The sequence below is a fragment of the Streptomyces glaucosporus genome, from assembly GCF_039533345.1.
GTDB lineage: Bacteria > Actinomycetota > Actinomycetes > Streptomycetales > Streptomycetaceae > Streptomyces > Streptomyces glaucosporus.
In genome coordinates this window covers 1-227,161 of record NZ_BAAATJ010000002.1, presented here as the reverse complement: position 1 = coordinate 227,161, position 227,161 = coordinate 1, and the positions used below count along the sequence as shown (strand labels likewise).

General features: G+C 74.1%; 199 protein-coding genes, 3 tRNA genes, 2 pseudogenes and 1 riboswitch (1 of these 205 cut by a window edge). Of the genes and pseudogenes, 112 read left to right on the top strand and 92 right to left on the bottom strand.

The genetic code is table 11. The features are described from left to right. Both ABD358_RS03155 and ABD358_RS03150 read right to left on the bottom strand, forming a co-directional pair. Positions 1-380 carry the 5' portion of an SDR family oxidoreductase gene (locus ABD358_RS03155; RefSeq protein ID WP_344629247.1) on the bottom strand. The gene continues 379 nt to the left of window position 1, outside the view, so 380 of the gene's 759 nt are visible here — the first part of the coding sequence; the start codon lies at positions 378-380; its stop codon lies off the left edge, out of view. A gap of 227 nt (positions 381-607) precedes the next feature. Beyond that, positions 608-1,174 carry a DoxX family protein gene (locus tag ABD358_RS03150; RefSeq protein WP_344629246.1) on the bottom strand — a complete coding sequence of 189 codons (567 nt, stop codon included), beginning with the start codon at positions 1,172-1,174 and terminating at the stop codon, positions 608-610. A gap of 250 nt (positions 1,175-1,424) precedes the next feature. Between ABD358_RS03150 and ABD358_RS03145 the strand changes: the two genes are divergently transcribed. Further along, positions 1,425-4,619, top strand: a complete 3,195-nt coding sequence (locus tag ABD358_RS03145) for a sacsin N-terminal ATP-binding-like domain-containing protein (protein ID WP_344629245.1) — start codon at positions 1,425-1,427, stop codon at positions 4,617-4,619. A 25-nt stretch (positions 4,620-4,644) separates the two neighbouring features. Here ABD358_RS03145 and ABD358_RS03140 read toward each other — a convergent pair whose 3' ends face one another. The 4 genes from ABD358_RS03140 to ABD358_RS03125 form a co-directional block, all read right to left on the bottom strand. Continuing rightward, a complete protein-coding gene (locus tag ABD358_RS03140) occupies positions 4,645-5,208 on the bottom strand; it encodes an HXXEE domain-containing protein (protein WP_344629244.1) in 564 nt (187 codons plus the stop codon). A gap of 35 nt (positions 5,209-5,243) precedes the next feature. Continuing rightward, positions 5,244-5,603 (bottom strand): hypothetical protein, encoded by a 360-nt coding sequence (locus tag ABD358_RS03135; protein WP_344629243.1) that lies wholly within the window; start codon positions 5,601-5,603, stop codon positions 5,244-5,246. Between the two features lie 153 nt (positions 5,604-5,756). Next, positions 5,757-6,296, bottom strand: a complete 540-nt coding sequence (locus tag ABD358_RS03130) for an NUDIX domain-containing protein (RefSeq protein ID WP_344629242.1) — start codon at positions 6,294-6,296, stop codon at positions 5,757-5,759. A gap of 73 nt (positions 6,297-6,369) precedes the next feature. Then, positions 6,370-6,729 carry a hypothetical protein gene (locus ABD358_RS03125; RefSeq protein ID WP_344629241.1) on the bottom strand — a complete coding sequence of 120 codons (360 nt, stop codon included), beginning with the start codon at positions 6,727-6,729 and terminating at the stop codon, positions 6,370-6,372. Positions 6,730-6,893: 164 nt separating this feature from the next. Between ABD358_RS03125 and ABD358_RS03120 the strand changes: the two genes are divergently transcribed. Next, positions 6,894-7,295, top strand: coding sequence for an NUDIX hydrolase (locus tag ABD358_RS03120; RefSeq protein ID WP_344629240.1), 402 nt, complete (start codon positions 6,894-6,896; stop codon positions 7,293-7,295). Positions 7,296-7,662: 367 nt separating this feature from the next. Then, entirely contained in the window at positions 7,663-8,577 is a 915-nt protein-coding gene (locus tag ABD358_RS03115; RefSeq protein WP_344629239.1) for a MarR family transcriptional regulator, read from the top strand. 63 nt (positions 8,578-8,640) lie between these two features. Here the strand turns inward: ABD358_RS03115 and ABD358_RS03110 are convergent, their stop codons facing one another. The 3 genes from ABD358_RS03110 to ABD358_RS03100 form a co-directional block, all read right to left on the bottom strand. Then, entirely contained in the window at positions 8,641-9,381 is a 741-nt protein-coding gene (locus ABD358_RS03110; RefSeq protein ID WP_344629238.1) for a Type 1 glutamine amidotransferase-like domain-containing protein, read from the bottom strand. A 142-nt stretch (positions 9,382-9,523) separates the two neighbouring features. Continuing rightward, positions 9,524-10,876 (bottom strand): MFS transporter, encoded by a 1,353-nt coding sequence (locus ABD358_RS03105; protein ID WP_344629237.1) that lies wholly within the window; start codon positions 10,874-10,876, stop codon positions 9,524-9,526. After that, positions 10,873-11,526: an ArsR/SmtB family transcription factor gene (locus ABD358_RS03100; protein ID WP_344629236.1), complete on the bottom strand. Its 654-nt coding sequence runs from the start codon at positions 11,524-11,526 to the stop codon at positions 10,873-10,875. The genes ABD358_RS03105 and ABD358_RS03100 overlap by 4 nt, the downstream gene beginning before the upstream one ends. 182 nt (positions 11,527-11,708) lie before the next feature. Here ABD358_RS03100 and ABD358_RS03095 point away from each other — a divergent pair, with 182 nt between their 5' ends. Further along, positions 11,709-12,041, top strand: coding sequence for a hypothetical protein (locus tag ABD358_RS03095; RefSeq protein ID WP_344629235.1), 333 nt, complete (start codon positions 11,709-11,711; stop codon positions 12,039-12,041). Between the two features lie 366 nt (positions 12,042-12,407). Here ABD358_RS03095 and ABD358_RS03090 read toward each other — a convergent pair whose 3' ends face one another. Beyond that, the gene (locus ABD358_RS03090; RefSeq protein WP_344629234.1) at positions 12,408-12,734 is read right to left on the bottom strand and encodes a DUF2530 domain-containing protein; all 327 of its coding nucleotides are present in this window, start codon (positions 12,732-12,734) and stop codon (positions 12,408-12,410) included. A 235-nt stretch (positions 12,735-12,969) separates the two neighbouring features. Here ABD358_RS03090 and ABD358_RS03085 point away from each other — a divergent pair, with 235 nt between their 5' ends. Beyond that, positions 12,970-14,451, top strand: coding sequence for an NCS2 family permease (locus ABD358_RS03085; protein WP_344629233.1), 1,482 nt, complete (start codon positions 12,970-12,972; stop codon positions 14,449-14,451). A 31-nt stretch (positions 14,452-14,482) separates the two neighbouring features. Here the strand turns inward: ABD358_RS03085 and ABD358_RS03080 are convergent, their stop codons facing one another. Beyond that, positions 14,483-14,680 carry a ribbon-helix-helix protein, CopG family gene (locus ABD358_RS03080; RefSeq protein WP_344629232.1) on the bottom strand — a complete coding sequence of 66 codons (198 nt, stop codon included), beginning with the start codon at positions 14,678-14,680 and terminating at the stop codon, positions 14,483-14,485. Between the two features lie 136 nt (positions 14,681-14,816). On the opposite strand from ABD358_RS03080, the gene ABD358_RS03075 reads away from it, so the two are divergent. The 3 genes from ABD358_RS03075 to thpR are packed head-to-tail and all read left to right on the top strand — an operon-like array spanning position 14,817 to position 17,350. After that, a complete protein-coding gene (locus ABD358_RS03075) occupies positions 14,817-15,254 on the top strand; it encodes a MarR family winged helix-turn-helix transcriptional regulator (protein ID WP_344629231.1) in 438 nt (145 codons plus the stop codon). 33 nt (positions 15,255-15,287) lie between these two features. After that, a complete protein-coding gene (locus ABD358_RS03070; protein WP_344629230.1) occupies positions 15,288-16,784 on the top strand; it encodes an MFS transporter in 1,497 nt (498 codons plus the stop codon). After that, a complete protein-coding gene (gene thpR / locus ABD358_RS03065) occupies positions 16,781-17,350 on the top strand; it encodes an RNA 2',3'-cyclic phosphodiesterase (RefSeq protein WP_344629229.1) in 570 nt (189 codons plus the stop codon). The genes ABD358_RS03070 and thpR overlap by 4 nt, the downstream gene beginning before the upstream one ends. A gap of 222 nt (positions 17,351-17,572) precedes the next feature. Here thpR and ABD358_RS03060 read toward each other — a convergent pair whose 3' ends face one another. Beyond that, a complete protein-coding gene (locus ABD358_RS03060) occupies positions 17,573-18,568 on the bottom strand; it encodes an aldo/keto reductase (RefSeq protein ID WP_344629443.1) in 996 nt (331 codons plus the stop codon). A 99-nt stretch (positions 18,569-18,667) separates the two neighbouring features. After that, on the bottom strand, positions 18,668-19,369 hold the full coding sequence (locus ABD358_RS03055) for a GDSL-type esterase/lipase family protein (protein WP_344629228.1): 702 nt from the start codon (positions 19,367-19,369) through the stop codon (positions 18,668-18,670). Between the two features lie 227 nt (positions 19,370-19,596). Here ABD358_RS03055 and ABD358_RS03050 point away from each other — a divergent pair, with 227 nt between their 5' ends. The 3 genes from ABD358_RS03050 to ABD358_RS03040 all read left to right on the top strand — a co-directional run bounded on the left by ABD358_RS03050 (position 19,597) and on the right by ABD358_RS03040 (position 23,329). Continuing rightward, a complete protein-coding gene (locus ABD358_RS03050) occupies positions 19,597-20,835 on the top strand; it encodes a serine hydrolase domain-containing protein (RefSeq protein ID WP_344629227.1) in 1,239 nt (412 codons plus the stop codon). A 170-nt stretch (positions 20,836-21,005) separates the two neighbouring features. Continuing rightward, the gene (locus ABD358_RS03045; RefSeq protein WP_344629226.1) at positions 21,006-22,262 is read left to right on the top strand and encodes a serine hydrolase domain-containing protein; all 1,257 of its coding nucleotides are present in this window, start codon (positions 21,006-21,008) and stop codon (positions 22,260-22,262) included. Positions 22,263-22,306: 44 nt separating this feature from the next. Continuing rightward, the gene (locus ABD358_RS03040; protein WP_344629225.1) at positions 22,307-23,329 is read left to right on the top strand and encodes a WD40 repeat domain-containing protein; all 1,023 of its coding nucleotides are present in this window, start codon (positions 22,307-22,309) and stop codon (positions 23,327-23,329) included. Between the two features lie 19 nt (positions 23,330-23,348). Here ABD358_RS03040 and ABD358_RS03035 read toward each other — a convergent pair whose 3' ends face one another. Beyond that, positions 23,349-24,128 carry a TetR/AcrR family transcriptional regulator gene (locus tag ABD358_RS03035; RefSeq protein ID WP_344629224.1) on the bottom strand — a complete coding sequence of 260 codons (780 nt, stop codon included), beginning with the start codon at positions 24,126-24,128 and terminating at the stop codon, positions 23,349-23,351. An 86-nt stretch (positions 24,129-24,214) separates the two neighbouring features. Between ABD358_RS03035 and ABD358_RS03030 the strand changes: the two genes are divergently transcribed. Both ABD358_RS03030 and ABD358_RS03025 read left to right on the top strand, forming a co-directional pair. After that, positions 24,215-25,237, top strand: coding sequence for an ATP-binding cassette domain-containing protein (locus tag ABD358_RS03030; protein ID WP_344629223.1), 1,023 nt, complete (start codon positions 24,215-24,217; stop codon positions 25,235-25,237). Beyond that, on the top strand, positions 25,234-26,097 hold the full coding sequence (locus ABD358_RS03025) for an ABC transporter permease (protein ID WP_344629222.1): 864 nt from the start codon (positions 25,234-25,236) through the stop codon (positions 26,095-26,097). The genes ABD358_RS03030 and ABD358_RS03025 overlap by 4 nt, the downstream gene beginning before the upstream one ends. A 96-nt stretch (positions 26,098-26,193) precedes the next feature. Here ABD358_RS03025 and serC read toward each other — a convergent pair whose 3' ends face one another. After that, the gene (serC, locus tag ABD358_RS03020; RefSeq protein ID WP_344629221.1) at positions 26,194-27,312 is read right to left on the bottom strand and encodes a phosphoserine transaminase; all 1,119 of its coding nucleotides are present in this window, start codon (positions 27,310-27,312) and stop codon (positions 26,194-26,196) included. Positions 27,313-27,589: 277 nt separating this feature from the next. On the opposite strand from serC, the gene ABD358_RS03015 reads away from it, so the two are divergent. The 6 genes from ABD358_RS03015 (at position 27,590) to ABD358_RS02990 (ending at position 35,059) form a co-directional block, all read left to right on the top strand. Then, a complete protein-coding gene (locus ABD358_RS03015; protein WP_344629442.1) occupies positions 27,590-30,352 on the top strand; it encodes an FAD-binding and (Fe-S)-binding domain-containing protein in 2,763 nt (920 codons plus the stop codon). 174 nt (positions 30,353-30,526) lie between these two features. Beyond that, a complete protein-coding gene (locus ABD358_RS03010; RefSeq protein ID WP_344629220.1) occupies positions 30,527-30,934 on the top strand; it encodes a YciI family protein in 408 nt (135 codons plus the stop codon). Positions 30,935-30,941: 7 nt separating this feature from the next. After that, entirely contained in the window at positions 30,942-32,120 is a 1,179-nt protein-coding gene (locus tag ABD358_RS03005; RefSeq protein ID WP_344629219.1) for an RNA polymerase sigma factor, read from the top strand. A 280-nt stretch (positions 32,121-32,400) separates the two neighbouring features. Continuing rightward, the gene (locus tag ABD358_RS03000; protein ID WP_344629218.1) at positions 32,401-33,975 is read left to right on the top strand and encodes a CocE/NonD family hydrolase; all 1,575 of its coding nucleotides are present in this window, start codon (positions 32,401-32,403) and stop codon (positions 33,973-33,975) included. Between the two features lie 146 nt (positions 33,976-34,121). Then, complete coding sequence (locus tag ABD358_RS02995; RefSeq protein WP_344629217.1) at positions 34,122-34,700, top strand: TetR/AcrR family transcriptional regulator; 579 nt, start codon at positions 34,122-34,124, stop codon at positions 34,698-34,700. Between the two features lie 2 nt (positions 34,701-34,702). After that, a complete protein-coding gene (locus ABD358_RS02990) occupies positions 34,703-35,059 on the top strand; it encodes a hypothetical protein (RefSeq protein ID WP_344629216.1) in 357 nt (118 codons plus the stop codon). 93 nt (positions 35,060-35,152) lie between these two features. On the opposite strand, the gene ABD358_RS02985 is transcribed toward ABD358_RS02990, so the two are convergent. Then, a complete protein-coding gene (locus ABD358_RS02985; RefSeq protein WP_344629215.1) occupies positions 35,153-36,253 on the bottom strand; it encodes a citrate synthase 2 in 1,101 nt (366 codons plus the stop codon). 428 nt (positions 36,254-36,681) lie between these two features. On the opposite strand from ABD358_RS02985, the gene pdxH reads away from it, so the two are divergent. Together pdxH and ABD358_RS02975 are read left to right on the top strand one after the other, a co-directional pair. After that, positions 36,682-37,305: a pyridoxamine 5'-phosphate oxidase gene (gene pdxH, locus ABD358_RS02980; protein ID WP_344629441.1), complete on the top strand. Its 624-nt coding sequence runs from the start codon at positions 36,682-36,684 to the stop codon at positions 37,303-37,305. 389 nt (positions 37,306-37,694) lie between these two features. Further along, positions 37,695-39,092, top strand: a complete 1,398-nt coding sequence (locus tag ABD358_RS02975) for a PAS domain-containing protein (protein WP_344629214.1) — start codon at positions 37,695-37,697, stop codon at positions 39,090-39,092. 78 nt (positions 39,093-39,170) lie between these two features. Here ABD358_RS02975 and ABD358_RS02970 read toward each other — a convergent pair whose 3' ends face one another. Next, positions 39,171-39,923 carry an SIS domain-containing protein gene (locus ABD358_RS02970; RefSeq protein WP_344629213.1) on the bottom strand — a complete coding sequence of 251 codons (753 nt, stop codon included), beginning with the start codon at positions 39,921-39,923 and terminating at the stop codon, positions 39,171-39,173. Between the two features lie 211 nt (positions 39,924-40,134). Between ABD358_RS02970 and ABD358_RS02965 the strand changes: the two genes are divergently transcribed. After that, entirely contained in the window at positions 40,135-40,830 is a 696-nt protein-coding gene (locus tag ABD358_RS02965) for an iron-dependent transcriptional repressor DtxR (RefSeq protein WP_344629212.1), read from the top strand. Positions 40,831-41,343: 513 nt separating this feature from the next. Then, complete coding sequence (locus ABD358_RS02960) at positions 41,344-42,213, top strand: alpha/beta fold hydrolase (RefSeq protein ID WP_344629211.1); 870 nt, start codon at positions 41,344-41,346, stop codon at positions 42,211-42,213. Positions 42,214-42,295: 82 nt separating this feature from the next. Here the strand turns inward: ABD358_RS02960 and ABD358_RS02955 are convergent, their stop codons facing one another. Then, on the bottom strand, positions 42,296-42,988 hold the full coding sequence (locus ABD358_RS02955) for a bifunctional DNA primase/polymerase (protein ID WP_344629210.1): 693 nt from the start codon (positions 42,986-42,988) through the stop codon (positions 42,296-42,298). A gap of 330 nt (positions 42,989-43,318) precedes the next feature. Here ABD358_RS02955 and ABD358_RS02950 point away from each other — a divergent pair, with 330 nt between their 5' ends. Continuing rightward, on the top strand, positions 43,319-44,713 hold the full coding sequence (locus ABD358_RS02950; protein WP_344629209.1) for an NsdA family TPR-like regulatory protein: 1,395 nt from the start codon (positions 43,319-43,321) through the stop codon (positions 44,711-44,713). 136 nt (positions 44,714-44,849) lie between these two features. Continuing rightward, positions 44,850-46,238: a hypothetical protein gene (locus ABD358_RS02945; protein ID WP_344629208.1), complete on the top strand. Its 1,389-nt coding sequence runs from the start codon at positions 44,850-44,852 to the stop codon at positions 46,236-46,238. 49 nt (positions 46,239-46,287) lie between these two features. On the opposite strand, the gene ABD358_RS02940 is transcribed toward ABD358_RS02945, so the two are convergent. Further along, a complete protein-coding gene (locus tag ABD358_RS02940; RefSeq protein WP_344629207.1) occupies positions 46,288-47,601 on the bottom strand; it encodes an ABC transporter substrate-binding protein in 1,314 nt (437 codons plus the stop codon). Between the two features lie 172 nt (positions 47,602-47,773). Here ABD358_RS02940 and ABD358_RS02935 point away from each other — a divergent pair, with 172 nt between their 5' ends. Together ABD358_RS02935 and purU are read left to right on the top strand one after the other, a co-directional pair. Beyond that, entirely contained in the window at positions 47,774-48,220 is a 447-nt protein-coding gene (locus tag ABD358_RS02935) for an SCO4402 family protein (protein ID WP_425576238.1), read from the top strand. Between the two features lie 45 nt (positions 48,221-48,265). Then, on the top strand, positions 48,266-49,168 hold the full coding sequence (purU, locus tag ABD358_RS02930) for a formyltetrahydrofolate deformylase (protein ID WP_344629205.1): 903 nt from the start codon (positions 48,266-48,268) through the stop codon (positions 49,166-49,168). Positions 49,169-49,311: 143 nt separating this feature from the next. Here purU and ABD358_RS02925 read toward each other — a convergent pair whose 3' ends face one another. Both ABD358_RS02925 and ABD358_RS02920 read right to left on the bottom strand, forming a co-directional pair. Continuing rightward, a complete protein-coding gene (locus tag ABD358_RS02925) occupies positions 49,312-50,406 on the bottom strand; it encodes a zf-HC2 domain-containing protein (protein ID WP_344629204.1) in 1,095 nt (364 codons plus the stop codon). Positions 50,407-50,474: 68 nt separating this feature from the next. Further along, positions 50,475-51,101, bottom strand: a complete 627-nt coding sequence (locus ABD358_RS02920; RefSeq protein ID WP_344629203.1) for a sigma-70 family RNA polymerase sigma factor — start codon at positions 51,099-51,101, stop codon at positions 50,475-50,477. Positions 51,102-51,432: 331 nt separating this feature from the next. On the opposite strand from ABD358_RS02920, the gene ABD358_RS02915 reads away from it, so the two are divergent. After that, on the top strand, positions 51,433-51,807 hold the full coding sequence (locus ABD358_RS02915; RefSeq protein WP_344629202.1) for an STAS domain-containing protein: 375 nt from the start codon (positions 51,433-51,435) through the stop codon (positions 51,805-51,807). Positions 51,808-51,828: 21 nt separating this feature from the next. On the opposite strand, the gene ABD358_RS02910 is transcribed toward ABD358_RS02915, so the two are convergent. Then, positions 51,829-52,353 (bottom strand): hypothetical protein, encoded by a 525-nt coding sequence (locus ABD358_RS02910; RefSeq protein ID WP_344629201.1) that lies wholly within the window; start codon positions 52,351-52,353, stop codon positions 51,829-51,831. A gap of 241 nt (positions 52,354-52,594) precedes the next feature. Here ABD358_RS02910 and ABD358_RS02905 point away from each other — a divergent pair, with 241 nt between their 5' ends. Continuing rightward, a complete protein-coding gene (locus tag ABD358_RS02905; protein ID WP_344629200.1) occupies positions 52,595-53,116 on the top strand; it encodes an ATP-binding protein in 522 nt (173 codons plus the stop codon). Positions 53,117-53,123: 7 nt separating this feature from the next. Here ABD358_RS02905 and ABD358_RS02900 read toward each other — a convergent pair whose 3' ends face one another. Then, positions 53,124-54,179 (bottom strand): GlxA family transcriptional regulator, encoded by a 1,056-nt coding sequence (locus ABD358_RS02900; RefSeq protein ID WP_344629199.1) that lies wholly within the window; start codon positions 54,177-54,179, stop codon positions 53,124-53,126. Between the two features lie 83 nt (positions 54,180-54,262). Here ABD358_RS02900 and ABD358_RS02895 point away from each other — a divergent pair, with 83 nt between their 5' ends. Continuing rightward, positions 54,263-55,570 carry an MFS transporter gene (locus ABD358_RS02895; RefSeq protein ID WP_344629440.1) on the top strand — a complete coding sequence of 436 codons (1,308 nt, stop codon included), beginning with the start codon at positions 54,263-54,265 and terminating at the stop codon, positions 55,568-55,570. A gap of 50 nt (positions 55,571-55,620) precedes the next feature. Here the strand turns inward: ABD358_RS02895 and ABD358_RS02890 are convergent, their stop codons facing one another. Next, positions 55,621-56,763, bottom strand: a complete 1,143-nt coding sequence (locus ABD358_RS02890; RefSeq protein WP_344629198.1) for a flavin-containing monooxygenase — start codon at positions 56,761-56,763, stop codon at positions 55,621-55,623. 428 nt (positions 56,764-57,191) lie between these two features. On the opposite strand from ABD358_RS02890, the gene ABD358_RS02885 reads away from it, so the two are divergent. Beyond that, positions 57,192-58,394, top strand: a complete 1,203-nt coding sequence (locus ABD358_RS02885; protein ID WP_344629197.1) for a S8 family peptidase — start codon at positions 57,192-57,194, stop codon at positions 58,392-58,394. Positions 58,395-58,633: 239 nt separating this feature from the next. Here ABD358_RS02885 and ABD358_RS02880 read toward each other — a convergent pair whose 3' ends face one another. Then, positions 58,634-59,281 carry a TetR family transcriptional regulator gene (locus ABD358_RS02880; RefSeq protein ID WP_344629196.1) on the bottom strand — a complete coding sequence of 216 codons (648 nt, stop codon included), beginning with the start codon at positions 59,279-59,281 and terminating at the stop codon, positions 58,634-58,636. Positions 59,282-59,412: 131 nt separating this feature from the next. Between ABD358_RS02880 and ABD358_RS02875 the strand changes: the two genes are divergently transcribed. The 4 genes from ABD358_RS02875 to ABD358_RS02860 all read left to right on the top strand — a co-directional run bounded on the left by ABD358_RS02875 (position 59,413) and on the right by ABD358_RS02860 (position 64,394). Then, complete coding sequence (locus ABD358_RS02875; protein ID WP_344629195.1) at positions 59,413-60,447, top strand: VOC family protein; 1,035 nt, start codon at positions 59,413-59,415, stop codon at positions 60,445-60,447. A gap of 191 nt (positions 60,448-60,638) precedes the next feature. After that, complete coding sequence (afsK, locus tag ABD358_RS02870) at positions 60,639-63,083, top strand: protein serine/threonine kinase AfsK (RefSeq protein WP_344629194.1); 2,445 nt, start codon at positions 60,639-60,641, stop codon at positions 63,081-63,083. 154 nt (positions 63,084-63,237) lie between these two features. Next, complete coding sequence (locus ABD358_RS02865; RefSeq protein WP_344629193.1) at positions 63,238-63,741, top strand: hypothetical protein; 504 nt, start codon at positions 63,238-63,240, stop codon at positions 63,739-63,741. A gap of 155 nt (positions 63,742-63,896) precedes the next feature. Then, positions 63,897-64,394: a hypothetical protein gene (locus ABD358_RS02860; RefSeq protein WP_344629192.1), complete on the top strand. Its 498-nt coding sequence runs from the start codon at positions 63,897-63,899 to the stop codon at positions 64,392-64,394. 104 nt (positions 64,395-64,498) lie between these two features. On the opposite strand, the gene ABD358_RS02855 is transcribed toward ABD358_RS02860, so the two are convergent. The 5 genes from ABD358_RS02855 to ABD358_RS02835 form a co-directional block, all read right to left on the bottom strand. Continuing rightward, the gene (locus ABD358_RS02855; protein ID WP_344629191.1) at positions 64,499-64,630 is read right to left on the bottom strand and encodes a hypothetical protein; all 132 of its coding nucleotides are present in this window, start codon (positions 64,628-64,630) and stop codon (positions 64,499-64,501) included. 195 nt (positions 64,631-64,825) lie between these two features. Then, entirely contained in the window at positions 64,826-64,975 is a 150-nt protein-coding gene (locus tag ABD358_RS02850; protein ID WP_344629190.1) for a hypothetical protein, read from the bottom strand. Between the two features lie 226 nt (positions 64,976-65,201). Continuing rightward, positions 65,202-68,150, bottom strand: coding sequence for an SARP-family global regulator AfsR (afsR, locus tag ABD358_RS02845; protein WP_344629189.1), 2,949 nt, complete (start codon positions 68,148-68,150; stop codon positions 65,202-65,204). 346 nt (positions 68,151-68,496) lie between these two features. Then, on the bottom strand, positions 68,497-68,970 hold the full coding sequence (locus ABD358_RS02840; protein WP_344629188.1) for a hypothetical protein: 474 nt from the start codon (positions 68,968-68,970) through the stop codon (positions 68,497-68,499). Between the two features lie 228 nt (positions 68,971-69,198). Further along, positions 69,199-69,642: a hypothetical protein gene (locus tag ABD358_RS02835; protein ID WP_344629187.1), complete on the bottom strand. Its 444-nt coding sequence runs from the start codon at positions 69,640-69,642 to the stop codon at positions 69,199-69,201. A 211-nt stretch (positions 69,643-69,853) separates the two neighbouring features. Here ABD358_RS02835 and ABD358_RS02830 point away from each other — a divergent pair, with 211 nt between their 5' ends. Together ABD358_RS02830 and ABD358_RS02825 are read left to right on the top strand one after the other, a co-directional pair. After that, complete coding sequence (locus ABD358_RS02830) at positions 69,854-72,466, top strand: bifunctional FO biosynthesis protein CofGH (protein WP_344629186.1); 2,613 nt, start codon at positions 69,854-69,856, stop codon at positions 72,464-72,466. 177 nt (positions 72,467-72,643) lie between these two features. Beyond that, a complete protein-coding gene (locus ABD358_RS02825) occupies positions 72,644-73,768 on the top strand; it encodes an ADP-ribosylglycohydrolase family protein (protein ID WP_344629185.1) in 1,125 nt (374 codons plus the stop codon). Between the two features lie 183 nt (positions 73,769-73,951). Here ABD358_RS02825 and ABD358_RS02820 read toward each other — a convergent pair whose 3' ends face one another. The 3 genes from ABD358_RS02820 to ABD358_RS02810 all read right to left on the bottom strand — a co-directional run bounded on the left by ABD358_RS02820 (position 73,952) and on the right by ABD358_RS02810 (position 76,299). Beyond that, entirely contained in the window at positions 73,952-74,161 is a 210-nt protein-coding gene (locus tag ABD358_RS02820; RefSeq protein ID WP_344629184.1) for a DUF397 domain-containing protein, read from the bottom strand. Positions 74,162-74,469: 308 nt separating this feature from the next. Further along, positions 74,470-75,330 (bottom strand): helix-turn-helix domain-containing protein, encoded by an 861-nt coding sequence (locus ABD358_RS02815; protein WP_344629183.1) that lies wholly within the window; start codon positions 75,328-75,330, stop codon positions 74,470-74,472. A gap of 216 nt (positions 75,331-75,546) precedes the next feature. Continuing rightward, on the bottom strand, positions 75,547-76,299 hold the full coding sequence (locus tag ABD358_RS02810; protein WP_344629182.1) for a GOLPH3/VPS74 family protein: 753 nt from the start codon (positions 76,297-76,299) through the stop codon (positions 75,547-75,549). A gap of 189 nt (positions 76,300-76,488) precedes the next feature. Here ABD358_RS02810 and ABD358_RS02805 point away from each other — a divergent pair, with 189 nt between their 5' ends. Continuing rightward, positions 76,489-79,020, top strand: a complete 2,532-nt coding sequence (locus tag ABD358_RS02805) for a serine hydrolase (protein WP_344629181.1) — start codon at positions 76,489-76,491, stop codon at positions 79,018-79,020. Positions 79,021-79,134: 114 nt separating this feature from the next. Continuing rightward, complete coding sequence (locus ABD358_RS02800; protein ID WP_344629180.1) at positions 79,135-80,094, top strand: YihY/virulence factor BrkB family protein; 960 nt, start codon at positions 79,135-79,137, stop codon at positions 80,092-80,094. Positions 80,095-80,140: 46 nt separating this feature from the next. Here ABD358_RS02800 and ABD358_RS02795 read toward each other — a convergent pair whose 3' ends face one another. Then, a complete protein-coding gene (locus tag ABD358_RS02795) occupies positions 80,141-80,425 on the bottom strand; it encodes a DUF3618 domain-containing protein (protein WP_344629179.1) in 285 nt (94 codons plus the stop codon). Then, the gene (locus ABD358_RS02790; protein ID WP_344629178.1) at positions 80,422-80,844 is read right to left on the bottom strand and encodes a phage holin family protein; all 423 of its coding nucleotides are present in this window, start codon (positions 80,842-80,844) and stop codon (positions 80,422-80,424) included. The genes ABD358_RS02795 and ABD358_RS02790 overlap by 4 nt, the downstream gene beginning before the upstream one ends. A gap of 300 nt (positions 80,845-81,144) precedes the next feature. Between ABD358_RS02790 and ABD358_RS02785 the strand changes: the two genes are divergently transcribed. Next, positions 81,145-82,551, top strand: a complete 1,407-nt coding sequence (locus tag ABD358_RS02785; RefSeq protein WP_344629177.1) for an FAD-dependent oxidoreductase — start codon at positions 81,145-81,147, stop codon at positions 82,549-82,551. A 74-nt stretch (positions 82,552-82,625) separates the two neighbouring features. Here ABD358_RS02785 and ABD358_RS02780 read toward each other — a convergent pair whose 3' ends face one another. After that, on the bottom strand, positions 82,626-83,018 hold the full coding sequence (locus tag ABD358_RS02780) for a VOC family protein (protein WP_344629176.1): 393 nt from the start codon (positions 83,016-83,018) through the stop codon (positions 82,626-82,628). A 208-nt stretch (positions 83,019-83,226) separates the two neighbouring features. On the opposite strand from ABD358_RS02780, the gene ABD358_RS02775 reads away from it, so the two are divergent. Further along, on the top strand, positions 83,227-83,865 hold the full coding sequence (locus ABD358_RS02775; protein WP_344629175.1) for an HAD family hydrolase: 639 nt from the start codon (positions 83,227-83,229) through the stop codon (positions 83,863-83,865). A gap of 33 nt (positions 83,866-83,898) precedes the next feature. Here ABD358_RS02775 and ABD358_RS02770 read toward each other — a convergent pair. From ABD358_RS02770 to ABD358_RS02760, 3 genes and pseudogenes are all read right to left on the bottom strand, one after another. Further along, positions 83,899-84,366: pseudogene (locus tag ABD358_RS02770) on the bottom strand (DUF6083 domain-containing protein); the annotation flags it as partial. Positions 84,367-84,992: 626 nt separating this feature from the next. Next, positions 84,993-85,427, bottom strand: coding sequence for a subtilase-type protease inhibitor (locus tag ABD358_RS02765; protein WP_344629174.1), 435 nt, complete (start codon positions 85,425-85,427; stop codon positions 84,993-84,995). Between the two features lie 350 nt (positions 85,428-85,777). Continuing rightward, positions 85,778-86,167: a hypothetical protein gene (locus ABD358_RS02760; protein ID WP_344629173.1), complete on the bottom strand. Its 390-nt coding sequence runs from the start codon at positions 86,165-86,167 to the stop codon at positions 85,778-85,780. A 118-nt stretch (positions 86,168-86,285) separates the two neighbouring features. Between ABD358_RS02760 and ABD358_RS02755 the strand changes: the two genes are divergently transcribed. Further along, complete coding sequence (locus tag ABD358_RS02755) at positions 86,286-87,218, top strand: quinone oxidoreductase family protein (protein WP_344629172.1); 933 nt, start codon at positions 86,286-86,288, stop codon at positions 87,216-87,218. A gap of 150 nt (positions 87,219-87,368) precedes the next feature. Here the strand turns inward: ABD358_RS02755 and ABD358_RS02750 are convergent, their stop codons facing one another. Then, positions 87,369-88,202, bottom strand: a complete 834-nt coding sequence (locus ABD358_RS02750) for an SDR family oxidoreductase (RefSeq protein ID WP_344629439.1) — start codon at positions 88,200-88,202, stop codon at positions 87,369-87,371. Positions 88,203-88,419: 217 nt separating this feature from the next. On the opposite strand from ABD358_RS02750, the gene ABD358_RS02745 reads away from it, so the two are divergent. Next, positions 88,420-90,072, top strand: a complete 1,653-nt coding sequence (locus ABD358_RS02745) for a serine/threonine-protein kinase (RefSeq protein ID WP_344629171.1) — start codon at positions 88,420-88,422, stop codon at positions 90,070-90,072. A 556-nt stretch (positions 90,073-90,628) separates the two neighbouring features. Here the strand turns inward: ABD358_RS02745 and ABD358_RS02740 are convergent. From ABD358_RS02740 to ABD358_RS02730, 3 genes are all read right to left on the bottom strand, one after another. Next, the gene (locus ABD358_RS02740; RefSeq protein ID WP_344629170.1) at positions 90,629-90,811 is read right to left on the bottom strand and encodes a hypothetical protein; all 183 of its coding nucleotides are present in this window, start codon (positions 90,809-90,811) and stop codon (positions 90,629-90,631) included. 582 nt (positions 90,812-91,393) lie between these two features. Then, on the bottom strand, positions 91,394-91,651 hold the full coding sequence (locus tag ABD358_RS02735; RefSeq protein WP_344629169.1) for a hypothetical protein: 258 nt from the start codon (positions 91,649-91,651) through the stop codon (positions 91,394-91,396). A gap of 23 nt (positions 91,652-91,674) precedes the next feature. Then, complete coding sequence (locus ABD358_RS02730) at positions 91,675-92,727, bottom strand: DUF1152 domain-containing protein (RefSeq protein WP_425576237.1); 1,053 nt, start codon at positions 92,725-92,727, stop codon at positions 91,675-91,677. Positions 92,728-92,863: 136 nt separating this feature from the next. Between ABD358_RS02730 and ABD358_RS02725 the strand changes: the two genes are divergently transcribed. From ABD358_RS02725 to ABD358_RS02715, 3 genes and pseudogenes are all read left to right on the top strand, one after another. After that, positions 92,864-93,604, top strand: coding sequence for a GntR family transcriptional regulator (locus ABD358_RS02725; protein ID WP_344629438.1), 741 nt, complete (start codon positions 92,864-92,866; stop codon positions 93,602-93,604). Positions 93,605-93,941: 337 nt separating this feature from the next. Then, positions 93,942-94,325, top strand: coding sequence for an ATP-binding protein (locus ABD358_RS02720; protein WP_344629167.1), 384 nt, complete (start codon positions 93,942-93,944; stop codon positions 94,323-94,325). Between the two features lie 67 nt (positions 94,326-94,392). Next, positions 94,393-94,782 (top strand): annotated as a pseudogene (locus ABD358_RS02715) (tyrosine-type recombinase/integrase); the annotation flags it as partial. A gap of 51 nt (positions 94,783-94,833) precedes the next feature. On the opposite strand, the gene ABD358_RS02710 reads toward ABD358_RS02715, so the two are convergent. Together ABD358_RS02710 and ABD358_RS02705 are read right to left on the bottom strand one after the other, a co-directional pair. Then, positions 94,834-94,906, bottom strand: a tRNA-Arg gene (locus ABD358_RS02710). A 66-nt stretch (positions 94,907-94,972) separates the two neighbouring features. After that, the gene (locus ABD358_RS02705; protein WP_344629166.1) at positions 94,973-96,787 is read right to left on the bottom strand and encodes a glycoside hydrolase family 3 protein; all 1,815 of its coding nucleotides are present in this window, start codon (positions 96,785-96,787) and stop codon (positions 94,973-94,975) included. A gap of 718 nt (positions 96,788-97,505) precedes the next feature. On the opposite strand from ABD358_RS02705, the gene ABD358_RS02700 reads away from it, so the two are divergent. After that, complete coding sequence (locus tag ABD358_RS02700; RefSeq protein ID WP_344629165.1) at positions 97,506-98,522, top strand: sigma-70 family RNA polymerase sigma factor; 1,017 nt, start codon at positions 97,506-97,508, stop codon at positions 98,520-98,522. Between the two features lie 224 nt (positions 98,523-98,746). Here the strand turns inward: ABD358_RS02700 and ABD358_RS02695 are convergent, their stop codons facing one another. Further along, the gene (locus ABD358_RS02695) at positions 98,747-99,781 is read right to left on the bottom strand and encodes a P1 family peptidase (protein WP_425576227.1); all 1,035 of its coding nucleotides are present in this window, start codon (positions 99,779-99,781) and stop codon (positions 98,747-98,749) included. Between the two features lie 50 nt (positions 99,782-99,831). Here ABD358_RS02695 and ABD358_RS02690 point away from each other — a divergent pair, with 50 nt between their 5' ends. After that, on the top strand, positions 99,832-100,020 hold the full coding sequence (locus ABD358_RS02690; RefSeq protein ID WP_344629163.1) for a hypothetical protein: 189 nt from the start codon (positions 99,832-99,834) through the stop codon (positions 100,018-100,020). Between the two features lie 100 nt (positions 100,021-100,120). Here the strand turns inward: ABD358_RS02690 and mscL are convergent, their stop codons facing one another. From mscL to ABD358_RS02660, 6 genes are all read right to left on the bottom strand, one after another. After that, complete coding sequence (mscL, locus tag ABD358_RS02685; RefSeq protein ID WP_344629162.1) at positions 100,121-100,678, bottom strand: large conductance mechanosensitive channel protein MscL; 558 nt, start codon at positions 100,676-100,678, stop codon at positions 100,121-100,123. Positions 100,679-100,846: 168 nt separating this feature from the next. Then, positions 100,847-101,338, bottom strand: a complete 492-nt coding sequence (locus ABD358_RS02680; RefSeq protein WP_344629161.1) for an RcpC/CpaB family pilus assembly protein — start codon at positions 101,336-101,338, stop codon at positions 100,847-100,849. Positions 101,339-101,731: 393 nt separating this feature from the next. Next, entirely contained in the window at positions 101,732-102,592 is an 861-nt protein-coding gene (locus ABD358_RS02675; protein WP_344629160.1) for an S-methyl-5'-thioadenosine phosphorylase, read from the bottom strand. A 94-nt stretch (positions 102,593-102,686) separates the two neighbouring features. Further along, a complete protein-coding gene (locus ABD358_RS02670; protein ID WP_344629159.1) occupies positions 102,687-102,971 on the bottom strand; it encodes an FmdB family zinc ribbon protein in 285 nt (94 codons plus the stop codon). A 66-nt stretch (positions 102,972-103,037) separates the two neighbouring features. Then, positions 103,038-104,381 carry an MFS transporter gene (locus ABD358_RS02665; RefSeq protein WP_344629158.1) on the bottom strand — a complete coding sequence of 448 codons (1,344 nt, stop codon included), beginning with the start codon at positions 104,379-104,381 and terminating at the stop codon, positions 103,038-103,040. A 321-nt stretch (positions 104,382-104,702) separates the two neighbouring features. Then, positions 104,703-106,187: a potassium/proton antiporter gene (locus tag ABD358_RS02660; protein ID WP_344629157.1), complete on the bottom strand. Its 1,485-nt coding sequence runs from the start codon at positions 106,185-106,187 to the stop codon at positions 104,703-104,705. Between the two features lie 219 nt (positions 106,188-106,406). Between ABD358_RS02660 and ABD358_RS02655 the strand changes: the two genes are divergently transcribed. Continuing rightward, positions 106,407-109,205: a penicillin acylase family protein gene (locus tag ABD358_RS02655; RefSeq protein ID WP_344629156.1), complete on the top strand. Its 2,799-nt coding sequence runs from the start codon at positions 106,407-106,409 to the stop codon at positions 109,203-109,205. On the opposite strand, the gene ABD358_RS02650 is transcribed toward ABD358_RS02655, so the two are convergent. Next, positions 109,195-109,815, bottom strand: a complete 621-nt coding sequence (locus tag ABD358_RS02650) for a 5-formyltetrahydrofolate cyclo-ligase (RefSeq protein WP_344629155.1) — start codon at positions 109,813-109,815, stop codon at positions 109,195-109,197. The genes ABD358_RS02655 and ABD358_RS02650 overlap by 11 nt on opposite strands. A gap of 198 nt (positions 109,816-110,013) precedes the next feature. Here ABD358_RS02650 and galU point away from each other — a divergent pair, with 198 nt between their 5' ends. From galU to ABD358_RS02615, 7 genes are all read left to right on the top strand, one after another. Then, on the top strand, positions 110,014-110,916 hold the full coding sequence (gene galU, locus ABD358_RS02645; protein ID WP_344629154.1) for a UTP--glucose-1-phosphate uridylyltransferase GalU: 903 nt from the start codon (positions 110,014-110,016) through the stop codon (positions 110,914-110,916). Between the two features lie 4 nt (positions 110,917-110,920). Beyond that, a complete protein-coding gene (locus ABD358_RS02640) occupies positions 110,921-112,336 on the top strand; it encodes a molybdopterin molybdotransferase MoeA (RefSeq protein ID WP_344629153.1) in 1,416 nt (471 codons plus the stop codon). A gap of 54 nt (positions 112,337-112,390) precedes the next feature. Next, entirely contained in the window at positions 112,391-112,900 is a 510-nt protein-coding gene (gene moaC, locus ABD358_RS02635; protein ID WP_344629152.1) for a cyclic pyranopterin monophosphate synthase MoaC, read from the top strand. Next, positions 112,897-113,481, top strand: coding sequence for a MogA/MoaB family molybdenum cofactor biosynthesis protein (locus ABD358_RS02630; RefSeq protein ID WP_344629151.1), 585 nt, complete (start codon positions 112,897-112,899; stop codon positions 113,479-113,481). Before moaC ends, ABD358_RS02630 begins: the two co-directional genes overlap by 4 nt. Continuing rightward, positions 113,478-114,104 (top strand): GNAT family N-acetyltransferase, encoded by a 627-nt coding sequence (locus ABD358_RS02625; RefSeq protein WP_344629437.1) that lies wholly within the window; start codon positions 113,478-113,480, stop codon positions 114,102-114,104. Before ABD358_RS02630 ends, ABD358_RS02625 begins: the two co-directional genes overlap by 4 nt. Before the next feature lie 172 nt (positions 114,105-114,276). Further along, on the top strand, positions 114,277-115,377 hold the full coding sequence (gene sepX / locus ABD358_RS02620; RefSeq protein ID WP_344629150.1) for a divisome protein SepX/GlpR: 1,101 nt from the start codon (positions 114,277-114,279) through the stop codon (positions 115,375-115,377). A 92-nt stretch (positions 115,378-115,469) separates the two neighbouring features. Continuing rightward, positions 115,470-115,543 (top strand) — tRNA-Ala (locus tag ABD358_RS02615). A 114-nt stretch (positions 115,544-115,657) separates the two neighbouring features. Here the strand turns inward: ABD358_RS02615 and ABD358_RS02610 are convergent. Further along, positions 115,658-116,422 carry an SAM-dependent methyltransferase gene (locus ABD358_RS02610; protein ID WP_344629149.1) on the bottom strand — a complete coding sequence of 255 codons (765 nt, stop codon included), beginning with the start codon at positions 116,420-116,422 and terminating at the stop codon, positions 115,658-115,660. Positions 116,423-116,492: 70 nt separating this feature from the next. Beyond that, positions 116,493-117,434 (bottom strand): arylamine N-acetyltransferase family protein, encoded by a 942-nt coding sequence (locus tag ABD358_RS02605; RefSeq protein WP_344629148.1) that lies wholly within the window; start codon positions 117,432-117,434, stop codon positions 116,493-116,495. Between the two features lie 232 nt (positions 117,435-117,666). On the opposite strand from ABD358_RS02605, the gene ABD358_RS02600 reads away from it, so the two are divergent. Further along, positions 117,667-118,398 carry a DUF4097 family beta strand repeat-containing protein gene (locus tag ABD358_RS02600; RefSeq protein WP_344629147.1) on the top strand — a complete coding sequence of 244 codons (732 nt, stop codon included), beginning with the start codon at positions 117,667-117,669 and terminating at the stop codon, positions 118,396-118,398. A gap of 36 nt (positions 118,399-118,434) precedes the next feature. Here the strand turns inward: ABD358_RS02600 and ABD358_RS02595 are convergent, their stop codons facing one another. Then, positions 118,435-118,914, bottom strand: a complete 480-nt coding sequence (locus ABD358_RS02595; RefSeq protein ID WP_344629146.1) for a GNAT family N-acetyltransferase — start codon at positions 118,912-118,914, stop codon at positions 118,435-118,437. Positions 118,915-118,936: 22 nt separating this feature from the next. On the opposite strand from ABD358_RS02595, the gene ABD358_RS02590 reads away from it, so the two are divergent. Then, positions 118,937-119,734: an exodeoxyribonuclease III gene (locus tag ABD358_RS02590; protein ID WP_344629145.1), complete on the top strand. Its 798-nt coding sequence runs from the start codon at positions 118,937-118,939 to the stop codon at positions 119,732-119,734. Here the strand turns inward: ABD358_RS02590 and ABD358_RS02585 are convergent. Together ABD358_RS02585 and ABD358_RS02580 are read right to left on the bottom strand one after the other, a co-directional pair. Beyond that, positions 119,722-120,975 (bottom strand): FUSC family protein, encoded by a 1,254-nt coding sequence (locus ABD358_RS02585; protein ID WP_344629144.1) that lies wholly within the window; start codon positions 120,973-120,975, stop codon positions 119,722-119,724. The genes ABD358_RS02590 and ABD358_RS02585 overlap by 13 nt on opposite strands. 100 nt (positions 120,976-121,075) lie before the next feature. Beyond that, positions 121,076-122,020, bottom strand: a complete 945-nt coding sequence (locus tag ABD358_RS02580; RefSeq protein WP_425576226.1) for a MerR family transcriptional regulator — start codon at positions 122,018-122,020, stop codon at positions 121,076-121,078. Positions 122,021-122,195: 175 nt separating this feature from the next. On the opposite strand from ABD358_RS02580, the gene ABD358_RS02575 reads away from it, so the two are divergent. Genes ABD358_RS02575 through ABD358_RS02565 form a run of 3 tightly spaced genes read left to right on the top strand, consistent with a single transcriptional unit; the run spans position 122,196 to position 125,562 of the window. Then, on the top strand, positions 122,196-123,725 hold the full coding sequence (locus ABD358_RS02575) for a flavin-containing monooxygenase (RefSeq protein ID WP_344629143.1): 1,530 nt from the start codon (positions 122,196-122,198) through the stop codon (positions 123,723-123,725). Beyond that, the gene (locus tag ABD358_RS02570) at positions 123,722-124,678 is read left to right on the top strand and encodes an alpha/beta fold hydrolase (protein WP_344629142.1); all 957 of its coding nucleotides are present in this window, start codon (positions 123,722-123,724) and stop codon (positions 124,676-124,678) included. The genes ABD358_RS02575 and ABD358_RS02570 overlap by 4 nt, the downstream gene beginning before the upstream one ends. Next, complete coding sequence (locus ABD358_RS02565; protein ID WP_344629141.1) at positions 124,675-125,562, top strand: SDR family oxidoreductase; 888 nt, start codon at positions 124,675-124,677, stop codon at positions 125,560-125,562. The genes ABD358_RS02570 and ABD358_RS02565 overlap by 4 nt, the downstream gene beginning before the upstream one ends. 76 nt (positions 125,563-125,638) lie before the next feature. Here ABD358_RS02565 and ABD358_RS02560 read toward each other — a convergent pair whose 3' ends face one another. Then, positions 125,639-126,628 (bottom strand): AraC-like ligand-binding domain-containing protein, encoded by a 990-nt coding sequence (locus ABD358_RS02560; RefSeq protein ID WP_344629140.1) that lies wholly within the window; start codon positions 126,626-126,628, stop codon positions 125,639-125,641. Between the two features lie 184 nt (positions 126,629-126,812). On the opposite strand from ABD358_RS02560, the gene ABD358_RS02555 reads away from it, so the two are divergent. Further along, positions 126,813-127,193 carry a hypothetical protein gene (locus ABD358_RS02555; protein WP_344629139.1) on the top strand — a complete coding sequence of 127 codons (381 nt, stop codon included), beginning with the start codon at positions 126,813-126,815 and terminating at the stop codon, positions 127,191-127,193. A 78-nt stretch (positions 127,194-127,271) separates the two neighbouring features. Here ABD358_RS02555 and ABD358_RS02550 read toward each other — a convergent pair whose 3' ends face one another. The 3 genes from ABD358_RS02550 to ABD358_RS02540 form a co-directional block, all read right to left on the bottom strand. Next, a complete protein-coding gene (locus ABD358_RS02550; protein WP_344629138.1) occupies positions 127,272-127,463 on the bottom strand; it encodes a hypothetical protein in 192 nt (63 codons plus the stop codon). Between the two features lie 107 nt (positions 127,464-127,570). Continuing rightward, entirely contained in the window at positions 127,571-131,029 is a 3,459-nt protein-coding gene (locus tag ABD358_RS02545; RefSeq protein WP_425576225.1) for a S41 family peptidase, read from the bottom strand. Between the two features lie 266 nt (positions 131,030-131,295). Next, positions 131,296-131,709: an SsgA family sporulation/cell division regulator gene (locus ABD358_RS02540; protein WP_344629136.1), complete on the bottom strand. Its 414-nt coding sequence runs from the start codon at positions 131,707-131,709 to the stop codon at positions 131,296-131,298. 536 nt (positions 131,710-132,245) lie between these two features. Here ABD358_RS02540 and ABD358_RS02535 point away from each other — a divergent pair. Continuing rightward, a complete protein-coding gene (locus ABD358_RS02535; protein ID WP_344629135.1) occupies positions 132,246-133,424 on the top strand; it encodes a serine hydrolase domain-containing protein in 1,179 nt (392 codons plus the stop codon). Between the two features lie 337 nt (positions 133,425-133,761). After that, the gene (locus ABD358_RS02530; protein ID WP_344629134.1) at positions 133,762-134,292 is read left to right on the top strand and encodes a nucleoside/nucleotide kinase family protein; all 531 of its coding nucleotides are present in this window, start codon (positions 133,762-133,764) and stop codon (positions 134,290-134,292) included. Between the two features lie 7 nt (positions 134,293-134,299). On the opposite strand, the gene ABD358_RS02525 is transcribed toward ABD358_RS02530, so the two are convergent. From ABD358_RS02525 to rsmI, 7 genes are all read right to left on the bottom strand, one after another. After that, positions 134,300-135,694: an acyltransferase family protein gene (locus ABD358_RS02525; RefSeq protein ID WP_344629133.1), complete on the bottom strand. Its 1,395-nt coding sequence runs from the start codon at positions 135,692-135,694 to the stop codon at positions 134,300-134,302. A gap of 105 nt (positions 135,695-135,799) precedes the next feature. Continuing rightward, positions 135,800-136,798 carry a 4-(cytidine 5'-diphospho)-2-C-methyl-D-erythritol kinase gene (locus tag ABD358_RS02520; RefSeq protein WP_344629132.1) on the bottom strand — a complete coding sequence of 333 codons (999 nt, stop codon included), beginning with the start codon at positions 136,796-136,798 and terminating at the stop codon, positions 135,800-135,802. Beyond that, positions 136,795-137,685, bottom strand: coding sequence for a 16S rRNA (adenine(1518)-N(6)/adenine(1519)-N(6))-dimethyltransferase RsmA (gene rsmA, locus ABD358_RS02515; protein WP_344629131.1), 891 nt, complete (start codon positions 137,683-137,685; stop codon positions 136,795-136,797). The genes ABD358_RS02520 and rsmA overlap by 4 nt, the downstream gene beginning before the upstream one ends. Beyond that, positions 137,682-139,361, bottom strand: coding sequence for a resuscitation-promoting factor (locus tag ABD358_RS02510; RefSeq protein WP_425576224.1), 1,680 nt, complete (start codon positions 139,359-139,361; stop codon positions 137,682-137,684). Before ABD358_RS02510 ends, rsmA begins: the two co-directional genes overlap by 4 nt. A 143-nt stretch (positions 139,362-139,504) precedes the next feature. Then, positions 139,505-140,347, bottom strand: coding sequence for a TatD family hydrolase (locus tag ABD358_RS02505; protein ID WP_344629130.1), 843 nt, complete (start codon positions 140,345-140,347; stop codon positions 139,505-139,507). Between the two features lie 38 nt (positions 140,348-140,385). Then, positions 140,386-140,679, bottom strand: coding sequence for a hypothetical protein (locus ABD358_RS02500; RefSeq protein WP_344629129.1), 294 nt, complete (start codon positions 140,677-140,679; stop codon positions 140,386-140,388). Positions 140,680-140,788: 109 nt separating this feature from the next. Then, complete coding sequence (gene rsmI / locus ABD358_RS02495; RefSeq protein WP_344629128.1) at positions 140,789-141,640, bottom strand: 16S rRNA (cytidine(1402)-2'-O)-methyltransferase; 852 nt, start codon at positions 141,638-141,640, stop codon at positions 140,789-140,791. A gap of 106 nt (positions 141,641-141,746) precedes the next feature. On the opposite strand from rsmI, the gene ABD358_RS02490 reads away from it, so the two are divergent. After that, complete coding sequence (locus tag ABD358_RS02490) at positions 141,747-143,513, top strand: dolichyl-phosphate-mannose--protein mannosyltransferase (protein WP_344629127.1); 1,767 nt, start codon at positions 141,747-141,749, stop codon at positions 143,511-143,513. Between the two features lie 126 nt (positions 143,514-143,639). Here ABD358_RS02490 and ABD358_RS02485 read toward each other — a convergent pair whose 3' ends face one another. Further along, positions 143,640-143,942, bottom strand: coding sequence for a hypothetical protein (locus ABD358_RS02485; RefSeq protein WP_344629126.1), 303 nt, complete (start codon positions 143,940-143,942; stop codon positions 143,640-143,642). A 374-nt stretch (positions 143,943-144,316) separates the two neighbouring features. Next, entirely contained in the window at positions 144,317-144,580 is a 264-nt protein-coding gene (locus ABD358_RS02480) for a hypothetical protein (RefSeq protein ID WP_344629125.1), read from the bottom strand. Between the two features lie 543 nt (positions 144,581-145,123). Between ABD358_RS02480 and ABD358_RS02475 the strand changes: the two genes are divergently transcribed. The 6 genes from ABD358_RS02475 (at position 145,124) to ABD358_RS02450 (ending at position 154,599) form a co-directional block, all read left to right on the top strand. Then, complete coding sequence (locus ABD358_RS02475) at positions 145,124-146,773, top strand: penicillin-binding transpeptidase domain-containing protein (RefSeq protein WP_344629124.1); 1,650 nt, start codon at positions 145,124-145,126, stop codon at positions 146,771-146,773. A 299-nt stretch (positions 146,774-147,072) separates the two neighbouring features. Beyond that, positions 147,073-147,717 (top strand): hypothetical protein, encoded by a 645-nt coding sequence (locus tag ABD358_RS02470; RefSeq protein ID WP_344629123.1) that lies wholly within the window; start codon positions 147,073-147,075, stop codon positions 147,715-147,717. 124 nt (positions 147,718-147,841) lie between these two features. Beyond that, entirely contained in the window at positions 147,842-149,668 is a 1,827-nt protein-coding gene (locus ABD358_RS02465) for an ABC-F family ATP-binding cassette domain-containing protein (RefSeq protein ID WP_344629122.1), read from the top strand. A 308-nt stretch (positions 149,669-149,976) separates the two neighbouring features. After that, entirely contained in the window at positions 149,977-151,863 is a 1,887-nt protein-coding gene (locus ABD358_RS02460) for an outer membrane protein assembly factor BamB family protein (protein WP_344629121.1), read from the top strand. Between the two features lie 254 nt (positions 151,864-152,117). Further along, entirely contained in the window at positions 152,118-153,692 is a 1,575-nt protein-coding gene (locus ABD358_RS02455) for an outer membrane protein assembly factor BamB family protein (protein ID WP_344629120.1), read from the top strand. Positions 153,693-153,891: 199 nt separating this feature from the next. Continuing rightward, positions 153,892-154,599, top strand: coding sequence for a response regulator transcription factor (locus tag ABD358_RS02450; RefSeq protein WP_344629119.1), 708 nt, complete (start codon positions 153,892-153,894; stop codon positions 154,597-154,599). 44 nt (positions 154,600-154,643) lie between these two features. On the opposite strand, the gene ABD358_RS02445 is transcribed toward ABD358_RS02450, so the two are convergent. Together ABD358_RS02445 and ABD358_RS02440 are read right to left on the bottom strand one after the other, a co-directional pair. Then, complete coding sequence (locus ABD358_RS02445; RefSeq protein WP_344629434.1) at positions 154,644-154,997, bottom strand: hypothetical protein; 354 nt, start codon at positions 154,995-154,997, stop codon at positions 154,644-154,646. A 50-nt stretch (positions 154,998-155,047) separates the two neighbouring features. Then, the gene (locus ABD358_RS02440; RefSeq protein ID WP_344629118.1) at positions 155,048-156,718 is read right to left on the bottom strand and encodes a sodium:solute symporter family protein; all 1,671 of its coding nucleotides are present in this window, start codon (positions 156,716-156,718) and stop codon (positions 155,048-155,050) included. A gap of 122 nt (positions 156,719-156,840) precedes the next feature. On the opposite strand from ABD358_RS02440, the gene galT reads away from it, so the two are divergent. From galT to ABD358_RS02420, 4 genes are all read left to right on the top strand, one after another. Continuing rightward, positions 156,841-157,956 carry a galactose-1-phosphate uridylyltransferase gene (galT, locus tag ABD358_RS02435; RefSeq protein WP_344629117.1) on the top strand — a complete coding sequence of 372 codons (1,116 nt, stop codon included), beginning with the start codon at positions 156,841-156,843 and terminating at the stop codon, positions 157,954-157,956. Continuing rightward, a complete protein-coding gene (gene galE, locus ABD358_RS02430) occupies positions 157,953-158,993 on the top strand; it encodes a UDP-glucose 4-epimerase GalE (protein ID WP_344629116.1) in 1,041 nt (346 codons plus the stop codon). Before galT ends, galE begins: the two co-directional genes overlap by 4 nt. Next, positions 158,990-160,192 (top strand): galactokinase, encoded by a 1,203-nt coding sequence (galK, locus tag ABD358_RS02425; RefSeq protein ID WP_344629115.1) that lies wholly within the window; start codon positions 158,990-158,992, stop codon positions 160,190-160,192. Before galE ends, galK begins: the two co-directional genes overlap by 4 nt. A 344-nt stretch (positions 160,193-160,536) precedes the next feature. After that, positions 160,537-161,283: a response regulator transcription factor gene (locus ABD358_RS02420; protein WP_344629114.1), complete on the top strand. Its 747-nt coding sequence runs from the start codon at positions 160,537-160,539 to the stop codon at positions 161,281-161,283. A gap of 68 nt (positions 161,284-161,351) precedes the next feature. Here the strand turns inward: ABD358_RS02420 and ABD358_RS02415 are convergent, their stop codons facing one another. Beyond that, positions 161,352-161,858 (bottom strand): MarR family winged helix-turn-helix transcriptional regulator, encoded by a 507-nt coding sequence (locus ABD358_RS02415; protein WP_344629113.1) that lies wholly within the window; start codon positions 161,856-161,858, stop codon positions 161,352-161,354. A gap of 73 nt (positions 161,859-161,931) precedes the next feature. Here ABD358_RS02415 and ABD358_RS02410 point away from each other — a divergent pair, with 73 nt between their 5' ends. After that, on the top strand, positions 161,932-162,783 hold the full coding sequence (locus tag ABD358_RS02410) for a methyltransferase domain-containing protein (RefSeq protein ID WP_344629112.1): 852 nt from the start codon (positions 161,932-161,934) through the stop codon (positions 162,781-162,783). Between the two features lie 67 nt (positions 162,784-162,850). Here the strand turns inward: ABD358_RS02410 and ABD358_RS02405 are convergent, their stop codons facing one another. Together ABD358_RS02405 and ABD358_RS02400 are read right to left on the bottom strand one after the other, a co-directional pair. Further along, a complete protein-coding gene (locus ABD358_RS02405; RefSeq protein ID WP_344629111.1) occupies positions 162,851-163,519 on the bottom strand; it encodes a TetR family transcriptional regulator in 669 nt (222 codons plus the stop codon). A 7-nt stretch (positions 163,520-163,526) separates the two neighbouring features. Next, positions 163,527-164,531, bottom strand: coding sequence for an acyl-CoA desaturase (locus ABD358_RS02400; RefSeq protein WP_344629110.1), 1,005 nt, complete (start codon positions 164,529-164,531; stop codon positions 163,527-163,529). 355 nt (positions 164,532-164,886) lie between these two features. Between ABD358_RS02400 and ppc the strand changes: the two genes are divergently transcribed. Next, complete coding sequence (gene ppc / locus ABD358_RS02395; protein WP_344629433.1) at positions 164,887-167,574, top strand: phosphoenolpyruvate carboxylase; 2,688 nt, start codon at positions 164,887-164,889, stop codon at positions 167,572-167,574. Positions 167,575-167,671: 97 nt separating this feature from the next. Here the strand turns inward: ppc and ABD358_RS02390 are convergent, their stop codons facing one another. From ABD358_RS02390 to ABD358_RS02350, 9 genes are all read right to left on the bottom strand, one after another. Then, on the bottom strand, positions 167,672-168,415 hold the full coding sequence (locus ABD358_RS02390; RefSeq protein ID WP_344629109.1) for an LPXTG cell wall anchor domain-containing protein: 744 nt from the start codon (positions 168,413-168,415) through the stop codon (positions 167,672-167,674). Positions 168,416-168,610: 195 nt separating this feature from the next. Continuing rightward, entirely contained in the window at positions 168,611-169,156 is a 546-nt protein-coding gene (locus ABD358_RS02385; protein ID WP_344629108.1) for a hypothetical protein, read from the bottom strand. Positions 169,157-169,307: 151 nt separating this feature from the next. Beyond that, a complete protein-coding gene (gene pth, locus ABD358_RS02380) occupies positions 169,308-169,898 on the bottom strand; it encodes an aminoacyl-tRNA hydrolase (RefSeq protein ID WP_344629107.1) in 591 nt (196 codons plus the stop codon). A gap of 142 nt (positions 169,899-170,040) precedes the next feature. Then, positions 170,041-170,643 (bottom strand): 50S ribosomal protein L25/general stress protein Ctc, encoded by a 603-nt coding sequence (locus ABD358_RS02375; RefSeq protein WP_344629106.1) that lies wholly within the window; start codon positions 170,641-170,643, stop codon positions 170,041-170,043. A gap of 222 nt (positions 170,644-170,865) precedes the next feature. Then, on the bottom strand, positions 170,866-171,843 hold the full coding sequence (locus ABD358_RS02370) for a ribose-phosphate diphosphokinase (RefSeq protein WP_344629105.1): 978 nt from the start codon (positions 171,841-171,843) through the stop codon (positions 170,866-170,868). Between the two features lie 92 nt (positions 171,844-171,935). Beyond that, positions 171,936-173,402: a bifunctional UDP-N-acetylglucosamine diphosphorylase/glucosamine-1-phosphate N-acetyltransferase GlmU gene (glmU, locus tag ABD358_RS02365; RefSeq protein WP_344629104.1), complete on the bottom strand. Its 1,467-nt coding sequence runs from the start codon at positions 173,400-173,402 to the stop codon at positions 171,936-171,938. 184 nt (positions 173,403-173,586) lie between these two features. Then, entirely contained in the window at positions 173,587-174,564 is a 978-nt protein-coding gene (locus tag ABD358_RS02360) for a coiled-coil domain-containing protein (RefSeq protein WP_344629103.1), read from the bottom strand. Positions 174,565-174,974: 410 nt separating this feature from the next. Beyond that, positions 174,975-177,539, bottom strand: a complete 2,565-nt coding sequence (locus ABD358_RS02355; protein ID WP_344629102.1) for an SUKH-4 family immunity protein — start codon at positions 177,537-177,539, stop codon at positions 174,975-174,977. A 6-nt stretch (positions 177,540-177,545) separates the two neighbouring features. After that, complete coding sequence (locus ABD358_RS02350; protein ID WP_344629101.1) at positions 177,546-178,550, bottom strand: SMI1/KNR4 family protein; 1,005 nt, start codon at positions 178,548-178,550, stop codon at positions 177,546-177,548. A 212-nt stretch (positions 178,551-178,762) separates the two neighbouring features. Here ABD358_RS02350 and ABD358_RS02345 point away from each other — a divergent pair, with 212 nt between their 5' ends. Then, positions 178,763-179,284 (top strand): YwqJ-related putative deaminase, encoded by a 522-nt coding sequence (locus tag ABD358_RS02345; RefSeq protein WP_344629100.1) that lies wholly within the window; start codon positions 178,763-178,765, stop codon positions 179,282-179,284. Further along, positions 179,281-179,790, top strand: a complete 510-nt coding sequence (locus ABD358_RS02340) for an SUKH-3 domain-containing protein (RefSeq protein ID WP_344629099.1) — start codon at positions 179,281-179,283, stop codon at positions 179,788-179,790. The genes ABD358_RS02345 and ABD358_RS02340 overlap by 4 nt, the downstream gene beginning before the upstream one ends. Positions 179,791-179,850: 60 nt before the next feature. On the opposite strand, the gene ABD358_RS02335 is transcribed toward ABD358_RS02340, so the two are convergent. Further along, a complete protein-coding gene (locus tag ABD358_RS02335) occupies positions 179,851-181,254 on the bottom strand; it encodes a sensor histidine kinase (RefSeq protein WP_344629098.1) in 1,404 nt (467 codons plus the stop codon). 155 nt (positions 181,255-181,409) lie between these two features. On the opposite strand from ABD358_RS02335, the gene ABD358_RS02330 reads away from it, so the two are divergent. The 6 genes from ABD358_RS02330 (at position 181,410) to ABD358_RS02305 (ending at position 190,805) form a co-directional block, all read left to right on the top strand. Further along, positions 181,410-182,111 carry a hypothetical protein gene (locus ABD358_RS02330; protein WP_344629097.1) on the top strand — a complete coding sequence of 234 codons (702 nt, stop codon included), beginning with the start codon at positions 181,410-181,412 and terminating at the stop codon, positions 182,109-182,111. Positions 182,112-182,118: 7 nt separating this feature from the next. Next, a tRNA-Gln gene (locus ABD358_RS02325) sits at positions 182,119-182,190 on the top strand. A 395-nt stretch (positions 182,191-182,585) separates the two neighbouring features. Then, positions 182,586-183,374, top strand: coding sequence for an ABC transporter ATP-binding protein (locus ABD358_RS02320; protein WP_344629096.1), 789 nt, complete (start codon positions 182,586-182,588; stop codon positions 183,372-183,374). Beyond that, positions 183,371-185,947 carry an ABC transporter permease gene (locus tag ABD358_RS02315; protein ID WP_344629095.1) on the top strand — a complete coding sequence of 859 codons (2,577 nt, stop codon included), beginning with the start codon at positions 183,371-183,373 and terminating at the stop codon, positions 185,945-185,947. Before ABD358_RS02320 ends, ABD358_RS02315 begins: the two co-directional genes overlap by 4 nt. A 226-nt stretch (positions 185,948-186,173) precedes the next feature. After that, positions 186,174-189,716, top strand: a complete 3,543-nt coding sequence (mfd, locus tag ABD358_RS02310; RefSeq protein WP_344629094.1) for a transcription-repair coupling factor — start codon at positions 186,174-186,176, stop codon at positions 189,714-189,716. Positions 189,717-189,821: 105 nt separating this feature from the next. Further along, the gene (locus ABD358_RS02305; protein WP_344629093.1) at positions 189,822-190,805 is read left to right on the top strand and encodes an aldo/keto reductase; all 984 of its coding nucleotides are present in this window, start codon (positions 189,822-189,824) and stop codon (positions 190,803-190,805) included. Positions 190,806-190,929: 124 nt separating this feature from the next. Here the strand turns inward: ABD358_RS02305 and ABD358_RS02300 are convergent, their stop codons facing one another. Next, a complete protein-coding gene (locus ABD358_RS02300; protein ID WP_344629092.1) occupies positions 190,930-191,541 on the bottom strand; it encodes a DUF4352 domain-containing protein in 612 nt (203 codons plus the stop codon). Positions 191,542-191,749: 208 nt separating this feature from the next. Between ABD358_RS02300 and ABD358_RS02295 the strand changes: the two genes are divergently transcribed. From ABD358_RS02295 to ABD358_RS02275, 5 genes are all read left to right on the top strand, one after another. Further along, complete coding sequence (locus ABD358_RS02295) at positions 191,750-193,576, top strand: N-6 DNA methylase (RefSeq protein WP_344629091.1); 1,827 nt, start codon at positions 191,750-191,752, stop codon at positions 193,574-193,576. A 138-nt stretch (positions 193,577-193,714) separates the two neighbouring features. Then, positions 193,715-194,374: a hypothetical protein gene (locus ABD358_RS02290; RefSeq protein WP_344629090.1), complete on the top strand. Its 660-nt coding sequence runs from the start codon at positions 193,715-193,717 to the stop codon at positions 194,372-194,374. Continuing rightward, positions 194,371-195,714 (top strand): serine/threonine-protein kinase, encoded by a 1,344-nt coding sequence (locus tag ABD358_RS02285; RefSeq protein ID WP_344629089.1) that lies wholly within the window; start codon positions 194,371-194,373, stop codon positions 195,712-195,714. Before ABD358_RS02290 ends, ABD358_RS02285 begins: the two co-directional genes overlap by 4 nt. Before the next feature lie 181 nt (positions 195,715-195,895). Then, the gene (locus ABD358_RS02280; RefSeq protein WP_344629088.1) at positions 195,896-196,879 is read left to right on the top strand and encodes a glycosyltransferase family 2 protein; all 984 of its coding nucleotides are present in this window, start codon (positions 195,896-195,898) and stop codon (positions 196,877-196,879) included. A 1-nt stretch (position 196,880) separates the two neighbouring features. Then, a complete protein-coding gene (locus tag ABD358_RS02275) occupies positions 196,881-198,320 on the top strand; it encodes a polysialyltransferase family glycosyltransferase (protein WP_344629087.1) in 1,440 nt (479 codons plus the stop codon). 107 nt (positions 198,321-198,427) lie between these two features. Here the strand turns inward: ABD358_RS02275 and ABD358_RS02270 are convergent, their stop codons facing one another. Then, on the bottom strand, positions 198,428-199,615 hold the full coding sequence (locus ABD358_RS02270; RefSeq protein WP_344629086.1) for an acyltransferase: 1,188 nt from the start codon (positions 199,613-199,615) through the stop codon (positions 198,428-198,430). Positions 199,616-199,929: 314 nt separating this feature from the next. Here ABD358_RS02270 and ABD358_RS02265 point away from each other — a divergent pair, with 314 nt between their 5' ends. From ABD358_RS02265 to ABD358_RS02255, 3 genes are all read left to right on the top strand, one after another. Then, positions 199,930-200,580, top strand: a complete 651-nt coding sequence (locus ABD358_RS02265) for a SurA N-terminal domain-containing protein (RefSeq protein ID WP_344629085.1) — start codon at positions 199,930-199,932, stop codon at positions 200,578-200,580. Between the two features lie 127 nt (positions 200,581-200,707). After that, positions 200,708-201,706, top strand: a complete 999-nt coding sequence (locus tag ABD358_RS02260) for a nucleoside triphosphate pyrophosphohydrolase (RefSeq protein ID WP_344629084.1) — start codon at positions 200,708-200,710, stop codon at positions 201,704-201,706. A 102-nt stretch (positions 201,707-201,808) separates the two neighbouring features. After that, positions 201,809-202,177: a DUF6479 family protein gene (locus ABD358_RS02255; RefSeq protein ID WP_344629083.1), complete on the top strand. Its 369-nt coding sequence runs from the start codon at positions 201,809-201,811 to the stop codon at positions 202,175-202,177. A 255-nt stretch (positions 202,178-202,432) separates the two neighbouring features. Here the strand turns inward: ABD358_RS02255 and ABD358_RS02250 are convergent, their stop codons facing one another. After that, a complete protein-coding gene (locus ABD358_RS02250) occupies positions 202,433-203,368 on the bottom strand; it encodes a LysR family transcriptional regulator (protein WP_344629082.1) in 936 nt (311 codons plus the stop codon). A 325-nt stretch (positions 203,369-203,693) separates the two neighbouring features. Here ABD358_RS02250 and ABD358_RS28375 point away from each other — a divergent pair, with 325 nt between their 5' ends. From ABD358_RS28375 to ABD358_RS02225, 6 genes are all read left to right on the top strand, one after another. Continuing rightward, the gene (locus tag ABD358_RS28375; RefSeq protein WP_425576236.1) at positions 203,694-203,774 is read left to right on the top strand and encodes a putative leader peptide; all 81 of its coding nucleotides are present in this window, start codon (positions 203,694-203,696) and stop codon (positions 203,772-203,774) included. Positions 203,775-204,103: 329 nt separating this feature from the next. After that, positions 204,104-205,219: a dimethylsulfone monooxygenase SfnG gene (gene sfnG / locus ABD358_RS02245; RefSeq protein WP_344629432.1), complete on the top strand. Its 1,116-nt coding sequence runs from the start codon at positions 204,104-204,106 to the stop codon at positions 205,217-205,219. A gap of 110 nt (positions 205,220-205,329) precedes the next feature. Continuing rightward, positions 205,330-206,547, top strand: a complete 1,218-nt coding sequence (locus ABD358_RS02240) for an acyl-CoA dehydrogenase family protein (protein WP_344629081.1) — start codon at positions 205,330-205,332, stop codon at positions 206,545-206,547. A gap of 89 nt (positions 206,548-206,636) precedes the next feature. Further along, positions 206,637-207,191, top strand: a complete 555-nt coding sequence (gene ssuE, locus ABD358_RS02235) for an NADPH-dependent FMN reductase (protein ID WP_344629080.1) — start codon at positions 206,637-206,639, stop codon at positions 207,189-207,191. Then, complete coding sequence (locus tag ABD358_RS02230; RefSeq protein ID WP_344629079.1) at positions 207,188-208,375, top strand: SfnB family sulfur acquisition oxidoreductase; 1,188 nt, start codon at positions 207,188-207,190, stop codon at positions 208,373-208,375. The genes ssuE and ABD358_RS02230 overlap by 4 nt, the downstream gene beginning before the upstream one ends. Before the next feature lie 100 nt (positions 208,376-208,475). Further along, positions 208,476-209,633, top strand: coding sequence for an LLM class flavin-dependent oxidoreductase (locus ABD358_RS02225; RefSeq protein WP_344629078.1), 1,158 nt, complete (start codon positions 208,476-208,478; stop codon positions 209,631-209,633). Between the two features lie 33 nt (positions 209,634-209,666). Here ABD358_RS02225 and ABD358_RS02220 read toward each other — a convergent pair whose 3' ends face one another. Further along, the gene (locus tag ABD358_RS02220; RefSeq protein WP_344629077.1) at positions 209,667-210,083 is read right to left on the bottom strand and encodes a DUF4190 domain-containing protein; all 417 of its coding nucleotides are present in this window, start codon (positions 210,081-210,083) and stop codon (positions 209,667-209,669) included. A 136-nt stretch (positions 210,084-210,219) separates the two neighbouring features. Beyond that, the gene (locus tag ABD358_RS02215; RefSeq protein ID WP_425576235.1) at positions 210,220-210,804 is read right to left on the bottom strand and encodes a VanZ family protein; all 585 of its coding nucleotides are present in this window, start codon (positions 210,802-210,804) and stop codon (positions 210,220-210,222) included. A gap of 226 nt (positions 210,805-211,030) precedes the next feature. Between ABD358_RS02215 and ABD358_RS02210 the strand changes: the two genes are divergently transcribed. Genes ABD358_RS02210 through ABD358_RS02195 form a run of 4 tightly spaced genes read left to right on the top strand, consistent with a single transcriptional unit; the run spans position 211,031 to position 215,365 of the window. Continuing rightward, positions 211,031-211,234, top strand: a complete 204-nt coding sequence (locus ABD358_RS02210; protein WP_344629075.1) for a hypothetical protein — start codon at positions 211,031-211,033, stop codon at positions 211,232-211,234. Further along, positions 211,231-212,019 (top strand): RNA polymerase sigma factor, encoded by a 789-nt coding sequence (locus ABD358_RS02205; protein WP_344629074.1) that lies wholly within the window; start codon positions 211,231-211,233, stop codon positions 212,017-212,019. Before ABD358_RS02210 ends, ABD358_RS02205 begins: the two co-directional genes overlap by 4 nt. Continuing rightward, positions 212,016-213,866 carry a M48 family metalloprotease gene (locus tag ABD358_RS02200; protein WP_344629073.1) on the top strand — a complete coding sequence of 617 codons (1,851 nt, stop codon included), beginning with the start codon at positions 212,016-212,018 and terminating at the stop codon, positions 213,864-213,866. The genes ABD358_RS02205 and ABD358_RS02200 overlap by 4 nt, the downstream gene beginning before the upstream one ends. Before the next feature lie 35 nt (positions 213,867-213,901). Further along, positions 213,902-215,365, top strand: coding sequence for an MFS transporter (locus tag ABD358_RS02195; RefSeq protein WP_344629072.1), 1,464 nt, complete (start codon positions 213,902-213,904; stop codon positions 215,363-215,365). A 28-nt stretch (positions 215,366-215,393) separates the two neighbouring features. Here ABD358_RS02195 and ABD358_RS02190 read toward each other — a convergent pair whose 3' ends face one another. Then, positions 215,394-215,849, bottom strand: coding sequence for a DUF4190 domain-containing protein (locus tag ABD358_RS02190; RefSeq protein WP_344629071.1), 456 nt, complete (start codon positions 215,847-215,849; stop codon positions 215,394-215,396). Positions 215,850-216,019: 170 nt separating this feature from the next. Between ABD358_RS02190 and ABD358_RS02185 the strand changes: the two genes are divergently transcribed. The 9 genes from ABD358_RS02185 (at position 216,020) to ABD358_RS02145 (ending at position 227,057) form a co-directional block, all read left to right on the top strand. Beyond that, positions 216,020-217,270, top strand: a complete 1,251-nt coding sequence (locus ABD358_RS02185) for a cytochrome P450 family protein (protein WP_344629431.1) — start codon at positions 216,020-216,022, stop codon at positions 217,268-217,270. A 131-nt stretch (positions 217,271-217,401) separates the two neighbouring features. Beyond that, the gene (locus ABD358_RS02180) at positions 217,402-218,418 is read left to right on the top strand and encodes a transglycosylase family protein (RefSeq protein ID WP_344629070.1); all 1,017 of its coding nucleotides are present in this window, start codon (positions 217,402-217,404) and stop codon (positions 218,416-218,418) included. Between the two features lie 231 nt (positions 218,419-218,649). Then, a riboswitch (cyclic di-AMP (ydaO/yuaA leader) is annotated at positions 218,650-218,820 on the top strand. Between the two features lie 3 nt (positions 218,821-218,823). Next, positions 218,824-219,564: a transglycosylase family protein gene (locus tag ABD358_RS02175; protein WP_344629069.1), complete on the top strand. Its 741-nt coding sequence runs from the start codon at positions 218,824-218,826 to the stop codon at positions 219,562-219,564. Positions 219,565-219,817: 253 nt separating this feature from the next. Further along, on the top strand, positions 219,818-221,107 hold the full coding sequence (gene eno / locus ABD358_RS02170; RefSeq protein ID WP_344629068.1) for a phosphopyruvate hydratase: 1,290 nt from the start codon (positions 219,818-219,820) through the stop codon (positions 221,105-221,107). A gap of 147 nt (positions 221,108-221,254) precedes the next feature. Further along, complete coding sequence (locus ABD358_RS02165; protein WP_344629067.1) at positions 221,255-221,770, top strand: FtsB family cell division protein; 516 nt, start codon at positions 221,255-221,257, stop codon at positions 221,768-221,770. 59 nt (positions 221,771-221,829) lie between these two features. Continuing rightward, positions 221,830-222,375, top strand: coding sequence for a DUF501 domain-containing protein (locus tag ABD358_RS02160; RefSeq protein WP_344629066.1), 546 nt, complete (start codon positions 221,830-221,832; stop codon positions 222,373-222,375). Further along, positions 222,372-223,331 carry a Ppx/GppA phosphatase family protein gene (locus tag ABD358_RS02155; RefSeq protein WP_344629065.1) on the top strand — a complete coding sequence of 320 codons (960 nt, stop codon included), beginning with the start codon at positions 222,372-222,374 and terminating at the stop codon, positions 223,329-223,331. The genes ABD358_RS02160 and ABD358_RS02155 overlap by 4 nt, the downstream gene beginning before the upstream one ends. A 795-nt stretch (positions 223,332-224,126) precedes the next feature. Then, positions 224,127-225,509, top strand: a complete 1,383-nt coding sequence (locus tag ABD358_RS02150; RefSeq protein WP_344629064.1) for an NAD(P)/FAD-dependent oxidoreductase — start codon at positions 224,127-224,129, stop codon at positions 225,507-225,509. A 267-nt stretch (positions 225,510-225,776) separates the two neighbouring features. Further along, positions 225,777-227,057, top strand: coding sequence for a class I SAM-dependent methyltransferase (locus ABD358_RS02145; RefSeq protein ID WP_344629063.1), 1,281 nt, complete (start codon positions 225,777-225,779; stop codon positions 227,055-227,057). Positions 227,058-227,161 lie beyond the last annotated feature (104 nt).

Sequence of the window (227,161 nt, the reverse complement as noted above, 5' to 3'; positions counted from 1 at the left end):
GTGAAGGTGCCGCGGACGTTGGTGCGGTGCAGCGCGTCCAGGGCGTCCAGGTCCAGGTCGGCGACCGGGGACAGGTACATCCGGCCGGCCGCGTGGACGACGGCGTCGATGCCGCCGAAGGCCTCCTCGGCCGCGTCGAACAGGGTGGCGACGGCGCTCTCGTCGGCGACGTCGGCCCGGACGGCGATCGCCCGGCCGCCCGCCTCGGCGGCCTCGGCGACGGCGGCCTCGGCCTCGCTGGTGCGGCCCGCGTAGTTCACCACGACGGACCAGCCGTCGGCGGCCAGCCGGCGCACGGACTCGCGGCCGATGCCGCGGGAGCCGCCGGTGACGATCGCGGTGCGGGGCGCCTCGGCGGTGGAACGGGGAGCGGTGGTCATGGGGGGCTTCCTTCCGGTGCGGGTTCCGGCGCGGCTTCCGGGACCGGACGGCGGGCCGCAGGCCCCTCCTCCCCCGTGCTGCCGTCCGCGTCCGGTCCGCTGCCACGGATCCGCCTACCCGGGGGACGGCCCTTCCCGGCCGCTCCCCGGCCCGGTTCGGCCGCGGGGGTGACGCGGAGGAGGGAGGGGAGCCCGCGGGGCCCGTCCCCGCTCCCGGGCCCGCGCGGTCATTCCCGCACCGGCGGCGCCGGGCGCTCCTCCCCGCCGGGCCGGGAGGAGTCCCCTCCCCGCCGCACCGGCACGAGGGCGCGGCGCGCCCGGGGACCGTCCGTCACCCCTGCCGCCCACAGCGCGATCCCGATGAAGAGGACCTGTTCCGGAACCCTGAACCACAGGGGCGTGGCCGGCTCCCCGTTGAAGGGCACGTCGGCGACCGCGGCGTACACGTTGGCCGGGAACATCAGGACGAAGAGGACGGCGAGCCCGGCTCCGGCCGCGGGGCGGGTCGCGCCGACGACGAGTCCCAGCGCGCCGAGGAGCTCCAGCACACCCGTCAGGTAGACCGCCAGGCGGGGGAACGGCACGAACGGCGGCACCATCGCCACCAGGTCGGTGTGGCTGGGCATCACCGTGACGCCGTCGGGGACGAAGTGCGCGGTGCCGGTGGCCACGAGCATGAACGCCAGGCCGTGTGCCGCGCTGTCCCGCCAGGTGGCGAACCGGCGGACGCCGAGCGCACCCAGCAGGCGGAAGCCCAGCCAGGGTCCCAGCAGGAGCATGAGGGTTCCCAGCATGTCCGTTCTGCCTTTCCGGTCGGGGCCGGCCGGTGCCGGCGGGTGGGCGGGTAGGACGGGGGCGGCCGGTGGTTCCGGAAGGACGGGCCGGCGTCGCGGGCCCCGCACGTGAAGACGGGAAGAACCGGGAAACCGTTGCGCCCGCCGGTCCCACAGTGCGGCCCGGCGCGCGCCCGGAGCACCGGACGCAGTACCGTCGCCGCATAGAGGGAAGACGGGCTCATCCTGCGGTGCGGAGGAGACGAACGACGTGAGCGGCACGGTGCTGGTGCAGGGCGCGGACGACGGAGCGGACCCCTTCGACACCGCACGGTTGCGCCGTGGCGTACTCGACGCCTGGGCGGCCTCCGCCGCCCGCTTCCGTGAGGACGCCAACGCCGAGGAGGACCTCGTCCTCGGCGGCTACCGCGACCGGCTGGTGGTCGAGCTGGCCCAGAACGCCGCCGACGCCGCCGCCCGCGCCGGGGTGCCCGGCAGGCTGCGGCTGACGCTGCGCGACGGGACGCTCGTCGCCGCCAACACCGGTGCGCCCCTGGACGCGGCCGGGGTGGAGTCCCTGTCCACCCTGCGCGCCTCCGCCAAGCGCGACGAGACCGATGGAGCCGACGGGACCGGCGGAGCCGACGGGACCGACGGGGCCGACGGGGGGCCCGGCCGGTTCGCCGGACGGCCCGTGGGCCGCTTCGGCGTCGGGTTCGCCGCCGTCCTGGCCGTCAGCGACGAGCCCGCGATCGTCAGCCGCGCCGGAGGCGTCCGCTGGTCCCTGGCCGAGGCCCGCCGGATGGCCGACGGGGCCGCCGCCGGCAACCCCGGCCTCGCCGACGAGCTGCGCCGCCGCGAGGGCCACGTGCCGCTGCTGCGGCTGCCGCTGCCCGCGCAGGGCGCCGCGCCGCAGGGCTACGACACCGCCGTCGTGCTGCCGCTGCGCGACGCGGGCGCCCAGGACCTGGCCGTCCGGCTGATCACCGCGATCGACGACGCCCTGCTGCTGACCCTCCCCGGCCTGGCCGAGGTCGTGATCGAGACCGACGGCGGCGTGCGGACCCTCACCCGCCGCCAGGACGGCGCCTGCGTCGTCATCGAGGACAGCGGAGCCGAGGGCGCCGCGACCCGCTGGCGCGTGGCCTCCGACGCCGGACGGATCGACGCGGCGCTGCTCGCCGACCGGCCGGTCGAGGAGCGGGCGCGCCCGTTCTGGTCCGTCACCTGGGCCGTCCCCGTCGACGACAGCGGCGCGCCCGTGCGCGCCCGCACCGCCCCCGTCGTCCACGCCCCCACGCCCACCGACGAGCCGCAGGGCCTGCCCGCGCTGCTGATCGCGTCCTTCCCGCTGGAGCCGTCCCGCCGCCACATCGCGCCCGGCCCGCTGACGGACTTCCTGCTGGAGCGCGCCGCCGACACCTACACGGCGCTGCTGCGCGACTGGGAACCGGTCACCACCGGCACCCTCGACCTGGTGCCGGGCCCGCTGGGCAGGGCCGAACTCGACGGCGAGCTGCGCCGCCTGGTGCTGGAGCGGCTGCCGCGCGTGGCGTTCCTGGCCGGCGCCGCCGCGGACGAGAACGGCGAGCCCTACGCGCTGCGCCCCGCCGACGCGGAGATCGCCGAGGGCGCCGGGGCCGGTACCGTCGCGGTGCTGGCCGAGCTGTTCCACACCCTGCTGCCCGCGGGGCTGGAGCGCCGCACCGAACTGCGCACCCTGGACGTCCCGCGCGTGCCGCTGGGCGAGCTGATCGACCGGCTCGCCGGTGTCGAGCGGGACCCGGACTGGTGGTGGCGGCTGTACGACTCCCTCGCCGGCGTCGACCCCGACCGGCTCTCCGGCCTGCCCGTCCCGCTCGCCGACGGGCGCACCGCCATCGGCCCGCGCCAGGTGCTGCTGCCGCTGCCGGACACGGCCGGCGCCGAGTCCCTGACCCGCCTGGGCCTGAAGGTCGCCCACCCCGACGCCGCCCACCCGCTGCTGGAGAAGCTGGGCGCGACCCCGGCCACGCCCCGCGCGGTGCTCACCACCCCGCAGGTGCGGGCGGCGGTCGCCGCGTCGCTGGACGCCGACGAGGCCTGGTACGACGACGAGGAGGGCGGCCCCCTCGACGCCGAGGAACTGGCCGAGACCGTCCTCTCCCTCGTCCGCGACGCCCGGCTCGCGCCCGGCGACGAGCCCTGGCTGGGCGCGCTCGCCCTCCCCGACGAGGACGGCGAACTCGCCCCCGCGGCCGAACTGGTCTTCCCCGGCAGCGACTTCGCCCGCGTCGTCCGTGAGGGCGAACTGCCCGCCTGCGACGCGGAGCTGGCCGGGAAGTGGGGCGAGGAGACGCTCGCCGCGGTCGGGGTGCTGGCCGGCTTCACCCTGGTCCGCGCCACCGACGTCGTCCTCGACCCGGACGAACTGGAGCCCCGCGACACCGACTTCCCCGAGCCCGACGACGCGGGCCTGCTGGACGCGGTGGACGTGTGGTGCGAGGACGTCCTCGACGGCCTCCCGGAGACCCCGATTCCCCCCGTCGCCTCCGAACTCCTGGCCGTCCGCGACCTGGACCTCGTCGACGACGACCACTGGCCCGAGGCCCTGCGGATGCTCTCCGAGCCCCCGCTGCGCGACGCCCTCACCACCCCGGTGCGGGTGCTGCTGCCGGACGGCTCGGTGGAGTCCGTCCGCCCCTACACCGCCTGGTGGCTGCGCGGCCACCCCGTGCTGGACGGCCGCCGCCCCGCCGGGCTGCGCGCCGCGAACGGCGACCCGCTGCTGGCGGGCCTGTACGAGGAGGCGTCCGCCACCACGGCCGACCTGGACGACCAGGTCCTGCGCGCCCTCGGCATCCGCACCTCCGCCGCCGCGCTCCTGGACGAGCCGGGCGGCGCCTCCGAACTCCTGGGCCGCCTCGCCGACCCCGGGCGGCCCGTCGGCGCCGCCCAGCTCCACGGCCTCTACACCCTGCTGGCGGAGCTGGACCCGGACGAGGTCACACTGCCCGACGAGCTGAGGGCCTTGGTGGACGGCGAGGTCCGGGTCGTGGACGCCGCCGACGCGCTGGTCGCGGACGCCCCCGACCTGCTGCCCCTGGCCGCGGGCCGGCCCCTGCTGCCGGTGCGGCCGGCGCTCGCCGCCGGGCTGGCCGCCGTCCTCGACGTCCGCCGCCTGAGCGAGGCCCTGCCCGCACCGGCGCCGGAGGGCGGCGAGGTCCACGAGGTGCCCGAGGCCGTCCGCGTCCTGCTGCCCGGCGCACCGGCGACGTACGTCGAGCACGAGGAGCTGATCGTCGACGGGGTGGAGCTGGACTGGCGGCTCACCCCCGGCGGCACCCTCCACGCCGCCACCGTCGAGGGCCTGGCGGCGGGCCTGGCCTGGGCGGCGGGCCTGTGGCCGCGCCGCTTCGAGGCGGCGGCCCTGCTGGAGGACCCCTCGCGGGTGGAGGAACTGGCCCGGGACCGCTGGTTCGACTGACGGCCCGGGCGGGCCGGGGCGGTGGTCAGCGCCGTCCCGGCCGCCGTCCCGCCGACCGGCCCGTCAGCCGCCGCGCCACCGCGTGCGCCCCGGCCACGGAGGCCCCGGCCAGCGCCAGGCCCAGCACGGACTCGCGGACACGCGCGGGCCGCTCCGGGAGGGACCGCCGCAGCCGGGCACGGGCCCAGAGCGTGAAGGGGACCACCACCAGCGCCGAGGTCACCGAACCCGGCGTGTACCCGCGCACGGCCGCGGCCTGCCCCAGGTGCACCAGCCCGTGCAGCCCGAACCCGTCGAGGGCGGCCCGGTAGAAGGCCGAGCGTCCGCCGGTGCGGTACCCGTCGGCCGAGGCGGCGGCCACCAGCACGGCCATCCCGGCGACGGCCAGGGCGAACTCCCGCTCGTCGACGGACTCCAGCGTCCGCCACACCCCGTCCGGCAGCTGCGGGAAGCGCTCCTTCAGCTCCGGCAGCCGGGCCCGGATCCAGCGCGGACCCGTGGCCACCTCCTCCGCGTCGTGCACCGCCCAGGCGGCCAGCAGTCCCAGCGTCACCCCGGCGCCCACGCGCCCCGTCGCGTCTCCGTTCACGAGGGCCACTGTGCCACCCGCCTCCGGACGGGGCGTCAGGGCTCCCGGGGCGCGTTCTCGATCCGGTACTGCTCGGCCAGCTCCCCGAACCGCTCCGGGTCCCGGCTCTCCTCCCACGTCACCGTCCGCTCCCCGCCCGCGAGTTCGCGCACCCGCCCGGCCACCTCGGCGGCACGCCCGCCGGAGGTGACGCAGACGCCGAGGACGAGGACGGTGGCGCCGTCGTCCGGCCCCTCCGCGTCGTCCAGGGTGAAGCCCCACGGCACCTCGCACGGTCCCGCGTGGTGCTCGTCCGGGCACAGCAGCCGCGCGATCGGCTCCTGGAGCGCGAGGGCCTCCTCGACGGTCGCGCACCCGCGGACCCGGACCTCGAACACGCGCGGCTCTCCCGGCATACGGCCTCTCCCTCGGCGCCCTCGGCACCCTCGGCACCCTCGGCATGGAACGGAAACGACCCCGACGCTATGCGCCCCCGCGGCTCGCCGCACCGCCTTTTCGCGTGCGGCGGCGGGCGGCGGCGGACGCCGTCCGGGCCGGGGCCGCCGCGGTCAGGCGGGCCCGGGGACGATCGGCTCGCCGACCAGGACGCCCGCGCGTCCGGTGCGGCGGGCCTCGCCGAGCGCGGCCAGCCGCCGGTAGCCCTCGGGGGACATCAGCCGCTCCCAGGTGGGCCAGTCCTCCACGGCCCAGCGGTCGTGCTCGTTCGGGTCGAGCCGGATGGACGCGAGCTGCTCGTCGTCCAGGGTGCCGCCGTCGAAGCAGAACCCGACCTTGGCCAGCGGCGCCCCGTCCCGGTCGTCGCGGATGTAGTGGACCAGCAGCAGCGGGTGCGGCCCCTCCACGCGCAGCCCGGTCTCCTCGTACGTCTCCCGCACGGCCGTCTGGTGCGGGTCCTCGCCCGTGTCCAGGTTGCCGCCGGGGATCTGCCACGGCCGGCTCCGGTAGACCGAGCGCATCTGGAGGGGACGCCCGCGCACGTCGGTGAAGTACAGGCAGGCGTAGACGGTGGCCTTGGGCAGGGTGGCCAGGTAGTCCGCCTGAGACATCGGGAACGGCAGGCCGGCGGGCTCGTCACTCGTAGCGGTCATGGCTCAGTCCTATCCCGTCGTGTGCGCGGACGTCTCCGGTTTCGCCCGGCGGGGCCGGTTCGGGTGATCACCGTCAGCCGCCGCAGCCGCACCCGCCGCAGCCGCCGCCGTCGTCTCCGCCGGCCGCGGCGCCGCAGCCGCTCGACGCCTTCTTCCCGGTCCGTCCGCCGTACGTGTCCCCGGCCCACCAGCCGTTCCCGCTCCCCGCCGGGGTGTCCCCCGCGGCGGAGTCCTCCGCCGGGGGCTTCCCCTCCTCGATCTCGGGAGCGACGGCTCCGCCGACCAGGAAGAGGACCAGGCCCGCGAACGCGCCCGCCCAGCCGAACAGGGCCGGAGCCTCGGTGAAGACGGCCCAGCCGATGGAGCCGAGAGCGGCTCCGAACCCCCCGATGACCAGCGAACCGGCCACGATGTCCCTCGCGTCCCCCCGCATGGGCCCAGTGTGGAGCCGGGAACAGCGGGGCGAAAGGGCCGCGAACGCGGAGAACCGGCCATATTCAAGGGGTTGTCGGGATGCCGGGCGGAAGGCCCGATTCCCTCCGGGTGCGCTTCCGGGGTGCGGTTCGCTCCGGGGCGCGGGGCGTGAGGAGGAGCGCGGTGGCGCAGGGGAGACCGGGGATCGCGGTGGCGGTCGTCGCCCGCGGGGGCAGGGTGCTGATGGTGCGGCGGCGGGTGGCCGAGGGCGGGCTGTCGTGGCAGTTCCCCGCCGGGGAGATCGAGCCGGGGGAGACGGCCGGGGACGCCGCCGTACGGGAGGCGGCCGAGGAGACGGGCCTGGTGGTGCGGGCGGTCGCGCCGCTGGGGGAGCGCACGCACCCGGTGACGCGGCGGGCCATGGCGTACTGGGCGTGCGAGGCGCTGTCCGGGACGGCGGAGGTGCGGGACGCCGAGGAACTGGCCGACCTGGCGTGGTGCACGTACGCCGGGGTGGAGGAGCGGGTCCCGCATGGGCTGTACGAGCCGGTGCGGCGGTACCTGGCCGGGATCCTGACCCCCTGACGCGCCCCTGAAGCGCCTCTGACGCCCGCCGTGTCCGGGAGTGGGGGACGCCCGGCGGCGGGGTGCGGCCGGGTCTCGGGTTCCGGGACGCGGGATCCGAGCGCTTCCTCCAAGGAAAGGGTGGGTCGTCAGACCCACCCGCCCTCCCTCCGGCACATGGGCGCGTGAACGGGAGCCGTGAACTGGAGTGTTGACGTCCGGTGACCGGTTGGCCACGCAGCGGCACGGCGGTGTAGCGTGCGCCGTGAAAGCGGCGACCCCCGACAGGTGCTGGAACACCTCCGGGGGTCTGACCATCGAGATCGAGAAAGGCGATCCCATGGCTGGCAGCCACTGTAGCTTTTCCCTGCCCCCCGACGCGCACCCCATGGCCGCTCCCGGCTACGGGAAGCGGAACGCCCCCGGCCGACGCCCGCCCCGCAAGGGCGACTTCGCGGACCTCACGCCGCGGGCGGCGGCCATCGCCGCGTACCTCGACCGGCTGCCCGAGGGCGCCGACATCTCGATCAAGACACTGGCCGGCCGCCTGCCGTACGGGCAGCAGGCCGTCGGGACGGCGCTGCGGCAGATGTCGGAGGCCGGATACCTGCGGCGGCTGCGGGAGCGCTCACCCGGGGGCGGCCAGTGGGTGACGCGCACCTACTTCTCCCGCGTCCCGCGCTCCGACACCTGGTGGGCCGGGTTCCTCAAGGACGACGGGGCGTCCGCTCCCGAGGAGTCCGCCTCCGAAGAACCCGCCTCCGAAGAACCCGTCCCCGGGGCGTCAGCGCCCGAGGTGTCCGCTCCTCCCCGGGAGCCGGGCCGGGCCGGGGAGCCCGGCGAGGGGCCGCGGGCGTCGCGGGCGTACGGGACGCTGGCGCGGCTGGGCGAGGCCGAGCCGCGCATGGGCCTGTCGGCCGCCGACTGCGAGGCGCTGGCGCCGCTGGTGGAGGCGTGGTTCGCCCGTGGAGCGGGGGAGCGCCAGGTGGTGGAGGCGCTCACGGCCGGACTGCCGGGCGAGGGCGTCCACTCGCCCCGGGCCGTGGCGGCCTGGCGGCTGGAGCACAAGATCCCGCCGCCGCTGCCCGTGCGGCAGCGCACCCTGCGGCTGGTCGAGTGCACGGTGTGCGGCGCGCCGGGACGCCCGGAGGCCCTGCCCGGCGGACTCTGCCGGGAGTGCCGGGGCGCGGGCCGGACAGGGCCGGGCCGGGCAGGCCGTGCACAGGCTGTGGACGTCCGCCGCAAGGCCGCGGCCGTCCGCGCGGCGATGACGTCCGGACGGCCGCGCGCGGCGGCGCGGTGACGAGGTGACGGTGAGCGGCGCGTCACCTCGGCGGGGCCGTCCCCGCCGCGTCGCGGGCGGGCGTCACAGCGTGAACTCCTCGCCGGCGCGGTAGGACCGCACCACCGCTTCCCCGGGCCCGTGCCCCGTACGCACCAGATGCGCGCGCCCCGCGCCGGAGACCCGGGCGCGCCCCCCGTCCACGGTCAGCAGGGTGTCCTCGTCGAGCGCCACGCCCTGCCGGGAACCGCCCCGCGCCACCACCTCCACCAGCCGGGAGAGCGTCCCCCGCTGCGCGGCGCGCACCTCGACGGCGCCCGGCAGGAGACCGAGCCCCGGGCGGACGTCCAGCTCCTCGGGCCCCCCGGAGGCGTCCGCCGGGCAGACCGGCAGCCCGCCGGAGAGCCGGCCGCCGACCACCGCGTGCTCGGCGGCGATCACGGCCCCCGCCGAGAAACCCGCGTACGGCAGGCCCCGCATGACCCGCAGGGTCAGGGCGTCGAGGCAGTGGGCCAGGGCGTCGTGCCAGACGGGGGCGGGGCCGTCGCAGACCAGCAGCGCGTCCGCGCCGTCCAGCGAGGCCGGATCGAAACCGCCGTCCCGGGGCACCGGGACGGGCACCGGCGTGCAGGAGGGGACGACGGCGCGCAGGACGTCCGCGACCCCGGCGAAGGCGCCGCCGCTCCCCGGAGCCTCCGTCCCGCCCTCCCCGCCGAGCACCAGGCAGGCGACGGTGGGGGCGGTTCCGGCCTCGGAGAGGAACGGCCCGTAGACGTCGGCCGCGGCCTTCCCGTCCCGGCCGCCGCCGATCAGATGCGTGCTCATGGCGTTCGTGCTCCTCCGAGGTCCGCGCGGTGCGGCTCGGACGGTAACAACGCGTCAGGCCGGCAGGCGAAGGGTTTTACGGCCGGTGCGCGGCGGCCTCCTCGCCGCACGCCGTCCGCGGCGGGAAGGGACCGCCGACCCCTCATGCCCGGTCGGCCTGTGCGGGGGACGCCGCGGTGTGCGGCCGGGACGCCGCCGCGGCCGGGGACGCCTCCCCGCGGCGGGCCCACAGGAGGGCCCCCGCCAGCAGCACGGCGCTCCCCAGCAGCCAGGGCCGCGGGCCCGGCGGCAGGGCGCCGGCGAGCAGGCCGGTGAGCGCCCCCGCCAGTTGCAGGGCCAGGGACTGGACGGACAGCGCGGTGGCGCGTCCCGAAGCGGCCACCCGGCGGTGCAGGAGCTCGTTCTCGTTCGGTCCCGCCGCCCCCAGCCCCAGGTAGACCAGGGCGTAGCCGCCGACCGCGAGGACCACGGAGACCGCACCCGCGGACGCCGCCGTGACGCCCAGCAGGAGCAGACCGGCCGCGCCGGCGCCCAGCCCCGCCGCGACCGCGCGCTCGCCGCCGCCCGCGAGCCGGGCGGCGAGCGGCGCGAGACGGCTGCCGGCGGCCGAGCAGACGAAGCCGGCGCAGGCGACCGCCGCGAAGAGCACCGCACCCGACTCCGGTGCGCCCGTGAGGGCCGCGGCCCGGCCCGGTGTGAGCAGTTCCAGCACGGCCAGGGCGCCGCCGGCGGCCCCCGCGCCCAGGAGCACGCGGCGGACCAGCGCGTCGCGTCCGCCCAGCCGCAGTCCGTCCGCGACGGTGGCCGGGACGCCCCGGAACACGCCGCGCACGCCGGCGGACGGCCGGGGCGGCTCGCGCAGGGCGGTCAGGACGTACAGCACGAAGGCGGCCTCGACCGCCGCGCCCAGCAGCAGCGGGACGGAGAGGGGCGGGACGAGCCCGCCGGTCGCCTCCCGCAGCCGGGCTCCGAGGTCGGTGCCGAGCCCGAGGAGCCAGGGGAGGGCGCCCCCGAGCAGGGTCCCGGCCGCGAGCGCGGCGGACGTCGCGGCGGAGCCGCGGGCCAGCCCGGTGCGCAGTTCGGCGCCGGGACCGGAGTGCGCCTGGACGGTGTCGACGTACCAGGCCTCGGCGGGCCCGCTGGACAGGGCGCGGCCCGCGCCCAGCAGGGCCATGCCGAGGGTGAGGGCCCAGGCGGTGGAGCCCAGGGCCTGGAGGACCAGGGCGGCCAGGTTCAGCACCCCGGCGGCGGCCAGGACGGGGCGGCGCCCGAGGACGTCGGACAGCCCCCCGGTGGGCAGCTCCAGGGCCGCGGCGGTGAGGGAGTGCGCGGCGAAGAACCCCGCGATGGCGGTCATGGCCATGCCGCGCTCGGTGAACAGCAGGATCGCGGGAGCCATGGCCAGGCCGGCCGGCAGCCAGAAGAGGACGCAGACGGTGACGTAGCGGCGGCCCGCGGTGCGGGGGTCCGTGCGGGGGTCCGGCGCTTCGGTCACGACGGGGCCCCCTCCGGCGCACCGGGGGCGGAAGCGTCCGGTCCCGCGTCCGGTCCCGCACCGGGGGCGCCCGGCGCGAGGGGGAGCGCGGCGGTGAGGAGCACGACCCGTGCGGCGCGCGGGTCCTCGGCGTCGCGGTCGGCCAGCTCCGCCAGCTTCCGGTCGAGCGTCTCCCGCAGCTCGGCCAGCGACTCCGGGGTCAGGCGGGGCATCCGGTCGTCGATCCCGGACGGCTCCACCCACTCCCGCCCCAGCCGTCCGGCGGCGAGGTCCGCCTCGTGCCGGGCGAGGGACGCCTCCAGGTGCTCGATCTGGCGCCTGCGCGCGGAGCCGACGAAGGCGCGTCCGCCGGGAGTGGCCTCCATCGCCCGGTTGTCCCAGGACGTCACCGAGTGCGCCGCCCGCCAGCGGCGCTCCCGCCCGTCCCGGTGCTCGGCCTCGGCGACGAACGCGTACTTCGCCAGGACCCGCAGGTGGTAGCTGGTGGAGGCGGACGACTCCCCGGTCCGGGCCGCGAGTTCGCTCGCGGTGGCCGGACCGTCCTGCCGCAGCAGGCCGAGCAGCCGGATCCGCAGGGGGTGGGTGAGGGCCTTCAGGGCTTCTGCGTCCCGGGCGGGGTCGAGTACGCGCCGGTGTTCTTCGCTGGCCATGACGGGAGCGTAGGGACGCCCCCACCTTTCCAAAAGACTTTTTGGAAAATTTCTTTTGGAAAGGTAGGGGTGCCGTCCGCGCGGGCCCGCGCGCCACCGCCCGCGCACCGGTCCGGGATCCCTTGCTCAGAAGACGCTCAACTCGGTGGATCACACCCGTCGCCGGGGCGGACGATGCACTCATGTTCGGCAGTGGAAAGCGTGAGACGGCGGTTGTGGTCGTACGGGACTCCGAGGAGGTCGTCGAGGCCCTGAGGGAAGCCCTGGAGACGGCCCCGGAGGAGGAGCGGGCCGGCCTGGAGCGGGCCGTGGCGGTCGCCACCGCGGCTGCCGAGGGCCTGGTGGCGGACGAGGCGCGGGCGCGGGCGGAGTGGACGCGCCGGAGGCTGGAGGCGGTCGGCTTCTCCGGGCCGCTGGACTCGGTCCGGGCCGTCAAGGCCCTGCGCGAGGCCGAGCCGTCCCTGAGCCTGCGGACGGCGGTGGAGCTGACCAGGGAGGCGGCCCGCCGGGACTGACGCCGCGCCCCCGGCGCGCGGCCCCCGGCAGGTCGAGACGTACGGCCGGCGCGGGCGACCGCGGGGGAGGCTCCGGAGAACCCGCGCGAAGCGCTGGAGCTCTGCTTCGAGGACGCTCCCGCACCCGGGGTCACCGATGTGATCACCGCCTCCGTCGGGGTGCGGCGCGCCGGGGCCGGCGCAGTGGCGGCGGGCCGGCGGGTGGACGGTGAAGGGGCCGCCGCCGCGACGGCGCCGGAGGGGATCGTGTAACGCATCACACGCCGCACGGAGTGCGGGCGGACACGGCGCGAGGCGCGTGTTCCGCTTCGCGGACGGGTTCTTCCCGGGGGAGCTCCGGGAACCCCGAAGGGTTCTCCTCCCCGGCTAGGGGCGGGCCGCGCCGTCCGGGCCCGTGGTGTCCGTGGTGTCCGCGCCGCCGGGACCGCCGGCGCCCCGCTCCTCCTTCGCGCGGCGGATGGCCGCCTCGCGGCGGCGGACGATCCAGATGCCGAGCAGGCCCAGGACGCCGCCCGCCAGGCAGGTCCACAGCCACCAGGTGCGGTCGCGGTCGGCGAACCAGCCGTAGAAGGGGAGCTGGACCAGGAAGAGCACGAACCAGATGACCGTGCCGCCGACGATCGTGGCGACGACGTTGCCCTCCAGGGGCTCGGGAGCCTTCCGCTCGCCGCTCGTCCACCTGCTCAGGTCCATCGCCCGGCCCTCTCCGTCCGCTCTCACCCCGTCGCCCGTCGTCCCGTGGCGCTCGCTCCACAGCGTAACGAGGGGGGATGTGTGGGGAGGGTCACGGCATGACCGCGGAATGTCCGCCCGCGGGGTTGGCCTTTCCCGCCATGGTGCGTTCATACTGAAAGCATCCTGGTATGGCTGGTTCTTCTTGTATGAACCTCCATACCGTGTCCCCGAGCCGCTCCATCGAAGGTCACGCATGTCCGCTTCGGTCACCGACACCACGGCCACGCCCGACTCCCCCGACAAGGGCACCGGAACACCGCCGCCCACAAGCGGCGTCGACCGGTTCTTCAAGCTCTCCGAGCGGGGTTCCACGGTGGGCCGCGAACTCCGCGGCGGACTGGCCACCTTCTTCGCGATGGCCTACATCGTCGTGCTGAACCCGATCATCCTCGGCGCGGGCCAGGACAAGTTCGGTCATCAGCTCGACAACGCCCAGCTCGTCACCGCCACCGCGCTGATGGCCGGCCTGACCACCCTCCTGATGGGCGTCATCGGCAACGTTCCCATCGCCCTGGCCGCGGGCCTGGGCATCAACGCCGTGGTCTCCCTCCAGCTCGCGCCCCAGATGAGCTGGCCCGACGCCATGGGCATGGTGGTCCTGGCGGGCTTCGTGCTGATGCTCCTGGTCGCCTCGGGGCTGCGCGAGCGCGTCATGGACGCCATACCCAACGGGCTGCGGCAGGCCATCGCGATCGGCATCGGCCTGTTCATCACCCTCATCGGCCTGGTGGACTCCGGGTTCGTCACCCGCAACCCCGACGCCGCGCACACCACCGTCCCGCTCGGCCTCGGGCAGGGCGGCCAGCTCACGGGCTGGCCGGTGCTGGTCTTCGTCCTCGGCCTGGCGCTGACGTTCGTCCTGGTCACGCGGGGGGTCAAGGGCGCGATCCTCATCAGCATCGTCGCGATGACCGTCGTGGCCGTCGTGATCAACGCCGTCGCCGAGATCCCCGACGCGGCATGGGGCCTGGCCGTGCCCAACGTGCCCGAGAAGATCGTCAGCACCCCCGACTTCTCCCTGCTGGGCCAGGTCAGCCTCTTCGGCGGCTTCGAGGAGGTCGGCCTGCTGACCGGCTGCCTGTTCGTCTTCACCGTGCTGCTGTCCGGCTTCTTCGACGCCATGGGCACGATCATCGGCGTCGGCCAGGAGGCGAAGCTGACCGACGAGCGGGGCCGGATGCCCCGCATGGGCCGCATCCTGATGGTGGACGGCCTGGCCGTCTCGGGCGGCGGCTTCGGCTCCTGCTCGGCCAACACCTGCTTCGTGGAGTCCACCGCCGGCGTCGGCGAGGGCGCCCGTACGGGCCTGGCCAACGTCGTGACCGGCGCGCTGTTCCTGCTGACCCTGGTCTTCACCCCGCTGGCCACCGTGGTGCCGTCCCACGCGGCGACCCCCGCGCTGGTCGTCGTGGGCTTCATGATCATGGCGTCGAACGTGCGGCAGATCGACTGGAACGACCACACCATCGCGGTGCCGGCGTTCCTGACCCTGATCTCGATGCCCTTCACCTACAGCATCACCAACGGCATCGGCATCGGCGTGCTGTCCTACATCCTGCTGCGCGCCGCCACCGGGCGGTTCCGCGGGATCCCGTGGCTGCTGAACGTCGTCGGGGTCTGCTTCCTGGTGTACTTCCTGCTCGACCCGATCGAGCAGGCGCTGGGCATCGGGTGAGCCCGGCGGGCGGCTCCGTCCGGCCGGCAGGTCAGGCGGAGCCGCCCGCGTAGAAGCGCTCGGTCTCGTTCACGGACGAGGTGAAGCGCTCGTCGAAATCGACACGGATGAGCGTCCGGACCACGTAGTCCTGGACGCTCATTCCGCGTTTGGCGGCATGGCGGGACAGCCTGTCGAGCAGTGCGGCGTCCAACCGTAGGCTGAGCACTTTCGAATCAGTCGGTTCCATGGGGACACGGTCACGGGGAAGGAGGTACGGCGTGTCGGTTTTCCGTACGGACTCACCCGTACGGGTGATGAAGGACACCTCCGTACAGCCCCTCCGTACCTATCCTTAGATAAAGTAATGAGTTAGGCTAATAAACATGCCGGATCTGTCCCGGGACGAGGACGCCGCAGCCGTGAACGCCCTCCGCTCCGCCACGATGCGCCTCGCACGACGCATCAAGCACCAGCGCGTCGACGAGTCGCTGAGCCCGACCGAGATGTCGGTCCTCGGCACTCTCGCCCGCTGCGGCTCGGCGACACCGGGCGAGCTGGCGCGCAAGGAGCACGTGCAGCCGCCGTCGATGACGCGCATCGTGGCGATGCTGGAGGCCAAGGGCCTGGTCCGGCTGGAGCCGCACCCGGGTGACCGCCGCCAGAAGGTGGTGACCCAGACAGAACTGGCCGAGGAGGTCCTCGAGGCGAGCCGCCGCAAGCGGAACGCCTGGCTCGCGGACCTCGCCGGCCGGCTGGACGAGGACGAGTGGGCGCGGCTGCGCGCCGCGGCACCCGTCCTGGAGAAGCTCGCGCAACTGTAAGAAGGAGTCGCATCGCAAGGAGGCGAAAGCGTTTTGAGTTCGGGACCCGGAGCACACTCCGCACCCGCACCTGACGAGAACACGAACCACACCGGCACCACCGCCGGAGCCGCCGGACCCAAACCCTCGACGTTCAGCTCGCTGCGCATCCGCAACTACCGGCTGTTCGCGATGGGCCAGCTCGTCTCCAACACCGGTACCTGGATGCAGCGCATCGCCCAGGACTGGCTGGTGCTCAGCCTCACCGGGTCGGCGACGGCCGTCGGCATCACCACCGCGCTGCAGTTTCTCCCGATGCTGCTCTTCGGCCTGTACGGCGGCGTCATCGCCGACCGCTACCCGAAGCGCAGGCTGCTGCTGTTCACCCAGGCGGCGATGGGCCTCACCGGCCTCGCGCTCGCCGCGCTGACCCTCAGCGGCAACGTCCGGGTCTGGCACGTCTACGCGCTCGCCTTCGTCCTGGGACTGGCGACCGTCGTGGACAACCCCGCCCGGCAGAGCTTCGTCTCCGAGATGGTCGGCCCGCGCCAGCTCGCCAACGCGGTCTCGCTCAACAGCGCCAACTTCCAGTCCGCCCGCCTGATCGGCCCGGCCGTCGCCGGTGTGCTGATCACGGCCGTGGGCAGCGGCTGGGCGTTCCTCCTCAACGGCCTGTCCTTCATCGCGCCGCTCACCAGCCTGCTGATGATGCGCCCCGCCGAGCTGCACGGCGTCGAGACCGCACCGCGCGCCAAGGGCCAGCTCAGGGAAGGGCTGCGCTACGTCAGGAGCCGGCCGGACCTGATCTGGCCGATCACGCTCGTCGGCTTCGTCGGCACCTTCGCCTACAACTTCCCGATCTGGCTCACCGCCTTCACCGACGAGGTCTTCGACGAGGGCGCGGGCACCTACGGCCTGCTCAACACGCTCATGGCCATCGGCTCGGTGACCGGCGCGCTGCTCGCCGCCCGGCGCGGCACCAGCCGGATGCGGGTCATGGTCGGCGCCGCGCTGCTGTTCAGCGTGCTGGAGATGGCGGCGGCCCTCTCCCCGTCCTTCTGGCTGTTCGCCGCCCTGATGGTGCCCATCGGCGTCATCGCGCTGACCTTCAACGTGACGGCCAACTCCACCGTCCAGCTCGCCTCCGACCCGGCGATGCGCGGCCGGGTGATGAGCCTGTACATGATGGTGTTCATGGGCGGCACCCCGATCGGCGGTCCGCTGATGGGCTGGATCACCGACGCCTACGGCGCCCGGACCGGCTTCCTGGCGGGCGGCCTGATCTCCGCCGTGGCCGCCGTCGCGACCGGCCTGGTGCTGGCCCGGGTCAGCGGCCTGCGGCTGAGGATCGACCTCCGCCGCGGACGCCGCGCCGTGGCGTTCGTCCCGGTGCCGGGCGGGAAAGGGCGGGAGAGCATAGCGGGCGCCGGGAGGACCCCGGCCGCCTCGCAGCCCACCGCCCCGGCCGCCGTCCCGGCGGCGGCCCCGCCCGCCTCCCCGTCCCCCGCCCGCGGCGAGGACAGGGACCACCGCAGGGAAGTACTCGCATGAGACTGTTCACGGCCGTCCTGCCGCCTCCCGCCGCCCTGGCCGAGCTGGAGGCGGCGGTGGACCGGCTGAGGGGCCTGCCCGACGCCGACCGGCTGCGCTGGACCGGGACCGGGGGCCGGCACCTCACCCTCGCCTTCCTGGGCGAGGTGGACGAGGCGCTCCTGCCCGGACTGGGCGAACGGCTGGCGCGCGCCGCCCACCGCCACCCCGCCTTCGGCCTCCGGCTGGCCGGAGGCGGGCGTTTCGGCGACCGGGTCCTGTGGATCGGCGTCGAGGGCGACCGGACGACCCTGCGCCGGCTGGCGGACTCCGTCACCGCGGCGGTCCGCCGCGCCGGGGTCCCCACCGAGGACCGCCCCTACAAGCCGCACCTGACCCTCGCCCGCGCCGCCCGCACGGCCCACCGCGTGGACCTGCGCCCCTACGCCGCGGCCCTGGAGGGCTTCTCCGGCACCGACTGGCGGGTGGACGAGGTGGCCCTCGTCCACAGCCGGCTGCCCTCCTCCGGGGCGCCCGGCGAGCAGCCCCGGTACGAGACGCTGGAGGCCTGGCCGCTGGGCGGCTGAGCGGGCGGGCTACCGTTGGGGCGTGGATCCGAAGACCCGTACCCGCATCGTGAGCGGCGCGCTGGTGCTGATGCTCGCCGTGGTGGTCCTGGCCGCCGTCCTCGGCTGACGGCCGGCGCGGGCCCCCGGTGAGGGCGCCCGCGCCGGCCGTCAGCCGCGTCCCCGTGCCGGCCGGCGGCCGGACGGACCCGCCGGCCCGTCCGGCTCACCGGGCGGACGGGCTCACCAGGCGAACGCCTCCGGGGACGGACCCGGACCGGGGAAGATCTCCTCCAGCGACGCCAGCAGCTCCCCGCTCAGCTCCAGCTCCACCGCGCGCAGCGCGGACGAGAGCTGCTCCAGCGTGCGCGGACCGGTGATCGGGCCCGTCACGCCCGGCCGGGTGAGCAGCCAGGCCAGGGCCACCTCGCCCGGCTCCAGACCGTGCTTGTCCAGCAGGTCCTCGTACGCCTGGATCTGGTCGCGGACCTTGGTGTTCGACAGGGCGTCGGCCGAGCGGCCCGACGCCGTGCGCGCCCCGCCGCCCTCCCGCTCCTTGCGGATCGCGCCGCCCAGCAGACCGCCGTGCAGCGGCGACCACGGGATGACGCCCAGGCCGTAGCCCTGCGCGGCCGGGATGACCTCCATCTCCGCGCGCCGCTCGACCAGGTTGTACAGGCACTGCTCGCTGACCAGCCCCAGGCTGTCGCGGCGGGCGGCGGCCTCGTTGGCCTGGGCGATGTGCCAGCCGGCGAAGTTCGACGACCCGGCGTAGAGGATCTTGCCCTGCTGGACGAGGACGTCGATGGCCTGCCAGATCTCCTCCCACGGGGTGTTCCGGTCCACGTGGTGGAACTGGTACAGGTCGATGTGGTCCGTCTGGAGCCGCTTCAGGCTGGCGTCGACGGCCCGGCGGATGTTCACCGCCGACAGCTTGTCGTGGTTGGGCCAGACGTCGCCGTCCGGGCCCATGTTGCCGTACACCTTGGTGGCCAGCACCACCTTGTCCCGCCGGCCGCCGCCCTTGGCGAACCAGGTGCCGATGATCTCCTCGGTGCGGCCCTTGTTCTCGCCCCAGCCGTAGACGTTGGCGGTGTCGAAGAAGTTGACGCCCGCGTCGAGTGCGGCGTCCATGATGGCGTGGCTGTCGGCCTCGTCGGTCTGGGGGCCGAAGTTCATCGTGCCGAGAACCAGACGGCTGACCTTGAGACCCGTGCGTCCGAGCTGCGTGTACTTCATGGACACCTAGCCAACGTGTTGGAGCGGGCTCAAGGCAAGAGTGACTCGCGCCGGTCCGGAACCCGGGAGTCCGCAGGTGCGCGGCCGCAGCCCGGACCGTCACACTCCGGAACCGGGCGCGTACGGCCCGCCGATCCCCCACGCCTGGTGCATCGCGTCCGCGAAGGCCGCGGCGATGCGGTGCTCGCCGGAGGCGGTGGGGTGGGTGCCGTCGTAGGTGTCGCGGTCCAGGTCCCAGTCGTGCGGCGGCGAGGCCAGCAGCAGCGGCGAGGCGGGCGTGGACAGTTCGGCCACGGCCTTGGCCAGCAGCTCGTTGAAGCGCTCGCACTCGGCGGCGAAGAAGGCGTCGTGCCGGGCCCGGACGTTGGGTATCACCGGCAGGACCACCGCCCGGACGTGCGGGTCGGCGGAGCGGGCCTCGGCGAAGAAGCGGCGGACGTTGGCCGCCGTGGCGTCCGAGGCGGTGTAGAAGCCGAGGTCGATCAGGCCGAGGAAGACCAGCAGGGTGTCGGCGCGGTGCTCCCGCACCGCGCCGGCTATCAGGGGCGCCATGTGGAGCCAGCCCTCGCCCCAGCCCGCGAGGTGGCGGCGGGCGGACGCCGGGAAGGCGGGGTCGGCGTAGTCGTGGGCGACGGGCGCGCCGGCCGCCTTGTCGTACAGCGCGTCGCGCGGGCCGACGATCTCGTAGGCCTCGCCCAGAAGCCCGCACGTCCGCTCCAGGTGACGCCACATGCGGTGGCGCCAGGTGTGCTCACCGGCACCGCCGATGGTCATGGAGTCGCCGACGAAGAGGAAACGCATCCGTTCATCCTCCCGGACGGCCGCCCTGACCTGCGACGTGACGCCCGTCACCCGGCAGGCCCCGGCGCATGGCCGGAATCGTTCGCTCCAGAGGGGAGTGGATCAACCGTTCGACGTTCCCGGGCGGTCCCCGGGAACGCGGACCACCCGCGCGGCGGGCAGGAGCGCACGGACGAACCGCCGACATCGAGAGGGGCACACTCATGAGCCGGAGAAGACTTCGCGGCATGGCCGTCGGGATGACGATCGGCGCCGTGGTGCTGGCGACCGCGCCCGCCGCCGTCGCCGCGCCCGAGGCCGACCGGCGGCACGACCGCCACCACGCCCGCACCCAGCAGGCCATGGACGCCTTCCTGGAAGCCGGCGTCCCGGGGACGCTGGCGCAGGTGCGGGACCGCCGCGGCACCTGGACCGGTTCGTCCGGGGTGGCCGACGTGGAGACCGAGCGGCCCCGGCTGCGGCCGGACCGGTTCCGGATCGGCAGCATCACCAAGACGTTCGTCGCCACCGTGCTGCTGCAGCTGCAGGAGGAGAGGCGGCTGGATCTGGACGATCCGGTGGAGCGGTGGCTGCCGGGAGTGGTGCGGGGCAACGGGCACGACGGGCGGAAGGTCACCGTCCGGCAGCTCCTCAACCACACCAGCGGCATCTACAACGTCACTTCCGATCGCGGTTTCCAGGAGAAGGTCTTCGAATCGGGCTTCTTCGAGCACCGCTACGACACCTTCACGCCGGAGGAACTGGTCGGCATCGCCATGGAGCACGAGCCCGTCTTCGCGCCGGGCACCGACTGGAGCTACTCCAACACCAACTACGTCCTGGCGGGCATGGTGATCGAGGCGGCCACCGGGAACTCCTACGCCGAGGAGGTCGAGCGGCGCGTCGTCCGGCCGCTGGGGCTGCGCGCCACGGAGCTGCCCGGCACCCGTGCGACGATGCCGCGCCCGCACGGCCGGGGCTACGGCGTGCTGGTCGAGAACGAGGAGGTGACGCTGGTCGACGTGACCGACGTCAACCCCTCCTGGGCCTGGGCGGCGGGCGAGATGATCTCCACCGTGGACGACCTCAACCGCTTCCTGCGGGCGCTGCTGGACGGCCGGCTGCTCTCCGGAAAGAGCATGGCCGAGCTGCTCGACACCGTCCCCACCGACGAGGCGGGCACCGCCCGGTACGGCCTCGGCGTCCTCAACCTCGACCTGTCGTGCGGGGTGGGGGTGTGGGGCCACGACGGGTCCGTCCACGGCTCGCTCTCCTACGTCTTCTCCACCCGGGACGGCGACCGCACGATGGCGTTCAACACCAACGCCACCTGGGGTCCCCTCGTCAGCGTCCTGGAGGCGGAGTTCTGCGGCACGGCCCCCGGGGAGGGCGGCGACTCCCGGATCTCCGAGACGTCCGAGGAGTCCGGGCTGCCGGAGGAGTCCGAGATGCCGCGGCGGACCCGCCTGGTGCCGAACGCCCACTGACGCCGTCACCGGCGGACGTGTGACGGTGTCCCGCCGCGCTCCGGGCGGGAACCCCGGGGCGCGGCGGGATGGCCGGAACCCGCCCAACCGGCGCGGGCGCTGTCAACGGCGCGCGGGCCTTTCCGGTCCCAGCAGGCGACGAGCGACGCCGACGACGGAGGGACACACTCATGAGCCGGAGAAGACCGCACGGGCTGCGCGCCGCCGCCGGAGCCGCGGTGGCCACGGCCCTGACGCTGACGGCGGTGGCCGCCGCCCCGGCCGCGACCGCCGCCGACCGGCCGGACCGGGGCGGGCACCACACCCGTACCCAGCAGGCCCTGGACGCCGTCGTGGCCGCGGGCGCGCCCGGGGCGCTGGCGCAGGTGCGGGACCGCCGCGGCACCTGGACCGGTTCGTCCGGGGTGGCCGACGTGGAGACCGAGCGGCCCCGGCTGCGGCCGGACCGGTTCCGGATCGGCAGCATCACCAAGACGTTCGTCGCCACCGTGCTGCTGCAGCTGCAGGAGGAGAGGCGGCTGGATCTGGACGATCCGGTGGAGCGGTGGCTGCCGGGAGTGGTGCGGGGCAACGGGCACGACGGGCGGAAGGTCACCGTCCGGCAGCTCCTCAACCACACCAGCGGCATCTACGACGTCACTTCCGATCGCGGTTTCCAGGAGAAGGTCTTCGAATCGGGCTTCTTCGAGCACCGCTACGACACCTGGACCCCCGAACAGCTCGTCGCCATCGCCATGGAGCACGAGCCCTCCTTCGCGCCGGGCACCGACTGGAGCTACTCCAACACCAACTACGTCCTGGCGGGCATGGTGATCGAGGCGGCCACCGGGAACTCCTACGCCGAGGAGGTCGAGCGGCGCGTCGTCCGGCCGCTGGGGCTGCGCGCCACGGAGCTGCCCGGCACCCGCGTGACGATGCCGCGCCCGCACGGCCGGGCCTACGAACGGCTCGGAACCGGCGAGGAGGCGCAACTGGTCGACGTGACCGAGATCAACCCGTCGGTCGCCTGGGCGGCGGGCGAGATGGTCTCCACCGTGGACGACCTCAACCGCTTCCTGCGGGCGCTGCTGGACGGCCGGCTGCTCTCCGGAAAGAGCATGAGGGAGATGCTCACCACCGTCCCCACCGGGGAGGGCGACCGGTACGGGCTGGGCATCCGGACCCGGGACCTGTCGTGCGGGGTGGAGGTGTGGGGCCACAGCGGCGGCATCCACGGCTCGGTCTCCTACGTCTTCTCCACCCGGGACGGCTCGCGCACCATGGCGTACAACGTCAACACCTCGGCGTCGGCCGACTCCGTGCTGGAGGCGGGGTTCTGCGGGCAGGAGCCCGCCGCGTCCCCGGGGGCGGGGGAGGCCGGGCAGTCCGGGGGGAGTTCACCGGACCGCGGACGGGCCGCTGGTGACCGCGTGACAGGCCGCCGGTGACCGCCATCCGCCGGGGCGCCCCGGCGGATGGCAGTCTTGGGGCCATGCGGAGGCTGGTGTGCGCCCTGGGCGCGGCGACGGTGATCGTGTGGGGAACGGCCGGAGCGGCGTCGGCGGCGGATCCCGCCGACGGCTTCACCATCCGGGACGAGCGGATCACCGAGTCCAGCGGCCTGGCCGCCAGCCGAGCCCACCCGGGCGTGTACTGGACGCACAACGACAGCGACGACGGGCCGTACGTCTACGCGGTGGACGGCCGCACCGGCGAGACGGTCGCCACGATCACCCTGACCGGCATCGCCCCGCGCGACGTCGAGGCCGTCTCCGTCGGCCCGGACGGCACCGTCCACGTCGGCGACATCGGCGACAACTTCGGCGGGCGGTGGCCCGAGGTGTGGATCTACCGCTTCGCCGAGCCGGAGAAACTGGCCGACCAGGCGGTGGAGGTCACCCGGCACACCGTGCGCTACGCCGACGGCCCGCGCGACGCCGAGTCCCTGGCGGTCCACCCGGTCACCGGGCGGGTGTACATCGTCAGCAAGCACCAGGACGGCGGCGCGCTGTACGCCGGGCCCGAGAAGCTCTCGGCGTCCGGCGTCAACACCTTCACCCGCGTCGCCGGCATCGGCCTGTGGGCGACCGACGCCGCCTTCTCCCCGGACGGCACCCGGCTGGCGGTGCGCGGCTACTTCGGCGGGACCATGTACGCCTGGGAGGACGGGAAGCCGCGCGAGCTGGGACGGCTGACCGTGCCGGTGCAGGGCCAGGGCGAGTCGCTGGCCTTCACCCCGGACGGCCGCACCCTGCTGTACGGCACGGAGGGCGGGCGCAGCGACGTCCAGCCGATGGAGCTGACCGGCGACCAGCTCCCGGAGAGCGCGCGGCGGGAGGAGGCGCCGGACCGGGCCCGGGACGGGAAGGGGGACCGGGCGGACGGCGGGGAGGCGGCCGGCGACCGGGCGGACGGCGGGGAGGGGCTGGGGAGCGGGCCCGTGCTCGCCGTGGCCCTCGCCTCGGCCGCCGTCCTCTTCCTCGCCCTGCGCCGGGCGGTCCGGCGCGGGAACTGAGCCGGCGGGGCGGACGCGCTCAGGCGTCCTTCGCGCCGCCGCCGGACCGCCCGGCGTCCCGGGCGGCGAGGAACGCCTCCAGGCCGTCGAGCAGCCGTTCCAGCCCGAACTCGAAGAGTTTCCCGCCGGGGACGGCGAAGGCGTCCTCGGCGAGGGCGGCGACGTGCGGGTACGCGCCGCTGAGCATCGCCTTCTCCAGCATGGGCCCGTGCGCCGTCCAGAACTCCTCGTCGCTGATGCCGGTCTGCCGGGCGGCCTGGGCGGCGTTGACGTGGGTCCGGGCGCAGCCGGCCACGTAGCCGTCGACGGCGGTGACGAACCCCATCCGCTCGTGGTCGGTGATGTCCAGGTCCGCCAGCCCGGAGAGGGCGTAGTCGAGGCCGGCCACGGCGGCGGGGCCGAGCACGGGCCGGGCGAGGTTCACCTGGAGCAGCCAGGGGTGGGCCAGGTACATCCGCCAGGTGCCGAGGGCGACGGTCCGCAGGACGGTGCGCCAGTCGGCGTCCCGGGGCGCGTCGGAGCCGTCCGTCATGCCGTAGGCGCGGTCGATCATCAGCTCCAGCAGCTCGGCCTTGCCGGGCACGTAGCGGTAGAGCGACATCGCGCCGACGCCCAGCTCGGCGGCGACGCGGCGCATGGACAGCCCGTCGATTCCCTCGGCGTCGGCGATCCGGATTCCCGCGGCGACGATGCGGTCCAGGGTCAGGCCCGGCTTGGGCCCGCGGGTGGGGCGTTCGCGCCGGCCCCACAGGAGTTCGAGGCTGCGCCGCAGGTAGTCGCCGCTTTTTTCGGTCGTCATCGGGGCTCATCCTACGTCCGTCCGAAAAAACCGGGTACAGCGTACGCGTAATCGGGTACGGTGTACCCAGTTCGGAGGGAGGCACCATGACGACACCCCACGGCGCCGGACGCGCCGAGTACGCGGTGCTGGCGGAGGGGCTGGTGAAGCGGTACGGCGACAAACGCGCCCTGGACGGCTTCGACCTCGCCGTCCGGCGCGGCACCGTGCACGGCCTGCTCGGCCCCAACGGCGCGGGCAAGACCACCGCCGTGCGCATCCTGGCCACGCTCGTCCGCCTCGACGGCGGGCGCGCCACCGTGGCCGGCCACGACGTGGCCCGCGAACCCGTCCGGGTGCGCCGCAGGATCGGCCTGGTCGGCCAGTACGCGGCGGTCGACGAGATCCTCACCGGCCGGCAGAACCTGGAGATGTTCGGCCGCCTGTTCCACCTCGGCGCCCGCCGCGCCCGGCAGCGCGCCGGGGAGCTGCTGGAGCGCTTCGGCCTCACGGACGCCGCCGACAAGCAGCTCAAGGCGTACAGCGGAGGCATGCGGCGGCGGCTCGACCTGGCCGCCGGGATGATCCTCGCGCCCGACGTGCTCTTCCTCGACGAGCCCACCACCGGGCTGGACCCGCGCAGCCGCAACGAGGTGTGGGAGGCGGTGCGCTCCCTGGTCGCGGCCGGCACCACGGTGCTGCTCACCACGCAGTACCTGGACGAGGCCGACAGGCTCGCCGACCGCATCACCGTCCTCGACCGGGGCGTGCGCGTCGCCGACGACACCCCGGCCGGACTGAAGAACTCCATCGGCGGCGACCGCGTCGAGGTCGTCCTCCGCGACGCGGCCGACCTCCCCGCCGCCGTCCGCGTCCTCGCCCGCGTCGCCGACGGGGCCGAGCCGCACACCGATCCCGAGGAGCGCCGGGTGCACGCGCCGGTCGCCGACCGGGTGGCCGCGCTCACCGAGGTGGCCCGGACCCTCCGGGACGAGGGCGTGGAGATGGAGGACATCGGCCTGCGCCGCCCCACCCTGGACGAGGTCTTCCTCCGACTGACCGGCCACCGCGCGGACGCGGAGCCGGAGGCGGGTCAGCCGGAGAAGGAGAAGGAGGAGGCCACCGCATGAGCACCGCACCGAACCCCGCCCCGAACCCCGCCTCGGACCTCCCGCCCGCCCCCGTTCTCACCGGCGGACCCGAGCGGCGCCTGTACTGGGCGGTCGCGGACTGCTGGACGATCGTCCGGCGCGACCTCCTCCACCTCGCCAAGCAGCCGTCCATCGTCGCCTGGCAGCTCGGCTTCCCGATCGTCTCGGTGCTGCTGTTCGTCTACGTCTTCGGCAGCGCCATGGACGTGGGGGCGGCGGACTACAAGACGTACGCGCTGCCCGGCATGTTCACCATGACGATGGCCTTCGGCTTCATGAACACCGCGATGGCCGTCGTCGTCGACAAGGACCGCGGGGTCACCGACCGGTTCCGGTCCATGCCGATGTCCCCCTCCGCGGTGGTCACCGGCCGGGGCGTGTCCGACGTGCTGCACGCCGCGCTGGACCTGCTGGTCCTGGTCCTGATCGCCCTGGCCGTCGGCTGGCGCTCGGACGGCGGGGTGCTCGCGACCCTCTGCGCCTTCGCGCTGCTGCTCCTGCTGCGCTTCGCGCTGATCTGGGTCGGGGTGTTCCTCGGACTGCTCGTCCCCAACCAGGAGGCGGCGGGGAATCTGTTCGCCGTGGCCTTCCCCTTCGGGATGATCTCCAGCGTCTTCACGCCGCCCTCGATGATGCCGGACTGGCTGGGCGCCATCGCGATGTGGAACCCGGTCTCCTCCACCGCCAACGCCGTCCGGGACCTCTTCGGGAACCCGGCGGCGACCGGCGGGAGCTGGATCGAGGAGAACGCGGCGCTGATGGCGGTGGTCTGGCCGCTGGCCATCACGGCCGTCTTCCTGCCCCTGGCGGTGCGGCGCTTCCAGCGGCTGTCGCGCTGAGCCGGCGCGGGCCGGGGAAGGGCCGTGGGCCCGGCCGTCTAGGGACGGCCGGGCCCACGGCGTTCACGCGGGTGCGGGCGGGGCGCTCAGAGCCGCTCAGAGCCGCTCGACGACGTAGTCGACGCAGGCGGTCAGCGCCTCCACGTCCGCCGGCTCGACGGCCGGGAACATCGCGACGCGGAGCTGGTTGCGGCCCAGCTTGCGGTACGGCTCGGTGTCCACGATGCCGTTGGCGCGCAGCGCCTTGGCGATCGCCGAGGCGTCCACGCCCTCGGCGAAGTCGATCGTGCCGACGACCTGCGAGCGCTTGGCCGGGTCGGTCACGAAGGGGGTGGCGAACGAGGACTTCTCCGCCCAGCCGTACAGCCGCGAGGAGGAGTCGGCGGTGCGGTTCACGGCCCACTCCAGGCCGCCCTGGCCGTTGATCCACTCCAGCTGGTCGGCCAGCAGGAACAGGGTGGCGAGGGCCGGGGTGTTGTACGTCTGGTTCTTGCGGGAGTTGTCGATCGCGGTCGGCAGGTCGAAGAACGCCGGGATGTGCCGGCCGCTCGCGGCGATCCGCTCGGCCCGCTCCAGCGCGGCCGGGGAGAACACGCCGATCCACAGGCCGCCGTCCGCGGCGAACGACTTCTGCGGGGCGAAGTAGTAGACGTCCGTCTCGGCGATGTCCACCGGCAGGCCGCCCGCGCCCGAGGTGGCGTCCACCAGGACCAGGGACCCCTCGTCGGCGCCCGCGACCCGCGCGAGCGGCATGGCGACACCGGTGGAGGTCTCGTTGTGGGTGAAGGCGTAGACGTCCACGCCGGCCTCGGCGCGCGGCTCCGGGTGCGTGCCGGGCTCGGAGGAGATCACGGACGGCTCGTCCAGCCACGGCGCGAGCTTGGCGGCCTTGGCGAACTTCGAGGAGAACTCGCCGAAGGACAGGTGCTGGGACCTGGACTCGATCAGGCCGTGGGTGGCGATGTCCCAGAAGGCGGTGGAGCCGCCGTTGCCCAGGATCACCTCGTAGCCCTCCGGGAGCCCGAACAGCTCCTTCACGCCCTCGCGCACCCGGCCGACCAGGTTCTTCACCGGAGCCTGGCGGTGTGAGGTGCCCATCAGGGACGTGCCGGTGGCGGCCAGGGCGCTCAGCGCCTCGGGGCGCACCTTGGACGGGCCCGAACCGAATCGTCCGTCGGCGGGCTTGATGTCTGCGGGAATCTGGAGATCGGCCACGTGTCGAAGCGTAGTCCTTCGCCACCGTCCGTTCCGGGCGGCGTCCACCCCGCGAGACACGCCGGTGAAGCGGGCAGGCTGGTGCCATGGGCGGTGACACGGCGGATGACACGGCGGAGGAGACGGAGGAGCAGTGGAGAAGGCGGTGAGGAGGACGGTGGGGGAGACGGCCGGGCCGGCGACCGGGAGCGCGGAGGCGCGGGAGGTGGCGCGCGCGCTGCGGGCCGCCGTCCGGGGCGAGGTCGCCGACGACCCCGCGAGCCGCGCGCTGGTGACGATGGACGCCTCCAACTACCGGAGGGTGCCGCTGGCCGTCGTCGCGCCCCGCGACGCCGACGACGTGGCGGCGGCGCTGGCGGTGTGCCGGGAGCTGGGGGTGCCGGTGGTGCCGCGCGGCGGGGGCACCTCGATCGCCGGGCAGGCGACGGGCACGGGAGTGGTGCTGGACCTCACCCGGCACATGACCGCGGTCGAGGCGGTCGACGCGGACGCCCGCACGGCCGTCGTCCAGCCGGGAGTGGTCCTGGACGACCTGTGCCGGGCGGCCGGAGCCCACGGCCTGACGTTCGGCCCCGACCCCTCCACCCACAGCCGCTGCACGCTCGGCGGGATGATCGGCAACAACTCCTGCGGCTCCCACTCGGTGGCCTGGGGCACCACCGCCGACAACGTCCTCGCCCTGGACGTGCTGACCTACGGCGGCGAACGCGCCCGGCTCGCACCCGGCGGGGACGGCGTGCCGGAGCGGCTGCGCGCCGGGGCGCGGGCGCTGGTGGGCGGCGAGCTGGCCCGGCTGCGCACCGGCTTCCCGGACCTGCCGCGCCGTATCTCCGGCTATGCCCTGGACGCGCTGCTGCCCGAGCGCGGGGAGGACTGGGCGCGGGCCTTCACCGGCAGCGAGGGCACCCTCGGGGTGGTCACGTCCGCCACGGTGAGGCTGGTCGAGCGGCCCGGCGCACGGGTGCTGGCGGTGCTCGGCCACGCGGACGAGAGCGCCGCCGCCGAAGCCGCCGTCACCCTGCTGCCCCACCGCCCGCTGACCGTGGAGGGCATGGCCGCCGACCTCGTCCCCGGGGCCGAGCGGACGCTGCTGCCCCGGGGCGGGGCGTGGCTGTTCGTCGAGGTGGGCGGCGCGGACGAGGCCGACGCGCGCGCCCGCGCCGAGCGGCTGTGCCGGGCCGCGGCGGGCGACGCCACCGGCCACGCCCTGATCACCGACCCCGCCGGGCAGCGCGCCCTGTGGCGGATCCGCGAGGACGCCGCCGGCACCGCCACCCGCATGCCCGACGGCAGCGAGGCGTGGCCGGGCTGGGAGGACTGCGCGGTGCCGCCCGCCAGCCTCGGCGCGTACCTGCGCGACTTCCGCGCCCTGCTGGCCGACCACGGACTGCGCGGGCTGCCCTACGGCCACTTCGGCGACGGCTGCGTCCACGCGCGGATCGACTTCGACCTGGTCCACGACGAGGGCGTCGCCCGCTTCCGCCGCTTCTCCGCCGACCTGGCCGACCTGGTGGTGGCGCACGGCGGGTCGCTGTCGGGCGAGCACGGCGACGGGCAGGCGCGCGCCGAACTGCTGCCGAGGATGTACGGGCCCGGGACGGTGGAGCTGTTCGCCCGCTTCAAGGACCTGTGGGACCCCGACGGCGGCCTCAACCCCGGCATGGTCGTCCGCCCCCACCGCCTCGACGAGAACCTGCGCTTCGCGCCGCTGCCCCGCGGGCCCGTCGACGTCGTCTTCGGCTACCCGGAGGACGGCGGGGACTTCCGGGCCGCGGTGCGGCGGTGCGTGGGCGTCGCCAAGTGCCGCAACCCCGCCGGGAGCCCGGGGGTGATGTGCCCCTCGTACCGGGCGACGGGGGAGGAGGCGCACTCCACCCGGGGCCGGGCGCGGCTGCTCCACGAGATGCTGGCGGGCGAGGTCGTCACCGGCGGCTGGCGCTCCGAGGAGGTCCTGGGGGCACTGGACCTGTGCCTGTCCTGCAAGGGCTGCCGCCGGGACTGCCCGGTGGGGGTGGACATGGCCACCTACAAGGCCGAGTTCCTCCACCACCACTACGCGGGCCGCCGCAGGCCGATGGCCCACTACTCGCTGGGCGGGCTGCCGGTGTGGCTGCGCGCGGTGGCCGCCACCCGCACCGCCCCGCTGGTCAACGCCCTGGCCCGCACCCCGCTCGCGGCCCTGGGCAAGCGGCTGGGCGGCATCGCGCCGGAGCGGGACGTCCCGCCGCTGCCGCGCACCCCGTTCCTCCGCTGGTGGCGCCGGCACCGGCGGGGACGGTCGGGCGGGGGCCGGCGCGTGGTGCTGTGGCCGGACACCTTCACCAACCACCTCTCGCCCGAGGCGGGCGCCGCCGCCGTCCGCGTCCTGGAGGCCGCCGGGCTGGAGGTCGTCCTCCCGCCGGGCGCGGGCCGGGTCTGCTGCGGCCTGACCTGGGTCTCCACGGGACGGCTCGACCGCGCCCGCACCGTGCTGCGCCGCACCCTGGACCGGCTGGAGCCGGTGCTGGACGCGGGCCTGCCGGTGGTGGTCCTGGAGCCGCCGTGCGCGGCGGCGCTGCGCACCGACGCGGTCGCCCTGCTGCCGGACGACCCCCGCGCCGGGCGGCTCGCGGCGTCCGTCCGCACCTTCGCGCAGGCGCTGGAGGAGTGCGCCCCCGACTGGGCCCCGCCGCGCCTCGACCGCCCGGTGGCCGGCCAGACCCACTGCCACCAGCACGCCGTCCTGGGCGACGCGGCGGAACGGCGGCTGCGGGAGAAGGCCGGGCTGACGGGCGGGCTGAGCGACGGATGCTGCGGCCTGGCGGGCAACTTCGGCTTCGAGAAGGGCCACTTCGAGGTCTCCGTGGCCTGCGCCGAGGAGAAGCTGCTGCCCTCGGTCCGCGCCGCCGCCCCCGGCACGGTGCTGCTGGCCGACGGCTACTCCTGCCGCACCCAGCTCGCCCAGCTCGGCGGCCACCGGGCCCGCCATCTGGCGGAGGTCCTGGCGGAGGCGCTGGAGCGGGGGACGGAGGAGGGAACGGGAGGCGGCACCCCCGGATGAGGGGACGGCCGCCCCGGGAACGGAACGCGCCGGAGCACCGCGCCCGGCCGCGCATCCGGGGAGCCGGAAAAAATCCGGACGGCGGTGTCGAGAAGGTGTCGAGAATCCGCGACCGGCTCCGTCCCCGGGGTGAGAGCGGCCACAATGGGCCGCACAGCACCCAGGAGAGACACGATGGCCAAGTACCTGCTGCTCAAGCACTACCGCGGTGCCCCGGCCCCGGTCAACGACGTGCCCATGGACCAGTGGACGCCGGAGGAGATCTCGGCCCACGTGCAGTACATGCGCGACTTCGCGGCCCGGCTGGAGGAGACCGGCGAGTTCGTCGACGGTCAGGCGCTCGCCCCCGAGGGGATGTTCGTCCGGTACGACGGCGAGGGCCGCCCGCCGGTCACCGACGGCCCGTTCGCCGAGACCAAGGACCTCATCGCCGGCTGGATGGTGATCGACGTCGACAGCCAGGAGCGCGCCGTCGAGCTGGCGGGGGAGCTGTCGGCCGCCCCCGGGGCGGGCGGGAAGCCGATCCACGAGTGGCTGGAGGTGCGCCCGTTCCTGGCCGCGCCGCCCACCGTAACGGAGTGATCCCGGGATGGACGAGGCCCTGCTGAGGAGCCTCACACCGAGCGTGCTCGCGATCCTCGTCCGCCGCGGAGCCGACTTCGCGGCGGCCGAGGACGCCGTGCAGGAGGCGCTGGTCGAGGCGGTCCGCGCCTGGCCGGCCGGCGCCTCCGCGGGCTCTCCGGGCGGGGGACGCCCCGTGCGGGACCCCAAGGGCTGGCTGGTCACCGTGGCCTGGCGCAAGTTCCTCGACGCGGCCCGGGCGGACGCCGCCCGCCGCCGGCGTGAGGACCTCGCCGACCGGGAGCCGCCGCCCGGGCCCGCGCCCGCGGTGGACGACACGCTCTGGCTCTACTTCCTGTGCGCCCACCCGTCGCTGACGCCGTCGTCCGCGGTCGCGCTCACGCTGCGCGCCGTCGGCGGGCTGACCACCCGCCAGATCGCCCGGGCCTACCTGGTGCCCGAGGCGACCATGGCGCAGCGCATCAGCCGGGCCAAGCGCACCGTCTCCGGCGTGCGGTTCGACCGGCCCGGCGACGTCGCCACCGTGCTGCGCGTCCTCTACCTGGTCTTCAACGAGGGCTACTCCGGCGACGTCGACCTCGCCGCCGAGGCCATCCGGCTCACCCGGCAGCTCGCGGCCGCGATCGACCACCCCGAGGTGGCGGGGCTGCTCGCCCTCATGCTGCTCCACCACGCCCGGCGCGCCGCCCGGACCGCGCCCGACGGCAGCCTGGTGCCGCTGGCCGAGCAGGACCGCGGCCGGTGGGACACCGGGATGATCGCCGAGGGGATCGGGATACTGCAGGCGGCCCTCGCCCGCGACCGGCTGGGCGAGTTCCAGGCCCAGGCCGCCGTCGCGGCGCTCCACGCCGACGCGCCCACCGCCGAGGAGACCGACTGGGTGCAGATCGTCGAGTGGTACGACGAACTCGTGCGCCTGACCGGCAGCCCGGTCGCCCGGCTCAACCGCGCGGTGGCCGTCGGCGAGGCCGACGGGCCGCGCGCCGGCCTGGCGGCCCTCGCGGAACTGGACGACTCCCTGCCCCGTCACACCGCGGCGGCGGCCTACCTCCACGAGCGCGACGGCGACCTGGCGACGGCGGCGCGGCTGTACGCCGAGGCGGCGCGGAAGGCGCCCAACCTCGCCGAGCGCGACCACCTGACGCGCCGGGCCGCCCGGCTCAACGCCCGCCGCCGCACGGGGTAGCCCCGCCCGGAGGACCCGGAGGACCCGGAGGACCCGGAGGACCCGGAGCCCGTGCCCCGACCCGCCCGCGGCGCCGGGCGGGCCGGGGCACGGTGCGCGGCCGGGGGCGCGACCGGCCCGGACGGGCGCGCGGTGGAGACGGGTGGCGGATGAAACAAGAGTTACCGATGCGTAACCCACCGGAGGGTTACCGCTGGTAATCCCCGGGCCTACTCTCAGGTGGTTCTCCCCGCACACGCGCCGGTTCCCCCGGGCCGGCGCCCCACAGAGGAGAGGGCCCATGGGACACCCTCACAGGCACCTGCGCACGTCAGCCGCCTTCGCCGCCTCGGCCGCGCTGCTGGCCGGGGCGGTCGTCGGCCCGGCCTCCACCGCCCGCGCCGCGTCCGGGCCGCCGACCGTCCGGTTCGTCGACATCCCCGGCGACGGGGGCACGAAGCTCGCCGCCAACGTCGTCGTCCCCGGCGACGCCGCGGCGGGCGCCGGGCGCCGCTACCCGCTCGTCGTGCTCCCCACCAGTTGGTCCATGCCGCAGGTCGAGTACCTCGCCCAGGCGAAGAGGCTCGCCGCGTCCGGCTACGTCGTGCTCAGCTACAACTCGCGCGGCTTCCTGCAGTCCGGCGGCACCATCGAGGTCGCCGGCCCGCCCGACGTCGCCGACGCCTCGAAGGTCATCGACTGGGCGCTGGCCAACACCCCCGCCGATCCCGAGCGCATCGGCATGGCGGGCATCTCCTACGGCGCCGGCATCAGCCTGCTGGCCTCCGCGTCCGACGACCGGATCAAGGCCGTGGTCGCGATGAGCGGCTGGGCGGACCTGGTCGGCTCCATCTACAGCGGCCGCACCCAGCACACCCAGGCGGCGGCGTTCCTCACCGGCACCGGTTACCTCACCGGCCGCCCCGGCGAGGAGTTCCAGGAGATCATCAAGGGCTTCCTCGGCTCCGACCTGGAGAAGGAGGCCGACATGATCGCCTGGGGGAAGAAGCGCTCCGCGGCCACCCACATCGACCGGATCAACGCGAACGGCGCCGCGATCATGCTGGGCAACGCCTGGGGCGACTCGATCTTCCCGCCCAACCAGTACGCGGACTTCTACGAGAAGCTGACCGGCCCCAAGCGCCTGGAGTTCCGGCCCGGCGACCACGCCACCCCCGAGATGACCGGCCTGCTGGGGCTGCCCAACGACGTGTGGAACAACGCCGAGCGCTGGCTCGACCACCACCTCAAGGGCGAGGACAACGGCATCGACCGGGAGAAGCCCGTCCGGATCGGCGTCCGCGGCGGCGGCCAGGAGAGCCACGCGAGCTGGAAGGCCCTCTCCACCGCCAGGACACGGATCGCCCTGGACGACACCGAGAGGATCCTGGCGAACGGCGACTCCGGGGCCAACGGCGGGACCGTCATGCTCACGGGCATCCTCGACCAGCTCGTGAGCGTCGCGCCGACGGTGTCCGTCCCGCTGCTGCCCGACTGGCGCGCCGCCGTCTGGACGTCGCAGCGGCACGCCGCCGAGCAGCGGATCCGCGGCACCGTGAAACTGCGCACCACGGTGACGAGCAACGAGTCCAGCGGCACCTTCGTCGCCCACCTGTACGACGTGAACGCGCTGGGCGTGGGCAAGCTCGTCACCCACGCCCCGTTCACCTTCCACGGCAAGGAGCCGGGCAAGGCGTTCGGCGTGGACCTGGAACTGTTCTCCACGGCCTACGACGTCCCCGCCGGGCACCGGCTCGCCCTGGTGATCGACACCGTCGACCCGCTCTACGCCGAGCACAACCCGGCCGGGGCGAAGCTCGCCTTCTCCTCGCCGGAGAAGAGGCCCTCGTACGTCGAAATCCCCGTCCGCGACTGACGCGCCCCGCCGTCCGGCCCCGCCCCGCCCCGTCCGGCCCCGCTCCGGCGGAGCGGGGCCGGACGTGTTCCGGGAGCCCGTGCCGCCGGCAGTTCGAGAACAATCGTTCTTGACCGATCGTTCTCAAATCGCGTACCGTCGTCCGCATGGGGAGACCACGCACCTTCGACGAGGAGCGGGCCGTCGAGTCGGCGGCCGAGCTGTTCGCCCGGCACGGCTACGAGGGGACCTCCGTCGACGACCTGGTCACCGCGATCGGCGTCCACCGGGGCAGCCTCTACAAGGTGTTCGGCAGCAAGCGCGGCCTCTACCTCACCGCGCTCCGCCGCCACCTGGACCGGCACGTCCTGCCGCTCGCCGGGCGGGTGGCCGCCGCGCCGGACCCGGTCCGGGCGCTCACCGCCGCCGCGGACGCCTACGACAGCGGGCCGGCCGCCGGACTGCTGCTGCTGGCCCAGGCGGAGACGGCGCACCGCGACCCCGAGGTCGCCGCGCTGACGGCGGAGGGGTTCGGCGCGCTGGAGGAGGCGATCGCCGCCGTCCTGGCCGCGTCGGACGGACCGGCCGCCGAGGCGGGTCCGGACCTCGCCCGCGCCCTGACCGCGGCCGTGCTCGGCCTGCGGCTGCGCTCCCGCACCGCCGATGCCGCCGCCGGCCCCGGAGCGGCGCGCGCGCTGGCCGCGTGCCTCGCGCCCCCGCCCGCCGACCGACCGACAGGAGAATGACCATGGCCCGCGTCACCGTCGCCGACGACACCCTCACCGTCGAGGTGGAGGGGCTCGACAAGCTCTGGGCGCTCAAGAGCCGCCTGGAGATACCCCTCGCCAACGTCCGGGGAGCCACCCGCGACCCCGGCATCGTCCAGGAGCCCAAGGGCATCCGCGCGCCCGGCACCCACATCCCGGGCGTCATCGTCGCCGGCACCTACCACCGCGACGGCGAACGCGTCTTCTGGGACGTGAAGGACCCCGGCAAGGCCGTCGTCATCGAACTCGCCGACGAGCGGTACGCCCGCCTCGTGGTGGAGGTCGACGACCCCCGCGCCACCGTCGACCTCGTCGAACGCGCCAGACGGGCCAGGTGACGAGCCGGGTGACGGGCCGGACGGCCGGACGGCGGAAGACCGCGGCCCCGGTGCGGAGCACCGCGCCGGGGCCGGGAGGGCCGGACGAAGGGGTCAGCGGGCGATCCGGTCGTAGCCCTCGATCTCGCGCGGGCTGCGCGGCCCGGGACCGACGTAGCGCGCGGAGGGCCGCACCAGACGGCCGGTGCGCTTCTGCTCCAGGATGTGCGCCGACCAGCCCGCGGTGCGGGCGCAGGTGAACATCGAGGTGAACATGTGCGCCGGAACCTCGGCGAAGTCCAGCACGATCGCCGCCCAGAACTCCACGTTCGTGGCCAGCACCCGGTCCGGGCGCCGGTTGTGGAGCTCCTCCAGCGCCGCCTTCTCCAGCGCCTCGGCCACCTCGTAGCGCGGCGCGCCCAGCTCCTTGGCGGTGCGGCGCAGCACGCGGGCCCGCGGGTCCTCGGCGCGGTAGACGCGGTGGCCGAAGCCCATCAGGCGCTCGCCCCTGTCCAGGGCCTGCTTGACGTACCCCTCGGCGTCCCCGGTCCGCTCGATCTCCTCGATCATGCCCAGCACGCGGGAGGGCGCGCCGCCGTGCAGCGGGCCGGACATCGCGCCGACCGCGCCCGACAGCGCCGCCGCCACGTCGGCGCCGGTGGAGGCGATGACGCGGGCGGTGAAGGTGGAGGCGTTCATGCCGTGCTCGGCGGCCGACGTCCAGTAGGCGTCCACGGCCGCGACGTGCCGGGGGTCGGGCTCGCCCCGCCAGCGGCGCATGAAGCGCTCCACGACGGTCTCCGCCTTGTCGATCTCCTTCTGCGGGACCATCGGCAGGCCCTGCCCGCGCGCCGACTGGGCCACGTAGGACAGCGCCATCACCGCGGCCCGCGCCAGGTCCTCGCGGGCCTGCTCCTCGTCGATGTCGAGCAGCGGTTTCAGGCCCCACACGGGCGCGAGCATCGCCAGCGCGGACTGCACGTCCACCCGGATGTCGCCGGAGTGCACCGGGATGGGGAAGGGCTCGGCCGGCGGCAGACCGGGGTCGAAGCTGCCGTCCACCAGCAGACCCCACACGTTCCCGAAGGAGACGTGGCCCACCAGGTCCTCGATGTCCACGCCTCGGTAGCGGAGGGCGCCGCCCTCCTTGTCGGGCTCGGCGATCTCCGTCTCGAACGCGACGACTCCTTCGAGCCCGGGTACGAAGTCGGACATCAGGCGGCTCCTCGTGTCTGGTTCGGCGGGAGGGCGACAACGGGGTGACCCGAGGGGGCCGGTCGGCTCCCGCGGGTCCACCGGTGCGGTTCCGCCGCCGTGAGGAGCCGGCGGTCCGGGCCGGTGCCCGGTCATGCCCGCGCTGCCGGTGGTCACCGGCGGCGACTGGTCGGACGCCGTAGCCCGCTATGCGCGAAGGCCACAGCGGTCCGGCCTGCGATTCTTTCCGGTCCGGCGAGTGCGGGGGAAGAGTGAGATGCGGCACATTCCGCGATCCCCCCGCGCCAGGTGTACGCGCGGCGGGGAACGGGCAGACTCGTCGGCCGCGAGCCGCCGCCGCGGACGTGTTGCAAGATGAACGGGTGCCCCAAGCCGACGACGCAGCCCGTGAGACCCTCGCCCGCCGCCCCCACCTGGACCCCGCCTCGATGCGGATCCACTACCGCGCCGAGGGCCTCGGCGAGGAGGACCTCGCCGCCGACCCCCACGAGCAGTTCCTGCGCTGGTTCGAGGACGCGGTGGCCGCCGGGCTGCACGAACCGAACGCGATGGTCGTGTCCACGGCGGACGAACGCGGACGGCCCAGTTCCCGCACCGTCCTGCTGAAGCAGTTCGACGCACGCGGATTCGTCTTCTACACCAACTACGGCTCCCGCAAGGGCCGCGAGATCGAGGCGAACCCGTACGTCTCGCTGCTCTTCCCCTGGCACGCCGTCGCCCGCCAGGTGATCGTCTCGGGCACGGCGGAGCGGACCGGCCGGGACGAGACGGCCGCCTACTTCCGCACCCGCCCGCACGGTTCGCAGCTCGGCGCGTGGGCCAGCGAGCAGTCCTCTAAGGCGGCCTCCAGGGAGGAGCTGGACCGCGTCTACGCCGAGCTGGCGGCCCGCTACCCGGAGACGGAGAAGGTTCCCGTCCCCCCGCACTGGGGCGGCTACCGCGTCAGGGCGGAGACGGTGGAGTTCTGGCAGGGCCGCGAGAACCGCCTCCACGACCGGCTGCGCTACGTCAGGACGGACGAGGGCTGGACGGTCGAGCGCCTCTGCCCCTGAGGGACGCCTGCCGGCCGCACGGGCCGTCCGCGGCGCGCGGGAACGCAGACGACCCGTGGGCCTGGCCCCAATCGCGCGAGGCGCGACGGGGGTCGGTCGGACGTACCGACAGCCCACGGGTCGGGTGACTGCTTGGGATTGGCCGGCGGTGCCGGCGTCACGTGTGACGTACGGCGCCTAGGCCGCAGCCACCTCACGCGTCCGGTAACAACTCATCTGCCGAACCACCTCCCTTCTCGTGTACCTCGCACGTTATGCCCGGGTACCGGGTAACGGCAAGTGAATTTCGGGGGCGCAACGATTTCCCCGAACCCGGTGTGGGGTGCGTCACGTTCGAGTTGAATGATCGGGAGTGCAGTTGCGCGCAGCGTGCCAGCCGGGGGTGCCAGGTGACCGCTCAGTCCGAGACCCACTACGAACACGGCGCCGGTGACGGGAGCGACGTCCGCGGCGGCCCCTCCGGGGCGCCCGGGGGAGAGCGGCTGCTGGCGGCCCTCCTGGACGGCATGGACGCGGCCCTGTGCGCCTTCGACGCCGACGGCGTCGTGACCCACTGGAACCGCGAGGCCGAGCGCATCCTGGGCTGGACCAGGGAGGAGGCCGTCGGCCGCCGGGGGCTGGCGGGCTGGGCGGTCCGCACGGCCGACGCCGAGGACGTCCAGGCGCGGCTGTTCGGCGCGATGACCGCGCCCGGCCGCCAGGTCCACGAGTTCGCCCTGCTCCGCAAGGACGGCGGGCGGGTGCTGGTGCGCACCCAGTCCTCCGGGGTGCGCGGCGCGGACGGCAGGCCCGTCGGCGTGTACTGCGCGTTCGGCGAGGTGCGCACGCAGATCGACCTGGAGCGGTCCGTCGCCCTCGGCGAGGCGCTCTTCGACGACGCCCCGTGGGGAGTGGTCCTCGTCGACGCCGACCTGCGCCCGGCCGTCGCCAACCGCCACGCCGTCCGCGCGCTGCGCGCCGGACGCTCGTCGATACTCGGACGGCCGCTGGGCGAGCTGGTGGGGGAGGGCGTGGAGGAGCTGGAGAGCGCGCTCCAGCACGTGCTGGCGGAGGGCCCGCCGCAGAGACCGGCGGAGCTGTGGGTGACGCTCCGCGCGGAGCCCGGCCGGGCGGACCGGCCGGCCCGGAGCGGCGAGGCGGGCGGCGGGGACGAGCGCCGCTGCTGGCGCAGCGGCTTCCTGCGGCTGGTCTCCCCGATGGCGGAGGAGACCCCGGTGCCGCTGGGCGTGGCGTGGTTCTTCCTGGACGTCACCGAGGCCAGGCGGACCGAGCAGGAGGCGGCGCGGTTCCGGTTCCGCGGCAACCAGCTCCACCGGGCGGCCCGGGCCGCGGCCGAGTACGAGGACCCGATGGAGGCGGCGGTGGTCCACCTGGACTTCGCCCTGGCGGGCTTCGCCGACCACGCGCTGCTGGACCTGGCGGCGGGGGACGCGCCGGTGCGCCTGATCCGCACGGCCGAGGCCCCGGCGCCGGGCACGGCGGCGACGGGCGTCCCGGTGTGCTACCCGGACGACCACCCGGCCCTCCAGGCGTACGAGCGGTGCGGCCCGGTCCGCACGAGCGTGGGCGGCGCGGCGGTGCCGGGGTGGGCCCGGGACCGCAAGTGGCCGGAGGGCACGGTGCACGGGCTGTCCGTGGTCCTGCGCAGCCGGGGGCGGTCCCTGGGCGTGCTCACGTTCCTGCGCGGTCGGAGCCGCCGCGCGTTCGACCGCTCGGACGTGGCCTACGCGGAGGCCGTCGCGGACCGCGTCGCCGCCGCGGTCGACCTCGCCCGAGCCCTGGCCTGAGGTCCGGCCCCGGCGCCTCCGCCGCCGAGGTCCGGCCGGGACGCCGCGGCCGGACCTCGGCGGCGGAGGAACCGGGCCTCAGCGGTAGAGGATGCGGTCGGCGTACTCCTCCATCACGCGGGCGTTCCACTCGTGCCCGCCGTCCACGTTCCCCGAGCGCAGCAGGGGCGGGGTGAGGCCGCGGGCGGCCAGCTCGCCGGCCGCCGTGGCGACGATCGACTGCATGATCGCGCTCGTCACGACCGTCGAGGCGGGGGCGAAGGGCGCGTCGATCCCGTCCGCGGTGAGCTCCGCGTCGCCCACCGCGATCTTGCTGTCGACGACGACGTCGCAGTGGTCCCTCAGGAACGTGCCCGACGCGTTGCGCGGCGCGGTGCCCTCCGCGTAGGCGACCGAGGTGACGCCGACCACCTTCAGCCCCAGGTCCCGGGCGCGGGAGGCCATCTCCACGGGCAGCGCGTTGCGGCCGGACAGGGAGATCACCACCAGGACGTCGCCCGCCCGCGCCGGTCCGGTGTCCAGCACGGCCGAGGCCAGGCCCGCCACCCGCTCCAGCGCGCTGCCCAGGGGCGCGGGCCGGACGTCGACGCCGGTGGTGCCGGGGACGGTCAGCAGGTTCATCACGGCGAGGCCGCCCGCCCGGTAGACCACGTCCTGGGCGGGCAGCGAGGAGTGCCCCGCGCCGAAGGCGAAGACGCGGCCGCCGGCGGTGAAGGCGTCGGCGATCAGCTTCCCGGCCGCGGCGATGCTCTCGGACTCCTCCTCCCGCACCCGTGCCAGCAGACCGATGGCCGCGTCGATGAACCGCTCCGCCAGCCCGTTTCCGCCCATGTCCCCGCGGCCTCCCGTCGTCGTGACGCGTCGTGGCGCACGTCCCGGAGCGCCCGGGCGTGCGTGTGGCACCGCGATCACGGTGAGGTCTGGACCACTTCCCTGTCAACGGTGCGCGGCCGCCCGGGGCCCCGGCGGGCCGGCACGGTTGTCCGCCCCATGCGTCAGAATTGGATGCCAGGGCCACCGCACGAGCTGACGAGGGGCACGCATGTCCGGACTCATCGACACCACGGAGATGTATCTCCGCACGATCCTGGAGCTGGAGGAGGAGGGCGTGGTCCCCATGCGTGCCCGGATCGCCGAGCGGCTCGACCAGAGCGGCCCGACGGTGAGCCAGACGGTCGCCCGCATGGAGCGCGACGGTCTGCTGACCGTGGCCGGCGACCGGCACCTGGAGCTCACCGAGGAGGGCCGGCGGCTGGCGACGCGCGTGATGCGCAAGCACCGGCTGGCCGAGTGCCTGCTCGTCGACGTGATCGGCCTGGAGTGGGAGCAGGTGCACGCGGAGGCGTGCCGCTGGGAGCACGTGATGAGCGAGGCGGTCGAGCGCCGTGTGCTCGAACTGCTGCGGCACCCCACGGAGTCCCCGTACGGCAACCCGATCCCGGGCCTGGAGGAGCTGGGCGAGCCGGCGGAGGCCGGCCCGTTCCTGAGCGACGACATGGTGAGCCTGTCCGAGCTGGACGCGGGCCAGGACGGCAAGACGGTCGTGGTGCGCCGCATCGGCGAGCCGATCCAGACGGACGCCCAGCTCATGTACACGCTGCGGCGGGCCGGGGTGCAGCCGGGCGCGGTGGTCAGCGTGACGGCGGGCGTGGGCGGGGCCGTGCAGGTGGGCAGCGGCGGCGAGGCCGCGGAGCTGACCCGCGCCGTCGCCGCGCACGTGTTCGTCGCCAAGCGCTGAGTCCGGCGGCCGGGCGGGTCGGTGTCCCGGCCCCTGCCCAGGGGGGCTCGTTTCCCGGGGGCCCGTTTCCCGGGAGGGCTCGCCCGGCACGCGGGCGGTCCCGGGGGCCGCAGCGCCACCGGAATGCCGGAGTCGCCGGAACGGGAGCGGCCGGGGCCGTGCCGTGGCACCCTTTCGGATACGTGGACGAGGGGGGAGGGCCATGGGTCCGCAGGAACACCGGGATCCCGGCGCCGTGCGGCGCCGGGATCCCGCCTCCCCGCGTCCCCTCCCCGTCGCCCCCCTTGCGCGACCCCGGGCCCCGAACTCCCGGGGTCGCCCCCCGCGGACCCCTGTCCCCGAGCGGTCCGCCTCCTGGTAGCTGTCTCCCCTCGGCACACGCGGCGGACACTCGCCGCGTGTCACTCGAACGAGGGGTATTGCACGTCAGAAGAGCTTGTTCGAATAGAAGTTCGATAACGTAAGGGCCGGCAAGGGGACGAGCGGACAGAGGGAATGGGGGTGCCGGGACGCATGGTTCGACGCATCAGCGTCAGAGGAGCGGGTGGTCTGCGACTCGCGGCCTGGGAGTTCGCCGATCCGCCCAAGGGCGCGTGGGCCGGGGGCGACCGGCGCCCGCCGGGCGTGCTGCTGCTGCACGGCCTGATGGGCCGCGCCTCGCACTGGGCGGCCACCGCCCGCTGGCTCTCCGGGCGCTACCGCGCCGTCGGCCTCGACCAGCGCGGCCACGGCCGCAGCGACAAACCCACCGACGGGCCGTTCGACCGCGAGACGTACGTGGCGGACGCCGAGGCCGTGATCGAGCAGCTCGGCCTGGCCCCCGTGGCGCTCGTCGGCCACGCGATGGGCGCGCTCACCGCCTGGCAGCTCGCCGCCAGGCGCCCCGACCTGGTCCGTGCCGTGGTGATCTGCGACATGCGGGCCTCGGCGCTGGGCAAGCGCTCCCAGCGCGAGTGGGAGCAGTGGTTCGCGACCTGGCCGGTCCCCTTCGCCACCCTCGCCGACGTCCGCCGGTGGTTCGGCGAGGAGGACCCCCTCCTGGAGCGGCCCCGTCCCTCGCGCGGCGATTTCTTCGCCGAGGTGATGGCCGAGCGGATGGACGGCTGGCGGCCGGTGTTCTCCCGGCGCCAGATGCTGATGATCCGTGAGAGCTGGGTCCACGAGGCACACTGGGAGGAGCTGGCCCTGGTGCGCTGTCCGGCCCTGGTGGTCCGCGGCCTCGACGGCGAACTGGGCCGGGCCGAGGCGCAGGAGATGGTCCGCGTCCTCCCCCAGGGGGTCTACGCGGAGGTGGACGGCGCCGGGCACCTCGTCCACCACGACCAGCCGGAGCGGTGGCGGCAGGTCGTCGAGCCCTTCCTCCAGGAGGCGCTTCCCGCCTGACGGGCCGTCACGCGGACCGGGTAGGAAGCGCCTCCGGCGGACGGTGGCGGCCGGCCCCGCAGGACCGGCCGCCACGGGAGGCTCAGGCGCCGCGGGCCGCGGCGGCGTCACGGCCGCAGGCGTACGCCAGGGGCGGGATGATCTCCTCGACGTCGGGCAGCCAGCGGTTGGCGTCCGTCGGCCGCCTCGCCCACAGCACCGGGCCGCGCGTGCCCAGCCGGCTCGGCGGCGCGGCCACCCAGTCCCCCTCGCCCAGCGCGGTCAGCCCGAGTCCGCTCGGGGACCACCCCAGCTTCCGCACCAGATCGGGGATCTTGACGGCGCCGCCCGGCAGGACGAAGAAGAGCATCCGCCCGTCCGGCGTCCCGATGACCGGGCCGAGCCGCACTCCCAGGCGCTCCATCCGCGCCAGCGCCAGGCAGCCGGTGCTCTCCGGCACCTCGACGACATCGAAGGTTCGCCCGGTCGGCAGCAGCACCGACGCGTCCGGCCGGTCGGCCCACAGGCGGCGCACCACCGTCACGCTGCCCGTCGCCTGTGCCGCCCAGTCCTCCTGCACGGGATGCGCGCCGGGCGCCTCGCAGTCGGCCGCCCCGCAGGAGCAGTGCGGCACGCCCCCGGAGATCTCCAGCCACGCGCCGGGGAACACGTCCCAGTGCCGGTCCTCCGCGTACCGTGCCGCATGCTCGACCATCGGGCCGGCCAGGGGCTCGGCGCGCTGCTCGGGAAGCTGCGGATCTGCCGGGGCGGACATTGTCGCTGTTGTGATGTTCATGGCCTCCTCCACGACCATCACAACTTTACCGGTGACCAAGGGTTACGGCTTGGTCATCGATTCATGGGAAGCACCGGTCCGGCACGTGGGGCGCACAGGTGCACGAGCGGGGGCGCGCGCATGAACGGGCGGCTGCGGATGGGTAGTTCCCTGTGCGGCGCGGTGCCGGAAATCTTGGCATATGCGCTCGGCGGGGAAGCGCGACGCGAGGGGAGCGTCCGCGCCGTCCCGGCCGTCCCGATCGTCCCGGCCGGAGCCCCGGCCGGCCACCCGGACCGCCCCGGGCGCCGCGAGCGCCCCGGGCACGGCCACCAGCAGGAGGGGGACCGCATGGCCGCCAGGCCGTTGGTCGCACGGCAGCCGAACGAACGGCTGCAGGCGCTCATCCAGGAGGCGGGCTGTTCCAACGCCGGACTGGCCCGCCGCGTCAACATGTGCGGCGCCGAGCACGGACTGGACCTGCGCTACGACAAGACGTCCGTCGCCCGCTGGCTGCGCGGCCAGCAGCCGCGCGGCCGGGCGCCCGCCATCATCGCCGAGGCGCTGGGCCGCAAGCTCGGCCGGACCGTCACGGTCGAGGAGATCGGCATGGGAGGCGGCGGGAGCATGGCCGCCGGCGTCGGCCTGCGCTTCGCGTCCACCGTCTCCGGAGCCGTCGAGCAGGCGAGCGAGCTGTGGCGCAGCGACGTGGGCAGCCGCGATCTCCTCACCGCCCAGCCGGCGACCTTCTCCGCCCTGGTGGAACCCAGCCGCGACTGGCTCATCACGCCCCCGGACCCCCAGGTGGCGCGGACCTCCGGGCCGCGGGTGGGGGCCTCGGACGTCGCGGCGGTGCGGGAGACCACCGCGGCCCTGTCGGACCTGGACCACCGCTTCGGCAGCGGCCATGTGCGGCCGGTCGTCGTCCACTACCTCAACAGCGTGGTCTCGGGGCTGCTGGCGGGCTCCTACCGGGAGTCGGTGGGGCGGGAGCTGTTCGGCGCGGCCGCCCGGCTCACCGAACTGGCCGGCTACATGGCCGTGGACACCGGGCAGCCCGGCCTGGCGCAGCGGTACTACATCCAGGCGCTGCGCCTGGCCCAGGCAGCGGACGACCGGGCGTACGGCGGTTACGTACTGGCCGCCGGCATGAGCCACCTGGCCGCCGCGCTCGGCACCCCGCGGGAGATAGCCCAGCTCGCCCGGGCCGCGCAGGAGGGCGCGCGAGGACGGGTGACCCCGCGGGCGCAGGCGATGTTCCACGCGGCGGAGGCCCGCGGCCACGCGCTGATGGGCGACGCCCGCGCCTGCCAGCTCGCCGCCGGGCGGGCCCTGGCCGCGTTCGACCGGGCCGGGCCGGCCACGGACGCGGGCGACGACCCGGAGTGGATAGCCCACTTCGACGCCGCTTACCTGGCCGACGAACTCGCCCACTGCCACCGGGACCTGAACCAGCCCGTCCCCGCCCAGCGCCGTGCCGAGGAGGCCCTGACGGACCTTCCGGAGCGGCGGACGCGGCGGCGGGCGATCGACCTGCTGCTGCTCGCCACGGCGCGGGTGCAGCAGCGTGAGCTGGAGCACGCCTGCGAGGCGGGCGCGCGGGCGGCCGAGCTCCTGGGCGGACTCCGCTCCCGGCGGGGCGCGGAGTACCTGGAGGACTTCAGGGGACGCCTGGAGCCGTACCGGGAGGAGCAGGTGGTCAGGGAGTTCACGGAGCGGCTGGAGACGGAGCTCGTCCCGGGCTGAGCGAACGGCGGTGCGGGGCTCCGCGTTCCGGCCGGGACGGAACGCGGAGCCGTCACTTCCGGGGGCGTGGTAGGGCGCGCGAGCGACCCGGTAGCGTGAGCCGACGATCTGACAGTCAGGCGAACGAGGAGTCCCGGTGACGACGCACAGCCGACAGGGCGACGAGGCGCGTGAGGGTGTTGTCCTGCCGTCGAACGGTGAGCCGCGGATTCCCGGGCAGGCCGGCCCCCAGGCCGGCCCGCCGGCGGGGCAGCCCTGGGGGCAGCCGTGGGGGCCTCCGCCCGGGCAGCAGGCGGCTCCGGCGGCGCCCGGGCAGCAGTACGGGCAGGTGCCGCCGCAGCCCCCCCAGGCCCCCGCCCCGCCGCAGGCGCCTCCGCAGGCACCCCCGCAGACGCCTCCGCAGACGCCTCCGCAGCCTCCGGCGGCGGGCGCCGTGCCCGGTGCGGCCGACGAGACCCAGGTGCTGCCGCCGGTGGCCGCCGCGGCCCCGGCGGACGGCGCCGAGGACGACGCCACCCGGGTCATACGGGCCGTCCCCCGCACCCCGGAACGGGACGCCGAGAGCACGACGGTGCTCCGCAGGATCCCGTCCGCGGAGGGCGCGCCCGCCGCCCCCCGGCGGGCGGCTCCCCGGCCTCCCGCCGGCGCCCCGTACGGGGGACGGCCCGGCGCTCCCGGCGTCCCCGGCGGCCGGCCCGGGGCCGCGGACTTCGACGGCCTGTTCCGCTCCTCCGGTCCCCGGCCGGCCGGGCCCGCCGACGCCACCCAGCAGCTGCCGCCCATCGACCCGGACGCCCCGTACCCGCCGCGGCCGTCGCACGGCGGCGGACACGGAAGCGGACACGGCGGCGGGGACGGGCACCGGGGCCGGTCCGGCCCGGGCGGGCGGCGCGGCCTGCCGCGCATCGCGGTGGCCGGGATCGTCGTCGTGGGCTGCGCCGCGGCCGGGCTGGCCGCCGGCGCGGCACTGAGCAGCGACGGCGGGTCCGGGGAGCAGCCGCAGGCGGTGGCGTCGCCCTCCGCGCAGGCGGAGCAGTCCCCGTCGCCGTCCCCCAGCCCCACCACCGACCCCGCCGAGGCCCAGGCGAAGGAGCTGGACAAGCTGCTCGCCGACAGCAACGACAGCCGCAACGCGGTCATCCGGTCCGTCGAGAACATCAAGCGGTGCAAGAACCTCGCGCAGGCCGCCACCGACCTGCGCGACGCGGCCCGGCAGCGCAACGACCTGGTGACCAGGCTGGGCGAGATCCGGATCGACCGGCTGCCCGACCACCAGGCGCTGGCCGACTCCCTGACCAGGGCGTGGAAGGCGTCGGCGTCGGCGGACAACCACTACGCGGCGTGGGCCGACCAGGTCGCGGGGAAGAAGGGCTGCCACAAGGGACGGGCGCGCAGCACCGACCGGACCGCCCGGGGCAACAGCGCCAGCGCCGAGGCCACCGAGGCGAAGAAGAAGGCGGCCGGACTGTGGAATCCGACCGCCCGCGAGTACGGCCTGCCCGAGCGGCAGTTCGGCGACCTGTAGAGCACCGGCCCGTCCCGGCGGGCCGGCCGGAACCGGGCAGGGGCCGCGCTCAGCCGTTCCGGGGCGCGGCCTCCAGCGTCTCCCGCACGTCGACGAAGTCCTTCCGCACCTGGGTCAGCGTGCCGTCCTGGACCCGCTGGAAGGTCACCATCGAGTTGACCAGCCGCGGGTGGTCGCGGACGGCCAGCATGTCGTCGTAACCCCAGCTCAGCTCGGGCGTGAGCCCGCCGGTGTCCACCGGCGGCATGGTCTCCATGGCGCGCTGCACGGACCCGGCGGTGACCGGTCCGTCCACGTGCTCCAGCGCGGCGCGCAGCACGGTGTAGGCGATCCACGTCGTCTGGACGCCCGGGTCGGCCGGGTCGATGCGGTTGTCGCCGAAGGCGTGCTCGCGGATGACCTCCTTCATCCGCGCCCAGCGCGGGTCGGAGGAGACCGGGTACCAGCCGGTGGCGTACGCGCCCTCCCACTGGCTGTCCGGCCCGCCGGTGCGGTCCACCAGGGACTGCTGCACGCTGCCCAGCACCGAGGCGATCCGCACCTGCGGTCCCTCCGCGCCCACCCTCCGGAAGGAGTCGAAGAAGGTGCCGGTGCGCCCGCCGAGCACGGCCGTGACGCAGGCCTCGGCGGGGTCCCCGCCGGAGACCGCGCCGGCCCCGTCCCCGTCGGCGTCCAGGCCCACGCCCTCCAGCGCGCGCCTGACGTACTGGGTGTAGTCGGAGGCGTCCTCCGGCGCGAGGATGTCCGCGGCCTCGCCGCGCCCTCCCGAGGCGAGGCCGGCGTTCAGCAGCTCGGGGAGCTGGTCGCCGGCGACGGTGTCGGGACGGACCAGGGAGACCCGCTCGCACCGGGAGGCGAGCTGCCGGCCGCTCCCGGCTATCAGGGCGGCCTGGCCGCCGTTGACGGGGTACGACAGCGGACTGGTGAACTCCTCGTCCGTGATGCCGTACCCGCCGATGTAGGGGATCCCGGCCGTCTCCAGGGCGGCCATGAACGTGCGGCCGTGCTGGCTGTAGGAGCCGACGACCGCGACCGCCCCCTCGGCGCGGGCCCGGTTGGCGCACCGGGCGGCGCTCACCGAGTCGTTGTGGTCGTTGCAGGTGAGAACGCGGAGTCTGCGCCCTTCGATGCCCCCGGTCGCGTTCACCCACCGTGCGTACGCCTCCGCCATGCCGGGCATGCCCGGCATGTTGGTGGCCTTGGTGTCCTGCGGTGCCCATGTCATCACGGTCACAGTGCCGTCGTCGGCTCTGGCGTCCCCGGGCAGCATGCCGCAGCCGGTGAGGAGCGAGGCGCAGGCCCCCATGGTGGCGGCGAGGGCGGCCGTGGTCCTGGCGGAACGTTTGCGACGCCATGCGGTCATGGACCATCACGATTCCGCTCCGGCTGTAACGGACGAGTGATGAAGACCGAACCGGCAGTGACGGAGGGGTGAACAGAGGGGGGCGGAGCGAGCGCGTTTCGGGCGGAAAGTACGATCGACGACCGTGCACGCACAGGAGAGGCCTTCACGCCGCGGCGGTCGTTACAGCACCATGGACGGCATGCCGTGCAAAGACATGCCGTGGTGGCGCTGGCGGACCAACGTGCGCTCAGCGCTGCACATGCTCTCCGACCCCGTGTTCCAGCAGGAGTGCTGGCTGACGGGCCGTCCGGGGTACGGCGACGTCACGGACGCCGTCTACCGCCTGGTCGAGGACACCTGGCTGGACAACTGGTCCGCGGAGAAGTACATAGGCACGATCTTCCGCGACGCCCAGGAGGCGGCCCTCGTCGACGTGGCGGTGCTGCGCGTCCTGCGGATCATGCACCAGGTCGGCGCGGACGCCCCGGTGGCGGTGTACATGGAGCACCAGGCCTGGCCGGAGGCCGTCCGCGCGGCCCGCGACGCCCACGTCCTGATGGCGGCGAACGACGGCGACGATCCGGACGAACCGCCCCACTCCCTCGACGTGCTGGCGGCGATGCTGCGGGCGGCCTGACCACTCCCCGCCGGGCGCCCCTCCGGGTGTGCCACGCTTGTGCACATGAGCCAGCCGCAGTCCACCCCGCTTCCCGAGCGGTCCGAGCAGTCCGAGGATCGCGAGCAGTACGTCCTGACCCTCTCGTGCCCGGACAAACAGGGCATCGTGCACGCAGTCTCCAGCTACCTCTTCATGACCGGCTGCAACATCGAGGACAGCCGGCAGTTCGGGGACCGCGACACCGGGCTGTTCTTCATGCGGGTGCACTTCAGCGCCGGGGCGCCGGTGACCCTGGAGAAGCTGAGGGCCAGCTTCGCGGCGGTGGGCGACTCCTTCCGGATGGACTGGCAGATCCACCGCGCGGGCGACAGGATGCGCGTGGTCCTCATGGTCAGCAAGTTCGGCCACTGCCTGAACGACCTGCTGTTCCGCACGCGGATCGGCGCGCTGCCGGTGGAGATCGTGGCCGTGGTCTCCAACCACACGGACTTCGAGGAGCTGGTCTCCTCCTACAACATCCCCTTCCACCACATCCCCGTCACGAAGGACACCAAGCCCGAGGCGGAGGCGCGGCTCCTGGACCTCGTCCGGGAGGAGAAGGTGGAGCTGGTGGTGCTGGCCCGCTACATGCAGGTCCTCTCGGACGACCTGTGCAAGGAGCTGTCGGGCCGGATCATCAACATCCACCACTCGTTCCTGCCGAGCTTCAAGGGCGCCCGGCCGTACCACCAGGCCCACGCGCGCGGTGTGAAGCTGATCGGCGCCACGGCCCACTACGTCACCGCCGAGCTGGACGAGGGGCCGATCATCGAGCAGGAGGTGGAGCGGGTGGGCCACGAGGTCACGCCCGAGCAGCTCGTGGCGATCGGCCGCGACGTGGAGTGCCAGGCGCTGGCCCGCGCGGTGAAGTGGCACTGCGAGCACCGCGTCCTGCTCAACGGCCGGCGCACGGTGGTCTTCGCCTGAGTCCCTGACCGGGCCCCCGGACACTCCCCGCCGTCCCCGGGCCCCCGGAGCCCGGGGACGGCGGAGGGAGCCCCGGAGAGGCCCGGGGACGGAGAGCGCACGGACGGCGGGCGCATGGACGGGGAGCTCGCGGACGGGAGCCCTCACATGCGGGAGAGGGAGGCCACGGCCCACAGGGCGTCCCGGATCGCCTCCCGGTCGCCCTCCTGGCCCGCGGCCGCCTCCTGCGGCGGCACGTGCCCCGCCGCCAGCAGGCAGAACTCCGTCCCCTCCATCACCAGGCGGGCGACCGTCTGCTCCGGCGTGGCCAGGGCGGCCGGGGAGTCCAGGGGGACGTACCACTCGCCGCCGCCGGGACCCTCGACCTCCAGACGGAGGGTGCGGCCCGGCGCGCCCGCGGCCGTCAGGCGCCGGGGCGGGGCGGCCAGCCCGGCGCGGCGTCGGTCCGCGAGGGCCGTGGGCAGGCGCCCTGCGACGAAGTCCACCATCGGGCCCAGGTGCTCGGGCGCGGGCGGCCCGTAGGGGTAGTCGATCGCCGCCGCGATGTCCCCCGCGTGGATCCAGCACGCGAACGCCCGGCCGATCAGCGCCTCGCACACCGGCCGCCGGACGTCGGTGAAGTCCACCGTGAGCCCGGCCGCCTCCCCGGCCCGGAGGGCCGCCGTGCGCACGATGTTCCTGGTCTGGGTGCGCCACTTGTTCCGGACGAACGGCGGACCGTGCTGCCGGCAGCGCTCGATCGCGGCCTCCGTGCGGGCGGCCACGGTGCGCGGGGCGCCGGGGCCGAGCGGGTCGGGAAGGCCGAGCGTGGTGGCCACCAGGCCGTCCACCGAGCCGAGGTGGGCCAGTACCCCGCACAGCGTGAGGGTGCGCTCGCCCTCCGCCCAGCGCAGCCGCACCGGGGTGTCCCACTCCCCGTCGCCCATGTCGCGCAGCAGCGCGTCCAGCCGCGCGGTCTCCGCGTCGTACGGCGCCGCCCACCGGGGCAGGGGGAACTCGGCCGGGCGGCGGCGCAGGCACTCCTCCAGCACCTTCGAGCGCAGCCGGGGGTCCAGGTCCAGGGTCTCCTCGCGGTGCATCAGGCCCACGGTCTCACGCAGCAGCAGCGCCTCGTCGGCGCAGGAGGCGCAGCCGGCCAGGTGCGCCTCGACGGCGGCGGTCTCCTCGGGGGAGCAGACGGACAGCGCCCAGACGCCGAGCAGGGACTTCAGGGCGAAGTGGTCGTACCCGGGTGGCACGCCCTCCCCGGAGGGCGGTGCGCCGCCCCCGCCCGCGGGTCCGCCGGACGGACCGCCGTCCGGACGGTTCACGAGGCTCTCCCGGTGCCGGGTCCCGGGACCGCGCGCGTCATGGCCGTGGACAGCAGTTGCAGGCCCAGGCGCAGCCGCCGCCGCGCCTCGTCCTCGCTCACGCCCAGTTCGGCGGCGGCCGCGCGGTAGTCCCGGCGCCGGACGTACGCCAGTTCCAGCGCGTCCCGCAGCGGGACGGGCATGGCGGTGGCCATGAGGTCGGCGCGGGCGGCCGCCGACGCGTTGCGGACCCGTTCCCCGAGGTCCTCGCACGACTCCCCGCAGGGCATGCGTTCGCACAGGGCGCGCACGGAATGCCGGTGGGTGAGCTCGGAGAGCCAGGAGCGGAGCGAGCCGCGCTTCGGCTCGTACGCCAGGGGGTGCTCCCACACCTCGGCGAAGACCTCGCCCACGATCCGGTCCGCGGCCTCCTCGTCGCCCAGGAAGCGGAGGGCGAGCCCGTGCACCGTCGAGGCGTACGTGTCGTACAGCTCGCGCAGCGCGGACTCCTCGCCCCGGGCGAGCCGCAGCCGTGTCTCGTGGTCCCCGTGGGGCTGTGTTCCGGCCGCTGTTCCGGCCGCTGTGCCGGCGGGCGTCCCGACCGCCGTCTCGCCCGGCGTCCCGTTCGGTGTCTCGTTCGGCATTCCCACCCCCAGCCCTCCTGTCCATCCCGAATGTAGTGGCAGCGGCCGACAGGACGCCCCTCTTTACGGCAACGTCCGCCGGGGGCCGCCGCTCGCGGCGGCGGGCCTGTCGCTTTGTGTTCCTTGCCATGGATCGGACGGGTTCGTTCGTGTCCGGATCCGGTGCTGCGTTATGCGGGTGTGACCGGAAGTGGGGGGAGGGCGAGACCTGATTCGGCATAGGGTCGAGGTCTGCACCAGTTCGGGCAGGGGCCGGTGAGGACGGCCGTCACGGAGAGGACGGGAAGAGACTGTTCCGGTCGGTGTCGGCGGACGAAGGGACTACGGACACGTGTCGTTGAAGGTGATCGAGGAGGAGCGGGGGGAGTGGGCCGTTCTGCGGGTGTCGGGCGAGCTGGATCTCGTCACCTCCCCGGCGGTCCGCCAGCGAGTGCACGACGCCGTGGCCGACGGCCGCCGGAGCCTCGTGCTCGACCTGTCGCAGGTGCTGTTCTGCGACTCCAGCGGCGTCGGCGTCCTCATAGCCTCGCGCCGCCTGATGCGCTCGTGCGCGGGACGCCTGCGGCTGATCCTCCCTGCCCAGGGCGCGGTGGAGGGCTCCCACGTCAACCGCGTCCTCGCGGCGCTCGGCGTCCGGAGGCTCTTCGACTGCTATCCGGACCTCGACGCCGCGACGGACGACGCCGCGAGCCCCCTCAGCGCCTGACGGATCCTCCGCCGGCCCGCCTCAGGCGGCCGTCCGCCGCCCGAGCGCCCGGGGCCGGCCGGTGCCCGGTCCCGGCGGCTCGCCCACGTGGTGGGCCGCCGCCGCGACGAAGGCCTCGATGGCCCGCTTCGAGGTGATCCGGCGGGCGTCCAGCTCCTCCCGGCTCAGTCCGGTGCCGTGCAGCTCGGTCACCGCGTCCAGGGCGGTCCGGGCCTCGTCCTCCAGCCCGGGGTCGCGGGTGAGGAGCTGCACGCGGAACAGCGACTCGTGCGCCTCCGAGCGCAGCCGGTAGATCTCCCGGAGCAGGGACGGCATGTCCTCCTCGCCGGGCCGCTCGTGCACCGCGAACCACCGGTACACCAGCATCCGCCGGTAGTTGTGGAGAGCTCCCGCGTACAGGCAGTACGCGTCGATCCGCTCCTGCCGCAGTCTCTCCCGGCGCGCCAGCTCCTCGCCGTAGGCGGTGGTCCTCCGCTGGAAGACATAGGTGATGCCCGACCCCAGCAGGGTGCCGAGGACGGCGATGACCGCTGCTATCGCTTCCATGGGAGGCAGTCGATCACGAAAAGGCTCCGAAGGGACGGGAGTTGACGCATTCGGGCCGGGCGTTCGACTCCCCCTCCGGAGCGTCGCACAGTATGCGGTATCGCTACTCCTTTGCGCCGGAATATGCCCGAAGCGCTTGTTGCCGTGACCGCGGGTCCATCAGGCTGTCCTCCACCGGGGGAGCGGACGGTGGCCTCGCGTCGGCGCGGGTCGTGTGCTCCCGGGCAGGGTGGTGTGAAGGGTGCAGATGCTTCAGGCGCAGTTGGAGGTCGGAACCGATCCCAGGGAGGTGGGGAAGGCCCGTGCGTGGACCCGCTCCTGCCTCGCCGGCTTCGGGGTGGGAGCGGACGAGTCCCTGACGGAGACCCTGGTGCTGCTGGTCTCGGAACTGGTCACCAACGCCGTCGTCCACACCGGACGTCCCGCCCTGCTGCGCATACTCCTCTCCGGCCGCGCCGCGGGCGGCGGAACGGTGCGGATCGAGGTCGCCGACTCCAGCAGCAGACCCCCGAGACGGAGACAGGCCGAGGAGGAGGAGACCCACGGCCGCGGCCTGGAACTGGTCTGCGGCCTCGCCGACCGCTGGGGCTGGCGCCAGGAGGACGCGGGCAAGCGCATCTGGTGCGAACTGGACCGCGAGCACGTCGCGGGAACGGCGGACGCGGCCCCCGCCGGCACCGGGAACGCCGGACGTCCCGCATCCGCCGAAACGCTTCTGGACGGTGTCCACGGCCAGCCGCGCACCTGGACGGTCCCCACCTGACGGGCGGTCACGTCCGTCTCGCTCCGGGAGCGTCGGACCCGCGGAAGGTGCGGCGGTACGCGCTGGGGGAGACCCCGAGCGCCTCCTGGAAGTGCCGGCGCAGCGAGGCCGCGGTGCCGAAGCCCGCCTGCTCCGCCACCCGGTCCACCGGCAGATCGCTGCTCTCCAGCAGGTGCCGGGCGCGTTCGATCCGCTGCCGGGTGAGCCACTGCAGCGGGCTCGTGCCGACCTCGTCGCGGAACCGCCGGGTGAAGGTCCGCACGCTCATCGCCTCCCGCTCCGCCAACTCGCGCAGGGTGACGGGCCGGTGGAGGCGCCGCAGCGCCCACTCCCGGGCGGCCCCGGTGGTGTGGACCCGCGGCTCCGGCACGGGCCGCCGGACGAACTGCGCCTGGCCGCCGTCGCGGTGGGGCGGTACGACGGTGCGGCGGGCCACGTCGCCGGCCACCGCCGCGCCGTGGTCCCCGCGCACCATGTGGAGGCACAGGTCGATGCCGGAGGCCACTCCGGCCGAGGTCAGGACGTCGCCCTCGTCCACGTAGAGCACGTCCGGGTCCACCTCGACCGCCGGGTGCAGCCGCCGGAGCCGCTCGCACTCCTTCCAGTGCGTGGTGGCGCGCCGCCCGTCGAGCAGCCCGGCCGCCGCCAGGACGAAGACGCCGGTGCAGATGGACGCGATGCGCGTGCCGGGCCGGATGCGGGCGAACGCGGCCTCCAGCGCGGGCGTCAGACGTCCCTCGGTGTAAGGGGCGTCCCGCTCGTGGGAGGCCGGGACGATCACGGTGTCGGCCTCGGCCAGCGCCTCGGGGCCGTGCTCGACGGTGACGGCGAAGTCGGCGTCGGTGCGCACCGGGCCGGGTTCGAGGGCACAGGTGACGACCTCGTACAGCGGGTCGCCTCCGGCGGAGCGCGCCCCGCCCATGATCCGGTGGGGGATGCCGAGCTCGATCGGCAGCAGGCCGTGGCGGACGAGGACGGCGACCCGGTGGCGGCCGGGGTGCCGGAAGACGGCGGAGCGGGAGGCGGCGGAGGGGCCGGAACCGGCGGACTGGGCTGATCCCATGGCCCGATCCTTGCACACAGTGGCCTTCGGGCCACTCGTTTCCGGCCGTCCCGGCGGCCAGGGTGGAACGCGTGACCCAGACCCTGCCTCCCGGGGGCGCGGAGGACGTCCGGTCCGCGCCCTCCGCCCGTCGCGTCCCGCGCGTCCACCCCGCCTGGTACGCCGCCGCCGTCGCCTTCCTGACGATCGTCGGCGCGGCGGCCTTCGCCTCCCTGCCCGGTCTGCTGATCGACCCGCTGCGCGAGGACTTCGGCTGGTCGCGCGGCACGATCGGCTTCGGCATCTCCGTCAACCTCATGCTCTACGGGCTGACCGCGCCCTTCGCCGCGGCCCTGATGGACCGCTTCGGCATCCGCCGCGTGGTGGCCTGCGCGCTCACCCTCATCGCCGCCGGGGCGGGCTCGGCGGTGTTCATGACCGCCGCCTGGCAGTTCGTGCTCTGCTGGGGCGTGATCGTCGGCCTGGGCAGCGGCTCGATGGCCCTGGCGTTCTCCGCGACCGTCGCGAACCGCTGGTTCGCCGCCCGGCGCGGCCTGGTCACCGGCCTCCTCACCGCGGCGGGCGCATCCGGGCAGCTCGTCTTCCTGCCGCTGCTGTCGTGGATCGTCGCCCAGCACGGCTGGCGGCCCGCCGCCGTGACCGTCGCGCTGGCGGCGCTGGCGGTGGTGCCGCTGGTATGGCTGCTGCTGCGCGACCACCCGGCCGACGTCGGCCTCCCGCCGTACGGCGCCACGGAGTTCGTACCCCGGCCGGCGCCCGTGCCGGGCGCCGCCGCACGCGCCGTGCGCGTCCTGCTGGACGCCGCCAGGACGGGCCCCTTCTGGCTGCTCGCGGGTACCTTCGCCATCTGCGGCGCCTCCACCAACGGCCTGATCAAGACCCATTTCGTGCCCGCCGCCCACGACCACGGCATGCCCGTCACGACCGCCGCCTCGCTGCTGGCCGTCATCGGCGTCTTCGACATCCTGGGCACGGTGTTCTCCGGCTGGCTCACCGACCGCTTCGACTCCCGCCGGCTGCTCGCCGTCTACTACGCGCTGCGCGGCGTCTCGCTGCTGTTCCTGCCGCTGCTGCTGGCCCCGGACGTCCGCCCGCCGATGATCTTCTTCATCGTCTTCTACGGCCTGGACTGGGTGGCCACCGTCCCGCCCACCATCGCCCTGTGCCGCGAGCACTACGGCGCGGACGGCGCGATCGTCTTCGGCTGGGTGCTCGCCTCCCACCAGGTGGGCGCCGGGATCGTCGCCTTCGCCGGGGGCGTGGCCCGCGACCTCCTCGGCTCCTACACCCCGGTGTGGGTGGCCTCGGGCGCCCTGTGCGCGGTGGCCGCCCTGATGGCGCTGGTGATCCGCGCGCGTCCGGCCCCGGCGGCGGTCGCCTCCGGTGCGTGACGGGCGCCGCACCGGGTCCCCGCCGGCTGCCCGGACCGGCGTCCGGCCGCTCAGCCGGCCGTCGTGCGGGCGACGACCCGGGCGATCCGCCGGGCGTCGATGGCCAGTTCGCGGAGCATGCCGCTGATCGGGTTGGTGTAGCCGGTGAAGTACAGCCCCGCGGCGGTGCGCAGCTCGCGGGGGCCGCGGACGAGGGGCAGCCCGCGGTCGTCCAGCACGCCGAGGTGGCCGACCAGGTCCTCCAGCCCGCGCCGGTAGCCGGTGGCCGCTATGACGGTGTCGGGGGTGATCGCGGTGCCGTCGGCGAGGCGCACCTCGGGCCCGTCGAAGGACTCCACGGCCGCGACCGGCTCTATCCGGCCCTTGCGCACCGCCTTGACGAAGCCCGTGTCCAGGACGGGGACCGAGCCCTGCCGCACGCGCGTGTACAGCCCGGCCTCCGGCCGCGGCAGCCCGTGCGCCGACAGGTCGGGGAGCGTCGCCCTCGCCAGCACCCGGGCCATGCCGTCCACCAGGGGCACCGGCAGCCGCCGCACCGCGACGGCGTTGGCCTGGGCGGACCGGCCCAGGGTGGAGCGGCGGAGGATGTGGGGCGGGGTGCGGACCGCGAGCCGCACCCGGGCCGCGCCGCCCTCGGCGAGGTCCAGGGCGATCTCCGTGCCCGTGTTGCCGGTGCCCACCACCAGCACGTCCCTGCCCGCGTACGGCTCGGCGTTGCGGTAGCCGCGGGCGTGCAGCAGTTCGCCGGCGAAGGAGTCGCGGCCCGGCCAGTCGGGCACGCGCGGGGTGTGGTTGTACCCGGTGGCCACCACGACCACCGGGGCGGGGAGTTCGCGGCCGCCGTTGGCCCGCAGCAGCCAGCTCCCGTCGTCGGCCCGGTCGATCCGGTCGACCTCCACGCCCGTGGCCACCTCCAGCCGGTGGTGGCGCGCGTACTCCTCCAGGTAGCGGACCAGGTCGTCGCGGCGCACCCAGCGCCCGTACGAGCGGGGGATCCTCATCCCCGGGAGCGAGGAGCGGCGGCGCGTGGTGTGCAGCCGCAGCCGGTCGTAGTGGCCGCGCCAGGAGGCGCCGACGGCGTCCGACTTCTCCAGCACGAGCGAGCGTATGCCGTGCTTCCGCAGCGCCGCGGCGGTGGCCAGTCCCCCGGGGCCCGCTCCGATGATGTGTACGGGTCTGCTCTTGTCGGACATGGGCATGACGATAGAGCCTAGCCCCGCCCCACCTCCGGCCCCATGCCGCCCCGGGACGGCGGCGGCGGGGGCGGCGGTGCGCCTCCCGGTCCGCCGTGGGACGCCCGGGGCCGGTGACACCCGTGGGACGGCGGCACTAAGGTGCCGCGACATGAGGCGCGACGGAGGCGGACAGTCCGCGGGCGCGGACGCGCCCCCGGCGCCCGCCGTCCCGCCGGAGCCGTTCGCCCGCCGGGGGACACTCCGGCCGGAGGCGGCGTGCCCGGCGGCCGGGCCCACCCGCGAACGGAGCCGCTGACGGCGCTTCCGGCCCGCGCGGCGGCACACGGACGCCGCGCGGCGCGGATCGCGACCGCGACCGTTTTCCAGCCCAACCACCCATCGGAGAGAGACCCACGGTGAAGAGACCGAGAAGATCCCGCATATCCATGGGCGCCGCCGTCGCGGCGCTCGTCCTCACCGGCACCACGGTCGCGACGGCGGGAGCCGCCACTCCCGACCCGGACGCCGCCCCCCTGGGCGTCGTCCGGGGCGCCGAGGCGCCGAACGCCCTGGACGGCCAGTACATCGTGGTGCTGAAGGACACCGGCGCCGCCGCCCGCGAACTCAAGGCCCCCGGGGACGTGAAGGAGAAGGCGGAGGAGCTGACCGACGCCTTCGGCGGCGAGGCCGACCGCACCTACGCCTCGGCCCTCAAGGGCTTCTCGCTGAAGGCCACCGAGAAGCAGGCGCGGCGTCTGGCGGCCCACCCGGCGGTCGCGTACGTCGAGGCCAACCGCGTCGAGCGCGGCGACGACACCCAGGCCGCCCCGGGCTGGGGCCTGGACCGCATCGACCAGCGCGACCTGCCGCTGGACGCCGGCTACACCTACGACACCACGGCCCCGAACGTCACCGCGTACATCGTCGACTCCGGCATCAACATCGCCCACCAGGACTTCGAGGGACGCGCCTCGTACGGCTGGAACTTCGTCGACGGCACCCGGACGGCCTCCGACTGCCACGGGCACGGCACGCACGTGGCGGGCATCGTGGGCGGCGAGACCCACGGCGTCGCCAAGGACGTGAAGCTGGTCGCGGTGAAGGTGCTCAACTGCCAGAACTCGGGCACCACCGAGGGCGTCCTGGCCGGCTACGACTGGGTCGTGAAGAACGCCGTCAAGCCCGCCGTGGCCAACGTCAGCATCGGCGGCGCCGCGAGCGACGCCAAGGACGCGGCGGTGCGGAAGATGGTCCAGGCGGGCATCACCGTCTCCGTCTCGGCCGGCAACAAGGGCGTCGACGCCTGCACGCAGTCGCCGGCCCGCGAGCCGTCCGTGATCACGGTGGCCGCGACGGCCCGGGACGACTCCAGGCCGAGCTGGTCCAACTACGGCACCTGCGTGGACCTGTTCGCGCCGGGCGCGTCCGTCCCGTCGGCCGGCATCGACTCGGCGACGGCGACGAAGACGATGAGCGGCACGTCGATGTCGGCGCCGCACGTGACGGGCGCCGCGGCGCTCTACGTCTCCGGGAACCCGGCCGCCACCCCCGCGCAGGTGGCCCGGGCGCTGCTGGACACGGCGGGCGCCGACCGCGTGACGGGGCCGGGGACGGGGTCGCCGAACAGACTCCTCCACAGCCGTTTCTGAGCACGGCGGAATCGTCCGGGGCGTCCCGGCCGGCCGGTGACAGGAGCCGGCCGGCCGGGCGCCGGACGGGACGGGGACGGACGGGACGGCGACGGCGGAGAGTGGCCGGCGACGGGGGGCGGCGGTCGGCCGGGCCGGGGCGGGACAGGGGCGGAACAGGGATGACAGGACGGGAACGGCGACGGCCGGATGACGCGGGGTGACAGGAACGCGGCTCCGGAGCGGGACGGGCGGGCGTCCTACCGGGTGGGCCTGCGGCCGGTGACGCCGAGGTAGAGCAGGTAGGCGAGGTTGGGCTTCAGATCGGCCCGCTTGGCGCCCCAGCTCTGGACGGCCTTCTGCTGGCCCGCCACCGAGGCGAGCATCGACACCAGGGAGCCGGCGACGGCGGCCGGACTGACGCCCTGGTCCGCCCGGCTCCTGGACTGGAGCTTCTCGATGGACTCGGCCAGGGGCGCGATGACGCCGTTCAGGACCCTCGCGCGGATCTTGGAGAACCGCTTGTCCCCCTCCGCCGCCCCCAGGTCGACCACGCGCAGGATCGCGTCGTTCCGCTGCCAGAAGGAGAGGAAGCCGTCCACCAGCTCCTCCGCCGTCTGCCAGCCGGCCTTGCCGCTCCAGGACCGGCCGGCGGCCAGGTCGGCGAGGGACGCGCCCTCCTGCGCCATCCCCTCGGCCAGCTCCAGAACGGCGCCCTCCACATCGGGAAAGTACTGGTAGAAGGTGGCGGGGGAGGTCCCCGCGCGCCGTGCGACGTCGATGACCCTGACATCGCGGTACGGCGACGAGCTGAGCATCTCGTCGAGGCAGTCGAGCAATTTCTGCCGCGTCGCCTGGCCGCGTCGCCCGGCCACCCGACCGTCAACAGTTCGTACTTGTCCTGTCATGTCGTCAGCTTACCGAGGGATGATCGGCACGCGATTCGACAGAACCCAAATGGGGTGTGGCCCTGCACAAAGGGTGATACACGGATAGCGTTCGTGTATCGGGACAGGACAGTACGGAAGGGAATCGGACGATGGCCGACCCCGGAGCCGCGTTCGCGGAGGGCACGCCCTGCTGGACCGATGCGATGCTCCCCGACCTGGAGGCGGGCAAGCGTTTCTACGGTGAGCTCTTCGGCTGGACCTACGGTGATCCCGCACCGCCCGCACGGGGGTCCTACACCGTGGCCCGCCTCGACGGCGGCCGGGCCGCCGGACTGTCGCACAAACCGGACGGCAGGCTCCCCACGGCGTGGACGGTCTACTTCGCCGCCTCCGACGCCTGGGCGGCCGCCGAGCGCGTCCGCGCGGCGGGCGGACAGCTCGTCACGGAGCCCGCGCCGGTGGGCACGGCCGGGACGGTGGCGACGGCCGTCGATCCGGGCGGCGCGGCCTTCGGCCTGTGGCAGCGGGGCACGCTGGCGGGCTTCGAGGTGACGCGCAGGCCCGGCTCGTACGTGTGGACGGAGGTCTGCACCCGGGAGAAGGCGGCCGTGGACGCCTTCTACGCGGAGGTCTTCGGCTTCGGCATGTACCCGGCCGGCCGGGGAGCGGGGGAGGCCGCGGAAGCCCCGGAGCGGGAGCGGACGGCCCCGGAGGACGCCGCCGCGGCGACGGCGGGGACGGCGGGGACGGCGGAGACCGTGGCGGCCGTGGAGGTCGCGGAGGCCGAGATCCCCGGGGAGCCGGAGGACGCCGTGCTCCGGGAGGCCGGGGAGGGGGCGGGCGCCCCGGACACCCCCTCGGACGCCTCCCCGGAGACCGCCCCGGACGTCTCCCCGGACGCCGCCTCGGACGTGATGGTCTGGGTCCCCGCCGGGGCGCCGGCCGACGACGCGTACGCCGTCGGCAGCCGTACCATGATCGACGACACGTACCCGGTGGAGATGCCGGCCCACTTCCTCGTCTACTTCGCGGTCGCCGACTGCGACGCCGCGGTCCGGACGACGGTGCGCCTGGGGGGCCGGACGGTCGAGGGTCCCCGGGACACGCCTTTCGGACGGTACGCCGTCCTCATGGACAACCAGGGCGCGCGCTTCGGAGTCCTCGACACCTCCACGGCCTCCTGAACGGTCTCCCGGAAGGCGGCGAGGGGCGCGGCGACGGCCTCCGCCGGACCCGGATCGGGCGACTCACCGCCCCCCGGTTCGCAACCGGGGGCTCCGCCAGGAAGAATCGCAGTCGGACCGCGGGGACCGGTACGGCGGTGAGAAGCTGCAAGGGGCGGCGTTCGCCGCCCCTACGGGGAGGTGGCAGGCAAGTGGTGGAGCAGCTGACGCAGCACGATCCGCGGCGGATCGGCCCGTTCGAGGTGCTCGGCCGGCTCGGCGCCGGGGGGATGGGGCTGGTCTACCTGGCCCGCTCGGCCTCCGGGCGGCGCGTGGCGATCAAGACGGTGCGCTCCGAACTCGCCGAGGACCAGCTCTTCCGCGTCCGCTTCACCCGCGAGGTGGAGGCGGCCCGCGCGGTCAGCGGCTTCTACACGGCCGCCGTCGTGGACGCCGACCCGCGTGCCGCGGTGCCGTGGCTGGCGACCGCGTACGTGCCCGCGCCGTCCCTGGAGGAGATAGTCAACGAGTGCGGGCCGCTCCCGGCGCAGGCCGTCCGCTGGCTGGCCGCCGGGGTCGCCGAGGCGCTCCAGTCCATCCACGGGGCGGGCCTGGTCCACCGGGACCTGAAGCCGTCCAACGTGCTGGTGGTGGAGGACGGCCCGCGGGTGATCGACTTCGGTATCGCCTCCGGGGTGTCCAACACCCGGCTGACGATGACCAACGTCGCCGTCGGCACCCCCTCCTACATGTCGCCCGAGCAGGCGCGGGACTCGCGCAGCGTGACGGGCGCCAGCGACGTCTTCTCCCTGGGCTCGACCCTGGTGTTCGCGGCCACCGGGCACCCTCCCTACCACGGCGCCAACCCGGTCGAGACCGTCTTCATGCTGCTGCGCGAGAGCCCGGACCTGGAGGGGCTGCCCGACGAGCTGAGGCCGCTCATCGAGTCCTGCATGCGGATGGAGCCCGAGCAGCGGCCCACCCCGGCGGACCTCCAGGCCCAGCTCGCCCCGCACCTGTTCTCCTCGGGCAGCGACGACAGCGGTACGGCGTCGGCGTGGCTGCCGGCCGGCGCGGTCGAGCTGATCGAGCGGCACCGGGGCGGGCGGGCACGGCCCGTGCGTCCGCCCGCGCGGAGTCCGGAGCCCGCGCCCGCTCCGGCCCCGGCTCCCGCTCCGGCCCCGGCGAATGCCGGGCCCACCCCCGACTGGCGCTCCCCGGCGGTCGACCCGCGCGGCGGAGGAGCGGCCGTGGCCGCCCCGCCCCGCACCGTGCCCCCGCCGCCTCCGCACGCCCCCGCGCCTCCGCCGGTCCCCGCGCACGCCCCCCAGGACGGTCCCGTGCGGCTGCCGGGCACCCAGGTGCCGATCGGCCCCGGACCGAGACGGGCGCTGAGCCGGCGGACCGAGGTCGGCGGCGCCACGTCGTGGGTGCTGCGCGCGCCCGGCGGCGCCCCCGCGACGGGCGGCGCGGGCAGCGCCGGCGCGACCGTGGCCCACACCCCGTCCCCGGACGAGACCTCCGCGCCGCCGCGCTGGCGGCCGTGGCGCTTCCGGATGTCCAACGACGTGTGGGGCACGCCGGTCGTCGCGGACGGCCTGCTGTACGTCACCTCCTTCGAGGTCCACGCCCTGGACGTGGCGACCGGGCGCCGGCAGTTCAAGACCCGCGAGGTGGCGTGGTCGATGGCCGTCAGCAACGGCCGGGTGCACGCCTCAGACGGCCCCAGCCTGTACGCGCTGAGCGCCAGGGACGGCTCCGAGCACTGGCGGCTGTCGACGGACGGCTGGGTGTACGCGCTGCGGGCCGACCGCGGCACGGTCGTCACCGCCACCCGGGGCGGCGGCGTCCAGGCGTGGGAGGCCGCGACCGGCGAGCGCCTGTGGGAGCTGTCGGGCGCGCAGACGGACTTCGAGACCCCCGAGGCGGGCCCGGTGCTCCGGGCGGGCACGGCCTATGTGTGGGGCGACGGGCGGCTGTACGCGCTGGACGCGCGCACGGGCGCCGAGCGGTGGTCGTACCCGGTCGGGGACACCTCGGTCACCGGCGGCGTCGCGGTGCGGGTGCTGCCCGCCGACGACGGGGTCGTGTACGTGAGCGCGGGGTCGCGGGTCTTCGCGCTGGACGCGGCGAGCGGCACGGAGCGGTGGCGCTTCGACGCGCCCGCCGCGTTCCTGTGCCCGCCCGCGTTCGCGCCGGGCGCGGCCATCGCGGGCGGCGGCGTCTACCTGGCGGACTACCTGGGCACGGTGTACGCGCTGGACGCGGTCAACGGCCACGACCGCTGGCGGATCGCCACCGAGGCCCGCCAGTCCACCGAGCCGGTGGTGGTGGCCGACGGGCTGGTCCACCTCGGCAGCGGCAGCGCGCTCTACACGCTGGACGCGGTCAGCGGCACCCCGCGCTGGCGCTTCGCGACGGGCGGTGAGATCACCGGGGCCCCGGTGGTGGCGGACGGCCGGGTCCACTTCGGCTCGGCGGACCACTGCCTGTACACGCTGGACGCGGTCGGGGGCCGGCTCCGCTGGAAGCTCGCCACGGACGGCGAGATCACCGGGTCGCCGGTGGTGGCGGGCGGTGTGGTGTACGCGTGCAGCCGGGACCGCTGCGTCTACGCCCTGGACGCCGCCAAGGGAACGGGGCAGCCGCGTTCCTGACATCCGGCACGTCCCGCCGCCGGTGTTCCGCCGGGTGGAACACCGGCGGATGGAACCCCGGTGGGGGGATGCCGCGTGAACCCTGGTAGAACTGCCAGGAGTTCACGCCGGGTGCGTGAGCGCGCACCGTACGTACCTCGGGGGAGATCCGGACATGCACAGTCGTGTGAGGCGTCATCTGAAGCTGGTGGCGGTCGTGACCGCCGTGATGCTGGCCCTGTCGGGATTCAGCCTGGCCCGCAGCGGCGGAGGCAAGGGCGGCGGCAGCAGGAGCGGCGGCAGCGGTGGCGGCGGCTGCGGCAAGGACAGCTCCAGCAGCAGCTCCGGCTACCGGTACAACGGGACGAGCGGCGGCAGCAGTTCCTCCGGTTCGTCCGGTTCGTCCGGCTCCGGTTCCTCGCGCGACCGCGAGCCGGACGCCGAGATCGTCAGCTGCATCGCCGAGAGCGGGAAGACCGTGGTCAAGCTGACCTCCCGGGGCGAGACCGACAGCTACCTGGTCTCCGTCGACTTCCTCGACTCGGCCGGGGACGTCGTCGACACCGGTCTGGAGTACGTGCGGCTGAAGGCCGGCGAGACCAAGCGCGTCGAGGTGAAGCCGGAAGAACCGGCCCTGGCGTCCCGGGTGAGGGACTGCCGCCTCGGCGACGTGTACTGATCCGTTCCCGGCGGGCGGAACCGCCGGGCCCGTTTCCGCGTGGTTCCGGAATGCGGAGCGCCCCCCGGGGGCGCTCCGCGCCATCGAATGGCATGCACGCGACACTCGTATGCTCGTGCGCTCCACAGCACTTTCTTCTCACAGGGGGATGAAGCGTGAAGCTTCGCCATGTTCGAGTGGTCGCCGTCACCGCCGTCGTGCTGGTGGCCCTGACGGGGGCACGCAAGTCGGGCGGAGGCGGCTGCTCCGGAGACGGCCACGACAGCTCGTCGACGTCCACGTCCGGGGGGATCACCAGCGGAGGGTCCACCACCGGCGGAGGGTCCTCCGGCAGCGGCAGCAGCGGCGGCAGCAGCACCAGGAACAGCGCCGAGAACGACATCACCATCGAGGACTGCCAGGTGAGCGCTGCCGACCGGAAGGTGACCGCCCGGCTGCGGGTCGACAACTCCACCGGACTCTCCGACGCGATGTACAACATCACCGTCGAGTTCGAGGACGCCCGGGACCAGGACTGGGGCACCGCCTTCGTCACCGGCTTCCAGGTGCCGGCCGGGGGGACCGCCACCGCCGAGGCCACCGGGATCTACACCGGCACCGGGGACGGCTCCGAGGTCACCGAGTGCGAGGTCAGCAGGGCCTCCAAGTACTGACGCCGCCACGGGCCGGCCGTGCGGCCCCACAGCGAACCGGGGCGGAACCGTGTCGACGGTTCCGCCCCGGCCGGTACGCGGACGGCCCTGGCGAGGGAGCTTCCTCAGCCTCCGAGGGGCTGGGAGGGGGAAGGGCTGGAGATGTGGTTGTCGGCCAGCGCCGGCCCCGTGCCGACGCCGACCACGGCCACCGCCGCCAGGGCCAGAGTGGTCAGGACCTTCTTCGCGTAGTTCATGCCAACTCCTAGTCGTGAGCCGGGGGCAGGGATTCTCGGCCGCAGGGTGAAGGTAGCCGCTGCGCGCTCGTGTGTCTCCACACCTGTGCTCAAGTGTCGGGTAATCGTTCCGCCACACATGGCAGGGACCGGCCACGACGGCTCCCCCCTGTGCCGTCGGGACCGGTCCCGCGTACCCCCGTGATGTGTGGTCTGTTACGCGTTGCTCTCGGCCGCCTGGGTCTCCGGGGCGGTGGTCCCGCCCTCCGCAGGAGCCGGAGTCGCCGTAGCACCGCTGCCGGGAGCCGAGGCGTGGTTGTCGCGCTGCGGACCGTCGGTGACGGGCTTCTTGGTGGTCTCGCTCATTCGGCCAACTCCTTGGTGTGGTGGCGAGGGCGACTCTGCCCGAGCACGCCCGGCGGCTCCCCCGAGGGCCGCCGGACGTGCTCCTCCGGGCCGCTCAGACCCGTTGTGCAGGGCCGTGGGCCCGCCGACCCGCCTGCCCCCCGACGCGGCGGATCGACATGAACAAGCATGTCGGACGGCGATAAACGATCGATGAACGCCGAAGAGGCGGATGAGAGCGGCCCGTTTACGCGGCGACGGCCGGCGACAGGAGCTTCCGCACCTCGGCCGCCTCGGGGGACTTCAGGGACTCGAAGATGTCCAGGGCGTCCTGCCAGCAGGCACGGGCCCGGTCCGTCTGGCCCAGCGCGTCCAGCGCGCGCCCCAGGACCGTCAGCACGGTCCCGCGCCGCCACTCCCCGCCGATGCCGCGCAGCGCGAGGGCCTGCTCGGCGTGGGTGGCGGCCTGCGCGGGGCGACGGGCCGAGAGGTGGGCCTCGGCCATCCGCAGATGGGTCACGCCCTCCCACAGCGGTTGGCGGCTGCTGTGGAAGAGCGCGAGGGCCTGGTTGAGCTGGTCGAGTGCCTCGGCGGGGCGCCCGGCGCTGGTCAGGGCGAGTCCCAGCGCGTAACGGCCGTTGGCCAGACGCAGGTTGAGTCCCATGTCGGCGTAGATGGCCACACCCTGTTCGGCGAGCCGGATCGCACTGTCGGTCCGTCCCAGCGCCAGGTGGATGCGGGAGAGGTTGCACAGCGCGCTGGCCTCGCCGGTGCGGTTGCCGTCCGCGCGGAAGGCGTCGATGGCCTGGTTCAGGCAGACCTCGCCGTTCTCGTAGTTCCCCTGGTAGATGGCGGCGATACCGCGGTCGTTGGGCGCGTAGCAGCCGGCGACCGGATCGCCGGTGGCCCGGGCCAGCTCCATGGCGTGCCGCGCGTTGTCGTCGGCCTGGCCGAAACGGCCCGCCACCGTGTACGCGTGGGTGAGCATGATCCGGGCGCGGCCTTCGGCCCAGGCGTCCCCGGCGGCTCGCGCGGCCCTGCAGACGACGGTGGCGGACCGCTCGTAGCGCAGCGAGTGGATACCGGAGTCGGCCAGGTCCTTGGAGGCGATCAGCAGGTCCGCCGCACGGCGCAGCGTGGCACCGTGCGCCGCCTGCTCCACGCACGCCAGGAGGCAGTCGGCCTCGGAGAACAGCCAGTCCAGTGCGGTGGCACGGTCGTCGAAGACCAGGCCGGGGTGCTCGGTGGCCGCGAGGTGCTCGGCCGTGCGGTCGCCGGGGCGTTCCAGGGCGAACACCCCGGCCGCCGTGGCCAGGTAGAAGTCCAGCAGCCGGGACTGCGCCGCGGACCGGTCCGAGGACGGGTCCTCGTCCCGTTCGGCGCAGGCACGCGCGTAGAGCCGCACCAGGTCGTGGAAGCGGTAGCGTCCGGGGGCGGCCGACTCCAGCAGGGAGATGTCGACCAGGGACTCCAGCAGGTCCTCGGTCTCCCCCGGGGAGCGGTCCAGCAGGGCGGCGGCTGCGTGGACGGAGATGTCCGGGCCGTCGGCCAGCCCGAGCAGGCGGAAGGCGCGGGCCTGCTCGGGCTCCAGCTGGCTGTAGCCCAGTTCGAAGGTGGCCTTGACCGCCTGGTCCCCGGCCTGGAGCTCGTCCAGCCGGCGGCGTTCGTCGGCGAGCTTGCTCGCCAGCACCGACACCGTCCAGGTGCGGCGGGCGGCCAGCCGGGAGGCGGCGATGCGGATGGCCAGCGGCAGGAACCCGCAGGCCGCGACCACGTCCATGGCGGCCTCGCGCTCGGCCCGCACCCGCTCCTCGCCGACGATCCTGGTGAACAGCGTCATGGCCTCCTCGGGGCTCATGACGTCCAGGTCCACCAGGTGCGCTCCGGCCAGGTCCACCATCCGCACCCGGCTGGTGATCAGTGCCGCGCAGCCCTCGGTGCCCGGCAGCAGGGGGCGGATCTGGGCGGCGTCGCGGGCGTTGTCCAGCAGGGTCAGGATGCGGCGTCCGGCCAGCAGCGAGCGGTAGAGCGCGGCCCGTTCCTCCACGCCCTCGGGGATCGTGGAGTCCGGGGCGCCCAGGGCCCGCAGGAAGGAGCCGAGGACGGTCTCGGGTTCGGCCGGGGACGGCCCGGCGCCCTGGAGGTCGACGTAGAGCTGCCCGTCGGGGAACCGGTCGCGGGCGGCGTGGGCGACGTGGATGGCCAGGGTGGTCTTGCCCACCCCGCCGATGCCCGCCACCGCCGAGACCGCCATGATCCGGGTCTCCGCGGTGGCCAGCTGGTCGGCCAGCTCCGTCACGAAGGCGGTCCGGCCGGTGAAGTCCGGGACGGTGGCCGGGAGCTGGGCGGGACGTACGAAGGTGGCCCGGTCCTGGGACGCGGAGTCCCCGGTGGGACGGGCGAGCTCCTCGTCGGCCTGGAGGATGCGGCGCTGGAGCTCCGCCAGCTCCGGCCGGGGGTCCACTCCCAGCTCCTCGGCGAGCAGCCGCCGGGTGTCGGCGTAGACGGCGAGCGCCTCGGCCTGCCGTCCGCTGCGGTACAGCGCCAGCATCAGCAGCTCCCGCAGCCGCTCGCGCAGCGGGTGCTCGGCGGTCAGGGCGGTCAGCTCGCTGACCGCCTCGGCGTGGAAGCCCAGCAGCAGGTCGAGGTCGAGGCGGTGCTCCAGCAGGGACAGCCGCCACTCCTCCAGCCGGGTCCGCTGGTTCTCGGCGTACGGGCCGGGGACGGAGGCGAGCGTCTCGCCGTTCCAGCAGGCCAGCGCCTCGCCGTACAGCTCCCGCGCCCGGAGGGCGTCCCCGCCGGAGGCGGCCTTCTCCGCCTCGGAGGCCCGGGCGGTCGCGGTGTCCACGTCCAGTTCGGTGTCCGGCCCCAGCCGGATCGCATAGCCGCCGGACTCGCTGATCAGGGCTTCGGCCCCCAGCGCCTTGCGCAGCCGGGAGGCGTAGGTGCGCAGCGCGGCCAGGGCCCGCTGCGGCGGTTCCTCGCCCCACAGCGCGTCCACCAGCTCCTGCGCGGTCGCCGTCTGCCCGCCGCGCAGCAGCAGCGCGGCCAGCAGGGCGCGCTGCTGCGGGGAGCCGACGTTCACGGCCTTGCCGTCACGCCAGGCGCGTACGGGCCCCAGTACGGCGAATCGCAGCCGGTGGTGGCGGTTGTCCGGCTGCTGTCGCTCGCGTCCCGTGTGCCCCTCGCCGTCCATGGTGCCCCCTGCGAAGTGTGTCGACCCGCAGCGGTCAGTGTGCCTTGCCGAGGGTCGGTACGTCAGCCATGCCCTGGGCTCTCCCCACAGTCATTGCAAACCCGCGACAGAACCGATAGCCAACTGCCTCGACAGATGCCTTCATATCTGACGGATCGCCATATTGCTTCAATGGTAAGGAGATCGGCGTTCGCGGGTGCGCCGGACGGCGTGCGGCGCCGGCGGACGCCGGTCCCGTCCCGCCGTGCCGGACGCGGTCCCGTCACCGTCCCACACCGACGTGACGGGCGGGGAAAGGGCCGCGGACGATTCCGGTCCGCGCCGGCCGGATCCGCATGACGCCGGATCAGTCGCGGTCACCCTTCCGCTTCCTCAGCAGGAGGAACACCACGAGGGCGGCGAACAGCAGGACGGACCCGCCGATCACCACCGCGGCGATCCAGTTGCCGCCCTTCTTTTTCTTCTTCTTGGACTTCGCGACCTCCTTCGGCGGATAGGGGGAACCGGACGTTCCGGAGGTGTCCGTCGTCCCGGAGGTGCCGGTCGTCCCCGACGTGCTCGACCCGCCGGAAGTCCCCGACGCCCCCGACCCCCCCGAGGTCCTCTTCGCGCCGGAGGTCCCCGAGGTGCCGGACTTCATCGACCCGCCGCCGCCCCGGCCGCCTCCGCTCGAACCACCGGACCGCGCGGGAGCCACCGCGCGCACCTCGGCGTCCCCGGTGGCCGCGGTGGTCGTGGCGGGAGCGGCGGCCGCGGCATGGGCGGCGGGCGCGCCCACCAGCAGGGCGCCGAGCAGGGCGAGGACGGTGGCGGTGCGCATGTGTTCCCCCGGTGGACTGAGCGGTTGCGGGCGGCAGGACGGAAGAGCCCGGCCTACGGGGCCGGGAGCGGAAGTCCGGAAGCATAGACGAGGCCGGGGCCCCCGCGGATGCACCGGGCTGCCGTTGTCCTCGTCACCGTCCCGGCCGGTCACCGCACCGGGGCCGTCCGCGGAGGCGTCGGGAGCCCGGGACCGGGCGCCGTCTCCCGGCGCGTCCCGCGGTCCCGCTCACCACTGGTGGAACAGCTTGGAGACGAGCGCGCAGACGATCAGCAGTGCGACGACGATCACCAGGGCGTACGCGGCCGTCGCGCCGCCGGGCCACCGCACGCCGCCAGTACCGCCCGTGGAACTCGTGCCGCTCGTGGAACTCGTGCCGATGGTGGAGGTCGTGCCGGCGGTGCCGCCCATGCTGCTCATGCCGCTTGAGACGCCCATGCCGCCCATGCTGCTCATACCGCTCGAGACGCCGATGCCGCCGACGCTGCTGGCGGAGGTCGTGCCGCCCGAGGTCCGGGCGGGAACCATGGCACGCGTCCCGGAATCCCCTGCGGCCGCGGTGGTGCGGGCCGGCTCCGCGGCGTGCGCGCCGGCCGGGGACGCGGCGTGGGCGAGGGCGAGAGCGCCCGTCAGCAGGGCGGCGAACAGGGTGAGGACGGCGATGACGCGCACGGTTCCCTCCGGGGACGGCACGGGCAGAGGACGGCGAGCAGCGACCCCGGACCGCCGGCACCGCACGGGACACCCGGGAACGCCGGACACCGCTGCCGTCCTCCTGCCCGCTCCGCCCGGGCCGGTACACCCGGCCGCGGAGGGCGCGTGGCGCGAGAACGCCCGCACGGCCGCTCCGGAGCGCACCGGGGGGCGCTCGTATGCTCGGGACATGACTTCGAGCAGCACACCGTCGGCCCCCACCGCCAACGCCATGCGCCGCGCGCTCAGACGGGCCCGCGACGGTGTGGCGCTCGACACCGCCGAGGCCGCCGTACTGCTCCAGGCGCGCGGCGACGACCTCGCCGACCTGATGGCCTCCGCCGCCCGGGTGCGGGACGCCGGACTGGAGGCGGCGGGACGCCCGGGGGTGATCACCTACTCGCGCAAGGTCTTCATCCCGCTCACCCGCCTGTGCCGCGACCGCTGCCACTACTGCACGTTCGTCACCGTGCCGGGAAAGCTGCGCCGCGAGGGGCGGGACATGTACCTCTCCCCGGACGAGGTGCTCGACATCGCCCGCCGGGGCGCGGCGATGGGCTGCAAGGAGGCGCTGTTCACCCTCGGCGACCGGCCCGAGGAGCGCTGGCCCGAGGCCCGCGAGTGGCTGGACGCCCACGGCTACGACGACACCCTCGCCTACGTCCGCGCCATGGCGATCCGGGTGCTGGAGGAGACCGGCCTGCTCCCGCACCTCAACCCCGGTGTGCTGTCGTGGACGGACCTCCAGCGCCTGAAGCCGGTCGCGCCGTCGATGGGCATGATGCTGGAGACCACCGCCACCCGGCTGTGGTCCGAGCCGGGCGGCCCGCACCACGGCTCGCCCGACAAGGAGCCGGCGGTGCGGCTGCGGGTGCTGGAGGACGCGGGGCGCTCCTCCGTCCCGTTCACCACCGGCATCCTCATCGGCATCGGGGAGACGTACACCGAGCGCGCGGAGTCGCTGTTCGCGATCCGCCGCGTCCAGCGGGCGTACCGCGGCATCCAGGAAGTCATCGTGCAGAACTTCCGCGCCAAGCCCGGCACGGCCATGCGCGGCATGCCCGACGCCGAACTGGAGGAACTGGCCGCCGCCGTCGCCGTCGCCCGGCACGTCCTCGGTCCCGCCGCCCGCATCCAGGCCCCGCCGAACCTGGTGGACTCCGAGTACGCGCTGATGATCGGCGCGGGGATCGACGACTGGGGCGGGGTCTCCCCGCTCACCCCCGACCACGTCAACCCCGAGCGGCCCTGGCCGCAGATCGACGACCTCGCCGAGCGCACCCGCGCCGCCGGCTTCGAGCTCCGCGAACGCCTCACCGTCTACCCGGAGTTCGTCCGGCGCGGCGAGCCCTGGCTCGACCCCCGGCTGCTGCCGCACGTGACGGCCCTGGCCGATCCGGCCACCGGCCTGGCCCGCGAGGACGCCGTCGTCACCGGACGCCCCTGGCAGGAGCCCGAGGAGGTCTTCACCGCCGCCGGCCGCACCGACCTGCACCGCGCCGTCGACACCGAGGGCCGCACCGGCGACCGCCGCGGGGACTTCGACGAGGTGTACGGCGACTGGGAGGCGCTGCGCGAGAGCGCCGCCTCCGAAGCCTCTGCGTCCGGCCCGTCCGGCGGCGGGCCGGGAGGGAGCATCGAGGCCGACGTGCGCGCCGCGCTCGCCACCGCCGCCGACGACCCCACCCGCCTCACCGACGACCAGGCCCTGGCCCTGCTGCACGCCGACGGCCCGGCCCTGGACGCGCTGTGCCGGATCGCGGACGACGTGCGGCGCGACACCGTCGGCGACGACGTGACGTACATCGTCACCCGCAACATCAACTTCACCAACGTCTGCTACACCGGCTGCCGCTTCTGCGCCTTCGCGCAGCGCCGCACCGACGCCGACGCCTACACCCTCTCCCTGGAGCAGGTCGCCGACCGCGCGCAGCAGGCGTGGGACGTCGGCGCGGTCGAGGTGTGCATGCAGGGCGGCATCCATCCGGACCTGCCCGGCACCGCCTACTTCGACATCGCCAGGGCGGTGAAGGACCGCGTGCCGGGCATGCACGTCCACGCCTTCTCCCCGATGGAGGTCGTCAACGGCGCGACCCGCACCGGCATGTCGATCCGCGACTGGCTGACGGCCGCCCGGGAGGCCGGACTCGACACCATCCCGGGGACGGCCGCGGAGATCCTGGACGACGAGGTGCGCTGGGTCCTCACCAAGGGGAAGCTGCCCACCGCCACCTGGGTCGAGGTGGTCACCACCGCGCACGAACTGGGCATCCGCTCCTCCTCCACGATGATGTACGGGCACGTGGACCAGCCGCGGCACTGGCTCGGCCACCTGCGGCTGCTGGCCCGCATCCAGCAGGAGACGGGCGGGTTCACGGAGTTCGTCACGCTGCCGTTCGTCCACACCAACGCCCCGGTCTACCTCGCGGGCATCGCCCGTCCGGGGCCCACGATGCGCGACAACCGCGCGGTGACCGCGATGGCCCGCCTCCTGCTGCACCCGCACATCCCCAACATCCAGACGAGCTGGGTGAAGCTGGGCACCGAGGGCGCCGCCGAGATGCTCCGCTCCGGAGCCAACGACCTGGGCGGCACGCTGATGGAGGAGACCATCTCCCGCATGGCGGGCTCCTCCTACGGCTCCTACCGCTCGGTGCGGGACCTCGTGGCCATCGCCGAGGCCGCCGGCCGTCCGGCCCGCCCCCGCACCACCACCTACGGGGAGGTGCCCGAGGAGCGGGTGCGGGCCGCCCTGGCCTCCGACGGCCACCTCCCCGAGCTGCTGCCGGTGCTCGACGACTGAGAGCGGCCGGGGTGCGGCCGGTCCTCCGCCCGCACCCCGGCCTCCGGGTGACGGCCCGGTGTCCTGGCGGTGTCCGTCCGGCACCCGGCCGGTTTCCGCCCGTCGCCGGCCGGCGACGGTCCACTACAGTGCGGACCGAGGCGGGAAGAGCACCGGACGGACGGAGGGGACGGCACGGTGACCGCGACATCGGGCGCCGGCATATGGGGCCGCGCCGAACAGCAGGACTTCCGCAGCCGCGTGCGAGGCTGCCTGCTCGGCGGCGCCATCGGCGACGCGCTCGGCGCGGGCATCGAGTTCGACTCCCTCGAAACCATCCGCGCCGCCCACGGCCCCCAGGGCGTGACCGACTACGTGCCGGCCTACGGGCGGCGCGGAGCCGTCACCGACGACACCCAGATGACCCTGTTCACCGTCGACGGGCTCATCCGCGCCCACGTGCGGCGCGACACCGGAGCCTGGCACCCGCCGACCGACGTGCACGCCGCCTACCGCCGCTGGGCCGCCACCCAGCGGGACTGGGGCCCGGACGAGCGCAGGAAGGAGGACGGCTGGCTGGCCCGCCAGGAGTGGCTGTACTCGCGGCGCGCCCCCGGCCGTGCCTGCCTGACCGGACTCGCCGACGACCGGATGGGCACCCTGGAGGCGCCGAAGAACCCCGACTCCAAGGGCTGCGGCACCGTCATGCGCTCCGCCCCCTTCGGGCTGCTCGTCGGCTGGGAGCCGCAGCTCGTCTTCCAGCTCGCCGTCGAGTGCGCCGTCCAGACCCACGGCCACCCCACCGGCTACCTGGCGGCCGGCGCCTTCGCCCTCATCGTCCACGCCGTCACCCGCGGCGAGAGCCTGGACGCCGCCGTACGGCGCTCCTTGGAGCACCTGGCGGCCCATCCCGGGCACGAGGAGACCACCGAGGCCCTCGAACAGGCCCTGGCCGCCGTACGCCAGGGGCTGCCGACCGCGGAGCGCGTGCAGTCGCTGGGGGAGGGCTGGACGGCCGAGGAGGCCCTGGCCATCGGGGTGTACTGCGCGCTGGTCGCCGAGGACGTGCGGCACGGCCTGCTGCTCGCCGTGAACCACGGCGGCGACTCCGACTCCACCGGTTCGGTCTGCGGCAACCTCCTGGGAGTCCTCCACGGGGAGACGGCCCTGCCGGCCGACTGGGTCGCCGAACTGGAGGGCCGCGCCACGATCCTGGAGCTGGCCGACGACTTCGCCATGGAGATGACCCAGGGGCCCGCCCTCCACACCCCGGCCACCCCGAGCGGCTCGCCGGGCTGGCTGACCCGCTACCCGCGGGCCTGAGCGGCCGGGCCCGGCCGCCCCGGAAGCGGGACGGCGCGGGCCCGGAACGTGCCGAGCCCCCTCGGCCGGGACGGCGGACCAGACGAGAGGGCTTCGGTCGGCGGTGTGCCGTGACGCGGGGCGGTGCGGCGCCGTACGGGTCGGAGCGCCCGTGCGCCACCGTGCCGCGTCGGCGCGGTCGCCTCAGCCGCGGATGAGGGCGTCCCGGCCGACGGCGTCCACGAAAGCGGTCCACGAGCGCGGGACGAAGGCCAGCGACGGCCCCTGCGGGACCTTGGAGTCGCGTACGGCGACCGCCTGCGGCTCCGGGGACTTCACCTCCACGCACGCGCCGTTGCCGGTGGAGTAGCTGGACTTGGTCCAGTCGTCGGTCATGCCCTGTCGGATGGCCATGTCTGCTCCGGTTCCTTCCAGAGGGTGGACAGTGCGAAAAGCGCCGGGCCGACCCGGCACGCGGCCGACGGTACCCCCCGGCTCGGCCCTCCAAAGCCACTGTTCACCCGACCGAATGGCATATTCCGGAACACCCTTCACACCGGCCCGACCAGGGTGTAGCTTGCTGCGTCGTCCCCCGGCACGAGGCGCGCGTCCGGCCCTTCGCGCGGCGCCCGCACCGCACGACCGGACGGGACGACAGGGCCAGGCGACCGCACCGCACGACCGGACCAGGCGGCCGGCCGGGACGCCGCCTGCGCGCGCCGTCAGCCCTGGGTGTACTCCTTGGCGATCCGCTCGACGAACTCCCGCGTCTGCTCGGGGTTGAGGGCCTGCGCCCGCAGGTGCTCGTACATCACGCTGTACTTCTGCACGTCGCCGGCCTTCTCCAGGTAGAGGTCGCTGGTAACGCCCTCCAGGTAGACCACCGTCGAGTCCGTGGCGTCCGGGAACTCCAGGATCGCGTACTGGCCGTTGACGCCCGGGTGCGCTCCCATCGAGAAGGGCAGCACCTGCACCGTCACGTGGGGGAGCCGGGAGAACTCGATGAGCTGCTCCAGCTGTTCCCGCATGATCTGCTTCCCGCCGATCAGCCTGCGGAGCGCCGCCTCGTCGATCACCGCCCACAGCCGCAGCGGGTTCTTCGTGTCACGGATGCGCTCCTGCCTGCGCATCCGCACCTTCACGCGCTTCTCGATGTCCGCCGCGGACGCCTCGGGCAGCGCGCCCGTGACGACGGCCTCCGCGTACGCCTGGGTCTGCAGCAGGCCGGGCAGGACCTGCGGCTCGTACACGCGCAGGGACGCCGCGTCCGTCTCCAGGCCGATGTACACGCTGTACGGGATGTCGCCGAACGCGTGCCACCAGCCCTGCTGTCTCGACTCCTTGGCCATCTGCATCAGGGAGTCGACTATGCGCTGGTCCTCGACCTCGTACACCCTGCACAGGTCGCGGACGTCACGCTGGCTGATGCTGCGACGGCCGTTCTCCAGCCTGCTGATCTTGGACTGGGACACCAGCAGACGCTCGGCGACCTCTTCGGCCGTCATGCCCCTCTGCTCGCGGAGCCGGCGCAGCTCCTGCCCCAGCCGACGCCTTCTGACGGTGGGATTGACGTTGGACGCCACGGCGCGCACACCTCCGCTTACGGCCGATTGCCACTCTTCACCAAGCAGGTTGCCACCAACAGCGGTCCCTCCGCTGGGAAACGGGCACAGAGGGTGCGCATGCGCACGCGCGGGGTGGCGAAACCGTTCTCCTTCCGGGGAACGGACGCCACCCCGCGCTTCGCGGCTCCCGGACCGGGTCCGGCCGGACCGTGAAACCCGTGCGGTGCGCGGACGTCAGCGGGCGCCCGCGCGGGCCATGCCGCTCCTCCGCGCCTGCCCGGGCAGCGGCTGCGGCGCGGACGACCGCGCCGCCGGCCGGGCGACCGCGCCGCCCCGGGCCGGGGCGGCGCGCCGCGGCTGGGCCGCCACGCCGTTCTGCACGTCCATCACGGCGTGCGCGACGAGACCGCCCATCGGGTCGTGCCTGATCAGGTCCCGCAGCCTGGAGCGGGAGGACCGCCCCTCGTTGCCGGGATAGAGGTGCTTGCCGAGGCCGATCGCGTGGGCCAGGGCGGCGAGCGCGGCGGTCCGCGGGTCCGGGGGAACACCGGTGCGGATCGCGTTGTCCAGCCGGGCCCTGATCTCCCGGCTGACCGCCGTGTCCGTCGCCTGGTAGCGAGTCGTCGGCAACACCCCGCACATCTGGCCCGATACGGCATGCACCATGCCGCAGCGCTCCAGGTGTGTGAGATAGGTTTGGCGGAGACCCAGCCTGGGCCCGCCGATCCAGTGGACCGCGCGCACGGGGCTGCCGCGCCTGCGCAGCAACTCCAGTGCGGAGTCCAGTGTCGGATCTCCGGTCGGCCGTGGCAGTACCACGGCTATGCGATCCCCGTCAGGGGCTATCCGTCCTGCGAGAGCCAGCTCCACGAGCTGGGCCCCGGCCAGGCCGAGGTCAAGCGACTGCGGCTGCGCCGTGGTACCCGTGGCCGGGTCCAGGGCCAGCAGCAGAAGCTCCTCCGGAAGTGTTCTGCGGCTCCTGCCCATCCATGCCTCCCCGCGTGGATGCATGACAGGGTGACCCCTCTCACAGAGGTCTGTCGAGAGTGCCTGAGGGCTTTGTCATGGAACCGGTAGGTATGTCGTTACCGTCTGGCAATTTAGCGGGCCCTCAGAGCCCTGAAACAGGGCCGGAGTACCGGGCCCGGACAGGCGTTCAGGACACTGTTTACTGATATGACGAGTGGCGGACACAAGCGGGAGGTATCGGTGGCGGGCAAGTCCCCCGACAGGTCGGAACAGCAGATGTCGTCGGGGGAGACGACGGGGAAGGCGGAAACGGTTCCCGAGCGGGCCCGCGACCCCCGTGTGGCGTTGCAGGAGCCGCCCCGGGACGCGGAGGCGGCCGGCGGGAGCGGAAAGCCGTCCCCCGACGGGGGCGCTCCGGAGGAGGCCGCCGAGGAGGCTTCCGGAGAGCCGGAGAAGGCGGACGGGAGAGCCGGCGCCGAGGCCGGGGACGGGAGCCGCGCGGACGAGGCCCCCGGGGAGCAGGACGCGGACGAGACGGCCGGTGCGGACGACTCGGATGACTCGGACGAGGTGGAGGAGGGCGCCGGCGGTGCTTCCGGGACGGAGGCGCCCGCGGACGACGTGACCGAGGCCGGGAAGCCGGACGCCGGGAAGCCGGGGACCGGGGACGAGCAGGAGAAGGCCGAGCCCGGGCCGGAGCGTCCGGTCGACCGGACGACGGCGTTCCTCCGGGTGCCCGAGGGCGAGGCCGAGCGGGCCGCGAAGGCCCCGGAGGACGGGGAAGGCCCGGAGGGCCCGGAGGACACGGAGCCCGCCGAGGACGCCCGGGACACCGAGGACGCCCGGGACGGGGGCGGCAAGGACGAGAAGCCCGAGCCCGCCACCGAGCCGGAGCCCGAAGCCGAGTCCAAGTCCGAAGCCGAGTCCGGGCCGCAGCGTCCGGTCGATCAGACGACGGCGATCTTCCGCGTGCCCAGAAGCAGGAAGGAAGACGCCGAGTCCGGCGATGCCGGGAAGGCCGGGAAGGACAAGCCCGGGGCCGGGGAGGCGGAGGACGGCGAACCGGTCGACCAGCCCACCGCGATGTTCCGGGCCGTCCGTCCCGCGCCCGCCGCCGAACCCTCCGACGAGGCCGCGGGGACCGGCGAGGCGGAGGCCGACAGGACCGGCGAGACGAAGACCGGCGGGGTGAAGGCCGACAGGACCGCCGAAGCCGACGAGGACGCCAAGAGCGGCGGGACCGCCAAGGCCGCCGCAGCCGGCGCGTCCGCCGTGTCGTCCGAGGAGGACGCGGCCGGCAAGGAGGACGGGGCCGGGAAGCCCGGGGAGGCCGCCGCGGAGCGGACCAGCCGCTTCGTGCCGCTGAGGTCCCCCGACGCTCCCGGCGCCCCCGGCGCGTCCGAGCGGCAGCCGGTGTCCGACCTGCCGGAGACCGAGCGGACGAAGCAGCAGCCGCTGCCGCCGCACATGCCGCTGGAGCTGCTGGCGGAGCTGACGAACAAGCCCGCTCCGCCGCCCACCCCGCTGCGCGTCGCCCTGCGGCGGATCAAGATCTGGTCGCCGCTCGTCGTGCTGCTGGCGATCATCCTCTCCATCGTCCAGCTCGTGCGTCCGCTGCCCGAGCCGGAGCTGGTGCTCACCGTCCCGGCCACGCACTCCTTCGAGGGGGACAAGCCCTCCCTGGCCTGGCCGCCGGAGGGGCAGGCCGTCGTGGAGGTCGAGGGGCTGGGTTCCCTCGGCTCCTACGGGGAGCAGAAGCCGGTGCCGATAGCGAGCGTGGCGAAGACGATGACCGCCTACATCGTCCTGCGCGACCACCCGCTGAAGAAGGGCGAGGAGGGCCCCCGGATACCCGTCGACCGGCAGGCCGAGGAGGACGCGGGCCTCAGCTCCGAGGGCGAGTCGACCGTGGAGGTGAAGGAGGGCGAGAAGATCACCCTCCGCGAGGCGCTCAACGCCCTGATGATCGCGTCCGCGAACAACGTGGCGCGACTGCTCGCCCGCTGGGACGCGGGTTCCGAGAAGGCGTTCGTGAAGAAGATGAACGACACCGCCAAGGAACTCGGGATGACCGACACCACCTACACCGACGCCAGCGGGCTGCGGGAGGACACCGTCAGCACGGCCGCCGACCAGGTGAAGCTGGGCAAGAAGGTGATGGACTTCGAGGTGTTCCGGGAGGTCGTCAAGCTGCCCAAGTACATCGACCGCAACGGCACCGAGCACCGCAACTGGAACGGTCTCGTCCCGTTCAACGGCGCCGTCGGCATCAAGACCGGCACCACCACCGCCGCCGGAGGCAACCTCCTCTTCGCGGCCGAGAAGGAGATCGGCGGCACCACGCAGCTGATCGTCGGTGCCGTCTTCGGGCAGCACAAGCCGTCGATCATCGACACGGTCATCGCCGAGACCCGGGAGCTGATGATCTCCGCCCAGGAGGTCCTGGAGTCGGAGAAGATCATCAAGAAGGGCGACGTGGTGGGCTACGTGGACGACGGCCTCGGCGGCCGGACCCCTCTGGTCGCCACCGAGGACGTCACGGCGATCGGCTGGCCCGGCGTGGAGACCGAGCTGGCCCTGACCGACGGCGGCAAGGGCGTCCCGCACGAGGCCGCGGCCGGCGAGACCGTGGGCACGCTGACCGTGGGCAGCGGTCCGGGCCAGGTGAAGGTGCCGGTGGCGGTCCAGGAGGAGCTGACCGAGCCGGGCGTGGGGGCGAAGCTCACCCGCGTCCTGTGATCACCCGGTACGGCGGCCGGCGCTCTCCCGCGCCGGCCGCCGTACCGTTCCCGGGCCCCGCCGCCGTCCCCGCGGCCCGCACATGACCGCGTCCGCACCGGCAATCCGTAGGGCATGACGAAGACGTGGTGGGGACTGCTGCGCGGCACGGGCAAGGAGTTCCTGGACGACGAGATCCCCGACCGGGCGGCGACCCTCACCTACTACAGCGTGCTGTCGGTCTTCCCGGCCCTGCTGCTGCTCGTCTCGCTGCTCGGCGTCGTCGGGAGGAGGGCGACCGAGTACATCCTCGACAACCTCGAACGGCTGGCCCCCGGCCCGGCCCAGGAGATCCTCCGCGACGCCGTGGACGAACTCCAGCGCGGCAGCGGCGGCGGGGTCCTGGCCGTCGTCAGCCTGCTGGGCGCGGTGTGGGCCGCGTCCGGCTACGTGGCGGCGTTCATCCGCACCGCCAACCACGTCTTCGACATCCCCGAGGGGCGCCCGGTGTGGAAGCTGACCCCGCTGCGGATCGGCGTCACGCTGGTGCTGATGGTGCTGCTCGCGCTGAGCGCGGTGATCGTGGTGTTCACCGGCGGTGTGGCCGAGCAGGTCGGGGCGGCCATCGGCCTGGGGGAGCAGGCGCTGCTGGTGTGGTCGGTCGCCAAGTGGCCGGTGCTGGTGCTCCTGGTGGCGGCGATGATCAGCATCCTGTACTGGGCGGCGCCCAACGCCCGGCTCAGGGGGCTGCGCATGGCGCCCGGGAGCGTGCTGGCCGTGCTGCTGTGGATGGTGGCCTCGGCGGGCTTCGCCCTCTACACGGCGAACTTCGGCTCGTACAACAAGACCTACGGCACGCTCGCCGGGGTGGTCGTCTTCCTGGTCTGGCTGTGGCTGTCGAACCTGGCCATCCTCTTCGGACTGGAACTGGACGCCGAGATGGCCCGCAGAAGGGCGTACGACAACGGCCTCCCACCGGGGGAGGAGCCGTACGTGGAGCCGCGCGACACCACCAAGTGGCCGCGCTCGCTCCGCCGGGAGACCAGGCGCCGCAGGGAGAGGCGGCGGAACCGGAAGGACTCCGCCGCCCGGTGAGGCGTCCCCGTGACGCGCCGGCCGGCGCGGTCCGGAAACCGCCCGGTCAGCGGCGCCTCCGCCGGCGGTGCCGGCGCTCCCGGCGGCGGTACAGCAGCCCGGCGGCCAGGGCGAGGACGAGGGCGGCGCCGCCCCCGGAGGCGGCCTTCCTCGCGCGCCCCGTCCGCACCGCGCGCCCGGCCTTCCGCCGGGCGCGGGCCTTGACGTCGGTTCTGGACGCCAGCTCCTCCAGGGTGTCGCCGAGTTCCCGGCGTGTGAGGTCGATCCGTGCGCGGAGCTCCGCCGGGGTATCGGGATCGACGGGGATGCCCGGAATGTGCGGAACGCTCATCGGCGCACCCTCGCCCTGATCTCGTCCAGGTCGTCGTGCACGCCGCGGATCGCCCGCTCCGGCTTCGCCGGGCCCGCCCTGCGGACCTCCTCCCGGCCCAGGTAGGCCATCAGCCCGGCGACGGCGAACAGCACCGCCATGACCACCAGGGCGGACAGCCACACCGGCCACACCACGGACAGGCCGGCGATCGCGGCCGTCACACCGGACGCCACCGCGAAGAGGGAGACCATCGCGGCACCGCCCAGCAGGCCGCCGCCCAGCCCGGCCCGCTTGCCCTTCTCGGCCATCTCCATCTTGGCGAGCTGCAGCTCCTCCCGTACGAGCTGCGACATCTGCGCGGTGGCCAGCGCCACCAGCTCGCCGATGGAACGCTCGCTCCCGGGCTTGTGTCCGTCCGTCCGATGCATCGTGCTCATCGCCGTCGCGCTCCCCTCATGGGCCGGTGCTCCGAGTACCTCCGGCCGCCGCCCGGCTAACCACGGCTCACCCGTTCGCCGCAGCGGAGGCGGAAACGGGCGGGACGCGCGGTGGGGGATCGGCCGGGACACGGTCCGGACGGACGGGCGCCGGCGCCGCCGGACCGGCGCGGGGACCGGACCGGGGGGCGGCCGACCGCCCCCCGGGGGCGGGTACGGCCACTCGCCAACCCGGCGGGGGAGGTGGCACGCTCATGGGAGGGACCGCCGAAGTCGCCCTACAGCAAAGGGAGTTCGCCCATGGCATCGACCGCCCGGCCCGGACCGGCGAGGGAACGGACCCATGCCGTGGTGATCGGCGCCGGGGTCGCGGGGCTGGCGGTGGCCCGGGTGCTCACCGACGCCTGCGAGCGCGTGACCGTGATCGACCGGGACACGCTCCCCACCGCCCCGGCCCCCCGCCGGGGCGTACCGCAGGGCCGCCAGCTCCACACGCTGCTCGCCCGCGGCGCACTCGCCCTCGACGAGCTGTTCCCCGGGTTCACGGACGAGCTGGTCGCGGCCGGGGCCTCCCGCGCGGACACCCAGGGCGACGCCCACTGGTACCTCGACGGCCACCGCGCGTACCGGGCGCCCTCCGGACTGATCTCGTACGGCGCGAGCCGCCCCCTGGTCGAGCAGCTGCTGCGCGCACGGGTCGCCGCGCTCGCGGGCGTCGGGATCAGGGACTCGACCGAGGTGCTCGGGCTGGCCGCCGCGCCGGACCGCACCCGGATCACGGGCGTCAGGGTGCGTCCGAGATCCGGGGGCGCGTCCGGGGACGCCGGGGAGGAGACGCTCGGCGCGGACCTGGTCGTCGATGCCTCGGGCCGGGGCTCACGGGCCCTGACCTGGCTGGAGGAACTGGGCCACCCCCTGCCGGCGAGGACGCGGGTGCGCGCCGACGTCGTCTACGTCACCCGCCGATTCCGGCGCGAACCCCACCACCTCGGCGGCCTGATGGGCGTCGCGGTCGTGGGCTTCCCCGGAATGCCGCGCGGAGGGGCCCTCCTGGCGGAGGAGGACGGCAGGTTCGCGGTCGTCCTCGTCGGCCAGTTCGGGGAGGAACCCCCGACCGACGACGAGGGCATGCTGGCCTACGCCGAGAGCCTGCCCGGACCCGACATAGCCGAACTGCTGCGCACGGCCGAACCGCTGGACCGGCCCGTGAAGATGCGCTACCCGGCCAGCGTCCGCCACCACTACGAGAAGCTCGGCCGGCACCTCGGCGGCTTCCTCGTCGCAGGCGACGCCCTGTGCAGCTTCAATCCCGCCTACGGCCAGGGCATGACGGCGGCGGCCCAGCAGGCGATCCTCCTGAGGAAGCTCCTCGCCGAGGGGACGGACGACCTTCCCCGGCGCTTCTTCCGAGCCGCCGCCAGGGCGGTCGACACCCCGTGGCTGCTCGCCGCCGGAGGCGACCTCCGCTTCCCCGAGGTGGAGGGGAGGCGCGGCCCGGCAGACGGCCTGCTCGACCGGTACCTCACCCGCTACCGCGCGGCGGCGTCCGCCGATCCCGTACTGGCCAGGACGTTCCTGGCGGTGGCCCACATGATGGAGCCGCCCGCCCGGCTGATGTCACCCGGCCACGTGCTCCGCGTGCTCCGCGCGGCGCGGAAGGCCGGCGGGCCCGGCACGGGCCGCCCCCGCACCCCGGCCGCCTCCTGACCGCCGGGGCGGCGGCACTTCCCCGGCCGGGGCACTCCGCCCCGGCCGCCTCCTGACCGGCCGGGTGCCGCCGGTCACGCGTCCTGCGGGTACCAGCGCAGCTCCACGGTGTTGCCGTCGGGGTCGCGGATGTAGACGGACTGCGCGGTTCCGCGGGCGCCGAACCGCGGACCGGGGCCGTCCAGCACCTCCAGCTCGCCCGACTCGATCACCTCCTGCCAGTCGAGGGGCTCCACGACCAGGCAGATGTGGTCGACGTTGGACCCCGGCGCCGGCTCCCCGTCCTTCCGCCGCACCAGATCGATGATCGTGGACGGGGACACGCGCACCGAGGGGAAGGGTGCCTTCCCCTCGCGCCACTCGTCGACACGCACCGGCTCCAGGCCGAACGTGCCGCAGTAGAAGTCGAGGGATCGCTCGACATCGGCGACGTTGAGGACGAGGTGGTCGAAGCCGATCACACGCATGGTTCCTCCGCGGGACGGTGAAAAGGGGCGGCTGACGCCCTGTCACGAGGTGGAACCGCCGGAGCGCGCACCGTATTTCCCGCCGTTCCCGCCGTTCCCGCCGTTCCCGCCGTTCCCGCCGTTCCCGCCGTTCCCGCCGTTCCCGCCGTTCCCCGCCACGGCGTGCCGCCGCGCGCCGGACCGGAGCGCACGGCCCTACGCTGGCCCGGTGATCCGAACCGTCGCCCTCGACATCGGCGAGACCCTGGTCCGCGACGACCGCTACTGGGGAGGCTGGGCCGACTGGCTCGGCGTGCCGAGGCACACCCTCGCGGCCCTGGTCGGCGCCGTCGTCGGGCAGGGCAGGGACAGCGACGACGCCCTCCGCCTGCTGCGTCCCGGCATCGACGTCGCCGCCGAGTACGCCGCGCGGGAGGCGGCCGGACGCGGCGAGCACCTGGACGACACCGACCTCTACCCCGACGTCCGCCCGGCCCTGACCGCCCTGCGACGGGCCGGTCTCCGCGTCGTCGTGGCCGGGAACCAGACCGTCCGCGCCGGGCAGCTCCTACGCGCGCTCGGCATCCCGGCGGACGCCGTCGCCACCTCGGGCGAATGGGGCGTGGCCAAGCCCTCGCCCGGGTTCTTCGCCCGGGTCGCCGACCTCGCGCAGGCCGCCCCGCACGAGACCGTCTACGTCGGGGACCACCCCGTCAACGACGTGGCGCCGGCCAAGGCGTACGGCATGCGCGTCGCCCACCTGCGGCGCGGCCCCTGGGGGCACCTGTGGGCCGGCACCCCCGAGGCCGCCCCCGCCGACTGGCACATCGACTCGCTGCACGACCTGCTCGCCATCGCCGCGGCCTGACCCGTCCCCGGCCTCGCGCACGGCGTCCGGCCCCGGGCAGACCGCCCGGTGCGCCGGACGCACGGGCTCGTCGGGCAGCGGCCGGACGCCGCGGAGCCGCACGGCCACGACGTCCACCGCGGTGGCGGAGTGCCGCGCCCGTACGGTCTCCAGCCGCCACCGGTGACGGGGCGGCACGTCCCCGGCGGGGAGGTCCCGGGTGGCCAGGTGGACCCAGCGGTCGTAGTCGGTGGGGTAGTGGGCGACCGGGGCTCCGCAGTCGGGGCAGAGCGGCGGTTCGTGACGGGAGACGTCGTCCGGCCCCGGTTCGGGCCGGGGCGGCGCGGTGGCCCCCTCCTCGGCGGCGAGGGCGTTGGCGCAGACGTTCCAGCAGCGGTCGCACAGCACGGCCCTGGGACGGACGCGCCCCCGCTCCCGCACGGTGGGGCCGCTCTCACGGCAGTTCCGGCAGACGTCTCGGCTCTGGCAGGTGTTCCGGCCTATGTCCTCGAATGCCCCCATGTGTCGCAGAGTGGGCGCCGGCGCCGGGCTGCGGCAGGGCGCGGCCGGGGCGCGTGGGGGCGGAACACGGGCGCGGACGCCGGGTCGCGAGCGCCCGCCGTACGGTCCCGGCACGGTCTCGCCCCACGAGGTGCCCCGTGGCCGACGGCGACCTCTTCGCGTACGTGGGTCCGGATTCGGCTCCGCGAAGCCGCCGCCCGACGGGCACGTGCCCTCCGTGCGGGGGAGCCGCGGGCCCGGCGGCGGCCCCGGCGAACTCCGCCCGCACCGACCGCGTCCACGCCTTCCGCGGCCACGTCTTCCGCGCTCGCGTCTTCCTCGGTCACGGGACCTCGGCCCCCCGGGGGCGTCGCCGCGCCGGGGACCGGGGAGGTCCCGGCCCGCACCCACGGAGCGGCCCGAGGACCCGGGCCGCTCCGGGAGCCGCCCGCGAGCCCGTGCGTGCGGCGTTCGCCCGGCTCCTCCCCGAAGCCCTCGGGCGCGGATCCCGGCCCGCCAGGCCGCGTTCGGCCGCCCGGCGCCCGAACGCCCCGCGCCCGGAGCGTTACCGCTCCGGGCGCGGACCGGGGGAGGCGGTGGCGGTGGGCTCCCCCGGGCGGGCGCCGGAAAGGGCGGAAGGAGAAGGGTCAGAAGGAGAAGACCGCGCCCGCGCGGTCCGCCATGACACAGGCGTTCGGGAAGGTGTGCGCGTAGGAGACCCGGCGGCCGTCCCAGGTCCCGTCCGCGGTGACCGTGACCGGCTCCCAGACCATCGGGCAGACCCGGTCGCTCTCGGCCTCCACCAGCGAGGCGAAGTCGCCGCCGGCGGAGCGGAGCTCCGCGCAGGCCCGCTCGGGGGCCGGGTGGTCGCCGCCGGGAGCCGGCGAGCAGCGGAGGACGACGGCCCGCTCGACGGTGGCCGTCGCCGGATCGTCTCCCTTGCCGACGGTGAGCACCAGCGCCGAAGGTGCGTACAGCCCCTCGGGGTGCGCGGGCGCGGCGGTCGCGGTGCCGGCCGCTCCCGCCAGACAGGCGGCGGCCAGCGCGGCGCTGAGCCCCAAACCCTTGATGGCATACCGCATTTCGAACACTCCTTGGCTCGGTGTGGCAAATACCGGACGGGAGTCTTGCGAAGGTGACCGCAGGAAGCACATCCGAGCGATCATTTTCGGTCACCCTATGCCACCACCCGGTGGCTCACCGTGCCACTCGGGCGGTTCGGGAGTCCGTCACCTGCTTCGCGGAAGCGTGTCCGGCATGTGGACGGAAGGGTGAGGGAAGATGACCGGCCCGCCCCCGGCCCGCGACTCCGCTCCCCGGCGTACGCACCCGGCCACCCCAGGTCGGCCGGAAAGCGTCAGCGGGCCCCGCCGTGGGCTCGCTCCCACCGTCCGGCCGCCGCCCGCGCGCGACACGTCCGGCCGCCGCGCGCTCACGGGGAGGAGACGGCCAGGGCATGCCCCCCGAGCAGCACCGCCACGACCAGGGACACGACAGCGGCGCCGGCGGCCGCGTACCGCACCGCGGAGAGCGCGCGCGGCATGGCGAGCGACACGGCGGCACCGAACCACGCGGCGAGCACCAGCCGGGGCAGCCACGCCTCCGCCCGGTCGTTCACGCGGTGGCAGTGTTCGGCACGGGGTCCCGTCTCGCCGAAATGGAAGAGGCAGTCACTCCCGAAGTTCTCGGTGGCCAGCCCGGCGAACCCCCACCACATGGTGGCGAGGACGGCGGCGGCCAGCGCGGCGCTGCGGGCCGGGTACCCCCGCGAGCCGCCCGGCGAGCGCTCGCCGGGACCTCGCTCCGTACCGGACGTGCTCACTTCCCGGCCTCCCTTCGTGCGACCGACGCCCGCCAGGATGCCGTACCCGCCCTCCGTCGTCGGCGGAACGGCCAAGTCCCGAATGTCCCGAATGACGAGAACCGAATAGCCTGGCGCCATGAGAGCCATCGGAGTCATGGAGTTCGGCGGACCCGAGAAGCTCCAGGTCGTCGACATCCCCGAACCCCACCCCGGCCCCGGCGAGGTGCGCATCCGGGTCCACGCGGCGGCGGTGAACCCCACCGACACCGTGCTGCGGGCCGGACTGCGCAAACCCTCCGAGTTCCGTCCGCCCTACGTACCGGGCATGGACGCGGCCGGGGAGATCAGCGAGGTCGGCGAGGGAGTCCCCTGGAAGACCGGCGACAGGGTGATGGCCGTCGTGGTGCCGTCGGGGTCCCACGGCGCCTACGCGGACCAGATCGTGGTGCCGGCCGAGTCGGTGGCCCGGATCCCCGAGGGCGCCGACTTCGCCGCCGCCTCCACCCTCCCGATGAACGGACTCACCGCGAGACTGGCCCTCGACCGGCTCGCCCTCTCACCGGGACAGACGATCGCGGTGACCGGAGCGGCCGGCGCCTTCGGCGGCTACGTCGTCCAGCTCGCGAAGGCCGAGGGGCTGCGGGTGATCGCCGACGCCTCCGCCGCCGACGAGCAACTGGTCCGCGACCTGGGCGCGGACGTGGTCGTGCGCCGCGGCGACGACGTCGCCGACCGCATCCGCGAGGTGCGGCCGGAGGGCGTCGACGGCGTCGCGGACGGAGCCGTCCTCGACGAGCGCATCGCCCCCGCCGTCCGCGACGGCGGAGGGCTGGCCGTGGTCCGGGGCTGGAACGGCGACCCCGGACGCGGCATCACGGTGCACAGAGTGCTGGTGGCCACGGCGGCCGAGGACGCCGCCGCCCTGGACCGGCTGCGGCGGCAGGCCGAGGAGGGAACCGTCACACTGCGGGTGGCGCGCGTACTGCCGGCCGACCGGGCCGCCGAGGCGCACCGCCTGCTGGAGGCCGGCGGCGTCCGCGGACGCCTGGTCCTCGACTTCTCCTCCTGACGCCCTGCGAGGCAGGCGGCGCCGGGATGAGCCGGGACCTCCCGGAGCGCGCCCCGGGCGGGACCGTGCCCCCGGACGACCGCCGCGGTCGCCACGCGTACCCCGTGCCCCGGGCGGGGAGGCACCGGCCCGTACACCGGCCCGTACGTCTCAGCGGAAGGCCGCGGCGTTCTCCACGGCCCACTGCCGGAACGTCCTCGCCGGGGAGCCGGTGACCTGCCGCACCGTGTCGCGGACCTTCAGCGGCTCGTCGTTGACGTCCCCGCCCAGCAGGTCGAGCAGCGCGTCCGCGAGCCGGTCGCCCATGAGGGGCGCCAGCCGCCGGCGGGCCTCCTCGCGCCCGATCCCGACGACGGCCACCTCCCGTCCCAGAGCCGCCGAGACGGCCTCGACCTGCTGCCGCGCCGTGACCGGTTCCGGGCCGGTCAGCGCGTACGTCCTTCCCCGGTGCCCCGGATCGGTCAGCGCCACCCGGGCCACCGCCGCGATGTCGGCGGGGTGGACGGTCGGGAGCCCGACGTCCTCGTACGGCAGGTGGACCGTCCCGTGCTCGCGGATCGAATCCGCCCACCACAGGGCGTTCGAGGCGAACTGCGTCGGGCGCAGGATCGTCCAGGACATGCCGCTCTCCCGGAGCAGCCGTTCGACGGCGAGGTTCTCGCGGGCCGCGGGCAGGTGCGGGTGCGTCTGGACGGTGATGGACGACACGAGCACCACGTGCTCCACACCCGCCTGCCGGGCGGCGGCCAGGACCTCGGCGTCCGGTCCCATGCCCGGCACCAGGAACAGCGAGCGCACCCCTTCCAGGGCCGGCTTCAGCGAGGCCGGCCGGGAGAGGTCGCCCTCGACGGCCTCCACCCCCACGGGGAACGAGGCCCGCGCGGCGTCACGGGTCAGCCCCCGCAAAGGCGCGATGCCCCGCGCGTGCAGTTGCTCCAGAAGGGCGCTTCCGATGTTTCCGGTCGCTCCGGTCACGAGGATCATCGTGGTCTTCTCCCGCCGTCGTCCGGTGAGCACGTCCACGGCACGCTAGAACCTCAACCGAACTTCAGGTCAAGGCGTGAGAGGGAGTCCCGCGCGGTCCCGCGGGGCTCCGCCGGGCTCCGGGCCCCTCACCTGACCAGGGGTCACGGCGGAACGTCTAGGCTGCTGCCGATCAGCTCATCGGGCGAGGGGATCAGGGGAACGGGGGGCGGGACGGATGAACCACACGACCGAGGCGTTCCAGCCGCTGCAGGCGGACGATCCGCCCATGGTGGCCGGCTACCGCCTCGCCGCCCGGCTCGGCGCGGGCGGCATGGGCCGGGTCTACCTGTCGCACACGCAGGGCGGCCGGCCGGTGGCGATCAAGGTGGTGCGCGCGGAGCTGGCCGACGACCCGGCCTTCCGGCAGCGGTTCCGCCGGGAGATAAAGGCGGCCCGGCGGGTCCGGGGCGCGTACACCGCCGAGCTGATCGACGCCGACGCGGACGGCGCACCGCCCTGGCTGGCCACGCTGTACGTGCCCGGACCCTCCCTGGCCGAGGCCGTCGCCCGGCGCGGACCGCTGCCGGTGCCGGCGGTGCTGTGGCTGATGGCGGGGGTGGCCGAGGCGCTGCAGGCCATCCACGGCGCGGGCATCGTCCACCGGGACCTGAAGCCGTCGAACGTCCTGCTGGCCGCCGACGGGCCGCGTGTGATCGACTTCGGCATCTCGCTGGCCTCCGACGTCACCTCGCACACGGCCACGGGCGCCACCGTCGGCACACCCCAGTTCATGGCTCCCGAACAGGCCACCGCGGGCGAGGTCACCGCGGCGACCGACGTCTTCGCGCTCGGCCAGACGGCGGCGTTCGCGGCACTGGGCGAGCCGCTGTACGGGAACGGCCCCTCGGTCAGCGTGCTGTACCGGATCGTCCACTCGAAACCCGACCTGTCCCCGCTGCCCGAGCAGCTCCGTCCGCTGATCGCCCGGTGCCTCGCCGCCGACCCGGAGGAACGGGCCACCCCGGCGGAGGTCATCGAGTGGTGCCGGCAGCGTCTGGGGCGGGACGCCGAGGCGGGCGCGGGGCCGGCGGTCTGGCGGGAGATCGCGGGACCGGAAGTGACGGTTCCGCCCCCGGTGCCCGACCCCACCCCGGTGCACACGCTGCCGCTGCTCGCACGGCCGCAGCAGGCGGACCCGGACGAGCGGCGGTCCCGTAGGCGGCGCACCGCGCTGATCACGGCCGCCGCCGTGGCAGCGGGCGCACTGCTGCTGACCGGCCTGGGATGGACTGTCGTGAACATGGTGGACCAGCTCCGCCGCCTGGACATCTCCGGGCCCTCGACGCCCGGCCCGGACGCGTCCGCACGGCCGTCGGAGTCCTCGGACGCGTCCGCGCCGGACGCGCGGGACTCGCGGGGCTCAGGGGACTCAGGCGGTGACGACGGCCGGGCACCGGACGCGTCGGGCCCTCCCTCGACCGCGCCCTCGGCCGCGTCCGGCCAGCCGCAAGCCGTCCCCTACGCCCTGCAGCGGCTGAACGAGAAGAACTCGCTGGACATCAAGGAGCCGGGCGGCCAGCGCAAGGACCGCAAGGGAGACATCCGTTTCGTCTGCGGGGACACCAGCTGCTCACTGGAGAGCGACACCAGCGTGATCGGCGTGTCCTACGGCAAGCCGGGAGCCTCCCTCGAAACGTGCCGCAGCGTCCTCGACGGCGCCGAGAGCCACAGCCTCCCCCTGGCCGTCGTGGCGACCGGCAGCGAGATCTGCGTCAAGCATCCCTCCGGGGACATCGCGCTGCTCGTGGTCCAGGTGAAGTCGACCGCTCTGCCGGACAGCGGAGTCAGCTTCCTGATGGCGGACATGACGGTCTGGCGAGCGGACTGACCCACCCCCGACCGGGGCCGCCGTCGGAGCTGAGGGAAGCCGAGGGGGCCTGCGGACCACTCCGCAGGTCCCCGCCCCCACCGTGCCCCGGCAGGGCGGCGCCGACGTCATACTGCGCCGCGTCGCCCGTGGCCGGCCCGCGGTCCGGGCAGCACGTCGGCCACCACGCCGCCTCGACTGAGGCGACCTCAAACACGCCCTGACCGATTCGACCAGCCCCTCCGGCATGGTGATGGTGATCTTCCGGGTTGCCGTACTCCGCGCACGCCGGGTTCTGCGTGGAGCAGCCCGGCCTGCTCGGAGGACCTGGGCCTGCGGGCCGCCGCTGTCCGCCGACATCACCATCGAACACGGACGCCAAAGGCCACCCAGGAACGTCCCTGGGTGGCCTCTACGCCGGTGCCCCCGGCAGGATTCGAACCTGCGACACCCGCTTTAGGGGTTCGGCTCCGCCCCGCTCGTAACAGCCGAAACGTGCCCCCGCGCTCGCTGCCGAGGCCATCGTCGTCCCTGCTCGTCCGTTGGCGTCCGGCCGTGTTGATGTCAGCCGGTGATGTCAGTCGGGCGGGCGCTCGCCTTCGCGGTACAGGGGGTGGTAGGTGAATTGATCAGTATCTGGCAGCGGCTTCCGGCCCATGTGGATGTAGACGGGACCGTAGGAGGTCTTCGTCCGTATGAGCGCCCACTGGTCCAACTCGTGGCGCAGAACCGGTGCAACAGTCCGCGGAACTGATCCCACTCGTCATCCGGCAGGGGGCCTGTGCTGCCTGTGCCACTCATGGCGGCAGCCTAGAAGCTGTCTTGATGTTGGACGCAGTGTCACATAAGGTTCCGCAGCCGGTCTTCTGCTTCCTGCTCGAACTGATGACTTAGGGCCCACACTCTGCCAGAGCGTCGGGCCCTCAGTGCGTTCACAGGCGATTTTGGTAGCCAGCGCACCAGAAAGTCGATTATCAGCCAGTGGCTGAAGCATGTCGGTGGATGTGAGGTCGGCGGAGCGGCTTTGGGCGGGAGCTGCCTTGGGGCGAGAGATCGGAGCCCGTACGCTGGCCCCGCGAATCGGGCTGGCTCCTGGCCTGCCCGCAAGTGCCCGATGTGGGCCCCGATCGTCGAGGCTCGCCCCAAGGTGGCTGCGTAAAGCCGCGGAGCCGACCGCCCCAGCCACCGACCAGCCCTGACAGCAACCCGGGTGCTTGCTGCTTTCGCGCGGCCGGCGGACGCCGGGGCGGAGCGGGGCGGAGACAGGAGCGCAGGCCCGGCGGGGAGCCGGGCCGCGCGCGGCGAGCGGCAGCGAGCCGCCTTGAACCCGTAGAGAAAGTTGTTACTCAGACTGTGGTTGGTGCTCGGTCCCTTTCGGGGGTCGGCCTGTCTTGAGCTGGAGCTGGCGGCTGTGTGCTGCTGCTCGTTGGAGGGCTTGAGCTACCTGCTCCGCACCGTCGGGGGATAGAAGGATTTCCTGTGTCCAGAGGATCGACAGCCGGACCGTGCCTGTCAGCAGGTTGGTGGCAACATCGACTTCTGTGCCGGTACCTGTCGCGTCCTGGACGTTCAGGTCTGGATCGCTGCTGAAGGCGCTCATGGGTCGAGTGTGTTCCGTCGGGCCTACGTGCTGGGGGAAGTGCTGGTGGTGATGCGCCAGAGCGGGGCTTCGTACTGCTCGGGGTGGCTGGTGAGCAGGAGGTCTCTGAGGTCCTGGCGCTGGGCGCCGTTGAAGCCGAGGGCTTCGGTGATGCGACGGAACGTCGTGTGGGTGATGCCGCGGGTGCGGGCGTCGGCCTCGAACTGGTCGAGCCGGCTCAGGGCGGCCTCGGGGTCGAGCTGGGCCGGTGTGTGGTCGCTGAGCCAGGCGGCCTTGTTGCGCTCGTAGTCGATCTCCGAGAAGCCGCAGATGTCGCGGCTGTGCTGCTCGGCCTCGTCGAGGGTGGTCGTGGTGGCGATGGCGCGGGCTAGCTCGTTGCGGCTCAGGGCCTCGTCGAGGTCGGCTTCGTAGACGCTGGGGCCCTCGTCGGTGAGGGGGACGGGGAGTCCGGCGTCTCGTACCTCGCACAGTCCGCGGACGCCGCGGGCGGTGGCGGCGAGCATCGCGGTCGCCTCGGAGGGGTGCCAGTCCAAGGCGGTGCCCAGTGCTGCGGTGTGCTCGGCGGTGAGGGTGCACACCAGGGCGCCGAGTCGGTCGCGGAGGTCGCCGGCGGGGATCTCGCCGTCGAGTCCGGGGCCTGCGATCAGCAGGCGGACGGGTGCGTCGACCTGACAGCAGGCGGCCAGGGTGAGGGCGTCGCCGAGCGGGCTTTTCAAGGTGGGCTCGTCGCCCTGGGCGAGGATGTCGCCTCCTACGTCAAGGAGGTCGATTGAGTTCGGCTTGAGGTGGGTCAGGAGTTCTTCGAGCTGGTGGGCGATGCCCGTGGCGCCGTGGCGTGGGTCGATCAGGGCGAAGGTGTTCGGCAGTTCGGCGGCCAGGCGGGGGAGCGTCGAGCCCGCCGGGGCGATCGGCTGCGCGTCGCCGGGGACGGCGAAGACGTTCGGGGTGAGGTGCCGGAGGTCGGTGAAGTCGGCCGGCCCGCGCGGGCCCGGTACGGGGTCGATCAGCAGGCGGTCCCAGGCGTACGTCAGGATCACTGACGGATCGTCCGACCCGTACAGGGCGGCGTCGAGCATGGCGGCGGCGACGGCGTCGCCCCCTCCTCCGGCTGCCACGATGACCCTCGTCACGCCGCTCAGCGTACGGGCTTCGGGGTTGGCTGCTCACCCTATAGTGGCCAGAGGCCATAGCCACTTGGACGAGGGAGAGCCCGTGCCGCAGATCGAGGAGGCTCAGCCCAAGTACCTGCAGATTGCGCACTACATCCGCGATCAGATCCTGCGGGGCGACTTGCGGCCGGGTGATGAAGTCCCGTCGGAACGGCAGCTCGCGGCCGACTGGAACGTCTCGCGGCCCACCGCGGCTCGCTCGCTGCAGGCGCTGGCTCACCAGGGCCTGGTCGAGAAGCGGCAGGGCTCGGGCACGTACGTGCGGAACCTGGAGGTCAACCGGCGGGCCCGTGAGTTGTACGGCCGAGCTCGGCAGACGGGGAAGATCTACACGCCCGGTGAGTACGCGGTGATCACCTCGGCCGGCTGGCTGGACGCGCCGGACCACGTGGCCGAAGCGCTCAACCTGGCCAAAGGTGGCCAGGCCGTACACCGCCGCAGGGTGACCAACAACGAGAACGGCCCGATCACGCTCTCCACTTCGTGGTTCCCTCCGGATGTGGGGCAGCGGGCGCCGAGGCTCCTGGACCCGGAGCGCATCCGCGAAGGCACCCTGATGTACGTCGAGAAGGCGACGGGGCGCCAGGGGAGTTACGCCGAGGATCGCATGTGTGCCCGGCTGGTGACCGAGGAGGAAGCGACGGACCTGGAGCTGGAGTCGGGATCGGCGGTCCTGATCGTGCACCACGTGGTCTATGACCTGCAGGACCGGCCGCTGGAGTTCGCCGAGGCGACCTACCCGCCCGGCCGCTGGATCTTCGAGAAGGGCTACCCGATCACCTGACGGTGAGCACTTTCGGTGACGTTCTGCTTGCGCCCTCCAAGTGGCTAATGCCACTATCCAGAAGTGGCCAAGGCCACTTGGGTGAAGGGGGAGCGCTGTGAGCGGTGCGCGGCCGGACAGAGCAGCACGTCCGACCTGCCGAGGGTGTCGCGGACGAGGATGGAAGCGGGTCGGCTCCCGTACGGCTCTGGCGCTCTCCGTCACCAACGACCGCACCCGCACCGCACCTAAGCGGCGCTGCCCGGACTGTGACGGCACAGGCAAGGAGTGGATGCGGATGGGCGCCCTCGCCGACGGACGCGAAGAGACCGGCGCAGGAAGTCAGCCACTGGGGGCCATGACCCTGTACCCGGTGCCCGAGTCGGTGCCGCGGGCACGCCGATGGTTCGGGAAGCTCGTCGCTCGGCACAACCTGGCCTGCTCGCTGGACGACTGCCAGGTGATGATCTCGGAGCTGGTCAGCAACGCCGTCCTCTATGGGCAGGCTGAGGAGGAGTGGCGGGTACGGGTCGAATGGTGGCGCATGGGCGACTCGCTGCGGGTCGACGTCCACAACCCCGGTCGGCCAACCAACGTCCGCATGCGGGAGGCCGCGGCTGACGACGAGCACGGCCGGGGGCTGCGCCTCGTCCATGCGCTCGCCGACTCCTGGAGCGCGGGGCCGAGCCCGTATGGCGGCACCGTGGTCTCGTTCACCATGCGCAAGGCATGGCCGCCCTGAGGTCGTTGAGGGGGGATCGCCGCGGCCGAGCGGCGCTGGAGCGGGACGAGGCCGGGACGCCGGGGCGGCTCTGGGAGTGCGCCGTGGGGAAAACGTCGGTCTGCGCTGGGTGGACGTCGACCTGGACAAGCGGGTTCTATACGTGCGGCAGCAGACGCAGCGGCGGCGAGGGCGGCTGTACGACGACGATCCCAAGGGGTGCCGTCGCCGAGCGGAGTCGCTGCTTGCGATGTGCATCGCTCCGCTGCGCTGGCACCGGATGCGGCAGGCGGCCCTGCGGGAGCGGATGGGAGATAAATGGGAGACGAGCGGCCACGTCTTCACCACCCGGACCGGCCGCCCGGTCGAGCCGCGCAACGTCTACCGCTCCTTCAGTCGCGTCGCCAGGAAGGCCGGCCTGCGGGTGATCCGGCTGCATGACGCCCGGCACGGCTGCGCGGCACTGCCGATCGCTGCCGTTGATGCCAAAGGGGACCCACTCACCGTGAGTGGGTCCCCTTTGCGCCGGTGCCCCCGGCAGGATTCGAACCTGCGACACCCGCTTTAGGAGAGCGGTGCTCTATCCCCTGAGCTACGAAGGCGTGACTCAGGACAGGTTAGCGGATGAGGGCCGGGCGTGCCGAACCTGTTCGGGTGCGGTGGGCGAGTCAGTGGCTCAGGCCGTGGCCGAAGGGGTAGAGGGTGCCGGGCGAGTCCAGGGCCGGGATGGCGACGGGGAGCCTGCCGGAGGGGGAGAGGTCGCCGTAGAGGACGCGGACGGCGGCCCGGAGGGAGGGCGCGCCGTAGGAGTAGGTGGCCAGGTAGGCGGGGACGTCCGGGAAGCGGCGGATGTCGTACGGGTTGCGGACGGCGATCGCGACGACCGGTTTGCCCGTGTCCGTCAGGGCGTGCACCAGGCGGGCCTGGGCGGCGCCCTGGTCGCCGCCCGAGGCGGCCGCGTTCACCGCGACGACGATCAGGTCGTGGCCGGCCGCGGCGTTCGCCGCCTCGGTGACGCGGGCGGCGGAGGGGACAGCGCCGGTCTCCAGGACGGTGGCCGCTTGGCCGTCCCGGGCGGCGACGGCGTCTGCCAGGGCCCGCGTCGTGCCGACGCCCCAGCCGGTGACCAGGACCGATCGGGCGGCGGGGGAGAGGGGCAGGAGGGCGCCCTCGTTCCTGACCAGGGTGACGGTGCGGTCGGTGATGGCCTGGGCGGCGGCGGTGTGGCGCTCGTCGCCGACGATCCGCTCGGCGCGGTCCTCGTCCACGTACGGGTTCCGGAGCAGGCCGCGGCGGATCTTGTGCTCCAGGACGCGGACGACGGAGGCGTCCAGGCGCTCCTGGGAGATCTCGCCGCCGCGGACGGCCTCCAGGACGGCGTTGTAGGCGGTGTCCATCTTCGGGGCCAGGACGAGCTGGTCGCAGCCGGCCTTGAGGGCCCGGACCGGGGCGACGTCCGGCGGGAACTGGCCGGAGGCGCCCTGCATGTCCAGGGCGTCGGTGACGATCAGGCCGTCGAAGCCCAGCTTCTCGCGGAGCAGTCCGGTGACGATCGGGTGCGACATGGTGGCCGGGACGCCCGACGGGTCCAGGGCGGGGACCACGATGTGGGCGGTCATGATCGTGTCCACCCCGCGTGCGATGGCGGCCCGGAAGGGCGGCAGGTCGACGCGGCTCAGCTCCTCGCGGGTGTGGTTGATCTGCGGGAGGCCGGTGTGGCTGTCGGTGTCCGTGTCGCCGTGGCCGGGGAAGTGCTTGGCGGCGGAGGCGACCCCGCCGCGGTGGTAGCCCCGTACGGCGGCGCCGACGAGGGCGGCGCACAGGGCCGGGTCGGAGCCGAAGGAGCGGACGCCGATGACCGGGTTGGCGGGGTTGACGTTGACGTCGGCGACGGGGGCGTAGTTCTGGGTGATGCCCAGCGCCGCCAGCTCCCGGCCGATGATCTCGGCCGAGCGCCGGGTGTCGTCCTCGGACCGGCCCGCCGCCAGCGCCATGTTCCCGGGGAGGAGGGTGGCGGGCTCGGTGAGCCGGTAGACGACGCTGCCTCCCTCCTGGTCGACGGAGATCAGCAGCGGCACACCGGCCCCGGTGGAGCACGCGGTTCTCTGCAGGCCGTTGGAGAGGCGGGCGGTCTGGCGGGGGTCGTGGACGTTGTCGGGTCCGCGACGGGCGTCGAAGTAGATGACGCCGCCCGCGTGGTACTTGGCGACGACCTCGGCGGGGGTGTCCACGCCGTACAGGGTGCGGTTGCCCGCGGCGGCCTGGTCGGCGGACCGGCCGTGGACCTCGACGACGAAGAGCTGTCCGACCTTCTCCTCCAGCGTCATGCGGCGGGCGATGGCCCGGGCTCTGGCGCGTGCGCTCCGGATGCCGGCGGCGTCCGCGGGGGAGGCGAGGGCGGTGGACGCGGTCAGCGCCGCGGTCACACCGAACAGGCCGGTGGCGAGGGCTTGTCTGCGGGAGGGGGACGCGGGCTGCTGCATCGGGGCTCTCCTCACATGAACGGACGGGACGGACGGCGCGGGCTGGGCGGATGGGGCGGGGGACGGCGGGGGAAGCCGGAGCCGCGGCGGGCACATCGTTCCAGCGCGCCGGGTTCGCTGCCAGGGGCGTGCGCGACTGTCAGTGGTCGGGCCATTGGCGACGGTGACGGTACGGGGGCGTGGATGGAGGTGAGGGGATGGTGATGAGATGGAGTATTCGGGACAAACGGAAGATATGCATGTTTCCGGATCTCTGCCCAGAGCCGTGACCAGCCATGCGCCGCGCGTCAGGGCTCCGGCGGTTCCCCGCGCCGGGCGACGTCCCGGCGGCGGCCCGGGCCCTGCCCCGTGGGCAACCGGGAGAAGGCGCGGGCCGTCTTCGGGGTGGGAAGGCGGTCGGAGGCACCCGTCCTCCGGCTTGAGGGATTCGGCATCGGAGGTGATGGGAATCTCACGGACCTGGTGATCGCGAATGTCCATCGGTGCCGGAAGGCCGCCCTCTTTTCCGCTCCGACCAGGGCTTCTCCGTATTGCGCCCGAAAGGCCCCCGGTGTGCGGCGGCGCAGAATACCGCATGATCGGGAAAACGATGCGCAGCTTGGGAATTCTGTCCCGATTGAAGTCGTTGTTTCCTTCGGAGCGGGCACCCGAGTGAGGAGACGCCGGGTGGCCGGACCGCCACCGACCAGTTGTAGACCACACTCGTAAGGGAGTACGCATGGCAACCCGTGCCGTCGCCCGTCGTCAGGCCACTACCAAGGGCGCTGACGAGGCACGCACTGTACGTACCTCGTCATCCGGGGATGTCGCGGACCGGGACCTGGTCGGCATGTACCTCGACGAGATCGCCCGCACTCCGCTGCTGGACGCGGCGAAGGAGGTCGAGCTCTCACTCGCCATAGAGGCGGGCGTCTATGCCCAGCAGATCCTCGACGGCGAGGTCGAACCCGTCTCCGAGGACTCGCCGAGCGCGGCCGCGAGCCGTGAGGAGCTCGAGGCGATAGTCGCCGAGGGCGAGCGTGCCAAGGACGTCTTCATCCGTTCCAATCTCCGCCTGGTCGTCGCGGTCGCGCGGCGCTACCCCCGCAGCGGGCTGCCGCTGCTGGACCTGATCCAGGAGGGGAACGCGGGCCTGGTGCGCGCCGTCGAGAAGTTCGACTACCGCAAGGGCTTCAAGTTCTCCACATACGCGACGTGGTGGATCCGGCAGGCCATCACGCGGTCGATCGCGGACCAGTCGCGCACGATCCGGCTCCCCGTCCACCTGGTGGAGGAGCTGGGCCGCATCCGCCGTGTCCAGCGCGAGTTCAACCGCGAGCACGGGCGCGAGCCGGAGCCCGCCGAGATCGCCAAGGAGCTGGGGTCGAGCGCCGAGCGCGTCATCGACGTGCTGGACTGGGCACGCGACCCGGTCAGCCTCAACATGTCCGTGGACGACGAGGGCGAGACGCAGTTCGGCGATCTGCTGGAGGACACCTCCGCGACCTCGCCGGAGGACTCCGTGCTCGTGATGCTGCGGCGCGAGGAGCTGGAGGACATGATCGGGCGGCTCGACGACCGCACCGCCTCCATCATCCGGGCGCGCTACGGCATCGAGGACGGCCGGGAGCGCACGCTGACCGAGGTCGGGAAGCAGCACGGCCTGACGCGGGAACGCATCCGCCAGATCGAGAAGCACGCCCTGCTGGAACTGAAGAAGATGGCTCGTGACACGGGATTCGACGCGGCGGCGTGAGCCGGCGCGGCACGGTGAGGGGACCGTGCCGAGACCTGCCACCGCCATATCACCACCTTTCGGAAACCTCTGGAACCAGGGCCCCGGCGCACTCCCTTGAGCGCCGGGGCCCTGTCGTGTCCGGGGCCCTGTCGCGTCCTGGGGCCGTGACCTTGGGTTCTGGGGCCGTGTCCGTGACCGTGCTCGGGCTGCGCACGGAGTTGCTCCGGGCCGTGCCCGCGAGGTCAGGGGCCGCCGTAGAGATCGCGGTACGACGGGAAGACGCCGCCCGGCCCGTCCACGCCTTCCGCGGCCAGCACGGCCTTCACCACCGCTCGCGCCAGGGTGTCGGCGCCGGCGGCCAGCACGTCGTTGATCCCCTCCGGTTCCGGTGGACGCGCGCCGGTGGCCAGGGCGAAGACGGTGTCGCCGTCGTTGAGGAGGTGAACCGGGCGGACGGCGCGGGCCAGCCCGTCGTGGGAGGTGCCCGCCAGCTTCTGTGCCTGCGCCGGGGAGAGGTCGGCGTCGGTGGCCACCACCGCCAGTGTGGTGTTGAGCGGCGGACGCACGGCGGCGGCCGACCGGCGCTCCGATTCCCTCCGCGCGGCGGCCAGCCGCCGCTGCGCCTCGGCGTGCCGCGCCTCGGAGGGCGGGAGCGGACGCCCGCCGTACAGGTCGCCGTAGAGCGCGCCCGTCGCCGGATCGAACACCGAGCCCACCGCGTTGACCACGGCCAGCGCGGCCACGGTCGTTCCCGACGGCAGGACCGTGCTCGCGGTCCCCACCCCGCCCTTGACGCCGCCCGCCACGGCACCCGTCCCGGCGCCGACACTGCCCTGGGGGACCGGGGCCCCGGCGTCTGTACGCGCCGCGGCCTCGGCCGCCTCCCGGCCGAACGCGGCGTCCGGCCGCGCCCGCCAGGAGCCCCCGCGACCGAGGTCGAAGAGGCAGGCGGCCGGGACCACGGGCACCACCTGCTCCGGTTCGGGCCCCACGGGGAAGCCGCGGCCCCGCTCCTCCAGCCAGTCCACCACCCCGCAGGCCGCGTCCAGCCCGAAGGCGCTGCCCCCGGTCAGCACCACGGCGTCGACGCGCTGCACCAGATTGCGGGGATCCAGCGCGTCGGTCTCCCGGGTGCCGGGGCCCCCGCCCCGCACGTCCACGCCGGCCGTCGCCCCGCCCTCCGGGGCGAGCACCACGGTGGTGCCCGTCAGCCAGCCGTCCCCGATGCGCTGGGAGTGGCCGACCCGCAGGCCCCGTACGTCCGTCAGTCCGTCCATGACGGCCATGATCCCGCGGGGGCGGGCCGGGGCCGCCGTACGCTGGGGGCATGGACACCCCCGCCACCCCCGGAAACCCCGGGCACCGCGATCCGGCTCCCACGCTGGACTTCACCGATCCGCTGAGCCTGCCGCCGGCCGACGAGACCGACCACGGCTGGGGCGAGGGAACGGGAAGCGGCGGCGGCGCGGCGGACCTGGCCCGCTTCCTGGACGAGAAGCCCCCGCACCACTTCTGAGACCCGCACCACTTCTGAGACCCGCACCACCTCTGAGACCCGGGCCGCCCCCGGGACGCACCGCCTCCGGCGTGCCGCCGCGACGGCACGCCGGGCGGCGTCACCGCTTCCCGGACGTCCCCGACGGCCCCTCCGGCCCGGCCTGCGCGCCGCCGCCGGGGACCTTCCGCTGTGCCGCCAGGACGGCGGCGCTCAGGGGGCCGTCGCCGTCGTGCCGGGCGGCGAGCAGTGCGTCGCGGATCTCCGTGAGCAGCTCCAGCTCGGTCTTCTGGGGCGGGGACGCGGCCTCCTCCGCCTCCTTGGCGTCCAGTCGCTCCTTGAGCTTGTTCATCGGCACGATCATGAGGAAGTACACGACCGCCGCGGTGATCAGGAAGGTCAGCGAGGCGCTCAGCACCGAGCCCCACTTGATCGTGATGCCGGCGACGGCCTCGCCCGTCTTGTCGTCGATCTCGCACGGACTCTGGAGGCAGAACTGGTAGTGCTCCAGGTCCTTGGGGCCGATGGAGCCGACCACCGGGTTGATGACGCCTTCCACCACCGTGTTCACGATCTTGGTGAAAGCGGCCCCGACGACGACGGCGACGGCCAGCTCGACCACATTGCCCCGCATCAGGAAGGTCTTGAACCCGGCCAGGACACCCTGCTTCTCGCTCAACGGACCGCCTCTCTGCCCACCACGCACACCGGCCACCGCCGGAAGAACGCAGCACACGCTGCACGAACACCGTGCGAGCTGTCCAGTCCGGGCGGCCCGCGCGGGGCGGAGAGGACGGGTGCGGCAGGCAGCGGGGCCGGTGCGGGCGCCGGTTCGCGGGGCCGGCGGTCAGCACAGCGTCACCGTCAGCCGGGAGTGCGCCGCCGCGGCGGCGAGTCGGGCCGCCGTCGCACGGGGCACCGAGAGGACCACCAGCGCCCCGGCCTCCTCGTCGTGCGCACCGCCGGGCGGATCCGCGCCCGGGCCGGGCACGGCGGCCACCCGTACGCTCCGGGCGACGGTCCGCGCGGGACCGGCCGGGGTGTCCGCGGAGTGCTCGTCGGCGGGGGGCGTCGCCAGGACGTCGACCCGGTCCCCGGGCCGCAGCAGCCGAACCACCGCCGCGTCCGGAATCCGCACCGGGGCCTCGACGGTCGCGGCGCCGGCGCCCTCGGGCGAGGGCCGGATCGGCGGGGACGGCGAAGCGGGCGGGGACGCCGGTGCGGGTGCCCGTCCGGACGCGGACCGGGCCGCGGGGGACGTGCGACTCCCGTCCGGCTCCCCGGGCGGCCCCCAGGCCATGGCCGCCACGGCGGCGACGGCCAGGGAGACGGCCGCCATCCGCGGACCCGCGCCCCGGACGGAGCCGGCGAGACCGCGCCTGGCGCGCACCGGGTCGAACTCCGGGACGGACCAGGAGGGCGGGGGACAGGACGCCGGAGGGGCCGGGGGAGAAGGTGCGGGGGGAGGTGCGGGGGACGGGGAGGAAGAGGGAGTACTGGACAACGCGATCACCGCCTCGTGGTGGAAACCCCTCCACGATGTCCGGTGCGGCGGAAGTCCGCCGGGGCCTGTGGACCACCCGCCGGTTGTGGAAAACCCGCTCACCCACACGAGCCCGCACGAGCCCCGTCCGTCCCACCCGTCCCGCGAGGCGCTCACCGCCCGGCGAGCAGCCCGGAGACGGCAGCCCGGAAGCCGGAACCCCGGGAGAAGACAGCCCGGAGACGGCGGTCAGGGAAGCTCGATCCCCGGTTCCATCCCGTCCAGCGCCGACGCGCACGCGCAGTCCCGCTCCACCGGCAGCGCCGCCACCGCGTCGAAGAGGACCTCCCGCAGCCGCCCGACGTTCTGGGCGAAGACCCGCAGGACCTCCTCGTGGGAGACCCCCTCGCCCGCCTCCGCGCCGGCGTCCAGGTCGGTGACCAGGTTGACCGAGGTGTAGCAGAGGGCGAGCTCCCGGGCGAGGACCGCCTCCGGGTGCCCGGTCATCCCGACCACCGACCAGCCCTGGGCCGCGTGCCAGCGGGACTCCGCACGGGTCGAGAAGCGCGGCCCCTCGATCACCACCAGCGTGCCGCCGTCCACCGGCTCCCAGCCGCGCCCGCGCGCCGCGGCGATCGCGGCCTTCCGCCCCGCCGCGCAGTAGGGGTCGGCGAAGGACAGGTGGACGACGTTCGGGACCGAGCCGTCGGCCAGGGGCTCGCCGTCGTAGTACGTCTGGACGCGCGACTTGGTGCGGTCCACGAGCTGGTCCGGCACCACCAGCGTGCCCGGCCCGTACTCGGGGCGCAGGCCGCCCACCGCGCACGGCCCCAGCACCTGGCGCACGCCGACGGAGCGCAGGGCCCACAGGTTGGCGCGGTAGTTGATCCTGTGCGGGGGCAGGTGGTGCTTGCGTCCGTGCCGCGGCAGGAAGGCCACGCGCCGCCCGGCGACCTCGCCGATGAAGAGGGAGTCGCTCGGCGCGCCGTACGGCGTGTCGACCACGACCTCCGTCACGTCGTCCAGGAACGAGTAGAACCCGGACCCGCCGATGACGCCTATCTCCGCCTGAGGGGCTGCCTGCCGGTGGTTTCCCGCCTGTGCGCTCATGGCCGCCACCCTAGCCCCGATCCCGCGGACCCCGCCGGGCATACGCCTCGACGGGGTTCCGGGAGCGTGCCGGGCCGGGCCCGGGCGGCGGGGATCAGGCGGCCGAGGAACCGGCCTTGGACGAGTCGCCGGACGAACCCGAGCTCTCGCTCTTCGAGGACGAAGAGGAGGACGACGAGGACGACGGGCTGCCCGAGGTGGAGCCGCGGCTGTCGTTGCGGTAGAAGCCGGAGCCCTTGAAGACGATGCCGACCGCCGAGAACACCTTCTTCAGGCGTCCCTTGCAGCTCGGGCACTCGGTGAGCGCGTCGTCGGTGAACTTCTGAACCGCTTCCAGGCCCTCGCCGCACTCGGTGCACTGGTACTGATAGGTCGGCACTTGCTCCTCCTGGCACTCTGACTCGTGGAGTGCTAACGACGCACCATGGTGCAGTATTCCGGCGGCTTAGTCCACCGGAGCCGGTGGACGGTGACCCTCACCACGTGCCGCCACCCGGCCGCCGTCCCCCGTCCGGGGGGTGTCGGACGGCGGGTCCAGCCGGCCGCGCAGCGCCGCCACGGTCACCAGGGCCAGGACCGTCGCGGCCAGCGGCACCGCGAAACCGGCGCTCGCCCCGAAGCCGTCCGCCAGCCGCCCGGCCACCGTCGCGGCCCCGGCCTGCCCCAGCGCCACCGCGCCGGTCAGCCAGGTGAACGCCTCGGTGCGCAGGGTGGGCGGAGTCAGCCGCTCCACCAGCGTGAAACCGGTGATCAGGCTCGGGCCGATGCCCGCGCCGGCCAGCAGGCCGAGGACGGCCAGCAGCGGCACCGAGTCCACCGCCCACAGCGGGGCGGTGGTCAGCGCCAGCAGCGCGTACGCCACCAGCAGCCGCCGGCGCGGGGAGGACCGCCAGGAGAGGGCCCCGTAGACCAGGCCGGCGAGCATGTTGCCCGCGGCGAAGATCCCGTACAGCACGCCGTTGATGCCCGGCTGCCCGATGCCCTCGGTGAAGGCGGCCAGCGACACCTGCATCCCGCCGAAGACCGCGCCGATGCCCAGGAAGGCGACGACCAGCACCCGCACGCCCGGCACCGACAGCGCCGACGCGTGCCGCTCGCCCTTCGCCCGGGGCCGGCGGTGCGCCGGGGGCTCGGTGCGGCGCTGCACCGCGAAGAGCAGGCCGCCGACCGCGGTCAGGGCGCCCTCCGCGACCAGCCCGGCGGCCGGGTGCACGGTGGTGCACAGCGCGGTGGCCAGGACCGGGCCGATGACGAAGGTCAGCTCGTCGGTGACCGACTCCAGCGCCGCCGCCGTCGGCAGCAGCCGCGTGCCGTCCGTGCCGTCCGCCCGGGGGCGGCCGAGCAGGTGCGCCCAGCGGGCCCGCACCATCGGGCCGATCTGCGGCACCGAGGCGCCGGCCGGCACGGCCGCGAGCAGCAGCGCCCACAGCGGCGCGCGCGACAGGGCGAGCGCGACCAGCAGACCGACGAAGGCGGCGTGCAGCACGACGCCGGGCAGCAGGACGGCGCGCTGGCCGAAGCGGTCGGCGAGTCTGCCGCTGCGCGGCGCGAACAGGGCCATCGCCACACCGGTCGTGGCGGACACCGCGCCCGCGGTGCCGAACGAGCCGGTGGTGTGCTCGACCAGCAGCACGATGCCGAGCGTCAGCATCGCGAAGGGCTGGCGGGCCAGGAAGCCGGGCAGCAGGAACGTCCACGCGCCGGGGGTGCGCAGCAGCTGCCGGTAGCCGGGCTTCCGGCCGGAGCCGTCGGGGGAGGGGGAGACCGAGGAAGTGACCGTGGTGGTCACGACCGGACCTTTCTGCCGCCTGGTAGCGCGCCGCGGGCACCGCACGACGGGTGCGGCGGGGCGTGCCGAGGGCCGTCCTCATCGCGCGCAGCCGTGGCGTGTGGTCAGCCGTGCGGTCGCGCCGGCCCTGCATCAGGCGGAGTCGAAACACCGAAAGTCGGACAAACGTACGACGTTAGGTTAACGGATGGCTTCAACGGCCTCACGTGTGCCGGTGCCGCCGGGGTGTCGTGCCCGCTCCCCGGAGCCCCTCCCCCGAACCGGGCCGGAGGACGGACGCGGAGGACGGACGCGGAGGACGGACGCGGAGGACGGACCGGGTCAGCGGCGGCGGCCCAGCGCCGAACTGCCCGTGGAGCCCAGCCAGCCGGCCAGCTTGCCGCCCCGGCCCACGGCCAGCAGGCGCCGCTCGGCGGCGTCCCGCACCGCGTCGGTGGTGACGACCAGAAGTTCGTCACCGCGTCGCAGGACGGTGGTGGGGGTCGGCACGAAGCTGCTGCCCTCCCGCACGACCAGGGTGACCGCCGAGCCCTTGGGCAGCCGGAGCTCCGACACCTCCACACCGTGCATCCGCGACCCCTCGGGGATGCCGACGGAGATCAGGTGGCCCTGCAGCCTCTCCAGCGGCGCCGACTCGATCTCCAGGTCCGTCGCACCCCCGCCCCCGCCCAGCCCGAGCTTCCGGGCGACCCAGGGCAGGGTCGGGCCCTGGACCAGGGTGAAGACGACGACCAGGACGAAGACGATGTTGAAGATCCGGTCGCTGTCCCGGCCCGGGTGCACCATGGGAATCGTCGCCAGGATGATCGGCACCGCGCCGCGCAGCCCCGCCCACGACATCAGCGCCTGGTTCCGCCAGGGAAGCCGGAAGGGCAGCGTGCACAGCACCACCGACACCGGCCGGGCCACCAGCGTCAGCACCAGGCCGATGACCAGCGCGGCCCCGAAGTCCTCCAGCAGTTCCGACGGGGTGGCCAGCAGGCCCAGCAGGACGAACAGGCCGATCTGCGCGATCCACGCCATGCCGTCGGCGAAGCCCCGGGTGGCCGGCCGGTGCGGCAGCCGGGCGTTGCCGAGGACGATCCCGCAGATGTAGGTCGCCAGGAAGCCGCTGCCCTGCGCCAGTGCGCCCCCGGCGTACGCCAGGACGCACAGGGCCATCACCGCGATCGGGTACAGGCCGGAGGCGGGCAGGGCCACGTGCCGCAGCGCGTACTCGCCGAACTTGCCGACGGCCGCCCCGATCACGACGCCGATCGCCAGCTGCAGCACGATGTTTCCGATCAGGACGTACCAGGGGTCCAGCGGGCCGGCCGTCGAGAAGGCGACGACCAGGATCACCACGGGAGGGTCGTTGAACCCCGACTCCGCCTCCACCGTTCCGGCCAGCCGGCGCGGCAGCGGAACCCTGCGCAGCACGGAGAACACCGCCGCGGCGTCCGTCGACGAGACCACCGCCCCCATGATCAGCGACAGCCGCCAGTCGAGTCCCACCAGGTAGTGGGCCCCGGCGGCGGTGATCCCCACGCTGATCGCGACGCCCACGGTGGCCAGTACGGTCGCCGCCGGCACCGCCGGCCGGATGTCGCGCCACTTGGTGCCCAGACCGCCCTCGGCCAGGATCACCACCAGTGCCGCGTAGCCCAGCACCTGTGTCAGCTCGGCGTCGTCGAACCGTACTCCGAGCCCGTCCTGTCCGATGGCGAGCCCGATGCCGAGGTAGAGCAGGAGGCTGGGGAGTCCGGTGCGCGAGGAGAGCCTGACCGCCGCGACGGCGACGAGCAGGACGATCGCGGAGACCAGCATGAGTTCGTTGAGGCGGTCGACAGTCAGGGGCGGATCCTTCCGTGCGGACCGGGCGGGAACGGCCGGGATCCGACCGCCGAAAAGTCATTTGGCTGCCTAACAATTTACCATTGCTTGAATGTTGCCGTTCCGTTGCGCAGGACTCCCTGGCATCCGGCGGGGCGGCTCGTCCTATGGTTGCTCCAGCACTCAGGACCACCCTGCCCTCGAAGGACAGCGATGCCCGCCAAGAAGACCTCACGACGCGCCCGTCTTCCCGTGATCGCAGTCGTGCTGCTGCTCGTGGCGGGCATCGGCTACGGCACGTTCTGGAGCGTGGACACGGTCCGCGCCTCCTTCCCGCAGACCACCGGCTCACTCCAGCTGGACGGTCTGTCCGCGCCGGTGACCGTCAAACGCGACGCCAACGGCATACCCCAGCTCTACGCCGACACCGCCGAGGACCTCTTCCGCGCCCAGGGCTACGTCCACGCCCAGGACCGCTTCTGGGAGATGGACGTGCGGCGGCACCTGACGGCCGGGCGCCTGTCGGAGATGTTCGGCGAGAGCCAGGTCGAGACCGACGCCTTCCTGCGCACCCTGGGCTGGCGGAAGGTCGCACAGGAGGAGTACGACACCAAGCTGTCGAAGACGACCAAGGACTACCTCCTGGCGTACTCCGAGGGCGTCAACGCCTACCTGGCCGACCACAGCGGCGACGAGCTCTCCCTGGAGTACGCGGCCCTCGGCTTCACCAACGACTACAAGCCGCAGAAGTGGACGCCGGTGGACTCCGTCGCCTGGCTCAAGGCCATGGCCTGGGACCTGCGCGGCAACATGCAGGACGAGATCGACCGCGCCCTGCTCTCCAGCCGCCTGACGGACGAGCAGATCGAGGAGCTGTACCCGGAGTACCCGTACGACCGGAACACACCGATCGTCGGGAACGGCGCGGTGGACGCCGCCACCGGCGAGTTCGACCCGAAGGCCACTCCCTCCGGCGGCGCCACGTCCCCGGGCGGGACCGCGAACCCCGACGGCACGGTCACGTCCCCCGACGGCACGGTCACCTCTCCCGACGGCACGGTGACCCCCGACGGCACCGCCCCGCAGGGCTCCCCCGACGCCGCGGCCCAGGGCGTCCAGACCCAGCTCGCCGCGCTCTCCGACGCCATCGACGGCATCCCCGCCCTGCTCGGCCCCAACGGCAACGGCATCGGCTCCAACTCCTGGGTCGTCTCGGGCGAGTACACGACCACCGGCAAGCCGCTGCTGGCCAACGACCCGCACCTGGCGCCGCAGCTCCCCTCGATCTGGTACCAGATGGGCCTGCACTGCACGACGGTGGGCAAGTCCTGCCCGTTCGACGTGGCGGGCTTCACCTTCTCCGGCATGCCGGGCGTGGTGATAGGCCACAACCAGGACATCTCCTGGGGCTTCACCAACCTCGGCGCGGACGTCACCGACCTGTACCTGGAGAAGATCGAGGACGGGGCGTACGTCTACGACGGGAAGCGGGTCCCCTACGAGACCCGCGAGGAGGTCATCAAGGTCGCCGGCGGCAAGGACCGGAAGATCACCGTCCGCTCCACCCGCCACGGCCCGATCGTCTCCGACCGCAGCACCGAACTGGGCACGGTCGGCGACCACGCCCCCGTCCGGGACGGCGCCCCCGACCGCGGCAAGGGCTACGCCGTCTCGCTGCGCTGGACGGCCCTGGAGCCCTCCAGGACCATGGACGCGGTCTTCAAGCTGAACACCGCGGAGAACTTCGCACAGTTCCGCGCGGCGGCCCGCGAGTTCGCCGCCCCCTCGCAGAACCTGATCTACGCCGACACCGAGGGCCACATCGGCTACCAGGCCCCCGGCCTCATCCCGGTCCGCGGCAAGGGCGACGGCCGCTACCCGGCGCCCGGCTGGGACCCGGACTACGAGTGGAAGGGCTGGATACCCCAGGAGGCGCTGCCCTGGGAGTACGACCCCGAGCGCGGCTACATCGTCACCGCCAACCAGGCCGTCATCGACGACAAGTACGCCCACTTCCTCACCGACGACTGGGGCTACGGCGCCCGCAGCCAGCGGATCAACGACCTCATCCGGTCGAAGATCAAGGACGGCGGCAAGATCTCCATGGACGACATGGCGTCCATGCAGCTCGACAACAGCAGTGAGATCGCCAAGATCCTGGTCCCCTACCTGCTGAAGATCGACATCGAGGACCCCTACGTCCGCGAGGCGCAGAAGCTGCTGGAGGGCTGGGACTACACCCAGGACGCCGACTCGGCACCCGCCGCCTACTTCAACGGCGTGTGGCGCAACCTCCTCAAGCTCACCTTCGGCCACAAGCTCCCCAAGGAGGTGCGCGTCGAGGGCGAGTGCCTGCGGGTCCGCCCGGCCGACGACTCCGGCCCGATCGAGGACCTGGACGGCACCGTCCGCACCGTCCGCGAGTGCGGACAGCGCGCCCCGGAGTCCGCGCAGCCCGACGGCGGCGACCGCTGGTACGAGGTCGTGCGCACCCTGCTGGAGAAGCCCGAGAGCGGTTGGTGGGTCCCCGGCAGCCGCTACGAGCAGGGCAAGGGCGACCGGGACGAGATGCTGGAGGAGGCCATGACGAGCGCCCGCTGGGAGCTGACCACCAAGCTCGGCAAGGACATCGACACCTGGAACTGGGGCCGCCTGCACCGGCTGATGCTCAAGAACCAGACCCTGGGCACCGAGGGGCCCGGCTTCCTCCAGCACCTGCTCAACCGCGGTCCGTGGAACCTCGGCGGCGGCGAGGCGGCGGTCAACGCCACCGGCTGGAACGCGGCCGGCGGCTACGAGGTGGTCTGGGTGCCGTCGATGCGGATGGTGGTCAGCATGGCCGACCTCGACGAGTCCCGGTGGATCAACCTCACCGGCGCCTCCGGCCACGCCTACCACCCCAACTACAGCGACCAGACGGACCTGTGGGCCGAGGGGAAGATGCTGGACTGGGCGTTCAGCGAGAAGGCCGTCGAGAAGGCGACCGAGGACACCATGGCCCTCACGCCGTGAAGCGGTGCACCCCCTCGGGGGTGACCGCGGCGTGCACGGGCCGGTCGTGGGGCTCGGCGGGCACCCTCCCGTCCAGCAACTCGCCGGCGTGGAGCAGCACCACGCGCGCCGGCCGGGCCCCGGACGCCTCGACGCGGGCCAGCAACCGGTCGTAGCTGCCGCCGCCGCGCCCCAGGCGCACTCCGCGCCGGTCCACGGCCAGCCCGGGCAGCAGGACGGTGTCGACGGCCGTCACCGCGTCCGGGCCGAGCCGCGGACCGGTGGGCTCCAGGAGCCCGCGTCCGGCGCGCGCCAGCCGGTCCGCGCCCTCGTACACGGCCCAGTCCAGGTCGTCGTCGGGCAGGAGGACCGGCAGCAGCACCCGTACGCCGCGCTCGCGCAGCGCGTCCAGCAGTGCACGGGTGTCCGGTTCGCGTCCGACCGACACGTACGCGGCCACCGCGCGCGCCCCGGTCAGCTCGGGCAGCTCCAGGGCGTGCCGGGCGAGCGCCGCGGCGGCCCGCCGCACCCCGTCCTCCGGCAGTGCGGCCCGTGCCGCCAGGAGGGCGCGCCGCAGCGCCCGCTTCCCGGTGGCCGTGGTGGTCTCGGGGGTGTTCTCCGCGTCGCTCACGGTGGTTCGGCTCCCGGTGTCCGGCTCGCTGGTCACGGCATTGACCGCCGCGGGCGCATTATCATCCCGGTGGCATGGCGGACCGGCTCCGACCTGTTCCGGAGGCGATCCGGCGGCCCCGGAATGATTGTCTGCAGAACGCAACGGACGTGTTGAAAACGCACGTTGTGTAACAAGGCAGGGGCTAAGGTGCTGGACATGACTACCTCGCGTACACGGATCACCAAGGCCGTGATCCCGGCCGCCGGGCTCGGTACCCGATTCCTCCCGGCGACGAAGGCCACTCCCAAGGAGATGCTGCCGGTCGTCGACAAGCCCGCGATCCAGTATGTGGTGGAGGAGGCCGTCACCGCGGGCCTCCCCGACGTCCTCATGGTCACGGGCCGCAACAAGCGCCCGCTGGAGGACCACTTCGACCGCAACTACGAGCTGGAGGAGGTGCTGCGGAGGAAGGGCGACGAGACCAAGCTGACCAAGGTCCAGGAGTCCACCGACCTCGCCACCATCCACTACGTGCGCCAGGGAGACCCCAGGGGACTGGGCCACGCCGTCCTGTGCGCCGCCCCGCACGTCGGCGACCAGCCCTTCGCCGTCCTGCTCGGCGACGACCTGATCGACCCGCGCGACCCGCTGCTGTCCCGCATGATCGAGATCCAGGCGGTGTACGGCGGCAGCGTCGTGGCGCTGCTGGAGGTCGACCCCGAGAACATCCACCTCTACGGCTGCGCCGTGGCCAAGCCCACCGGGGACGACGACGTCGTGCGCGTCTCCGACCTGGTGGAGAAGCCCTCCCGCGAGGACGCCCCCAGCAACCTGGCCGTCATCGGCCGCTACGTCCTCGACCCCGCCGTCTTCGAGGTCCTGCGCAAGACCGAGCCCGGGCGCGGCGGCGAGATCCAGCTCACCGACGCCCTCCAGACCCTCGCCGCCGACCCCTCCATCGGCGGCCCGGTGCACGGCGTGGTCTTCAAGGGCCGCCGCTACGACACCGGCGACCGCGGCGACTACCTGCGGGCCATCGTCCGGCTGGCGTGCGAGCGCGAGGACCTGGGGCCGGACTTCCAGCAGTGGCTGCGCGACTTCGTGGCCAAGGAGCTGTAGTCCCGTGAGCAGGACCTGGTCCGTCGACGAGCACCTGGCCGACATCCTGCGGTCGGTGAGGCCGCTGGACCCCATCGAGCTGCACCTGCTCGACGCGCAGGGATGCGTACTCGTCGAGGACGTGCTGGTGCCCACCCCGCTGCCGCCCTTCGACAACAGCTCCATGGACGGGTACGCGGTCCGCGTCGCCGACGTGGAGAAGGCGAGCGAGAACGACCCGGTGACGCTGGAGGTCGTCGGGGACGTGGCGGCGGGCACCGGACGGCTGCCGGGGATCGGACCGGGCCAGGCCGTCCGCGTGATGACCGGGGCCCCGCTGCCGCCCGGCGCCGAGGCCGTCGTCCCCGTGGAGTGGACGGACGGAGGCACCGGCGGCGGCCCGGCCGACGCCATGGCCGCCCACAGCGCCGACCCGTCCGGCGCCACGGGCGAGGTCCGCGTCCACCGGCCGGTGACGGCCCGGCAGCACGTGCGCGACAAGGGCGGCGACATCCGGGCCGGCGCGGTCGCCCTGGAGGCCGGCACGGTCCTGGGGCCCGCCCAGATCGGCCTGCTCGCCGCCGTCGGCTGCGAGACGGTCACCGTCCGCCCGCGCCCGCGCGTGGTCGTCCTCTCCACCGGCAGCGAACTCGTCCGGCCCGGCTCGCCGCTGGGCCCGGGCCAGATCCACGACTCCAACAGCTACGCCCTGACCGCCGCGGCCCGGGCCGCGGGCGCCATCGCCTACCGCGTCGGAGCGGTGGCCGACGACGCCGACACCCTGCGCACGGTGATCGAGGACCAGCTCGTCCGCGCCGACGCCGTCGTCACCAGCGGCGGCGTGAGCGTCGGTGCGTACGACGTGGTGAAGGAGGCGCTCTCCGACCTCGGCGGCACCATACTGGGCGGCGCCGACCCGGCGGAGTCCGAGGAATCCGGGACGGACCCGGAGCACGGGGAGTCCGGGCGGCCGCCGGAGGGCGGAAAGCCGGCCGCGCCCGCACGGAGCGTGGAGTTCCGCAGACTCGCCATGCAGCCCGGCAAGCCCCAGGGCTTCGGCCTGGTCGGCCCCGACGGCATCCCCCTGTTCGCCCTGCCCGGCAACCCGGTCAGCTCCTACGTCTCCTTCGAGCTGTTCGTCCGCCCGGCCCTGCGCGCCCTGATGGGGCTGGAAACCGTCTCCCGGCCCACCGTCCGCGCCCGCCTGGAGTGCGAGGAGCCCATCGGCTCCCCGGCCGGGAAACGGCAGTTCCTGCGCGGCCGGTACGAGCCGCCGGGCGACGGCGAGCGGGTCGGCACCGTGCGGCCGGTGGGCGGCGCGGGCTCCCACCTGCTCGGCTCCCTGGCCCGTGCCGACGCGCTGATCGTCGTACCCGAGCAGACCACCGAAGTCGCCCGGGGCGACGAACTGGAAGTCGTGCCCCTGGACGGAACCGACTGACCCGATGTCCTGCGGGTACCGTTGTCGTCCGACACGGAGCGACGCGGGAGAGTGATGAACAGCGCGCCACAGGGGAGCACCCCCGGCACGGCCGGCGGCCTCACCCACATCGACGAGGCGGGCGCCGCCCGCATGGTCGACGTCTCGGCCAAGGAGGTCACCGCCCGCACCGCGCGTGCGGCCGGGCGCGTGCTCGTCTCGCCGCGCGTCGTGGAACTGCTGCGCGGCGAGGGGGTCCCGAAGGGCGACGCACTCGCCGTCGCCCGCATCGCCGGGATCATGGGCGCCAAGCGGACGCCCGACCTGGTGCCGCTGTGCCACCCGCTGGCCCTGTCCGGGGTCACGGTGGACCTCTCCGTCGCGGACGACGCCGTGGAGATCACGGCGACGGTGAAGACCACCGACCGCACCGGGGTGGAGATGGAGGCGCTGACGGCCGTGTCGGTCGCGGCGCTGACCGTCGTGGACATGGTGAAGGCCGTCGACAAGGGCGCCGTCATCACGGACGTGCGGGTGGAGGAGAAGACCGGGGGCGCCTCCGGGGAGTGGAGGCGGGACCAGTGACCGGCACCGGCGCCCCGAGCGGTACGCGGGGCCGCGCCCTGGCCGTCACCGTCTCCGACCGCGCCGCCGCGGGCGTCTACACCGACACCACCGGGCCGCTGCTGGTGAAGGCCCTGGCCGAACTGGGCTTCGCCGCCGACGGCCCGCGCGTCGTCCCGGACGGCGACCCCGTGGAGGAGGCGCTGCGCGCCGCCGTCGCCGCCTCCTACGACGTGGTGCTCACCACCGGCGGCACCGGCATCTCGCCGACCGACCGGACGCCGGAGGCGACCCGGCGCGTGCTGGACCACGAGATCCCCGGCATCCCCGAGGCCATCCGCGCCGCCGGTCTCGCCAAGGTGCCCACCGCCGCCCTCTCGCGCGGCACGGCGGGCGTGGCGGGCACGACGCTGATCGTCAACCTCCCCGGCTCCAGCGGGGGCGTCCGCGACGGACTGGCCGTCCTGGCGCCCCTTCTGGCCCATGCGGTGGAGCAGATCCGCGGAGGCGACCACCCGCGGCGGGACGCCCATCCGAGGAGCGGTCCCGGAGACGCCCGGGGGAACGATCCGGAGCACACCCCGAGGGAGGAACCGAACTGAACCCCTCCTGGCCGGTCGAGTTGACGGACGGTGATGTGACCCTCCGTCCCATAAGGCTGCGCGACCACCGCGCCTGGCGGGAGGTGAACCAGCGGAACCGGGACTGGCTGCGCCCGTGGGAGGCCACCATTCCGCCCGCCCTGCCCGGCCACCTGCCGCCGCGGCGCCCGACGTACCGGCAGATGGTCCGTCACCTCCGGACGGAGGCGCAGGCGGGCCGGATGCTGCCGTTCGTGATCGACTACCGGGGGCGGCTGGCCGGGCAGTTGACGGTCGCCGGAATCACCTGGGGCTCGATGTGCTCGGGGCACATCGGCTACTGGATCGACCACGAGGTGGCGGGGCGCGGGGTGATGCCGACGGCCGTCGCGCTCGCCGTGGACCACTGCTTCCGCACGGTCGGGCTGCACCGGATCGAGGTCTGCATCCGCCCCGAGAACGGACCGAGCCGCCGCGTGGTGGAGAAACTCGGATTTCGCGAGGAGGGTCTCCGTCCGCGCTATCTGCACATCGACGGCGCCTGGCGCGACCACCTGGTGTACGCCCTGACCACGGAGGACGTCCCCGAGGGGCTGCTGGACCGCTGGCACCGGCGCACGAGTCCCGGAACTCCGCGTAAATAAAATAAATGTTCGATTCTATCTACGGATTGGGCATCTTCCGTTCACCATCCGCGCAAAGCAGCGAACGTCAGTCGCAACAATCACAAAAAAAGGTAGAGATATCAGCCAGATCGTGCGACACACCGCGCCAATTGGCGTATGGGGTTCGGCAAACCCCTCTACCGTGTGAGGCGTGAGCAGCAGCGGCCTCATCTACGCAGTCATCGTCGGGGCCTGGGCCGCCTACCTGGTGCCGATGTGGCTCCGTCGGCAGGACGAACTCAACGAAGCTCGTCCCACCGAGCGCTTCAGCACCGCCATCCGGCTGCTGTCCGGCCGGGCGGGGATGGAGCGCCGGTACGCCAGGGACCTCAGGGAGGCGGCCGAACGCGAGGGAGACGGTCCGCCGGATCTCGCGGTCACCGACGAGGACGCCACCGGCGTGCCCGCGGACGGCGTGGACGTCCGGGCCCTCGCCAACCCCGTGACCGAGCGGCACGAGGTTCCCGGGCCCGCGACCATGGCCCGCGCCGAGGCCCCCACCGAGGTGCGCCGCCCGGCGGGCACGGGCCGTGCCGACCACGCCGGCACGGCGGGGCAGCCGGGCCGCGTCCGCCGGGCCAAGCTCCTCGCCCGGCGCCGCCGCACCACGATGGTGCTCTTCCTCGCCTTCACGCTCGGCACGATCGTCGCCGCGGTCGGCGGCGTCGCCTTCCTGTGGGCCCCCGCGATCCCCGCCGGACTGCTGAGCGCGTACATCGCCCACATGCGCGCCCAGGAGCGCCGCCGCTTCGCCTTCGTGATGGACCAGCGCCGGGCGGAGGCCGCGGCCCGGCACCTGCGCGAACAGCGGGGGATGCCCGCCTCCCCGGCCCCGGTTGCCGAGCCCGAGGCGCCCGACCCGGAGGCCGCCGCCGAACGACGGGCCCTGGTGGAGCAGACCGACCACGCCGAATGGGTGGACTCCCAGCGCCGCGAGCGCACTCCCGGCCCGGCGGACGGAGGCTGGGAGCCCACGCCCGTGCCGCTGCCCACTTACGTCAACGCCCCCGTCGCCCCGCGCACCGCGCGCGGCGTGGACCTCGGCGCCCCGGACACCTGGAGCTCGGCCCGCTCCACCACGGCCCCCTCCACCACCCCGGCCTCCGCCGCCCCGGTCTCCTCCGTTCCGGTCTCCTCCGCTCCGGACCAGCAGCCCGCGGCCGACCGCGCCCCGGCCTCGGCGCCGCGCAGGCAGACCCCGCTGTTCGACCAGTACGCCGACGAGGACCGCCCCCGCGCCGCCAACGAGTGACCCGTCCCGCACCGCACCGGGCCCACGGGGACCGGCGGGAGAACGGATTTCCGCGCACGCGGTTGGGGATGCTAGGGTTTCACCCGTTGCAAGGGCCTGTAGCGCAGTCCGGTAGCGCACCTCGTTCGCATCGAGGGGGTCAGGGGTTCAAATCCCCTCAGGTCCACACCGCAGCAGAAAGCCCCTCCCGGGTACCGGGAGGGGCTTCGCCGTTCCCGAGCCGGCGCCGGGGAGGCTCCGTCAGTGGGGCCGCCGAGGCCGCCGAGGCCGCCGAGTGCGGTCAGGACGCGGGGATCAGCGTGAGGTAGGCCATGCCCAGCACGCCCCGGTAGGCCATCCAGGCGGCGCGGTGCCGGTCGGCGCGCTCCCGCACCTCGGCCGCCAGGGGGTGGTCGGGGTGGGCGGCGAGCCACTCCTCCTCGCCGGCCAGGTATCCCGACTCGAACTCCTCCCACTCGTCCTCGTTCGCCGTCTCGGTCCACTCCGGCCGGAACCCGGCGGCGACGGCGGTGTCCACCAGGCCCGCGAGGTCGAGGTGCTCGTCGGCGGACGCCCCCGGCCACATCCGGGACAGCTCGGCCGGGGTGGGGGTGCGCTGCCAGAAGCCCTCGCCGAACAGGACGCGTCCGCCCGGATTGACCAGCCGGCGCAGCTTCCGCAGGGCCTCGACGGTGTGTCCGGGCGGCGCGGCCGTGCTGAGCGCCTGGCCGGAACCGACGCACAGGACGAGGTCGGCCGGACCGCGGGCGGCCTCTTCCACGGACGCCTTGACGAACTCCACCCGGTCGGCGAGTCCGCGGGCCCCGGCCTCGCGGCGGGCGCGGGCCAGGTCCTCGGCGTTGATGTCGAGACCGACGGCGGTGGCCCCCGGCGCGGCGGCGAGGAGACGGAGCGTCAACTCGCCCCAGCCGCAGCCGATGTCGAGGACGGTGGCGGGGTCCGTGCGGACGAGCCGCCGGACGACGCGGTCGGCGCGCGTCTCGGAGAGGGGGCCGTGGAAGACGAGGCGGGTGAGCCGGGGCGGCCGGCCGGTGTCCGTGGTCACGATGGGCACCGTAGTTCCGCCGGGAACGGCGGGACACCGGTTTTCCCGGCGGGACGGCACCCTCCCCGCGTCAGTCCTTCGCCTCGGGGGCGCGGGGAAGGCGTTCGAGCGCCGCGGCGAACGCGGCGGCGTCGTCCGCGTCCAGCACGATGCCGAAGACGTCCTCCAGCACCTTGGGCCCCTCGTGCGGCTCCAGCTCGCGCACTCGGCGCGAGCCGTCCGCGAGGACGGTGGTCACCCAGGTGGCGCCGTACAGCGCCTGGTGGACGCCGGGGCCGGTGCGCTGGACGACCGGACGCCGGACGAAGGGCGAACGGGGGTGGGTGGAGACGTGGTGGTTGCCCACCACCCAGTCCACGGCGTACTGCGGGTTCGGGGTGAAGGTGTGGAGGTCGAGCCAGCCGTCGCCGTCCCCGCCCCGGAGATCGCCGTCCACGGGCGCGCGCCGCTCGCGGAGCGTCCACTCCTCGGCGGCGAGGGTCGTCCCGAGGCGGACGGTGCGCCGTTCCAGCCGGAAGGACCGGCCGCCGTCGGTGGTCCCGGCCCCGTCGGCGAACTCGATCGGTTCCAGGGGGCTGGAACCGAATCCGACGTCGCAGATCCACACCCGCCCGGTGTCGGGCGTCTCGGCGGTCTCCACCCGCAGCACGGCGTGCGTGGCGGGCCGGAGGCGGTCCGAGCCCATGCCGACCCGGGAGGACAGGCCGGTGACGCCGAAACCCAGCCGTTCCAGGGCGGCGGCGAAGATCCGGGCGTGCTCGAAGCAGTACCCGCCGCGCGCCCGGCGGACGAGCTTGTCCTGGAGGGCGGGCAGATCGAGCGGGACCGGCCGCCCGAGGACGATCTCCAGGTTCTCGAAGGGCACGGCCAGGACGTGCGCGCGGTGCAGGGCCCGCAGGGTCTCCGCGGTGGGGGAGAGGTCCCCGGTGTGGCCGATCCGGGCCAGATAGGCGTCCAGGTCCAGCAGGCCGCCGTCCCACCGGCGACCGGTCTCGACATCGTGTTCCGTCATGGTGTGGCCTCCCCGTCGTGACGGCCGGGCCGGCGGTCGCCGGCCGGTGGAACCGACGCTAGGACCTCAAGCGGACATGAAGTCAAGGGAAGGGGGCGGCCCCCGGTGGGAGAGGGGGGCGAACCCCATGGCGGGACCGCTCGTGGGCGGCTAGCGTCGACGGCATCGGCCTCTCCGGCCCCGGAACGCCGTCTCCGCGACCGCGGAGGACCCCAGTGATGCGGAGACAGACATGCCCCAGCGGTTACGCCTCGTCCAAAGCACCACGGCCGCCGTGCTCGCCGCAGCTCTGGCCGGCTCCTGCGGCCTGGTGCCCGGCGAGACCTTCGGCGACGGCGCCACGGTGGACGCGGAGATCACGTCCGTGCGTCTGGAGTCCGGCCCGGGGGACGTCACCCTGCGCGGCAGGGAGGACCTGGACCGGGTGACCCTGGAGCGCACCGTCGAGTACCGGGGGGACAGGCCCGAGGGCGCCACCCACCGGGTGGAGGACGGCGTCCTGGTGCTGGGCGGCTGCGGCCGGCGCTGCGAGGTCCGCTACACCGTCGACGTCCCCGCGGGGATCACGGTGACGGGCTCCACCTCCAACGGCCGGGTGACGCTCGACAAAGTGGGCGCGGTGGACGTGTCCACCTCCAACGGCCGGGTGGAGCTGGAGGACGTGGCGGGCCCGGTCGAGGTCCGCACCAACAACGGACGGATCACCGGCCGCGGACTGAGGGGCGACGGCATCCGGGCGGAGACCTCCAACGGCGAGGTCGACCTCGCTCTCGCCGCGCCGCAGGACGTCCGGGTGAGGACCTCCAACGGCGACGTCGTCCTCACCGTGCCCGGCGCCCGCTACCGCGTCACCGCCGACAGCGACAACGGCGACCGGAACATCGGAGTCGACGACGACCCCTCCGGCCCGTACACGCTCGACCTGGCCACCGGCAACGGCGGGATCACCGTCAAGCGCGGCTGAACCGGCCCGGAGGGACGGCCCGGGCCGTCCCGGGGCTCAGCGCAGGGGCTTGGCGTAGCAGCGGCTGTTGGGCTCGTTGCGGTAGACCCCGAACTTCTCGCAGAGGGCGTAGCCGCTCGACTCGTACAGCGCCATCGCCTCCGGCTGCATGGTGCCGGTCTCCAGCACCATCCGGATCCGGCCCGCCTGCCGGGCGTCCTCCTCCAGGAGGGCCAGGATGCGGCGGGACAGGCCCTGCCGCCGGGCCTCGCGGACCACGAACATCCGCTTCAGCTCGGCGTCGCCGTCCCGGTAGTTCTCCTCGTTCTCGTCCATCGCCCGCCAGCCGCCGGTGGCGACGGGACGGTCCAGCTCGTCGTAGGCCACGAGGAACAGGCCGTTCGGCGGCTGGAACATCGCCGGGTCCAGCGGGGTGACATCGCCTTCTCCCCCGTACCGCTCGGCGTACTCCTGCTGCACCAGGTCGTTGAGCTTCACGGCGTCGGGATGGTCGAAGGGAGTGGGCACGATGCGCATGCCCGCATCGTAAGGTGCCGGGGTGCTGACGATTTCGACGGTCAATGTGAACGGGCTGCGGGCAGCGGCGAAGAAGGGCTACACCGAGTGGCTGGCCGCGACCGAGGCGGACGTGGTGTGCCTGCAGGAGGTGCGCGCCGAGCCGGACCAACTCCCGGACGGGGTAGGTGAACCGGAGGGCTGGCACGCGCAGTACGCCCCCGCCGCGGCCAAGGGGCGCGCGGGTGTGGCGGTGCTCACCCGGCGTGCGCCGGAGCGGGTGCAGGTGGGGTTCGGCGTGACCGAGTTCACCGACTCCGGCCGCTACCTGGAGGTCGACCTGCCGGGGCTGACCGTCGCCAGCCTCTACCTCCCCTCGGGCGAGGTGGGCACCGAGCGGCAGGAGGAGAAGGAGCGCTTCATGGCGGCCTTCCTGCCGTACCTCGCCGGGCTGCGCGAGCGCGCCGCCGCCGAGGGGCGCGAGGTGCTCGTCTGCGGCGACTGGAACATCGCGCACCGGGAGGCGGACCTGAAGAACTGGCGGGCCAACCGGAAGAACTCCGGTTTCCTGCCGGAGGAGCGCGCCTGGCTCGGCCGGGTCTTCGACGAGGCGGGCTACGTCGACGTCGTCCGCCGTCTGCACCCGGACCAGGAGGGGCCGTACACCTGGTGGTCCTACCGGGGCCGCGCCTTCGACAACGACGCGGGATGGCGGATCGACTACCACGTCGCGACGGAGGGCCTGGCGCGGCGGGCGGTGAAGGCGATCGTGGAGCGCGCGGCCGACCACGCGGGGCGGTGGAGCGACCACGCGCCCGTGACGGTCGTCTACGGGCCCTGACGGTCTCCCGGCGCGCCCTCGCCGCCACCGCGTCCGCCGCCGTCCCCGCCCCCGGCCGGGTCGCCGTCGGCGGGCAGGAGGGATTCGGTGAGGCGGCGCGCCTCGGCCAGGAGCGTGCCGAACACCGCCACCCGCCCCGGGTCGGCCCCGGCCTGCCGGGGAAGGTCGGCGCGGAGCCGGTGCCGGGTGGCGCGGGCCGCCCCGACGGCCTCCCGGAGCTCCTCCCGGGCCGCGTCGGGGGCGTCGCCGGTGACCGCGCGGCCGTAGGCGTCCAGGGCCGTGGCGACCTGGCGGAGGAAGCCTGCGTAGGGGCGGGTGACGGAGTGGTCGGGGCGGGGGGTCTCGTCGCTCTCGTCGGCGGCCTCCACCAGGGTGCGGGTCAGTCCGACGAGGCGGGCGGCGACGTTGTCCAGGGTGTCCAGGGTTTCGTCGTACACCGCGTCCAGCCGCGCCAGTTCGGCCCGGCGGCGGCGGTCGGGGTTGAGGCGGAGGCTCTCCCGGCTCCAGCCGAGCGCCGAGTGGACGCCGCGGACCAGCCGCGGGAGGCGGCAGGCCCGCTCGTACCAGGCGCGGACGCGGTCGTACTCCCAGGGCTCGTCCAGGCCGTCGGCGAGTTCCGCCACGATCTCCCGGGCCTCGCGGACCACGTCGTCCACCGCCTCGCGGGTGCTGCGCAGGTAGACGGGCGGCAGGACCAGGGCGTTGACGGCGATGCCGACGGCCGTGCCCAGCAGCGTGGCCAGGATGCGGGAGACGGTGGAGTCGAGCGTCGTCTCGCCCGGGACCAGGGTGAACAGGGCGGCGGTGGAGGCGTAGATGCCCTGGTCGCCGAAGCGCGGCCAGTTGCTCAGCAGGGTGGTGAGGGGCAGGACGACGACCATCGCCAGCAGGGGGTGGCCGAAGGGGATGACCAGGGCGGCGGCCAGCACGGTGCCCGTGGTGATCGCCAGCGTCTGGTGGAGCCCCTGCCGCACCGACCGGTAGACGGTCGCCTGCACCAGGACCACGGCCACCCACGGCGCCATCAGGGCGAAGGCCTCGGGCAGCAGCCAGGAGGCGGCGAACCAGGCGATGAGGGCGGCGAGCGCGGCCTTGCCGGACTGGACGGCCAGGTCCCGCTCGCGGCCCGGTTCGCGCCAGGCGCGGCGTGCGGCCCGGGCGATCCAGGAGGCCTCCGCCCGTACGGCCCGCCACGGCGAGGCGGTCCGGGCGCGCTGCGAAGCGGAACGTGTGTGCACCATTCGGGTACGCCTGCCACGGGGACGGGCCGGGCATGCGCGGCGGAACCGGTCCGGACGCCGGACGGTTCGGACGCCGGACGGTCCGGAGCGCGGTACGGGCTCAGGCGCCCGCGGACTCCGTCCCGGGGTCTGCCCCCGCGTCCGCTCCCGCCCCTGTTCCGGGGTCCGCCCCGGGGTTTTGCCCCGGTTCCCGTCCGGCCCCGGAACCGGTCCGCGGGCCGGCGTCCGAGCGCGGCCACGACTCCAGCTCCGCGCGGACGCGGCGGTCCATGGCCAGTGCCAGTTCGGTGTCGACGACCTGCTTGGCCAGCGGGCGCAGCCGGTCCATGAGCTCGGAGAGGCGCTGGAGGCCGGCGGGGGACAGTTCGTCGACGTCCGCGAGCAGGTGCCTGCGGACGAGGCCGGTGAACAGGTCGGCGACGGCGTCGGCGTGCTCGCGCACCACGCGTCCGGCCTCCAGCACCGCCGCGAGCGGTATCCCTTCGCGCACCAGCGCGGTGGACGCGTCGAGCAGGCGGCGGCTGACGTGGACGACCTCCTCGCCGTCGACGGCGACGTAGCCCAGCCGCAGTGCGGCGGCGAGGTTGCCGGAGGTGACCTCGCCGGGGAAGTGCGCGGCCAGTTCCTCGGGGGTGAGACGGACGGGGGTCTCCTCCGACCAGGGGGAGACCAGCGCGCTCTCCAGGCCGAGGAGTTCGGCGGCGTTCCCGCTGTCCCGGCCCTTCTCGAAGGCGTCGATCAGGTCGGCGATGCCGCCGAGGGTGTGGCCGCGGGCCAGCAGTGCGGAGATCGTCCGCAGCCGGGCCAGGTGGTGCTCGTTGTACCAGGCGATCCGGCCCTCGCGGCGCGGCGGCGGGAGGAGTCTGCGCTCGCGGTAGAAGCGCAGGGTGCGCACGGTGATGCCCGCCGCCCTGGCGAGTTCGGCCGTGCGGTACTCGACGGGGGTCTTCCCGCCGGGGGCCGGCCCGTCGGGGTGTGCCGTGCCGTCCGCCCCTTCGGCGTCCGGCGCCGGCCCCGGTGCTGCGTCTGTCTCTGGGTCCGCCACACCCGGAAGCCTATGCGGAACGGGCGGGTTCCCGGGCCGCCGGAGCAGGGTGCGACCGCCGGTAACTTTCCCCGTCCCGCCCTCTACCGATCAGTACGCTCCTGTCCTACGCTCCCACCATGCCAGTGATCACTGGCATGTTCCGTGAGTGCGACGCAGGAAGTCGGGAGGCGGCATGGCCGAGCACGAGCATGTACGGGTGGCGGTGATCGGATCGGGGTTCGGCGGCCTGGGCGCCGCCGTACGACTGCGCCGCGCGGGCATCACGGACTTCGTGGTGCTGGAGCGCCGCGACTCCGTGGGCGGCACCTGGCGGGACAACAGCTACCCGGGGTGCGCCTGCGACGTGCCCTCCCACCTCTACTCGTTCTCCTTCGCGCCCAACCCCGACTGGCCGCGGAACTTCTCCGGACAGGAGCACATCCGCGCCTACCTGGAGCGGGTCGCCGACACCTTCGGGCTGCGCCCCCACATACGCTTCGGCGCCGAGGTGCTCCAGGCCCGCTGGGACGCGGAGGAGCTGCGCTGGGAGGTCGAGACCGCCGCGGGCACCCTGACCGCCGACATGGTCGTCTCGGCCACCGGCCCGCTCTCCGACCCCAGGATCCCCGACATACCCGGCCTGGACGGCTTCACCGGCAAGGTCTTCCACTCCGCGCAGTGGGACCACGACTACGACCTGCGCGGCAAGCGCGTCGCCGTGATCGGCACCGGCGCCTCCGCGATCCAGATCATCCCGGCGATCCAGCCGCTCGTCGGGCGGCTCACCGTCTTCCAGCGCACCCCGGCGTGGGTCATGCCGCGCGTGGACCGGGAGATCAGCGCCTTCGAGCGCCGACTGCACGCCGCTGTGCCCCCCACGCGCGCCCTGCGCCGCCAGATGCTCTGGCTCATCCGCGAACTCCAGGTCGGAGCGTTCACCAAGCACCCCGCCCAGCTGGGCCTGGTCGAGAAGCTCGCCAGACGCCACATGCACAAGGCCGTCAGGGACCCGGCGCTGCGCGCCAAGCTCACCCCGGACTACCGCATCGGCTGCAAGCGCATCCTGCTGTCCAACACCTACTATCCGGCGCTGGCGAAACCCAACGTGGACGTCGTCGCCTCCGGTCTGAAGGAGGTCCGCGGCAGCACCCTGGTGGCCGCCGACGGCACCGAGGCCGAGGTGGACGCGGTGATCTTCGGCACCGGCTTCCACGTCACCGACATGCCGATCGCCCACCGGATCAAGGGCGCCGACGGCACGACGCTGGCCGAGGCGTGGAAGGACGGGATGGAGGCCCTGCGCGGCTCCACCGCCACGGGCTTCCCCAACTTCATGACGATCATCGGCCCCAACACCGGACTCGGCAACAGCTCGATGATCCTCATCATCGAGGCCCAGCTCAACTACATGGTCGACTACCTCGCGCAGCTCGACACGCTCACCACCGCCGGCACCGGCCGGGCCGCGCTCGACGCCCGTCCCGAGGCCGTCCGCGCCTGGAACGACCGCGTCCAGGAGCGCATGAAGCGCACGGTGTGGACCACGGGCGGCTGCCGGAGCTGGTACCTGGACGCCAACGGCCGCAACACCACCGTCTGGCCGGGCACCACCGGCGAGTTCCGGAGGGTCACCAGGCGGGTCGACCTGGCCGAGTACCGGGTGCTGCGCGCCCCGGCCCGGACGGGGCGGCAGACCGCGGACCTGGCGGAGGCGGCCCGATGAGCGCGCCCCGTCCCGGACACGTCACCTCGGGGCCGTACGCCCCCGTCCCCGCCCGCCGCGAGTTCACCGTCACCTCCGCCGACGGCGCGGAGATCCACGTGGAGGAGCACGGACGCGAGGACGGCCCCACCGTCGTCCTGGCGCACGGCTGGACCTGCTCCACCGCCTTCTGGGCCCCGGTGATACGGCACCTGGCCGACGGCCACCGGGTGATCGCCTACGACCAGCGCGGCCACGGCCGCTCCCCGGCCGCCGGCCCCGGCGGCCACACCACCACCGCCCTCGCCGACGACCTGTGCGCCGTGCTGGAGGCCGCCGGTTCCCGGGTGGTGGTCGCGGGCCACTCCATGGGCGGGATGACGGTCATGGCCGCCGCCGGACGCCCCCAGATGCGCGAACGCGTCGCCGCCGCGCTGCTGTGCAACACCGGCAGCTCCCGGCTGCTGCACGAGTCCACGGTGGCGCCGCTGAGCGCCGGCCGGCTGCGGTACCGCGTCCAGAAGGCCGTCCTCGGCTCCAGCCTGCCCCTGGGCCCCGTGACGCCGCTGGGCATGCGCGTCCTGCGGTACGCCACGATGGGCCCCGCCGCCACCCGGGAACAGATGGAGGCGTGCGCCCGCATCGTCCACGCCTGCCCCCGCGCGGTGCGCGCCTCCTGGGCGAGGGACGTCCTGGCGGTGCTGGACCTGGACGCCAACCTCGCCGCCCTGGACATGCCGGTCGGCGTCGTCGCCGGCGAGAAGGACCGGCTCACCCCGCCGGTGCACGCCCGCCGGCTGGCCGGGGCGCTGCCGCACTGCACCGGCCTGACCGTACTGCCCGGCCTCGGGCACATGACCCCCGTCGAGGCGCCGGAGACCGTCGCCGACGCCGTGGCCGCCCTGGTGCGCGACCACCTGTCCGGGGCCGGGGACCCGTCGCCCGCCCTCCCAGCCGTGAAGGAGCTCTCGTGACAGGACGCAGAAGTCTTCAGGACCAGGTCGTGGTGGTGACGGGCGCGGCCCGGGGCGTGGGCGAGCTGCTCGCCCGGAAACTCGCGGCGCGCGGCGCGCGGATCGCCCTGGTCGGCCTGGAGCCGGAGGGGCTGCGGAAGGTCGGCGAGGCGCTGCCGACGGACTCCGCGCACTGGCACGCCGACGTCACCGACCACACCGCGATGGCGAAGGTCGCGCGGGAGGTGAGGGAGCGCTTCGGCTCGGTGGACACCGTCGTCGCCAACGCCGGCGTGGCCACCGGCGGCCTGTTCGCCGACTCCGACGAGACCTCCTGGCGCCGGGTGATCGAGGTCAACCTGCTCGGCAGCGCCATCACCGCCCGCGCCTTCCTGCCCGCCCTGATCGAGTCGCGCGGCTACCTGCTCCAGATCGCCTCGCTCGCGGCGATCACCCCCGCTCCGATGATGACCGCCTACTGCGCCTCCAAGTCGGGTGTGGAGGCCTTCGCGCACAGCCTGCGCGCGGAGGTCGGCTACCAGGGGGTGCGAGTCGGCGTCGGCTACCTGAGCTGGACGGACACCGACATGGTCCGCGGCGCCGACGAGGACGAGGTGATGCGCGAGCTGCGCGGCCGGCTGCCCTGGCCGGCGAACAGGACGTACCCGCTGGGCCCGGCCGTGGACCGGATCGTCGCCGGCATCGAACGCCGCTCGTTCCACGTCTACGGGCAGTGGTGGCTGCGCGGCATGCAGCCGGTCCGCGGGTACCTGCCCGGGATCATCGGCCGGGTCGGGCAGCGCGAGATGCGGCACTTCGCGCCGCGCCTGGCCGCCGCGGGCGGGGGGCGCGGGCTGGTGGGCGCGGGCGGCGCGGCGGACGAGAAGGAGCGCGCGAACCGCTGAGCGCCGCCGGGGTTCGCCGCACGGGGCGGCCGGGTCCGCAGGCCCGGCCGCCCCGTCGCGTCGGGACGCCGGCGCGTCAGGACACCGGCGCGGCGACGGCGGCCGGGCACGCGGACTCGCGGTAGCGGCCGGGCGGCATCCCCGTCGCCGCGCGGAAGACACGGCTGAAGTCGGCGGGCCGGGTGAACCCCCACCGGGCGGCGATGGCGTGGACGGTGAGGTGGCGCAGGGCGGGGTCGGCCAGGTCCCGCCGGCACCGGTCCAGGCGCCGCTGTCTGATGTGGGCGCCCACCGAGGTGCCGTGCTCCTGGAAGATCCGGTGCACGTAGCGCAGCGAGATCTGGTGGGCCGTCGCGACCGCGGCGGGGCCCAGTCCGGGATCGTGCAGGTTCTGGTCGATGAAGGCGGTCATGCGCAGGAACAGCGCGTGCCGGGGCGACCGCGACGGCACGGCCGCCGTGTCGTCGAGGTGGTGGGCCAGCACGGCGGTGACCAGGTCGAGCGCGGTGTGCCCGAGCCGGGCCCGGTCGTGGGCGGTGCACCCGGCGGACTCGTCGGTCAGGGTGTCCACGAACCGGGTCAGGACGCGGCCGACGCCCCGCGTCCCCGGCAGCGGTACCGCCAGCAGCCGGGCGGCCTTCGACTCCGGCAGCGGCAGCAGCCGCTTGGGGAACTGGAGCAGCACCGACTCGGACATGCCCCGGCCGGCTTCGACGGGGGCGTCGAAGGGACGCGAGCTGTCGTAGAGGACGATGTCGCCGGGGCCGAGACGGGCGCGGTTGCGGGCCTGTTCGATGCCCTGGCGCCCGCTGCGGACCAGGGCCACCTGGTAGTGCTCGGGATCCGACCGCCGGATCAGCGCGGGCGTGCGGCGGGACACCAGCGGCCCGTAGGACATCCGGGTCACCTGGACGGCCCCCAGCGTCGTGGCCCGCAGCCGGGCCCCGAACGCCGACGGGTGCGTGACTTTGAACTCCGTGGTCACCAGCGCCAGGGCCGTGACCTCCACCCACGCCCCGACCCGGTCACGGACGGGCAGCGCGGCAGTGTCGAAGACGGTCTCCACAGGAACCCCCCGGTTCACGGTGATGCTCGCCCGGCAAGCCTTCCGTACCAACCGGCCGGAACGACAGTGCGCCGTGCGCCAACAACAGTGCGCCGGCGGCCAACGACACGGCGGGGGAGGAACGGCAGCATGGTCGCCGCAGTCCGCCGGGAGGCGGCTCCGTCCACGACCGAGGAGGCAGAACATGCGTATCCGCTCACGTGCCGTCAGGGTCCTCACGGCCACCGCCCTGGTGCTCGGAGGGACGACCGCCGCGACCGGCGCGTCCGCCGCCGAGGCGCCCGTCACGGTCCAGTCCTGCTACGGCAGCGGCAAGAGCTTCACCACGACGAACAAGGTGTGGCCCGCCTACCCGAACTGGGCGTACACCACGAGCAACTGCGCGGACATCAACATCAGGCCGAACGTCACGGTACAGGTGCAGACCTGCTGGAAGGACCACTCCTGCAACAAGCTGCGGACGATCAGGGCGGGCGAGTGGGGGCTGGCGGCCACCGATGTCTACGACGGCAGCAGGTTCTACCTGAAGTTCGACCGCAACGTCAGCGGGACGATCGCCTACTGATCTCCGGCGCCCGTGGGACGGGCCCCGGGAAGGGTTCCTTCCCGGGGCCCGTCCGCGGAGGCGGTGCCGGACGGGACGCTAGGCGTCCGGCCTGTCCTCGTCGTCCCACTCCGGGGGGCTGTCCTCGCGCGGGTGGATCTTCCAGTCGTCCTGCTCGCGGTCGCGGCCGCGCCGCTGGGAGCGGTCGCCGCCCGGCTCGTTCCCGCCGTGCTGACGCGCGGTGCGGCGCTCCTCGGGGAACTCGTCCCCGTGCTTGTCCCGTGTGCCCATGCGTAACTCCCGGAAGGTGTCCAGGTGATCCGTCCCCTTCAGGGTGACACGACCCGGCGAACGGCGCACATCGGACTTACCGCCCGGCCTGCCCGGCGGGCGGACGGTCACGGCCGGGGCGGCAGCGGCGGGCGGCTGCGGTCCGGCACCTCGTCGTAGCCGGGCGGTGTGGCGGCCGGATGCCGCTCCAGCAGGTCCAGGGCGGTGCGCACGGCCGTCTCCAGCATCGGGTAGCGGTTCTCGGCCCAGTCGGTCGGCGTCCGCAGGACCTCGATGTCGGGCTCCACGCCGTGGTTCTCCACCGACCACTTGTACTCGCCGAACCACGCCGCGTTCATCGGCACCGTGATGACCGTGCCGTCGCCGAGCCGGTGCCGTCCGGTCATCCCGACCACCCCGCCCCAGGTGCGGGTGCCCACCACCGGGCCGATGCCCAGCAGCCGGAACGCGGCGGTGATCATGTCGCCGTCGGAGGCGGTGGCCTCGTCGGCCAGCGCCACGATGGGACCGCGCGGCGCGTTGGAGGCGTAGCTGACCGGCTGGGCGTCGCGCACCAGGTCCCAGCCGAGGACGGTGCGGGTCAGCGCCTCGACCACCAGATCGCTGATGTGGCCCCCCGCGTTGCCGCGCACGTCCACGATCAGCGCGGGCCGGGAGACCTCCACCCGCAGGTCGCGGTTGAACTGCGCCCAGCCGGAGCCGCCCATGTCGGGGATGTGCAGGTAGCCGCACTTGCCGCCGCTCAGCTCCCGCACCACCGCCCGGCGCCGGCTCACCCAGTCCTGGTAGCGCAGCGGGCGCTCGTCGATCAGCGGTACGACGGCGACGCGGCGGGGACGCTGCGGCGGGACGTCCTCCCCCTCGGCGTCCGGGCCGCCCAGGAAGGTCAGCTCGACGGTGGTGCCGCCCGCGGCGGCCAGCAGCGGGTACGGTCCCGCGACCGGGTCCACGGGCCGCCCGTCGACGTGGGTGAGCACCGCGCCCTCGCGGATGCCGGAGCCCGCGAGCGGCGAACGGGCCCGGGAGTCGGAGGACTCGCCGGGCAGGATGCGCTCCACCCGCCAGCGTCCGTCCCCGGTGCGGGCGAAGTCGGCGCCCAGCAGCCCGATGGGCCGCTGGTAGTGGGCTGGGCCCTCGTTGCGCCGGGCGGGCGTCACATACGCGTGGGAGGTGCCGAGTTCGCCCACCGTCTCCCGGAGCAGGTCGGCGAACTCGTCGGGGGAGGCGACCCGTTCGACCATCGGGCGGTACTGGTCGAGGATCGCGTCCCAGTCGACGCCGGACATGCCCGGGTCCCAGAAGTACGACCGCATGATCCGGCCCGCCTCGTCGAACGCCTGCCGCCACTCCGCGCAGGGGTCCACGTCGTGGAGGATGCGGCGCAGGTCGAGATAGGTGGTGGAGTCCCCGTCGGCGGTCTCGGCGGCCGGGACCGCCCGCAGCTCCCCCTCGTCGTTGACGACCAGCCGGGTGCCGTCGACGCTGACCGCGAACCAGTCGATGCTGCTGGTCAGTTCGGTCCGCTTGGCCTTGACCAGGTCGAAGTGCTCCAGCGTGGGACGGCCGGAGGTGTCGGCCGGGTTGGCGAAGGTCTCGCCGAGGGCCCCGGAGATCGGCCAGCGCAGCCAGACCAGCCCGCCGCCGCCGACCGGCCGGAGGGAGGAGTACTTCGAGGCCGGCACGGGGAACGGCGTGACCCGGCTGGCCAGCCCCTCGGCCTCCACCAGCACGGTGCCCTCCTCGCCGGCCGACTCGCCCAGGGCGTCCGGGTCCAGCCCGCCGGCCGCCGGCCGGCCCTCGGGGGAGAGCGCGAACGGCGAGGGCGTGGCCGAGGACAGCGGCACCAGGTACGGGCGGCAGCCCAGCGGGAACGACAGGTCCCCGGTGTGGACGTCGTAGACCGGGTCGAAGCCGCGCCAGGACAGGAAGGCCAGGTAGCGGCCGTCGCGGGTGAAGACGGGCTCCTCGTCCTCGAAGCGGCCCTCGGTGACGTCCAGGATCGTCCGGTCGCCCAGGCGGGCGATCCTGATGCGGGTGAGCGCGCCGTCGGTGCCGGGGTGGGCCCAGGCCAGCCACTGGGAGTCGGGGGAGAAGGCCAGATCGCGCACCGGTCCGTTGACGGACCGGACCAGCTCGACGACCTCGCCCTCCTCCTCGGCGACCTCCTCCCCGGCTGCCCCGGCAGCCCCGGTCGCTCCGGCTGCCCCTTCGGCCTCTCCTGTCCCTTCAGTCCCTCCAGCCCCTCCGGCCACGGCGGTCCCGCCGCCCTCTGCCTCGCCGGCGCCGGTGCGGACCAGCAGCAGCCGCCCGTCGTGGGAGGCGACGGCGAGCGTCTCGCCGTCCGGCGAGGAGACCAGCTCGTGCACCCGCCCCAGCCTGCCCGCGGCCAGCCGCCGCGGATCGCGGCCGCCGCTGACCCGCGGCAGATGGGCGATCTCCACGGCGTCCTCGCCCTCGGCGTCGGTGACGTAGGCGATCTGCCCGGTGGCGCCGAGCATCTCCGGCAGCCGGACCCGCACCCCCGGGGTGTCGGCGATGACCCGCGCCGGACCGTCGCGGTGCGTGAGCCAGTACAGGCTGCCGCGCACCCCCACCGCGCTGGCCCGCCCGGTGGTGTCCACGGCCAGGGAGTTGACGTGGCCGGCGGCCGACACCTGGTAGGAGCGCCGCCCGGCGCGCGGCCCGCCCAGCCGTACGGACAGGCGGCGCGGCCGCGCGTGCGGGGAGAAGTCGTCCACCAGCCACAGTTCGCCCGCGCACTGGTACACCACGCGTTCGCCGTCGGTGGAGGCGTGGCGGGCGTAGAAGTCGGCGTGGTCGGTGTGGCGGCGCAGGTCGCTGCCGTCGGGCAGGCAGGAGTAGAGGTTGCCGACGCCCTCGTGGTCGGAGAGGAAGGCGATGCGCCCGGCGACGAACATCGGGCAGTCCAGGTGCCCGTACAGTTCGGGCACCAGGCGCTCGGAGTCCAGCCACAGCCGTCCCATCGCGCCGCCGCGGTAGCGCTTCCAGTCGGCGGGCTCGTGGAACGGCTTGCCCGTCAGCAGCAGCGTGCGCCGCTCGCCGTCCAGGTCGGCGGTGTCGATGTGCGCCACCGGACCCCACGGCAGCCGCTCCCCGGGGCTGCCGTCGGTGGGCAGCCGGTAGGCCCAGGTGAGGTACGACAGCGGCTGGCCGTGCGAGGCCACGGCGAGGATCTCCCCGTCGGGGGTCCAGCCGCAGACCCGGGTGTCGACCGCTCCCCAGTACGTCAGCCGCCGCGCCGGGCCGCCCTCCGCCGGGACGAGGTGGACCTCGGGGTCCAGGCTGCGCCAGTTCGTGTACGCGATGTGCCGGCCGTCGGGGGAGAAGCGGGGGTGCCCGATCCGGGTGCGGTCCACGGTCAGCCGCCAGGCGCGCGGAGGATCGGCGTCCCCGGTGGCGACGGGGGCGATCCACAGGTCGTCCTCGGCGGCGAAGCACACCAGTTCGCCGTGGATGTGGGGGAACCTGAGATAGGCGCCGGCGGCGCCCGGGGAAAGCGGTGCGGACGGGTCCGGGGGGCGGGTCGAGGCGGTCACCTCTCCCATGGTCGCCAGCCGGCCGGCCCGCGGCAACTCCTGCCGGTCACCGGGCCGTGCGGTGCCGAGGCCCTGCTCGTCTCGTGCGCCCGGCCGCCGGGCGCGGACCGGTGCGCGGGCGCGCCGCCCGCGGTCTCACGGACGTGGACGGGAAGTCGCGGGGCGCCTCGTCGCGGGCGCCCTCGGAGGCCGGGAAACGCCTCCCGGAGCCGAGTCGCCTCCGACGCGCCCGAGTTTTCCGGGACCCGTCGGCGGACGGGACCGGGCCGGGGTGCTCACACGCCCTTGAGCAGGGCGCTCAGGGCCCGGTCCAGGTCCAGTTCCAGGTGCTCGGCGCCGTTGCGCACCAGCTTGTACGTGCCGCGCAGGAAACCCCGCAGGGCGGTGGTGTCGAACTCGATCACAGCCACCCCCTCCGGAGCGCGGAGCTCGACGACGGTCCGCGTCCCGCCGTTGGGCCGGACGCGGACATCGCCCTGGCCCACCGAGACGCGCAGCCCCTCCTCCAGCAGCTCGCGGGAGAAGACCCAGGCGACCTCGTGCCCGTCGAGGGAGACGTCGGGAGGGAAGACGATCTGCACGGCGAAGGGGTCGTGCCGGTCGTAGCGCAGGGCGACGGTGACGTCCCGGGTCGCCGAGGGAACGGTGACCAGGCGGGCCTGGACGGTGTGGTCGATGACGGCGGGCATGACGCTGCTCCTTGCTCGGGCGTTCGAGGGGGCCTTTTCTCCTTCGACCCCGTCAGGGCGTTTTCATGACGGAATACCGCGAGTAATTTCTGTGAGCTCTGCAACAGTTCTGTGAGGGTCGGGCATAACCCTCTAGTGCCCCAGAAAGGACTAATACCTTCATACCTTCGGGAACCAGGTCGGACATTGCTTTTCGGTGCCCAACGGGTCGCCCACGGTGACCGCGGCGCGGACGTTCCCGCGCGGAAGGCGCGGCGGCCCCGCACCGCCGGAGACCGCGGGCCGGCCCCGTGCCGCCGTGGAACCCGAGGGGGTCCGGAGCCCGTGGAGGGGAACCCGCCGTACGCGTTCCCGGCGGATTTCCGGTACCCCGCCGCGGGCGGTCCCACCGGGAACCGCCGGGCGGCGCGGAACCGGCGCGCGCCCGCCGCCCGGAACCGTCCCCCGGACCCGACCCCAGGTCCGTGGCGCCGCCACGCGCGTAGCACCATGGACGGTGCACGCATCGACCAACGACCGGCAGGAGCACAACCACAGTGGCGGACGTCCAGGGCACGGTGGCGGACGGCTGGGAGCCGGTCCGTGACGCCTTCCGCGCCAACCTCACCGAGCGCGGCGACCGCGGCGCGGCCGTGGCCGTCTACCGGGACGGGCACAAGGTCGTCGACCTGTGGGGCGGGCTGGCCGACCCCCACGGGGACGAGCCCTGGAGAGAGGACACCGCCCAGGTCGTGCGGTCCGTGACCAAGGGGCCGGCCGCCGCCGTCCTCCACCTGCTGCACCAGCGCGGGCGGCTGGACCTGGACGCCCCCGTGGGCACGTACTGGCCGGAGTTCAAGGCGGCCGGCAAGGAGCGCATACCGGTGCGCCACCTGCTCACCCACCGTGCGGGCCTGCCGGTGCTCGACACGCCCCTCACCCCCGGGCAGGCCCTCGACGGCGTCTCCGGCCCGCGCGCGATCGCCGCCCAGGCGCCCGCCTGGGAGCCGGGCACCGCACACGGCTACCACGCGCAGACCTACGGATGGCTGCTGGGCGAGCTGGTGCTGCGGGTCACCGGACGGACCCTGGGCCGCTGGTTCGCCGACGAGGTCGCCGGTCCGTACGGTCTCGACATCTGGCTCGGGCTGCCCGCGGAGCAGGCCCACCGGGTGGGCCGGATCGCCGACGTCCAGGCGCCGTCCGTGCCGCTCTCGCGCGGTCTGCGGGTCCGTCCCAAGCGCGAGGTCGCCGAGGCGTGGGGCGATCCGGGCTCCCTCACCCGCCGCGCCTTCGGCGCCATCGCCCCGCCGCCCGACGAGAACGCCCCCGCCTACCTGGCCGCCGGACTGGCCGGTTCCGGGGGCGTGGCCACCGCCCGCTCCCTGGCCCGCTTCTACGCGGCCCTGCTGGGCGATCTCGGCGACGGCGCCCGCCGCCTGTACGCCCCCGCCACCCTCACCCAGGCCCGCACCGAGGAGTCGAACGGGCCGGACCGCGTCCTGGTCGTGGGCACCCGCTTCGGGCTGGGCTACATGCTCCACGGCCCGTCCTGCCCGATGCTCGGCCCGGGATCCTTCGGCCACCCCGGCCGCGGCGGCTCGCTGGCCTTCGCCGACCCGGAGACGGGCCTGGCCTTCGCCTACGTCACCAACTCCCTCCAGAAGTCGGTCACATCCGATCCCCGGGCCCAGGCCCTCGTCCGCGCCCTGCGCCGGGCGGCGGCGGAGGGCTGACCGCCCGGGCCGGGGCCGGCCCCGCACCGGCTCCCGGTATGCGGGAATCCGGCCGCACCGGAAATCGAAGGGTTCGCCTCCGTGCCGCCGGGCAGAGCGGACGCCGCATCGTCCCCACGATCCGGCAGGCCTCCCACACGGACCGGGCATATTTCCTCCGCAGCCTTCCTCCGCAGCGACGTGAACTCCCGCTGACCCAGGTCCGCCGAACCGCATCCCCGGCGACCTCGGTGGTGGTACGGCCCCGCCGGACGCACCCGCGCCCGGCGGGGCCCTCCCGCTGCCGACGGCGGGAAATCCCGTGCCCCGGCTCCGCCGGTCTGCCAGGCTCCCGGCCATGACGGAACACAGGGGATGCGAGGCGCTGCTCATCGCGGGACGCTCCGGCGTCGGCAAGTCCACCGTGGGCTGGGAGGTCTCCGCGCTGCTGCGGGACGCCGGCACGGCCCACTGCCTGATCGAGGGCGACACGCTGGACCAGGTCCACCCCGCCCCGCCCGGCGACCCGCACCGCTCGGCGATCACCGAGCGGAACCTCGCGGCGCTGTGGGCCAACTACGCGGCGCTCGGCCACCGCAGGCTGATCTACACCAACACCGTGAGCATCCTGGAGGGCGGGATGTTCGAGCGGACCATGGGCGTCCCGACGCGGCTCGTACGGATCCTGCTCACCGCCGGCGACGCGACGGCCCGCGCCCGGCTCGCCGTCCGCGAGACCGGCTCGCAGCTCGACGCGCACATCCGGCGCGGCGCGCTCATGGCGCGGCGGCTGGAGGAGCAGGCCCCGCCGGACACGGTGCGCGTGCCCACCGACGGGCGGTCCGTCACCGACATCGCCCGCGAGGTGCTCGCCGCCGCCGGCTGGTGAACCCGCCTCACCCCGCCCGGCGGCCCGCCCGCTCCACCGCCAGCCAGCCCGCCGCCGCCATGGCCACCGCCGCCGGAGCGGTGACGTGGACGGCCACCAGCAGCGCGCTGCGGCCCTCCAGCAGGCCGCCGAAGCCGACCGACGACAGCCCCAGCACCCCCAGCAGGCACAGCACGGCGCCGAACGCGGCGACCGGACCGGCGGCGCGGGACGCGGCGGCCGGGGCGGACTCCGACGAGGGTTCCGGCGCGGGGGCCGGACGCTCGAAGCGGCGGAAGACGGCCACCAGCAGCGCGGTGAGGACGGCCGCGGCGCCGATGCGGACGGGAGCCTGGAGCCACCACGCCGCGCCCGCCGGAGCGGCAAGGGGGACGTCCAGGGCGAGCAGCAGCCCGTACACGCCGAGCATCGCGGTCAGGTGCCACAGGAACGCCGTCATCGCCACCCCGTTCGCGGCGACCACCGCGCGCCACACCCGGGGCCGCTCCAGCAGCCGCGCCGCGGGGCCGCGCAGCAGCTCGACAGCGCCGACCAGCCACACACCGTGGCAGAGCAGGGCCAGGGTGGGCGGGGCCATGTTGCTGACCGGCTCACCCGGCATCCCCACCATCGACAGCGGGTACGGGCCCAGCGCCACCAGTGCCGCGGCCGACGCCAGCCCGGCCGCGGCCAGGGCCGCGGGGACGCCCGGTCCCGCCCGGAGGCGGCCGTCGGCGCGGAGGAAGCCCAGCTGGTGGACGGCCAGCCAGACGAAGGCGAAGTTGAGGAACGCCACGTAGGGCACACCGGCGGCGAACCGCAGCAGGTCCACCATCGCGGCGGACCAGGCGAGCGCGGCGAACACCCCCCAGCCGTACCGCTCGTGGAGGCGCAGCAGCGGCGGGGTGAGGGCCGCCATCGCCAGGTAGACCCCGACGAACCACAGCGGCTGGGCCGCCAGCCGGGCCGCCGTGTCCGCCAGCGGCCCGCCGACGCCGGCGAGCTGCGAGGCCAGTGCGAACACGCCCCACACCGCGACGAAGACCATGGTCGGACGGAGCAGCCGCTGGAGCCGGGCACGCAGGAACACCGGGTAGAGCGGCGCGCCGGCCGGTGTGCGGCGGCGCAGCGAACGGTAGGACAGCGCGTGCGAGAAGCCGCCGACGAAGAAGAACACCGGCATGATCTGCAGCAGCCAGGTGGCGGGCTGCAGGGCGGGCACGACGGCGAGCAGGTTGTCCACCTCCACGCCGCCGTCCGGCCCGGCCGCGACGGCGGCCATCAGCCAGTGGCCGAGCACCACCGTGCCGAGCGAGGCGACGCGCAGCAGATCGACGAAACGGTCGCGCGTGGCGGGCGTCGCCGCGGCGAGCGCGCGGACGCCGACGGCGTTCCCGGTCCTCGTGACTCCCCTGGTCTCCATGGGAGGAGCCTGGCGTGCGGGGCCGTCCGCCCGGCACGGCGTTCGTACTCAAAGCACGTGTACGGGGCCTGAGTCGGGATACTCAGGCCCCGTCCGGAAGACCGGTCAGAGCTTCGCCCGGACCACCGTCGCGCCCGGGGCCGGGCTCGTCGCCGTACGGGCGGCGCGGCAGACGTCCGCGTCGCGCAGGGCCACGGCGATGTCCGACGCCGACACGGCGTCCTCGGCGAGGAAGGCGCAGGTCGGGCCGGAGCCGGAGACCAGGGCCGCCAGCGCGCCCGCCTCCCTGCCCACCGCCAGGGTCTCGTCCAGGGAGGGGAGCAGCGAGAGGGCCGCGGGCTGGAGGTCGTTGGACAGGTTCGCGGCCAGCAGGCGGGGGTCTCCGGCGCGCAGCGCGGCGAGCAGCGCCGGAGACGCCTCCGGCTCGGGGACGTCGCCGACGCCCGAGCCCGTCCCCCGCCGCTCGCGCAGCCGGTCGCACTCGCGGTAGACGGCCGGGGTGGACAGCCCGCCGTCGGCTACGGCGAACACCCAGTGGAAGGTGCCGCCCACCTCCAGCGGCGTCAGCACCTCGCCGCGCCCCTGCCCCAGGGCCGCCCCGCCGGTCAGGGAGAACGGCACGTCCGAACCCAGTTCGGCGCAGATCTCCAGCAGTTCCTCGCGCGGGGTCCTCGTGCCCCAGAGCGCGTCGCAGGCCAGCAGCGCGCCCGCCGCGTCCGCGCTGCCGCCCGCCATGCCGCCCGCGACGGGGATGTCCTTGTCGATGTGGACGTGGACGTCGGGGGAGATGCCGTGCCGGAGCGCGAGGGCGTCCACGGCGCGCAGGGCCAGGTTGGAGCGGTCCAGGGGCACGTGGTGGGTGTCGTGGCCCGAGCAGGTGACGCGGGGGCCCTCGGTCGGGCCGGCCGGGGTGACGGTGATCTCGTCGTACAGGCCCACGGCGAGGAAGACGTTCGCCAGGCCGTGGAAGCCGTCCGGCCGCCGCCCGCCCACCGCGAGCTGCACGTTGACCTTGGCGGGGACGCGTACGGTGACCGATGTCGGGCCGTCCGCGCCGGGGAGGGCGGGGGAACCGGGGAGGCGGTCCGTGTCGGGGGCGCTCATGAGGTGGTGGTGTCCTTCCGCTCCGCGATGGCCGCGAAGTCCTCGATCGTCAACGACTCCCCCCGGGCCCGGGGCGGGACGCCGGCCGCCTCCAGGGCCGCCTCGGCCGCCGCGGCCGAGCCGGCCCAGCCGGCCAGCGCGGCGCGCAGCGTCTTGCGGCGCTGGGCGAACGCCGCGTCCACCACCGCGAAGACCTCCTCCCGGGTGGCCCTCGTGCGCGGCGGCTCCCGCCGTACCCATGACACCAGCCCGGAGTCCACGTTGGGGGCGGGCCAGAAGACGTTCCGCCCGATCGCGCCGGCCCGCTTCACCTCCGCGTACCAGGCGGCCTTCACCGACGGCACCCCGTACACCTTCGATCCGGGCTCGGCCGCGAGCCGGTCGGCGACCTCCGACTGGACCATCACCAGGCCGTGCTCGATGCCCGGGAAGGCGGCCAGCATGTGCAGCAGCACGGGCACGGCCACGTTGTAGGGGAGGTTGGCGACCAGCGCGGTGGGCGCCGGACCCGGCAGCTCGGTGACGCGCAGCGCGTCCTGGTGGACCAGCGCGAAGCGGTCGGCGCGCTCCGGCAGCCGTGCGGAGACCGTCGCGGGCAGCGCCGCCGCCAGCACGTCGTCGATCTCCACCGCCGTCACCCACGCGGCCTCCTGGAGGAGACCCAGCGTCAGCGACCCCAGGCCGGGCCCGATCTCCACCACCACGTCGTCGGGACGCACCCGGGCGGTCCGCACGATCCGGCGGACGGTGTTGGCGTCGATGACGAAGTTCTGGCCGCGCTGCTTGGTGGGACGGACGCCCAGCGCGGCGGCCAGCTCGCGGACGTCGGCGGGCCCCAGGAGAGGGTCGGGGGACGCGGCGGGGGAGGGCTCGGGGGCGGTGCTCACCGGTGCAGTTTACGGCCGCACACCGGCCAGGGACTCGCCCCCTTCTGCACGTACAGCTTCTTCGCGCGGTAGGTCTGCTCGGCCGGCGGGGCGTCCTGCGGACGGCCCCTGCCGCCCAGGCTCCGCCAGGTGCGGGTGTCGAACTGGTACAGGCCGCCGTGCGTTCCGGTGGGGTCCACCGCGTCGGGACGGCCGCCGGACTCGCAGCGGGCCAGGGCGTCCCAGTCCAGGTGGTCGGCGCCGCGCACCGACGCCGGCGCCTCCCGTGTGCCCACCCGGACGATCTGCGGCCTCGGCTCGCGCACCACCACGGTCTCCACGTGCCGGGGCCTGAGCCGCACGCCGTTGACGGTGCGCAGCTCGTGGGTGATCCGCCGCAGGCCGGGCCGGCCCGTCTGGGCCACCACCTCCGTGCCCCTGGGCAGGGTGGGGTCCTCGCGCCGCACGGTGGTGAACGCGATCGGCTCCTCGCGGACCCGCTCGGTGTCGGTGATGCGCAGCACCGTGACCGTCTGGCCGTCGCGGGGGAAGGAGTCCAGGGGGACGGAGGCGGTGTCCTGGCCGCGCAGCGCGATGCCCGCCTCCGCCAGGGCCCGGCGGACGGTCGCGGCGTTGGTGCGGACGGTGTGCTCGCGCCCGTCGGCGAGGAAGGTCACGCTCCGCTCGGTGCGCACCGTCACCGCCAGGCCGTCGCGGCCGATCGCCCGGTCGCGCGGCACGGACAGGTACGCGCCCTCCGGGCGCACCCCGAGCCGGCGCAGCGCCTCCTCCACAGTGGCGGCGGTGGTCCACACGCGCTGCGGGCGGCCGTCCAGGGTGAGGGCGAGGGGCCGCCCGAAGCGCACGGTGACCCGGTCCCCGTGGGAGATGGGTGTGCCGGGGGCCGGGGAGACCGCGTCGTGCTCGCCGACGGCCACGCCCTCGTCGGCCAGCAGCTCGGCGACGTCGTCCGCGAAGGTGTGGAGGGTGCGCTGCCTGCCCTCCACCGTCAGCCGCACGGCCTTGTCGCTGGCGACGAAGGCGGAGGTGCCGCCCGCGAGGAAGGCCACGACGAGCGCCTGGGGCACCAGCCTGCGCAGGGTCTCGGGGCACCGGTCGGCCCGGTGGGCGCGCGCCGCCCGCCGCGCCGCGGCCCGGCCTCCGGTGGCCTGCCGGGGGATCAGGGGAGGGGACGGCGCGGGGCGCGGCACGGGCGGCGTGCGGGGCACGTGCTCCCCGGCCGGTGCGGCGGGTCCGGGGGACCCGGAGGGGGCGGCGGTTCCGGCGGGTTCGGCGGGCACGGGGGGAGCGGCGGGCCCCGCCGGTGTGGCCGGTGCAGTCGGGGTGGCCGTGGCGGCCGGTGCGGCCGGTGCGGCCGGTTCGAAGGGGCCGGGCGCGCCGGGCGGCGGCCCCTGCGGAGCGCCGCTGTACGGCTCGTGGGGGACGGGGGCCCCGGGCGCCTCCCACACGCGGTACACGCCGTGCGCGTCCCAGGCGCCGTACGCGCCGCGCGGGTCGGGCGCGCCGTGGGACGCGTACGGCGCCTGGGACGCACAGGCCCCGTACCACTCGTACGAGGGGCGGTAGGTGTCCTCCGGGTCCCGGTCGTGACGCGGCCACGATCGGGGCGGATGCACGGGAGGGTACGCGGAGGGGTACGCGTAACCGTGCTGCTGGCTTCCCTGCGGGTGGCTCACGACGTACTCCCAAGCGGTCCGGGTGGCGGGGCGGGACCCTAGCGGAGTGGGCGTCGCTCTCCCAAGTCGTACGACTACTCAGAGTTCACGACGATCCGTCCATGTGCCCGGATCGGGGCGGTTTCCGGCGAGCGTCGTGACCGTCAGTAGCCGAAGGCGCGTGCGGTGTTGGCCGCTATGTGCCCCGCCAGGGCGTCCTCGGTCATCCCCTTCACCTCGGCCATGGCGCGCAGCGTGTACGGGATCAGGTACGGGGCGTTGGGACGGCCGCGGTACGGCGCCGGCGTCAGGAAGGGCGCGTCGGTCTCCACCAGCAGCAGCTCGGGCGGCGCGGCGGCCAGGGCGTCCCGCAGCGGCCGGGCGTTCTTGAAGGTGACGTTCCCGGCGAAGGACATGAACCAGCCCTTGGCGGCGCACACCTTCGCCATCGCCGCGTCGCCGGAGAAGCAGTGGAAGACGGTCCGCTCGGGCGCGCCCTCCTCCTCCAGGATGCGCAGCACGTCGTCGTGGGCCTCGCGGTCGTGGATCACCAGCGCCTTGTCCAGCCGCTTGGCCAGCTCGATGTGGCGGCGGAAGGAGTACTGCTGGGCGTCCCGGCCCTCCGGCCCGGTCCGGTAGTAGTCCAGCCCGGTCTCGCCGACGCCCAGCACCTCCGGCCGGGCGGCCAGCTCGGCGATGCCCTCCAGGGCGGCGTCCAGGGCCTTCGGTCCGCCCTCGCCGAGGGCCAGCCGCGGCGCCTCGTTGGGGTGGAGGGCGACCGCGGCCCACACGGCGTCGTGCTCGGCGGCGGCCCGCGCGGACCAGCGCGACCGCTCCAGGTCGCAGCCGACCTGGATCAGGGTCGTCACACCGACCTCGGCGGCGGCCGCGATCGTCTCGGCGACCCCGGCGTCCTGCATGTCGATGTGGGTGTGCGAGTCGGCCACCGGCACGTTCAGCGGCGCCGGCGGCGGCGCGGGCTCCACGGTCTTCGCGGACTTCTCCATGCGGCGATCCTAGAACGCCGCGTCCGGCCGCCCGCCGGTCAGGCGGGTGGAGCCCGGTGCCCGCGCGGCAGGGCGTGCTCCGCCGCGGACACCCTCCCCGGCTGCATGATCCGCACCACGTGCGTCTCGCAGTTCGGGCAGGTCGCGCGCGTCAGCGGCGACGGAACCCGCCCGCCGCTCGCCGGATCGTGGTAGGTGACGAAGGGGCGGCCGTCGATGTCGACGTGGTGCCGGATGTCGTACCCCTGCTCCCAGCCGTACCCGCAGTGCATGCAGGCGAAGGAGTACTCCTCGTGGACGGTCGTCCCCCGGGGGTCCCTGGAGTCCCTCATGGGAACCTCCTTCCGCTTTCTACCAGTGGACCCCATATCCGCCGGAAATGCACGGGTTCCCGGCCCGGTTTCCCGGCTTCCCGACCGGGCCCGGACCTGCCGTCTCCCCTCAGCCGGCGGGGGAGTTCTTCGCGGCGACCACCGCGTCGAACACCTCCCGCTTGGGCAGTCCCGCCTCGCGCGCCACCGCCGCGATGGCCTCCTTGCGGCGCTCCCCGGCCTCCTCGCGCGAGGCGACCCGGCGCACCAGCTCGGCGGCGTCCACCGCGCCCGGCGCCGCGGCGGGAGCGCCCTCGACGACGACCGTGATCTCCCCCCGCACGCCCTCCTCGGCCCAGGCGGCCAGCTCCTCCAGCGTGCCGCGCCGGACCTCCTCGTAGGTCTTGGTCAGCTCCCGGCAGACCGCGGCCCGGCGCCCGGGGCCGAAGGCCTCCGCCATGGCGGCGAGGGTGGCGGTCAGCCGGTGCGGCGCCTCGAAGTACACGAGGGTGCGGCGCTCCTCCGCGGCCTCCCGCAGCCGCGCCAGCCGCTCGCCCGCCTTGCGCGGCAGGAACCCCTCGAAGCAGAAGCGGTCCACCGGCAGCCCCGACAGGGCCAGCGCGGTCAGCACCGCGGACGGCCCCGGCACGGCCGTGACCCTGATCCCGCGCTCGACGGCCGCGGCCACCAGCCGGTAGCCGGGATCGGACACCGACGGCATCCCCGCGTCCGTGACCAGCAGCACCCGGGCGCCGCCGGAGAGCGCGTCGGCCAGCTCGGGCGTGCGGGCGGCCTCGTTGCCCTCGAAGTACGACACCACCCGGCCGGAGACCTGCACGCCCAGGGCCTGGGCGAGCCGCCGCAGCCGCCGGGTGTCCTCGGCGGCGACGACGTCGGCCTCCGCCAGCTCGGCCGCGAGCCGCGGCGGCGCGTCGGAGACGTCGCCGATGGGGGTTCCTGCCAGCACCAGTGTTCCGCTCACACCGACATCCTCCCAGCTCCGGGCCGTTTCCCCGGAGACCCGCGCCCTCCGGGGGAACGGGACCGGCCACGGGATGCGGCGTGCCCGCCGCGGGCGGTTCCCTACGATGGCCCGCGTGACCAGTGACACCGCGACTCAGGCCCGGCACGGGGAGCCCGTCGGGGAACGGGCCCCGACATGGCGGGAGCGGCTGCGGCGCTACGGATACGCGGCGCCCCGGCCGGCCGACGCGCGGGACCGGCTCGCGCCGCCCTTCCCCCCGGCGGGCGGCAGCCGGGTGTGGGGCCTGTTCGGGCTGGACTCGGACGACGCCCGGCGGCTGGGACGCCTGGCCGGGTGGGGCGGCCCGGTCCTCGTCGCCCTCCTCGCCGGGCTCCTGCGGTTCTGGAACCTCGGATCGCCGCACGCGGTGATCTTCGACGAGACGTACTACGCCAAGGACGCCTGGTCCCTGTACAAGCTCGGCTACGAGGGCACCTGGCCCGAGGGCGCCAACGACACGATCCTGGACAGCCCCGCCGCCGCCCCGCTCAGCGACGCCGCCTCCTACGTGGTGCACCCGCCCGTCGGGAAGTGGGTCATCGCCATGGGCGAGGCGGCGTTCGGCCTGACGCCCTTCGGCTGGCGCTTCATGGTCGCGGTGCTCGGCACGCTGTCGGTGCTGATGCTCTGCCGCATCGGCCGCCGCCTGTTCCGCTCCACGGCCCTGGGCTGCCTGGCGGGCGCCCTGCTGGCGGTGGACGGACTGCACCTGGTCATGAGCCGCACCGCGCTGCTCGACCTGGTGCTGATGTTCTTCGTGCTGGCGGCCTTCGGCTGCCTGCTGGCCGACCGGGACCGCGCCCGCGTCCGGCTCGCCGCGGCCCTGCCGGACGGACGGCCCGACCCGTCCGTCGGCGACCGGCTGCGCCTGGGCCCGCGGCCCTGGCGGCTCGCCGCCGGGATCTGCCTGGGGCTGGCCTGCGCCACCAAGTGGAACGGCCTGTACATCCTGGCGGCCTTCGGCGTCCTCACCGTCCTGTGGGACGCCGGGGCCCGCCGCGCCGCCGGGGCGCGGCACCCCTACCGGTCTATGCTGCGCCGCGACGCCGCCCCCGCGTTCCTCTCCCTGGTGCCGGTGGCCGGCCTGGTCTACCTCGCCTCCTGGTTCGGCTGGTTCGCGAGCCGGGACGGCTACTTCCGCACCTGGGCGGAGGGCCGCCGCGGCCTGTCGCCGGAGAGGCTGCCCGTCCCGTTCACCGACGGCATCGAGCTGCCGCAGTTCGACATGACCTGGGTGCCCGCGCCGCTGCGCAGTCTGTGGCACTACGAGGCCGAGGTCTACAGCTTCCACGTCGGGCTGACCTCCGGGCACACCTACCAGTCCCACCCCTGGAGCTGGCTGGTGACCGCCCGCCCGGTGTCGTACTTCTACGAGTCCGCCGAGCGGGGCGAGGACGGCTGCACGGCCGAAGGCGGCTGCGCCCGCGAGGTGCTCGCGCTGGGCACGCCGCTGCTGTGGTGGGCCGCCTGCTTCGCGCTGCTGTACTGCCTCTACCGCTGGGGGCTGCGGCGCGACTGGCGCGCGGGCGCGGTCCTGTGCGGGGTGGCGGCCGGCTGGCTGCCGTGGTTCCTGTACCAGGAGCGGACGATCTTCTACTTCTACGCGGTCGTCTTCGTGCCGTTCCTGTGCCTGGCGGTGGCGATGACGATCGGGGCGGTCGCCGGCCCGCCCGGCTCCCCGGAGCGGCGCCGGGTGGCGGGCGTCGTCGCCTCGGGCGTGCTCGTGCTGCTGATCGTCTGGAACTTCGTCTACTTCTACCCGCTCTACACCGGGATCCAGATCCCCAGGGACGCCTGGCAGGACCGCATGTGGCTGGACACCTGGATCTGAGGCCCGGATCCGGGGAGCGCCTCCGGGGCGCTCCCCGGGAACGAGGCCCCGTACGACCGACGCCGCCCGCCGGGGAACCCGGCGGGCGGCGTCATCTGGAGGGTCAGACGTTTCGACGTACGAGCGTCAGTCGTCCTGGTGGTTCTTCTGGGCCTGGCCCTGGCCCTGCGCCTGCTCCTGCTCGGGAGCGACGACGACCTTGGCCTCCTTCTCGACCTTGTGGGACTTCTTGATGCTGGTGCTGTGCTCCTCGCTCCGCGAGCAGTCGATGCTGTTGTTCGCGGTGGAGAGGATCGGGATGTCGATGATCTCCTGAACGTGGCAGCTGTTGTGGAACTGGACCTCCTCGTCGCTGGCGTAGGCCGCGGTGCTGCCACCGGCGAGGGCCATGGCGGCGAACGCAACGACGAGAGTCTTCTTCAGCTTCATGCGGTCTTATCTCCTTGACGAGAGAAGGAAAGGTCCGATTTTCTCCGGCCGCCGCCGAGCGGACGGAGAATCGGTTTCCGGATTACAGCCGCCATGCGGCCGGTCCACCGGAAGGGCGGGAGTGACCCCCACGTCGGCGACATTAACGGACTGAATCCGCGATTGCTCGCTTCTGGGTTCCTGCGTGTCTTGCGGAAAGTCCGTTCCCGGCGTCGCCGAACACCGGATCACCTGCGGAATCGCGGTGTTGTTGCTCCAAGCGGGTGTTGTTCCGCCGCCGTCCTCGCGCGCGGCGGAAACGGGAAAGGCCGCTCCCGGTTCACCGGGAGCGGCCTTCGGAGGCGCGGTCGGCCCTGACGCTCGGCCTCCGGTCCCTACTCGTCCTCGTGCTTGTCGCCGTGCTTGTCGCCGTGCTTGGTCTCTTCCCTGCTCTCGTGCTTCTCGATGTTCGTCGAGCAGTCGATGTTGTTGTTGGCGCTCGACAGGATCGGGATGTCCAGGAGCTCCAGGCTGAAGCAGGACAGGATCTTGGAGTCGTTGTTGAACTTCGATCCGCCGTCGGCCTGGGCGGCGCCGGATCCGCCGAGCAGCAGGACGACGGTGGAAAGCGATACTGCGGTGGCCCGCTTCAGGTTCATGGGTGTGTACCTCCGATATGGAAGTCGCTTCGCGTGCTTACGACGCGTAATGCTAGGAGCAGTCCGACCGGCATGTGGCGGACGTTGCGGCGCGCCGTGGAATTACCTGCCCCTCTTATGGGGCATGGGCCCGCGTCACTGGGAGTGGCGCGGGCCCATGTGGTAATTGCCGGAAGGAGGATCGGCCTTCTGCGTCGACATGACAACGACAGGGCGGAGGCCGGGTTGCGCTGCTGAAAGAGTGAACCGGGCCATGCTTCCCGGAGCCGCCGCGATCCGGGAGATTTCCCTCCGCGATTTCGTAAATGATTACTAATAATTCTCCTGGCGGACGGACGCGGACGCCCCCGTTTCCGTCCGGCCCCTCCTTTGGGGCGCCGGACGGCACGGAGCGGCCCGTGTTCTCCACCCGAACGGGCGGTGAATGCCCGCGGCGACCCCACGCGGACCTGGATCCGGCTCCCGTCACCCGGGTGCTCTAGGGTTCCTCGCACGGGTCCCCGGCGGTGACGGGCCGGGGCAGGGGCGGAGGTTCGGACACTCATGCGCGATGGGCAGAAGGCGGCGGTGATCGGAACGGTCGTCGCCGCGGTGGTCGGAGCCGCCGGATTCGGGGTGTACACCCTGATCGGCGACAGCGGCGCGTCCTCCGGCGGAGACGGACAGGACGTGACCGTCGCGGAGGGACCGGCGGACACGTCGGCCGAGACCGGTCCGCCGTCGGCCGAGGAGGTCCGGGAGACCGCCGGGAGGTTCCTCGCCGCCTGGCAGGCCGGGAAGACCGGGGAGGCCGCCGCGCTGACGGACGACGAGACCGCCGCGGCCGAGGCGCTGACCGGTTTCCGCGAGGACGTCCGCGTGGCGCGGGCCTCCTTCGAGCAGGGCGCCCCCACGGGCGCCGACGTCCCCTTCACGGTGACCGCCGAGGTGGAGTACGACGAGGGGCGGCGCGCCGGCTGGACCTACGAGTCGGAGCTGACGGTCGTGCGGGACACCGGCACCGGCCGGGCCGTCGTCGACTGGGAGCCCTCGGTGCTGCACCCGGCCCTCGAGGACGGCCAGACCCTGGAGACCGCCGAGGCGGAGGCACCGCCGATCAGGGCCCTCGACCGCAACGGCACCGAGCTGACCGCCGAGGAGTACCCCGAGCTGGCCGGGATCCTGACCGACCTGCGCAAGCGGTACGGCGACAAGACCGACGGGAAGCCCGGCGTCGAGGCCCGGATCGTCGACGCCAAGGGCAAGGAGGTCAAGACGCTCAAGGAGTTCAGCGAGGGAACCCCCGGCGAGCTGAGGACCACCCTGGACGCGAAGCTGCAGAAGGCCGCCGTCCAGGCCATCGCGGGCAAGCCCAAGGCGTCGGTCGTGGCGCTGAAGGCCGGCACCGGCGAGATCCTGGCGGTCGCCAACACCCCGGCCGACGGCTTCGACACCGCCCTCAAGGGCTCCCTCGCCCCCGGCTCCACGATGAAGATCGTGACCGCGTCGATGCTCATCGAGAAGGGTCTGGCGTCCAGCTCCGAGCCGCACCCCTGCCCGAAGTACTTCACCCACGGCGGCTGGCGGTTCCAGAACCTCGACAAGTTCGAGATCAAGGGCGGCACCTTCGCGCAGTCCTTCGCCGCCTCCTGCAACACCGCCTTCATCAGCCAGGCCGGGAAGCTCAAGGACGACGACCTCACCCGGCAGGCCCGCGAGGTCTTCGGCATCGGACTGAACTGGCAGGTGGGCACGGCCACCTTCGACGGCTCGGTGCCGGTGCAGTCCAACGCCCAGATGGCCGCCTCCCTGATCGGGCAGGGCGGGGTCCGGGCGAACCCGCTGATCATGGCCTCGGTGTCGGCGACGGTGAAGAGCGGCGTCTTCAAGCAGCCCTACATCGTCTCGCCCGAGGTGGACGGCCGCACCCTGGCCCGGGCCCCGCGCGCCCTCCCCGCGCCGGTCGCCCAGCAGCTGCGCTCCCTGATGCGGCTGACCGCCACCAGCGGCACGGCGGCCGAAGCGATGGCCGGCACGACCGGCGACTTCGGCGCCAAGACCGGATCGGCCGAGGTGGACGGGCAGAAGAAGCCCAACGCCTGGTTCACCGGCTACCGCGACGACGTGGCCGCCGCGGCGGTCGTCCCGGCCTCCGGGCACGGCGGCAAGAACGCGGGCCCGATCGTCCGAGCCGTCCTGAACGCCGCACGCTGACCCCGCCCGCCGATCCCGCCCGCCGGACGGCCCGCGCGAGACCGCCTCGCGCGGGCCGTCCGCGTCCCACCGCCCGCACCGCCTCGGCCGGCCGCCCCCTGGCGGCCTCCGGGAGGGAACCGGGACGGAACCGGAAGATCTCCGGACGGCCGGGGGCCGTCTCCCGGAGGAAGCCACAGTCCGTGAACTCTCCGTGACGAACATCTCCCCGAAGCCGTCGCGGAGCGATACGGTACGGCCCCGAAACGTAAGGCCGACGCCGCGGGACAAGGCGGCTTCGGAAGAAGGGGGACCGTTCCGTGCCCACTGACTACGCGTGCCAGGCGGCCGCCGAGCAGGCCGCTCGCGGCATCGCGCCCGTGAGGGCGTTCCTGGTGCCCGCCCAGCGTCCCGCCCCGCGGCAGCAGGAGGAGGTCTCGGTCGTCATCCGCTCGTTCCTGGGAACGAGCGCGCCCGGCAGACCGCCCGCGCCCGACAACGCCCCTCCGCGGATCGAGCCCGTCACGCCCCCCATGGGGGCGGCCGTGCTGCTGTCCTTCCTGGACGGGCTGCGGGCCGATCTCGGCGGCGCGCTGGTCGACTGGTACTCCACGATCCCCACCCAGCTCCCCGTGACGCTCGGCGCGCCGGGCGCCGAGGCGTCGGGACGGTCCCCCGTCCACGTGCCGAACGGCTGGCAGAGCCTGGCCGACCTCCAGTCCAACGCCCAGGACGTGCTGACCCTCCTGGCGAACCGCCCCCGCGGCCAGGTCGGCCCCGCCGAGCTGAGCTGGCGTCTGGCGCTGCTGGAGGACGTGTTCTCCGGAGCCCTGCGCCGGATGGGCATACCGGACGACACGTCCTCGGGGTGCGCCGCGGAGCTGACGAGCGCCACCGGTTCGCTGTTCGGCCTGAACCGGCCCACCCCGCGCTCGGGCTCCGACCAGCACGGCCAGGGGTACTGACCCGGGGCCGCCCGGGGCGGTGTGGGCCGGACGGAGCCGTGTCCGTCCGGCGGCGACTAGGCTGAGAGGCTGACCAGCCCATTCGAGACCACACCAGCCCGGTGCGCCGGGCAGCGGGAGCCCCATGGCCACGAACCTCGTCAATCTGGAAGCCGTCGGCAAGGTGTACGGCACCCGTGCGCTGCTCGACGGCGTCTCCCTCGGTGTCGGCGAGGGGGACCGGATCGGCGTCGTCGGGCGGAACGGCGACGGCAAGACCACCCTCATCCGCATCCTGTCCAAGCTGGAACCCGCCGACGAGGGACGCGTCACCCACACGGGAGGGCTGCGGCTGGGCGTGCTCACCCAGCACGACTCGCTCGACCCGGCCGCCACCGTCCGGCACGAGGTCATCGGCGACATGGCCGACCACGAGTGGGCCGGGAACGCCCGCGTCCGCGACATCCTCACCGGACTGTTCGGCGGGCTGGACCTGCCCGGCTTCCCGCAGGGACTGGACACCGTCATCGGCCCGCTGTCGGGCGGCGAGCGGCGGCGCATCGCGCTGGCCAAGCTGCTCATCGCCGAGCAGGACCTGATCGTGCTGGACGAGCCCACCAACCACCTCGACGTCGAGGGCATCGCATGGCTCGCCGGGCACCTGCGGCAGCGCCGCTCGGCCCTGGTCTGCGTCACCCACGACCGCTGGTTCCTGGACCAGGTGTGCACCCGGATGTGGGACGTGCAGCGCGGCACGGTGCACGAGTACGAGGGCGGCTACAGCGACTACGTCTTCGCCCGCGCCGAACGCGAGCGCATCGCCGCCACCGAGGAGGCCAAGCGGCAGAACCTGGTCCGCAAGGAGCTGGCCTGGCTGCGGCGCGGCGCCCCCGCCCGCACCAGCAAGCCCCGCTTCCGCATCGAGGCGGCCAACGCGCTGATCGCCGACGTGCCGCCGCCGCGCGACAGCGCCGAGCTGATGAAGTTCGCCAACTCGCGGCTGGGCAAGACCGTCTTCGACCTGGAGGACGTGACGGTCCAGGCCGGGCCCAAGGTGCTGCTCAAGCACCTGACCTGGCAGCTCGGCCCCGGCGACCGGATCGGCCTGGTCGGCGTCAACGGCGCGGGCAAGACCTCACTGCTGCGGGCGCTGGCCGCGGCGGCCGGGAGCGGCGGCGAGGAGCAGCCCGCCGGCGGCCGGATCAGGGTCGGCAGGACGGTGCGGCTGGCGTACCTCTCGCAGGAGGTGGCCGAACTCGACCCCTCCTGGCGCGTGCTGGAGGCGGTGGAGAAGGTCCGTGCCCGCGTCGACCTGGGCAAGGGGCGCGAGATGAGCGCCTCGCAGCTGTGCGAGCGCTTCGGGTTCGGCAAGGAGAAGCAGTGGACGCCGGTCGGCGACCTCTCCGGCGGCGAGCGGCGGCGGCTCCAGCTCCTGCGGCTGCTGATGGACGAGCCGAACGTCCTGTTCCTGGACGAGCCGACCAACGACCTGGACATCGAGACGCTGACCCAGCTGGAGGACCTGCTCGACGGCTGGCCCGGCACGCTGGTCGTCATCTCCCACGACCGCTACTTCACCGAGCGCACCACGGACCGGGTGTACGCGCTGCTGGGCGACGGCACACTGCGGATGCTGCCACGCGGGATCGACGAGTACCTGGAGCGCCGCGAGCGGATGCGGCAGGTCTCCACGGCCCCGGGCGCTCCGGTTTCGAGGACGGCCGCCCCGGCCGCCGGGCCGGAGAAGCCCGCCAAGCAGGCGGCCCTCTCCCGGGCGGCCCAGAAGGAGCTGCAGCGCATCGAGCGCAGGCTGGAGCGGATCGAGGAGCGGCAGGCGGCGCTCCACGCCGAGATGGCCGAGCACGCCACCGACTTCGAGAGGGTCGCCGGGCTGGACGCCGAGCTGCGGGAGCTGTCCGGGGAGCGGGAGGAGCTGGAGACGCGCTGGCTGGAGCTGGCCGAGGAGGGGTGACGGCGGGCGCGGCCCCGGCCCCCGGAGCCGGCCGCGCCCTGGAACCGGCTCCCCGGAACCGGCCTCCCGGAACCGGCTTCGGAGCGGCCCGGAGGGCGGCGGGGAGGATAACGGAGCGGTCTCACCTCATCGCCGGACGGGAACCGACAGCGGACCTGTCGGTGTCCGGTGGTAGAAAGAGCTTCGTTCCACCGCCGGTGTCCCAACGTCGAGAACAGTCGAGAAGTGGCGGGCCAGTGTCCGATGCGCTCTGCCCTACGGGGGGCTGAAGGGCTGGGCAGCCGGTCCGCGCGTGAATGAGGAAACCCATGTCGCAGCCGCCTCCGCCACCCAACCAGCCGCCCTCGGGCGGTTTCGGCGCACCGCAGGAACCGTCGTCCTCGTACGGCGATCCGCAGCAGTCCCCGGAGCAGCCCGGCGGGCAGCAGCCGCAGCGGGACGCGTTCTCCAAGGACCCGTCGCCGTCCTCCGGGGAGTCGTCGCCGTCCGACCAGCCGCAGCAGCCCGGCCAGCAGCCCCCGCCGCCCGGCGGCTTCGGGCCGCCGCAGGGCCCGTCGCCGGCGTACGGCTACCCCCAGCAGCCCGCGTCCGGCGCCGGCGCGCAGCCGCCGTACCCCCCGCAGACCCCGCCGCCCTACGGCTATCCGCAGTCGGGCCAGCCCCCGGCGTACGGCCAGCAGCCGTACGGCCAGCCGCCCGCCTACGGTCAGCAGCCGTACGGTCAGCCTCCGGCGTACGGCCAGCCGCCCGCGTACGGCCAGCAGCCGTACGGGGCGTACCCGACGCAGCCCATGCCCAGCACGGACGGCGGGACGTCCACGGGCGGAGGGAACGGCAAGATCATCGCCGTTGTCGCTGCGGTGGTCGCGGTCCTGCTGGTGGCGGGCGGCGGCATCTGGTTCCTGACCGGTGGCGACGGCGAAACCGAGGCCAAGGGCGACACCAGGGGATCCAGCGAGGGCGGCGCGAACGGCGGCAGCGACGGCACCGACACCGGCGAGAAGAAGCCGGTCGACGCCGAGTTCGCCTGGAAGATCGATCCGCCCAAGGTGGACAAGAAGGACATCCTCACCGATGTTCCCGGCACCTGGTTCGCCGGCGACAACATCGTCAAGACCACGACGACCTCCACCACCGCCTACGACATGAAGACCGGCAAGGTGGCGTGGACCATCGAGATGCCGCGTGCGAAGAGCTGCGCCGCGGCACCCGAGGCGTCGGGCGACAAGACCGTGGTCCAGTTCGGCCGCCGCTGCGAGTTCATCATGGCCGTCGACCTGGCCTCGGGCAAGGAGCTCTGGAAGAAGGAACTGCCGTCGAAGGACACGAACGCGACGGAGTTCAGCTACACGGAGATGGCCGTCAGCGGCAACGTGGCCGCCGCGTCCTGGATCGGTAACGCCGTCGGCTACGACCTGAGGACCGGCAAGGAGCTGTGGCGGCAGGAGGAGAACCCCACGTGCCGGGACCGCGGCTACGCGGGCGGCAGCCGGCTCGTCGCCAAGCTGGAGTGCGGGTTCCGCGAGTCGCAGAAGGTCCAGGGGGTGGGCCAGAAGGGCGAGAAGCTGTGGGAGTGGACGGCTCCCAAGGGCGTCGACGTCCTCAAGGTCCTGTCCACCGATCCGCTGGTGCTCGGCGTCAACGCGGGCGGTGAGACCAGCATCGACGTCACCGACCTGATGGTGCTGTCGGACAAGGGCAAGCTCCAGCGCAAGATCTCCATCGACAAGGACCGGCACAACCTGGGATGCCGCGGCATCTCGCTCAGCGACTGCTCCGGCACGGTGGTGGAAGGCGACACCCTGTACCTGTCCTCCCAGCCGCACCAGGGCGACTCCGACTACGGACGGATCAACGAGGTCATCGCCTTCGACCTCACCACCGGCAAGTCCAAGTGGCTGGGCAAGCCCACCGAGGAGGGGCTGATCGTTCCGGTCACCGCGGAGAACGGCGCGCTGATCGCCTACGAGCCGCCCACCTACGACAGGCCCGGCAAGATCGTCGCGCTCGACCCGAAGACCGGCAAGGCGTCCCTGCGGATGAAGATGCCGATCGAGGACCTGAAGCGGGAGTACGACACGGCCTCCGGGTCGGACGTGCGCCCGTACTGGAAGGACGGCCACTTCTTCCTCGTGAACTACAAGTTCTACGCCACCGACAACCTGAGCGACCTGGCGATCCTGGCCTACAACTAGGACCGGGCAGGACCGGTTCTCGCCCGGGGGCGGCCGCGCATCGCGCGGCCGCCCCCGGTGTTTTCCGCCCCGCCGCGCCGCCCGCCCCGGAACCGCCCACGGCCCTGCGGCGGGCCGGTGGTAGAAAGGCTTCGTTCCGGCCGGTGTTCCAGCCGGTGTTCCGGTCGGCGCGTTCCGGCCGACGGTGTCCGCAGGCCGACAGCCGCCGAGAGTGGCGGGCCGGCGCCCGGCCCGCGCGTGAATGAGGGGGACCCATGTCGCAGCCGCCGCCTCCGCCGCCCAGCGAGCCGCCGTCCGGCGGTTTCGGACCGCCGCAGGACCCGCCGCCGTCGTACGGCCACCCCCCATCGCCGCCTCCGCCGTCGTACGGCCATCCGCGGCAGCCGTACGGCCAACCGCCGGTGTACGGGCAGTACGGCGAGTACGGCGAGCATCCGACGCGGCCCATGGCGGGCGGCGGCGCGCAGCCGGCGGGGGGCGGCGGCAGGGGGAGGAAGCTCCTGGCGATCGTCGCCGCGGTGGTCGCGGTCCTGCTGGCGGCCGGAGGCGGCGTCTGGTTCCTGACCGAGGACGACGGCGGGACGGAGGCCGCGAAGGGCGACGGGAAGACCGGTCGGGACGACCACCGGCGCGAGCACAAGAAGCGGTTCGGCGTGATCTGGGAGGACGGTCCCCCCGACATGTCGGAGAGGCAGGGGAACGAGACGGCCCGGGGAACCTGGTTCTTCGAGGACATGCTGGTCAGAGCGCTGCCCGAATCCGTCACCGCGTACCACGTGGACACCGGGAAGGAAATCTGGTCCCTGGACCTGGTGCGCGGCGACAGCTGCGCGGCTGCCCCCCACCAGTCGGGCGGCAGGATCGTCGTCCAGTGGGGAGGCATGTGCGAGAAGATCATGGCGATCGACCTCGCCCGGGGGAAGGAGCTGTGGCGCGAGGACCTGCCCGCCGAACGGGGGGAGACGGACGAGTTCACCGGTACCGAGATGGCGGTGAGCGGCGACGTCGCCGCCGTGTCGTGGATCGGCGACGCGATCGGCTACGACCTGTCCACCGGCAGGGTGCGGTGGCGCATGGAGGACGCCGCCGACTGCCGGGACGACTCCTACATCGGCGGGAAACGGCTCGTCGCGCTGGTCACGTGCTTCTCCACGGGACGCCAGTCGATCCAGGCGGTCAAGCCCGACGGTGAGAAGGCCTGGGAGTGGAAGGTCCCGCTCGGAGCCGACGTCAGGACCGTCTTCTCCAGCGACCCCGTGGTGCTCGGCCTCATGGCCGGCGAGGGATCCGACTACACCGACATCGTCGCCCTCGACGACAAGGGGAGGACCCGGTCGAAGATCCGGGTCCCCGAGGGCCGCTTCGATTTCCTCTGCGGGGCTTCCGGGGTCGCCCACTGCGACAACGTCCTGGTGGACGAGGAGCACGACGCCCTGTACCTGCAGACCATGACGCACCAGGGCAGCGGATCCGGGATGAGCCACAACGAGATCGCGGCGTACGACCTGTCCACCGGCAAGGCGAAGTGGCTCTCCAAACCCACCGGCGAGGGCCGCCAGGTCAGCCCGCTGGCGTCGTACGACGGCAGGCTGCTCGCCTACGAGCGGATCTCGTACGACAAGGCGGGGCTGATCACCTCCGTCGACCCGGACACCGGCGAGGCGGCCCCGTACGCACGGCTCCCGGAGGCCGGCGCGGAGCAGGAGAACGAGCTGGCCCTGAGCGACGGGAGCACCATGCACTGGTACGAGGGCAGGTTCTTCGTCGTGGCGAACAGGTTCTCCACGGACGAGAGCCTCAACAAGGGGCACGTCCTGGCCTTCGGCTGACCCGGCTCCCCGGTCCGGTACGGTCCGGGCCGGCCCGGACCCGCCCGGCGCGAGCGGTCCCGCACTTCCCGGTGAAGAAGCGCGGGGCCGCTCGTGCCGTTCTCGTCGGAAGGGGCGCGCACCGCCGGGGGGAGCGTGTAGCTTGCCGGGTCGGGACAGGGCCCGGAACGGGTCGGCGGGCGGAACGACAGGGGTGCGGATGACCGTGCGGCTCATGGTGGTCGACGACCACCGTCTGCACGCCGAGGCGCTCGCCTCGGCGCTGAGGTTGCGCGGGCACCGGGTGCTCGCCGCCGCCGCGCCGGCCGCGGGGGCCGCCGATCTGGTGATCGGCAGGGTGCCGGAGGTCTGCCTGTGGGGCACGGCCGCGCCCGCGGAGCCGGGGGCGTTCGACCCGGTGGCGCGGATCAAGCGGGAGAGACCGCAGATAGCGGTGGTGGTGCTGGGCCCGGTGCCCAGCCCCAGGGGGATAGCGGCGGCCTTCGCGGCGGGAGCGTCGGGCTACGTACGGCACGACGAGCGGATCGAGGGCGTCGAGCGCGGGATGCTCAGGGCGCGCACGGGAGAGGCGGCGGTGACGCCGCAACTGCTCCAGGGGGCGTTCGCCGAGCTCCTCAACCCCACGGCCGAGCCGGACGACGAGGGCGCCCGGCTGCTGGAGATGCTCACCCCGCGGGAGGCCGAGGTGCTGGTGCGGGTGGCCGAGGGGGAGGACACCCGGCGGATCGCGGCGGGGATGGGGATCGCGGCCAGCACGGCCCGTACGCACGTGCAGCGGGTGCTGGCGAAGCTGGGGGTCGGCTCGCGGCTGGAGGCGGCGGCGCTCGCGGCCCGGACCGGTCTGCTCGACCGGGTGGCCGGAACCGGCCCCGGAGCGGCCGGGAGGAAGGAGCCGGGGGCGGGCTGAGGCGGGCACCGCCCCCGGACGCCGGCCGGCCGCGGACCGGGGGGTCACTCGCCGCGGGACGGACGCTCCCGGGGAGCGGACCTGCGCTCGCGCTCCTCCGCGGACGGCGGCGGGACCGTCGGGCTCAGCCGGAGCCAGAGCAGGAAGAGCAGCCCCAGGGCGAGCATCGCCAGCCCGGTCCACAGGTTGATGTTGATGTCCTGCGCCTTCCTGAGGTTCTCGTCGGAGACGAAGACCCCGGCGAGGGTGACCAGGATGCCGTAGATCAGGAACAGGAGGCCGATGACCCGGCGGATGTCGAACAGCCGGGCGGCGCTGGCCGAGCGTTCCTCCAGCTCCTTCTCCTCCTCCTGCCAGTCCGCGCCGGTGGAGTCGTGGGAGCCGTGCGGGCCGTTCACGCCGTTCGTCACGGTGGATCACATCCTTCGCTGTGCGGTGCCCGGGGGGATCAGAGGGAGAACGGGATGTAGCAGAGGGCGGCGAGGACGATCGCGCCCCAGCCCAGCAGTGCGGGCCTGCGGTACCAGGCCTCGTCCCCCTTCTCCGGGAGTTCCTCCAGACCGGGGGAGCGGGTGCCGTACACCAGGCCGGCCAGCTGCTCGACGGGCCTGGGCCTGGTGAAGAGGGTGACGACGAGGACGACGATCGCGCCGACGACGAAGGCGATGATGGCCGAGACGAAGTTGGCGCCCTGGTCGGAGGGGATGTCGATGAGGCCCGCCCGGTAGAACCAGAAGTAGTTGATCATCGCTGCGACCGTGCCCGCCAGCAGCCCCCAGAAACCGGCGGCGGGAGTCATCCGCTTCCAGAACATGCCGATGATGAACACGGTGAACAGCGGCACGTTGAAGAAGGAGAACAGCGTCTGGAGGTAGTTCATGATGTTGCTGAAGGACGCCGCGATGAACGCCGTCCCCATGCCCAGCAGCACGCCGATCGCGGTGACCACCCGCGCGGTGACCACGTAGTACTCGTCCGGGCGGTTCTTCACCAGATAGGCCCGCCAGACGTCGTGGGTGAACACCGTGTTGAAGGAGGAGACGTTGGCGGCCATGCCCGCCATGAAGGCGGCGAGCAGGCCGGTCACCGCCACGCCCAGCACGCCGTTGGGCAGCAGGTCCCTCATCAGCAGCGGGATCGCGTCGTTGTACTGGAGCCCGTCGCCCCGTCCGATGTTCGGCGAGACCACCAGCGCGATCAGGCCGGGGATGACGACGATCGCCGGGATGAAGATCTTGGGGAAGGCGGCGATCAGCGGGGTGCGCTGGGCCGCGGAGAGGTTCTTGGCCGACAGGGCGCGCTGCACCTCGGCGAAGTTGGTCGTCCAGTAGCCGAAGCTCAGGGCGAAGCCGAGACCGAGCACGATGGTGAGCCAGTTGGCGCCGAGCGGGTTGTCCGAGCCGATGCCGGTACCGCCCCAGGCGGACATGAAGTTCTCGCCCCTGGAGCCGGTGAGGGAGTCGTACAGCCCGTCCCAGCCGCCGACCCGCTTGAGGCCGACGACGGTCAGCGGGATCAGTCCGGCCAGGATCACGAAGAACTGCACGACCTCGTTGTAGATGGCCGAGGAGAGGCCGCCCAGGGTGATGTAGAGCAGGACGAACAGGCCGGCGACGACGATGGACACCCACTGCGGCCAGCCGAGCAGGGCCTCCAGGACGATGGCGAGCGCGTAGAGGTTGACGCCGGCGATCAGCACGGAGGCGGCGGAGAAGAGGATCGCGCTCAGCAGGTGGGAGGACGGTCCGAAGCGGTGCAGCAGGAACTCGGGGACCGAACGCACCCGCGACCCGTAGTAGAAGGGCATCATCACCAGGCCGAGGAAGACCATGGCCGGGATGGCGCCCACCCAGTACCAGTGCACGGTGTAGGCGCCGTACTGCGCTCCGTTGGCGGCCATGCCCAGGATCTCCAGGGCGCCGAGGTTGGCCGCGACGAAGGCGAGGCCGGTGACCCAGGCCGGGAGCGAGCGGCCGGAGAGGAAGAAGTCGAGGCTGGTCTTGACGCTGCGCCGGGCCGCGAACCCGACTCCCAGGACGACGAGGAAGTAGATGGCGAGGATCGCGTAGTCCAGGGCGTTCGTGGGGAGCCGCAGATCCTGGGCCAACTGGTACGGCATGAGCAGGTCGCCTCCATGGCGTGACGGGGCCGGTGTGCGTGGGGGCGGCCCCTTGACGTCAATGTTCACTCATGGTTTTTTGTGTTCGATTATGTTTGGATTGCAGTAGAGGGAGGCCCGGTGTGAAAAAGACTTCGACTCGCCTCGCGGACGGCCGTGAGCTCATCTACTACGACGCACACGGCGCCCCGGGGCGCGACGCGCCGGACCGGCGTCCCCTCGATGCCGTCGCCACCTCCTCGGAGATCCGCCACGACCCGCTGCTGGACGAGTGGATCGCCGTCACCGCGCACCGCCAGGCGCGCACGTACCACCCGCCGCCGGACGAGTGCCCGCTCTGCCCGTCCCGGAACGGACGTGCGACGGAGATTCCGGCGGAGGACTACGAGGTGGCGGTCTTCGAGAACCGCTTCCCCTCCCTCGCGGGCCCGCCGGGCCCGGCGGAGGCCGGGGACCCCGGCGGCCTGTTCCCGCGCGCCCCGGGCGCCGGACGCTGCGAGGTGGTGTGCTTCACCTCCGACCACGACGCGTCCTTCGCCGACCTGGACGAGGGCCGGGCCGCCCTGGTCCTGGCCGCCTGGACCGACCGCACCGCCGAGCTCTCCGCGCTGCCCGGCGTCCGGCAGGTGTTCTGCTTCGAGAACCGCGGCAGGGAGATCGGCGTCACCCTCGGCCACCCCCACGGCCAGATCTACGCCTACCCCTTCGTCACACCGCGCACCGAGCGGATGCTGCGCTCGGCCGCCGCCCACCGGGAGCGCACGGGCGGCAACCTGTTCGACGACATCGTGGCCGCCGAGCGTGCCGACGGGCGGCGCGTGGTCCTCGACGCGGAGCACTGGACCGCCTTCGTGCCGCACGCCGCGCGCTGGCCCTACGAGGTGCACCTGTACCCGCGGCGGCGGGTGCCGGACCTGACGGCTCTGGACGACGGGGCCCGCGCCGAGTTCCCCGGGGTCTACCTGGAACTGCTGCGGCGCTTCGACCGGATCTTCGGGCCCGGCGAGCCCCCCACGCCGTACATCGCGGGCTGGCACCAGGCGCCCACCGGGCCGGAGGACGGCGGGGACTGGGCCGAGCGGGCGGATTTCGCCCTGCACCTGGAACTCTTCACCATTCGCCGCACATCGGGAAAGTTGAAGTATCTGGCGGGTTCCGAGTCGGGCATGGGCGTCTTCATCAACGACGTGCCCCCGGAGGCCGCCGCCGAACGACTGCGAGAGGTGGCAAGCGAGTGAGCGGCACGTATCTGGTGACCGGCGGGGCCGGTTACGTCGGGAGCGTCGTCGCGGCGCACCTGCTGGAGGCGGGGCACCGGGTGACGGTACTGGACGACCTGTCCACCGGCTTCCGGGAGGGCGTGCCCGAGGGCGCGGAGTTCATCGAGGGACGCATTCAGGACGCGGCGCGCTGGCTGGACGGCTCGTACGACGCGGTGCTGCACTTCGCCGCCAGTTCGCAGGTGGGCGAGTCCGTGGTGAACCCCGGGAAGTACTGGCGGAACAACGTCGGCGGCACGATGGCGCTGCTGGACGCGATGCGGGGGGCGGGCGTCCGCACCCTGGTGTTCTCCTCCACGGCCGCCACCTACGGCGAGCCCGAGTCCATTCCCATCCCCGAGGACGCCCCCACCGCGCCGACCAGCCCCTACGGCGCCTCGAAGCTCGCCGTGGACCACATGATCGCGGGCGAGTGCACGGCCCACGGACTGGCCGCGGTCTCGCTGCGCTACTTCAACGTGGCGGGCGCGTACCGCGGCAGGACCGGGGTCCTGGGCGAGCGCCACCAGCCCGAGTCGCACCTCATCCCGCTGGTGCTCCAGGTCGCCCTGGGGCAGCGGGAGGCCATCTCGGTCTACGGCGACGACTACCCGACGCCCGACGGCACCTGCGTGCGCGACTACATCCACGTCGCCGACCTGGCCGAGGCGCACCTGCTGGCGCTGGAGGCCGCCCGGCCCGGCGAGCACCTGGTGTGCAACCTCGGCAACGGCAACGGCTTCTCGGTCCGCGAGGTCGTCAGGACGGTCCGCGAGGTCACCGGCCACCCCGTGCCCGAGGTGGTCGCGCCCCGCCGCGGCGGCGACCCGGCGTTCCTGGTCGCCTCGGCGGACCGGGCCAGGGAGCGGCTGGGCTGGCGGCCGTCCCGCACCGATCTGAGGGACATCGTCGCCGACGCCTGGGCCTTCGCCCGGGGGAAGGCGCTGGAGAACACCCAGGGGAGTGTCCGGGAGAACGCCCGGGAGAACGAGGCGAAGGCGGGGAGCGGCGGATGAGCGGGACGGGGACGGCGGAGGCGGCCGCCCGGGAGGCGGCCGACGGCTTCCGCGCGGTCCACGGCGGTGAGCCCGCCGGGGTGTGGGCGGCGCCGGGCCGGGTCAACCTGATCGGCGAGCACACCGACTACAACGACGGTTTCGTGATGCCGCTCGCGCTGCCGCACACCACCCGGGTGGCGGCGGCCCGGCGCGACGACGGGGTGCTGAACGTGCACTCGGCCGACGTGCCGGGCGGCACGGTCCGGCTGCACGTGGGCAAGCAGTTCCCGGGCGGGGGGACGGGCGGCTGGGCCGCCTACCCGGCCGGCGTGGTGTGGGCGCTGCGCGAGGCGGGCCTGCTCTCCGGCGACTCGGGGAGGACGGCCGGGGGGGCGGACCTGTACATCCACAGCGATGTGCCGACCGGTGCGGGGCTGTCCTCCTCGGCCGCGCTGGAGGTGTCCGTCGCCCTCGCGCTGAACGACCTGTACGGCCTGGGCCTGGACCCCGAGCGGATCGCCCTGCTCTGCCGCCGGGCCGAGAACGCCTTCGTCGGGGTGCCCAGCGGGATCATGGACCAGATGGCGTCGGCGTGCTGCACGGCCGGGCACGCGCTCCACCTGGACACCCGGGACCTGGCCCGCCGCCAGGTCCCGTTCGACCTGGCGGCCGAGGGGCTGCGGCTGCTGGTGGTGGACACCCGGGTCAAGCACGCGCTGGGCGACGGCGAGTACGGCCGGCGCCGGGCGGGCTGCGAGGCGGCCGCCGAGGCCCTGGGCGTGCGCGCCCTGCGCGATGTGCCGTACGGGGAGCTGGACGCGGCGCTGGCCCGGCTGTCCGATCCGGACCTGCGTCCTCTGGTGCGCCACGTGGTCACCGAGAACGAGCGGGTGCGGGAGGTCATCACCCGCCTCGACGCGGGCGAGACCCGCGCCATCGGCCCGGTCCTGACCGCCGGGCACGCCTCGCTCCGCGACGACTTCGCCGTCTCCTGCCCCGAGCTGGACCTGGTGGTGGAGACGGCCGTCGCGGCGGGCGCCCTGGGGGCCCGGATGACGGGCGGCGGTTTCGGCGGCTCGGCGATCGTCCTGGTGGAGGAGGCCGGGGCGGAGGAGATCGGGGCGGCCGTCACCGGCGCGTTCGCCGCGGCCGGCCACCGGACCCCGCGTCTGTTCGAGGCGGTGCCCTCGACGGGGGCGCGCCGGCTGGACGGCTGAGGAGCGCGGGCGCGAGGGACGGCCGTTTCCGCCGGGTGATCGCATCCCGGCGGAAACGGCCGTTCCGTGTACCGGGGGAGGTCACGGAGAGCGCCTGCGGCGTTCGGAAAGGGTGGGGAACCGGTCGGTTTTCCCCAATCGGCTTCCCTCGCCGGGTCCCGGCCCTACGCTGATGGACGGCGCCGGTGGGGGCCGGTGCCGTTTCAGGGGGCGAGACACGCCGGATGCGACGCCCGGCACGGGGTACCAGCAGGTCACGGCGGCGGCCGTGCGACCGGGGAGGATCCCCGCACCGGGCGCCGCGTCCGGTGCGGACGGGTCCTTTCCGGCGACTGGGGGTGTGCGTGCAACGTATCCGGGTTCTCGTGGTGGACGACCACCGCATATTCGCCGAGTCGCTCGCCGCCGCGCTCGCGGTGGAGCAGGACGTGGACGTGGCCGCGGCGGGCAGTGCCCCCGCGGCCCTGCGCGCCGTGGAGCGGGCCGTGTCCGACGGCCGCCGCTTCGACGTGCTGCTGGTCGACGCCGATCTGGGCGGGGTGCCGCCGGCGGCGGGGGAGACGCACCCGCCGGAGCCGGGGGAGGAGCAGGCCGCGGTCGGCGGGATCGCGCTGGTCTCGCGGATCCACGCCGCCCATCCCGGCGTCCGCACGGTCGTGCTGGCCGAGCGCGACGATCCGCGCCGCGCGGCGGCGGCGCTCCAGGCGGGGGCGTCGGGCTGGGTCGCCAAGGACTGCTCGCTGTCCCGGCTGCTCCAGGTGGTCCGGGGCGTGCTGCGGGGGGAGACGCACCTGCCGCCCGCCCTGCTGACCGGGGTGCTGCGCGAGCTGACGGCGAACCGCAGGCACCGCACCGAGAGCGAGCGGCTGGTGGAGTCGCTGACCCCGCGCGAGCACGAGGTGCTGCGCTGCATGGTGGCCGGGCTGGGCCGCAAGGCGGTCGCCGAGCGGCTGTACCTGTCCCCGCACACGGTCCGCACCCACATGCAGAACGTGCTGGGCAAGCTGGGGGTGCATTCCACCCTGGCCGCGGTGGCGCTGGCCCGCCGGGCGGGGGTCGGCCCGGTGGACCTGGAGCAGGTCACCACATGACCCGTACCGCCGCCCGTGGCGTCAGGGACATGACAGACGTGTGCCGCGGCGCGAGCGGGGGGCGGGGCCTAGCCGTGCTGCCCGGAGACGTTGTCGAAGGGGGCGGTGAGCCGCCGCAGCAGTCCGGCCAGCTCACCGCGCTGGGCCGGGGAGAGTTCGGCGAGGATGGCCTTCTCCTGCTCCAGCAGCCCGGCCAGGGCGCGATCGGCCCGGTCGCGTCCGGCGTCCGTCAGCCGGACCAGGACGCCGCGCCGGTCGCTGGGGTCGGGGAGCCGCTCCACGAGGCCCTTCTTGGCGAGCCGGTCGATGCGGTTGGTCATGGTGCCGGAGGTGACCAGGGTCTGGGTCAGCAGCTGCCCCGGGGAGAGCTGGTAGGGGGCGCCCGCGCGGCGCAGCGCGGTCAGCACGTCGAACTCCCACGGCTCCAGCCCGTGCGCGGCGAAGGCGATGCGGCGGGCCCGGTCGAGATGGCGGGCGAGCCTGCTGACGCGGCTGAGCACCTCCAGGGGTTCCACATCGAGATCGGGGCGCTCGCGACGCCATGCTGCCACCAGTCGGTCGACCTCGTCCTGCATGGAGACAGTGTAGTAGTTCTGTCGACATGAAGTCTCTTGACGTCAAGATAAGCTGTGGGGAAGGGTTCTTCCCATGAGTGCCTCACCCGACGCCGGCATTCCCGACTGGGACCCGGAGCAGTACCGCTACCACGCGACCCCCCGGCTGCGTCCGCTGTACGACCTCCTCGCCCGGATCCCCGAACTGCCCTCCTCCCGGCCGCGCATCGCCGATCTGGGCTGCGGACCGGGCGGCCCCACCCTCCTGCTCGCCGAACGCTGGCCCGGCGCCCTCATCACCGGCTACGACGTCTCCGAGGCCATGCTCGCCGAGGCCCGCGCCTACTCCGGCCCCACCACGGGCGGCGGCCACCTGGACTTCGTCCACGCCGACATCGCCGACTGGCGCCCCGGGTCCCCCCACGACCTGATCGTGTCCAACGCGGCTCTCCACTGGCTTCCCCCCGCCGGGGGCGAGGGGAAGCCGGGCGGGCACACCGAACGCTTCCCGCTGTGGGTCGACGCCCTCCGTCCCGGCGGCGTCCTCGCCTTCCAGGTCCCCGCCAACTTCACCGCTCCCAGCCACACCCTCCTGGCCGGACTGCGCACCTCCCCGCGCTGGCGCGACCGGCTGGGCCGGGACGCCGTGCGCACCCCCGTGGCCGAGCCGGCCGAGTACGCGCGCCTGCTCGCGGACCTCGGCTGCGAGGTTGACGTCTGGGAGACCACCCATGTGCACCTCCTCACCGGCGACGACCCGGTGCTGGAGTGGACCAAGGGCACCGCCCTGCGCCCGGTGCTCGCCGCCCTCGACGGCGACCCCGCGGCCCGCGACGCGTTCCTCGCCGAGTACCGCGACCTGCTGCGCGAGGCCTACCCGAAGGGCCCGCACGGCACCTGGTTCCCGTTCCGCCGGATCTTCGCCGTGGCCCGCAAGCCCGCCTGACCGGCACCCGGCCGGAACGGCCCCCGCCCCGGACCCGTGGCGGGTCCGGGGCGGGGGCGGGACGAGGCTAGCTGCGCCGGTGGCCTATCAGACGCGGCCTGGGCTCCAGCCCGTCCAGGCCGTGCCAGGCCAGGTTCACCAGGTGGGCGGCAACCTCGGACTTGTTCGGCTTGCGCGCGTTCAGCCACCACTGCCCGGTCAGCGCCACCATCCCGACCAGCGCCTGCGCGTACAGGGGCGCCAGCTTCGGGTCGAAGCCGCGCGCCTTGAACTCCAGGCCGAGGATGTCCTCCACCTGGGTCGCGATGTCGCTGATCAGCGAGGCGAAGGTGCCCGTCGACTGGGCGACGGGCGAGTCGCGGACCAGGATCCGGAAGCCGTCGGTGTACTGCTCGATGTAGTCCAGCAGCGCGAACGCCGCCTGCTCCAGCAGCTCCCGCGGGTGGCCGCCGGTCAGCGCGCCCGTCACCATGTCCAGCAGCCGGCGCATCTCCCGGTCGACCACGACCGCGTACAACCCCTCCTTGCCGCCGAAGTGCTCGTACACCACCGGCTTGGAGACCCCGGCCTTGGCCGCGATCTCCTCCACCGACGTGCCTTCGAAGCCCCGCTCGGCGAAGAGCGCGCGACCGATGTCCAGCAGTTGCTCGCGGCGCTCCTTCCCCGTCATCCGGCGGCGCCCCCGCCGGGTGGGGTTCGAAGCCCTGTCCTTGGTACTGCTGTCGTCGGTCGCCACACCTCCATCATGCCGCCTCGGCGGCCTCCGGCTGCCGACGGGAGTTGATCCGCTTCTCGGACGGCCAGCGCACGTCGTACGCCCAGCCGGCCTTCTCGAACCAGCGGATCAGCCGCGCGCTGGAGTCGATCTGCCCCTTGAGAACCCCGTGCCGGGCGCAGGTCGGGTCGGCGTGGTGGAGGTTGTGCCAGGACTCCCCGCAGGAGAGCACCGCCAGCCACCACACGTTGCCGGAGCGGTCACGCGACTTGAACGGCCGCTTGCCGACCGCGTGGCAGATGGAGTTGATCGACCAGGTGACGTGGTGCAGCAGCGCCACCCGGACCAGCGACCCCCAGAAGAAGGCGGTCAGCGCACCCTGCCAGCTCATCGTCACCAGCCCGCCGACCACCGGCGGGATGAGCAGCGAGACGGCCGTCCACAGCACGAACTGACGGGAGATCCGGCGGATCACCGGATCCTTGATCAGGTCGGGGGCGTACTTGTGCTGCGGCGTCTGCTCCTCGTCGAACATCCAGCCGATGTGCGCCCACCACAGGCCCTTGAGCAGGGCGGGAACGGTCTCGCCGTAGCGCCAGGGGGAGTGGGGGTCGCCCTCGGCGTCGGAGAACTTGTGGTGCTTGCGGTGGTCGGCGACCCACCTCACGAGCGGACCCTCCACGGCCATCGAGCCGGCGATGGCCAGCGCCACCCGCAGCGGCTTCTTCGCCTTGAAGGCGCCGTGCGTGAAGTAGCGGTGGAAACCGATGGTGATGCCGTGGCAGCCCAGGAAGTACATGCCGACCAGGAGCCCGAGGTCCAGCCAGCTCACCCCCCAGCCCCAGGCCAGCGGAATGGCGGCCACCAGGGCGATGAAGGGGACGGTGATGAACAGCAGCAGGGTGATCTGCTCGATGGAACGGCGCTGTTCGCCGCCGAGCGTGGCGGAGGGGGGCGGAGCGTCTCCGTTCGCCGGCTGCGCGTTCGGAGGGGCCTTGGAAGCGGTGTTAAGTACGTCCGGACTAGTGGTCATAGGTGACTCTCGTTTGAAGCTGGGGGACGGGGTCGCATACTTACGGTGCCGTAACCTACGGCATCGTAAGTATGGCAGTCCCCGGCGATCGGACAACAGGGCCGTATCGTGGACGGGATGATCCACGGCGGCGGGGCGCGGCCTATCCTGGTGGTCGTCGGACAGCGCGGTCCGTGACCTGCCAGAAGCATCGCCGCAAGGAGCCGCACCTGTGAGCAGTGCCGACACCTCCCCGAACACCGGTGGTACGAGTCCCATCCCCGGCGGGGGGGTCCCCACACCGGGTCCTCCGAGTACCCCCGGAGGCCCGACGGAATCCGGCAATCCCGAACCCACCCCCGGAACGAGCAGCGCCCTGCGGGCCGACATCCGCCGGCTGGGCGACCTCCTCGGCGAGACCCTGGTCCGCCAGGAGGGCACCGAGCTGCTGGAACTCGTCGAACGCGTACGCGCCCTGACCAGGTCCGACGGCGAAGCCGCCGCGGCCCTGCTCAGGAAGACCGACCTCGCGACGGCGACCAAGCTCGTCCGGGCCTTCTCCACCTACTTCCACCTGGCCAACATCACCGAGCAGGTCCACCGCGGACGCGAACTGCGCGCCCGCCGGGCCGCCGAGGGCGGATACCTGGCCCGCGCGGCGGACATGCTCAAGGAGGCCGACCCCGCCCACCTGCGGGAGACGGTGAAGAACCTGAACGTACGCCCCGTCTTCACCGCGCACCCCACCGAGGCCGCCCGCCGGTCCGTGCTCACCAAGCTCCGCAAGGTCGCCGAGCTGCTGGAGAACACCGACCCCAACGAGCGGCGCCGCACCGACCTGCGGCTCGCCGAGAACATCGACCTCATCTGGCAGACCGACGAGCTGCGCGTGGCCCGTCCCGAGCCCGCCGACGAGGCCCGCAACGCCATCTACTACCTCGACGAGCTGCACCTCGGCGCCGTCGGCGACGTCCTGGAGGACCTCTCGGCCGAACTGGAGCGCGCCGGGGCCCCGCTGCCGCCCGCCACCCGCCCGCTGACCTTCGGGACCTGGATCGGCGGCGACCGCGACGGCAACCCCAACGTCACCCCCGCCGTGACCTGGGAGGTGCTGCTTCTCCAGCACGAGCACGGCATCAACGACGCCCTGGCGCACATCGACGAGCTGCGCGCCTCGCTGTCCAACTCCATCCGCAACAGCGGGGCCACGCAGGAACTGCTGGACTCCCTCCAGCGCGACCTCGAACTCCTCCCCGAGATCAGCCCCCGCTACAAGCGGCTCAACGCCGAGGAGCCCTACCGGCTCAAGGTCACCTGCATCCGGCAGAAGCTCCTCAACACCCGCAAGCGGCTGGCCGAGGACACCCCGCACGTCCCCGGCCGCGACTACCTGGGCACCGGCGAGCTGATCGAGGACCTGGCCCTCGTCCAGACCTCCCTGCGCGAGCACCGCGGCTCCCTGGTCGCCGACGGCCACCTGAACCGGGCGCTGCGCACCCTGGCCGCCTTCGGCCTCCAGCTCGCCACCATGGACGTGCGCGAGCACGCCGACGCCCACCACCACGCCCTCGGGCAGCTCTTCGACCGGCTCGGCGAGGAGTCCTGGCGGTACGCCGACATGCCGCGCGACTACCGGCAGCGTCTGCTGGCCAAGGAACTGCGCTCCCGCCGCCCGCTGGCCCCCACCCCGCCGTCGCTGGACGCCGCCGGCGCGAAGACCTTCGGTGTCTTCGAGACCATCCGCAAGGCGCTGGACACCTTCGGCCCCGAGATCATCGAGTCCTACATCATCTCGATGTGCCAGGGCGCCGACGACGTGTTCGCCGTGGCCGTGCTGGCCCGCGAGGCCGGCCTGATCGACCTGCACGCCGGCTGGGCCCGCATCGGCATCGTGCCGCTGCTGGAGACCACCGACGAGCTGCGCATCGCCGACGAGCTCCTCGACCAGATGCTGTCGGACCCCTCCTACCGGCGGCTGGTCGCCCTGCGCGGCGACGTCCAGGAGGTCATGCTCGGCTACTCCGACTCCTCGAAGTTCGGAGGCATCACCACCTCCCAGTGGGAGATCCACCGCGCCCAGCGGCGGCTGCGCGACGTGGCCCACCGGCACGGCGTGCGGCTGCGGCTCTTCCACGGCCGGGGCGGCACCGTCGGCCGCGGCGGCGGCCCCACCCACGACGCGATCCTCGCCCAGCCCTGGGGCACCCTGGAGGGCGAGATCAAGGTCACCGAGCAGGGCGAGGTCATCTCGGACAAGTACCTCGTCCCCTCCCTCGCCCGGGAGAACCTGGAGCAGACCGTCGCCGCGACCCTCCAGGCGTCCGCCCTCCACACCGCCCCGCGCCAGTCGGACGAGGCGCTGGCCCGCTGGGACGCGGCGATGGACACCGTCTCCGACGCCGCCCACGGCGCCTACCGGAGGCTGGTGGAGGACCCGGACCTGCCCGCCTACTTCTTCGCCTCCACCCCCGTGGACCAGCTCGCCGACCTCCACCTGGGCTCCCGCCCGTCCCGGCGCCCGGACTCCGGCGCCGGCCTGGAGGGGCTGCGGGCGATTCCCTGGGTGTTCGGCTGGACCCAGTCGCGGCAGATCGTGCCCGGCTGGTTCGGCGTCGGCACGGGTCTGAAGGCGGCGCGGGAGGCCGGCCTCGACAGCGTCCTGGGGGAGGCCTACGAGCGCTGGCACTTCTTCCGCAACTTCCTGGCCAACGTCGAGATGACGCTGGCCAAGACGGACCTGCGGATCGCCCGGCACTACGTGGAGACGCTGGTGCCCGAGGAGCTGCGGCACATCTTCGCCACCATCGAGGCCGAGTACGAGCTGACGGTGCGCGAGGTGCTGCGGATCACCGGTGAGAAGGAGCTGCTGGACGCCAACCCGGTGCTGAAGCAGACCTTCGCCATCCGCGACGCCTACCTGGACCCGATCTCCTACCTCCAGGTCACGCTCCTGGCCCGGCAGCGCGAGGCCGCACGCCGCGGCGAGGACCCCGACCCGCTGCTGTCGCGCGCCCTGCTGCTGACGGTCAACGGCGTCGCGGCCGGCCTGCGCAACACCGGCTGACGCCTCGCCCCGTCCGGAGCCCCGGACAGGGCGAGGGGCCCTTCTCCCGGTACCCGGGAGAAGGGCCCCTCGGTGTTGTTCCGTGTTGTGGCGCGGTTCAGTTCCGGGCGGCCTTGCGGCGGCGCACGATCAGGTACGAGCCCGCACCCAGCAGCGCCGCGGCGGCCGCGGCCATTCCGGCGACCGGGGCGGAGGAACCGGTCTCGGCCAGGTTGCCGCCGTCGTCGGACGTGTCGGCCGGCGGGGCCTCCTCGTCCTCGCCGGGCTGGTCCGGCTCGCCGGGCTCACCGGGCTCCTCGGGCTGGTTCGGCTCGCCGGGCTGGTCCGGTTCCCCGGGCTCGCCGGGCTGGTCCGGTTCCCCGGGCTCACCGGGCTCCTCGGGCTGGTTCGGCTCGTCCGGTCCACCGGGCTCACCGGGCTCGCCCGGTGTGCCGGAGTCCCCGCAGTCCGTCCAGAAGACCTTGTGCTTGGCCTTGCCGTTCTCGCCCTCGAAGGTCCACTCCAGCTTGTAGTGGCCGTCGGGCAGGGTCATGTCCGCGGTGCGGCCGTGCCCCTTCTCGTCGAGGGTGATGGTGCCCTTCTCGGCGAGTTCCCTGCCGGTGGGGGGGTGCTGGTAGATCGTCCAGGTGACTTCCTGCCCGGCGTCGAACTTGAAGGCGTCGAGGTAGAACTCGCAGACCTTCGGCTCGTTCCTGGGAAGTTCCTCACCGGTCCCGGAGTCGTGGATCTTGACGGTGCCGTTGTCGCCCTTGACGGGCGGGGTGGCGTACGCGGCGGGGGCCAGCAGCAGACAGGCCGCTGCGGCCGCCGTCACCGCGGACGCCGGGGAGAGGATGCGCATGAGCTACCACCTTCGGTGGCGAAAGATGTTCAGGGGCGTGCGGGGGGTGGGGTGGCGGTAGCCTTCATCGCCTCGCGTGAGGGGTCAAGCGCGATATGCCTCATAAGTTCGATCGCGTCACGCCTGTCCCAGAAAGCGGAATATAACGATCAGGTGAATGCCGCGAGGGCGGCAGGGACGGGAAGAGACCGCGGCTCAGAGCACGGCGAACGCGGCCCCCACCAGCACCGCGCCCAGCAGCCCGGCTGCCAGGGCGGTGCGCCGCATCCGCAGCCCGCCCGCGATCACCGGTGAGGCCAGGATCAGCGCGCCCGCGAACGGGAGCCACGCCCACAGGACTCCGGCGGCACCGGTGCGCAGCGCCTCCCCGGCCCCCGGCCACATCACGACGGGAAGCTCCTCCCCGGCGCCGTGGTGGACCGGCGTCTCCAGCACGGTCCCGGCGGATGCGTCCCCGGCGCCGTCCTCGGACGCGAACACGCCCCGGCACGTCCACCCGTCGCACTCCTCGACCGTCAGCGTGCCGCGCACGCCGCCCCGGTCCGCCGTCACCAGCCGCATGCCGTCCAGGGAGGTCCACGCCCCGCCCATCAGCAGGACGGCCGCCACCGCGCCCATCAGCGCGGTCCGCGCGAGCAGCAGCATGCCGTACGCGCTCTCACCGGCCCGGCGCACCCGGCCGCGCCGGGCCGCCGCGCGGGAGGAGCCGGGGGGCGTGCCGGGGGACGGGCCGGGGGACATGGCCGCGATCCTTGGCCATGGGGGAGCGGACGGTCAACCTCCGTGCATCCCCCGAGCCCGGCCGGCGCCCGGAAGGGACCGGGGAAGAGACCGGGAAGCGGCCCGGGGGAAGCCGGGAGAAGGCCCGGAGGAAGGGCTCCCGGGAGCCCTCTCAGGAGTTGTAGGTGTTCTGCGCCCGCTCCAGACCGTCCAGGACCAGGCACTCGACGGCGTCGGCCGCCCGGTCCACGAAGTAGTCGAGCTCCTTGCGCTCCGCCGAGGAGAAGTCCTTCAGCACGAAGTCGGCCACCGGCATCCGGCCCGGCGGGCGGCCGATGCCGAAGCGGATCCGGTGGTAGTCGGCGCCGAGCGCCTTGGTGATGGACTTCAGGCCGTTGTGGCCGTTGTCCCCGCCGCCCCGCTTCAGCCGCAGGGCGCCGTAGTCGATGTCCAGTTCGTCGTGGACGACGACCAGGTGCTCCAGCGGCACCTTGTAGAAGTCGCGCAGCGCGGTGACCGGTCCGCCGGAGAGGTTCATGTACGACATCGGCTTCGCCAGCACCACCCGGCGGCTCCCGGTTCCCGGTGCTCCCAGCCGCCCCTCCAGGACCTGGGCCCGCGACCGGTGCGTCTTGAACTTCCCCCCGATCCGCCCGGCGAGGAGGTCGGCGACCATGAATCCCACGTTGTGACGGTTGGCGGCGTAGTCCGGGCCGGGGTTGCCCAGGCCCACCACCAGCCAGGGGGCATCGGCGTCGCTCATCGTCGTCCTCTCCTGCGGTGGACCGTCGGTGCGTGGAACGGGAGGCGGTGGGGCCCGCGCGGCGACCGCGGACCCGGAAGGCCGCCGTCCCGCCCCCGCGGGGGCGGGACGGCGGCCTTCGGGAAGGCGAGGACCGCGGGGGTCACTCCGCGGCGGTGCCGCCCTCGGCCTCGCCCGCGGCGGCCTCTTCCTCGGAGGGCGCCTCGACCTGGGCGGTCAGGACGTTGAGGACGACGGTGTCCTCCTCGACGGCCAGCGAGCTGCCCTTGGGCAGGGGGATGTCCTTGGCCAGCACGGAGTCACCGGCGGCCAGGCCCTCGATGGAGACGGTGACCGCCTCCGGGATGTGGGTGGCCTCGGCCTCGACCGGGAGCGTGTTCAGGACGTGCTCCAGCAGGTTCGGGCCCGGGGCCAGGTCGCCCTCGGTGTGGACCGGGATCTCGACGGTGACCTTCTCGCCCCGCTTGACGGTCAGCAGGTCGATGTGGACCAGGAAGCCGCGGATGGCCTCGCGCTGGACGGCCTTGGGGATGACCAGCTCCTGCTTGCCGTCGATGTCGAGCGTGATCAGCACGTTCGGGGTCTTCAGGGCCATCATCAGGTCGTAGCCCGGAAGGGCGACGTGCACCGGCTCGGCGCCGTGGCCGTAGACGACGCCCGGGACCTTGTTCTCGCGGCGGAGCCGGCGGGAGGCCCCCTTGCCGAACTCGTTGCGGACTTCGGCGGAGATCTTCACGTCGGACATGACGCACTCCTCGTCTCTCAAGTCGGATCTGTGGCGGTTGCCAGAGCTACTCGGCCACGACTGACCTGCTGCGAAGAGCGCGTCGATAACGGATGACCGTGCCCCTCGGACACGGCTCCCTCGCCGAGCAACTCCACGATTCTACAGCCCCGGACACACCGGACCGGAACGCGCCGGGGGCGCCGCACCGGGCGCACCCGGCACGACGCCCCCGGCGAAGCGTTACGCCTGCTCCTCGAAGAGGCTGGTCACCGAGCCGTCCTCGAACACCTCGCGCACCGCGCGGGCGATGGTCGGAGCCATCGACAGCACCGTGATCTTGTCGACGTCCACCTCGCTGGGCGTCGGCAGGGTGTTGGTGAAGATGAACTCGCTCACCGCGGAGTTCTTCAGCCGGTCCGCCGCCGGGCCCGACAGCACCCCGTGCGTCGCCGCCACGATGACGTCCTCGGCCCCGTTGGCGAACAGCGCGTCCGCCGCCGCGCAGATCGTGCCTCCGGTGTCGACCATGTCGTCCACCAGCACGCACACCCGGCCGCGGACGTCGCCGACGACCTCGTGGACGGTCACCTGGTTGGCCACGTCCGGGTCGCGGCGCTTGTGCACGATCGCCAGCGGCGCGCCCAGCCGGTCGCACCAGCGGTCGGCGACCCGCACCCGGCCCGCGTCCGGCGAGACCACCGTCAGCTTGCTGCGGTCCACCTTGCCGCCCACGTAGTCCGCCAGCACCGGCAGCGCGAACAGGTGGTCGACGGGGCCGTCGAAGAAGCCCTGGATCTGGTCGGTGTGGAGGTCCACCGTCAGGATCCGGTCGGCGCCCGCGGTGCGCAGCAGATCGGCGATCAGCCGCGCCGAGATCGGCTCACGGCCGCGGTGCTTCTTGTCCTGGCGGGCGTAGCCGTAGAACGGCACGATCACGGTGACGCTCCGGGCCGAGGCCCGCTTGAGGGCATCGACCATGATCAGCTGCTCCATGATCCACTTGTTGATCGGAGCGGTGTGGCTCTGCATCAGGAAGCAGTCCGCGCCGCGGGCCGACTCCTGGAAGCGGACGTAGATCTCACCGTTGGCGAAGTCGAACGCCTTGGTCGGGACCACGCCGACACCGAGCTGCCCCGCGACCTCCTCCGCCAGCTTGGGGTGGGCGCGGCCGGAGAAGAACATCATTTTCTTCTGGCCGGTCGTCTTGATCCCGGTCACAACAACAGTCTCCTTGCCAGCATTGAATCGTCGGGGGTGCACCACGGCGTGCGCTTCTCACGGTACGCCCTGGCCGGAGCACGCTCCTCCGGTCACCCCCCGGCAACCGGGCCGTTCCCCTCGCGCTCCTCGGCCTCCCGGGCCGCCCGCGCGGCGGCGCTCCCGGGACGCTTGCGTGCCACCCAGCCAGGGATGTTGCGCTGCTGGCCGCGTGCGACCGCCAGCGAACCGGGCGGCACGTCCTTGGTGATCACCGAACCGGCGGCGGTGTAGGCGCCGTCCCCGACCGTGACAGGAGCCACAAACATGTTGTCCGAGCCCGTCCGGCAGTGCGAGCCGATCGTGGTGTGGTGCTTGCTCACCCCGTCGTAGTTCACGAACACGCTGGCGGCACCGATGTTGGTGTACTCGCCGATCGTCGCGTCGCCCACGTACGACAGGTGCGGCACCTTCGTGCCCTCGCCCACCTCGGCGTTCTTCATCTCCACGTACGTGCCGGCCTTCGACTTCGGCCCCAGCCGCGTCCCGGGCCGCAGGTACGCGTACGGGCCCACCGACGCCCCCGGACCGATCTCCGCCGAGTCGGTGACCGCGTTGGACACCACCGCGCCCTCGCCGACGGAGGTGTCCCTCAGCCGGCAGTTCGGCCCGACCTCGCAGCCCGCGCCCAGGTGCGTGGACCCCAGCAGCTGCGTCCCCGGGTGCACCACGGCGTCCGGCTCGTACGTCACCGTCGCGTCCAGCCACGTCGTGGCCGGGTCCACGACCGTCACCCCGTCCAGCATGGCCCGCTCCAGCAGCCGCTGGTTCAGCAGCCTGCGGGCCTCGGCGAGCTGCACCCGGTTGTTGATCCCGACGATCTCCCGGTGGTCCTCCGCCAGGCACGCCCCGACCCGGTGCCCGTCCCCGCGCAGGATCCCCAGCACATCGGTCAGGTACTCCTCGCCCTGGCTGTTGTCGGTGCCCAGCCGGCCCAGGGCCTCGGCCAGCAGCCGGCCGTCGAACGCGAACACACCCGAGTTGATCTCGCGGATCGCCCGCTGCTCCCCGGTGGCGTCCTTGTGCTCCACGATGGCCGTCACCGAGCCGTCCGGACCCCGCACGATCCGCCCGTAACCGGTGGCGTCCGGCACCTCGGCCGACAGCACCGTCACCGCGTTGCCCTCCTCCGAGTGGACCGCGGCCAGCCCGGCCAGCGTCCCACCCGTCAGCAGCGGGGTGTCACCGCAGGTGACCACCACCGTTCCCGAGGGCTTCACGCCCTCGGCCGCCAGCGCCTCCAGCGCCGTGCGCACCGCGTGCCCCGTGCCCCGCTGCTCGTGCTGCACCGCCGTGCGCACCTCCGCGTCCAGCGCGGCCAGGTGCTCGGTGACCTGCTCGCGCCCGTGCCCGACCACCACCACCAGGTGCTCGGGCGCCAGCTCGCGGGAGGCCGCCACCACATGGCCCACGAGCGACCGCCCGCAGATGTCGTGGAGGACCTTGGGCCTGGCGGACTTCATGCGGGTGCCCTCACCCGCTGCGAGAACGACGACGGCTGCCGGGCGGATGGCGCTCACGGGTGTGCCCTTCGGCTTCGGGACGGATCGACGGGACACGCACGGGGACGGTCCCCGGACGGGCACCGGGCCCGCCCGGAGACCGCCCCGCACCCCTGGCGGCACCGCCGGTCCACGAACAGGAGAACCGAGGCGGAACCGCGCGGGAAGGAGTGGTGTCCCCCGCAGGATACCCGCGACAGCCTCATTCGGCGGGTGACCCCTGACCGGGCACCCTTCCGGTCTCCGGCCGCGGCGCCGCCTCCGCCTCCCCGGTCCCGCCCCCCAGCACCGCCGGGCCTCCCTCCGGGCCCCGCCCGGTGAGCGTCGCCAGACTGGCGCGGACGTGCGCCATGTGCCGGCGGATCGCCTCCTGCCGCTGCTCGTGCGCACGCAGCACCCGGTCCGTCTCGTGCTCGATGCGCTCCTGGCGCAGCCGCGCCTGAGCCAGGAGCTCGGCCGCCCGCGCATCGGCCTCCTCCTGGAACCGCCGCGCGTCCTCCTCGGCCTTGACGTGCGCCTGCCGGGCCCGCTCCAGCAGCGCCTCGCCCCGCTCCGCCAGCGCCTCCACCCGCGTCGACACCGCCGCCTCCCGGGCCGCCAGCGAACGGCCCAGCTCCTCGGTCTCCTCCGACTGCTTCCTCTCCTGGGCCAGCAGCAGCGCCTCGCACCGCCCGGCCGCCTCCCGCAGCTCGCGCTCCGCCGCCTCCCGCACCTTCCGCGCCTCGGCCTGCGCCGACCCGCGCACCTCCTCCGCGCGCTTCCGCGCCCCGGCGAGGACCTCCTCCGCGACCGCCTCGCCGCCGGCCCGTACCCGCACCGCCTCGTGGTGCGCCGCCTCCCGCAGCGCACGGCCCTCCTCCTCGGCCCGGACCCGCACCCGCCGCGCGTCCTCCTCGGCGCGGGCCCGCAGCTCCGCCGCCTCGGCCTCCGCCTCCGACAGGATCAGCGAGGCCCGCTCACCCAGTCCCTCGTACGTCTGCGGAGGCAGCGTGGCCGCCAGGGACCGCAGCCGCTCCGCCTCCTCCTGCAGCTTCTCGGCGAGCAGGCCCAGCCGGGCCAGGCGCTCCCGCGCGTCGTCGAGATCCTCGTGCAGTCTGCCGGTGTAGCGATCGACCTGGTCGGGCCGGTAACCGCGGCCCCGTACGACAGTGAAGCCATGAGGTGACCTGGACGCTGACATGGCGAACCCCTACCTCCACGCAATCCGGCTGATATCCCACCCAGCATGCGCCATGAGGTACGGCAACCCGTAATCGACACAAACCACGCGAATACGGACAGAAGCATGCCGACCTCCGTGCGCCCCCGACCGGAAACCTCCCCGCTCGGGCGCTCCCTCATCCGGCGGAAACAGGACACCCGAACGACTGAGGACGGCCGGGAACCCCACGAGCGGCCGGAGGCGGCCGGAAGCAGCCCGGGGTGACCGGAAAGCGGCCGGAAGCAGCCGAGGGAGACGGAACGCGGCGCCGCGACCGCGCACCGGGCCTGAAAACCCGGAGGACCCGGAGAACCCGGAGAACACAGCCGCGTCCGGCGCCCGACACACGGGCACCGGACGCGGCAGAAGGGAGGGGAGGACGGGGCCGGCTACAGGAGCCCGTCCCACATCTGCTCGAGCAGCACCGCCCACCAGTTCTCCGGGCCGGCCAGAGCCGCCGGATCCAGACAGGCCAGCATCCCCTGGAAGTCCACCGTCCAGCGCCCCGCCTGCTCCGGGGTCAGCCCGTACCGCAGCCGCCACATCCGGCCCAGCAGCGCCAGACAGCGCACGAACTCCGGAAGACCGCTGTTCACGAACTGCGGCACCGCCGGACGCCCGCTCGGATCGCCCTCCAGCGGCACCGCCACGATGTGCGCCGTGCCGTACTGCACGCACAGCTGACGGCCGTAGTCGTTCCCCATCACCAGGTACGACGCGGCGTCCGGACCCGGCCGCACCCCGCGCTCCTGCGCCAGCTCCGCCAGCGTCGGCACCGGGCGCCCCGGCTGGGCCTGCGCCCAGAAGAACGGGCCGAACTCCACCGGCAGCCCCGCCCACATCAGCGTCTGCGCCACCACATCCGGCACACCCTGCCGGGAGACCGCGAACTGGTCGAAACGGAAGACCGCCTGCGGACCGAACGCCTCCGCCAGCTCGTGCGCCAGCCCCTGCGGCGGCACCGGAGGCGCCGGCTGGATCTGGTGCGGCGGCGGCAACGGCACCCGTACCGGAGCAGGACGCGCCGGACCGTCCGCCACCTGGTGCAACTCGCCCTGGTGCTCGATCAGATGACGCACGCCCTGCTGACGTGACGTCACATCGCGGCCGTACGGCGCGGTGTGGCTGATCCGCACCTGCGGCCAGCTCTCCCGGACCATCCGGGCGCAGTAACCCCCGGGCACGTCACAGCACTCCAGCTCCGTGTGGAGCTCCAGCACCTGCTGCGGCGGGACGTTCATCGCCCGCAGCTCGTGCAGGATCTGCCACTCCGGATGCGGCAGGCCCGGCGCCGAACGCCGGATCACCTGCTGCTCGGAGCCGTCCGGCGCCCGGTAGCGCAGCACCGCCATGTACCCGGGGCCCACCGTCGGCAGCCCGCCGGACGGCTGCGGATAGCCGTACGAGGCAGCCCCCGGCGCACCGGGAGCACCCGCCGGAACGCCGGGAGGAGGACCGGGCGGCTGCGGCGGGCCGGGCGGAGGCGGCGTGCCCGGACCCGCCGCCGACGGATCGGCCAGCATGGTCGCCGCGTGGTGGACGCCCCCCGGGGGCGTTCCCGGCGGACCGGGCGGCTGAGGCGCACCGGGAGCACCGGGCGGCTGCGGCGGGCCGGGCGGGGGCGGCGTGCCCGGACCCGCCGCCGACGGATCGGCCAGCATGGTCGCCGCGTGGTGGACGCCCCCCGGGGGCGTCCCCGGCGCACCGGGGGCACCCGGCGGCTTCGGCACCCCGGCCCCCTGAGAGGCCACGTCGTCCGCCGACACCATCTGCGTCGGCGCGTACGCACCCGACGCACCACCCGACGAAGCGGACCCCGAACCCCCCGGCGCCCCAGGAGCACCGGGCGGCGGCGGCACGGACGGGCCACCCCCGCGCGGCGACCGCGCGGCACGGCCGGTCGCGGCATCGGCCGCACCGGGAGCCCCCGGCGGACCGGGCGGCTGAGGCGCACCGGGAGCACCGGGCGGCTGCGGCGGGCCGGGCGGGGGCGGCGTGCCCGGACCCGCCGCCGACGGATCGGCCAGCATGGTCGCCGCGTGGTGGACGCCCCCCGGGGGCGTCCCCGGCGTTCCCGGAGCACCCGGCGACTGCGGACCACCCGCCGGAACCCCCGGCGCCTCCGGACCCGGCGGCGGACCCTCCGGATCACCGATCGCCGGAGCCAGCCTCGTCTTCGGCAGGGCGCTGCCCTCCGGCATCAGCTCCGTCCTCGCCTCCGGACTCACCCGCGGCGGCGGAGGCGTCTGGTCGTCCTCGTCGTCGCTGCCGCTGATCGGCGGCGCGAACACCGTCACCGGCGGCGGCACCGACACACCGTCCCCGCTGCCACTGGTGTCCGCGGCGTCCCACGGCGACCCGCCCGACGGAGCAGCCGGCGGAGAAGAAGGGGACGGCGCGGAAGGCGTGGAAGGGGAAGGCGTGGAAGGGGAAGAGGACGGAGACGGCGGAGGCGTCGCCGGACCGGAGGACGGCGGAGGCGTCCCCGGCTCCGGGGACGAGGACGGCACCGGACCGCCCACCGAATCCCCCGAACCGCCGTCCCCCGAACCGCCCCCGGAAGCCCGGCGGTCGGGAATCCCCAGCTGATCCGCCGCCTCCTGCAGCCACTCCGGCGGCGTCAGCAGGAACGACGTGGCCTCCAGATCCACCCGCTTCGGCGGAGCCGCCGGCGCCGGCTCCGCGACCGGCGCACCGTACTCCTCCTGGTACCGCCGGATCACCTCACCCACCGGCAGCCCCGGCCACAGCGTCGAGTCACCGCTGTCCCGCGCGATCACCAGCCGCTGCCGGCCACCACCCGCCGGCGAACCCTCCGCACCGGAGGGATCCTCGGCCCACGCCACGAAACCCAGATCGAACTCCCGCACCCGCACCTCACGGTGCAGGTACGCCGGAACACCGCCGTTGACCCAGCGCTCCGCCCGCTCCTGCGCCTGCGCGAACGTCACCATCGAGCCTCACCCCTCCACCGGGACGGCACGCGCGAACCCGCCGTCCACCATCAGGTTGGCCACCGTCTCCAGCTCCGGCGGACTGCCCGCCAACCGCAGCAGGAACTCGTCGAAATCCGCGCCGCACGGCAGCAGCAGCCCGTCCACCCGCTCCTGCACCGTTAGCCCGTCCCGGTCCCGCGCGTCGTCGTACGCGCAGAACCACACCGAGCCCACGCCCTCACCGCGCACCTTCACCGCGACGATCCCGCCCTGCACGAACCCCACACCCAGGTAGTCCTTCGTCAGGTGGTCCCGCAGACACTTGTTCACGTACACCAGATCGTTGACCGCCGCCTCCTCACGCACCGTGAAGAACGGCTGGTCCACCAGCAGCCCCAACTCGGCGTCCAGCGCCGCACCCACCGGCGCGCACCCGCCCGCCGCCTTCAGGAACGACCGGTACGCCTCCGGCAGGCGGTACCCCAGCGTCTCCTCCACGTCCAGCACCTGCTCCTCGGACACCGCCACCCCGTGCGGCACCTCGAAGTGCACCGGACGCGTCTCCTGCAACGGCCGCGTCCCCCGCTTGCCGTGGTCCACCGCCGCCGTCGCCAGCCCGCCGTGGTGCCGCAGCAACGCCTTCACCTCGGCCGGCACCAACTCCAGCCGCCGACTGTGCGCCACGTGATGCCACGTCCAGCCGTGCGGCGTCGCCACCGGCGACAGATCCGCCCACAACTCGTGACCCGCCGCGTGCAGCGCCGCGTTCGCCGACACGTAGTCCGTCAGCCGCAACTCGTCCGCACCGAAACCCTCCGGCGGCTCCGCGATCTCCGCAGCGGCCCGCGCGTACGGGGAGAAATCCGGAAAACCCCCCTCGTCCACGCGCACACCCGCCGGATAGCGGGCGGCCCGTACCGGATCCGGAAAGTGCACGACCTGTCCGGCATAGGCCGTGTTCGGCGGCGCGGACTCTCCCCCCAACCGGGAACCGGGAGAGACCCCCGACCCAGGCCTAGCTGTCGTCATGGCGGTGCCCCTCTGCTGACAATGGCTACACGGGCGCTGATGGGCGCTGACCGACACAGCCTAAGCGCAACCCCCGCCACCGGTCCCGCCCCGCCCCGGCCGCCCCGCCCCGCACCGGGACACGCGACGGAACCGACCCGGCTTTCCCAACGTCCCGCCCGTTTGGCACCCTGAACCGACGCAACCGGGGGGATGCGCGGGAGGAAACGACCATGTACGCCACACGACAGCACACACCGGACCGGCCCGGCGACCCCGGAACCGGCGACCCCCGCATCGGCTGGGGCGCACCCGACGACACCGCGCCCACCCTGCGCCACCGCCGCGACGGCATCATGCCCACCGTCGCCGCCGCACTCTCCGTCCGCGGCCAGACCCTCACCTGCACCGCCAGCAAAGCCGACGAACCCCCCGTCCTCCACCCCCTCGTCCAGGACTACCTCGACACCCTCACCACCGACCGGCGCGAACGCCACACCGGACGCTGCCCCGAAGCCGTCCTCCTCTCCCGCTACCTCACCACCACCGAGACATCCCGCACCAAACGCGCCGCCCGCAAACCCCTCACCACCTCCGAAGCGCGCCGCGCCCTCAAAGGAGCCAAAATCACCGCCCGACGCATCCGCGAGGACGGCGACCCCCGGCACGGCAGCTACGCACCGCCCTGCCGCTCCTGCACCGCCCTCCTCGCACACTTCGGCGTCCGCACAGTCGACCCCACAGGAGAACGGTGACCATCCCCCACCCCGCCCGAACCGGCACCACCCGCTTCCCCGTGCCCGTCGACGCCGCCCTCCGCGCCGCCGGCTGGCAGCCCGGACGCCGCGACATCCGGCAGGCCGAGATCTGGGCCGACACCCTCCGCGACCACCGCTCACCGGCCGGACACCGCCACGCGATCTTCCCCGCCGCCGTCGAGGCCTGGGCCGAATTCGGCAACCTCCACATCACCAGCACCGAACCCGGCCGCCACGTCGCCCCCACCGGAGTCCACATCGACCCCCTCCGGGGACTCCACTGGCCCCGCACCCTCACCGACCTCGGCCGGGCCCTCGACACCCCCGTCGCCCCCCTCGGCGAAGAGGACAACGGCAACGCCCTCCTCGCCATCGACGCCCACGGCCGCGTCTACAGCATCGACCACACCGGCGACTGGTACCTCGGCCCCACCGTCGACGCCGCCCTCACCGTCCTCGTCACCGGCCGCAGCCCCAGACGCCTCAGCCGCGAACCGGACTGAACCGGACCGGAACCGGGACGACCCGGCCGCGGCCCGGACCGCGCCCCGGCAACCCCGCCCTCAGCGCCCCCGGCCCCGGTCGGGAATCACCGCCGACACCCGGAACCCCCCGCCGTCCGTCGGCCCCGACACGAACCCCCCGCCCAGCGCCGTCACCCGCTCACGCATCCCCACCAGACCGTTGCCGCCACTCGGCAACCCCGCATCCCGCACACCCTCCGCAGGCGCCTCGTTCTCCACCAGCACCGCCACCTCCCCCTCACGGTGAGCCAACCGCACCCGCGTCCGAGCACCCCCCGCGTGCTTGTGGACGTTCGTCAACGCCTCCTGCACCACCCGGTACGCCGTCTGCTCCACCCGGCCCGCGTACGAACGGACCTCGCCCTCCACCGAGAACTCCACCGCCATCCCCGCCGCGCGCGACTGCCCCACCAGAGCCTCCAGCTCCCTCAGACACGGACCCGGCTCCTCCCGCTCCGCCGAGCCCCCCCGCGAACCGTCTCCCACCGCCCGCGCGCCCCCCCGGCCCGCACTCGCGGCAGCCGCCTCCGCGGCCTCCGCCACCTTCGCCAACGGCCGCTCCACACCGCCCCCGCCAGCGGCGGCCACAGCCCCCGGCTTCGACTCGTGCGCCCGCAGCACCCCCAGCATCGTCCGCAGCTCCGTCAGCGCCTGCCGCCCCATGTCCCCGATCAGCGCCGCGTTCCTCGACGCCTTCTCCGGATCCTTCAGCGCCACCGCCTGCAACGCCGCCGCGTGCACCACCATCAGACTCACCCGGTGCGCCACCACGTCGTGCATCTCCCGCGCGATCCGCGTCCGCTCCTCGTTGCGCGCCCACTCCGCGCGCTCCTCCGCGCGCTCCGCCAGCAGCGACAGCTCCCGCTCCAGACCGTCCGCACGCTCCCGAAGACTCTCCACGAGCCGCCGCCTGGCCCCCACGTACAGACCCAGCAGCACCGGCGGCGCCGTCACCCCCAGGACCAGCAGCAGCGACACCACGGGCACGAACCACCGCAGCGACCCGGGCCCGTAGTCCTCCGGCGCCAGGTCCTGCCGCACCGACACGAGGGTGACGATCAGCGTCCCCAGCGCCTGCATGCCCGCCAGCAGGGCGATGATCCGCCGCGGCAGCTCGGACGCCGCCAGCGTGTACAGGGACACCGTCCCCAGCACGAACCCCATCTCCGCCGGCGTCACCGCGATCGCGACCAGCACCACCGCGATCGGCCACCGGCGCCGCAGCACCAGCGTCAGCCCGGCCAGGAACCCCAGGCCGACCGACAGCCCCACCGGAACACCGGCCTCACGCGCGAACGGAACCCCCTGTACGGCGCACTCGACACCGGACACCAACGCGAGCACCGCGTCCAGCACGGCGCTCCGGCGCCGTCCCCACCACAGCGGTCCCCGAGGCGCGCGGCCCTGGTCCCGGACACCGACGCTTTCCCCCGTCTCGGTCATACCGCCCAGCCTACGACCGCTCGCCACCGGTTTTCGGGGCGGCATCCCCACCCAAAACCAGTGCGTCCAAAGGGATAACAGCGGCATTTCACTCGAACTGTTGAATCGGTCGGATGCTCGGCCGACGCATGCGTGAACGGGGTCAGGCTGGCGCCATGGTCCGAGCCAAGACGGAACTGAGGGAACGCGCCCGCGAGCTCCGCCGCGCGGGCAGGACGTACGACGAGATCGCGGCCGAGCTGGAGGTGTCCAAGAGCTCGGTGTCGCTGTGGGTGCGGGATCTGCCGAAGCCGCCGACCCCGCCCGAACGGCTGCACCGCATGAGGGAGGCGCGCTGGGCGCCCCACAGACGCGCCATGGAGGTCGAACGCCGACGGGCGAAGCTGGCGGCGGCCGGTGAGATCGGCCGCCTGACCGACCGGGAACTGTTCCTGGTGGGTGTGGGCCTCTACTGGGCGGAGGGGTCGAAGAGCAAGCCGCACCGGCTGCAGGAGACCGTCGTCTTCGTCAACAGCGACCCGGACATGATCCGGCTCTACCTGGCGTGGCTGGCTCTGCTCGGCGTGGAACCCGAGCGGCTGCGGTTCCGCGTCATGATCCATGAGTCGGCGGATGTGGCGGCGGCCGAACACTACTGGGCGAAGCTCGCCGGTGTGGACGTCGCTCTACTGGACAAGACCACGCTCAAGAAACACAACCCCGTGACCGTGCGAAGGAACACGGGTGATGCCTATCGGGGTTGTCTGGTGGTCAGAGTTCTGCGTGGTGCGGAGCTGTACCGTCGCATTGAAGGCTGGTGGTACGGCATAGTGGTGGGGGCCGGTCGACAGCCTGAGCGGATGTCCGATTTGGTCTGAGTTGCCATCCCCTGTGGTGTAATCGGCAACACTATCCACTTTGGATGGATCATTCCAGGTTCGAGTCCTGGCAGGGGAGCTTGAAGTTCGAATGTAGGGGCCCCGGAACCGGGGCCCTTCGCCGTGTTCGCGGCCGGGGCGGGGCTGCCCCCCGGGGGCCCGGCCCGGAGTACGGCTCGGGAGCCGGCCCGGGATCGACGTAGGGGGAAGGGACGGCCTGAGGGTCGATTCCCCTAAGGGGCGGTAATCGTTTCCTCCTACCAGGGTGTCGTCCTGTGGCAGGACGAGGAACGGGCGGTCGGCTCCCTAGTCTGGATGCGGGTCGCCGCACCGACGGGGTGGGGGCAGCCCCCGTACGGACAGGGCGCTGGGCACCATCGCGGCACCCGTCCCGCGCACGACAGGCTTCTGTGTGCGTCGCAGGGCGTTCAAGGACCTCTCGCACCTCTGATTCATCGATATAGGAGACATACCGTGACAACGGCTGTAGCGGATCCCAGGACCGGGGGCAGTGGAGGACGTACGGCCATGGCCGCGCGGGCACGTCGGATCGTCAAGGCGTATGGCTCCGGAGAGACGCGGGTCGTCGCACTGGACCAGGTGGACGTGGACATCGCGCGGGGGCAGTTCACGGCGATCATGGGCCCGTCGGGTTCGGGCAAGTCCACGCTGATGCACTGCCTGGCGGGCCTGGACTCGGTGACGTCCGGACAGATCTGGGTGGGGGAGACCGAGATCACCGGGCTGAAGGAGAAGAAGCTCACCCGGTTGCGGCGCGACAAGATCGGTTTCATCTTCCAGGCGTTCAACCTGCTGCCGACGCTGAACGCGCTGGAGAACATCACGCTGCCGATGGACATCGCCGGCCGGAAGCCGGACCGGGAGTGGCTGGACCGGGTGGTGGAGACCGTGGGCCTGGCCGGGCGGCTCAGGCACCGGCCCAACCAGCTCTCCGGCGGCCAGCAGCAGCGGGTCGCGGTGGCGCGGGCGCTGGCGGCGCGGCCGGAGATCATCTTCGGTGACGAGCCGACGGGCAACCTGGACTCGCGGGCGGGCGCCGAGGTGCTGGGCTTCCTGCGGCGCTCGGTGGACGAGCTGGGCCAGACGATCGTGATGGTGACCCACGATCCGGTGGCCGCCGCGTACGCGGACCGTGTGCTGTACCTGGCGGACGGGCGGATCGTGGACGAGATGCTGCGGCCGACGGCGGAGGCCGTGCTGGACCGGATGAAGGCGTTCGACACGTTCGGGCGGGTGTCGTGACCGTTCTGAGGACTTCGCTGCGGAACTTCGTCGCGCACAAGGGCCGGATGCTGCTGAGCGGTGTCGCGGTGGTGCTGTCGGTGGCGTTCGTGTGCGGGACGCTGGTGTTCACGGACACGATGAACACGACGTTCGACCGCCTGTTCACGGAGACGGCGGCTGATGTGACGGTCTCCTCCAAGGACGCCGAGGAGAGTGAGACGCCGGACACGGGGAGGCCGGCGACGGTGCCGGCGTCGCTGCTGGACGAGCTGAAGGGGGTCGACGGGGTCGCCTCGGTCTCCGGCAGCGCGTACAGCACGGGCGTGACGGTGGTGAACGAGGACGACGAGAACGTGGGGGCCACCACGGGCGCTCCGACGATCGCGAGCAACTGGAGCGAGGCCGACGAGCGGTCGATGGAGGTCGTCTCGGGCCGGTTGCCGCGCGGTGGCGGCGAGGTGGCGGTCGACGCGGACACGGCGGAGAAGCACGGTCTGGAGCTGGGCGACGAGCTGCGGACGATCGCGGCGTCGGGCGACTTCCGGGCCGAGATCGTGGGTGTGGCGGCGTTCCGGTCGACCAATCCCGGTGCGACGGTGGTGTACTTCGACACCGGGACGGTGCAGACGAGGCTGCTGGGGGACCGGGACGCGTACACGTCCGTGGGGGTGACCGCGGCCGAGGGCGTCGGTGACGAGGAGCTGAAGGAGAACGTCGCCGCGGCGCTGGGCTCGGGTGATTACAAGATCCAGACGCAGGAGGAGTACGCGGCGGAGAACCAGCAGGAGCTGGGGTCGTTCCTGGACGTCATCAAGTACGCGCTGCTGGGTTTCGCGGGTATCGCGCTGCTGGTGGGCGTGTTCCTGATCGTCAACACGTTCTCGATGCTGGTGGCGCAGCGGACGCGTGAGATCGGTCTGCTGCGGGCGATCGGTTCGAGCCGCCGGCAGGTGAACCGGTCGGTGCTGGTGGAGGCGCTGCTGCTGGGTGTGCTGGGGTCGGTGCTGGGTGTCGGCGCCGGTGTGGGTCTGGCCGTCGGGCTGATGGAGCTGATGGGCCTGGTGGGCATGAACCTGAGCACGGACGATCTGACGGTGAGGTGGACCACGCCGGTGGTGGGTGTGGTGCTGGGCGTCGTGGTGACGGTGCTGGCGGCGTATCTTCCGGCGCGGCGTGCGGGGAAGGTGTCGCCGATGGCGGCGCTGCGGGACGACGGTCTGCCGGTGGCGGGGGGCCGGGTGGGCCGGGTCCGTTCGGGTGTGGGTCTGGTGCTGACGCTGGCGGGTGCGGGTGCGCTGGTGGTGGCGGCGGGTTCGGAGGAGGCGTCGGAGGGTTCGGCGTTCCTGGGCCTGGGCGTGGTGCTGACGCTGGTGGGCTTCGTGCTGGTGGGTCCGCTGCTGGCCTCGTTCGTGGTGCGGGTGCTGGCCGTGGCGCTGTTGCGGGCGTTCGGTCCGGTGGGGCGGATGGCGGAGCGGAACGCGCTGCGCAATCCGCGCCGGACGGGCGCGACGGGTGCGGCGCTGATGATCGGTCTGTCGCTGGTGGCGTCGTTGTCGGTGGTGGGCGCGTCGCTGGTGGCGTCGGCGAGTGACGAGCTGGACCGGTCGGTGGGCGCGGACTTCATCGTGCAGTCGGACTCGTACCAGCCGATCGTGCCGGAGGCGGCGGAGAGGCTGGGCTCGGTGGAGGGCGTGGAGCACGTCACGGAGTACCGGGTGCTGGAGGCGCGGCTGTCGGTGCCGGGCGGCGGGACGGTGTCGGAGACGGTGACGGCGGCGTCTCCGACGTATGCGCAGGACCTGCGGGTGGATACGGTCGCGGGTGAGCTTTCGGCGGCGTACGGGCGGGACGCGATGTCGGTGCCGGAGGACTTCGCGGAGAAGCACGGTGTCGGGGTCGGTGACCGGATCGAGGTGGACTTCGAGCGCGGTGGTACGGCGACGCTGACGGTCCGGGCGATCACGGTGGCGGACACGAGTGTGGACCAGGGTGCGGTGTATCTGAGCACCGCGACGGCCGGGCGGTACGTGCCGGAGGACCGGATGCCGCTGAACATGATCATGTTCGCGAAGGCGGAGGACGGGCAGGAGGACGCGGCGTACGCGGCGCTGAAGGCGGAGCTGAAGCGGTTCCCGCAGTACACGGTCCGCAACCAGGCCGATTACAAGGAGTTGCTGGAGGGCCAGGTGGGGCAGATGCTCAACATGGTCTACGGGCTGCTGGCGCTGGCGATCGTGGTGGCGGTCCTGGGCGTGGTGAACACGCTGGCGCTGTCGGTGGTGGAGCGGACGCGTGAGATCGGCCTGATGCGGGCGATCGGTCTGTCGCGGCGGCAGTTGCGGCGGATGATCCGGCTGGAGTCGGTGGTGATCGCCCTGTTCGGTGCTCTGCTGGGGCTGGGTCTGGGGTTGTGCTGGGGTGTGGCGGCGCAGCGGCTGCTGGCTCTGGAGGGGCTGAAGGTGCTGGAGGTGCCGTGGCCGACGATCGCGGCGGTGTTCGTGGGCGCCGCGGTGGTGGGTCTGGTGGCGGCTCTGGTGCCGGCGTTCCGGGCGGGCCGGATGAATGTGCTGAGCGCGATCGCGTCGGAGTAGTCGGAGCGGGGGCGGGTTCGTCCGGCGGCGCGTTCCCTGGTGGTGGCGGCCCGGTTCCGGTGGGTGGTTGTGTGCCCGCCGGGCCGGGCCGCCGGTGTGTGCGGTGCGGCGACGGGCGGGGCGTGGCCGTCGTAGGCTGGGAACCCCGGCTCGCGCGGCGTGTCGGGTTGTTCGTGTTGTCCGGGTCGTCCGGGTTTGTCGTCCGCCTTGGGGATGGAACGCCTCCATGAGTCTCACCGGTCTTCTTGACGCCGTCGTTCGGGATCCCGCGCTGGGGGAGGCGGTGCGGGCCGCAGCGGACGGCAGTCGGTACGAGGTGGATCTGGTCGGTCCGCCGGCGGCGCGGCCGTTCGCGGTGGCGGCGCTGGCGCGGTCGGCGGGGCGTCCGGTGCTGGCGGTGACGGCGACGGGCCGTGAGGCGGAGGATCTGGCGGCGGCGCTGCGGTCGCTGCTGCCTCCGGACGGGGTGGTGGAGTACCCGGCGTGGGAGACGCTGCCGCACGAGCGGCTGTCGCCGCGTTCGGACACGGTGGGGCGGCGGCTGGCGGTGCTGCGGCGGCTGGCGCATCCGAGTGCGGACGATCCGGCGGCGGGGCCGGTGAGTGTGGTGGTGGCTCCGGTGCGGTCGGTGCTGCAGCCGCAGGTGAAGGGGCTGGGGGACCTGGAGCCGGTGAGCCTGCACACGGGGCGGCAGGCGGAGATGGGCGCGGTGGTGGAGGCGCTGGCGGCGGCCGCGTACGCGCGGGTGGAGCTGGTGGAGAAGCGGGGGGAGTTCGCCGTGCGCGGCGGCATCCTGGACGTCTTCCCGCCGACGGAGGAGCATCCGCTGCGGGTGGAGTTCTGGGGCGACGAGGTGGAGGAGATCCGCTACTTCAAGGTCGCCGACCAGCGGTCCCTGGAGGTGGCGGAGCACGGTCTGTGGGCGCCGCCGTGCCGTGAGCTGCTGCTGACGGACGAGGTGCGGGCGCGGGCGGCGCGGCTGGCCGAGGAGCATCCGGAGCTGGGGGAGCTGCTGGGGAAGATCGCCGAGGGGATCGCGGTGGAGGGCATGGAGTCCCTCGCCCCGGTCCTGGTGGACGACATGGAGTTGCTGCTGGACGTGCTTCCGGAGGGGAGCATGGCGGTGGTGTGCGATCCGGAGCGGGTGCGGACGCGGGCGGCGGATCTGGTGGCGACGTCGCAGGAGTTCCTGGAGGCGTCGTGGGCGGCGTCGGCCGGCGGCGGTGAGGCGCCGGTCGATCTGGGGGCGGCGTCGCTGTGGTCCCTGGCGGACGTCCGTGAGCGGGCGCGCGAGCTGGGGATGATGTGGTGGTCGGTGAGTTCGTTCGCCATGGGTTCGGCGGACGACGAGCCGGACGGGGATTCGCTGACGCTGGGGATGCGGGCTCCGGAGAGCTACCGGGGGGACACGGCGCGTGCGCTGGCGGACACCAAGGGGTGGCTGGCGGACGGCTGGCGGTGCGTGTACCTGACGGAGGGGCAGGGTCCGGCGGCCCGGACGGTGGAGGTGCTGGGCGGCGAGGGGATCGCCGCGCGGCTGGAGCCGGAGCTGACGGAGATCGTCCCGTCGGTGGTGCACGTGTCGTGCGGGACGGTCGAGAGCGGGTTCGTCGATCCGGGGCTGAGGCTCGCGGTGCTGACGGAGACGGACCTGACGGGGCAGCGGGCGGCGAGCCGGGACCTGGGCCGGATGCCGGTGCGGCGCCGCAAGACGATCGATCCGCTGACGCTGCGGCCGGGCGACTACATCGTGCACGAGCAGCACGGTGTGGGCCGCTACATCGAGATGGTGCAGCGGACGGTGCAGGGGGCGACGCGCGAGTACCTGGTGGTGGAGTACGCGCCGGCGAAGCGGGGGCAGCCGGGCGACCGGCTGTTCGTGCCGACGGACCAGCTGGAGCTGATCACCAAGTACGTGGGCGGTGAGCAGCCGGCGCTGCACCGGCTGGGCGGCGCGGACTGGACGAAGACGAAGGCGCGGGCGCGGAAGGCGGTCAAGGAGATCGCCGCGGACCTGATCAAGCTGTACTCGGCGCGGATGGCGGCGCCGGGGCACGCGTTCGGTCCGGACACCCCGTGGCAGCGGGAGCTGGAGGACGCGTTCCCGTACGCGGAGACCCCCGACCAGCTCACCACGATCGCCGAGGTGAAGGCGGACATGGAGAAGCCGGTTCCGATGGACCGGCTGGTCTGCGGCGACGTGGGCTACGGCAAGACGGAGATCGCGGTGCGGGCGGCGTTCAAGGCGGTGCAGGACGGCAAGCAGGTGGCCGTCCTGGTGCCGACGACGCTGCTGGTGCAGCAGCACTACGGGACGTTCTCCGAGCGGTACGCGCAGTTCCCGGTGAAGGTGAGGGCGCTGTCGCGGTTCCAGACGGACGCCGAGGCGAAGGCGGTGCTGGAGGGGCTGCGGGACGGCTCGGTGGACGTGGTGATCGGCACGCACCGGCTGTTCTCGTCCGAGACGAAGTTCAAGGACCTCGGTCTGGTGATCGTGGACGAGGAGCAGCGTTTCGGTGTGGAGCACAAGGAGCAGTTGAAGAAGCTGCGGGCGAACGTGGACGTGCTGACGATGTCGGCGACGCCGATCCCGCGGACGCTGGAGATGGCGGTGACGGGCATCCGGGAGATGTCGACGATCACCACGCCGCCGGAGGAGCGGCATCCGGTGCTGACGTTCGTCGGGCCGTACGAGGACCGGCAGATCGGTGCGGCGATCCGCCGCGAGCTGCTGCGCGAGGGGCAGGTCTTCTACATCCACAACCGGGTGGAGACGATCGACAAGGCGGCGGCGCGGCTGCGGGGGATCGTGCCGGAGGCGCGGATCGCCACGGCGCACGGCCAGATGTCGGAGACGGCGCTGGAGCAGGTGGTGGTGGACTTCTGGGAGAAGAAGTTCGACGTGCTGGTGTCGACGACGATCGTGGAGTCGGGCATCGACATCTCCAACGCCAACACGCTGATCGTGGAGCGGGCGGACACCTTCGGCCTGTCGCAGCTCCACCAGTTGCGGGGCCGGGTGGGGCGCGGCCGTGAGCGGGGGTACGCGTACTTCCTGTATCCGCCGGAGAGGCCGCTGACGGAGACGGCGCACGAGCGGCTGGCGACGATCGCCCAGCACACGGAGATGGGCGCGGGCATGTACGTGGCGATGAAGGACCTGGAGATCCGCGGGGCGGGCAATCTGCTGGGCGGGGAGCAGTCGGGCCACATCGCGGGGGTGGGCTTCGACCTGTACGTGCGGATGGTCGGCGAGGCGGTGGCGGACTTCCGGGCCGCGCTGGAGAAGGGCGGCGAGGCGGTGGAGGAGCCGCCGCTGGAGGTGCGGATCGAGCTTCCGGTGGACGCCCACGTGCCGCACGACTACGCGCCGGGCGAGCGGCTGCGGCTGCAGGCGTACCGGGCGATCGCCGAGGCGAACTCGGAGGAGGACATCGCGGCGGTCCGCGAGGAGCTGACCGACCGCTACGGTCCGCTGCCGGAGCCGGTGGAGAACCTGCTGCTGGTGGCGGGGCTGCGGATGCTGGCCCGCTCCTTCGGGGTCACGGACGTCACGCTGCAGGGGCCGAACGTGCGGTTCTCCCCGGTGGAGCTGCGGGAGTCGCAGGAGCTGCGGCTGAAGCGGCTGTACCCGCGGTCGGTGGTCAAGGCGGCGGCGCACCAGGTGCTGGTGCCGCGTCCGACGACGGCGCGGGTCGGCGGGAAGCCGGTGGTGGGGCGTGAACTCCTGGCGTGGGTCGGGGAGTTCCTCACCACGGTGCTGGGCTGAGTGCCGGGCCGGGGCCGGCCGCCCGGGGTGGGAGCGTTCCCGTAGGCGGTGACCTGGGGAGACCGGTCCGGGGTTCCGGACCGGTCGGACCGTAGGATCGCCGCCATGGAACAGCGAGTACTGGGCAGGACGGGCCGTGAGGTGTCCGTCGTCGGACTGGGAACGTGGCAGCTGGGAGCCGACTGGGGCCAGGTGCGTGAGGAGGACGCCCTGGCGGTGCTGGACGCCGCCGTGGAGAGCGGTGTGACGTTCTTCGACACCGCGGACGTGTACGGGGACGGCCGCAGCGAGCAGCTGATCGGCCGGTTCCTGCGGGAGCGCGGGGACGCGGACGTGTTCGTGGCGACGAAGATGGGCCGCCGCGTGGACCAGGTGCCGGAGAACTACAACCTGGACAACTTCCGGGCCTGGACGGACCGCTCCCGCGCCAACCTCGGGGTGGACACCCTGGACCTGGTGCAGCTTCACTGCCCGCCGACGCCGGTGTACTCCTCGGACGAGGTGTTCGACGCGCTGGACACCCTGGTGGCCGAGGGGCGGGTCGCGGCGTACGCGGTGAGCGTGGAGACCTGCGCGGAGGCGCTGGCGGCGATCGCGCGGCCGGGCGTGGCGAGCGTGCAGATCATCCTGAACCCGTTCCGGCTCAAGCCGCTGGAGGAGGTCCTCCCGGCGGCGGCCGAGGCGGGGGTGGGGATCATCGCCCGGGTGCCGCTGGCCTCGGGTCTGCTGTCGGGCCGGTACACGCGCGAGACGGTGTTCTCCGCCGACGACCACCGGTCGTTCAACCGGCACGGCGAGGCGTTCGACCAGGGCGAGACGTTCTCGGGCGTGGACTACGAGACCGGTCTGGAGGCGGCGGCGGAGTTCACGGAGCTGGCCCCCGAGGGCGCCACTCCGGCGCAGACGGCGCTGCGCTGGATCGTCCAGCAGCCGGGGGTGAGCTCGGTGATCCCGGGTGCGCGCAACCCCGAGCAGGCGCGGGCGAACGCCGAGGCGGCGGCGCTGCCGCCGCTGCCGGAGGAGACCCTGGCCGCGATCGCGGACCTGTACGACCGTCGGATCCGGGCGCAGGTGCACCACCGCTGGTGACCGGTTCGGCGCGAGGGCCGGCCGGCGCCGCATCGGCGGCGCCGGCCGGCCCCGGTCGTTTCCGGTGGTCTCCGGCGGGGGGTGCGCGTTCGCCGGCGCCCGTGCCCCGCGGGGGCGGGAGGGGTCAGAGGGTGAGGCCCCACTGGGCGGGCTCGGTGGTGAAGTCCAGCAGGTCGACCTCGACGTCGAGGTTCTCCGCGGAGGCGGGGGCGTCGAAGGCGTACTCGGCGGTGGCCTTCTTGCCCGGCATCAGGTTGCCCTGGAAGCCCTCGCCGATCTTGTCGTCGAAGATCTGCTCGGCGCCGGCGCCCTCCTCGCCGGCGCGGGCGGAGAGCGTGATCAGGTTGGTGTCGATCTTCCCGTCGCCGGAGTTCTCCAGGGTGACGGTGAGCTTGTAGGCCTTGTTGCCCTCGGTGTGGCCGAACGAGAACTCGCCGGGGGTGTAGGGGGCGGCCTTGGAGACGGTGATCTTCAGACCGCTGTCGTAGGTCGCGGTGTCGCCCGCGGCGAGCTGGCCGTCCGCCCGGTCCGTGCCCTCCTTCTTCTCCTGCGCTTCCTTCTCCTGCGCTCCGTCGCCGGAGCCCTTGGCGCCGGAGCCCTTGGCGTCGGCGGCGGGGGCCTTGGTGACGGCGGGCTCCTCCGCGCCGCAGGCGGTGAGGCCGCCCAGGGCGAGGACGACGGCGGCCGCGGCGGTGATCAGGTGCCTGCGGGCGGGACGGAGCTGCTGAGCGGACATGGGGACACCTTCCGGGTGTTGGGTCGAGCTGGTGGAGCGTGCCCCCACTACAGCAACTTCTGTGAACTCTGTCAACATGACTGTATTTGGTTGTGCCGTTAATCTATTGATCCGTTGATTCTCTTGACCACAGGCATGTCCGAGGCCAGAGTGCCGGGACGGGAACGCGGAACGGGGAGGCGGACGGGTGCCGGACGACACGACAGAGGTGACCACGAGCGGGATCGCCCGGCTCGCCGGGGTCGGCCGCGCGGCCGTCGGCGCCTGGCGCCGGCGGCACCCGGCCTTCCCCGGGCCCGTCGGCGGCACCGACGCCGACCCCACCTTCTCCCTCGCCGAGGTCGAGGAGTGGCTGCGCGCCCGGGGCAGGCTCGCCGGGACGCCGCCGCACGAGAGGGCCTGGCAGCGGATCGAGGGCGACCCCGACGGCGCCCCGGCCGCCCTCGTCCGGGCCGGCGAGGCACTGCTGCGGCACGCCGAGGACCCCGTGCCGGGCCCCCTGGGCGAACTCGCCGGGGAACTCGGCCCCTTCGGGGCGTACTCCGTCCTCCTCGACCGCCACCTCGACACCCACCCCCGGCGGTCCCGTGCCGTCCCGCCCGGGACCGCCGCGCTGATGGCCGCCGTCGCCGGACCCGCCGCCCGCGTGCTCGACCCCGCCTGCGGCTCCGGCGGACTGCTCGCCGCGGCCCGGGGCCCCGGGGGCAGACCCTGGCCGCGGGAGATCCACGGGCAGGAGGCCGACCCGGTCCTCGCCCGGCTCGCCGCCCTCGGCCTCGCCCTGCGCGGGAACGCCGCCGTCCGCGTGCACGCCGGGAACGCCCTGCGCGACACCGGCGCCGCGCGGGACGTCACCGGCGTCGACGCCGTGCTGTGCCGTCCGCCGTCCGGCGAGCGCGACTGGGGCCACGACGAGCTGGCCCACGACCCCCGCTGGGAGTACGGGCTGCCCGCGCGCACCGAGCCCGAACTGGCCTGGGTGCAGCACGCCCTGTCCAGACTGCGGCCGGGCGGCACCGCCGTGCTGCTGATGCCGCCCGCCGCCGCGTCCCGGCGCTCCGGCCGCCGCATCCGCGCGGCTCTGCTGCGCCGGGGCGCGCTGCGCGCCGTCATGGCGCTCCCCGCGGGCACCGCGGCCCCGTACGGCCTGCCGCCGCACCTGTGGGTGCTGCGCAGACCGGACGGCACCCCGGCGCCCGGCCCCCGCCTCCTGGTCGTCGACGCGAGCGCCCGCCACCGGGCCGGGGACGGCCGGCGGGAACCGCCCTGGGAGGAACTGAGCCGTACCGTGCTGGACGCCTGGCGGGCCTTCGACCGCGACGGCGCGGTCCCCGGGGAGCCCGGCGTCAGCGCCTCCCCCGCGGTGATCGACCTGCTCGACGAGGACGTGGACCTCACCCCCGCCCGCCGTCTGCCGCCCGCCGCCCGGGCCGGCGCCGTGGACCTCGCCGGGGTCCGCGACGGCCTCGACCGCGCGCTGCGCCGCACCCTCCGCCTCGCCCCGGCTCCCGTCCCGGCCCCCGCCGGGCCTCTCGCCGGTGCCCTGCCGTCCGGGACGCGGCGGGCCGGCGTCACCGTCGGCGAACTGGCCCGCGCCGGCGCCCTCCGCCTGTACCTCGGCGGCGGGGACGGCGGGGACGGCGGGGAGACGGCCATGAGCCGGCCGGGCGACGTGGTGATCCCCGTCCTCGGAGGCGACGTGCGCGTGGTGGAACCGGGCGGGGCGGGGGAGAGGACCGGCCGCCGCCACTGGCTGCTGCGGCCCGACCCGCACACCCTCGACCCGTGGTTCGTGGCCGGCTTCCTCCGCGCCGACGCCCTCCGGCGGCCCGCCGGGCGCGCCGTCGCCGCCTCCCGCGCGGACGTGCGCAGGCTGCGGCTGCCGCGGCTGCCGCTGGACGAACAGCGGAGGCTGGGACGGCGCTTCAGGGAACTGGCCGCCTTCGAGGCGGCGCTGCGGCAGGCACGGGAGCTCGGCGAGGACCTGGTGCGGGGCGCCTACGACGAGATCACCGGCGCCGCCGGACCGTACTGACCGCACCCGGTCCGGGGACGGCGCGACGGGCACGGGAGGGCATCGGATCGGTATCGGCCCACCGGACCCGGCCCGCACTGTCCCCGGCGGTGTATACCCTCGCATCCGAACGATGCAGGAAAGGGAGTCCGAGCGCTGATGTACGGTCCGGCCGCCACCCCGCCCCACCCTCCGTCCCGTCCCGGACCGGGGGCCGGGGGCATGGTGGTGCGGCTGCTCTTCGCCTCGTTCCCGGTGTGGTCCCTCGGGCTGCTGGCCTGGGTGCCGTCCCTGCGGTTCGCGGTCATCCGCGGACGCCGGGCGGACTGGGCCGTCTTCTGCGTCGCCGTCGCGCTGACCGTGGTCTACGTGGTGCTGCTGTTCGTCGTCGGCGAGGAGCAGAGCACGGCCTCGGCCTTCGCGGGGATGTACATCGTCGCGCTGATCGGCGGCTCGGTGGTGCACGCCGTCCTCGGCGACCGCTTCCTCCGCGACCCCGCGTCGTACCGGGCCGCCGCGTCCGCGCCGTACCCGGCCCCCCACCCCGCCCCGCCCGCCGGCCCCCGCACGGCCGGAACGGCCGGCGCGCCGGGGGCGTACGGCCACCCGTACCCCGCCCCGTACGCGCCCCCGCCCTCCGCCGCACCGGCCGCGTACGGCTACCCGCAGCCCGCCCCGTCCTCGCCCGGACCGCACCCGCCGGGCCCGGGGACGCCGCCGCCCTCCGGACCGCAGTCGCCGCGGATGCGCCAGGTCGCCTCGGAACTGGACGAACTGGACGAGCTGCTGCGCAGGCGGGACGGCGGGGAGAGCCGGTGAACGGACGGCTGATCGCGGGCCGGTACCGGCTCGTCGAGCCCCTGGGCAGGGGCGCCATGGGCCAGGTGTGGGGCGGCCAGGACCTCGGGCTCGGCGGACGCCGGATCGCCGTGAAACTGATGCACTCCGGCCAGGCAGCCTCGCTGTCGGGCAGCACCGGCCCCGAGGAGCTGCGGGAGCGGTTCGAGCGCGAGTGCCGCGTCACCGCGCAGCTCGACCACCCCGGGCTGGTCGCCGTCCACGACGCGGGCCGGGACGGCGACGAGCTGTACCTGGTGATGCAGCGCATCGAGGGCAGCGACCTGCGCGACCACCTCGCCGAGCAGGATCCCTACCCCTGGCGGTGGGCCGTGGCCGTCGCCGCCCAGATGTGCTCGGCGCTGGTGGCCGTGCACGCCGTCGGCATCGTCCACCGCGACCTCAAGCCCGGCAACGTCATCGTGCGGCCCGACGGGCGTGTGGTCATCCTCGACCTGGGCATCGCCGCGGTGAAGGCGAGCGGCGACACCACCCGCCTGACCCGCACCGGCGTGCTCGTCGGCACCCCCGTCTACATGGCCCCCGAGCAGGCCGTGGGCAGCGCCCCCGTCGGTCCCCGCGCCGACCTGTACGCGCTGGGCGTGGTGCTCTACGAACTCCTCACCGGACAGGTCCCCTTCGAGGCGCCGGAGCCGGCCGGGCTGCTGTACAAGAAGCTCCACCACAGCCCCGTCCCCGTGCGGGACCTGCGCCCGGAGGTGCCCGAGCCGCTGGACGCCCTGGTGCGGCGGCTGCTGGACCAGGACCCCGGGGCCCGTCCCGCCGACGCCCACGAGGTCCACGCCGAACTCGCCCCGCTGCTGCCCCGGCCGGGGGAGAGCGGCCCGGTCCTGCCGCTGGACCCGACACGGCCGTTCCGCGAGCCCATGGCGCCCTGGCCGCCGCGGCGGCCCGCCCCGGCCCACGCGCCCACGGTCGTGGCCCCGCCCGCGTACGGCACCCCCCTGCCGCCGGCCGCCTCCGGCTTCGGCCCGCCCCCGCCCGCGGCGCCCGTCGACCTGGCCGCGACCCTGGAGGAGGCGCGCGGACTGCTCTCGGCCGGGCACTACACACGCGTGGCCGACCTCCTGGGCGGCGCCCTGCCCGCCGCCGTCGCCGAGCACGGCGCGCACTCGCCCGTGGTGCGCAAGCTGCGCAAGCAGTACGCGGCGGTGCTGCTGGACACCGGCCAGTACGCCCGCGCCCTGCCGGAGATCACCAGGCTCGCCGCGGAGTACGCCGCCGAACGCGGGCCCCACGACCCGGAGGTCGTCCAGCTCCGGCAGGACGAGGCGCTGTGCCGGGCGCGCCTGGGCCGCTGACGGGAACGCCGCCGGAACCCGTCCGCGTCCGCCGGGCTCACCGACCGTACGCCCAGAGTTCACCGGGACGTCCCCTGGCGGGCATCCGCCGCCCACGGCACGTGGCTACCTTCCCCCTGCGGGCCGGCGCGGCCAGCCGGAGCCCGGCCCCGCCGTCCCGCCCGCAGCGTCTGGAAACCACGTGCCGAAGCTCTCAGTGATCGTCCCCTTCCACAACGTCCAGGACTACGCGCAGGACACCCTGCGAAGCCTCGCGAACAACGCGGGTCCGGGGACGGAGTTCATCCTGGTCGACGACCGCTCGACGGACGCCACCGCGGAGATCCTCGACCGGGCGGTGCGCGAACTGCCGCGCGCCAGGCTGCTGCGCCACGAGGAGAACCGGGGCATCTCCCAGGCCCGCAACACCGGCATCGAGGCCGCCGAGGGCGACTACCTGACCTTCCTCGACGGCGACGACTGGTACGCGCCCGGCTACCTGGACGACCTGGTGCGCTCCATCGAGGAGCTGGGCTGCGACTTCGTCCGCACCGACCACGTGCGGTCCACGGGCCGCGAACGCGCCGTCAAACGGGCCCCCGCCCGCCGCCGGGACGCGGTGCTCGACCCCCGGGACGCCATCGCGCCGCCCGAGATGGAGACGATGGTGGACTACCCCTTCGTCTGGGCCGGGATCTACCGGCGCGGCCTGTTCGACACCGGAGGCGACGGCCCCGGCCTGCGGTTCGCCACGCACCTGCGCACCGCCGAGGACCGCGTGTTCACCTGGCAGCTCCACCTGCGGGCGAAGAGCTTCGCCACCGTCGGCCTGCTGGGCGTCTTCTACCGGCGGGGGGTCACCACCTCCCTGACGCAGATCCGCGACGACCGGCAGCTGGACTTCATCCCGGCCCACGACCTGATCCTGGCCGAGGTCGCCGCCGACCGGGAGGCGGAGCGCTTCCTCCCCAAGATCGTGCGGACCTACTGCGCCATGATCGCCTTCCACGCGGCCGGGGCGCAGCGCTACGAGCCCTCCGCCGCGCGGCGGCTGAAGCACGAGTCGGCCGCGGCGCTGCGGCGGATGCCGCACGACGTACTGGAGCGGACCCTGCGGTCCATGGACCACGAGCGCGCCAGGACGCTGCGGCGGCTGCTGGGCGGCGCGGCACGGAAGGCTGCCTGACATGACGGAGACGACACCCTCCCCCGTCACCCCGGCCGGAGCCGGTGCGCGCACCCGCGTCCAGCTCTTCGAGGTCTCCACCCTCTACGGCGCCGCCACCCTGGCCGCCGCCCTGGACGCGGGCCTGTTCGGGCCGCGGCACCGGGCCCGGCGCGTGCTGCTGGTCTCCAACAACGCCGAGGTGCCCGAGACCGCCTCCCGCCTGGACGGGATGCAGGGCTGGCACCGGCTCGCCGCCCGCTTCGACCGGGTGGTGGACTGGAACGACACCATCCGCCCGCACCACCCCAGCACCTGGACGCCCGCCGCCAACGACGCCCCGCTGTGGGAGCGGATGTTCCGCGCGAGCTGGGGGCTGGGCGACGGTCCGGTCGACCTCGTCGTGGAGTCCGTCCACGTCAGCCCGGCCAAGGCGCTGGCCACGGTCTTCGCGGACGCCTCCGTGCACGTGTACGCCGACGGCCTGATGAGCTACGGCCCCACCCGCGAGAAACTGCCGCAGGCCACCGCCTGCCGCATCCAGCGCCTGCTCCACCTCGACCTCGTGCCCGGACTGACGCCGCTGCTGCTCACCGAGTACGGGGTGCCGTCGGAGCTGGTGCCCAACGACGTCTTCCGGGCGGTCCTGGACGAACTCGACGCCGACGACGCCGCCGACGGCACCGGCGCCGGAGAGGCCGGGGAGGGAGCGGACGCCCCCACCGCCGTCCTGCTGGGCCAGTACCTGGCGGCGCTGGGCATCCTCACGGTGGACGAGGAGGAGGCCCTCCACGAGCGGATGCTGCGCGGCGCCGCCGCGGCCGGGCACCGCTCGGTCCTCTTCAAGCCCCACCCCACCGCCCCGGCCCGCTACTCCAGGGTGCTGGACAAGGCCGCCGCGGACGCGGGCGTCCGGCTGGAGATCCTCGGCCGCCCGATGCTGGCCGAGACGGTGTTCCGGCGTTACCGCCCCCGCCTGGTGGTCGGCTGCTTCTCCACCGCGATGCTCACCGCCTCCGCCCTGTACGGGGTGCCCATCGCCCGGGTGGGCACCGGGCCGCTGCTGGACCGGCTGACCCCGTACCAGAACAGCAACCGGATACCGCTGACCGTCGTCGACGCCCTCGTGCCCGACCTGGAGGCGCCGGACGCGACCGGTGAGGTCGTCACCGCGGACGAGGACGCGGGACGGAGGGTCGAACCGCTGGTGCGGGCGGTCGGGTACTGCATGCAGGCCGACCGGTACCCCGGCCTGCGGGCCGAGGCCGAGGCATGGCTGGCCGCGCACGCCGGCGGGAACGGCGAGGCCGTGACCCGCTACTTCAAGCGGCGCCGGCTGACCGCCCTGGGGCTGCCCGGCGGCCTCGCCCCCGGCCTGGTGCGCCGCCTGCCGGGCGGCGACACCGCGCTGCGCGCCGCCCGCAGGGTGAAGCGGGCCGCCGCCCGCGGCCGGAAGCGCTGACGGCACGCCCATGCACCGCGTACGCTCCCGCCCGCATCGGGCGGGAGCGGAAACGTTTCGGGGCCGGGACCGAAGGAGGTCCCGGCCCCGCCGCGGTCCCCGCGCCGCTACCCCAGGTACTTGCGCAGCCCCGCCTTCCCCCACAGCAGGCTGGCCCCGAACGACACCGCGACCGTCGCGGCGAGCAGGACGGCGTACAGCGGAGCCGCCACCGCCCCGGACAGGCCGGGGGAGACCAGCGGCTCCACGATCGCCGAGATCACCAGGACGTGCACCATGTAGGCGCCCAGCGACGCCCCCGCCAGCCTCGACAGCAGCGGACGCCACCGCCGCGGGACCCGCACGCGGGTGACCATCGCCAGCAGGCAGCCGGTCATCACGGCGACGAGGACGTGCGCGTTGGGGATCACGTAGTGGACCTGGGTGTGGTACCAGAGCACCCCGGCCATCGTCAGCGCCATCGGCACCGCCCACGGCCACCGCCGCCGGCCCAGCGCGCCGGCCGGGAGGGCGAACAGGAACGCCCCGGCCAGCGCGTACATGAGCTGGTAGACGCCGAAGCCCCAGCCGAAGCGCGGCAGGTCCCAGCCGGTCCACCTCTCCAGGTCGCCCATCAGGCTCGGGGCGGCGGCGAGCACCAGCAGCACGGCCCCCAGCCCCCACGGCCGCTTCCCGGCGCGCAGCAGCACCACGAAGGCCAGCGCGACGATCAGCGGTATGTAGGCGTACATGAACCACAGGTGGTACGCGGGCCGGACCGAGCCGAAGACGGCGTCCAGCGCCAGGCGGGAGACGGGCCCGTCGTTGGTGCCCCACCACCGTCCCCAGGCCAGGTAGAGCGCGGACCAGACGAACAGCGGCACGGTGTTCCGCACGATCCGCCGCCACATCCGGCGGCTGTCGCCCGGCGGCGCGCCGACCAGCACGGCCCAGCCGGCGATGGCGAAGTACATCGGCACCGCGAAGGGGTTGAGCGCCTCCACGACGTGCCCGGTCCAGTAGACGCCGGGGCCGTTGGCCTCCTCGCGCTCCACCGCGGCGATGAACACGCCGCCGACGTGCCCGAGCATCACCGAGAAGGAGCAGATCAGCCGCATCAGGTCGATGTCGTGGCGGTGCTCGCGCGGCGGGGCGCCGGGGGCGGCCTCCCGGGCGGCCGAGTCGGACGGGACGGACCCGGCCGCAGGGGAGGGGGACGCCGCCGGGGCGCCGGCGAGGGGCTGCGGGGGGACGCCGCTCCCGGAGCGCGGGCCGGGGCCGCGCTCCGCGGTCTGTACCACTGCTTCGTTCGACACGGGCCCACTCTTGGGCATCGGGGTGTACGGGACGGGAACGACGGGCGAACAACGCCGCGCCGGGCGGGCCGCAACCCGGACGCCGCCCGCTCGTTGGCCGGAGCGGTGCCGGCGCCGGTACCGGGGCGGTGCCGGAGGGCCGGGAGGGCGCCGAAAGGACGGAACAGCGCGGGAAGAGCGCCCCAAGAGTGCCGAAACGGTGGTGGGAGCCCCGCGGACTGCCTAGCATCGATCACCGCCGGGACGGCATTGCACACAGGTGTTCCCCCGCACCGTCCGTACCATCCGTTCCCCAGCCGCTACCAGGAGGCTCAATGTTCCGCCGCAGGACCTCGCTCTCCCTCTCCGCCGCGGCGGCGGTGCTCGTCGCGTCGCCGCTGCTGACCGCGTGCGGCAGTGACGCCCATCCCGGAGCGGCGGCCGTCGTCGACGGCGAGCGGATCACCGTGTCGCAGGTCCAGGCGAAGGTGCGGGCCGTACGGGAGGCCCAGCGCGAGTCGGAGCAGGGCGCCGAGCTCATCAGGAACACCGAGCAGCTCGCCCGCGGCACCCTCCACGGCATGGTCTTCGAGCGGGTGCTGGAGCGCGCCGCCGAGGACGCCGGGGTGAGGGTGACCCGCCGGGACGTCCAGCAGGCCCGCGAGGCCGCCGAACACCGGATGGGCGGCCCCGAGGAGCTGAAGGCGATGATGCTCCAGCAGCGGGCCGCCGCCCCGCGGGAGATCGACGGGATGGTCCGCATCCAGCTCCTGATCCAGAAGCTGGGCGAGCGGCTGGGCGCCAACCAGCAGACTCCCCAGGGCCAGGAGAAGCTGAGGTCGGCGCTGGAGAAGGCGTCCAAGGACATGGACGTGACCGTCAACCCGCGCTACGGCACCTGGGACGACGAGCAGATCACCCTCGCCGACATCGAGCAGCCGTGGATCAGGGAGGTCAGCAACCCCAAGCCGCGGCAGGCCGCCTGACGGCCCGCGGAACCCGTGGAACCCGCGGAACCCGCGGAACCCGCGGAACCCGTGAAAGGGGCCGGGCCGCCCGTGGGCGGAGGCCCGGCCCCCGCGGGGAGGGGCGCGCATCGGTTACGTTCGGAGCGTGAACGCTTCCTCCTCCGCTCCGGCCCCGGCCGCCGGCCGCATCGTCCTGCTCACCACCAGCCACCGCGTCGCCCCCGGGCTGCTGTCCTGGCCGGCCTGGCAGGCGCTGCGCACCGCCGACCGCGTCCTGTGCGCGGACCCGGACCACCCGCAGCTCCCGTACGTCCGCGAGGCGGGCGTCACGGTGGAGACCGCCCGGCCCACGGCCCGCGAACTGGTGGACGCCTGCGCGGACGGCGGCCTCACGGTGGCGGTCGTCGCCGGGGCCGAGGGCGAGCCGGAGCTGACCGACGGGCTCGCCCGGCTGGCCGGCACGGGCCGCGAGGCGATGCCGGAGCTGGAACTGCTCCCCGGCTCCTACGACCTGCCCGGCGCCCGCCTGCTGGACCTGGTGCAGGTCATGGACCGCATCCGCCGCGAGTGCCCGTGGAGCGGCACGCGCACCCACGAGGAGCTGGCCAAGTACGGCCTGGAGGAGGCGTACGAGCTGGTCGAGGCCATCGAGGACGGCGACCGCGAGGCCCTGCGCGAGGAACTGGGCGACGTGCTGCTCCAGGTGGTCTTCCACGCCCGCATCGCCCAGGACGACCCGGACGAGCCGTTCTCGGTCGACGACGTGGCGGGCGCGATCGTCGAGAAGCTGATCCACCGCCACCCCCACGTCTTCGGCGACGAGACCGCCGAGACCCCGGAGGACGTCAAGGCCCACTGGCTGCGCACCAAGGCGGTCGAGAAGCGGCGCACGTCCGTGACGGAGGGCGTTCCGATGGGGCAGCCCGCCCTGGCCCTGGCCGCGAAGCTGGCGAGCCGGGCCCGCAGGGAGGGGCTCGACGTCCTGCCCGCGGGCGAGGGCGTCGGCTACGAGCTGCTGGCCCTGGCCGCCCGGGCCGAGGCCGGGGGCACCGACCCGGAGACGGCCCTGCGGGCGGCGACCCGCGCCTACCGGGACGCCATCCTGGCCGCGGAGGCCGCCCGGGCGGCGGCCGGGCGGCCGTAGGACGGGTGAGACACCGGGCGGCCGGGGAACGGGACCAGGGGGGCCGGTCCGGCCCCGGTGGGCCGGGCGAGTGACTCGACCGGCCGGGGGTACCCGCAGGGTATGAACGGCGCATACGCATATGTAGCGGACCACACATCCCTGGCGGCCTCCGACCTGGTGATCGGCCTCGGCCCGTTCCTGGCCGGCATCGTGGTCGCGACCGTGCTCATCCTGGCCGTGGTGTTCGGGCTGCGCCTGCTCAACCGGGAGGACGAGCACATCTCCAAGCCCAACCCCCGCCCCGAGCACCCACGCGGTTACGAGGAGGGCGTGCGCGACGACGAGCCGCTCCCCGTGGACGGCCGGCGCAGGTACCCGCACGAGCTCCAGGAGCACGAGGACACCCACCCCGTCGGCCCCGGCGACCGGCGCAAGTGGAGCCCCGGCAGCAGCGGCGGCTTCGGCTCCGGCGGTCCCGGCCACACCTGACCGGCGCCTTCCGGAGGGCGTCCGCGGCACTGGGACCCCGAGGGGCCGCAGGACTTCCCCGCGGCGGTCCCCTCCGGCGGCCCCGGACGCGGTGCGCGCACCCCGCGCCGCGCGGCCGACCGCGTGCGGCGATGAACCCTCCACGGCCCGCGCCGCCGTCGTTCCGGGCCGGACGCGAACCGTCCGGCCCGGAACGACGGCGGCGCGTCCACCGCCTCCCGGGGGCGTGCCGGGGTTCCGGTCCCGTCCGCGGTGTCAGGCGGATCCGGGCGGGGAACGCCGCTCGCGTTCGGCGCGGACCGTGCGGGCACGCCGCACGAGCAGCCGGTACAGGTCGCGGGCGGCCCGGGGGACCGGACCGGCCTGACGGCGCTGGACGACGAGCAGGACGTCGGTGTCCTCCCCGGCCAGCGGCCGGCGGGTGATCGCCCCGCACCGCTCCAGGGGGTCGCCGGCGACGCTGAAGTCGGGCAGCACCGTGGCCCCCAGCCCCTCGGCGACCATCAGCTTGCCCATCTCGGCGCCGTCGGCGGAGTACGAGAAGCACGGCGCCCGCCCGTCGAGCAGGCGGTGGACGTAGCGGTGCATGACGTACCCCGGCCGCATCACGATCAGCGGCTCCCCCAGCAGGTCCTCGGGGCGGACGGACTCCAGGGCGGCCAGCGGGCTGTCGGGGCGGACGCACACCACCGGGCGTCCCCGGAGGAGCTCGGTGGTCTCCAGGGCGGGCGGCAGGTCGTCGCCCTCCAGGTAGTTCACCAGCCCCAGCTCGAAGCCGCCCTCCAGCAGCCCGCGGTGGACGTCGGCCTGCCGGCCGTCGACCACCTCGACCTGGGTCGCCGGATGCGCCTCGCGGAACTCGCGGATCGCCGGGAAGAGCAGGGGGACGGTGGCGGTGTTGACGGTGCCGAGCCGGACCGTGCGGCTGGTGCGGTGCTGGTCGCCGGCCGCGCTGCGCAGCCGGTCGACGGCGTCGAGGACTCCGGCGATGTGCGGCAGCAGCTCCCGTCCCCCGTCGCTGATCTTCGCCCCCGAGCGCCGGCGCTCCAGCAGGTCCACGCCGAGTTCGCGCTCCAGGTTGCGCACGCTCTCGCTGAGCGCCGGCTGGGAGAGGTGGAGTTCCTCGGCAGCACGGCGGAGCGAGCCCAGCCGCGTGACGGCGGCGATGTACTCGAGCTGTTCTATCCGCACTCCAGCAGAGTGCCCGCCCCCGCGGCGGCGGACAAGGGATTCCCTACTGGAACGGTGGGAAATCCGTTGCCGGGCGCGCCCCGGGGGCGCGCTCCCGAGGGCGTCCGCCGGGTGCGGGGGCGGGTCCCGGGCCGGGGCGGCCGGGGTCCGTGAAAGGGAGGGCCTATCGCGGATTCAGGAACACCGACTCGTCCCGGCGGAGGCGTCCCGGCTATTCTGAGGCGCGGCCGGACGGTTATTCCGCATACGGCCCCCGAGTCCGGGACATGAGATGACGCCCCGGCCTTCTTGACCGGCTGGACCTTCTACTGGTTGGATCGGCGACATGAAGCGACAGGACCTCACGCGGCGACGCCACGTCGACTTTGCGCGTGTCTCCAGTGCCTTCTGTCGCCGGTGTGCCTGAGCGGCGCCAGGAAAGCCTCCCCGCCTCCTCCGCCCGCTCCTTCCCCTCTCTCCCTGGTCCTCGCGGCCCTGCCGGGTCCCCGGTCGGCCGGAGACTTCTGTCGCACACGCTTTTGAGCGACAGGTGCGCGTTTCCCCGCGCATGATTCCACGGCCTTCCAAAACTGCCGCGAGCATTCCCGAAACCTGATTTCCGGCGGGTTGGCCGCCCGGCTCTCCGAGTAATCCGCCGAGAGCGCCGGGTGTCGATTCCCCCTGCCTTTTTCCGCTGTTCCCCGAGTGATTCCTCCGCGTAATCCCTCCTTTCGCACACCGGGAGTTCCCATGCCTGTGCCCGCCGAACCCGTCCGTTTCGCCTACTGGGTGCCGAACGTCAGCGGCGGCCTGGTCACCAGCACCGTCGAGCAGCGCACCGACTGGGGCTACGACTACAACCGCGAGCTGGCCGTGCTCGCCGAGGACAACGGCTTCGAGTACGCGCTCAGCCAGGTGCGCTACATGGCCAGCTACGGCGCCGAGTACCAGCACGAGTCGACGAGCTTCAGCCTCGCCCTGCTGCTGGCCACCCGGCGGCTGAAGGTGATCGCCGCCGTCCACCCCGGGCTGTGGCACCCGGGGGTGCTCGCCAAGCTGGGGGCCACGGCCGACCACCTGTCCGGGGGGAGGTTCGCGGTCAACGTGGTCAGCGGCTGGTTCAAGGGCGAGTTCACCGCGCTCGGCGAGCCCTGGCTGGAGCACGACGAGCGCTACCGCCGCGCCGAGGAGTTCATCCGCGCCCTGCGCGCGATCTGGACCGAGGACCACGCCGAGCTGGCCGGCGACTTCTACCGGATCCGCGACTTCACCCTCAAGCCCAGGCCCGTGGACGTCCCCGGACGCCCGCACCCGGAGATCTTCCAGGGCGGCAACTCCACCGCCGCCCGCGCCATGGCCGGCCGGGTCTCCGACTGGTACTTCAGCAACGGACGCGACTTCGACGGCGTCGCCGAGCAGATCCGCGACGTCCGGGCCTCCGCCGCCGCGGCCGGCCGCACCCCGCCGCGCTTCGGCCTCAACGGCTTCCTCATCGCCCGCGACACCGAGGCCGAGGCCCGCGAGACCCTCCGCGAGATCGTCGCCGAGGCCGACACCGAGGCCGTCGAGGGCTTCGGCGCCGCGGTCCGGCAGGCCGGGCGGTCCACCGCGGACGGCAAGGGCATGTGGGAGGACTCCACCTTCGAGGACCTGGTCCAGTACAACGACGGGTTCCGCACCGGCCTCATCGGCACCCCCGAGCAGATCGCCGAGCGCATCGTCGCCTACAAGCGGCTCGGCGTGGACCTCTTCCTCCTCGGCTTCCTCCACTACCTGGAGGAGGTCGAGTACTTCGGCAGGCGGGTCCTCCCCCTCGTCCGCGAGCTGGAGGCCGGACTGCCCGGGCACGAACCGGCGGCGGCCCTCTCCTGACGCCTCCCGCCCGCCCGCCCGCCCGCACCGCCCGCACCGCCCGCACGGCACATCCGCACACCGGCACATCCGCGCCGCCGACACATCCGCACACCGGAAGGGGAACCGACATGACCACCACCACACCCGCCGACTGGCGGACCCGGCCCCGGCCCGCCGACGAGGAGGGCTGGATCCGGCGGGCCGCCGAGGTCGCCGCCGTCCTGGCCACCGACGCCGCCGCCCGCGACAGGGCCGGAGCCACCCCGTACACCGAGGTCGAGCTGCTGAAGGAGTCCGGGCTGGTCACCCTGCTCGGCCCCGCCGAGCACGGCGGCGGCGGACAGAACTGGGTCACCGCCTACCGCGTCGTCCGCGAGGTGTCCAAGGCCGACGGCTCCATCGGCCAGCTCCTCGGCTACCACTACCTGTGGAACTGGGCCGCCCGCCTGGTCGGCACCCGCGAGCAGTGGGAGCGCGTCGAGGCCGAGGCCGCCCGGAACCGGTGGTTCTTCGGCGGCGCCGTCAACCCCCGCGACAACGACGTGGTGGTCCGCGACGAGGGCGACACCCTCGTCTTCACCGGCCGCAAGACCTTCTCCACCGGCTCGAAGGTCTCCGACGTCACCGTGCTCGAAGGCGTCCTGGAGGGCACCGACCGGCACGTCTTCGCCATCGTCCCCTCCGACGGCGAGGGCCTGACCTTCCACGACGACTGGGACAACATCGGCCAGCGCCTCACCGAGAGCGGCAGCGTCACCATCGACGGGGTGCGCGTCCCCTGGCCGGACGCCGCCGGCTACGTGGACAAGGAGTTCCGGCCGCGCGTCTACAACACCCTCAACGTCCCCACCATCCAGCTCGTCTTCGTCAACCTCTACCTGGGCATCGCCGCGGGCGCCCTGGAGACCGCCGCCGCCTACACCCGCACCAGGACGCGCCCCTGGCTGCACGGCGGATACGAGAAGGCCGTCGACGAGCCCTACGTCGTCGACGTCTACGGCGACCTCACCGCCAAGCTGTGGGCCGTCGAGGCGCTGGCCGACGCGGTGGCCGCCGAGGGGCAGAGGCTGCACGACGACCCCGACGCCGTCACCGAGCGGGCGCGCGGCGAGTTCGAGGTGCGGGTGGCGGCGGTGAAGGCACGGGCCACCGACGTGGCGCTGGAGGTCACCAGCGGGATCTTCGAGGCCACCGGGGCCCGCTCCACCGCCTCCGCCGAGGGGCTGGACCGCTTCTGGCGCAACGTGCGCACCCACACCCTCCACGACCCGGTGGCGTACAAGCGCCGCGAGGTCGGCCGCCACGTCCTCACCGGCGAACTGCCCGAACCCACCTGGTACTCCTGACCGCCCGCCCCGGGGGGCCGCGCCGCGCGGCCCCCCGGGTCCGGTCCCGCCCCCGCGCACGTCCCGAACCCACGAAAGGCTCTCCCGCCATGGCCACCGTGCTGTCCGTCTCCGGAAGCCCCTCCGCCACCTCCCGCACCGCCCGGCTGCTGCGCCACCTGGACGCCCGGCTCACGGCCCAGGGGCACGAGGTGATCCCGCTGGACGTCCGCACCATCCCCGCGGAGGCGCTCCTCGGCGCCGACTTCGGGCACCCGGCGATCACCGGTGCCGGGGAGCTCTTCGCCCGCGCCGAGGGGATCGTCATCGGCACCCCCGTCTACAAGGCCGCCTACTCGGGGCTGCTGAAGTCCCTGCTGGACCTGCTCCCGCAGTACGCCCTGGCCGGCAAGACCGTCCTGCCGCTGGCCACCGGCGGCACCACCGCCCACGTCCTGGCCATCGACTACGCCCTCCGCCCGGTCCTCAGTTCCATGGGGGCGGCGCACATCGTGCAGGGCTGGTTCACCCTCGACAAGGACATCGCGACCGGCGACGACGGCATCCCGGCCGTCGCCCCCGGCGCCGCGGAGGCCCTGGAGCGGGTCGTCGACCAGTTCTCCGCCGCCCTCGGCCGCGCCTCCCTCCTGGCGGCCGCCGGATGAGCGCCGCCCACGTGATCGCCGGCGACGCCGAGGCCCTGGCCGTCGCCGCCGGACTCGCGGAGGAGTTCCGCGAGGGGGCCGCCGAGCGGGACGCGCGGCGACGGCTGCCCCGCGAGGAGCTCGACCGGCTCTCCGCGTCCGGGCTGCTCGCCGTCACCGTCCCCGCCGGGTACGGCGGCGCCGACGTCCGCGCGGAGACGCTCGCCGAGGTGTTCCGGCTGCTGGCCTCCGCCGACGCCAGCCTCGCCCAGATCCCGCAGAGCCACTTCGTCTACGTCAACGTGCTGCGCGACCGGGGCACCCCGGAGCAGCAGGCGTTCCTCTTCGGCGAGGTGCTGGCGGGGAAACGGTTCGGCAACGCCCAGTCCGAGGCCGGCACCCGGCACGTCCAGGACATCCGCACCCGGCTGGAGCCCCGCGCCGACGGCTCGTACCTGCTGACCGGCGTCAAGCACTACTGCACCGGCGCCCTCTTCGCCCACTGGATCCCCGTGCTCGCCCGCGCGGAGGACGGCGAACTCCATGTGGCGTGGGTGCCCCGGGACGCGCCCGGAGTGACGGTGGAGGACGACTGGGACGGCATGGGCCAGCGCACCACCGCCGGCGGAACCGTCCGCCTGGACGGCGTGCCCGTCCCGGCCGACCGGGTGGTGCCCCACCACCTCACCTTCCGCGGCCCGCAGCTCCACGGCGCCCTCGCCCAGCTCCTCCACGCCGCCATCGACGCCGGGATCGCCTCCGGCGCGCTCGCCGAGGCCGTGGAGTTCGTCCGGACGAAGAGCCGCCCGTGGTTCGAGAGCGGCCAAGACACCGCCGCCGAGGACCCGCTGCTGATCCAGCGCTTCGGCGAACTGGCCCTCCGGGTACGGGCGGCGGACGCCCTGCTGGCCGCCGCCGCGCGGACCGTGGACGCCGCGCGGGCCGACCTGACCGACGACACCGCCGCCGAGGCGTCGATCGCGGTGGCCGCGGCGAAGGCGACGGCGGCCTCGGCCGCCGTCGAGCTGGGCAGCGCCCTCTTCGAGGTCTCGGGCACCCGCTCGGCGCAGGCCGCCCTCAACCTGGGCCGCCACTGGCGGGACGCCCGCACCCACACCCTCCACGACCCGGTCCGCTGGAAGGTCCAGCACATCGGCCGGTACGTCCTCAACGGCGCCAGGCCGCCCCGCCACGGCCTCCTCTGAGACCGCCCGCGACCCGCCACGCCCCCGCCGCACCCCGTCACGCCCCGGGCCGCGGCTCCCACCCGGAGCCGTCCGCCCGCCACCGGATACGGAGACCACCGTGAGCCTCACCTTCCACTGGTTCCTGCCCACCAACGGCGACAGCCGCCACGTCGTCGGCGGCGGCCACGGCACCCCGGTCACCGCCGCCGGCGGCGACCGCCCGCCGACCGTCGGCTACCTCGCCCAGATCGCCCGCGCCGCCGAGGACCTGGGCTTCACCGGGGCCCTGACGCCGACCGGCGCGTGGTGCGAGGACGCCTGGCTGACCACGGCCATGGTCAGCCAGCACACCGAGCGGCTGAAGTTCCTGGTCGCCTTCCGCCCCGGCTCCGTCTCGCCGACCCTCGCCGCGCAGATGGCCTCCACCTACCAGCGGCTCACCGGCGGACGGCTGCTCCTCAACATCGTCACCGGCGGCGAGAGCCACGAGCAGCGCGCCTACGGCGACTTCCTCGACAAGGACGCCCGCTACGTCCGCACCGGCGAGTTCCTGGAGATCGTCAGGGCGCTGTGGGACGGCGGGACGGTGGACCTGGAGGGCAGCCACCTGCGGGTCGAGGGCGCGCGGCTGACCCGGCTGCCCGAGCCGGCGCCGAGGATCTACTTCGGCGGCTCCTCGCCGATCGCCGGGGAGGTCGCCGCCCGCCACTCGGACGTCTACCTCACCTGGGGCGAACCGCCCGCCCAGGTGGCGGAGAAGATCGCGTGGGTCCGTTCCCTCGCCGAGGAGGAGGGCCGCACCGTCCGCTTCGGCATCCGCCTCCACGTCATCACCCGCGACACCTCCGACCAGGCGTGGGCCGAGGCGCGCCGGCTGCTGGACGGCTTCGACCCCGGGACGGTGCGCGCCGTGCAGAGCGGCCTCGCCCGCAGCGAGTCCGAGGGGCAGAGGCGGATGCTCGCGCTGCACGGCGGCAGCCGCGACGACCTGGAGGTGTCCCCCAACCTGTGGGCCGGCATCGGCCTGGTCCGCGGCGGGGCGGGGACGGCTCTGGTGGGCGGCCACGCCGAGGTCGCCGAGCGGATCGCCGAGTACCACCGGCTCGGCATCGACGAGTTCGTCCTCTCCGGCTACCCGCACCTGGAGGAGGCGTACTGGTTCGGGGAGGGGGTGCTGCCGCTGCTCCGGCGGCGGGGCCTGTGGACCCACCCCGCCCGCACCGCCGCCCCGGAGCCCGCCGCCCAGGTCCCCTTCGCGTCCGCCGGAACGCGGTGACGGCGGGACGGGACGGCGGATCCGGGGGTGGGTTCACTCCCTCCCGACGCCGGCCCGGAGGTTCTCCTCGCACCGCCGCTCCTCGGAGGCGCTGCCCGCGTTGCGCATGCAGTCCCCGAAGTGCTCGAACTCGTCGGAGTCGAGGAAGGACACGCCGACGGCGACGAGTGCGGCCGAGGCCGCCAGGGCGAGACCGCCCGTGACCGCCCCGACGAGCGCCACGGTGCCGTTGGTCGCCCCGCCCCGCCCGGCGCGGCGGCGGCCGAGGAGGCCGAGCACGAGCGCGAGCGGGCCCAGCACCAGGCCGCCGAGCAGGGTCCACAACGACACCAGGGCGACCGGGCCGAGGGCGAGGGCGGCGGTTCCCGGGCCGTTGCGGGGCGGTCGCGCGGCGACCGCCCCCCGGGGGCCGGGGTCCGGTTCCCTCCGGGACGGGGAATACGGGGGCACGGTGGCGTCCTTCCGTTCCGGGGCGGTGCGGCCGGCTCGAAGCGAGTGGCGTGAAAGGGAGTGGAGGGGAGCCGGGCGCCGGACCGGCTGCTTCCCGGCGCCGGCCGCCCGAAACGGCCCCGGCCCCGACGCCCCGTCAGCTCCCCCCGGCCCCGGCCGCCGGGGCGTGCCGCCCGGACCGGCGCCGCCGCCACCGCCGGCGGCGGGGCGGGTGGACGGCCCGCCCCAGCCGGCGGCCCAGCAGCAGGTAGCCCAGGAGGGCGCCGGTGGTGTTGAGGATGACGTCGTCGATGTCGAACGCCCGGCCCGGAACGACGAGGCCCTGCACCACCTCGACCGCGGCCATCACCACCGCGGTCAGCGCGGCCACCCGCAGCAGCCCGCGGGCGCGGGGCCAGGCGACCGGCAGCAGCACGCCGAAGGGCACGCCCAGCAGGATGTTCCCGCCCAGTTGTTTGACGGTGTCGCGGAACGCCGGCTGGTCGAGGTAGGCGCGGATGGAGTCCCCGGGGCGCAGGTTGACGTGCGTCAGGGACTCCGAGGCGTGCGAGGGCGTCAGGGTCAGCCTGGCCAGGACCACGGCGAACAGGACCGTCGCGGCCAGGGCCGCCGCCATCGCCAGCACCCGCACCACGGGGGAGCGGGGAGGCGGTCCGGGCTCCCCGCGCGCCGCCGCGTCCGCGGCGGTGTCCGTGCGTGTCGGCGAGTGACGGCGTTCCATGCGGTCCACCCCCGGATCGTGGTCGTCGGCGGTTCGGTGCGAGCCTGCGGCGTGATGCCGGATACCCCCGGTAAAGGGCCGTATGCGGTACTGCGGGGCGGATGCCCGGTGTCCCCGGCCGTTCCGTGCCGTGCCGCCGGTGCCGCGCCGCCGCCCGCGGCGGTAAACGCCCCGCGCCTCCCGCGCTGTTACCGGTGACGACGACAGCGGACCGGAGGGCCGGAAGATGGTGGAGCAGATCGTGGCGACCGTCGGGATCGGAGGGATCGCGGCGGGGGTAAGGGTCCTGGTGCACTGGCTCTCCCTCCGGGAGCGGGAGCGCGTCTTCTCGCGCGCGCTGAGCTCCCGCGGCGACGTGGCCGTGGAGTACCGGGGGGCTCACCGGGCCAGGATGACGGTGCGGTCGCACCGGAGGGGGGAGCGGGGATGAGCGACACCGCGGAGGCCGTGGCGGCCGAGGAGTTCGGGGTGTTCTTCGCCCGGTCGTTCCCCGGGATGCTGGCCCGGGCCCTGCTGCTGTGCGGCCACCGGCAGGACGCCGAGGACGCGGTGCAGGAGGCCTACGCGGAGGCGTTCCGGCGGTGGGACCGGATCGCGGGCTACGAGGCGCCGGACGCGTGGGTGTACCGGGTGGTGCGGCAGCGCCTGTGGGCGGCCGGGCGGCGCGGCGCGCGGACCCGCGCCGCGGGGCTGGACGACTTCCCGCACCCGGTGGCGGCCGGGGTGGAGCAGACGGTCGGGGCGCGGGCCGTCCTGGACGCGCTGGCGCTGCTGCCCCGCCGGCAGCGCACGGTCCTGGTGCTGCACTGCCTGCACGGCATGCCGCAGGACGCCGTGGCGGAGGAGCTCGGGCTCAGCCGGGGAGGCGTGGCGGCCAGCCTGTTCAAGGCCCGGCGGACGCTGGAGAAGGTGCTGGACATGCGGGAACGGCAGGAGGCCCGGTCCACCGGGAGGCGGGAGGTGTCCCTGTCCGCGGGGTCCGCGGGGTCCACGGGGTCCGCGGGGTCCACGGGCGGGGCGCCGTGGGACCTCCCCGCCGTCCCGCCGCGGCCGGACGGCGACCGGATCGCCCCGGCGCTGCTGGCGGCGGAGGCGTGGCTGCGGAGCGCGGTGGCGTCCGGCGCGGAGACGGCGGCCCGGGTGCGGTCCGCCGTCACCGGCGCTGCGCCCGCCGGGCCGGACGGGGCCGTGTCCGGCGGGGGCGGGCGGGGATGAGGGCCGTCCCGGGGGCGGTGCTGCGGACCGCGCTCGCCCTGGTGCTGCTGGCGGGCTTCTACGCGCTGTCGGGGGCGCTCGTCCTGGCCTACTGCGCCTACACGGCCCTGACGGCGTGGGTGGTGCTCGTCGACGGGACGCGGCTGACCTCGCCCCAGCCGTTCTACGCCGTCGTCTTCGGGTTCCCGGCCGTGGCGGCGGTCCTGCGCGGCCTGTTCCCCGGCGGGCGGGCCCCGGCCCCCGGGCGGGGCACGGTGGCGGTCGGACGCGAGCAGGCGCCGGAGCTGTGGCGGACGGTCGCCGGCCTGGCCCGTGCGGTGGGCGCGCCCGAACCGACCGAGATCCGGCTCACCCTGGAGGCCAACGCGTCCGCCGCCGAGGACGCCGGCCGCGGCCTCCGGCCCCCCGTCCGCCGCATGGAGATCGGCGTTCCGCTGCTGGCGGGGCTGCGCGCGGACGAGCTGCGGGCGGTGCTCTGCCACGAACTGGGCCACTACGCGCGGCGGCACACCCGGTTCGCGGCGACCGCCCACCGGGGCTCGTCCGCCATCCACCGGGCGAGGGCGGACATCGCCGGGGCGGCGGCGGGCAACCCCATGGTGGCGATGTACTCGGGGCTGCAGTTCCGGCTGCTGGGGGCGTACGCGTGGCTGTACGACGCGATCACGTTCGGCGTGCGGCGCCGCCTGGAGTACCAGGCGGACGCGGCCGCGGCCGCCGTCGCGGGGCGCGAGGCGACGGCGTCCGCCCTGACCGCCGTCCGCACCGTCGGCGCGGCCTGGGCCGACTTCCGCGCCCGCCTGCTGGACCCCATGACCGAACGCGGCCGGATGCCCGACGATCCGCTGCGGCCCTTCGCCCTCATGCTGGCCGACCCCGGCTACGCCGGGGTGCTGGAGGAGTGGCGGCGGCTTCCGGAGCCGCCCCGCTCGCGCCTGGACTCCCATCCGCCGCTCGGCCGCCGCCTCGCCGCCCTCGCCCGCTGCCCGGATTCGGCGGCGCCCCCGGACCCGCGCCCGGGACGGACCCTGCTGGGCGAGGACGACCGGCGCCTGCGGGAGCTGTGGGACTCCCTGCTGCGCCCGCTCCTCCCGCCCGGCGCCCGCGGAACCGTCCGGCCGTGGGAGGAGTGGCTCGCCGACGCCGCCGGGGAGCGGGCCGCCCGGGCCGTGGAGACGCTGCGCGGCCCCCTCGCCCTCCTCGGCGGCCCGCCGGAGCCCGCGCTCGGCGCCTTCCTGGACCTGCTCGCCGACGGGCGGGGCGCGGAACTGGCCGGGGCGCTGCACGGCACGGGCTGGCGCCCGGACCCGCGGGAGGGCCCGGGGACCCCGGAGCGGGCGCTCGCCGTGCTGGTCGGCCAGGGACTGGTCGCCGCGGGCCGGGCGGAGTGGAGCGTGCGCTGGACGGGGGCCGCCGAGCCGGTCCCGTACGACGCCGAGGCCCGGGAGGCGGTGGAGCTGGTGCGGGAGGCGGTGACCGATCCCGGCGCCCTCTCCCGGCTCCGCGCGCAGCTCGTCCTGTGCGGGGTGGACCTCGCGGCCCCGCCGGTCCGCACCGGGCCGCCGCCCCGCCCGGACGCGGCCCGTCCGGCACAGGCCGCCCCCCGGCGCCCCGTCTGGCCGCTGGTCGCGATGGGGGCGATCGCGGCGGTCTTCGTGTGGAGCCTCCTGGGCGACGGCGGACAGGAGCGGCCCCGCCCCGGCGTCCCCGTCACCCGGTACACGCCCGCCCCGCCGGACCCGACGGGGTTCCCGGTGCTCCCGCTCCCCACCGCCGTCCCGCCCGCCCCGGTCATCCCGGACCTCCCGGCGCCCCCGAGGGTCCCGGACCTCCCACCGAGGGAGTGAGGCGCGTGCGGAGACGGCTCTCTAGCATGGGCGGCATGGCCGAACGCCCGGCGGACGCCGACACCCACGAGACGGACCGGACGGAGCCCGGGAAGGGCGCGGGGGACCGGCCGGGGACGCTGTGGGTGGTGGTCCTCGCCGCGTGCGCGGGCCAGTTCCTCGTCGTCCTCGACGTCTCGGTCGTCAACGTGGCCCTGCCCTCCATCCGCACCGGCCTGGGGATGGGCGAGGCCGGGCTGCAGTGGGTCGTCAACACCTACACCCTGACCTTCGCCGGGTTCATGCTGCTCGGCGGGCGGGCCGGCGACGTCTTCGGACGCAAACGCGTCTTCCTGGCCGGGCTCGGCCTGTTCACCGCCGCCAGCCTGGCGGGCGGCCTCGCCCAGGAGCCCTGGCAGCTGCTGGCAGCGCGGGCCGTCCAGGGCGTGGGCGCCGCCGTCCTCGCCCCGTCCACCCTGACCCTGCTCACCACCTCCGTCCCGGAGGGGCCGGCGCGCGCCCGGGCCATCGGCACCTGGACGGCGGTGGGGGCGGGGGGCGGCGCGGCGGGCGGCTTCGTCGGCGGCGTGCTCACCGACGCCCTGTCCTGGCGCTGGGTGCTGCTGGTCAACGTGCCGGTCGGCGTGCTGGTCCTGGCCGCGGTGGCGCTCCGACTGAGGGGCGACCGCGGCAAGGGGGGCGGCGGGATGGACGTGCCCGGCGCGGTGCTGGTCACCGGCGGGCTCGGCGCGGTGGCGTACGGGATCGTGCAGACGGAGACCGCCGGCTGGGCGGACGCGGCCACCCTCCTGCCCCTGCTGGGCGGGCTCGCGCTGCTCGGCGTGTTCGTCGCGGTCGAGGCCCGCGTCGGGGCGCCGCTGATGCCGCTGCGCCTGTTCCGGCTGCCGTCGGTGTCGGCGGCCAACGCCGCGATGTTCGTCTGCGGCGCCGCGCTGGTGTCCTCCTGGTACTTCATGTCCCTGTACATGCAGAACGTGCTGCTGTTCACGCCGCTCCAGGCGGGGCTGGGCTTCCTGCCGCACTCCCTGAGCGTCGTCGCGGGCTCCAAGCTCGCCCCCCGGCTGATGCACTGGGCGGGTGCGCGGAACACCGCGCTGACGGGGGTGGCGCTGGCCGCCTGCGGCTTCCTCTGGTACAGCCTCGTCATGGACGCCGACGGCGGTTACGCGGGCACGGTCCTGGGGCCCGGGGTCACGACGATGCTGGGCACCGGCCTGCTGGCCACCCCGCTGGCGTCCCTGGCCACCACCGGCGCCCCGTACCGGGACGCGGGCGTGGTCTCGGCGCTGGTGAACACCTCCCGGACCATGGGCGGCTCCCTGGGGCTGGCGGTCCTGTCCACCGTCGCCGCCTCCCGCATCACCGGCGACGCCCCGTCCGCCCTCGCGCCGGGCTACGCCCTGGCCTTCCGCACCGGCTCCGCGGTCCTGGCCTGCTCCCTGCTGCTGATCCTGTTCACGCTTCCGGGAGAGGACCGCCGCACGGCGCGGAAGGGCTGATCCCGGCGTGCGGGGCGGGCGCCGTCCCTCACCGGAACCGTTCGCGGAGGTCCGTCACGCACCGCTCCTGCTCGACGGGGGTGCCGGCGTCGCGCACGCAGTCGCGGAAGTCGCCGAACGCGTCGGAGCCGAGAAAGGCCAGGGCGGCGGAGACCAGGGCGGCGGAGAGCACCAGGCCGGCGAAGCCCGTGATCGCCCCGGTGAGCGCCATCCAGCCGTTGGTGGCCTCGCCCCGCCTGCCGCGGCGGTGGCCGACGACGCCGAAGACGAGCGCCAGCACCCCCGGCACCACGCCCAGGAGGACGGTCCAGAACATCACCAGGGCGATCAGCCCGAGCACGAAGGCGGCGATCCCCATCCCGTCCCGGGGCGGCCCGGCGGGAGCGGGCGGCGGTCCGGGCGGTGGCGGCTCGGGCTCCTGGTGCCCCCAGTCCTGCGAGTAGGGGCCCCAGTCCTGCGGAGGGGGGTAGGAGTACGAAGGCACCGCGGCCTCCCCGGGAGTCTCTCCGTGTCCGTCCCTGCCGCCGTACCCCTCGCCCGGGCACGCATGCCGCCGGAGGGCGGCCGGTGCGGGACGGGCGTGCGGCCCGGGCGGACGGCCGCGCTAGCGTCGAGGGCGTGCACGACGAGAGCCCCGCCGGCGGGACGCCCCCGATGCCCGGAGCGTCCGCCCCGCCCATGCCGCCCCTGTTCACCCACGAGTTCGCCACCGACCCGTACCCGGCGTACGCCTGGCTGCGGGAGCACGCGCCGGTGCACAGGACCGTGCTGCCCAGCGGGGTGGAGGCGTGGCTGGTGACGCGGTACGCGGACGCGCGCGAGGTGCTGGCCGACCCGCGGCTGAGCAAGAACCCCGTCCACCACAGCGAGGCCGCGCACGGCCGGGGGAAGGTGGGGATCCCGGGGGAGCGCAGCGCGAACCTGATGACGCACCTGCTCAACATCGACCCGCCCGACCACACCCGGCTGCGGCGGCTGGTGTCCAAGGCGTTCACCCCGCGCCGGGTGGCGGCCTTCGAGCCGCGGGTGAGGGAACTGGCCGACCGGCTGATCGGCGGTTTCGCGGAGCGCGGGCACGCGGATCTCATCCACGAGTTCGCCTTCCCGCTGCCCATCTACGCCATCTGCGACATGCTCGGCGTCCCGGCCGGGGACCAGGACGACTTCCGCGACTGGGCGGGCATGATGATCCGTCACGGCGGCGGCCCGCGCGGCGGGGTGGGGCGGGCGGTGAAGAGGATACGCGCGTACCTGGCCGAGCTGATCCACCGCAAGCGCGGCGACCTGGGCGACGATCTGATCTCGGAGCTGATCCGGGCCAGTGACCACGGTGAGCAGCTCACGGAGAACGAGGCCGCGGCGATGGCCTTCATCCTGCTCTTCGCCGGCTTCGAGACCACCGTGAACCTGATCGGCAACGGCGCCTACGCGCTGCTGGAGCACCCCGCCCAGCGGCGGCTGTTCCAGGACGCGGTGGCGGCGGGCGACACCGGGCTGCTGCGGACCGCGGTGGAGGAACTGCTGCGCTACGACGGGCCGGTCGAGCTGGCGACCTGGCGGTTCGCCACCGAGCCGATGACGATCGGCGGGCAGCGCGTGGCCCCCGGCGACCCGGTGCTGGTGGTGCTGGCCGCCGCCGACCGGGACCCGTCGAGGTTCGCCGACCCGGACACGCTGGACCTCACCCGCCGTGACAATCCGCACCTCGGTTACGGCCACGGCATCCACTACTGCCTCGGGGCGCCGCTGGCCCGGCTGGAGGGGAGGATCGCCCTGTCCGCCCTGTTCGGAAGCCTTCCCGACCTGCGGCTGGCGGTCGAGCCGTCCGCGCTGCGCCGGCGCGGCGGCCTCATCATGCGCGGACTGCGCGAACTGCCCGTGGAGTTCGGACCGGTACGCGGGTGACGCTCGGTCACCCGCGTGACCGGGGCGTGATCTCCGAGACATTGACTTGTGATGATCGCACAAGAGCGCTACGTTCAGCCCTCAACACGTGCTGAACCTTGTCGACTCCCCACGTACGAGAGGTCCCACACATGCTCTCCGGGAACGGTAGACACCGCCGCCCCCGCCAGGCTCCCGCCATCTTCGTCACGGCCGGGATGACCGGCGCGGGAATCGCCATGCCCCTGCTCGGCGCGTCGGGCGCCCAGGCGGCCGACCTCGACACCTGGGACCGGGTGGCGCAGTGCGAGAGCGGCGGGCTGTGGAGCGCCAACACCGGCAACGGCTACTACGGCGGCCTCCAGCTCACCCAGGAGACGTGGGAGGAGTACGGCGGCACGGTCTACGCGGAGCGCCCCGACCTCGCCAGCCGCAGCCAGCAGATCGCGGTGGCCGAGAGGATCCTGGCCGACCAGGGCCCGGACGCCTGGCCCGCCTGCGGCGTCAACGCCGGGCTGCGCTACGACTCCACGGGCGAGGCGCCCGCCATCGACCCCGGCGACGTCCTGCCGTCCGAGGAGGAGTCGTCCACCCCGCCGGCCGGGCGGGACGGCCGCGGGAGCGGGACGGAGAGCGGCGGGACGGAGGACTCCGGGAAGTCCGGGAAGTCCGACGGCGGCGCCGCCGACGGCACGGCCGGCTCCGGTGACGCCGCCGGCGGCTCCGGCGGCGCGGGGAGGGACGCGGAGGCGGACCCGTCCGGCGGGAAGCCGGCGGACGGGCCGGAGGAGAGGACCGCCGGGTCCGGCGCCGGGACGCGCGGCGACGCCGCCGACCGGGAGGCGGGCACCGGCAGGCACCGCGGCGAGCGCGACCCGCGGGAGCTGGAACTGGAGGCGGCCGAGCGGACGGACGGCCGGGAGGCCGCACGGGACGAACGGTCCGGCCCGGAGGCCGGGCGCACGGACCGCTCCGCCGAGCGCGCCGACGGCGAGGGCCCCCTGACGGCGGACGGGGGCTACCGCGTCCAGCCCGGGGACTCGCTCTCGGCGATCGCACTGGAGCACGACGTGCGAGGCGGCTGGACGGAGTTGTACGAGACCAACAGGGAAGTCGTGGGCGACGACCCGGACCTGATCCTCCCGGGGCAGGAGCTCGCCCTCGGCTGAGGACGGGGCCGCGGAATGACCCTCCTGGGCTATTGCGGCGTGTCCTTCCTGTCCGGCCTAACGTGCTGTGTCTGACCTGCGCGATTCATCCTTGTTCGCATCAAGAAGGGTGAATGCTTGGTTTCTGACATGCTTTGAGGTGTATGCCCGGGTGTGCTTACCGTCTTCTCGCTCGCACCGCGAGTGCCACCGACCGCAGCGCCGAATCCTGCCGGCGGCCGGTGGCCAGTCGTCGCGTCAGCGCCGATGGCAGGAGCGGGGGAACCAGGTAGGCGCCGCCGAGGTCCGCACGGACCGGAGCGGCTCGGGGTGAAGCCGAGCGGGGACGTCCGTTCCCGTCCGGCCGGGCTGCTCACGGTCCGAACCCGACAGCTCACCTCGCAGGCGTCGGTGAGAAGGACGTCCATGCTGTTCACCGGCAAGCGTCATGACAGTCGTACCGCCAAGGCGGTCCGCGCGGCCGCGCTGACCGGCGCCGCGGGTGCGGCGATCGCCGTTCCGCTGTCGGGCGCGCAGAGCGCGTCGGCGGCGTCCGTGGACACCTGGGAGCGGGTGGCCCGGTGCGAGTCCGGCGGCAACTGGTCCATCAACACCGGCAACGGCTACTACGGCGGCCTCCAGTTCGCGCAGGCGAGCTGGGAGGCCGCCGGCGGTCTCCGGTACGCCCCGCGCGCCGACCTGGCCACCAGGGACCAGCAGATCGCCGTCGCCGAGCGCCTGCTGGCCATGCAGGGACCGGGCGCCTGGGGCTGTGCGGAGGAGGGCGGCCTCACCGCCGACGGGCCGGCGGCCGAGGTGGACCCGGACGGCGGCTCCGACGGCGGCCGGAAGGGGCACTCCCGGTTCCAGGCCCGGTCGCAGACCCGGTCGCAGGCTCAGGGCCAGTCCCGGTACCGGTCCCGGCCGGCGTCCCGGGCCGGCGGCCACGACGGGCGGGACGGGCGGCGGGCCGGGGACCGCGACAAGGCCGGGGCCGGGGACCGCGACAAGGCCGGGGCCGGCACCTACACCGTGCGGGCGGGGGACACCCTGCGCATGATCGCGGCCGAGCACGGCACCACCTGGCAGCAGCTCTACGAGGCGAACAGGGACGTGGTGGGCGACGACCCCAACCTGATCTTCCCGGGCCAGAAGCTCCGCGTCTGACGCGCGGGGCGCCCGCCCGGTCCGCGACCCGGCGGCGCCAACCCGGTGCGGTGTGTCACCCCTCTTGCGGAGGACGCCCCGCACCGGGTTTATTTAATTTGGAAACAAATTGCTCGTCCCTCTCCTGAGCTGCGCTTTCATCCGCCGTTAAGCCGTACGGCATGGGCTGTCGGCCGGGTCGCGCGCACGGTGCGGATAGGCTCAGGGGGCTGAGACCCGAGACACATGCCCGACATACACGAAGGAGATCCTCGTGCCGTCCATCGACGTCGTAGTGGCCCGCGAGATCCTCGACTCGCGAGGCAACCCCACGGTCGAGGTCGAGGTCGGCCTCGACGACGGCAGCACCGGCCGTGCGGCCGTCCCGTCCGGCGCCTCGACCGGCGCCTTCGAGGCCCTGGAACTGCGTGACGGAGACAAGGGCCGCTACGGCGGCAAGGGCGTCGAGAAGGCCGTCCTCGCCGTCATCGAGCAGATCGGCCCGGAGCTGGTCGGGTACGACGCCACCGAGCAGCGCCTGATCGACCAGGCGATGTTCGACCTGGACGCCACCCCGGACAAGTCCTCGCTCGGCGCCAACGCCATCCTCGGCGTCTCGCTGGCCGTCGCGCACGCCGCCTCCGAGGCGTCCGACCTGCCGCTGTTCCGCTACCTCGGCGGCCCGAACGCCCACCTGCTGCCGGTGCCGATGATGAACATCCTCAACGGCGGCGCGCACGCGGACTCCAACGTCGACATCCAGGAGTTCATGATCGCCCCCATCGGCGCGGAGTCCTTCTCCGAGGCCCTGCGCTGGGGCACCGAGGTCTACCACACCCTCAAGAAGGTGCTGAAGGAGCGCGGTCTGTCCACCGGCCTGGGCGACGAGGGCGGCTTCGCCCCGAACCTGGGCTCCAACCGCGAGGCGCTCGACCTCATCATGGAGGCCATCCGGCAGGCCGGTTACACCCCCGGCCAGGACGTCGCCCTCGCCCTGGACGTGGCCGCCACCGAGTTCCACAAGGACGGCCGTTACGTCTTCGAGGGCAAGGAGCGCACCGCCGCCGAGATGACCGCGTACTACGCGGAGCTGGTCGACGCCTACCCGCTGGTCTCCATCGAGGACCCGCTGAACGAGGAGGACTGGGAGGGCTGGAAGGCCATCACCGCCGAACTCGGCGACAAGGTCCAGCTCGTCGGTGACGACCTGTTCGTCACCAACCCCGAGCGCCTGGCCCGCGGCATCGAGGAGGGCGCCGGCAACGCCCTGCTGGTCAAGGTCAACCAGATCGGCTCCCTGACCGAGACCCTGGACGCCGTCGAGCTGGCCCAGCGCAACGGCTTCAAGTGCATGATGTCCCACCGCTCCGGCGAGACCGAGGACGTCACCATCGCCGACCTGGCCGTCGCCACCAACTGCGGCCAGATCAAGACCGGCGCCCCGGCCCGCTCCGAGCGCGTCGCCAAGTACAACCAGCTCCTGCGCATCGAGGAGATCCTCGACGACGCCGCCGTGTACGCGGGCCGCTCCGCGTTCCCGCGCTTCCGTCCCACGGAGAAGTAGGACCGCGACCGCCCGCCGGTCCGGCGGGCCGCGCCGCGCCCCCGCCGTGTCCCCGGCCGCCGTCCCGTACGGTGGCGGGGACACGGCGGCGCACGAGCGCGTGCGGCGGCGCGTACGAGGACGACAGGGGCGACAGGGGGAGGCGAGGTGGCCGCGGACCGGGACCGGTTCTCCACCGCGACCAGGATCAGGGCGCTGGGCACCCAGGCGGCGGAGCGCGTCTACCGCGCGCAGAACCGCCGGATGCGCGCACCGCGCCGCAGCAGGCTGACCGGACGCGCCGCGCTGCTCGTCCTGGTCCTGTGCTCGCTCGTCGTCGCCCTCGCCTACCCGATGCGGCAGTACGTCACGCAGCGCGCGGAGATAGCCGAACAGCGCCGCCTGGTCGAGGAGTTGCGCGACCGCGTCGAGAAGAAGCGCGACGAGAAGGCCCGCTGGAAGGACCCGGCCTATGTGGAGCGGATGATCCGCGAGCACCTGCTCTACGTCCGCCCCGGCGAGGTCGGCTACACCCTCCCGGAGGACGGCACGGCCGGCAGGACCGCCGACGGCGCCTCCGAGGACGCCTCCCGCTCCCGGCGCCCCGCCGGGCAGGGGCCCACCGGGCAAGCCTGGTACCGGCACCTGTGGGACGGCGTGGACGAGGCGGACCGGCGCCCCTGACACCAGCCCCGCCGGCGGCGCGCCCCCCGGCGCCCGCCGCCCCGAGACACGAGAGACCCATGGACACGCCCCCGCCCCTCACCGAACCCACCGAGCCCACCGACACGGACGTCGAAGCCTTCCGGCGGCAGCTCGGCCGTCCCCCGCGCGGCCTGCGCGCCATCGCGCACCGCTGCCCCTGCGGCCTGCCCGACGTGGTGGAGACGGCGCCGCGGCTGGAGGACGGCACGCCCTTCCCCACGACCTACTACCTCACCTGCCCCCGCGCGGCCTCCGCGATCGGCACGCTGGAGGCCGAGGGCGTGATGAAGGAGATGACCGAGCGGCTGCGGACGGACCCCGAACTGGCCGCCGCGTACCGCCGGGCGCACGAGGACTACATCGCGCGCCGCGACGCGATCGAGGTGCTGGAGGGCTTCCCCAGCGCGGGCGGGATGCCCGACCGGGTGAAGTGCCTCCACGTGCTGGTGGCCCACTCCCTGGTCGCCGGACCGGGCGTGAACCCGCTGGGCGACGAGGCGATCGCCATGCTGCCCGAGTGGTGGCGGAAGGGCCCGTGCGTGTGCGTGGGCGACGAGGGCGAAGGACGGGAGGACGCCGAATGACGACGCGGGTCGCCGCCATCGACTGCGGCACGAACTCCATCAGGCTGCTCGTCGCCGACCTCGACCCGGCCACCGGCGAACTGACCGACCTCGACCGCCGGATGACCATCGTCCGCCTCGGCCAGGGCGTGGACCGCACCGGACGGCTGGCGCCCGAGGCGCTGGAGCGCACCTTCGCGGCCTGCCGCGAGTACGCCGAGGTGATCCGCGAGCACGGCGTCACCCCCGCCCGCACCCGTTTCGTCGCCACCTCCGCCTCGCGCGACGCCGAGAACCGGGACGACTTCGTGCGCGGGGTGGTGGACATCCTGGGCACCCCGCCCGAGGTGATCACCGGCGACCGGGAGGCCGAGTTCTCCTTCACCGGCGCCACCCGGGAGCTGGCCGGCCGGGAGCACCTGCCCAAGCCCTACCTCGTGGTGGACATCGGCGGCGGCTCCACGGAGTTCGTGGTGGGCTCCGACGCCGTACGGGCCGCCCGCAGCGTGGACATCGGCTGCGTGCGGCTGACGGAACGCCACCTCCTGCGCGACGGGAAGGCCGCGGACCGGCCCGCCCCCGAACAGGTCGCCGCGGTGCGGGCGGACGTCGACGCCGCCCTGGACCTCGTCGAGCGGACCGTTCCGCTGGCGGAGGCCCGGACGCTGGTGGGCCTGGCGGGCTCGGTCACCACCGTCGCCGGCATCGCCCTGGGACTGCCGGAGTACGACTCGGCGGCCATCCACCACTCCCGGATCAGCATCGAGCAGGTCGCCCGGGTCACCGAGCGCCTGCTGGCCTCCGGCCACGACGAGCGCGCCGCCATCCCCGTGATGCACCCGGGCCGGGTGGACGTGATCGGCGCGGGAGCCCTGATCCTGCTGTCGGTGATGGAACGGATCGGGGCCGGGGAGGTCGTGGTGAGCGAGCACGACATCCTCGACGGCATCGCCTGGTCCGTGGCGGAGAAGGCGTAGGGCGCCGCCGCTCGGGGCCCGGGGCGGGATCGCCGGTCCGGGCTGCCGCAGGGGCGTCCCCTCCGCGGACGTCAGGCCCTCGCCGGGCACGGCCCGGAGGGGCCCCCGGCCCGCGGGAGCGCAGTCCCCGCCGTCGGGCCGGCGCTCCCCCGGCTCGGCGTCCGCCCGGTCGTCGAGTACGACGCGCACGTCGCGTGCGCGCAGCCGGGTGGCGGGCGGCCCGCAGCGGGGAGGACGGGGCGAGCGGGGAGGGCAGGGCCGGGGCGTCTCACGGGAACGTCATGCCCGGTCCGGAGCCGGAGCGGGCCATGTCCGCCGGAGGCGGGTCCGGCGGCCGAACCGCCGCTGCTCCGGCCGGAATTGAGGGGGCGCCCTGCCGCGGGGGAGGAGGCGCCGGGGGTGGCCGCCCCGGCGTTCCGCGGGCCGCCGGGGGAGCGTCCGGGGCGCCTCCGGGGTCCCCGGCGAAAAGGTTCGTGAAGTTCTTCACAAGGAAAAACCCGCCGACGGGCCTTGCTACTCATCGGTAATGGCTTTTCCGGGCCGTTCCGGCCCGCAAGCGCCTGTTTCGCGGGTGTCGCGCCATGGCCGCCCATCGGGGTCGCCGAGGGGCGCACGGCGGGCTCCGGGGAGCGATGCCGCAGCTCACAGGGGGTGGTGAACGCTCTGTGAGGCGAGGAGGTTCCCAGTGCGGGGTGTGGCTCTGGTCACGGGGCGGGGGAGTGTAGCAGAAGCGGCGCAGATGCTTGTGAAGACCCTCACGAGGAGACCCCCGGAGAGGGGTGGATACTCGATGCCATGAGCACCACGGAGCGTCCGCGAATCCTCGTAGTGGGTGGCGGGTACGTCGGTATGTACGCAGCGCGCCGCATCCTGAAGAAGATGCGGTACGGCGAGGCGACCGTGACCGTCGTCGACCCGCGCTCGTACATGACGTACCAGCCCTTCCTGCCGGAAGCCGCCGCCGGCTCCATCTCCCCGCGGCACGTCGTCGTCCCGCTGCGGCGGGTGCTGCCCAAGGCGGAGGTCCTCACCGGGCGCGTCACGAGCATCGACCAGGACCGCAAGGTCGCCACGGTCGCGCCGCTGGTCGGCGAGTCCTACGAGGTGCCCTTCGACTACCTGGTGATCGCGCTCGGCGCGGTCTCCCGCACCTTCCCGATCCCCGGCCTGGCCGAGAACGGCATCGGGATGAAGACCGTCGAGGAGGCCATCGGACTGCGCAACCACGTCCTGGCGCAGCTCGACAAGGCCGACTCCACCAACGACGAGGAGGTCCGCCGCCGTGCGCTGACCTTCGTCTTCGTCGGCGGTGGCTTCGCAGGCGCCGAGACCATCGGCGAGGTCGAGGACATGGCGCGCGACGCCTGCAAGTACTACGCCAACGTCCGTCGCGAGGACATGCGCTTCATCCTCGTCGACGCCGCGGACAAGATCCTCCCCGAGGTCGGCCCGCAGCTCGGCAAGTGGGGTCTGGAGCACCTCCAGAAGCGCGGCGTCGAGGTCTACCTGTCCACGTCGATGGAGTCCTGCGTCGACGGCCACGTGGTGCTCAAGAACGGCCTCGAGGTGGACTCCGACACCATCGTGTGGACGGCCGGCGTGAAGCCGAACCCGGCGCTGGCCCGCTACGGCCTGCCGCTGGGCCCGCGCGGCCACGTGGACACCGAGCCGACCCTCCAGGTCAAGGGCACCGACTACATCTGGGCCGCGGGCGACAACGCCCAGGTCCCGGACCTCGTCGGCCGCGACGCGGGCAACGAGAACGCCTGGTGCCCGCCGAACGCCCAGCACGCGCTGCGCCAGGCCAAGGTGCTCGGCGACAACGTGGTCTCCGGCATGCGGGGCTTCCCGCAGACCGAGTACCGCCACGCCAACAAGGGCGCGGTGGCCGGCCTCGGCCTCCACAAGGGCGTGGCGATGATCGTGCTCGGCAAGAAGCTCAAGCTCAAGGTGAAGGGCCGCCTGGCCTGGTACATGCACCGCGGCTACCACGGCCTGGCGATGCCCACCTGGAACCGCAAGATCCGCGTCTTCGCGGACTGGACGCTCGGCATGTTCCTCAAGCGCGAGGTCGTCTCCCTCGGCGCGGTGGAGAACCCCCGCGGGGAGTTCTACGAGGCCGCCGCCCCGGTCTCGGCCGCCGCGCAGGACGCCCGGCCCAAGGCCAAGGCTTCCTGACCTCGGGGCCCGCCACCGGGCCCGCCACCTGGCGCCCAGGCGTTCCGGACGTCTCCGAAGGGGCGTCCGCCCTCCCACCGAAGGGGGGCGGACGCCCCTTCGCCGTTCCCGTGCGCCGTTCCCGTGTCCCGGCCCGTCCCGCACGCTCCCTTCCCCGGGCCGTGCGGGACGGGAACGGCGCACGGGGGCGGAGTGGCCGGGGTGCCGCGCGGGGATAGCTAGGGGTGTTGACGGGAGAAGCGGCCGGTTCGACGGAGGGTGGACGCCATGGCTCATGCCGCCGCACGCCTTGTGGACGCTGCCGAGAAGGCGCTGGGCACATCCCTGCCCGTACGGGTGCGGACGTGGGACGGCGGCGAGGCCGGGCCGCCGGGAGCGCCCACCCTCGTCGTACGCCACCGGCGCGCGCTGCGGCGGCTGCTGTGGAAGCCGGGCGAACTGGGGCTCGCCCGCGCCTGGGTGGCCGGGGAGATCGACGTCGAGGGCGACCTGTACACGGCCCTGGACCGGCTGGCCGGACTGGTGTGGGAGCGGGACGGCGCTCCCGCCCCCGCCCTCGCGGGCAGACTCGGGTTAGGACGTGAACTCCTCGCGCTCGCCGGGCCGCTGCCTCCGCCGCCCCCGCCCCGCGAGGAGGTCCGCGGCCGCGTCGGGCTGCGGCACACCCCCGGCCGCGACCGGCGGGCCGTCAGCCACCACTACGACGTGGGCAACGACTTCTACGCCCTGGTGCTCGGGCCGTCCATGGTCTACTCGTGCGCCTACTGGGACGGCCGGGAGGGGACCACGCTGGAGGACGCCCAGCAGGCCAAGCTCGACCTCGTCTGCCGCAAGCTGGCGCTGAAGCCCGGTCAGCGGCTGCTGGACGTGGGCTGCGGCTGGGGCTCGCTGGTGCTGCACGCGGCCCGCGAGTACGGCGTGCGGGCCGTGGGCGTCACGCTCTCGCGGGAGCAGGCGACCTTCGCCCGCAAGCGCGTCGCCGAGGCCGGGCTCGCCGACCGCGTCGACATCCGCGTCCAGGACTACCGCCGGGTCGACGACGGCCCCTACGACGCCGTCGCCTCCATCGGCATGGCCGAGCACGTGGGCGCGGTGCGCTACCGGCAGTACGCCGACATCCTCCACGGCCTGCTGCGGCCCGGCGGCCGGCTGCTCAACCACCAGATAGCCCGGCGCCCCCTGCCGGACGAGGAGGCGTACGAGACGGATCCCTTCATCGACGCGTACGTCTTCCCCGACGGCGAACTGGCCCCCGTCGGCCGGACGGTCACGATCCTGGAGGAGGCCGGTTTCGAGGTCCGCGACCTGGAGGCGATACGGGAGCACTACGCGCTGACCCTGCGCCGCTGGGTGGCCAACCTGGAGGCCGACCTCCCCCGCGCGGCCCGGCTGGCCGGACCGGGCCGGGCCCGGGTGTGGCGGCTGTACATGGCGGCGTCCGCGCTCGCCTTCGAACGCAACCGCATAGGCGTCAACCAGGTCCTGGCCGTCCGCACGCCCGGCAGCGGGGCCTCCGGGCTGCCGCTGCGCACCCGCGACTGGCGCTAGGCGGACGGCGGGACGCCGGCGCGAAGAGCGGGGACGGCGGGACGCCGGGGAGCGGCGGAAGGCGGCGACGCGGCGGGGCCCGGACCGTGCACGGTCCGGGCCCC

What these genes read in the sequence shown, in the direction of transcription:
- ABD358_RS03150 (WP_344629246.1), bottom strand. Translation starts at nt 1,174, where the DNA reads ATGCTGGGAACCCTCATGCTCCTGCTGGGACCCTGGCTGGGCTTCCGC.
- ABD358_RS03135 (WP_344629243.1), bottom strand. Translation starts at nt 5,603, where the DNA reads ATGCCGGGAGAGCCGCGCGTGTTCGAGGTCCGGGTCCGCGGGTGCGCG.
- ABD358_RS03130 (WP_344629242.1), bottom strand. Translation starts at nt 6,296, where the DNA reads ATGACCGCTACGAGTGACGAGCCCGCCGGCCTGCCGTTCCCGATGTCT.
- ABD358_RS03125 (WP_344629241.1), bottom strand. Translation starts at nt 6,729, where the DNA reads ATGCGGGGGGACGCGAGGGACATCGTGGCCGGTTCGCTGGTCATCGGG.
- ABD358_RS03115 (WP_344629239.1), top strand. Translation starts at nt 7,663, where the DNA reads ATGGCCGCTCCCGGCTACGGGAAGCGGAACGCCCCCGGCCGACGCCCG.
- ABD358_RS03110 (WP_344629238.1), bottom strand. Translation starts at nt 9,381, where the DNA reads ATGAGCACGCATCTGATCGGCGGCGGCCGGGACGGGAAGGCCGCGGCC.
- ABD358_RS03100 (WP_344629236.1), bottom strand. Translation starts at nt 11,526, where the DNA reads ATGGCCAGCGAAGAACACCGGCGCGTACTCGACCCCGCCCGGGACGCA.
- ABD358_RS03095 (WP_344629235.1), top strand. Translation starts at nt 11,709, where the DNA reads ATGTTCGGCAGTGGAAAGCGTGAGACGGCGGTTGTGGTCGTACGGGAC.
- ABD358_RS03090 (WP_344629234.1), bottom strand. Translation starts at nt 12,734, where the DNA reads ATGGACCTGAGCAGGTGGACGAGCGGCGAGCGGAAGGCTCCCGAGCCC.
- ABD358_RS03085 (WP_344629233.1), top strand. Translation starts at nt 12,970, where the DNA reads ATGTCCGCTTCGGTCACCGACACCACGGCCACGCCCGACTCCCCCGAC.
- ABD358_RS03080 (WP_344629232.1), bottom strand. Translation starts at nt 14,680, where the DNA reads ATGGAACCGACTGATTCGAAAGTGCTCAGCCTACGGTTGGACGCCGCA.
- ABD358_RS03075 (WP_344629231.1), top strand. Translation starts at nt 14,817, where the DNA reads ATGCCGGATCTGTCCCGGGACGAGGACGCCGCAGCCGTGAACGCCCTC.
- thpR (WP_344629229.1), top strand. Translation starts at nt 16,781, where the DNA reads ATGAGACTGTTCACGGCCGTCCTGCCGCCTCCCGCCGCCCTGGCCGAG.
- ABD358_RS03060 (WP_344629443.1), bottom strand. Translation starts at nt 18,568, where the DNA reads ATGAAGTACACGCAGCTCGGACGCACGGGTCTCAAGGTCAGCCGTCTG.
- ABD358_RS03055 (WP_344629228.1), bottom strand. Translation starts at nt 19,369, where the DNA reads ATGCGTTTCCTCTTCGTCGGCGACTCCATGACCATCGGCGGTGCCGGT.
- ABD358_RS03050 (WP_344629227.1), top strand. Translation starts at nt 19,597, where the DNA reads ATGGCCGTCGGGATGACGATCGGCGCCGTGGTGCTGGCGACCGCGCCC.
- ABD358_RS03045 (WP_344629226.1), top strand. Translation starts at nt 21,006, where the DNA reads ATGAGCCGGAGAAGACCGCACGGGCTGCGCGCCGCCGCCGGAGCCGCG.
- ABD358_RS03040 (WP_344629225.1), top strand. Translation starts at nt 22,307, where the DNA reads ATGCGGAGGCTGGTGTGCGCCCTGGGCGCGGCGACGGTGATCGTGTGG.
- ABD358_RS03035 (WP_344629224.1), bottom strand. Translation starts at nt 24,128, where the DNA reads ATGACGACCGAAAAAAGCGGCGACTACCTGCGGCGCAGCCTCGAACTC.
- ABD358_RS03030 (WP_344629223.1), top strand. Translation starts at nt 24,215, where the DNA reads ATGACGACACCCCACGGCGCCGGACGCGCCGAGTACGCGGTGCTGGCG.
- ABD358_RS03025 (WP_344629222.1), top strand. Translation starts at nt 25,234, where the DNA reads ATGAGCACCGCACCGAACCCCGCCCCGAACCCCGCCTCGGACCTCCCG.
- ABD358_RS03015 (WP_344629442.1), top strand. Translation starts at nt 27,590, where the DNA reads ATGGACGCCTCCAACTACCGGAGGGTGCCGCTGGCCGTCGTCGCGCCC.
- ABD358_RS03010 (WP_344629220.1), top strand. Translation starts at nt 30,527, where the DNA reads ATGGCCAAGTACCTGCTGCTCAAGCACTACCGCGGTGCCCCGGCCCCG.
- ABD358_RS03005 (WP_344629219.1), top strand. Translation starts at nt 30,942, where the DNA reads ATGGACGAGGCCCTGCTGAGGAGCCTCACACCGAGCGTGCTCGCGATC.
- ABD358_RS03000 (WP_344629218.1), top strand. Translation starts at nt 32,401, where the DNA reads ATGGGACACCCTCACAGGCACCTGCGCACGTCAGCCGCCTTCGCCGCC.
- ABD358_RS02995 (WP_344629217.1), top strand. Translation starts at nt 34,122, where the DNA reads ATGGGGAGACCACGCACCTTCGACGAGGAGCGGGCCGTCGAGTCGGCG.
- ABD358_RS02990 (WP_344629216.1), top strand. Translation starts at nt 34,703, where the DNA reads ATGGCCCGCGTCACCGTCGCCGACGACACCCTCACCGTCGAGGTGGAG.
- ABD358_RS02985 (WP_344629215.1), bottom strand. Translation starts at nt 36,253, where the DNA reads ATGTCCGACTTCGTACCCGGGCTCGAAGGAGTCGTCGCGTTCGAGACG.
- pdxH (WP_344629441.1), top strand. Translation starts at nt 36,682, where the DNA reads ATGCGGATCCACTACCGCGCCGAGGGCCTCGGCGAGGAGGACCTCGCC.
- ABD358_RS02970 (WP_344629213.1), bottom strand. Translation starts at nt 39,923, where the DNA reads ATGGGCGGAAACGGGCTGGCGGAGCGGTTCATCGACGCGGCCATCGGT.
- ABD358_RS02965 (WP_344629212.1), top strand. Translation starts at nt 40,135, where the DNA reads ATGTCCGGACTCATCGACACCACGGAGATGTATCTCCGCACGATCCTG.
- ABD358_RS02960 (WP_344629211.1), top strand. Translation starts at nt 41,344, where the DNA reads ATGGTTCGACGCATCAGCGTCAGAGGAGCGGGTGGTCTGCGACTCGCG.
- ABD358_RS02955 (WP_344629210.1), bottom strand. Translation starts at nt 42,988, where the DNA reads ATGAACATCACAACAGCGACAATGTCCGCCCCGGCAGATCCGCAGCTT.
- ABD358_RS02950 (WP_344629209.1), top strand. Translation starts at nt 43,319, where the DNA reads ATGGCCGCCAGGCCGTTGGTCGCACGGCAGCCGAACGAACGGCTGCAG.
- ABD358_RS02940 (WP_344629207.1), bottom strand. Translation starts at nt 47,601, where the DNA reads ATGACCGCATGGCGTCGCAAACGTTCCGCCAGGACCACGGCCGCCCTC.
- ABD358_RS02935 (WP_425576238.1), top strand. Translation starts at nt 47,774, where the DNA reads ATGGACGGCATGCCGTGCAAAGACATGCCGTGGTGGCGCTGGCGGACC.
- purU (WP_344629205.1), top strand. Translation starts at nt 48,266, where the DNA reads ATGAGCCAGCCGCAGTCCACCCCGCTTCCCGAGCGGTCCGAGCAGTCC.
- ABD358_RS02920 (WP_344629203.1), bottom strand. Translation starts at nt 51,101, where the DNA reads ATGCCGAACGAGACACCGAACGGGACGCCGGGCGAGACGGCGGTCGGG.
- ABD358_RS02910 (WP_344629201.1), bottom strand. Translation starts at nt 52,353, where the DNA reads ATGGAAGCGATAGCAGCGGTCATCGCCGTCCTCGGCACCCTGCTGGGG.
- ABD358_RS02900 (WP_344629199.1), bottom strand. Translation starts at nt 54,179, where the DNA reads ATGGGATCAGCCCAGTCCGCCGGTTCCGGCCCCTCCGCCGCCTCCCGC.
- ABD358_RS02890 (WP_344629198.1), bottom strand. Translation starts at nt 56,763, where the DNA reads ATGTCCGACAAGAGCAGACCCGTACACATCATCGGAGCGGGCCCCGGG.
- ABD358_RS02885 (WP_344629197.1), top strand. Translation starts at nt 57,192, where the DNA reads ATGGGCGCCGCCGTCGCGGCGCTCGTCCTCACCGGCACCACGGTCGCG.
- ABD358_RS02880 (WP_344629196.1), bottom strand. Translation starts at nt 59,281, where the DNA reads ATGACAGGACAAGTACGAACTGTTGACGGTCGGGTGGCCGGGCGACGC.
- ABD358_RS02875 (WP_344629195.1), top strand. Translation starts at nt 59,413, where the DNA reads ATGGCCGACCCCGGAGCCGCGTTCGCGGAGGGCACGCCCTGCTGGACC.
- ABD358_RS02865 (WP_344629193.1), top strand. Translation starts at nt 63,238, where the DNA reads ATGCACAGTCGTGTGAGGCGTCATCTGAAGCTGGTGGCGGTCGTGACC.
- ABD358_RS02855 (WP_344629191.1), bottom strand. Translation starts at nt 64,630, where the DNA reads ATGAACTACGCGAAGAAGGTCCTGACCACTCTGGCCCTGGCGGCGGTG.
- ABD358_RS02850 (WP_344629190.1), bottom strand. Translation starts at nt 64,975, where the DNA reads ATGAGCGAGACCACCAAGAAGCCCGTCACCGACGGTCCGCAGCGCGAC.
- afsR (WP_344629189.1), bottom strand. Translation starts at nt 68,150, where the DNA reads ATGGACGGCGAGGGGCACACGGGACGCGAGCGACAGCAGCCGGACAAC.
- ABD358_RS02840 (WP_344629188.1), bottom strand. Translation starts at nt 68,970, where the DNA reads ATGCGCACCGCCACCGTCCTCGCCCTGCTCGGCGCCCTGCTGGTGGGC.
- ABD358_RS02830 (WP_344629186.1), top strand. Translation starts at nt 69,854, where the DNA reads ATGACTTCGAGCAGCACACCGTCGGCCCCCACCGCCAACGCCATGCGC.
- ABD358_RS02820 (WP_344629184.1), bottom strand. Translation starts at nt 74,161, where the DNA reads ATGGCCATCCGACAGGGCATGACCGACGACTGGACCAAGTCCAGCTAC.
- ABD358_RS02810 (WP_344629182.1), bottom strand. Translation starts at nt 76,299, where the DNA reads ATGGGCAGGAGCCGCAGAACACTTCCGGAGGAGCTTCTGCTGCTGGCC.
- ABD358_RS02805 (WP_344629181.1), top strand. Translation starts at nt 76,489, where the DNA reads ATGACGAGTGGCGGACACAAGCGGGAGGTATCGGTGGCGGGCAAGTCC.
- ABD358_RS02800 (WP_344629180.1), top strand. Translation starts at nt 79,135, where the DNA reads ATGACGAAGACGTGGTGGGGACTGCTGCGCGGCACGGGCAAGGAGTTC.
- ABD358_RS02795 (WP_344629179.1), bottom strand. Translation starts at nt 80,425, where the DNA reads ATGAGCGTTCCGCACATTCCGGGCATCCCCGTCGATCCCGATACCCCG.
- ABD358_RS02790 (WP_344629178.1), bottom strand. Translation starts at nt 80,844, where the DNA reads ATGAGCACGATGCATCGGACGGACGGACACAAGCCCGGGAGCGAGCGT.
- ABD358_RS02785 (WP_344629177.1), top strand. Translation starts at nt 81,145, where the DNA reads ATGGCATCGACCGCCCGGCCCGGACCGGCGAGGGAACGGACCCATGCC.
- ABD358_RS02780 (WP_344629176.1), bottom strand. Translation starts at nt 83,018, where the DNA reads ATGCGTGTGATCGGCTTCGACCACCTCGTCCTCAACGTCGCCGATGTC.
- ABD358_RS02765 (WP_344629174.1), bottom strand. Translation starts at nt 85,427, where the DNA reads ATGCGGTATGCCATCAAGGGTTTGGGGCTCAGCGCCGCGCTGGCCGCC.
- ABD358_RS02755 (WP_344629172.1), top strand. Translation starts at nt 86,286, where the DNA reads ATGAGAGCCATCGGAGTCATGGAGTTCGGCGGACCCGAGAAGCTCCAG.
- ABD358_RS02750 (WP_344629439.1), bottom strand. Translation starts at nt 88,202, where the DNA reads ATGATCCTCGTGACCGGAGCGACCGGAAACATCGGAAGCGCCCTTCTG.
- ABD358_RS02745 (WP_344629171.1), top strand. Translation starts at nt 88,420, where the DNA reads ATGAACCACACGACCGAGGCGTTCCAGCCGCTGCAGGCGGACGATCCG.
- ABD358_RS02735 (WP_344629169.1), bottom strand. Translation starts at nt 91,651, where the DNA reads ATGAGCGCCTTCAGCAGCGATCCAGACCTGAACGTCCAGGACGCGACA.
- ABD358_RS02730 (WP_425576237.1), bottom strand. Translation starts at nt 92,727, where the DNA reads ATGCTCGACGCCGCCCTGTACGGGTCGGACGATCCGTCAGTGATCCTG.
- ABD358_RS02720 (WP_344629167.1), top strand. Translation starts at nt 93,942, where the DNA reads ATGACCCTGTACCCGGTGCCCGAGTCGGTGCCGCGGGCACGCCGATGG.
- ABD358_RS02705 (WP_344629166.1), bottom strand. Translation starts at nt 96,787, where the DNA reads ATGCAGCAGCCCGCGTCCCCCTCCCGCAGACAAGCCCTCGCCACCGGC.
- ABD358_RS02700 (WP_344629165.1), top strand. Translation starts at nt 97,506, where the DNA reads ATGGCAACCCGTGCCGTCGCCCGTCGTCAGGCCACTACCAAGGGCGCT.
- ABD358_RS02695 (WP_425576227.1), bottom strand. Translation starts at nt 99,781, where the DNA reads ATGGACGGACTGACGGACGTACGGGGCCTGCGGGTCGGCCACTCCCAG.
- ABD358_RS02690 (WP_344629163.1), top strand. Translation starts at nt 99,832, where the DNA reads ATGGACACCCCCGCCACCCCCGGAAACCCCGGGCACCGCGATCCGGCT.
- ABD358_RS02680 (WP_344629161.1), bottom strand. Translation starts at nt 101,338, where the DNA reads ATGGCGGCCGTCTCCCTGGCCGTCGCCGCCGTGGCGGCCATGGCCTGG.
- ABD358_RS02675 (WP_344629160.1), bottom strand. Translation starts at nt 102,592, where the DNA reads ATGAGCGCACAGGCGGGAAACCACCGGCAGGCAGCCCCTCAGGCGGAG.
- ABD358_RS02660 (WP_344629157.1), bottom strand. Translation starts at nt 106,187, where the DNA reads ATGCTGGTCTCCGCGATCGTCCTGCTCGTCGCCGTCGCGGCGGTCAGG.
- ABD358_RS02655 (WP_344629156.1), top strand. Translation starts at nt 106,407, where the DNA reads ATGCCCGCCAAGAAGACCTCACGACGCGCCCGTCTTCCCGTGATCGCA.
- galU (WP_344629154.1), top strand. Translation starts at nt 110,014, where the DNA reads ATGACTACCTCGCGTACACGGATCACCAAGGCCGTGATCCCGGCCGCC.
- moaC (WP_344629152.1), top strand. Translation starts at nt 112,391, where the DNA reads ATGAACAGCGCGCCACAGGGGAGCACCCCCGGCACGGCCGGCGGCCTC.
- ABD358_RS02605 (WP_344629148.1), bottom strand. Translation starts at nt 117,434, where the DNA reads ATGACGGAACACGATGTCGAGACCGGTCGCCGGTGGGACGGCGGCCTG.
- ABD358_RS02600 (WP_344629147.1), top strand. Translation starts at nt 117,667, where the DNA reads ATGCCCCAGCGGTTACGCCTCGTCCAAAGCACCACGGCCGCCGTGCTC.
- ABD358_RS02595 (WP_344629146.1), bottom strand. Translation starts at nt 118,914, where the DNA reads ATGCGCATCGTGCCCACTCCCTTCGACCATCCCGACGCCGTGAAGCTC.
- ABD358_RS02585 (WP_344629144.1), bottom strand. Translation starts at nt 120,975, where the DNA reads ATGGTGCACACACGTTCCGCTTCGCAGCGCGCCCGGACCGCCTCGCCG.
- ABD358_RS02575 (WP_344629143.1), top strand. Translation starts at nt 122,196, where the DNA reads ATGGCCGAGCACGAGCATGTACGGGTGGCGGTGATCGGATCGGGGTTC.
- ABD358_RS02570 (WP_344629142.1), top strand. Translation starts at nt 123,722, where the DNA reads ATGAGCGCGCCCCGTCCCGGACACGTCACCTCGGGGCCGTACGCCCCC.
- ABD358_RS02555 (WP_344629139.1), top strand. Translation starts at nt 126,813, where the DNA reads ATGCGTATCCGCTCACGTGCCGTCAGGGTCCTCACGGCCACCGCCCTG.
- ABD358_RS02550 (WP_344629138.1), bottom strand. Translation starts at nt 127,463, where the DNA reads ATGGGCACACGGGACAAGCACGGGGACGAGTTCCCCGAGGAGCGCCGC.
- ABD358_RS02545 (WP_425576225.1), bottom strand. Translation starts at nt 131,029, where the DNA reads ATGGGAGAGGTGACCGCCTCGACCCGCCCCCCGGACCCGTCCGCACCG.
- ABD358_RS02540 (WP_344629136.1), bottom strand. Translation starts at nt 131,709, where the DNA reads ATGCCCGCCGTCATCGACCACACCGTCCAGGCCCGCCTGGTCACCGTT.
- ABD358_RS02530 (WP_344629134.1), top strand. Translation starts at nt 133,762, where the DNA reads ATGACGGAACACAGGGGATGCGAGGCGCTGCTCATCGCGGGACGCTCC.
- ABD358_RS02525 (WP_344629133.1), bottom strand. Translation starts at nt 135,694, where the DNA reads ATGGAGACCAGGGGAGTCACGAGGACCGGGAACGCCGTCGGCGTCCGC.
- ABD358_RS02520 (WP_344629132.1), bottom strand. Translation starts at nt 136,798, where the DNA reads ATGAGCGCCCCCGACACGGACCGCCTCCCCGGTTCCCCCGCCCTCCCC.
- ABD358_RS02505 (WP_344629130.1), bottom strand. Translation starts at nt 140,347, where the DNA reads ATGGAGAAGTCCGCGAAGACCGTGGAGCCCGCGCCGCCGCCGGCGCCG.
- ABD358_RS02500 (WP_344629129.1), bottom strand. Translation starts at nt 140,679, where the DNA reads ATGAGGGACTCCAGGGACCCCCGGGGGACGACCGTCCACGAGGAGTAC.
- ABD358_RS02490 (WP_344629127.1), top strand. Translation starts at nt 141,747, where the DNA reads ATGGCCCGCGTGACCAGTGACACCGCGACTCAGGCCCGGCACGGGGAG.
- ABD358_RS02485 (WP_344629126.1), bottom strand. Translation starts at nt 143,942, where the DNA reads ATGAAGCTGAAGAAGACTCTCGTCGTTGCGTTCGCCGCCATGGCCCTC.
- ABD358_RS02480 (WP_344629125.1), bottom strand. Translation starts at nt 144,580, where the DNA reads ATGAACCTGAAGCGGGCCACCGCAGTATCGCTTTCCACCGTCGTCCTG.
- ABD358_RS02475 (WP_344629124.1), top strand. Translation starts at nt 145,124, where the DNA reads ATGCGCGATGGGCAGAAGGCGGCGGTGATCGGAACGGTCGTCGCCGCG.
- ABD358_RS02465 (WP_344629122.1), top strand. Translation starts at nt 147,842, where the DNA reads ATGGCCACGAACCTCGTCAATCTGGAAGCCGTCGGCAAGGTGTACGGC.
- ABD358_RS02460 (WP_344629121.1), top strand. Translation starts at nt 149,977, where the DNA reads ATGTCGCAGCCGCCTCCGCCACCCAACCAGCCGCCCTCGGGCGGTTTC.
- ABD358_RS02455 (WP_344629120.1), top strand. Translation starts at nt 152,118, where the DNA reads ATGTCGCAGCCGCCGCCTCCGCCGCCCAGCGAGCCGCCGTCCGGCGGT.
- ABD358_RS02450 (WP_344629119.1), top strand. Translation starts at nt 153,892, where the DNA reads ATGACCGTGCGGCTCATGGTGGTCGACGACCACCGTCTGCACGCCGAG.
- ABD358_RS02440 (WP_344629118.1), bottom strand. Translation starts at nt 156,718, where the DNA reads ATGCCGTACCAGTTGGCCCAGGATCTGCGGCTCCCCACGAACGCCCTG.
- galK (WP_344629115.1), top strand. Translation starts at nt 158,990, where the DNA reads ATGAGCGGGACGGGGACGGCGGAGGCGGCCGCCCGGGAGGCGGCCGAC.
- ABD358_RS02415 (WP_344629113.1), bottom strand. Translation starts at nt 161,858, where the DNA reads ATGCAGGACGAGGTCGACCGACTGGTGGCAGCATGGCGTCGCGAGCGC.
- ABD358_RS02410 (WP_344629112.1), top strand. Translation starts at nt 161,932, where the DNA reads ATGAGTGCCTCACCCGACGCCGGCATTCCCGACTGGGACCCGGAGCAG.
- ABD358_RS02400 (WP_344629110.1), bottom strand. Translation starts at nt 164,531, where the DNA reads ATGACCACTAGTCCGGACGTACTTAACACCGCTTCCAAGGCCCCTCCG.
- ABD358_RS02390 (WP_344629109.1), bottom strand. Translation starts at nt 168,415, where the DNA reads ATGCGCATCCTCTCCCCGGCGTCCGCGGTGACGGCGGCCGCAGCGGCC.
- ABD358_RS02385 (WP_344629108.1), bottom strand. Translation starts at nt 169,156, where the DNA reads ATGTCCCCCGGCCCGTCCCCCGGCACGCCCCCCGGCTCCTCCCGCGCG.
- pth (WP_344629107.1), bottom strand. Translation starts at nt 169,898, where the DNA reads ATGAGCGACGCCGATGCCCCCTGGCTGGTGGTGGGCCTGGGCAACCCC.
- ABD358_RS02375 (WP_344629106.1), bottom strand. Translation starts at nt 170,643, where the DNA reads ATGTCCGACGTGAAGATCTCCGCCGAAGTCCGCAACGAGTTCGGCAAG.
- ABD358_RS02360 (WP_344629103.1), bottom strand. Translation starts at nt 174,564, where the DNA reads ATGTCAGCGTCCAGGTCACCTCATGGCTTCACTGTCGTACGGGGCCGC.
- ABD358_RS02355 (WP_344629102.1), bottom strand. Translation starts at nt 177,539, where the DNA reads ATGGTGACGTTCGCGCAGGCGCAGGAGCGGGCGGAGCGCTGGGTCAAC.
- ABD358_RS02350 (WP_344629101.1), bottom strand. Translation starts at nt 178,550, where the DNA reads ATGACGACAGCTAGGCCTGGGTCGGGGGTCTCTCCCGGTTCCCGGTTG.
- ABD358_RS02345 (WP_344629100.1), top strand. Translation starts at nt 178,763, where the DNA reads ATGTACGCCACACGACAGCACACACCGGACCGGCCCGGCGACCCCGGA.
- ABD358_RS02335 (WP_344629098.1), bottom strand. Translation starts at nt 181,254, where the DNA reads ATGACCGAGACGGGGGAAAGCGTCGGTGTCCGGGACCAGGGCCGCGCG.
- ABD358_RS02330 (WP_344629097.1), top strand. Translation starts at nt 181,410, where the DNA reads ATGGTCCGAGCCAAGACGGAACTGAGGGAACGCGCCCGCGAGCTCCGC.
- mfd (WP_344629094.1), top strand. Translation starts at nt 186,174, where the DNA reads ATGAGTCTCACCGGTCTTCTTGACGCCGTCGTTCGGGATCCCGCGCTG.
- ABD358_RS02305 (WP_344629093.1), top strand. Translation starts at nt 189,822, where the DNA reads ATGGAACAGCGAGTACTGGGCAGGACGGGCCGTGAGGTGTCCGTCGTC.
- ABD358_RS02300 (WP_344629092.1), bottom strand. Translation starts at nt 191,541, where the DNA reads ATGTCCGCTCAGCAGCTCCGTCCCGCCCGCAGGCACCTGATCACCGCC.
- ABD358_RS02290 (WP_344629090.1), top strand. Translation starts at nt 193,715, where the DNA reads ATGTACGGTCCGGCCGCCACCCCGCCCCACCCTCCGTCCCGTCCCGGA.
- ABD358_RS02275 (WP_344629087.1), top strand. Translation starts at nt 196,881, where the DNA reads ATGACGGAGACGACACCCTCCCCCGTCACCCCGGCCGGAGCCGGTGCG.
- ABD358_RS02265 (WP_344629085.1), top strand. Translation starts at nt 199,930, where the DNA reads ATGTTCCGCCGCAGGACCTCGCTCTCCCTCTCCGCCGCGGCGGCGGTG.
- ABD358_RS02255 (WP_344629083.1), top strand. Translation starts at nt 201,809, where the DNA reads ATGAACGGCGCATACGCATATGTAGCGGACCACACATCCCTGGCGGCC.
- ABD358_RS28375 (WP_425576236.1), top strand. Translation starts at nt 203,694, where the DNA reads ATGAAGCGACAGGACCTCACGCGGCGACGCCACGTCGACTTTGCGCGT.
- ABD358_RS02240 (WP_344629081.1), top strand. Translation starts at nt 205,330, where the DNA reads ATGACCACCACCACACCCGCCGACTGGCGGACCCGGCCCCGGCCCGCC.
- ssuE (WP_344629080.1), top strand. Translation starts at nt 206,637, where the DNA reads ATGGCCACCGTGCTGTCCGTCTCCGGAAGCCCCTCCGCCACCTCCCGC.
- ABD358_RS02230 (WP_344629079.1), top strand. Translation starts at nt 207,188, where the DNA reads ATGAGCGCCGCCCACGTGATCGCCGGCGACGCCGAGGCCCTGGCCGTC.
- ABD358_RS02215 (WP_425576235.1), bottom strand. Translation starts at nt 210,804, where the DNA reads ATGGAACGCCGTCACTCGCCGACACGCACGGACACCGCCGCGGACGCG.
- ABD358_RS02210 (WP_344629075.1), top strand. Translation starts at nt 211,031, where the DNA reads ATGGTGGAGCAGATCGTGGCGACCGTCGGGATCGGAGGGATCGCGGCG.
- ABD358_RS02205 (WP_344629074.1), top strand. Translation starts at nt 211,231, where the DNA reads ATGAGCGACACCGCGGAGGCCGTGGCGGCCGAGGAGTTCGGGGTGTTC.
- ABD358_RS02200 (WP_344629073.1), top strand. Translation starts at nt 212,016, where the DNA reads ATGAGGGCCGTCCCGGGGGCGGTGCTGCGGACCGCGCTCGCCCTGGTG.
- ABD358_RS02195 (WP_344629072.1), top strand. Translation starts at nt 213,902, where the DNA reads ATGGCCGAACGCCCGGCGGACGCCGACACCCACGAGACGGACCGGACG.
- ABD358_RS02185 (WP_344629431.1), top strand. Translation starts at nt 216,020, where the DNA reads ATGCCCGGAGCGTCCGCCCCGCCCATGCCGCCCCTGTTCACCCACGAG.
- ABD358_RS02180 (WP_344629070.1), top strand. Translation starts at nt 217,402, where the DNA reads ATGCTCTCCGGGAACGGTAGACACCGCCGCCCCCGCCAGGCTCCCGCC.
- ABD358_RS02175 (WP_344629069.1), top strand. Translation starts at nt 218,824, where the DNA reads ATGCTGTTCACCGGCAAGCGTCATGACAGTCGTACCGCCAAGGCGGTC.
- ABD358_RS02160 (WP_344629066.1), top strand. Translation starts at nt 221,830, where the DNA reads ATGGACACGCCCCCGCCCCTCACCGAACCCACCGAGCCCACCGACACG.
- ABD358_RS02155 (WP_344629065.1), top strand. Translation starts at nt 222,372, where the DNA reads ATGACGACGCGGGTCGCCGCCATCGACTGCGGCACGAACTCCATCAGG.
- ABD358_RS02150 (WP_344629064.1), top strand. Translation starts at nt 224,127, where the DNA reads ATGAGCACCACGGAGCGTCCGCGAATCCTCGTAGTGGGTGGCGGGTAC.
- ABD358_RS02145 (WP_344629063.1), top strand. Translation starts at nt 225,777, where the DNA reads ATGGCTCATGCCGCCGCACGCCTTGTGGACGCTGCCGAGAAGGCGCTG.